Origin of the sequence: Streptomyces sp. NPDC090994, from assembly GCF_044768905.1 — a bacterium.
Lineage (GTDB): Bacteria > Actinomycetota > Actinomycetes > Streptomycetales > Streptomycetaceae > Streptomyces.
Map to the genome: position 1 here is coordinate 46,821 of NZ_JBIVWS010000012.1, position 188,704 is coordinate 235,524.

158 protein-coding genes, 2 pseudogenes and 1 riboswitch are annotated in these 188,704 nt (G+C 72.5%); of the genes and pseudogenes, 108 read left to right on the plus strand and 52 right to left on the minus strand.

Translation table 11 applies throughout. From position 1 onward, the window contains the following. Positions 1-232 precede the first annotated feature (232 nt). The 3 genes from ACIQR3_RS23775 to ACIQR3_RS23785 all read left to right on the plus strand — a co-directional run bounded on the left by ACIQR3_RS23775 (position 233) and on the right by ACIQR3_RS23785 (position 3,307). Positions 233-901 carry a response regulator gene (locus ACIQR3_RS23775; protein ID WP_403542108.1) on the plus strand — a complete coding sequence of 223 codons (669 nt, stop codon included), beginning with the start codon at positions 233-235 and terminating at the stop codon, positions 899-901. A 67-nt stretch (positions 902-968) separates the two neighbouring features. Next, complete coding sequence (gene miaB, locus ACIQR3_RS23780; RefSeq protein WP_403542110.1) at positions 969-2,486, plus strand: tRNA (N6-isopentenyl adenosine(37)-C2)-methylthiotransferase MiaB; 1,518 nt, start codon at positions 969-971, stop codon at positions 2,484-2,486. Between the two features lie 104 nt (positions 2,487-2,590). After that, a complete protein-coding gene (locus ACIQR3_RS23785) occupies positions 2,591-3,307 on the plus strand; it encodes a class III extradiol dioxygenase subunit B-like domain-containing protein (RefSeq protein WP_403542113.1) in 717 nt (238 codons plus the stop codon). Between the two features lie 106 nt (positions 3,308-3,413). Here the strand turns inward: ACIQR3_RS23785 and ACIQR3_RS23790 are convergent, their stop codons facing one another. Then, positions 3,414-3,686, minus strand: a complete 273-nt coding sequence (locus ACIQR3_RS23790) for an antitoxin (protein ID WP_403542116.1) — start codon at positions 3,684-3,686, stop codon at positions 3,414-3,416. A 35-nt stretch (positions 3,687-3,721) separates the two neighbouring features. Continuing rightward, positions 3,722-4,021, minus strand: a complete 300-nt coding sequence (locus ACIQR3_RS23795) for a hypothetical protein (RefSeq protein ID WP_403542117.1) — start codon at positions 4,019-4,021, stop codon at positions 3,722-3,724. Positions 4,022-4,203: 182 nt separating this feature from the next. On the opposite strand from ACIQR3_RS23795, the gene miaA reads away from it, so the two are divergent. The 6 genes from miaA (at position 4,204) to hflX (ending at position 12,398) form a co-directional block, all read left to right on the plus strand. Continuing rightward, positions 4,204-5,142 carry a tRNA (adenosine(37)-N6)-dimethylallyltransferase MiaA gene (gene miaA, locus ACIQR3_RS23800; RefSeq protein ID WP_403542120.1) on the plus strand — a complete coding sequence of 313 codons (939 nt, stop codon included), beginning with the start codon at positions 4,204-4,206 and terminating at the stop codon, positions 5,140-5,142. A 108-nt stretch (positions 5,143-5,250) separates the two neighbouring features. Further along, on the plus strand, positions 5,251-5,757 hold the full coding sequence (locus tag ACIQR3_RS23805) for a hypothetical protein (protein ID WP_403542443.1): 507 nt from the start codon (positions 5,251-5,253) through the stop codon (positions 5,755-5,757). A gap of 49 nt (positions 5,758-5,806) precedes the next feature. Then, positions 5,807-6,676 carry a diaminopimelate epimerase gene (gene dapF, locus ACIQR3_RS23810; RefSeq protein ID WP_403542123.1) on the plus strand — a complete coding sequence of 290 codons (870 nt, stop codon included), beginning with the start codon at positions 5,807-5,809 and terminating at the stop codon, positions 6,674-6,676. 216 nt (positions 6,677-6,892) lie between these two features. Then, entirely contained in the window at positions 6,893-9,061 is a 2,169-nt protein-coding gene (locus tag ACIQR3_RS23815) for a RelA/SpoT family protein (RefSeq protein WP_403542125.1), read from the plus strand. Between the two features lie 193 nt (positions 9,062-9,254). Beyond that, positions 9,255-10,742: a M1 family metallopeptidase gene (locus tag ACIQR3_RS23820; RefSeq protein ID WP_403542126.1), complete on the plus strand. Its 1,488-nt coding sequence runs from the start codon at positions 9,255-9,257 to the stop codon at positions 10,740-10,742. Between the two features lie 165 nt (positions 10,743-10,907). Further along, positions 10,908-12,398 (plus strand): GTPase HflX, encoded by a 1,491-nt coding sequence (hflX, locus tag ACIQR3_RS23825; RefSeq protein WP_403542129.1) that lies wholly within the window; start codon positions 10,908-10,910, stop codon positions 12,396-12,398. A gap of 184 nt (positions 12,399-12,582) precedes the next feature. On the opposite strand, the gene ACIQR3_RS23830 is transcribed toward hflX, so the two are convergent. Further along, positions 12,583-12,804, minus strand: a complete 222-nt coding sequence (locus ACIQR3_RS23830; protein WP_403542130.1) for a hypothetical protein — start codon at positions 12,802-12,804, stop codon at positions 12,583-12,585. Between the two features lie 343 nt (positions 12,805-13,147). Between ACIQR3_RS23830 and ACIQR3_RS23835 the strand changes: the two genes are divergently transcribed. The 4 genes from ACIQR3_RS23835 to ACIQR3_RS23850 all read left to right on the plus strand — a co-directional run bounded on the left by ACIQR3_RS23835 (position 13,148) and on the right by ACIQR3_RS23850 (position 19,262). Further along, positions 13,148-14,413 (plus strand): aminotransferase class III-fold pyridoxal phosphate-dependent enzyme, encoded by a 1,266-nt coding sequence (locus ACIQR3_RS23835; RefSeq protein ID WP_403542132.1) that lies wholly within the window; start codon positions 13,148-13,150, stop codon positions 14,411-14,413. 218 nt (positions 14,414-14,631) lie between these two features. Next, complete coding sequence (locus tag ACIQR3_RS23840) at positions 14,632-16,419, plus strand: IucA/IucC family protein (RefSeq protein WP_403542445.1); 1,788 nt, start codon at positions 14,632-14,634, stop codon at positions 16,417-16,419. Then, a complete protein-coding gene (locus tag ACIQR3_RS23845) occupies positions 16,416-17,024 on the plus strand; it encodes a GNAT family N-acetyltransferase (RefSeq protein ID WP_403542448.1) in 609 nt (202 codons plus the stop codon). Before ACIQR3_RS23840 ends, ACIQR3_RS23845 begins: the two co-directional genes overlap by 4 nt. Before the next feature lie 249 nt (positions 17,025-17,273). Then, a complete protein-coding gene (locus tag ACIQR3_RS23850; RefSeq protein WP_403542135.1) occupies positions 17,274-19,262 on the plus strand; it encodes an ATP-dependent DNA helicase in 1,989 nt (662 codons plus the stop codon). A 176-nt stretch (positions 19,263-19,438) separates the two neighbouring features. On the opposite strand, the gene lexA is transcribed toward ACIQR3_RS23850, so the two are convergent. Further along, positions 19,439-20,218 (minus strand): transcriptional repressor LexA, encoded by a 780-nt coding sequence (gene lexA / locus ACIQR3_RS23855; RefSeq protein ID WP_215172467.1) that lies wholly within the window; start codon positions 20,216-20,218, stop codon positions 19,439-19,441. Positions 20,219-21,065: 847 nt separating this feature from the next. On the opposite strand from lexA, the gene nrdR reads away from it, so the two are divergent. Next, positions 21,066-21,620 carry a transcriptional regulator NrdR gene (gene nrdR / locus ACIQR3_RS23860; protein WP_215172465.1) on the plus strand — a complete coding sequence of 185 codons (555 nt, stop codon included), beginning with the start codon at positions 21,066-21,068 and terminating at the stop codon, positions 21,618-21,620. A 163-nt stretch (positions 21,621-21,783) separates the two neighbouring features. Continuing rightward, complete coding sequence (locus tag ACIQR3_RS23865; protein ID WP_403542139.1) at positions 21,784-24,672, plus strand: vitamin B12-dependent ribonucleotide reductase; 2,889 nt, start codon at positions 21,784-21,786, stop codon at positions 24,670-24,672. Positions 24,673-24,740: 68 nt separating this feature from the next. Here ACIQR3_RS23865 and ACIQR3_RS23870 read toward each other — a convergent pair whose 3' ends face one another. Further along, entirely contained in the window at positions 24,741-25,274 is a 534-nt protein-coding gene (locus ACIQR3_RS23870; protein WP_403542141.1) for a TerD family protein, read from the minus strand. 156 nt (positions 25,275-25,430) lie between these two features. On the opposite strand from ACIQR3_RS23870, the gene ACIQR3_RS23875 reads away from it, so the two are divergent. The 3 genes from ACIQR3_RS23875 to ACIQR3_RS23885 all read left to right on the plus strand — a co-directional run bounded on the left by ACIQR3_RS23875 (position 25,431) and on the right by ACIQR3_RS23885 (position 27,802). Next, positions 25,431-26,036, plus strand: a complete 606-nt coding sequence (locus ACIQR3_RS23875; RefSeq protein ID WP_215172459.1) for a YdbC family protein — start codon at positions 25,431-25,433, stop codon at positions 26,034-26,036. A gap of 156 nt (positions 26,037-26,192) precedes the next feature. After that, positions 26,193-26,852 carry a histidine phosphatase family protein gene (locus ACIQR3_RS23880; protein ID WP_403542144.1) on the plus strand — a complete coding sequence of 220 codons (660 nt, stop codon included), beginning with the start codon at positions 26,193-26,195 and terminating at the stop codon, positions 26,850-26,852. A 20-nt stretch (positions 26,853-26,872) separates the two neighbouring features. Then, entirely contained in the window at positions 26,873-27,802 is a 930-nt protein-coding gene (locus ACIQR3_RS23885) for an ADP-ribosylglycohydrolase family protein (RefSeq protein ID WP_403542147.1), read from the plus strand. 467 nt (positions 27,803-28,269) lie between these two features. Here the strand turns inward: ACIQR3_RS23885 and ACIQR3_RS23890 are convergent, their stop codons facing one another. Then, the gene (locus ACIQR3_RS23890) at positions 28,270-29,817 is read right to left on the minus strand and encodes an MFS transporter (protein ID WP_403542149.1); all 1,548 of its coding nucleotides are present in this window, start codon (positions 29,815-29,817) and stop codon (positions 28,270-28,272) included. A 230-nt stretch (positions 29,818-30,047) separates the two neighbouring features. On the opposite strand from ACIQR3_RS23890, the gene ACIQR3_RS23895 reads away from it, so the two are divergent. The 3 genes from ACIQR3_RS23895 (at position 30,048) to ACIQR3_RS23905 (ending at position 32,182) form a co-directional block, all read left to right on the plus strand. After that, positions 30,048-30,668, plus strand: a complete 621-nt coding sequence (locus ACIQR3_RS23895) for a TetR/AcrR family transcriptional regulator (protein ID WP_403542152.1) — start codon at positions 30,048-30,050, stop codon at positions 30,666-30,668. 81 nt (positions 30,669-30,749) lie between these two features. Next, positions 30,750-31,451, plus strand: a complete 702-nt coding sequence (locus tag ACIQR3_RS23900) for a ribonuclease HII (protein WP_403542453.1) — start codon at positions 30,750-30,752, stop codon at positions 31,449-31,451. Positions 31,452-31,519: 68 nt separating this feature from the next. Then, complete coding sequence (locus ACIQR3_RS23905; RefSeq protein WP_403542154.1) at positions 31,520-32,182, plus strand: hypothetical protein; 663 nt, start codon at positions 31,520-31,522, stop codon at positions 32,180-32,182. Between the two features lie 279 nt (positions 32,183-32,461). On the opposite strand, the gene ACIQR3_RS23910 is transcribed toward ACIQR3_RS23905, so the two are convergent. Both ACIQR3_RS23910 and ACIQR3_RS23915 read right to left on the minus strand, forming a co-directional pair. Continuing rightward, entirely contained in the window at positions 32,462-33,076 is a 615-nt protein-coding gene (locus ACIQR3_RS23910; protein WP_403542156.1) for a hypothetical protein, read from the minus strand. A 499-nt stretch (positions 33,077-33,575) separates the two neighbouring features. Beyond that, on the minus strand, positions 33,576-35,741 hold the full coding sequence (locus ACIQR3_RS23915) for a RecQ family ATP-dependent DNA helicase (protein ID WP_403542157.1): 2,166 nt from the start codon (positions 35,739-35,741) through the stop codon (positions 33,576-33,578). 204 nt (positions 35,742-35,945) lie between these two features. Between ACIQR3_RS23915 and ACIQR3_RS23920 the strand changes: the two genes are divergently transcribed. The 7 genes from ACIQR3_RS23920 to ACIQR3_RS23950 all read left to right on the plus strand — a co-directional run bounded on the left by ACIQR3_RS23920 (position 35,946) and on the right by ACIQR3_RS23950 (position 47,365). Then, positions 35,946-37,454 (plus strand): DUF4192 domain-containing protein, encoded by a 1,509-nt coding sequence (locus tag ACIQR3_RS23920; protein ID WP_403542160.1) that lies wholly within the window; start codon positions 35,946-35,948, stop codon positions 37,452-37,454. A 644-nt stretch (positions 37,455-38,098) separates the two neighbouring features. Further along, positions 38,099-40,018: a glycogen debranching N-terminal domain-containing protein gene (locus tag ACIQR3_RS23925; RefSeq protein ID WP_403542163.1), complete on the plus strand. Its 1,920-nt coding sequence runs from the start codon at positions 38,099-38,101 to the stop codon at positions 40,016-40,018. Between the two features lie 131 nt (positions 40,019-40,149). Next, on the plus strand, positions 40,150-40,908 hold the full coding sequence (locus ACIQR3_RS23930) for an NUDIX domain-containing protein (RefSeq protein WP_403542164.1): 759 nt from the start codon (positions 40,150-40,152) through the stop codon (positions 40,906-40,908). A 153-nt stretch (positions 40,909-41,061) separates the two neighbouring features. After that, entirely contained in the window at positions 41,062-43,305 is a 2,244-nt protein-coding gene (locus tag ACIQR3_RS23935) for an ATP-binding cassette domain-containing protein (protein ID WP_403542167.1), read from the plus strand. A gap of 162 nt (positions 43,306-43,467) precedes the next feature. Further along, positions 43,468-44,355 carry a FadR/GntR family transcriptional regulator gene (locus ACIQR3_RS23940; RefSeq protein WP_403542169.1) on the plus strand — a complete coding sequence of 296 codons (888 nt, stop codon included), beginning with the start codon at positions 43,468-43,470 and terminating at the stop codon, positions 44,353-44,355. A 423-nt stretch (positions 44,356-44,778) separates the two neighbouring features. After that, positions 44,779-46,305 (plus strand): RNA polymerase sigma factor, encoded by a 1,527-nt coding sequence (locus ACIQR3_RS23945; protein WP_403542171.1) that lies wholly within the window; start codon positions 44,779-44,781, stop codon positions 46,303-46,305. A 157-nt stretch (positions 46,306-46,462) separates the two neighbouring features. Next, a complete protein-coding gene (locus ACIQR3_RS23950; RefSeq protein ID WP_403542173.1) occupies positions 46,463-47,365 on the plus strand; it encodes a S1 family peptidase in 903 nt (300 codons plus the stop codon). Between the two features lie 95 nt (positions 47,366-47,460). On the opposite strand, the gene ACIQR3_RS23955 is transcribed toward ACIQR3_RS23950, so the two are convergent. Next, entirely contained in the window at positions 47,461-47,691 is a 231-nt protein-coding gene (locus ACIQR3_RS23955) for a hypothetical protein (RefSeq protein WP_189420941.1), read from the minus strand. A gap of 441 nt (positions 47,692-48,132) precedes the next feature. On the opposite strand from ACIQR3_RS23955, the gene ACIQR3_RS23960 reads away from it, so the two are divergent. From ACIQR3_RS23960 to ACIQR3_RS23985, 6 genes are all read left to right on the plus strand, one after another. Then, positions 48,133-50,256: a type IIA DNA topoisomerase subunit B gene (locus ACIQR3_RS23960; protein ID WP_403542175.1), complete on the plus strand. Its 2,124-nt coding sequence runs from the start codon at positions 48,133-48,135 to the stop codon at positions 50,254-50,256. Between the two features lie 334 nt (positions 50,257-50,590). Then, entirely contained in the window at positions 50,591-51,115 is a 525-nt protein-coding gene (locus ACIQR3_RS23965; protein ID WP_403542178.1) for a DUF1453 domain-containing protein, read from the plus strand. Next, positions 51,112-52,266, plus strand: a complete 1,155-nt coding sequence (locus tag ACIQR3_RS23970; RefSeq protein WP_403542181.1) for a sensor histidine kinase — start codon at positions 51,112-51,114, stop codon at positions 52,264-52,266. Before ACIQR3_RS23965 ends, ACIQR3_RS23970 begins: the two co-directional genes overlap by 4 nt. Continuing rightward, the gene (locus ACIQR3_RS23975; RefSeq protein ID WP_403542183.1) at positions 52,263-52,994 is read left to right on the plus strand and encodes a response regulator; all 732 of its coding nucleotides are present in this window, start codon (positions 52,263-52,265) and stop codon (positions 52,992-52,994) included. The genes ACIQR3_RS23970 and ACIQR3_RS23975 overlap by 4 nt, the downstream gene beginning before the upstream one ends. A 69-nt stretch (positions 52,995-53,063) precedes the next feature. Then, the gene (locus ACIQR3_RS23980) at positions 53,064-53,621 is read left to right on the plus strand and encodes a DUF485 domain-containing protein (protein WP_403542186.1); all 558 of its coding nucleotides are present in this window, start codon (positions 53,064-53,066) and stop codon (positions 53,619-53,621) included. Then, positions 53,618-55,207, plus strand: a complete 1,590-nt coding sequence (locus ACIQR3_RS23985) for a cation acetate symporter (protein WP_403542188.1) — start codon at positions 53,618-53,620, stop codon at positions 55,205-55,207. Before ACIQR3_RS23980 ends, ACIQR3_RS23985 begins: the two co-directional genes overlap by 4 nt. 50 nt (positions 55,208-55,257) lie before the next feature. On the opposite strand, the gene ACIQR3_RS23990 is transcribed toward ACIQR3_RS23985, so the two are convergent. The 3 genes from ACIQR3_RS23990 to ACIQR3_RS24000 all read right to left on the minus strand — a co-directional run bounded on the left by ACIQR3_RS23990 (position 55,258) and on the right by ACIQR3_RS24000 (position 58,991). Beyond that, positions 55,258-55,938 (minus strand): response regulator, encoded by a 681-nt coding sequence (locus ACIQR3_RS23990; protein WP_403542191.1) that lies wholly within the window; start codon positions 55,936-55,938, stop codon positions 55,258-55,260. Further along, positions 55,935-57,701, minus strand: coding sequence for an ATP-binding protein (locus tag ACIQR3_RS23995; protein WP_403542193.1), 1,767 nt, complete (start codon positions 57,699-57,701; stop codon positions 55,935-55,937). The genes ACIQR3_RS23990 and ACIQR3_RS23995 overlap by 4 nt, the downstream gene beginning before the upstream one ends. Before the next feature lie 339 nt (positions 57,702-58,040). After that, positions 58,041-58,991 carry a sucrase ferredoxin gene (locus ACIQR3_RS24000; protein ID WP_403542195.1) on the minus strand — a complete coding sequence of 317 codons (951 nt, stop codon included), beginning with the start codon at positions 58,989-58,991 and terminating at the stop codon, positions 58,041-58,043. A gap of 527 nt (positions 58,992-59,518) precedes the next feature. Here ACIQR3_RS24000 and ACIQR3_RS24005 point away from each other — a divergent pair. Then, entirely contained in the window at positions 59,519-60,688 is a 1,170-nt protein-coding gene (locus tag ACIQR3_RS24005; RefSeq protein WP_403542196.1) for a CobW family GTP-binding protein, read from the plus strand. Here ACIQR3_RS24005 and ACIQR3_RS24010 read toward each other — a convergent pair. Then, a complete protein-coding gene (locus tag ACIQR3_RS24010; RefSeq protein ID WP_403542199.1) occupies positions 60,685-63,141 on the minus strand; it encodes a DNA topoisomerase (ATP-hydrolyzing) subunit A in 2,457 nt (818 codons plus the stop codon). The genes ACIQR3_RS24005 and ACIQR3_RS24010 overlap by 4 nt on opposite strands. Before the next feature lie 521 nt (positions 63,142-63,662). On the opposite strand from ACIQR3_RS24010, the gene ACIQR3_RS24015 reads away from it, so the two are divergent. The 4 genes from ACIQR3_RS24015 to ACIQR3_RS24030 all read left to right on the plus strand — a co-directional run bounded on the left by ACIQR3_RS24015 (position 63,663) and on the right by ACIQR3_RS24030 (position 68,454). Then, a complete protein-coding gene (locus ACIQR3_RS24015; RefSeq protein WP_403542201.1) occupies positions 63,663-65,024 on the plus strand; it encodes a M16 family metallopeptidase in 1,362 nt (453 codons plus the stop codon). Then, the gene (locus tag ACIQR3_RS24020) at positions 65,021-66,409 is read left to right on the plus strand and encodes a M16 family metallopeptidase (protein WP_403542204.1); all 1,389 of its coding nucleotides are present in this window, start codon (positions 65,021-65,023) and stop codon (positions 66,407-66,409) included. The genes ACIQR3_RS24015 and ACIQR3_RS24020 overlap by 4 nt, the downstream gene beginning before the upstream one ends. 223 nt (positions 66,410-66,632) lie before the next feature. Next, positions 66,633-66,797, plus strand: a riboswitch (cyclic di-AMP (ydaO/yuaA leader). Positions 66,798-66,809: 12 nt separating this feature from the next. Next, positions 66,810-67,574 carry a M23 family metallopeptidase gene (locus tag ACIQR3_RS24025; protein ID WP_403542205.1) on the plus strand — a complete coding sequence of 255 codons (765 nt, stop codon included), beginning with the start codon at positions 66,810-66,812 and terminating at the stop codon, positions 67,572-67,574. A 184-nt stretch (positions 67,575-67,758) separates the two neighbouring features. After that, entirely contained in the window at positions 67,759-68,454 is a 696-nt protein-coding gene (locus ACIQR3_RS24030) for a GntR family transcriptional regulator (protein WP_403542208.1), read from the plus strand. 206 nt (positions 68,455-68,660) lie between these two features. Here the strand turns inward: ACIQR3_RS24030 and ACIQR3_RS24035 are convergent, their stop codons facing one another. After that, positions 68,661-68,942: an HPr family phosphocarrier protein gene (locus ACIQR3_RS24035; protein ID WP_031075909.1), complete on the minus strand. Its 282-nt coding sequence runs from the start codon at positions 68,940-68,942 to the stop codon at positions 68,661-68,663. Between the two features lie 144 nt (positions 68,943-69,086). On the opposite strand from ACIQR3_RS24035, the gene ACIQR3_RS24040 reads away from it, so the two are divergent. The 4 genes from ACIQR3_RS24040 (at position 69,087) to ACIQR3_RS24055 (ending at position 74,626) form a co-directional block, all read left to right on the plus strand. Further along, the gene (locus ACIQR3_RS24040) at positions 69,087-71,954 is read left to right on the plus strand and encodes a GNAT family N-acetyltransferase (RefSeq protein WP_403542210.1); all 2,868 of its coding nucleotides are present in this window, start codon (positions 69,087-69,089) and stop codon (positions 71,952-71,954) included. A gap of 189 nt (positions 71,955-72,143) precedes the next feature. After that, entirely contained in the window at positions 72,144-72,740 is a 597-nt protein-coding gene (locus ACIQR3_RS24045) for a DUF5998 family protein (RefSeq protein WP_403542213.1), read from the plus strand. Then, the gene (locus ACIQR3_RS24050; RefSeq protein WP_403542216.1) at positions 72,740-73,933 is read left to right on the plus strand and encodes an alkaline phosphatase family protein; all 1,194 of its coding nucleotides are present in this window, start codon (positions 72,740-72,742) and stop codon (positions 73,931-73,933) included. The genes ACIQR3_RS24045 and ACIQR3_RS24050 overlap by 1 nt, the downstream gene beginning before the upstream one ends. Positions 73,934-73,975: 42 nt before the next feature. After that, positions 73,976-74,626: a thymidine kinase gene (locus ACIQR3_RS24055; RefSeq protein WP_403542218.1), complete on the plus strand. Its 651-nt coding sequence runs from the start codon at positions 73,976-73,978 to the stop codon at positions 74,624-74,626. A gap of 171 nt (positions 74,627-74,797) precedes the next feature. Here the strand turns inward: ACIQR3_RS24055 and ACIQR3_RS24060 are convergent, their stop codons facing one another. Then, positions 74,798-75,553 carry a TIGR03619 family F420-dependent LLM class oxidoreductase gene (locus tag ACIQR3_RS24060; protein ID WP_403542221.1) on the minus strand — a complete coding sequence of 252 codons (756 nt, stop codon included), beginning with the start codon at positions 75,551-75,553 and terminating at the stop codon, positions 74,798-74,800. Positions 75,554-75,680: 127 nt separating this feature from the next. Between ACIQR3_RS24060 and ACIQR3_RS24065 the strand changes: the two genes are divergently transcribed. Continuing rightward, on the plus strand, positions 75,681-75,884 hold the full coding sequence (locus ACIQR3_RS24065) for a hypothetical protein (protein ID WP_403542223.1): 204 nt from the start codon (positions 75,681-75,683) through the stop codon (positions 75,882-75,884). A 154-nt stretch (positions 75,885-76,038) separates the two neighbouring features. Here ACIQR3_RS24065 and ACIQR3_RS24070 read toward each other — a convergent pair whose 3' ends face one another. Continuing rightward, positions 76,039-76,845 (minus strand): VOC family protein, encoded by an 807-nt coding sequence (locus ACIQR3_RS24070; RefSeq protein WP_403542225.1) that lies wholly within the window; start codon positions 76,843-76,845, stop codon positions 76,039-76,041. Between the two features lie 237 nt (positions 76,846-77,082). Between ACIQR3_RS24070 and ACIQR3_RS24075 the strand changes: the two genes are divergently transcribed. Next, on the plus strand, positions 77,083-77,934 hold the full coding sequence (locus ACIQR3_RS24075) for a sulfurtransferase (protein WP_403542228.1): 852 nt from the start codon (positions 77,083-77,085) through the stop codon (positions 77,932-77,934). Between the two features lie 63 nt (positions 77,935-77,997). On the opposite strand, the gene sepH is transcribed toward ACIQR3_RS24075, so the two are convergent. Beyond that, positions 77,998-79,047, minus strand: coding sequence for a septation protein SepH (gene sepH / locus ACIQR3_RS24080; protein WP_403542231.1), 1,050 nt, complete (start codon positions 79,045-79,047; stop codon positions 77,998-78,000). A gap of 471 nt (positions 79,048-79,518) precedes the next feature. On the opposite strand from sepH, the gene ACIQR3_RS24085 reads away from it, so the two are divergent. Beyond that, positions 79,519-80,367, plus strand: a complete 849-nt coding sequence (locus tag ACIQR3_RS24085) for a hypothetical protein (protein ID WP_403542234.1) — start codon at positions 79,519-79,521, stop codon at positions 80,365-80,367. Here ACIQR3_RS24085 and ACIQR3_RS24090 read toward each other — a convergent pair. Together ACIQR3_RS24090 and ACIQR3_RS24095 are read right to left on the minus strand one after the other, a co-directional pair. Continuing rightward, positions 80,291-81,616, minus strand: a complete 1,326-nt coding sequence (locus ACIQR3_RS24090; protein ID WP_403542237.1) for a D-arabinono-1,4-lactone oxidase — start codon at positions 81,614-81,616, stop codon at positions 80,291-80,293. The genes ACIQR3_RS24085 and ACIQR3_RS24090 overlap by 77 nt on opposite strands. Beyond that, positions 81,570-82,817 carry an MFS transporter gene (locus ACIQR3_RS24095; RefSeq protein ID WP_403542240.1) on the minus strand — a complete coding sequence of 416 codons (1,248 nt, stop codon included), beginning with the start codon at positions 82,815-82,817 and terminating at the stop codon, positions 81,570-81,572. The genes ACIQR3_RS24090 and ACIQR3_RS24095 overlap by 47 nt, the downstream gene beginning before the upstream one ends. A 172-nt stretch (positions 82,818-82,989) precedes the next feature. Here ACIQR3_RS24095 and ACIQR3_RS24100 point away from each other — a divergent pair, with 172 nt between their 5' ends. Both ACIQR3_RS24100 and ACIQR3_RS24105 read left to right on the plus strand, forming a co-directional pair. Next, entirely contained in the window at positions 82,990-84,117 is a 1,128-nt protein-coding gene (locus tag ACIQR3_RS24100) for a ferrochelatase (protein WP_403542242.1), read from the plus strand. A gap of 29 nt (positions 84,118-84,146) precedes the next feature. Beyond that, the gene (locus tag ACIQR3_RS24105) at positions 84,147-84,962 is read left to right on the plus strand and encodes an inositol monophosphatase family protein (protein ID WP_403542454.1); all 816 of its coding nucleotides are present in this window, start codon (positions 84,147-84,149) and stop codon (positions 84,960-84,962) included. Between the two features lie 94 nt (positions 84,963-85,056). Here ACIQR3_RS24105 and ACIQR3_RS24110 read toward each other — a convergent pair whose 3' ends face one another. Further along, positions 85,057-85,230 (minus strand): hypothetical protein, encoded by a 174-nt coding sequence (locus ACIQR3_RS24110; RefSeq protein WP_215172632.1) that lies wholly within the window; start codon positions 85,228-85,230, stop codon positions 85,057-85,059. A gap of 479 nt (positions 85,231-85,709) precedes the next feature. Between ACIQR3_RS24110 and ACIQR3_RS24115 the strand changes: the two genes are divergently transcribed. The 4 genes from ACIQR3_RS24115 (at position 85,710) to ACIQR3_RS24130 (ending at position 89,250) form a co-directional block, all read left to right on the plus strand. Continuing rightward, on the plus strand, positions 85,710-86,363 hold the full coding sequence (locus tag ACIQR3_RS24115; protein WP_003993508.1) for a response regulator transcription factor: 654 nt from the start codon (positions 85,710-85,712) through the stop codon (positions 86,361-86,363). 6 nt (positions 86,364-86,369) lie between these two features. After that, positions 86,370-87,599: a sensor histidine kinase gene (locus tag ACIQR3_RS24120; RefSeq protein ID WP_403542245.1), complete on the plus strand. Its 1,230-nt coding sequence runs from the start codon at positions 86,370-86,372 to the stop codon at positions 87,597-87,599. Between the two features lie 423 nt (positions 87,600-88,022). Beyond that, on the plus strand, positions 88,023-88,319 hold the full coding sequence (locus ACIQR3_RS24125; protein ID WP_003993510.1) for a DUF4193 domain-containing protein: 297 nt from the start codon (positions 88,023-88,025) through the stop codon (positions 88,317-88,319). A 13-nt stretch (positions 88,320-88,332) separates the two neighbouring features. After that, positions 88,333-89,250, plus strand: a complete 918-nt coding sequence (locus tag ACIQR3_RS24130) for a hypothetical protein (protein ID WP_403542247.1) — start codon at positions 88,333-88,335, stop codon at positions 89,248-89,250. Positions 89,251-89,418: 168 nt separating this feature from the next. Here the strand turns inward: ACIQR3_RS24130 and ACIQR3_RS24135 are convergent, their stop codons facing one another. After that, complete coding sequence (locus ACIQR3_RS24135) at positions 89,419-89,880, minus strand: DUF3093 domain-containing protein (protein WP_403542250.1); 462 nt, start codon at positions 89,878-89,880, stop codon at positions 89,419-89,421. A 66-nt stretch (positions 89,881-89,946) separates the two neighbouring features. Between ACIQR3_RS24135 and ACIQR3_RS24140 the strand changes: the two genes are divergently transcribed. The 7 genes from ACIQR3_RS24140 to ACIQR3_RS24170 all read left to right on the plus strand — a co-directional run bounded on the left by ACIQR3_RS24140 (position 89,947) and on the right by ACIQR3_RS24170 (position 96,763). Continuing rightward, entirely contained in the window at positions 89,947-90,531 is a 585-nt protein-coding gene (locus ACIQR3_RS24140; protein WP_403542251.1) for a PaaI family thioesterase, read from the plus strand. Beyond that, on the plus strand, positions 90,528-91,079 hold the full coding sequence (dut, locus tag ACIQR3_RS24145) for a dUTP diphosphatase (RefSeq protein WP_403542253.1): 552 nt from the start codon (positions 90,528-90,530) through the stop codon (positions 91,077-91,079). The genes ACIQR3_RS24140 and dut overlap by 4 nt, the downstream gene beginning before the upstream one ends. A 1-nt stretch (position 91,080) precedes the next feature. Then, positions 91,081-91,833, plus strand: coding sequence for a DUF3710 domain-containing protein (locus ACIQR3_RS24150; protein ID WP_403542254.1), 753 nt, complete (start codon positions 91,081-91,083; stop codon positions 91,831-91,833). A gap of 430 nt (positions 91,834-92,263) precedes the next feature. After that, the gene (locus ACIQR3_RS24155; protein WP_215172646.1) at positions 92,264-94,810 is read left to right on the plus strand and encodes a sensor histidine kinase KdpD; all 2,547 of its coding nucleotides are present in this window, start codon (positions 92,264-92,266) and stop codon (positions 94,808-94,810) included. Continuing rightward, complete coding sequence (locus tag ACIQR3_RS24160; RefSeq protein WP_215172648.1) at positions 94,807-95,490, plus strand: response regulator; 684 nt, start codon at positions 94,807-94,809, stop codon at positions 95,488-95,490. Before ACIQR3_RS24155 ends, ACIQR3_RS24160 begins: the two co-directional genes overlap by 4 nt. Before the next feature lie 61 nt (positions 95,491-95,551). Continuing rightward, entirely contained in the window at positions 95,552-95,950 is a 399-nt protein-coding gene (locus ACIQR3_RS24165; protein ID WP_403542256.1) for an OB-fold nucleic acid binding domain-containing protein, read from the plus strand. Positions 95,951-95,953: 3 nt separating this feature from the next. Then, complete coding sequence (locus tag ACIQR3_RS24170) at positions 95,954-96,763, plus strand: DUF3159 domain-containing protein (RefSeq protein ID WP_403542258.1); 810 nt, start codon at positions 95,954-95,956, stop codon at positions 96,761-96,763. A gap of 182 nt (positions 96,764-96,945) precedes the next feature. On the opposite strand, the gene ACIQR3_RS24175 is transcribed toward ACIQR3_RS24170, so the two are convergent. Both ACIQR3_RS24175 and ACIQR3_RS24180 read right to left on the minus strand, forming a co-directional pair. Then, positions 96,946-97,623 carry a potassium channel family protein gene (locus ACIQR3_RS24175; RefSeq protein ID WP_403542259.1) on the minus strand — a complete coding sequence of 226 codons (678 nt, stop codon included), beginning with the start codon at positions 97,621-97,623 and terminating at the stop codon, positions 96,946-96,948. After that, on the minus strand, positions 97,623-98,294 hold the full coding sequence (locus tag ACIQR3_RS24180) for a TrkA family potassium uptake protein (RefSeq protein WP_189421006.1): 672 nt from the start codon (positions 98,292-98,294) through the stop codon (positions 97,623-97,625). The genes ACIQR3_RS24175 and ACIQR3_RS24180 overlap by 1 nt, the downstream gene beginning before the upstream one ends. 543 nt (positions 98,295-98,837) lie before the next feature. On the opposite strand from ACIQR3_RS24180, the gene ACIQR3_RS24185 reads away from it, so the two are divergent. Both ACIQR3_RS24185 and ACIQR3_RS24190 read left to right on the plus strand, forming a co-directional pair. Next, a complete protein-coding gene (locus tag ACIQR3_RS24185) occupies positions 98,838-100,901 on the plus strand; it encodes an APC family permease (RefSeq protein WP_403542262.1) in 2,064 nt (687 codons plus the stop codon). A gap of 51 nt (positions 100,902-100,952) precedes the next feature. After that, the gene (locus ACIQR3_RS24190) at positions 100,953-102,293 is read left to right on the plus strand and encodes a class I SAM-dependent RNA methyltransferase (protein WP_403542265.1); all 1,341 of its coding nucleotides are present in this window, start codon (positions 100,953-100,955) and stop codon (positions 102,291-102,293) included. A 611-nt stretch (positions 102,294-102,904) separates the two neighbouring features. Here the strand turns inward: ACIQR3_RS24190 and ACIQR3_RS24195 are convergent. Further along, positions 102,905-104,338: an endo-1,4-beta-xylanase gene (locus tag ACIQR3_RS24195; RefSeq protein ID WP_403542267.1), complete on the minus strand. Its 1,434-nt coding sequence runs from the start codon at positions 104,336-104,338 to the stop codon at positions 102,905-102,907. A gap of 777 nt (positions 104,339-105,115) precedes the next feature. Between ACIQR3_RS24195 and ACIQR3_RS24200 the strand changes: the two genes are divergently transcribed. Together ACIQR3_RS24200 and ACIQR3_RS24205 are read left to right on the plus strand one after the other, a co-directional pair. After that, positions 105,116-105,784, plus strand: a complete 669-nt coding sequence (locus tag ACIQR3_RS24200) for a carbonic anhydrase (RefSeq protein WP_403542268.1) — start codon at positions 105,116-105,118, stop codon at positions 105,782-105,784. After that, positions 105,781-106,119 carry a sulfurtransferase TusA family protein gene (locus ACIQR3_RS24205; protein ID WP_403542270.1) on the plus strand — a complete coding sequence of 113 codons (339 nt, stop codon included), beginning with the start codon at positions 105,781-105,783 and terminating at the stop codon, positions 106,117-106,119. The genes ACIQR3_RS24200 and ACIQR3_RS24205 overlap by 4 nt, the downstream gene beginning before the upstream one ends. A 94-nt stretch (positions 106,120-106,213) precedes the next feature. Here ACIQR3_RS24205 and ACIQR3_RS24210 read toward each other — a convergent pair whose 3' ends face one another. After that, positions 106,214-106,915: a GNAT family N-acetyltransferase gene (locus ACIQR3_RS24210; protein WP_403542273.1), complete on the minus strand. Its 702-nt coding sequence runs from the start codon at positions 106,913-106,915 to the stop codon at positions 106,214-106,216. Positions 106,916-107,033: 118 nt separating this feature from the next. Here ACIQR3_RS24210 and ACIQR3_RS24215 point away from each other — a divergent pair, with 118 nt between their 5' ends. After that, entirely contained in the window at positions 107,034-108,251 is a 1,218-nt protein-coding gene (locus ACIQR3_RS24215; protein WP_403542276.1) for a hypothetical protein, read from the plus strand. A gap of 289 nt (positions 108,252-108,540) precedes the next feature. On the opposite strand, the gene ACIQR3_RS24220 is transcribed toward ACIQR3_RS24215, so the two are convergent. Continuing rightward, positions 108,541-109,005, minus strand: coding sequence for a MarR family winged helix-turn-helix transcriptional regulator (locus ACIQR3_RS24220; RefSeq protein ID WP_403542277.1), 465 nt, complete (start codon positions 109,003-109,005; stop codon positions 108,541-108,543). A gap of 107 nt (positions 109,006-109,112) precedes the next feature. On the opposite strand from ACIQR3_RS24220, the gene ACIQR3_RS24225 reads away from it, so the two are divergent. Together ACIQR3_RS24225 and ACIQR3_RS24230 are read left to right on the plus strand one after the other, a co-directional pair. Then, positions 109,113-110,159 carry an aldo/keto reductase gene (locus tag ACIQR3_RS24225; RefSeq protein ID WP_403542456.1) on the plus strand — a complete coding sequence of 349 codons (1,047 nt, stop codon included), beginning with the start codon at positions 109,113-109,115 and terminating at the stop codon, positions 110,157-110,159. A gap of 3 nt (positions 110,160-110,162) precedes the next feature. Next, positions 110,163-111,284 (plus strand): Gfo/Idh/MocA family protein, encoded by a 1,122-nt coding sequence (locus ACIQR3_RS24230; RefSeq protein WP_403542280.1) that lies wholly within the window; start codon positions 110,163-110,165, stop codon positions 111,282-111,284. A 649-nt stretch (positions 111,285-111,933) separates the two neighbouring features. Here ACIQR3_RS24230 and ACIQR3_RS24235 read toward each other — a convergent pair. Next, positions 111,934-112,557 (minus strand): sigma-70 family RNA polymerase sigma factor, encoded by a 624-nt coding sequence (locus tag ACIQR3_RS24235; protein WP_403542282.1) that lies wholly within the window; start codon positions 112,555-112,557, stop codon positions 111,934-111,936. Between the two features lie 300 nt (positions 112,558-112,857). On the opposite strand from ACIQR3_RS24235, the gene ACIQR3_RS24240 reads away from it, so the two are divergent. The 4 genes from ACIQR3_RS24240 to ACIQR3_RS24255 all read left to right on the plus strand — a co-directional run bounded on the left by ACIQR3_RS24240 (position 112,858) and on the right by ACIQR3_RS24255 (position 117,673). Further along, positions 112,858-114,729 (plus strand): BTAD domain-containing putative transcriptional regulator, encoded by a 1,872-nt coding sequence (locus ACIQR3_RS24240; protein ID WP_403542285.1) that lies wholly within the window; start codon positions 112,858-112,860, stop codon positions 114,727-114,729. 398 nt (positions 114,730-115,127) lie between these two features. Then, entirely contained in the window at positions 115,128-115,274 is a 147-nt protein-coding gene (locus tag ACIQR3_RS24245; protein WP_403542287.1) for a hypothetical protein, read from the plus strand. A gap of 798 nt (positions 115,275-116,072) precedes the next feature. Then, positions 116,073-116,432 (plus strand): hypothetical protein, encoded by a 360-nt coding sequence (locus ACIQR3_RS24250; RefSeq protein WP_403542289.1) that lies wholly within the window; start codon positions 116,073-116,075, stop codon positions 116,430-116,432. 35 nt (positions 116,433-116,467) lie between these two features. Then, positions 116,468-117,673: an ABC transporter substrate-binding protein gene (locus tag ACIQR3_RS24255; RefSeq protein WP_403542291.1), complete on the plus strand. Its 1,206-nt coding sequence runs from the start codon at positions 116,468-116,470 to the stop codon at positions 117,671-117,673. 104 nt (positions 117,674-117,777) lie between these two features. Here the strand turns inward: ACIQR3_RS24255 and ACIQR3_RS24260 are convergent, their stop codons facing one another. Then, positions 117,778-118,440, minus strand: coding sequence for a DUF4232 domain-containing protein (locus ACIQR3_RS24260; protein ID WP_403542294.1), 663 nt, complete (start codon positions 118,438-118,440; stop codon positions 117,778-117,780). 254 nt (positions 118,441-118,694) lie between these two features. Here ACIQR3_RS24260 and ACIQR3_RS24265 point away from each other — a divergent pair, with 254 nt between their 5' ends. After that, on the plus strand, positions 118,695-118,874 hold the full coding sequence (locus tag ACIQR3_RS24265; protein ID WP_403542297.1) for a hypothetical protein: 180 nt from the start codon (positions 118,695-118,697) through the stop codon (positions 118,872-118,874). Between the two features lie 3 nt (positions 118,875-118,877). Here ACIQR3_RS24265 and ACIQR3_RS24270 read toward each other — a convergent pair whose 3' ends face one another. Next, positions 118,878-120,314, minus strand: a complete 1,437-nt coding sequence (locus ACIQR3_RS24270) for an FAD-dependent oxidoreductase (RefSeq protein WP_403542299.1) — start codon at positions 120,312-120,314, stop codon at positions 118,878-118,880. A gap of 153 nt (positions 120,315-120,467) precedes the next feature. On the opposite strand from ACIQR3_RS24270, the pseudogene ACIQR3_RS24275 reads away from it, so the two are divergent. The 6 genes and pseudogenes from ACIQR3_RS24275 to ACIQR3_RS24300 all read left to right on the plus strand — a co-directional run bounded on the left by ACIQR3_RS24275 (position 120,468) and on the right by ACIQR3_RS24300 (position 127,083). Beyond that, positions 120,468-120,658: pseudogene (locus tag ACIQR3_RS24275) on the plus strand (DUF397 domain-containing protein). Positions 120,659-120,743: 85 nt separating this feature from the next. Beyond that, complete coding sequence (locus ACIQR3_RS24280) at positions 120,744-121,619, plus strand: helix-turn-helix domain-containing protein (RefSeq protein WP_403542301.1); 876 nt, start codon at positions 120,744-120,746, stop codon at positions 121,617-121,619. Positions 121,620-121,787: 168 nt separating this feature from the next. Next, positions 121,788-122,651 (plus strand): ABC transporter ATP-binding protein, encoded by an 864-nt coding sequence (locus ACIQR3_RS24285; RefSeq protein WP_403542304.1) that lies wholly within the window; start codon positions 121,788-121,790, stop codon positions 122,649-122,651. Between the two features lie 61 nt (positions 122,652-122,712). Continuing rightward, positions 122,713-123,780 carry an ABC transporter substrate-binding protein gene (locus ACIQR3_RS24290; RefSeq protein WP_403542307.1) on the plus strand — a complete coding sequence of 356 codons (1,068 nt, stop codon included), beginning with the start codon at positions 122,713-122,715 and terminating at the stop codon, positions 123,778-123,780. A 7-nt stretch (positions 123,781-123,787) separates the two neighbouring features. Beyond that, positions 123,788-125,893: an iron ABC transporter permease gene (locus ACIQR3_RS24295; protein WP_403542309.1), complete on the plus strand. Its 2,106-nt coding sequence runs from the start codon at positions 123,788-123,790 to the stop codon at positions 125,891-125,893. An 83-nt stretch (positions 125,894-125,976) separates the two neighbouring features. Beyond that, positions 125,977-127,083, plus strand: coding sequence for a peptidase C39 family protein (locus tag ACIQR3_RS24300; protein ID WP_403542312.1), 1,107 nt, complete (start codon positions 125,977-125,979; stop codon positions 127,081-127,083). On the opposite strand, the gene ACIQR3_RS24305 is transcribed toward ACIQR3_RS24300, so the two are convergent. Next, positions 127,058-129,010, minus strand: coding sequence for a sigma-54-dependent Fis family transcriptional regulator (locus ACIQR3_RS24305; protein WP_403542314.1), 1,953 nt, complete (start codon positions 129,008-129,010; stop codon positions 127,058-127,060). The genes ACIQR3_RS24300 and ACIQR3_RS24305 overlap by 26 nt on opposite strands. 219 nt (positions 129,011-129,229) lie before the next feature. Here ACIQR3_RS24305 and ACIQR3_RS24310 point away from each other — a divergent pair, with 219 nt between their 5' ends. The 6 genes from ACIQR3_RS24310 to ACIQR3_RS24335 all read left to right on the plus strand — a co-directional run bounded on the left by ACIQR3_RS24310 (position 129,230) and on the right by ACIQR3_RS24335 (position 134,376). After that, the gene (locus ACIQR3_RS24310) at positions 129,230-130,024 is read left to right on the plus strand and encodes an acetoin reductase (protein WP_403542316.1); all 795 of its coding nucleotides are present in this window, start codon (positions 129,230-129,232) and stop codon (positions 130,022-130,024) included. Positions 130,025-130,065: 41 nt separating this feature from the next. Then, positions 130,066-131,073 carry an amidohydrolase family protein gene (locus ACIQR3_RS24315; RefSeq protein ID WP_403542318.1) on the plus strand — a complete coding sequence of 336 codons (1,008 nt, stop codon included), beginning with the start codon at positions 130,066-130,068 and terminating at the stop codon, positions 131,071-131,073. Between the two features lies 1 nt (position 131,074). Beyond that, positions 131,075-131,857 carry a metal-sulfur cluster assembly factor gene (locus tag ACIQR3_RS24320; RefSeq protein ID WP_403542321.1) on the plus strand — a complete coding sequence of 261 codons (783 nt, stop codon included), beginning with the start codon at positions 131,075-131,077 and terminating at the stop codon, positions 131,855-131,857. Continuing rightward, positions 131,854-132,879 carry an NAD(P)-dependent alcohol dehydrogenase gene (locus tag ACIQR3_RS24325; RefSeq protein WP_403542324.1) on the plus strand — a complete coding sequence of 342 codons (1,026 nt, stop codon included), beginning with the start codon at positions 131,854-131,856 and terminating at the stop codon, positions 132,877-132,879. Before ACIQR3_RS24320 ends, ACIQR3_RS24325 begins: the two co-directional genes overlap by 4 nt. Before the next feature lie 23 nt (positions 132,880-132,902). Continuing rightward, positions 132,903-133,232, plus strand: coding sequence for a putative quinol monooxygenase (locus ACIQR3_RS24330; RefSeq protein ID WP_403542327.1), 330 nt, complete (start codon positions 132,903-132,905; stop codon positions 133,230-133,232). Between the two features lie 334 nt (positions 133,233-133,566). Continuing rightward, the gene (locus ACIQR3_RS24335; protein WP_403542328.1) at positions 133,567-134,376 is read left to right on the plus strand and encodes a hypothetical protein; all 810 of its coding nucleotides are present in this window, start codon (positions 133,567-133,569) and stop codon (positions 134,374-134,376) included. A gap of 74 nt (positions 134,377-134,450) precedes the next feature. Here ACIQR3_RS24335 and ACIQR3_RS24340 read toward each other — a convergent pair whose 3' ends face one another. Both ACIQR3_RS24340 and ACIQR3_RS24345 read right to left on the minus strand, forming a co-directional pair. Next, a complete protein-coding gene (locus ACIQR3_RS24340) occupies positions 134,451-134,678 on the minus strand; it encodes a hypothetical protein (protein WP_403542331.1) in 228 nt (75 codons plus the stop codon). Next, positions 134,675-134,896: a hypothetical protein gene (locus ACIQR3_RS24345; protein WP_403542333.1), complete on the minus strand. Its 222-nt coding sequence runs from the start codon at positions 134,894-134,896 to the stop codon at positions 134,675-134,677. Before ACIQR3_RS24345 ends, ACIQR3_RS24340 begins: the two co-directional genes overlap by 4 nt. A gap of 197 nt (positions 134,897-135,093) precedes the next feature. Here ACIQR3_RS24345 and ACIQR3_RS24350 point away from each other — a divergent pair, with 197 nt between their 5' ends. The 4 genes from ACIQR3_RS24350 (at position 135,094) to ACIQR3_RS24365 (ending at position 144,030) form a co-directional block, all read left to right on the plus strand. Next, on the plus strand, positions 135,094-135,936 hold the full coding sequence (locus ACIQR3_RS24350; protein ID WP_403542334.1) for a helix-turn-helix domain-containing protein: 843 nt from the start codon (positions 135,094-135,096) through the stop codon (positions 135,934-135,936). Further along, positions 135,918-136,127, plus strand: a complete 210-nt coding sequence (locus ACIQR3_RS24355) for a DUF397 domain-containing protein (RefSeq protein ID WP_403542337.1) — start codon at positions 135,918-135,920, stop codon at positions 136,125-136,127. Before ACIQR3_RS24350 ends, ACIQR3_RS24355 begins: the two co-directional genes overlap by 19 nt. Positions 136,128-136,274: 147 nt before the next feature. Continuing rightward, the gene (locus tag ACIQR3_RS24360) at positions 136,275-143,078 is read left to right on the plus strand and encodes a glycoside hydrolase domain-containing protein (RefSeq protein ID WP_403542339.1); all 6,804 of its coding nucleotides are present in this window, start codon (positions 136,275-136,277) and stop codon (positions 143,076-143,078) included. A 118-nt stretch (positions 143,079-143,196) separates the two neighbouring features. Continuing rightward, entirely contained in the window at positions 143,197-144,030 is an 834-nt protein-coding gene (locus ACIQR3_RS24365; protein ID WP_403542341.1) for a siderophore-interacting protein, read from the plus strand. Between the two features lie 55 nt (positions 144,031-144,085). On the opposite strand, the gene ACIQR3_RS24370 is transcribed toward ACIQR3_RS24365, so the two are convergent. The 8 genes from ACIQR3_RS24370 to ACIQR3_RS24405 form a co-directional block, all read right to left on the minus strand. Then, the gene (locus tag ACIQR3_RS24370; RefSeq protein WP_403542344.1) at positions 144,086-144,877 is read right to left on the minus strand and encodes an enoyl-CoA hydratase/isomerase family protein; all 792 of its coding nucleotides are present in this window, start codon (positions 144,875-144,877) and stop codon (positions 144,086-144,088) included. Beyond that, on the minus strand, positions 144,874-146,124 hold the full coding sequence (locus ACIQR3_RS24375; RefSeq protein ID WP_403542347.1) for a cytochrome P450: 1,251 nt from the start codon (positions 146,122-146,124) through the stop codon (positions 144,874-144,876). Before ACIQR3_RS24375 ends, ACIQR3_RS24370 begins: the two co-directional genes overlap by 4 nt. A 110-nt stretch (positions 146,125-146,234) precedes the next feature. After that, positions 146,235-147,608 (minus strand): cytochrome P450, encoded by a 1,374-nt coding sequence (locus tag ACIQR3_RS24380; protein WP_403542349.1) that lies wholly within the window; start codon positions 147,606-147,608, stop codon positions 146,235-146,237. 10 nt (positions 147,609-147,618) lie between these two features. Then, positions 147,619-148,212, minus strand: a complete 594-nt coding sequence (locus ACIQR3_RS24385; RefSeq protein WP_308114754.1) for an ATP/GTP-binding protein — start codon at positions 148,210-148,212, stop codon at positions 147,619-147,621. 3 nt (positions 148,213-148,215) lie between these two features. After that, positions 148,216-148,599, minus strand: coding sequence for a DUF742 domain-containing protein (locus ACIQR3_RS24390; protein WP_403542352.1), 384 nt, complete (start codon positions 148,597-148,599; stop codon positions 148,216-148,218). Then, positions 148,592-149,416, minus strand: a complete 825-nt coding sequence (locus ACIQR3_RS24395; protein ID WP_403542459.1) for a roadblock/LC7 domain-containing protein — start codon at positions 149,414-149,416, stop codon at positions 148,592-148,594. Before ACIQR3_RS24395 ends, ACIQR3_RS24390 begins: the two co-directional genes overlap by 8 nt. Positions 149,417-149,433: 17 nt before the next feature. Next, a complete protein-coding gene (locus tag ACIQR3_RS24400; protein WP_403542354.1) occupies positions 149,434-150,576 on the minus strand; it encodes an ATP-binding protein in 1,143 nt (380 codons plus the stop codon). A 497-nt stretch (positions 150,577-151,073) separates the two neighbouring features. Further along, complete coding sequence (locus ACIQR3_RS24405; protein WP_403542357.1) at positions 151,074-151,817, minus strand: SDR family oxidoreductase; 744 nt, start codon at positions 151,815-151,817, stop codon at positions 151,074-151,076. A 159-nt stretch (positions 151,818-151,976) separates the two neighbouring features. Between ACIQR3_RS24405 and ACIQR3_RS24410 the strand changes: the two genes are divergently transcribed. Continuing rightward, complete coding sequence (locus ACIQR3_RS24410) at positions 151,977-152,927, plus strand: LysR family transcriptional regulator (RefSeq protein ID WP_403542358.1); 951 nt, start codon at positions 151,977-151,979, stop codon at positions 152,925-152,927. Positions 152,928-152,965: 38 nt separating this feature from the next. Here the strand turns inward: ACIQR3_RS24410 and ACIQR3_RS24415 are convergent, their stop codons facing one another. Beyond that, positions 152,966-153,418, minus strand: coding sequence for a DUF2690 domain-containing protein (locus ACIQR3_RS24415; protein WP_403542361.1), 453 nt, complete (start codon positions 153,416-153,418; stop codon positions 152,966-152,968). Positions 153,419-153,696: 278 nt separating this feature from the next. Between ACIQR3_RS24415 and ACIQR3_RS24420 the strand changes: the two genes are divergently transcribed. Together ACIQR3_RS24420 and ACIQR3_RS24425 are read left to right on the plus strand one after the other, a co-directional pair. Then, positions 153,697-154,686 carry an LD-carboxypeptidase gene (locus ACIQR3_RS24420; RefSeq protein WP_403542363.1) on the plus strand — a complete coding sequence of 330 codons (990 nt, stop codon included), beginning with the start codon at positions 153,697-153,699 and terminating at the stop codon, positions 154,684-154,686. A 139-nt stretch (positions 154,687-154,825) separates the two neighbouring features. Then, complete coding sequence (locus ACIQR3_RS24425; RefSeq protein ID WP_403542366.1) at positions 154,826-155,470, plus strand: LysE family translocator; 645 nt, start codon at positions 154,826-154,828, stop codon at positions 155,468-155,470. A gap of 80 nt (positions 155,471-155,550) precedes the next feature. On the opposite strand, the gene ACIQR3_RS24430 is transcribed toward ACIQR3_RS24425, so the two are convergent. Beyond that, positions 155,551-156,246, minus strand: coding sequence for a TetR/AcrR family transcriptional regulator (locus tag ACIQR3_RS24430; protein ID WP_403542368.1), 696 nt, complete (start codon positions 156,244-156,246; stop codon positions 155,551-155,553). Positions 156,247-156,347: 101 nt separating this feature from the next. On the opposite strand from ACIQR3_RS24430, the gene ACIQR3_RS24435 reads away from it, so the two are divergent. After that, positions 156,348-157,505, plus strand: coding sequence for an FAD-dependent oxidoreductase (locus ACIQR3_RS24435; protein WP_403542369.1), 1,158 nt, complete (start codon positions 156,348-156,350; stop codon positions 157,503-157,505). Between the two features lie 172 nt (positions 157,506-157,677). Next, positions 157,678-159,339: a cellulase family glycosylhydrolase gene (locus ACIQR3_RS24440; RefSeq protein WP_403542371.1), complete on the plus strand. Its 1,662-nt coding sequence runs from the start codon at positions 157,678-157,680 to the stop codon at positions 159,337-159,339. Here ACIQR3_RS24440 and ACIQR3_RS24445 read toward each other — a convergent pair. Genes ACIQR3_RS24445 through ACIQR3_RS24455 form a run of 3 tightly spaced genes read right to left on the minus strand, consistent with a single transcriptional unit; the run spans position 159,311 to position 160,751 of the window. Continuing rightward, on the minus strand, positions 159,311-159,592 hold the full coding sequence (locus tag ACIQR3_RS24445; RefSeq protein WP_403542374.1) for a DUF397 domain-containing protein: 282 nt from the start codon (positions 159,590-159,592) through the stop codon (positions 159,311-159,313). The genes ACIQR3_RS24440 and ACIQR3_RS24445 overlap by 29 nt on opposite strands. Before the next feature lie 32 nt (positions 159,593-159,624). Then, on the minus strand, positions 159,625-159,921 hold the full coding sequence (locus ACIQR3_RS24450; protein ID WP_403542377.1) for a DUF397 domain-containing protein: 297 nt from the start codon (positions 159,919-159,921) through the stop codon (positions 159,625-159,627). After that, the gene (locus ACIQR3_RS24455) at positions 159,918-160,751 is read right to left on the minus strand and encodes a helix-turn-helix domain-containing protein (RefSeq protein WP_403542380.1); all 834 of its coding nucleotides are present in this window, start codon (positions 160,749-160,751) and stop codon (positions 159,918-159,920) included. The genes ACIQR3_RS24450 and ACIQR3_RS24455 overlap by 4 nt, the downstream gene beginning before the upstream one ends. 182 nt (positions 160,752-160,933) lie before the next feature. Between ACIQR3_RS24455 and cbiE the strand changes: the two genes are divergently transcribed. Further along, positions 160,934-162,160 (plus strand): precorrin-6y C5,15-methyltransferase (decarboxylating) subunit CbiE, encoded by a 1,227-nt coding sequence (gene cbiE / locus ACIQR3_RS24460; protein ID WP_403542383.1) that lies wholly within the window; start codon positions 160,934-160,936, stop codon positions 162,158-162,160. A 1-nt stretch (position 162,161) separates the two neighbouring features. Continuing rightward, positions 162,162-162,896, plus strand: coding sequence for a cobalt-precorrin-6A reductase (locus ACIQR3_RS24465; protein WP_403542386.1), 735 nt, complete (start codon positions 162,162-162,164; stop codon positions 162,894-162,896). Between the two features lie 3 nt (positions 162,897-162,899). Here the strand turns inward: ACIQR3_RS24465 and ACIQR3_RS24470 are convergent, their stop codons facing one another. From ACIQR3_RS24470 to ACIQR3_RS24485, 4 genes are read right to left on the minus strand one after another with little or no spacing between them, the layout of a single operon-like run. Beyond that, a complete protein-coding gene (locus ACIQR3_RS24470) occupies positions 162,900-163,532 on the minus strand; it encodes a precorrin-8X methylmutase (RefSeq protein ID WP_403542388.1) in 633 nt (210 codons plus the stop codon). Between the two features lie 19 nt (positions 163,533-163,551). Further along, entirely contained in the window at positions 163,552-164,532 is a 981-nt protein-coding gene (gene meaB, locus ACIQR3_RS24475; RefSeq protein WP_403542391.1) for a methylmalonyl Co-A mutase-associated GTPase MeaB, read from the minus strand. Beyond that, positions 164,532-166,712: a methylmalonyl-CoA mutase gene (gene scpA / locus ACIQR3_RS24480; protein ID WP_403542393.1), complete on the minus strand. Its 2,181-nt coding sequence runs from the start codon at positions 166,710-166,712 to the stop codon at positions 164,532-164,534. Before scpA ends, meaB begins: the two co-directional genes overlap by 1 nt. Beyond that, positions 166,709-168,517 carry a methylmalonyl-CoA mutase family protein gene (locus ACIQR3_RS24485; protein ID WP_403542396.1) on the minus strand — a complete coding sequence of 603 codons (1,809 nt, stop codon included), beginning with the start codon at positions 168,515-168,517 and terminating at the stop codon, positions 166,709-166,711. The genes scpA and ACIQR3_RS24485 overlap by 4 nt, the downstream gene beginning before the upstream one ends. 204 nt (positions 168,518-168,721) lie before the next feature. Between ACIQR3_RS24485 and ACIQR3_RS24490 the strand changes: the two genes are divergently transcribed. From ACIQR3_RS24490 to ACIQR3_RS24530, 9 genes and pseudogenes are all read left to right on the plus strand, one after another. Further along, on the plus strand, positions 168,722-169,402 hold the full coding sequence (locus tag ACIQR3_RS24490) for a hypothetical protein (protein WP_403542397.1): 681 nt from the start codon (positions 168,722-168,724) through the stop codon (positions 169,400-169,402). Positions 169,403-169,584: 182 nt separating this feature from the next. Continuing rightward, positions 169,585-170,244 carry a sigma-70 family RNA polymerase sigma factor gene (locus ACIQR3_RS24495; RefSeq protein WP_403542400.1) on the plus strand — a complete coding sequence of 220 codons (660 nt, stop codon included), beginning with the start codon at positions 169,585-169,587 and terminating at the stop codon, positions 170,242-170,244. A gap of 177 nt (positions 170,245-170,421) precedes the next feature. After that, positions 170,422-170,811 carry a cell division protein SepF gene (locus tag ACIQR3_RS24500; protein ID WP_215174469.1) on the plus strand — a complete coding sequence of 130 codons (390 nt, stop codon included), beginning with the start codon at positions 170,422-170,424 and terminating at the stop codon, positions 170,809-170,811. 141 nt (positions 170,812-170,952) lie between these two features. Further along, a pseudogene (locus tag ACIQR3_RS24505) lies at positions 170,953-172,126 on the plus strand (AAA family ATPase). Continuing rightward, positions 172,123-172,485, plus strand: coding sequence for a nucleotide pyrophosphohydrolase (locus ACIQR3_RS24510; protein WP_403542403.1), 363 nt, complete (start codon positions 172,123-172,125; stop codon positions 172,483-172,485). The pseudogene ACIQR3_RS24505 and the gene ACIQR3_RS24510 overlap by 4 nt, the downstream one beginning before the upstream one ends. Positions 172,486-172,643: 158 nt before the next feature. After that, complete coding sequence (locus ACIQR3_RS24515) at positions 172,644-173,111, plus strand: DUF6099 family protein (RefSeq protein WP_403542406.1); 468 nt, start codon at positions 172,644-172,646, stop codon at positions 173,109-173,111. Positions 173,112-173,208: 97 nt separating this feature from the next. Next, on the plus strand, positions 173,209-174,132 hold the full coding sequence (locus ACIQR3_RS24520; RefSeq protein WP_403542408.1) for an LLM class F420-dependent oxidoreductase: 924 nt from the start codon (positions 173,209-173,211) through the stop codon (positions 174,130-174,132). A gap of 93 nt (positions 174,133-174,225) precedes the next feature. Then, a complete protein-coding gene (locus ACIQR3_RS24525; protein ID WP_403542410.1) occupies positions 174,226-175,704 on the plus strand; it encodes a 3' terminal RNA ribose 2'-O-methyltransferase Hen1 in 1,479 nt (492 codons plus the stop codon). Then, a complete protein-coding gene (locus ACIQR3_RS24530) occupies positions 175,701-178,244 on the plus strand; it encodes a polynucleotide kinase-phosphatase (protein ID WP_403542412.1) in 2,544 nt (847 codons plus the stop codon). Before ACIQR3_RS24525 ends, ACIQR3_RS24530 begins: the two co-directional genes overlap by 4 nt. A 21-nt stretch (positions 178,245-178,265) precedes the next feature. On the opposite strand, the gene ACIQR3_RS24535 is transcribed toward ACIQR3_RS24530, so the two are convergent. Continuing rightward, positions 178,266-179,576 (minus strand): cation:proton antiporter, encoded by a 1,311-nt coding sequence (locus ACIQR3_RS24535; RefSeq protein ID WP_403542414.1) that lies wholly within the window; start codon positions 179,574-179,576, stop codon positions 178,266-178,268. Between the two features lie 246 nt (positions 179,577-179,822). On the opposite strand from ACIQR3_RS24535, the gene ACIQR3_RS24540 reads away from it, so the two are divergent. From ACIQR3_RS24540 to ACIQR3_RS24550, 3 genes are all read left to right on the plus strand, one after another. Continuing rightward, positions 179,823-181,046 carry an arginine deiminase gene (locus tag ACIQR3_RS24540; RefSeq protein ID WP_215166550.1) on the plus strand — a complete coding sequence of 408 codons (1,224 nt, stop codon included), beginning with the start codon at positions 179,823-179,825 and terminating at the stop codon, positions 181,044-181,046. 81 nt (positions 181,047-181,127) lie between these two features. After that, complete coding sequence (argF, locus tag ACIQR3_RS24545; RefSeq protein ID WP_403542418.1) at positions 181,128-182,135, plus strand: ornithine carbamoyltransferase; 1,008 nt, start codon at positions 181,128-181,130, stop codon at positions 182,133-182,135. A gap of 111 nt (positions 182,136-182,246) precedes the next feature. After that, entirely contained in the window at positions 182,247-183,686 is a 1,440-nt protein-coding gene (locus ACIQR3_RS24550) for an amino acid permease (protein WP_403542421.1), read from the plus strand. Here the strand turns inward: ACIQR3_RS24550 and ACIQR3_RS24555 are convergent. Then, positions 183,646-184,083, minus strand: a complete 438-nt coding sequence (locus tag ACIQR3_RS24555; RefSeq protein WP_403542423.1) for an ATP-binding protein — start codon at positions 184,081-184,083, stop codon at positions 183,646-183,648. The genes ACIQR3_RS24550 and ACIQR3_RS24555 overlap by 41 nt on opposite strands. Positions 184,084-184,304: 221 nt before the next feature. On the opposite strand from ACIQR3_RS24555, the gene ACIQR3_RS24560 reads away from it, so the two are divergent. Together ACIQR3_RS24560 and ACIQR3_RS24565 are read left to right on the plus strand one after the other, a co-directional pair. Beyond that, entirely contained in the window at positions 184,305-185,132 is an 828-nt protein-coding gene (locus ACIQR3_RS24560) for an enoyl-CoA hydratase family protein (protein ID WP_403542426.1), read from the plus strand. Then, on the plus strand, positions 185,117-187,429 hold the full coding sequence (locus tag ACIQR3_RS24565; RefSeq protein ID WP_403542429.1) for a bifunctional salicylyl-CoA 5-hydroxylase/oxidoreductase: 2,313 nt from the start codon (positions 185,117-185,119) through the stop codon (positions 187,427-187,429). Before ACIQR3_RS24560 ends, ACIQR3_RS24565 begins: the two co-directional genes overlap by 16 nt. Here ACIQR3_RS24565 and ACIQR3_RS24570 read toward each other — a convergent pair. Then, positions 187,413-188,618 (minus strand): sulfate adenylyltransferase subunit 1, encoded by a 1,206-nt coding sequence (locus ACIQR3_RS24570; RefSeq protein ID WP_403542432.1) that lies wholly within the window; start codon positions 188,616-188,618, stop codon positions 187,413-187,415. The two genes, ACIQR3_RS24565 and ACIQR3_RS24570, sit on opposite strands and share 17 nt — an antisense overlap. Positions 188,619-188,704: the final 86 nt, after the last annotated feature.

Below are 188,704 nucleotides of genomic sequence, written 5' to 3' on the forward strand. Positions count from 1 at the left end.
CGCACGGGCGCGTACCCACCGCTCCCGCCGACACCGGGCCGCACGGGCGCGTACCCACTGCTCCCGCCGACACCGGGCCGCACGGGCGCGTACCCACTGCTCCCGCCGACACCGGGCCGCACGGGCGCGTACCCGCTGCTCCCGCCGGAACCGACCCCCACGCGCGCGTGACGGCCGAGCCCACCGGAACCGACCCCCACGCGCGCGTACCCGACGCGTCCGGAGACCACTGATGACCGCACATTCCCCACCGCCCCCGATACGCGTCCTGCTCGCCGACGACCACACCCTGGTACGCCGCGGAGTGCGCCTCATACTCGACGGCGAACCCGACCTGACCGTCGTCGCCGAGGCCGGGGACGGCGCCGAGGCGGTCGCGGCGGCCCGGGCCGGCGGCATCGACCTCGCCGTCCTGGACGTCGCCATGCCCCGCATGACCGGCCTTCAGGCGGCCCGCGAACTCTCCCGGCGCCTGCCGAGCCTGCGCATCCTCATCCTGACGATGTACGACAACGAGCAGTACTTCTTCGAGGCGCTCAAGGCGGGCGCCTGCGGCTACGTCCTCAAATCGGTCGCCGACCGCGACCTGGTGGAGGCATGCCGGGCCGCCGTGCGCGACGAGCCCTTCATCTACCCGGGCGCCGAGCGCGCCCTGGTCCGCGCCTACCTGGACCGCCTGCACCGGGGCGACGGCCTGCCCGCGCGGCCGATCACCGAGCGCGAGGAGGAGATCCTCAAGCTCGTCGCCGAGGGCCACACCTCCAAGGAGATCGGCGAACTCCTCTTCATCAGCGCCAAGACCGTCGAACGCCACCGCGCCAACCTGCTCCAGAAGCTCGGCGTCCGCGACCGCCTGGAGCTGACCCGCTACGCGATCCGCGCCGGACTGATCGAGCCCTGACCAGCGGTTACGGCAGTTGTCCACAGGGTGCCGGGGCCACTGCCGCGAACCGCCTACCCTTATTGCCATGACCAGCATCGACCGGAGCCAGACCGTGGGCACCCCCCGCACCTACGAGGTACGCACCTACGGGTGCCAGATGAACGTCCACGACTCCGAGCGATTGTCCGGTCTGCTGGAGGACGCCGGGTACGTCCGCGCCCCCGAGGGCTCCGACGGCGACGCGGACGTCGTGGTCTTCAACACCTGCGCCGTCCGTGAGAACGCCGACAACAAGCTGTACGGCAACCTCGGCCACCTCGCCCCGAGGAAGGCGAGCCGCCCCGGCATGCAGATCGCGGTCGGCGGCTGTCTGGCCCAGAAGGACCGCGACACCATCGTGAAACGCGCCCCCTGGGTCGACGTCGTCTTCGGCACGCACAACATCGGCAAGCTGCCGGTGCTGCTGGAGCGCGCCCGCGTGCAGGAGGAGGCGCAGGTCGAGATCGCCGAGTCCCTGGAGGCGTTCCCGTCCACCCTGCCCACCCGGCGCGAGAGCGCCTACGCCGCCTGGGTCTCCATCTCCGTCGGCTGCAACAACACGTGCACCTTCTGCATCGTCCCCGCCCTGCGCGGCAAGGAGAAGGACCGCCGCCCCGGCGACATCCTCGCCGAGGTCGAGGCCCTGGTCGCCGAGGGCGTCTCCGAAATCACCCTCCTCGGGCAGAACGTCAACGCCTACGGTTCCGACATCGGCGACCGCGAGGCGTTCAGCAAGCTGCTGCGGGCCTGCGGTTCGATCGACGGCCTGGAGCGGGTCCGCTTCACCTCCCCGCACCCCCGCGACTTCACCGACGACGTGATCGCCGCCATGGCCGAGACGCCGAACGTGATGCCGCAGCTGCACATGCCGCTGCAGTCCGGCTCCGACCCGGTCCTCAAGGCGATGCGCCGCTCCTACCGCCAGGAGCGCTTCCTCGGCATCATCGACAAGGTCCGCGCCGCCATCCCGCACGCCGCGATCACCACCGACATCATCGTGGGCTTCCCCGGCGAGACCGAGGAGGACTTCGAGCAGACCCTGCACGTCGTCCGTGAGGCGCGGTTCGCCCAGGCCTTCACCTTCCAGTACTCCAAGCGCCCCGGCACCCCGGCCGCCGAGATGGACGGCCAGATCCCCAAGAAGGTCGTCCAGGAGCGCTACGAGCGGCTGGTCGCCCTCCAGGAGGAGATCTCCTGGGAGGAGAACAAGAAGCAGGTCGGCCGCACCCTGGAACTGATGGTCGCCGAGGGCGAGGGCCGCAAGGACGGCACCACCCACCGCCTCTCCGGCCGCGCCCCCGACAACCGCCTGGTCCACTTCACCAAGCCCGGCCAGGAGGTCCGCCCCGGCGACGTGGTCACCGTCGAGATCACCTACGCCGCCCCGCACCATCTCCTGGCCGAGGGTGCCGTCCTCGACGTGCGGCGCACCCGCGCGGGCGACGCGTGGGAGAAGCGCAACGCCGCGGAGCAGGCCAAGCCCACGGGCGTGCTGCTGGGCCTGCCGAAGATCGGCGTCCCCGAGCCGCTGCCGGTCGCGGCGAGCGGCTGCGGCTGCGACTGACACAGCCGCGGCACAGCCGCTGGCACAGTCGCTGACACAGCCGCTGTCGTCAGCGCGCGTGGCCGCGAGCGGCAGGCGGAGCGGACGGGGATACGCTGCCGATCATGCTTGTCGCCGCCGCCGTCTGTCCCTGCCCGCCCCTCCTGGTCCCCGACGTCGCCGCCGGCGCCGCGCCGGAACTCGACCCGGCCCGCGCCGCGTGCGCGGACGCCTTGGGCGTACTCGCCGCCGCCCGGCCCGACCGGCTGGTCGTCGTCGGCCCCGCCGAGGGCTCCGGCCCCGAGGCGTACCCGCAGGGCACCCCCGGATCGTTCCGCGGTTTCGGCGTGGACGTGGACGTACGGCTCGGGCCGGGCGGGGACGCCGTGACGCCCGTACGGGAATTGCCGTACGGGCTCGCCGTCGGTGCCTGGCTGCTGGAGCGGACCGGCTGGAGCGACGCCCCGGTCGAGGGGCTCGGCGTGGGGGAGTCCCTCACCGCCGGGGAGTGCGCCGCACTGGGGCGGGACATCGGCGCCCGGGCCGGGCGGGTGGCGATGCTCGTGCTGGGCGACGCCAGCGCGTGCCGCACGGTCAAGGCGCCCGGCTACCTCGACGAGCGGGCGGCGCCCTTCGACGCGGCGGCCGCCCGCGCGCTGGGTGCGGCGGACCTGGCGGCCCTCGCGGCCCTGGACCAAGGGCTGGCCCGTGAGCTGAAGGTGTCGGGGCGGGCGCCCTGGCAGGTCCTCGCGGGTGCCGCCGAGGACGCCGCTCTCGGCGGCGCGCTGCTGTACGAGGACGCGCCCTACGGAGTCGGGTACGTGGTGGCCGCCTGGTCGTAGCCGGGGCGAACCGGCGCACACGACGGCGGACGGCTGGACGCACACGACGGCGGACGGCCGCGAGCCGTTGCGCTCCGCGGCCGTCCGCCGTCGTGTACCCCGCCGGTCAGTGCGCCGGGGGCGTGGGGCCTGCCGGGGGCGTGCCGCCGCCCGGGCCGGCGCCGGGACCGTCCTTGTGCGCGAGGCGGTCCATGGCGTGCTTGGCCTTGCCCGTACCGGACTGGATCCGGTCGCTGTACTTGCCCTTGGTCTTCTCGTCGACGGTCTTCGCCGCCCTGTCGAGCCCGTGCTGGATCTTGTCCCCGTGCTGCTGCGCGAGGTCGGAGACCTTGCCCTTGGCCGGGCCCAGCTTGGCCTTCAAGTTGTCCAGGAGACCCATGGTCCACCTTCCTGCGCGGCTGGTGCGGTCGGCTGTTACGTGCGGGCGCCTTCGCCGGCCTCGTTGTCGACGGCCTCCCCGGCGGACTGCTGCTTGGGGATCTCGACGCCGTCGGACCCGGCCGTCCCGGCGGCCTCCTGTGCCGCCGGCTCCGGCGCCCCGTCGGCCCCGGCCGGTCCTACGGCGCCGGCCGGTTCCACGGCGGCGGCCGGTTCCACGGCGGCGGCCGCTTTCCCCGCCTCGGTCCCGGCGTCCGGTGTCCCGGCCGGTGCCTCGGCGGCCGGGGCCTCCTCCGTCGCCTTCGACTTCCCAAGAAGCCGTGCAAAAACGCCCATATCAACTCCATACGGTACTCGTGCGGGCGAATTCCCGCGTTGCCCGGTGCGTCCGTTTGCGCGGCCCGGGCCGCCGCCCCCCTGTCCTGGGGGCGGGAACCTCGCAACGGGCAACGACCTCGATGACGTGATGTCACGTAACTCGTTCGAGACCCCGGCGAGAGGTTTGCGAGACTGGGGCGGTGAGCAGCGCACCTCCCGCCCCCCGCGTCATCGCCGTCGTCGGACCGACCGCAGCCGGTAAGTCCGATCTGGGCGTCTTCCTGGCCCAACGGCTCGGAGGCGAAGTCGTCAACGCCGACTCCATGCAGCTCTACCGAGGGATGGACATCGGCACCGCCAAACTGACGCCCGAGGAGCGAGCGGGGGTCCCGCACCATCTCCTGGACATCTGGGACGTGACCGTCACCGCCTCCGTCGCCGAGTACCAGCGTTTCGCCAGGCAGCGGATCGACGCCCTGCTGGCCGCCGGCCGCTGGCCGATCCTGGTCGGCGGCTCCGGCCTCTACGTCCGCGGTGCCGTCGACAAGATGGAGTTCCCCGGCACCGACCCCGAGGTCAGGACCCGGCTGGAAGAGGAGCTGACCCTGCGCGGCTCCGGCGCGCTGCACGCGAGGCTGGCCGCCGCCGACCCGGAGGCCGCGCGCGCCATCCTGCCCAGCAACGGCCGCCGGGTCGTCCGCGCCCTGGAAGTGATCGAGATCACCGGCCGGCCCTTCACCGCCAACCTCCCCGGCCACGACTCCGTCTACGACACCGTGCAGATCGGCGTCGACGTGGCCCGCCCGGAGCTGGACGCCCGGATCGCACGCCGGGTCGACCGGATGTGGGAGGCCGGCCTCGTGGACGAAGTGCGCGCACTCCAGGCGCAGGGGTTGCGCGAAGGGCGTACGGCGTCGCGCGCGCTCGGCTACCAGCAGGTGCTCACGGCGCTCGCCGGTGAAACCACCCTGGAGGAGGCCCGGGACGAGACCGTACGGGCCACCAAACGCTTCGCGCGCCGTCAGGATTCATGGTTCAGGCGCGACCCCCGGGTGCATTGGTTGAGTGGGGCCGCGGCGGACCTCCGGGAACTTCCGCGGCTCGCGCTGTCGTTGGTCGAACGACCGGTTACAGCCTGATCACGTCATGGCATCGGGACGCCCCGGCCGTCATCCAGGCCTCCGGGGGCGTGCCATCATCGAGCTTCGATCGACCAAGTGGAGTCCTAGTGGGGAGGGCGCGTGGCGATGGAGGCCGGCCCTCGTGACACCGCGACGAGCACCGATCACGTCACCGTCGACGGCCCGGAACCGGAGCCGGACGCGGTCCGTCCGGGCCCGGACGGGCTCGACGAGACGCAGGGCGGTGTGACCGCCGACGGCCCGGAGCCCGAGGAGATGTACGCGGGCGGCGAGGAGGTCGAGGTCGAGCTGCGTCCGCAGCGGCGACTGCGCCTGTGGCAGCTCGCGCCCATCGTCTGCCTGGCCGCGGTCGGCTCCCTGATGTTCGCCTTCCCGCTCGCCTTCGACTTCGGCGACAGTGGCGCGATGATCGCCATGCTGGGGCTGCTGATCTGCTCCTGCGCGGCCGGCTGGGGGATGATGGCCGCCCGCCGCGTCGGCCACACCTGGCCGGGCCTGCCCCAGCGGGGTTCGGGCCGCCGCCCCGACTGGCGGGTGGTCCTCGCCTACGTGGTCGTGGTCGCCGCCGTGGTCGTCCTGGCGGTGTGGCGCGTGGCCCGCCTGCGCGGCTGACGGCGCCCTGTCCGGCGGGCGTGCCGGCGCCACCCCGTACGATCGAGGAATGAGCACGCGGATCGCCTTCCTCAAGGGTCACGGGACCGAGAACGACTTCGTGATCGTGCCGGACCCGGAGAACGCCGTCGAGCTGCCGCCGGCCGCCGTCGCCGCCCTGTGCGACCGCCGCGCCGGCATCGGCGGTGACGGGCTGCTGCACGTGGTGCGGTCCGCCGCGCACCCCGAGGTCCGGCACCTGGCGGGCGAGGCCGAGTGGTTCATGGACTACCGCAACGGCGACGGCTCGGTCGCCGAGATGTGCGGCAACGGCGTGCGGGTCTTCGCGCGCTACCTCCAGCACGCCGGGCACGTGACCGAGGGAGACCTCGCCGTCGCCACGCGCGGAGGCGTGAAGAGCGTCCACCTCGCGAAGGACGGTTCCGTCACCGTCGGCATGGGCCGCGCCCTGCTCCCCGACGGCGACGTCACGGTGAGCGTCGGCGAGCGCCACTGGCCCGCGCGGAACGTGAACATGGGCAACCCGCACGCGGTCGCCTTCGTGGCCGACCTCGCGCACGCCGGCGACCTGCTCTCCCCGCCGCCGTTCAGCCCGGCCGCCGCCTACCCGGACGGGGTGAACGTCGAGTTCGTGGTCGACCGTGGCCCCGGGCACGTGGCGATGCGCGTCCACGAGCGGGGCTCCGGCGAGACCCGCTCCTGCGGCACGGGCGCGTGCGCCGTCGCCGTCGCCGCCGCCCGCCGGGACGGCGCCGACCCCACCGTGACCGGCACCCCGGCGACGTACACGGTCGACGTCCCCGGCGGCACCCTGGTCATCACCGAGCGGCCCGACGGCGAGATCGAGATGACCGGCCCGGCGGTGATCGTCGCCGAGGGCGAGATCGACGCCGAGTGGTGGACGGGGGCCGCCGTGTGAGCACCAGAGCGATCCTCGACGCCCCGCTCGGAAACGTAAACCTGCCACCCATCGCTCGAATGGGTGATCCGTTTCATGCTCGGCGAGAGGCGGTCGGCCGTACGTGATGGGCTCGATAGCATCAAGCACCGGCCCGGACGGCGGACCGACGCCGTTCCCCGTGCCCCGCCCGACCCGGGGTGGCCCGTCCGCCGGTCGACGCAGCCGGAGGTGCCCATGAACGCGGAGGCCGCGAAACCCGCGAGCCCAGGCCCGGTGACGCCCGCGACCACCGTCGCCGCCACCCCCACGACGCCCCGCCGCAAGGCCCGCCCCCGGCTCGACCTGCGGCGCCTGGGCCGCGCCGCACTGCTCGGGCCCGGCACCCGCGACCGGCTCCCCGACGCCATCGGCCACGTGGTCGAGGCCCACCGCGCCCACCACCCCGACGCGGCCATCGACCCCCTGCGCCGCGCCTATCTGCTCGCCGAGTCCTCGCACCGCGGCCAGATGCGCAAGAGCGGCGAGCCGTACATCACGCACCCGCTCGCCGTCACCCTCATCCTCGCCGAACTGGGTGCCGAGACCACCACACTGACCGCCTCCCTCCTGCACGACACCGTCGAGGACACGGAGGTGACCCTCGACCAGGTCGGCGCGGAGTTCGGCGAAGAGGTCCGCTACCTCGTCGACGGCGTCACCAAACTGGAGAAGGTCGACTACGGCGCCGCCGCCGAACCCGAGACCTTCCGCAAGATGCTCGTCGCCACCGGCAACGACGTCCGCGTGATGTCGATCAAACTCGCCGACCGGCTGCACAACATGCGCACCCTCGGCGTGATGCGCCAGGAGAAGCAGGAACGCATCGCCAAGGTCACCCGGGACGTCCTCATCCCGCTCGCCGAACGGCTCGGCGTCCAGGCGCTCAAGACCGAACTGGAGGACCTCGTCTTCGCGGTCCTGCACCCCGAGGACCACCGGCGCACCAAGGAACTCATCGCCGAGAACGCCGCCCGCGCGGACGACCCGCTCGCCGCGACCGCCGACGAGGTACGCGCCGTGCTGCGCGAAGCCGACATCCCGGCGGAGGTCCTGATCCGGCCCCGCCACCACGTCTCCGTGCACCGCGTGGGCCGCAAACGCGGCCGGCTCGCCCCGACCGACTTCGGCCGCCTGCTGGTCCTGGTGAACGAGGACGCCGACTGCTACGCCGTCCTCGGCGAACTGCACACCTGTATGACGCCGGTGGTCTCGGAGTTCAAGGACTTCATCGCCGTACCCAAGTTCAACCTGTACCAGTCGCTGCACACCGCCGTGGCCCGCGAGGGCGACGGCCGGGTCGTCGAAGTCCTCATCCGCACCCACCAGATGCACAAGGTCGCCGAGGCCGGAGTCGTCGCCCTCGGCAACCCCTACACCGCACCGCCCGAGGAGCAGTCCGCGGGCGACGGCGAGCGCGTCGACCCCACCCGCCCCGGCTGGCTCTCCCGCCTCCTCGACTGGCAGCGGGCGGCCCCCGACCCCGACACCTTCTGGTCCACCCTGCGGGAGGACCTCGCCCAGGACCGCGAGATCACCGTCTTCCGCCCCGACGGCGGCACCCTGGGCCTGCCCGAGGGCGCGACCTGCGTGGACGCCGCCTACGCGCAGTACGGCGAGGACGCGCACGCGTGCATCGGCGCCCGGGTCAACGGGCGGCTGGCGACGCTCAGCACGGTCCTGCGCGACGGCGACACCGTGCAGCTCCTCATGGGGCAGGACCCGGCCTCCGAGCCCTCCCGGGAGTGGCTGGAGCACGCCCACACCCCCGCCGCCCGGATCGCGATCCAGCGCTGGCTCACCGCCCACCCGGGGCGCGGCGGCGCCGAGGACGAGGAGCCGGCGCGGCCGGGCACCGACGAGGGGCTGGTCGTCCGTCGCACCCCGGAGGCCCCGGACGGCGGTGCCGACGCCCCCGCTGTCCTGGTCGACCTGCCGGACGTGACCGTACGGCTGGCCGGCTGCTGCACCCCCGTACCGCCCGACGAGGTCACCGGCTTCGCCGTGCGCGGGTCCGTGGTGACCGTGCACCGCGCGGAGTGCGCCGTGGTGGCGCGGATGAAGAGCGCGGGGCGCGCGGAGGTCGGCGTGCGCTGGGGCGACACCGGAGGCGGCCGGGTCACGCTGCTCGCCGAATCGTTCGTCCGTCCGCATCTCCTGGCCGACCTCACCGAGGCGATGGCCCTGGAGGGCGCCGAGATCGTCTCCGCGACCGTCGAGCCCCCGGACCGGCAGCGCGTGCGCCACACGTACACCGTCCGTCTGCCGGACGTCGCCCACCTGCCGGCACTGATGCGCGCGATGCGGAACGTGGCGGGCGTGTACGACGTGAGCCGGGCGCAGCAGCCGCAGCCTACGGGCGGCTGAGCGGCGGTCGGGGGGGCTTAAGGAGCCGGGGGCCCGGGCGGTCCGAGGACTCGGGCGGTGCTGGGCTCGGTCGGTCCGGGGCCCGGGCGGTCCGGGGCTGTGGTCTGGGGGCGTGCGGCGCGCGGGAGGCCGTTCGGGTGCGCCGGGCGCGCGCCGTCGCCGTGGCGTGCGCGGGCGCTGATAGCCGTGGGGGATGCCGCACACTCCCCCCACCTCACGCTCCGGGCTCCGGGCGGCGGCGCTGCTCGCGTCGGCCGCCTCGCTCTGCCTGACCGCCGCGAGCGCCCCGCCGGCCCCGCTCGGCATCGGCGACCGCCTCTTCCCGTACCTGGGCAACCCCGGCTACGACGTGCTGGCCTACGACCTCTCCTTCACCTACTCCGGCAGCAACACCGAGCCGCTGCGCGCCGTCACCACCATCGACGCCCGGACCACGGCCGACCTGGACCGGATCAACCTGGACTTCGCCCACGGCACGGTCGGCTCGGTGGAGGTCGACGGCGAGCCCGCCGCCTTCGCCGCCGCCGGCGAGGACCTGGTGATCACGCCTGGGAAGGCGCCGGCCGAGGGCGAGCGGATCCGGATCACCGTGCGGCACAGCAGTGACCCCGCCGACCCGGAAGGACGCGAGGGCGGCTGGGTCCGCACCGCCGACGGCCTCGCCATGGCCAACCAGGCCGACGCCGCCCACCTGGTCTTCCCCTGCAACGACCACCCCTCCGACAAGGCGTTCTTCACCATCCGGGTCACCGCCCCCGACGGCCACACCGCCGTCGCGAACGGGCTGCCGCACGGCCGCTCCCCGGCCGGCGGCGCGGCGACCACCTGGACGTACCGCACCCGGCACCCCATGGCGACGGAACTGGCCCAGGTGTCCGTCGGCCGCAGCACGGTGCTGCGCCGCACCGGCCCGCACGGGCTGCCCGTACGGGACGTCGTCCCCACCCGGCACCGCGCGGCGCTGGAGCCGTGGCTGGGGAAGACCCCCGGCCAGATCGCCTGGATGGAGAGCAGGGTCGGGCCGTATCCGTTCGAGACGTACGGCCTGCTCATGGCCGACGCCTCCACCGGGTTCGAACTGGAGACGCAGACGCTCTCCCTCTTCGAGAGGGACCTGTTCACCGAGCGGACCCACCCGGAGTGGTTCATCGAGTCGATCATGGTGCACGAACTCGCCCACCAGTGGTTCGGCGACAGCGTCACCCCGCGCGACTGGTCCGGCCTGTGGCTCAGCGAGGGCCACGCCACCTGGTACGAGGCCCTGTACGCCGAGGAGCGCGGCGGCCAGACCCTGACCGCCCGGATGAAGGCCGCCTACAGCGCCTCCGACGGCTGGCGTGCCGAAGGCGGACCGCCGGCCGCGCCCAAGGCGCCCGAACCCGGCCGCAAGACGAGCATCTTCCGGCCCAGCGTCTACGACGGCTCCGCGCTGGTCCTCTACGCCCTGCGCCAGGAGATCGGCCGCCCGGCCTTCGAACGCCTCCAGCGGATCTGGGTGAGCCGCCACCGGAACTCCACCGCGACCACCGCCGACTTCGTCCGGCTCGCCGGCGAGGTGTCCGGCCGCGATCTGGACGGATTCCTGCACGCCTGGCTTTACGGTGAGCGGACCCCGCCGATGCCGGGCCACCCGGACTGGAAGCCGGCCGGGACGACTGCCGCGCCGCAGTCAGGGGAATAAGCCGATGACGAGACGCCTCGTCCCGTGCGACCATTTTCCGGTCGGCGCGCGGTTCGGGAGGCGGGAATCTCTCCGCCTGCTCACGCGTTGTGACGTACGACCGGGCTGTGGCGCGCAGAGCGCCGCGGTATCCGTTCCCGAGATTCCCAGAGACGTAAGGATCCAATGACCTCCTCTTCTTCCACTTCCCAGGACACCAAGCGCCTCGCGCACACCTATCCCGAGGGTCTTCGGGCCGATGCCCTGATGGAAGAGGACGTCGCCTGGAGCCACGGAAACGACGCGGAGTGGGACGGCGACCAGTTCGACCGCTCCGAGCGCGCGGCCCTGCGCCGCGTGGCGGGCCTTTCCACCGAGCTGGAGGACGTCACCGAGGTCGAGTACCGACAGCTCCGCCTGGAGCGTGTCGTGCTCGTCGGCGTCTGGACCTCGGGCACGGCGCGGGACGCGGAGAACTCCCTCGCCGAGCTGGCCGCCCTCGCGGAGACCGCGGGCGCGCTGGTGCTCGACGGCGTGATCCAGCGCCGTGACAAGCCCGACGCGGCCACGTACATCGGCTCCGGCAAGGCGCAGGAACTGCGCGAGATCGTGCTGGAGACGGGCGCGGACACCGTCATCTGCGACGGTGAGCTGAGCCCCGGCCAGCTGATCCAGCTGGAGGACGTCGCCAAGGTCAAGGTCATCGACCGGACCGCCCTGATCCTCGACATCTTCGCCCAGCACGCCAAGTCCCGCGAGGGCAAGGCGCAGGTGGCGCTCGCGCAGATGCAGTACATGCTGCCGCGGCTGCGCGGCTGGGGTCAGTCGCTGTCCCGGCAGATGGGTGGTGGCCGCGGCGGTCTCGCGACCCGCGGCCCCGGTGAGACCAAGATCGAGACGGACCGGCGCCGGATCCGCGAGAAGATGGCGAAGATGCGCCGTGAGATCGCGGAGATGAAGACCGGCCGCGAGGTCAAGCGCCAGGAGCGCCGGCGCAACAAGGTGCCGTCCGTCGCCATCGCGGGCTACACCAACGCCGGCAAGTCGTCCCTGCTCAACCGCCTCACCGGCGCCGGGGTCCTGGTCGAGAACGCGCTGTTCGCGACCCTGGACCCGACCGTGCGCCGCGCGGAGACGCCGAGCGGGCGGCTGTACACCCTGGCGGACACCGTCGGTTTCGTCCGGCACCTGCCCCACCACCTCGTCGAGGCGTTCCGTTCCACCATGGAGGAGGTCGGCGACTCCGACCTGATCCTGCACGTGGTGGACGGGTCGCACCCGGTCCCGGAGGAGCAGCTCGCCGCCGTACGCGAGGTGATCAGGGACGTCGGCGCCACCGGCGTACCCGAGATCGTCGTGATCAACAAGGCCGACCTGGCCGACCCGCTGGTCCTCCAGCGGCTGCTCCGGGTCGAGAAGCACTCCATCGCCGTCTCCGCCCGCACGGGCTTGGGCATCGAGGAACTGCTCGCGCTGATCGACAACGAGCTGCCCCACCCGTCCGTCGAGATCGAGGCACTGGTGCCGTACACGCACGGCAAGCTGGTCGCCCGCGCCCATGACGAGGGCGAGGTGCTCTCCGAGGAGCACACCCCTGAGGGCACCCTGCTCAAGGTCCGGGTGCACGAGGAACTCGCTGCGGAACTCACGCCGTACGTCCCGGCGCCGCTCGCCTGATCGCGCACGGGTCCCGCTCGGGCCCGGCACGGCGTACGTCCGAGGGCCCGCCTCCCGCTTCGGCGGGGGCGGGCCCTCGGACATGTCGTACGCCGGTGTCGTTGCCGCAGGGGTGACGCCACGGGGGTGACGCCACGGGGGTGACGCCGAGGGGTGACGTCCTTCCTCTGCGCTCGGCGCACCTTCACCGCCCGGCGGCCTCCGCGCTGGGCGCGTCGCACACGCCCTTCGCCTCCTCACCCAGGCGCGGACCGGCCGGCCCGCCCGCGTCCACCAGGTCCTCGACGCGGTCCGGCATCCCGATCCCGCCGTCGGCGTCGTCCGAGGCCGAGGTGGAGGAACCACCGCCCGGGTCGCCGTCCGTCCCGCAGGCGATGGCGGTCAGCGCCGGCACCGACGCGGGCACGACGCCGACCGGCCGCGGGAAGACGCGACTCCGCCCGCCCCGTGGTCGCCGACCGGTGAACGCCGGCCGCACGCATCGCAGGGCGTGCCCCCTCGCTGATACCAGAACGGATACCAGACCGTCGGGGCCCTACGGGGGACGTCCGGCGGAACTCCAACGGCTGCGTCACGGGCGGATCCGGCGGCAGGCCGTAACCCCGTGCGCGATCGGGGGTTGGTAGCGGTGAGGAGTGGCCTGCGGCCCGACCGCGGCCCTCCTCTGACCAGCGGAAGGACAGGAAACCGTGGCCGAATCCGGGTGCGGGGGGTTGGTGTCGACGGGGGACGGGGCGGCGAGGACGGCGGTGCGGTCCGTCCGGGAAGCGCCCTCAGGGGCGTACGAGGGCGCACCGCGGCGCCAGCAGGGGCGTGAGACGGCGGCGCGTACCTACGCACGCGCCCTGCCGATCGTCCCCGTCCGGGCCCGGGGACTCACCGTCGAGGGCGCGGACGGCCGACGCTATCTGGACTGTCTCTCCGGTGCCGGAACACTGGCCCTCGGGCACAACCACCCGGTCGTGCTGGAGGCGATCCGCGCGGTGCTCGACTCGGGCGCCCCCTTGCAGGCACCCGACGTGGCGACACCGGTCGAGGACGCCTTCGTGGACGAACTGCTGCGCACCCTGCCGCCCGGTTTCGCCGGGCACGCGCGCGTACGGTTCTGCGGCCCCTGCGAGACGGACGCGCTGGCCACCGCCGTGACACTCGTCCGCGCCGCGACCGGCCGGACGGGCATCGTGCCGTGCGGTGCGGACCGGCCCGGGTGCGGTGGGGACGAGTCCGCGCACGGCGACCAGCGCGCCGCCTTCCGGACGGACACGACGCCGGCCGGGATGCTGCTCGCACCGGTCTCGGACGAGAGCCTGCTCCCCGTGTCCGACGACCGGATGCGCCGAGTGCGGAGGCTGACCGCCGCGCGGTCCGTCGCGCTGATCGCCGACGAGCGCGGCACGGGCGTCGGCCGGACCGGCGCCTACTGGGCGGTGGACCATGCCGGGGTCGTGCCCGAGGTGATGGTCCTCTCCAGGGCGATCGGCGGCAGTCTGCCGCTGTCCGTCGTCGTCCATCACGAGGACCTGGAGCCCGGTGACCTCGGCGTCCCCGCCGGAGCCTGCTGCGGCAACCAGCTCGCCATGGCCGCGGGCCGGGCGACCCTCGCCCACGTCCGCGAGAACCGCCTCGCCGAGCACGCGGCCACCCTGGGCGCCGGCCTCCTCGGCCGGCTGCGGGAGCTGACCGGCGTACACCCTTGCGTCGGGGAGGTGCGCGGGCGCGGGCTGATGATCGGGATCGAGTTCGTGCACACCGAGGCGGACCCGCTCGACGACCGTGCCGGTCGCCCCGGCCGCCGTCCCGCGCCCGGACTCGCGGCCGCCGTCCAGCGGGAGTGCCTGCGCCGCGGTCTCATCGTCGGCGTCGGCGGCCGGCCCGCGAACGTCGTCCGGCTGCTGCCACCGCTGACCACCACGGAGGAACAGGCGGCGGCGGTGCTCGACCGCCTGGCCGACGCCGTCTGCTCGGTGGCCCGCGGCCATACCGGTCAGACCCCGCCCTGCCCGCACCCGCGCTGAGTCCGGCTGCGCAGCGGGCCCCTCGCCACCGGCTCCGGCGTACTCGCTGTGCCCTCTCTGCCACATCCCGCGTATCCCGACTGCGGGCCCCAGGACCGGCTGTTCGCCCCACTCCTGACTTTCTGTCCATTTCATAGGACTTCCCTACGGAAAAACGTTCGCTCAGAGGACCCGTCGTGATCTCCTTCCCCCCGTCCGAAGACCACGCCGGCCCGCGGATGTCCGGCACCCCGGGCGACCACGAGACGGTGCCCAGACAGCAGGCCCCCACCCGGACGGACCCCCTGGCGCATCCGGACCCCCACACCGCGGCCCAGGCCGCCGCCGTGGAGAACCTGCTGCGCTGCTGGCTCCGCGAGACCGACGTACCCGCCCCGGAGCACGGGCTCCTCCGGGTGCCCCTGCCCGCCAGCGGTACGGCCCTGCTGGTGCCCGTCCGCCACTGGTCACCGACCGGATGGCACCGCTTCGGCGTGCCGTACCTGAGCGGTGCCCCCCGGCAGGACCGGCCGGTGGACGCGGTGACCGTCGCCGCGCTGCTCGCCCGGGAGGCGCCCGGCGCCACGGCGGCCGACGCCGTCGACCTCGTGGCCCGGGTCGCCGACTCCGTCCGCCGGACCACCGTCTTCATCCGCGACCGCCGGGAACGGCCCGCCGACGCCCCCGACCTCTTCCTCGCCGCCGAACAGGCCCTCGTCCACGGCCACCCCCTGCACCCGACACCGAAGAGCCGCGAGGGGCTCACCGAGAGCGAGCTGCGCCGGTACTCACCTGAACTGCGGGGCTCCTTCCCGCTGCACTGGATGGCGGTCGCCCCCTCGGTGCTGCGCACCGACTCCGCCTGGACCGAGCGCGGCCGCCCGGTCACCGGCCCTCAGCTCACCGCCCGGCTGGCACCGCGGAGCGAGCTGCCGGACCTGCCGGACGGATACGCCGCCTTGCCCCTGCACCCCTGGCAGGCCCAGGAGATCCAGCGCCGGCCCGAGGCCGAGGCCCTGCTGGCCGCCGGTCTGCTGCGCGACCTCGGTCCCCGCGGCCCGCTCTGGAGCCCCACCTCCTCCGTACGCACCGTCCACCGCACCGCCGCGCCCGCCATGCTCAAGCTCTCCCTGGGCCTGCACATCACCAACTCGCGCCGGGAGAACCTGCGCAAGGAACTGCACCGGGGCGTCGAGGTCCACCGCCTCCTGCGCAGGGGCCTCGCGGCCCGCTGGCAGGCCGCGCACCCGGGGTTCGACATCGTCCGCGACCCGGCCTGGCTCGCCGTGGACGGACCGGACGGCACACCCGTGCGCGGGCTCGACGTGGTCGTCCGGCACAACCCGTTCCGCCCCCGTGACGACGTCTCCTGCGTCGCCGGACTCGTCGCGCCCCGGGCCCACACGCCCGCGTCCCGATTGGCCGTGATCATCCACGGCCTGGCCGCCCGGACCGGACGGACGCCCGGCGCCGTGGCCGCCGAGTGGTTCCCGCACTACCTGGAACAGATCGTCCGCCCCGTCCTCTGGCTGGACGGCGAGGCGGGCATCGCCCTGGAAGCACACCAGCAGAACACGCTGCTCCTCCTGGACGCCGACGGCCGGCCCGCGGGCGGCCGCTACCGCGACAACCAGGGCTACTACTTCCGCGAGTCCCGCCGCGCCGAACTCGACGCCCGGCTGCCCGGCCTCGGGGAACGGAGCGACACCTTCGTGTCCGACGAGGTCGCCGACGAACGGCTCGCGTACTACCTCGCGATCAACAACGTCCTCGGCCTGGTGGGCGCCCTCGGCTCCCAGCGGCTCGCCGACGAGGAGGTGCTGCTCGACGCCTTCCGCCGGTTCCTGCGCGAGGCCGCCGCGGGACCGCGCCGGATGCGCAGTTCGCTGCCCGGCCGGCTGCTCGACTCGCCCGTCCTGCGCTGCAAGGCCAACCTGCTGACGCGTATGCGGGGCCTGGACGAACTGGTCGGCCCGGTCGACACCCAGTCCGTCTACGTCACCCTGTCCAACCCCCTGCATCGCTGACCGTCCGAGACAGGAGCGACACCGTGCCACGCACCGAGGCGAGTATCCAGGTGGCCGCCTGGGGGCCGGCCGACACGCCCGCCGGCGCCTTCCGCCTGCTCCCCGTGTGCCCCGAACGGGACCTGCGGCTGATCGCCCGCTGGATGAACGATCCGGCGGTCGCCCTCTTCTGGGAACTGGCCGGACCGCCGAGCGTGACCGCGGCCCACGTACGCGCCCAGCTCGCCGGGGACGGCGGCAGCGTGCCGTGCCTCGGTGTCCTGGACGGCAGGCCGATGAGCTACTGGGAGATCTACCGCGCCGACCTCGATCCGTTGGCCCGCCACTGCCCCGTACGGCCCCACGACATCGGCATCCACCTGCTCATCGGCGCGGCCGCCGACCGGGGGCGGGGGCTCGGGACCACGCTGATCAGGGCCGTCGCCGAGCTCGCGCTGGACCGGCGGCCCTCGTGCACGCGCGTCCTCGCGGAACCGGACGTCCGCAACACCCGCTGCGTCGCCGCGTTCCTGGGCGCCGGGTTCCGGCTCCGCGGCGAGATCGACCTGCCGGGCAAGCGCGCGGCCCTCATGATCCGGGACCGTGCCCCGCGCCGTCCGCTGTGACGCCAGAACCGTGCCCGCGCCGTCCGCTGTGACGCCCGGACCGTGCCCCGCGCCGTCCGCTGTGACGCCCGGACCGTGCCCGCGCCGTCCGCTGTGACGCCAGGACCGCGTGCGGCACCGTCCGCTGCTCTCCACTACCCCGCGCGCCCTCCTTTCCTCCCCTGCGCCCCGGCCGTGCTTTCCGCATCCGGGCCGTCCTCGCCGCCTGCTCGCCCGTTTGTCAGTCCCGGGCCGTAGGGTGGTCGCGCTATGACGAAGCCCTCACTCCCCGAACTCCTGCATGCTGCCGTCACTGCCGTCGGCGGCACGGAGCGCCCCGGCCAGGTGGCCATGGCCGAAGCGGTCGCGGAGGCGATCGACGACGGTTCCCATCTGCTGGTCCAGGCCGGCACCGGCACCGGCAAGTCGCTCGGCTACCTCGTGCCCGCGCTCGCGCACGGGGACCGGGTGATCGTGGCGACCGCCACCCTCGCCCTCCAGCGCCAGCTCGTCGAGCGCGACCTGCCGCGTACGGTGGACGCGCTCCACCCGCTGCTGCGCCGCCGCCCGGAGTTCGCGATGCTCAAGGGCCGGTCGAACTACCTGTGTCTGCACCGGCTGCACGAGGGTGTCCCGCAGGACGAGGAGGAGGGCCTCTTCGACCAGTTCGAGGCCGCCGCGCCCACCAGCAGGCTGGGCCAGGACCTGCTGCGGATGCGCGACTGGGCGGACGAGACGGAGACCGGCGACCGCGACGACCTCACGCCCGGTGTGTCGGACCGGGCCTGGTCCCAGGTGTCGGTGTCGTCGCGGGAGTGCCTGGGCGCCACGAAGTGCGCCTACGGCGCCGAGTGCTTCGCGGAGATGGCCCGGGAGCGCGCCAAGCTCGCGGAGGTCGTCGTCACCAACCACGCGCTGCTCGCCATCGACGCCATCGAGGGCGCCCCGGTCCTGCCGCAGCACGAGGTGCTGATCGTCGACGAGGCGCACGAGCTGGTCTCCCGGGTCACCGGCGTCGCCACCGGCGAACTCACCCCGGGCCAGGTCAACCGTGCGGTGCGGCGTGCCGCGAAGCTCGTCAACGAGAAGGCCGCCGACCAGCTCCAGACCGCCTCGGAGGGCTTCGAACGGCTCATGGAGCTGGCCCTGCCCGGCCGCCTGGAGGAAGTCCCGGAGGACCTCGGCTACGCGCTGATGGCCCTGCGTGACGCCTGCCGCACGGTGATCTCCGCGATCGGCGCCACGCGCGACAAGTCCGTGCAGGACGAGGACGCGGTACGCAAGCAGGCCCTCGCCTCCGTGGAATCCGTGCACGACGTGGCGGAGCGGATCGTGAACGGCTCCGAGTGGGACGTCGTCTGGTACGAGCGGCACGACCGCTTCGGTGCCTCGCTGCGGGTCGCTCCCATGTCCGTCGCGGGCCTGCTGCGGGAGAAGCTCTTCGCCGACCGCTCGGTCGTGCTGACCTCGGCGACCCTGAAGCTGGGCGGCGACTTCAACGGGGTCGGCGCCTCGCTGGGCCTGGCCCCCGAGGGCACCGAGGGCGAGGACGTCCCGCAGTGGAAGGGCGTCGACGTCGGCTCGCCGTTCGACTATCCCCGGCAGGGCATCCTGTACGTCGCCAAGCACCTGGCGCGTCCCGCGCGGGACGGCGACCGTGCCGACATGCTGGACGAGCTGACCGAGCTGATCCAGGCCGCAGGCGGCCGGACGCTCGGGCTGTTCTCGTCGATGCGGGCGGCGCAGCTGGCCGCCGAGGAGCTGCGGGCGCGGATTCCCGAGTTCCCGATCCTGCTCCAGGGCGAGGAGACGCTCGGCGAGCTGATCAAGAACTTCGCGGGCGACCCGAAGACCTGCCTGTTCGGCACCCTCTCGCTGTGGCAGGGCGTCGACGTCCCCGGCCCCAGCTGCCAGCTGGTCGTCATGGACAAGATCCCGTTCCCGCGCCCGGACGACCCGCTGATGAGCGCCCGGCAGAAGGCGGTGGAGGAGGGCGGCGGCAACGGCTTCATGGCGGTGGCCGCCACCCACGCGGCCCTGCTCATGGCGCAGGGCGCGGGCCGGCTGGTCCGGGCCTCCGGCGACCGCGGCGTGGTCGCCGTACTGGACCCGCGTCTGGCCACGGCCCGGTACGGGAGCTATCTGAAGGCGTCACTGCCCGACTTCTGGTACACCACGGACCGTAATCAGGCCCGGAAGTCGCTGGCGGCCATCGACGCGGCGGCGCGGCAGGCGGAGGCGGAAGCCGAGGCCGGGTGATCGGTGGGTGGCCTGACGCGGCGCCGCGCCAGGCCACCCACCGATGCGCCAGCCGTGGCCATCGGGGTCTCGCGACAGCACAGGTCTCGCGACAGCACAGGGCCCCGGAACCGGCGCAGGGGTCCCGGGGCCCGGTCAGGACGGCGGGGCTCTCAGCGGCCCGTCCGCCGTGACACTCAGACGCGGCGCAGAACGGCCACCACCTTGCCGAGGATGGTCGCGTCGTCGCCGGGGATCGGCTCGTACGCGGAGTTGTGCGGGAGCAGCCAGACGTGGCCGTCCTCACGCTTGAAGCGCTTCACCGTGGCCTCGCCGTCGAGCATCGCGGCCACGATGTCGCCGTTCTCCGCGACCGGCTGGCGACGGACGGTGACCCAGTCGCCGTCACAGATGGCGGCCTCGATCATCGAGTCGCCGACCACCTTGAGCACGAACAGCTCACCGTCACCGACCAGCTGCCGGGGCAGCGGGAAGACGTCCTCGACGGACTCCTCCGCGAGGATCGGGCCACCGGCCGCGATGCGTCCGACGAGCGGCACGTACGACGCGGCCGGCTTGCCCGCGGTGTCCGTGGGCTGCACGGAGGCCGCCTGGTCGGAGCCGCGCACCTCGTAGGCGCGTGGGCGGTGCGGGTCGCGGCGCAGGAAGCCCTTGCGCTCCAGCGCCATCAGCTGATGGGCGACGGAGGACGTGCTGGAGAGGCCGACGGCCTGGCCGATCTCGCGCATCGACGGCGGGTAGCCCCGGCGCTGGACCGAGTCCCGGATGACCTCGATCACCCGCCGTTGGCGGTCGGTGAGCCCCGAGCTGTCCGCCCTGATTCCTGGAGGTCGGCCGGGCATGGAGCGCTTGGCTCCCTCTGGATTCGTGGCTTCGTTCATCGCGTGCACCGGCTCGATCCGCCCCGGGGAGCGGTCCTGGGCGGTGATGGCGGCACTGTCTGCGGTGGTGGTCACGTCGGCCCCTCTCGATGGTCTCCCTGCTGGACAACGGTAGTTGCTTTCGAAAGGTTGCGCCAAACACACGTTCGAGTGAAAAAACGTGGTTTGCCTGACGTGATCAGGTGTCCAGGTGTATTGCCCCCACGGGGTTCGGCGGACATAAGGGTCCATTGCTGTACCCTTCACCGCCGGGGTGGTGGCCTCGCGGGCTGTGGCCCCAGTCTGCCATTCGGCATTCCGTCGGACGGGGAGCGGTCCTCATCTGCGCGGGAGTCCCACCTCGCCTCCCCGCGGCGCCCACGGTATCTCCGCACCCCGCCGCATCGGCACCGCCGTGCGTACGCGCGCGTGACGTGTCGCCCCGCCTCCCGGGCTCGCGGGCGTCCCGCCCGCCGGGTCCAAGGGGTGCCGCCTGCCGGGCCCACGGGCGTCTCGCCGTCCGGGTGCACGGGTGGCGTGCCGTCCCGCTTCGCGGACGTTACGGCGTCCGGCTTCGCGGATGCGCATGTTCCGGCTTCGCGGCCGTGCACGCGCGACCGGGCCGGCGCGGCCCCGCCGGCGGACCGCGCGCGAGGGCGGGAACGAGCCGCAGGGCGGCTCCGGCGACGGCCGCGGCCGGACGTGCTCCGGTTCGCCGGGGTGAACGGCCGGGCGCCGCTCGCTGGTGCGGGCGCGACACGCGTGAAGGCGTGGATGTGTGAGCCAATCCCCATATCTAGTGGTTGGATTGCATCAGTGGCCCACAAGTTGTGGTGCCCCCGGTCTTGAGGCCGGTGGCGATCGCCTATGCTTGGGGCTGCTTCGAGGGGCCTGAAGGGCCTCGTGAGGCTATTGAGTCTGCCGTGAGGAGGGTTGGAGTCCCATGCACTGCCCCTTCTGCAGGCACCCCGACAGCCGTGTCGTCGACAGCCGTACGACCGACGACGGCACGTCGATCCGCAGGCGCCGCCAGTGCCCTGACTGCTCCCGTCGGTTCACGACCGTGGAGACCTGCTCGCTGATGGTGGTCAAGCGGTCCGGGGTCACCGAACCGTTCAGCCGCGCCAAGATCATCAACGGCGTGCGCAAGGCGTGCCAGGGGCGGCCCGTCACCGAGGACGCGCTCGCCCAGCTCGGCCAGCGGGTCGAGGAGGCGGTGCGGGCCACCGGGAGCGCCGAGCTGACCAGTCACGACGTGGGGCTGGCCATACTCGGTCCGCTCCAGGAACTGGACCTCGTCGCCTACCTGCGGTTCGCCTCGGTCTACCGGGCGTTCGACTCGCTCGAGGACTTCGAGGCCGCGATCGCGGAACTCAGGGAAGAGACGGGACAGCCGGGCGTGAGCGGCGGCGACGGAGCCGGCGCGGGGAGCCAGGAAGACGGCCGCGGGCCCGAGGGGACCGCGCAGGTCCCCGAGCCCGCAGGCGCCGCCGACTGACCGGCGGGCCGGCCCCGGACCGAGGAACCGGGACCGGCCGGACGGCGGCGAAGAAGAGACCTGTTGCGGGCGGAGCCAGTGGGCCCGCAACACCAGACAGAACACCGTGCCACGGGAACATCGGGGCACTTCAGGGCGTTTTCGCCCGTATCAGGGAGGCGGCATGACAGAGACGGCGAGCGGTCCGGCACGGAGTTCCCGCGCCAAGGGCACGAAGGCGAGCAAGGGGCTCCGCGTCGAGCGCATCCACACCACCCCGGGGGTGCACCCCTACGACGAGGTGGCCTGGGAGCGTCGTGACGTCGTCATGACCAACTGGCGCGACGGCTCGGTCAACTTCGAGCAGCGCGGCGTCGAGTTCCCCGACTTCTGGTCGGTGAACGCGGTCAACATCGTCACCAGCAAGTACTTCCGGGGCGCCGTAGGCACCCCGCAGCGCGAGACCAGCCTCAAGCAGCTGATCGACCGCATCGTGAAGACGTACCGGAAGGCAGGTGAGGACTACAAGTACTTCGCCTCGCCCGCCGACGCCGAAATCTTCGAGCACGAGCTGGCCTACGCCCTCCTGCACCAGATCTTCAGCTTCAACAGCCCCGTGTGGTTCAACGTGGGCACGCCCCAGCCGCAGCAGGTCTCCGCCTGCTTCATCCTGTCCGTCGACGACTCCATGGAGTCGATCCTCGACTGGTACAAGGAAGAGGGCATGATCTTCAAGGGCGGCTCCGGCGCCGGCCTGAACCTCTCCCGGATCCGTTCCTCCAAGGAGCTGCTGTCCTCGGGCGGCAATGCCTCCGGCCCGGTCTCCTTCATGCGGGGCGCCGACGCCTCCGCCGGAACGATCAAGTCCGGTGGCGCCACCCGCCGGGCCGCCAAGATGGTCATCCTGGACGTCGACCACCCCGACGTCGAGGACTTCATCGAGACCAAGGTGAAGGAAGAGGAGAAGATCCGCGCCCTGCGCGACGCGGGCTTCGACATGGACCTGGGCGGCGACGACATCACGTCCGTCCAGTACCAGAACGCCAACAACTCGGTCCGCGTGAACGACGAGTTCATGAAGGCGGTCGAGCAGGGCGGCAAGTTCGGCCTGCGCGCCCGTATGACCGGCGAGGTCATCGAGGAGATCGAGGCCAAGAGCCTCTTCCGCAAGATGGCCGAGGCCGCCTGGGCCTGTGCCGACCCGGGCATCCAGTACGACGACACGATCAACCACTGGCACACCTGCCCGGAGTCCGGCCGGATCAACGGCTCGAACCCCTGCAGCGAGTACATGCACCTGGACAACACGTCCTGCAACCTGGCCTCGCTGAACCTGATGAAGTTCCTGAAGGACGACGGCAAGGGCAACCAGTCCTTCGAGGCCGACCGCTTCCAGAAGGTCGTCGAGCTGGTCATCACCGCGATGGACATCTCGATCTGCTTCGCGGACTTCCCGACCCAGAAGATCGGCGAGAACACCCGCGCCTTCCGCCAGCTCGGCATCGGCTACGCCAACCTCGGCGCCCTGCTGATGGCGACCGGCCACGCCTACGACTCCGACGGCGGCCGTTCCCTCGCCGGTGCCATCACCTCCCTGATGACCGGCACCGCCTACCGCCGCTCCTCGGAGCTGGCCGCGGTCGTCGGCCCGTACGACGGCTACGCCCGCAACGCCGACGCCCACCAGCGCGTCATGAAGCAGCACTCCGACGCCAACGGCGCGGCCGTGCGCATGGACGACCTGGACACCCCGGTGTGGGCCGCCGCCACCGAGGCCTGGCAGGACGTGCTGCGCCTCGGCGAGAAGAACGGTTTCCGTAACTCCCAGGCGTCCGTCCTCGCCCCGACCGGCACCATCGGCCTGGCGATGTCCTGCGACACCACCGGTGTCGAGCCCGACCTCGCGCTGGTCAAGTTCAAGAAGCTGGTCGGCGGCGGCTCGATGCAGATCGTCAACGGCACCGTGCCGCAGGCCCTGCGCCGCCTGGGCTACCAGGAGGAGCAGATCGAGGCGATCGTCGCCCACATCGCCGAGCACGGCAATGTGATCGACGCCCCCTCCCTCAAGCCCGAGCACTACGAGGTGTTCGACTGCGCCATGGGCGAGCGGGCCATCTCCCCGATGGGCCACGTCCGCATGATGGCCGCGATCCAGCCGTGGATCTCCGGCGCCATCTCCAAGACGGTCAACATGCCGGAGACGGCGACCGTCGAGGAGGTCGAGGAGATCTACTTCGAGGCCTGGAAGCTCGGCGTCAAGGCGCTGGCGATCTACCGCGACAACTGCAAGGTCGGCCAGCCGCTCTCCGCCAAGACGAAGGACGTCAAGGAGGAGAAGACCGAGGCGCCCGCGGCCGTCGAGGCCAAGGTCGAGAAGGTCGTCGAGTACCGCCCGGTCCGCAAGCGCCTCCCGAAGGGACGCCCCGGCATCACCACGTCCTTCACCGTCGGCGGCGCCGAGGGCTACATGACCGCCAACTCCTACCCGGACGACGGTCTCGGCGAGGTCTTCCTCAAGATGTCCAAGCAGGGCTCGACCCTCGCGGGCATGATGGACGCCTTCTCCATCGCGGTCTCCGTCGGCCTCCAGTACGGCGTGCCGCTGGAGACGTACGTCTCGAAGTTCACCAACATGCGCTTCGAGCCGGCCGGCATGACGGACGACCCGGACGTGCGGATGGCGCAGTCGATCGTCGACTACATCTTCCGCCGCCTGGCGCTGGACTTCCTGCCCTTCGAGACGCGCTCCGCGCTCGGCATCCACTCCGCCGAGGAGCGCCAGCGTCACCTGGAGACCGGTTCGTACGAGCCGTCGGACGACGAGGTCGACGTCGAGGGCCTGGCCCAGTCGGCGCCGCGGGCCCAGGAGCTGAAGGCGGTGGCCACGCCGAAGGCCGAGGTCGAGGCGGCCAAGCCCGCCCCGAAGCAGGCGCACACCAGCGCCGAACTGGTGGAGATGCAGCTGGGCATCCAGGCCGACGCCCCGCTGTGCTTCTCCTGCGGCACGAAGATGCAGCGGGCCGGTTCCTGCTACATCTGCGAGGGCTGCGGCTCGACCAGCGGCTGCAGCTGACGCTTAGCACCCCATGAACAAGGGGCGGTGGCCATCGGCCACCGCCCCTTGCTCGTGCCCGGTGCGCGTCAGGGGCGACGGATCGCTCCCATGGCGCGGGTGAAGTCCGCGGGATCGTCCTCGTAACCGTGCACGCCCGCGCGGAACTCCCACGCCCCGTCCTCGTCCCGGACGAACTCCGCGACCGTGGCCGCCGTCGCCCCCAGGACGTTCCCGAAGTCGGTCGAAGCGAGTTCGGTGTACCCCTCACGGATGCGCAGGCCCGGGTGGGTCACGCTGACGAAGGTCCGCCGGCCGGCACGCTGCTGGATGACCACACCGACCAGCACGCGCGCGTAACGGGCGTCGAGCCGTTCCAGTTCCAGCGTCATGACCTCGTCGAAGCCGAAGCCCTTGCCGTCCTGGCTGTCCCGGTTGAGATAGATGGTGCCGTCGGGGGAACGGCTGTCGAAGTGCACCACATAGGAGGGATCGCCGTACGGATCGCCGGCCAGGTAGGTCGCGGCGACCACGTCCAGGTCGGCCGGCGGCTCGCCCGCCGGGTTCGGGTCCCACCTCAGGGCGACCTCGACCTTGCGGATCCCCTTGCTGAGGCCGTTCACTCACTTCCCCTTCCCAGTAGCCCGCCCTGTCCGTCCACCCCAACTGCCGAACAGCGACGGCCGGTTGTCCATCCTGCCACGCGTGCCCGCGCGCGGGCGGAAAGCAGACCCCGCAAGGGCGACCGGGGCCGCCTTCCCTGGCCTTACCATGGCGCGGTGCTGGTCAAGTGGATTCGCTGCACCGTGGTGGACCGCCGCGGTTTCGAGCGGGGGCAGCGAAAGTGGGCGGGGCTTCCGGGGGAGCCGGGTTTTCGCGGACAGGGCGGGGGCTGGAGCCGGATACGCCCGGACGTGGCCCACGTGTTCACCTTCTGGGAGAGCCGCACCTTCTACGACTCCTTCATGGCCCGCTCCCACGACCGGCTCGCCGCCGCGCAGTCGGGCACCTTCAAGGACGCCAGGACCAGGCTCTTCGACTACCGCTTCGATGTGAAGACCGGTTTCGAACCGCGTTTCACGGACGCCGACCTGGTGCGGGTGGCCCTCTGCCGGGTCCATGAGGAGCGCGCCGAGCACTTCGTCCTGATGCAGGAGAAGGTGTGGAACCCCGCGATGGCCGGCTCGCCCGGCATGATCCGCGGCCTTTTCGGTGAGGCGCCGGGCAACGAGTACCTGGTGCTGTCGATGTGGCAGGCCGCCGCCGAGCACGGCAAGTACCGCACCGAGCGGGTGGAACGGCTCGCCCTGCGCGCCCAGACGGAGGCCGACATCGCGGCCCTCACCGGGGACATCGTGGAGCTGGAACCGTCCTGGACCGTGTGAGACGACGTGCAGGTGATGTCAGAGGTGACGTGCGAGGTGACGTGCGAGGTGACGTGCGAGGTGACGTGCGAGGTGACGTGTGAGGACTGTGTGACCTACGCCGTATGGAGCCCGGCCGGGTACTCGGCGGAGGCCGGCGCGATCTAGGGTTTTGGCATGGCACGACCACGGCGCATCGTCCTTGTCCGGCACGGCGAGTCAACGGGCAACCTTGACGACTCCGTGTACGAGCGCGAGCCCGACCACGCCCTGGGCCTGACCGAGCAGGGCCGGCGGGAGGCCGAGCGGGCGGGTGAGAAGCTGCGCGAGGTGTTCGGCCGTGAGCGGGTCAGCGTCTACGTCTCCCCCTACCGGCGCACGCACGAGACGCTGCGCGCCTTCCGCCTCGACCCCGATCTCATACGCGTCCGGGAGGAGCCCCGGCTGCGTGAGCAGGACTGGGGGAACTGGCAGGACCGCGAGGACGTGCGCCTCCAGAAGGCGTACCGGGACGCCTACGGCCACTTCTTCTACCGCTTCGCCCAGGGCGAGTCCGGCGCCGACGTGTACGACCGGGTGGGCGGCTTCCTGGAGAGCCTCTTCCGCAGCTTCGAGGCCCCCGACCACCCGCCCAACGTGCTCCTGGTGACGCACGGCCTGGCCATGCGGCTGTTCTGCATGCGGTGGTTCCACTGGACGGTGGCGGAGTTCGAGTCGCTGTCCAATCCGGGGAACGGCGAGATACGGATGCTCGTTCTCGGTGAAGACGGCAAGTATCGGCTCGACCGGCCGTTCGACCGCTGGCGGGATCCGGAACCGTACTGGATGACCGGGTGACTGGAGAGGGTGGCAGGGCCATGACCGCACAATCTCCTGCCGGGAGACGTCTTCCGTCCGCCGCGGAGCGCCTGGACCGCGCCCTGGCCAGTCTGCGCGGACTGGCGGTGGGCGACGCGCTCGGTTCGCAGTACTTCGTACCCGTCAACCACCCCCTGCTGAAGCGGCGCGAGGTGCCGCCCGGTACCTGGCAGTGGACGGACGACACGGAGATGGCCTGCTCCGTGGTGGCCGTACTCGCCGCCCACCAGCGCATCGACCAGGACGCGCTGGCCCGCTCCTTCGCGGAGCACCATGACTTCGACCGTGGTTACGGCCCTGCGGTCAACCGGCTCCTGCGGCTGGTCCGCGAGGGCGGCGACTGGCGGGAACTCGCCGCCGCGCTCTTCGACGGACAGGGCTCCTGGGGGAACGGCGCCGCGATGCGCGTCGCCCCGCTGGGCGCCTGGTACGCGGACGACCCCGAGCAGGCCACGCATCAGGCGGAGATCTCCGCCTACCCCACGCACCAGCACCGGGAAGCGGTGGTCGGGGCCATGGCCGTGGCCGCTGCCGCCGCCCTGGCCGCGACGCCCGACGGCCCGCCGGGCGCGGAGGCGCTCCTCGACGGGGTGATCTCGCTGGTACCGGGCAGGAGCGCGGTCGGCGCGGGGCTGCGCCGTGCCCGGGACATGCTCGATTACGGCGACGCGGCCACGGTGGCGGCGGTTCTGGGCTGCGGACGGCGTACCACGGCTCATGACACGGTCCCGTTCGCGATCTGGTCGGCCGCCCGGGCCCTCGGAGACTACGAGCGGGGCTTCTGGACGACGGCCCAGGTCGGCGGGGACGTGGACACGACCTGTGCCATCGTGGGCGGCGTGATCGCCGCGGGGCGGGCGGGGGCTCCGCCCCGGGCCTGGGCTGAGCGGACGGAAGCGCTGCCGGACTGGATGGCGCGCACGGTCTGAGCCGTGGGTTTTGGTGACTCACCGCTCATGGTGGGAACTCTCCGTGACCTTCCGCTCGTTGTCGCGACAAGTGCTGTGTGAGGCGTGAGGCCGCACACCGGTCAGCCGAGGGTCGCATGGGGAGGGGAGAGACGGTCGTGGATTTTCCGTCGGGCTTGGCGATGTCGGCTGTGACCGTGTCGGCTGTGGTCGTGTCCGCCATCGCCATGCCCGCTCTGGTCATGCCCGCCCTGGTCATGCCCGCCCTGGTCATGTGCGCTTTCGCCGTGCTGCTGGGCGCGCTGTTCCCGCTGCCGCGGGTGCCGCTGGTCGGCGGATGGCGGGTGGGAAACCCAGGCTCGTGGGCGTCACGGAAGGCAGCGGAGCGGTCGGGCGCGGCCGCCGCGAGCCGGCGACGCGGGAGCCGACAGGCCGAGGAGTGCAGGCCACCTGTCGACCGGCCCCGGCCGGCCCGCGCCGCCGCCCTATCAGCCGACGCCGGGTCCGGCGGTCCCGGACAGGGCCTCCAGATCGCTCTTGCGGACCCGGATCACCAGCCAGGCCGTGGCCAGGGCGAGCACGGCCATCGCGGCGGCCGGGATGAACGCCGCGGAGATGCCCTGCGCCAGTACGTCGTGCCCCCAGGGCGCGGGAAGCTGCTGGGTCCGGGCGAACTCGGCCTTCTGCTCCGGCGAACTGTCGGCGAGGAAGTCCGGCAACTGCCTCTCCGCCTCGTTCCTGCTCGCCGTGCCGAACACGGTCGTCAGGATGGACAGCCCGAGAGCTCCGCCGACCTGCTGCATGGTGTTGAGCAGACCGGAGGCCGCGCCCGCCTCGTGCTGTGCGACGCCGGAGACCGCCGTGAGTGTGAGCGTGACGAAGTTGAGCCCCATGCCGAGGCCGAAGACGAGCATGGGGCCCAGCACCCCGCCCGCGTACGAGCTGTCGGAGCTGATGAGCGCCTGCCAGGCCAGCCCGATCGCCGCCAGCGTCGAACCGGCGATCATGAACGGCTTGGGACCGAACACGGGAAGGAAGCGCTGGGACAGACCGGCGCCCAGCGCGATCACCACGGTGACGGGCAGGAAGGCGAGCCCGGCCTCGATGGGGCTGTAGCCCAGTACGTTCTGGACGAACAGCACGATGTAGAAGAACATCCCGAACATCGCGGCGGCCAGGCTCAGCATGATCACATAGGTGCCGGAGCGGTTGCGGTCGGTGAACATCCGCAGCGGGGTGATCGGCTCCCGGGCCCGGGACTCGATGCGCACGAACGCCAGCAGCAGGACCACCGCGGCCCCGAAGGAACCGATGGTCAGGCTGTCCCGCCAGCCCTCTTCCGCGGCCCGGATGAAGCCGTACACGAGGGTCGCCATGCCCGCCGTGGAGGTCACCGCACCGGCGATGTCGAAGCGGCCGGAGTGCCGTTCGGACTCGTTGATGTACAGGGGCGCGAGCGTGGCGATCAGCAGACCGATCGGCACGTTGACGAAGAGCACCCAGCGCCAGTCGAGCCATTCGGTGAGCATGCCGCCTGCCAGCAGGCCTATCGCGCCGCCTCCCGCGGAGACGGCGGCGAAGACACCGAAGGCGCGGTTCCGCTCCGGGCCCTCGGGGAAGGTCGTGGTGATGAGGGCCAGCGAGGTGGGGGAGGCGATCGCGCCTCCCATGCCCTGAAGTACCCGAGCGGCCAGCAACTGCCAGGGCTCCTGGGCGATTCCACCGAGCAGCGAGGCGAAGGTGAAGACCAGGATCCCGGTCATGAAGACCCGGCGGCGGCCGAGGATGTCACCGGCCCGGCCGCCGAGGAGCAGCAGGCCGCCGAAGGTGAGCGTGTAGGAACTGACGACCCAGGTGAGGTCGGTGGTGCTGAACTTCAGAGCTTCTTGAATGTGCGGGAGGGCGATGTTCACAATCGTCGCGTCGAGTACCACCATGAGTTGGCAGGCCGCGATGACGGTGAGCGCGATGCCGGGACGCTGGTTCCTGCGGGCCGGGCCCGGCTTCTGATCTTGGAGCAACGGAGAGGTTGTCACTGTGAATCCCCCACGAGAGCCTTAGTGAACGATGGCGTTCACTGTCACGTCGACCGTAGTGACTCCCGGACAGTGAACGCAACCGTTCACTGTCGTCGATCTCGCGGTCTCCGCCCCCTCATGGCCGCATGGCGTGCTTCAGTCCGCTCGCGGTCACGCGATGCGTCCCCGCCTCGTCCCCTGTGCCCCGTCCCCGATCCCCGCTTCGTATGCCTCTGGAGGCAGCTGGAATGACTACTTCGCACTGGGGGGCCGCCTCCGCTCAGACGGCCTCTCGCCGACGCGGCGTCGTACTCGAACGCGCGATCCTCGACGCGGCGCTGGAGCAGCTCGGCACCGTCGGCTGGAACGGGCTGACGATGGAGGGGGTGGCCGCCGGCGCGCAGACCGGCAAGGCCGCCGTCTACCGGCGATGGCCCTCCAAGGAGGATCTCGTCGCGGACGCGCTGCGGTCCGGGCTGCCGCGTTTCGACACCGCGCCGGATCTGGGGAGCGTGCGCGAGGATCTCCTCGCCCTGTGCCGGAGGGCGCGCGACGCCATGTTCTCCCGGTCGGGATTCGCCTTGCGGTCGGTCATTCACGAATGCGACACCTTGCAGGCGGAACGCTTCCATGCCGTGATCGTGGAAGGGGTGATCGAGCCGACCATGAGGCTGCTGCGAGAGGTCATCAGTCGCGGGATCGAGCGGAAAGAGGTGCGTTCCGACGCGGCGAACGGCTACGTCTTCGACGCTGTCCCGGCGATGATGATGTACCGCTCGAAAGTGTGCGGATGCGAATGGACGGACTCGGAGATCGAGGAGATGATCGACCAGTTGATGGTCCCGCTGCTGCGCCCTGTCGGTTCTTGAGAGCGTGCGGGGGAGGGCCTTGAGTCGCTGAGGGAACCGGGGTGTCGGCGGCGGTTCGAGGCGGCGTACGCTATGAGCGCCATGCCGTACGAACCACCCACCCACACCGTCGAGCGCTCTCTCCGCGCCACGACCGGAGCGAAGATCGTTGCCGGTGTCGACGAAGTGGGGCGTGGCGCGTGGGCCGGCCCCGTCACCGTCTGCGCGGCCGTCACCGGTCTGCGCCGGCCCCCGGAGGGTCTCACCGATTCCAAGCTGCTCACCGTCAAACGACGGGGCGAGTTGGCCGAGGTGTTGCGGACCTGGGTGACGTCGTACGCCTTGGGGCACGCCTCTCCTGAGGAGATCGATCGCCTGGGGATGACGGCCGCGCTGCGTCTCGCGGCGGTCCGCGCCCTGGAGGCTCTGCCGGTCCGCCCCGACGCGGTCATCCTCGACGGCAAGCACGACTACCTCGGGGCACCCTGGCGGGTACGCACGGTGATCAAGGGCGATCAGTCGTGCGTGGCGGTGGCGGCGGCTTCGGTGATCGCCAAGGTCCAGCGCGACAAAATGATGGCCGAACTGGGTATCGACCATGCAGACTTCGGTTTTGCGGACAACGCCGGGTACCCGTCGCCCGTGCACAAGGCCGCACTGGCGGAGCGGGGCCCCACCCCGTACCACCGGTTGTCGTGGGCGTATCTTGATGCGCTGCCCCAGTGGCGGCACCTCAAGAAGGTCCGCAGCTTGGCGGAGGGAAGCGTTCCGGAGATCGAGGGTCAGCTCGGTTTCGATTTCTGACGCCGCCGTCCGTGCGTATGTGCCACCCGCTGGCGCGAGCCGCACCAATGTTTGATAAAAATCAGCTCATGCCTCTCATTCCCGAGGAGCCTCAGATTCACGAGAGTGCCCAGGGTCCCCGCGCCACTCCGGCCAGCGGCCGCACCGCGCCGACCCCCCGTCCCGTTCCCGGTCCCCGCCCCGCGGCCCCGCCGCGCCCCGGGCGTCCCGGCCCGGTCCGTCCCACACCCCCGGTGCAGCGCACGTCGCGAGACGCGGCTGCGGCCAAGCCGGTTCCGTCGGGTTCCGCTGCCCCGTCGGGTTCCGCTGCTCCTTCGGCGGCCCCTGCCACGGGTTCGGCCGCTCCGCAGATCCAGCTGATCCCGGCCTCGGTCGAAGGCGCCCTCGACGCCGCCGAAGAGGCCGTGGACCTGCTGCTGGACTCGGGTCGCGCCCCCGGTGACGTGCTGGTGCTCACCACCGGCGAGTCACATCCGTGGGCCACCCACGAACTGTCCTTCGGTGAGGCCTCCTACTGGGCTCAGCACGATGCCGGCGATGACGTCTTCTATGCCGACGCGGCCGTCGCGGACCGTGCGGCCGCGCGGCCCGTGGTCGTCGTGGCGGTCAACGGCGGCTCCGAGGCCGCTGCCGCCACCGCGCTGTCGCTGGCCCACGGGCGTGCCGGTGCCCTGCTGATCGTCTGCGGCGACCCGCAGCGCATCAACGCGGTGCTGGGCGCGAAGGTCTGAGCCGGCTCCCTCGCGCCGGGGCCGCGCCGGAGTGACGAAGGAGCCGCCGTGCGGACGCCGCACGGCGGCGGCTTTCGTCTGCCCCCAGCGGGCATCCGGTGTCCGGTCGGCGCAAGGGGTACGCCTCCGTGGTCAAGGGCCGCTTGCCGAAAGGCCGTTACCGGCATCGGTGGCCGACTGGGCATTCCGACGGAGGTACGGAACGGGCACCGCTGGCGCGCGAGGGTGTACCTGGGGGCGTCGGTGATCAGCCGTGCGGGCGGTGCCGTGCTGGTGCGGTCAGCGGGCAGCCGCGCGGCGCAGTACCTCCGAGGCTGCGCCACCCGTGCGAGGCGGGGGAAGTGGTATCTCCGACGTGGCGAACGGCTCCGGTGCCGAAGCAGAGTTGGGGCGGCGTCCGCCCCGGCCCTCGCCGAACACCTGCCATCCGTCACGGGTCAGCGTGATGTACGCCCCGCAGCGCAGGCCGTGCAAGGTGCAGGCGTCCCTCAGGCCCCACATCCACGCCCCGTCCTCCTCCGTCCAGCGTGCGTCGCCGTCACGGCAGCGCATCAGCACGGCGGTGCGCACCGGTGTGCGGCGGCGCAGGTCGTGCGGGATGACCCGGCGGAGCTGGGAGAGCAGGACGTTGCGGAACATCCACCCGTCGGCCGGAGCCGGACGACTGGCGAACGAGGCGCTGGCGCGCAGGCGTTCGTCCGGGTCGAGTACGGCCACGATCGTGGTGTCGGGTTGGGGGCGATGGCGCGTATGCAGTCCGCTGACGATCTCGCGGGGGCTGCGCAGCAGCGGGATGCCGGCGGCGGCCCACTCCGCCGGTTCGAGTACACGGGTGGCGGACGTGGTGGACGGCGACAGCGACGCCGCCGAGGACGGAGCGAATCCGAAGGTCACGTTCCTCCCTTCGGCTACGCGCCCGCACGCGGGCAGGGTCGGATTCGGGGGACGCGCACCGCAGTGAAGCCCTGCCGGATCACGGATGAGCCGTGCGGGGAGCGGAGTCCAATTCTTCCTGTCGAACTGGGTTGCGGCAACGAGCAATCGGATCGGTCGACCGTTATAGGGCGATGTGTGTTTTATATCCCTACCCAGGGTCTGCCCGGGTGACGCATGGGACGTCTGGAACGGGTGCCCGGGCACGCGGCTGCGGACACAGGTGTCCGCACCCGGTGCCGTGAACCGGTGCCGACGATCAGCCTCCGAAGCCGGACCGCGCAGCCGGACCGCGCAGCCGGACCGCGCAGCTGGTCTGCGCAGTTGGTCCGCGCAGTTGGTCCGCGAATGTGGCCTGCGAGGTCGGCTTTCGAAGCCGACCTCCGAAGTCGGCGTCGGAACCGGACGCCGGAACCGGCGTCCGGAACAGAAGCCCGGGAAGCCGCACGGTGGTGCATGGTCAGCCCTGTACGGCCAGGACCAGCGGCAACACCTCCTCCGCGTCGGCCCGCCGGAGCAGACGGGCGGCGACCGCGAGGGTCCAGCCGGTCTCGGTGAAGTCGTCGACGAGGAGCACGGGCCCCGGCTGTGCGGCGAGGGCGGAGGCGAGGTGGGGCGGCACGGTCAGCGCCCCGTCGAGGACCTTGAGGCGCTGCGCGCTGTTGCTGCGCGTCGCCCGGGTGGCCTCGGCCGTGTACTCGACGGCGCCCAGCAACGGCAGCCGTCCGACCTCGGCGATGCGCTCACCGAGGGAACGGATCAGCAGGGGCCGGGTACGGGAGGCGACGGTGACCACGCCGACCGGCCGCGACCGGGGTTCCGGCACGCCGGGGGCCCAGCCGCCGGGCCCCTTCGCCCAGTCCGCCAGTACTCCGACGACGGCTCGGGAGACGTCGTCGGGCACCGGCCCGTCCGGAGCCTGCGCCGCGAGCATGGGCCGCAGCCGGTTGCCCCAGCCGATGTCGGACAGCCGGCCCAGCGCCCGGCCCGTCGCAGCCTGCTCACCGGCCGGGATACGGCCCTTCAGCTCCACCCCGATCGCCGGCAGTCCGGTCGGCCACATGCGGCGCGGCTCCACCTCCACGCCCGCCCGGCCCAGATCGGCGCGGGCGGCGTCGAGAGAGTCGACGGACGTCTCGGCGGTGAAACGCGGCCCCGCGCAGTTGTCACAGCGGCCACAGGGCTTGGCGCCCTCGTCGTCCAGCTGCCGCTGCAGGAACTCCATACGGCAGCCCGTCGTCGACGCGTAGTCGCGCATCGCCTGCTGCTCGGCCTTGCGCTGCCGGGCGACCCAGTCGTACCGCTGGGCGTCGTACGTCCACGGCCGCCCGGTGGCGGTCCAGCCGCCCTTGACCCGCTGGACCGCGCCGTCCACGTCGAGGACCTTGAGCATCGTCTCCAGACGGGACCGGCGAAGCTCCACCAGCGGCTCCAGTGCGGGAAGCGACAAGGGCCGGTCGGCGCGGGCCAGAACGTCGAGCGTGCGGCGCACCAGGTCCTCGGAGGGGAAGGCCAGTGAAGCGAAGTACTCCCAGATCGCCTCGTCCTCCCGGCCGGGGAGGAGGAGCACCTCCGCGTGCTCGACCCCGCGCCCGGCCCGGCCGACCTGCTGGTAGTAGGCGATGGGAGAGGAGGGCGAACCGAGGTGTACCACGAAGCCCAGGTCGGGCTTGTCGAAGCCCATGCCGAGCGCCGAGGTGGCGACCAGCGCCTTGACCCGGTTGGCGAGGAGATCGTCCTCCGCCTGCTGCCGGTCGGCGTTCTCGGTCTTGCCGGTGTAGGAGGCGACCGTGTGCCCGCGCTGCCGGAGGAAGGCGGTGACCTCCTCGGCCGCGGCCACGGTGAGCGTGTAGATGATCCCCGACCCCGGCAGCTCGTCGAGGTGGTCGGCGAGCCAGGCCATCCGGGCCGGCGCGTCCGGCAGCCGCAGTACGGACAGGCTCAGGCTCTCCCGGTCCAGCGGGCCGCGCAGCACCAGGGCGTCCGAGGTGCCACCCGTGCCGAGCTGCTCGGCGACGTCGGCGGTCACGCGCGCGTTGGCGGTGGCCGTGGTGGCCAGCACCGGGACCCCCGGCGCCAGGTCGGCGAGCATGGTGCGCAGCCGCCGGTAGTCCGGCCGGAAGTCGTGGCCCCAGTCGGAGATGCAGTGCGCCTCGTCCACCACGAGAAGGCCGGTCGCGGCGGCGAGCTTCGGCAGGACCTGATCGCGGAAGTCTGGATTGTTCAGCCGTTCCGGACTCACCAGCAGCACGTCGACCTCGCCTGCCGCGATCTCGTCCTGGACCATGTCCCACTCCTCGGTGTTGGAGGAGTTGATGGTCCGGGCGCGGATGCCCGCCCGGGCGGCGGCGTCGACCTGGTTGCGCATCAGCGCGAGCAAGGGGGACACGATCACGGTGGGCCCGCTGCCGCGAGCGCGGAGCAGCGCCGTCGCGACGAAATAGACGGCGGACTTGCCCCAGCCGGTGCGCTGGACCACCAGGGCGCGGCGCCCGTCGGCGACCAGCGCCTCGATCGCCCGCCACTGATCCTCGCGCAGCCGGGCCTCGCCGGAGGGGTCCCCGACGAGTCGGGAGAGGACCGCATCGGCGGCTGCCCGGAGATCCGCGTTGCTCGTGTGCTCCATGCGTTCCATACAACAGGAAGCCACTGACAATCGGGGTGCCGCCTCGGGGGCCGAAGGGCGGCCGTCGAAAGACCGGTGAGTCCGCCACGGCTTCTCCGCCGGCTTCTTGGACGGTTTCTTGGACGGTTTCTTCCAATGACGTGTTCCTGATCGAAGTTATCCACAGGGAAAGCGGAGCCTCGTATTCCGCGAGATCGTCGGGCCATGACGAACCACAGCGGATCGACCGGATCCTCCGAGAACGGCGACATCAGCGGACGTGAGCGGCCGGAGGGCGCCCCGCTCCCGTACGGGCACGAGGACGAGCACCCGATCACCCTGCGAACCCCGGCCGAACTGGCCGACGCGCTGCCCTACCTCCTCGGCTACCGCCCGGAGGACAGCATCGTCCTGGTAGCCCTGCACGAACGGGACGGGCGGGGGCGGTTCGGTGGCCGGGCCCGGCTCGGCATCCCTCCGCACCGGGACGACTGGGACGCCGCGGCCAGGCAACTGGTCACCGGCCTCGTGACCGGCAGCGAGCGCAGGGGCAACCGGCCCGAGCAGATGGTCGCCTACCTCTGCCAGGAACCCGCCGGGGGCGAAACCGGACAGCAGGTCATGGCCCGGCTGCGGGCGCTGGCACAGACGCTGCGTGTCACATGCGGTGCCCTCGACGTACCCGTGGTCGAGGCCCTGTGCATTTCGGACGGACGGTTCTGGTCGTACTGCTGCGACGACCAGTCCTGCTGTCCGGCCGAGGGGACCGCGATGGGCCTGCCCGGCACCTCCGTGCTGGCCGCCGCCGCCACGTACGCGGGCATCCAGGTGCGGGGCACCCTGCGCGAGTTGCACGCCAGGCTGCGCCCCCGGGAGGGCTCCGCCGCCCGGGAACAGGAAGCCGCCCTCGACGCGGCCAGCATGACGCTGGTCTCCCGCATCCTCGACGACGGGAGCCGCGCGGAGGTGGCCGAGGAAACCCTCGACCTGGCGGAGCGGATCATGAGGCGGCTGGCCGACGCCCCACCGGTGACCGGTGTGGACCGGGCAGACCTCCGTGACGACGGACTTCTCACCCATGACGAGGCGGCGCGGCTGATCCTCGGCCTCCAGGACCGGACGACCCGCGACCGAGCGGCGGAGTGGATGGAGGGCGACGAGGCCCGCTGGGCCCTTCGGCTGTGGCGTGCGCTGGCCCGCCGCTGCGCAGGGTCCTACGGAGAGTACGCGGCGGCGCCGCTCACCTTGGCGGGATGGGTCGCGTGGTCCACCGGCGACGAATTGGAGGCGCGAGAGGCGCTGGCCATGGCATTGGCGGCGGACTGCGACTATCTCTTCGCCCGACTGCTGCACCAGGCCTGCAACGAGGGCCTCGACCCGGAGTCGATCCGTGCCTGTCTGCGCGGCGAACGGGACGGCCGCGACCGGTCGGACGCAGGACCGCGAGCCGAGGGCGGGGGCACCGAGGAGAAGAACGGGAGCTTGCCGGTCCCGCACAAGGACGCGCCTTCCGCTGCTCCAGCAGACGGGTCTTCCTCCGCTCCGGAATCGGCAGCCGGCAGGCCGACGCGCGCGTGCGCCGCGGATGCGGCGCGCGGCACCCGCCGTCCTGGAGATCGAATCCGCGGGACGGCTGCGAACCGCGTCCGTCCGCGCACACCGGTGGGCGGCACGCGTCCGGGTGCGGCGCCCTCGGGGCGTGCGCGGCGATCAGGTCGACGGCCGCACGGGTGAACAGCGTGAGTGCCCGCGTCGGTCGTCTCCGCGCCGGGGCACCGGGCCGTGGGCGTGACCTGGAGGAGGCCGGTTCCGTTCACCTGAGTGGCGGAACGCCGGAACGGGCCGTGCCGCCGCGCCACGCGTGTCCCTCCGGAACGCGCCCCAGGCACCGCTCCTGCCCGAGTCCTGCTGAGCGCAGAGGAAGTCCCCGCATGCACGAGCCGACGCCGCCTCACCCCGCCGCCGGCACCCGTCCGGTTCCGAGCGGCGCCGGGGTGTCTCACGGGCCGCAGGGCGAGCCAGTACGGCCGGTGGGGCAACCACGCGCCACCGGCTCGCCGACGACGTCCCTGGGGCAGCCGGGCAACGAGCGTGGAAAAGGTATCGACTTGTCGATGCATCAACCCGCAGCGACCACCGTCGTTGCTCCTGCTCCTGCTCCTGCTCCTGCTCCTGGTTCTGGTTTTGGTCCAGATACGGCTCCCGATATGGCTCCCGATATGGCTCCGGCTCTGGTCCCTGCTCCGCCCCTTGCCCGTCCGGGCGGCCGGACGCCGGCTCACGCGGGTGGACGGGCGCGCGGCGTCTCGACCACTCACGGGAGCACCGCGCAGCCGGGAGGCCGACGGTCCGGCGCTCTGCCGCCGGCTCACGGCGTCATGATCTGCGTCGCGCTGCCGGGACTGGCCGTTTCCGGCGAACAGGGGCAGTTGACCGGCCGCGGACTGGAAGGGTTCTATCGCGAAGGCCGACGCCTGCTCTCCCGTTGCCGGCTCCTCGTGGCGGGCCGCGAGCCGGTGCCCGTGCAGGCGCACAGGACCGCCGCCGACCGTGCCCGCTTCGTCGGGACCGTGCGGATCTCCTCGCCCCCGGGGCCGGACCCGGACGTGGTGGTCGAGCGGACCCGACAGGCGGACGGTAGGGAGCGAATCACCCTGCGCAACTGGTCTCCCCGTGCCGTGCGTCTCCCCGTCGAACTGTTCCTCGGTACGGACCTGGCCGACCTCGGGGCGATCGCGGCGGGCGCCGAAGGGCGGGACCTGCCCGCCACCGTGCACGACTCGGGCCTCCGCTGGTCCTGCCGCGACGGAACCTCCTCGGTCACGGCAGATCCGCCGCCCGCCGACGCGCTGGCCTCCGCGGGCGTGCTGCGCTGGGAGTTCGAACTGCCCTCGGGCGGCAGCAGAACGCTGGAACTCCGGGTACGACAGGGCGGCACCGGACCGGTCGGGGCCGCCGGCCGCGCGGTGAACAGCCCGTTCGCCCCCGCCGCCGCGCGGGGCGACGACCCGGGGGTGGCGGCGTTGCTCCGGGCGAGCGTCGAAGACCTCCGAGCCCTGCTGCTACGGGATCCGGCACACCACAACGACCTGTACCTGGCGGCCGGGGCGCCGTGGCGCTGCGGCCTGGCCCCCGCGGAGGCACTCGCCGCTGCCCGGATGACGCTCCCCCTCGGCACCCGGCTCGCGGCCGGGACCCTGCGCGTCCTCGCCCGCACCCAGATCGCCGCTCGCGGACCGGGCTCCGGCATGATCCCCGGGCCGAGACGTGACGCGGGACCGTATCTGCCACCGGGCTGCACCGGCACCGAGGCCACCCTGCTCTTCCCCGTACTGCTCGCGGAGGCCCGCCGCTGGGGACTCCCCGAAGCCGAGACGGAAGAACTGCTGCCGGCGGCCGAACGCTGCCTGGCCTGGCTGCGCAACACCGCTGGAGACGGCCCTTACCTGCGTGACCGCCACCCCGGCGGACCGGTCCGCTGCGAGACCCAGGCCCACGCCCACCGGGCGGCCCTGCTCGGCGCCGATCTGTTCGACGCCTGCGGCAGACCGGGCGGTGCCGGACTGCGGCAATGGGCGGAGGAGCTGCGGAGCGCGTTCCGGCGAGACTTCTGGATCGACGACCCGGCCGGCGGTCGGCCCGCCACGGCCCGGATCTCCGACGGACGCCGGATACCGCACCTCGGTTCGGCCGCCGCGCACCTCCTCGACACGGGGCTGCTGGGCGGGGGTGTCCACGCCCCGGGCCTGCTGGACAAGGCACAGACCGATCAGCTGGCCCGGCTGCTGGCCACCCCGGCCCTGGACTCCGGTTGGGGACTGCGCGGACTCGGCGTGAAGGAGAGGGGGTACAACCCGTTCGGTCACCGTGCCGGCGCCGTACGGGTTCACGAGACGGCGGTGGCGGTGGCGGGGCTGGCCGCCGCCGGGTACGAGAAGGTGGCGAGTTCGCTGCTGAGAGGGGTGCTGGCCGCGGCCGGGGCCTTCGGCCACCGGCTGCCCGAGATGTACGCGGGCGAGCAGCGCACGGAGGGGAGTGCGCCCCTGCCCCACCCAGCAGCCTGCCGGCCGGCCGCGACCGCGTCGGCGGCAGGTGTCCTCCTGGTCACCACGCTCGTCGGCATCCGCCCCGATGCCCCCGCCGGGACGGTCGCGCTGCACCCCTTGCGCGGCGCGCCCCTGGGGGAGATCGGCCTGACCGGGTTGCGAGTTGCGGGCGCAGCCTTCGCCGTGCGGGTCGGCAGACTCGGGCTGGCCATGGTCGAGGAGGCGGCCGAAGGGCTGCAGCTGGGGGTGTGACCTGGCATGACGCCGTATCGAACGACAACCGGGAGCAGATGGTGAACCCCATCCCGTACCCTGCTGGACCAGCGGCCGGTGCAGGCACCGAAGGGCGTGTTTATCGTCAGGAAGACGACTATGATCGCGGCATGCCCTACGACCCGTCAGCCTTCCCGCCCTTCGCCGTCACAGTGGACCTGGTCGTGCTGACCGTGCGACGCCATTCCCTGTGCTCGCTGGCGGTGCGCAGGGGTGAGCCGCCGTTCCAGGGGCGCTGGGCCCTCCCCGGCGGCTTCGTTCGGACCGACGAGGACCTCGCGCAGGCCGCGGCGCGCGAACTGGCGGAGGAGACGGGACTGTGCGTCCACGATCCCGCCGCCCCCGCCCAGGACAACGGCGCGCACCTCGAACAGCTGGCGACGTACGGCGACCCCGAGCGTGATCCCCGGATGCGGGTGGTGAGCGTGGCCCATCTCGCCCTCGCCCCCGACCTGCCCGCGCCCCGGGCGGGCGGCGACGCCAGCAACGCGCGCTGGGCGCCGGTCGAGGAATTGCTGGAACAGAGCGCTTACGGCCGGGAGGGCGAGCCCGTCGCCCCGCTGGCCTTCGACCACGCCCGGATCCTGGCCGACGGGGTGGAACGGGCCCGTTCCAAGATCGAGTACTCCTCCCTGGCCACGGCGTTCTGCCCGCCCGAGTTCACGGTGGGCGAGCTGCGCCGCGTCTACGAGGCGGTGTGGGGAGTGGCGCTGGATCCGCGCAATTTCCATCGCAAGGTCACGGGCACCCCCGGGTTCCTCGTCCCCACCGGCGGTACGACCACCCGCCAAGGAGGCCGCCCGGCCCAGCTCTTCCGGGCCGGCGGCGCGACTCTGCTCAACCCGCCCATGCTGCGTCCCGAGGTGTGACGGCCGGGACCCGACAAGGGCCGCTGGCCCGCACCGCAGGGGAGGGAGGAGGGGACGGTCCGCGGAGCAGGGCGCCCGTAGAGCCGGACGCCCGGTGCCGGGTGGGCCTTGCGATGCCCGGAAAACCGGACATACCGCGCTATCTTGCTGCGGGTGATCCAGGCCTTCGGACTGACCAGCACCCCACGCAAAGAGCTACCGCCAGCCGTCGACGACGTCTCCTTCGAGGCACGCGCGGGTCGCGTCACCGCGCTGCTCGGAGAGCCGGGCGCCGGTAAGACCACGGTGCTCAAGCTCATGCTCGAACTGCAACGGGGCCGCGGTGTCACGCACTTCAGGGGCCGCCCTCTGCACCGGATCGCCCACCCGTCACGCGAAGTCGGCGTGCTGCTGGGCGAGGTGCCCGGACACCCGGCCCGCACGGTCCGCGGACACCTGCGCATGCTGTGCGCGGCGGCCGGTGTCCCGGTGCGGCGCGCCGACGAAGTGCTGGAATCGGCCGGACTCGTGAGCCTGCGCGACGAACGCCTCGGCACCCTGTCACGCGGCATGGACCGCCGCCTCGGTCTCGCCTGTGCCCTGTTGGCCGACCCGCACACCCTCGTCCTCGACGGCCCCTCCGAGGGACTCTCCGCACGGGAAAGGCGCTGGCTGCACGACACCCTGCGTGCGTACGCGGTCCAGGGCGGCACGGTGCTGTACACCACGGCCGACCCCAAGGAAGCCGCCCGCGCCGCCGACCACGTCGTGACGCTGGAGCGGGGCAAGGTCGTCGCCGACCAGGAGGCGGCGGATTTCTCGCGCACCCGGCTGCGTCCCCGCGTCGCCGTCCGCAGTCCGCACGCCGCCCGCCTCGCCACGCTCCTCGCCAAGGAGGCGCGCACGGCCCACCGCTCGGTCGAGGTGGTCCGCGAAGGGGGCAACCGCCTCTCCGTGTACGGCAGTACATGTGCCGACGTCGGTGAGACCGCGTTCCGGCACGGCATCCTCGTCCACCAACTGGCCCACGAGGTAGGCGACATGGGGCCTGGTGAGGGCGCGGAAGAGCCGTCCGGCCCGGAGGCACTCACTGGCACGGCGGGGAACGTACTGGAGCCTGGTCCCCCCGCGGCCAGGCGCACGGACCCCGCGGGCGCGGAGCAGGAGACGGACTCGTCCGCCCGGCGGAGTCCAGCCGTCACCGCCGCGAAAGGGACAGAGCCCGGGCAGCCCGATGCCGCGGCGGTGGCGCCGACGGATGCGCGACAGGCGGCGAACCGGTCCGCACCGGCGGCCACCACGAGCACCACCGGCACTTCAGACACCACCGGCACTACAGACACCAACAGCACTACAGACACCAACAGCACCACAAACACCAACAGCACCACAAACATCAACGGCGCCACGGGCACCAGCAGCGCCAGGAGCACCGCGAGTACTGCGAGCACCGCGGTCATGCCGGGAAATCCGACCGGGCCGGGCCGACCGGACCCCTCGTCCCTCCCGCCCCTGCCCCCGCCCCCGCCGACGTCAGCTCTTGGCACCCCCGTTCCCGCTCCCGCCCCGGCCCTCTCCCTCACCCCCGGCAACGACCCTCTCGGCGGCGCCTCGTCCGCCCTCCCGCCCCCCATCTGCGTCCGTTCCGCGCCCAGCCCGCTCCGCCCCCTGCGGTACGAGTTGCGCCGCGTCACCGGTGTCGGCACCGGGGTCGTCACCGGAGCGGTCGTACTCGTCCTGTCCGCCGTCACCGCCGTACTCCTCGCCCGTGTCGGGCACACCCCGCAGCCGCGTCTGCTGGCCGCGTGGCCGCGGGAGGTGCCGCTGCCGCCGGCGGCGCTCGGCGCGGGGCTGCTGGGGGCGCTGGCGTTCGGTGACGAGTTCCGCCACCCCGCGCTGGCGGCGGACCGCGGCACCGTGCCCCGCCGGCTGGGGCTGCTGACGGCCAAACTCGTCGTCTCCGCCGCCACCGCGCTGTTGCTGGCCGTCCTCACGGTGGGCTGCGACGCCCAAGTGCTTCACCTGTTCTACGGACGAGAGCTCGTGCGAGTTCCCGCCGACTGGGCTGCACTGAGCGCGGGTTGGGCCGGTCTGATGATCGGCTGCGCCTGGGCCGGTGTGCTGGCCGCAGGCCTCTTCCGGTCCACCACGGCCGGACTGGCGGCGGTGGTCGCCGTACCCGTCGTCGTCGTCCCTCTCGTACAGAAGATCTGGAACGGCCAGTCCGTACGTACCGCCGCCGACCTCCCGATGCGGGTGCGCGAGGTCCTCCTGAGCCAGTGGCCCTTCGGCGGAGAGCGCTACGTGGCGGCAGTTCTGCAGGCCCTTGTCCAACCCGTGGGCAGCGCGCTGGCGTTGTCGCTGACCGTCCTGCTCTGCTCGTATCTGCTCATGACCCTGCGCGGACGGGTCCGGTGACGGCCGCTCGGGACCGTCCGGTCCGGGCATGCGCGCAACTCCCCGGGGAAAGTCCATTTCTTTCCGATAAGGCGTCAATTGCGAAGGGGTGAGCGATCACCCTTTCGTGTGCTTTTCACTAAAGACCTCAAGGGAGTTGGGAACGGCGCCGACAAAGGATGCGTGAGTACCCTTGCGCACACCATGATGACCGCCGCCCGCTCCGCAGACTCCGGCCTCCAGAGCCCGGGCGAACTCGACCGCTACCCCTACGCCGAGACGCCCGGCGTCGACCGCGTCGGGGCCCCCGCCTGGGAAGGGGCGGACCCCGAACTGGGCCGCGTGGGCCGGCGTACCGCGGGCAGCCGCGGCCGCGGACTGCACGGACAACTGGTTCAGCAGCTCGGTCAGATGATCGTTTCCGGCGACCTGGGTGCCGACCGCCCGCTGGTGCCCGAGGAGATCGGCCAGCGCTTCGAGGTGTCCCGGACCGTCGTCCGGGAGTCGCTGCGCGTCCTTGAGGCCAAGGGACTGGTGAGCGCCCGTCCGAACGTCGGCACGCGCGTGCGTCCCGTCAGCGACTGGAACCTGCTGGACCCTGACATCATCGAGTGGCGGGCCTTCGGACCGCAGCGCGACGACCAGCGCCGCGAGCTCAGCGAGCTGCGCTGGACGATCGAGCCGCTGGCCGCGCGCCTGGCCGCCGGGCACGGCCGGGAGGACGTGCAGCAGCGCCTGTCCGACATGGTCGGCGTCATGGGGCACGCCATGGCGCAGGGCGACGCCCTCACCTTCTCCCGCGCCGACGCGGAATTCCACACGCTGCTCATTCAGGTCGCGGGCAACCGCATGCTGGAGCACCTCTCCGGGATCGTGTCCGCCGCCCTCCAGGTCTCGGGCGGACCGGTCACCGGCTGTGACCGGCCGAACGATGTGTCGCTGGCCCAGCACGCACGGATCGCCGACGCCCTGGCCGCCGGTGACGGCGCGGCGGCCGAGACGGCCATGCGCCAACTGCTGACCGTCCACCCTGAGGTGGAACGCGTGGTGCCCGCCCCGCGCGAGCACTGACCGCGCCCCGCCCCGAGCGGCGCGGCCGGGCCTGCCATCCCCCTCCTGTGGCGGCGCTCGGCCGGGTCGTTGCCGCCGTCGACCCCGCAGCGCCTGGACGGCTCTGCGGGGTCGACGGGTGTCACGCCGTACTGTTGGCACGGTCGGACCGGACGGGCGTCGTTGGTGATTCCTTCTGACCGCATCTGGCCGAGTTTGGTCCCTTACGGGGTGTGACTCGGGCCACGCGGATTGGGCGTAACGCTCGTGGGAACAACGCGATGACCTAAGAGGTGACAGCCGAGGAGGGAATACGGACGCCGTTCACGGCGCTGTGCTTCTCCCGGCCCCGCCCGCGCCGTCGGCCCATCCCCAAGCCGGCGGTCGGCACCTGTCCGCCAGGACGGGGCCGAAAGCCGTTTTCAACGTTCCGAGAGGTTGTTCGTGTCGGCCAGCACATCCCGTACGCTCCCGCCGGAGATCGCCGAGTCCGTCTCTGTCATGGCGCTCATTGAGCGGGGAAAGGCTGAGGGGCAGATCGCCGGCGATGACGTGCGTCGGGCCTTCGAAGCTGACCAGATTCCGGCCACTCAGTGGAAGAACGTACTGCGCAGCCTCAACCAGATCCTCGAGGAAGAGGGTGTGACGCTGATGGTCAGTGCCGCGGAGCCCAAGCGCACCCGAAAGAGCGTCGCAGCGAAGAGTCCGGCCAAGCGCACCGCCACCAAGTCGGTCGCGGCCAAGACGGTGACCAGCAGGAAGACCGCCGCCAGCCCGGCGCCCGCCGCACCCGAGCCGGCGGCCGAGGACGAGGCGCCCGCCAGGAAGGCGGCGGCGAAGAAGACCACGGCCAAGAAGACGGCGGCGAAGAAGACCGTCACCGCGAAGAAGACGGCGGCCAAGAAGACCACGGCCAAGAAGGACGACGCCGAGGTTCTCGAGGACGAGGTGCTCGAGGACACCAAGGTCACCGAGGAGCCCGAGGGCACCGAGAACGCCGGCTTCGTGCTGTCCGACGACGACGAGGACGACGCTCCGGCCCAGCAGGTCGCCGCGGCCGGGGCCACGGCCGACCCGGTCAAGGACTACCTCAAGCAGATCGGCAAGGTCCCCCTGCTCAACGCCGAGCAGGAGGTCGAACTGGCCAAGCGCATCGAGGCGGGACTGTTCGCCGAGGACAAGCTGGCCAACTCCGACAAGCTGGCGCCGAAGCTCAAGCGCGAGCTGGAGATCATCGCCGAGGACGGGCGCCGCGCCAAGAACCACCTCCTGGAGGCCAACCTCCGCCTGGTGGTCTCCCTGGCCAAGCGCTACACCGGCCGCGGCATGCTCTTCCTGGACCTCATCCAGGAGGGCAACCTCGGTCTGATCCGCGCGGTGGAGAAGTTCGACTACACCAAGGGCTACAAGTTCTCCACGTACGCCACCTGGTGGATCCGGCAGGCGATCACCCGCGCCATGGCCGACCAGGCCCGCACCATCCGTATCCCGGTGCACATGGTCGAGGTCATCAACAAGCTCGCGCGCGTCCAGCGGCAGATGCTCCAGGACCTGGGCCGCGAGCCCACTCCGGAGGAGCTGGCCAAGGAACTCGACATGACCCCGGAGAAGGTCATCGAGGTCCAGAAGTACGGCCGCGAGCCCATCTCGCTCCACACCCCGCTGGGCGAGGACGGCGACAGCGAGTTCGGTGACCTCATCGAGGACTCCGAGGCGGTCGTCCCGGCGGACGCGGTCAGCTTCACGCTCCTGCAGGAGCAGCTGCACTCCGTACTCGACACCCTGTCCGAGCGCGAGGCGGGCGTCGTCTCCATGCGCTTCGGTCTCACCGACGGTCAGCCGAAGACCCTCGACGAGATCGGCAAGGTCTACGGCGTCACGCGCGAGCGCATCCGCCAGATCGAGTCCAAGACGATGTCCAAGCTGCGCCACCCCTCGCGCTCCCAGGTGCTGCGCGACTACCTCGACTAGATCAGAGCGACACGGTCGGCGAAGGGCCCGCCTCCCGTCCCGGGGGCCGGGCCCTTCGCCGTGCCGGGAGGGCGGAGTGCCCGCTCGCGCGGGGTGCGGGGCGGCGCCGGGTGGATCACTCTGGGTGTTTCGGGAACACCATGAGTGAGGAGCCCGTATGCGTCGTCCTTGTGCTCGGCCGCTGGTCCGATCACTGGTCCGGCCGCTGGTCCTGGCGGTCGCCGCGACCGCCATACCACTGGTGTCACCGATGGCGGCCGCGCGCCCCGCGGTCGCCGACAGCGTCGTCGTCGGTGGATTTCCGGTGGATGCCGCCGAGAGTCCGTGGACGGTGGCCCTGTCCAGCCGTGACCGGTACGGGGTGACGAGGGCGGGGCAGTTCTGCGGGGGAGTGGTCGTCGGACGGACCACCGTGCTCACGGCGGCTCACTGCCTCGGCCGGGAGAGCCTCGGGACAGCGCCGACGCGGCTGGGCGACCTAAAGGTCATCGCGGGCCGTACGGACCTGCTGGGGGGCGGGGGCGCAGAGATTCCGGTGCGCGACGTCTGGGTGAACCCCGCCTACGACGAGACGAGCAACGCCGGCGACTTCGCCGTGATCACCCTCTCCCAGGCCCTGCCGGCCGGTTCCGCCCTGGCGATGGCGGCCGAGGGCGATGCCGCGTACGAGCCGGGGACGTCCGCGGTGGTCTACGGCTGGGGCGACACCTCGGGTGTCGGCGACTACGCGAGGAGTCTGCACGGCTCACGCGTGCGTGTGCTCCCCGACGCCGTCTGCGAGCGGGCGTATCCGGGCAGTGAGGAAGGCGAGTACCGCGCGGCGACGATGGTGTGCGCAGGGGACCAGGCCGGTGGCCGTGACGCGTGCCAGGGGGACAGCGGGGGACCGCTGGTGGCCGACGGGAAGCTGATCGGGCTGGTGTCCTGGGGGAGCGGCTGCGGACAGACGGGCAGCCCGGGGGTCTACACGCGCGTCTCCGCCGTCCTGCGGACCCTGGGGTGGGGCCACTCGGGTGCCGCCGCCTCCAGGGGCGGCACGGGGGCGTCCGGCGCGTCCTAGGCGCTGTACGCGAGCGAGGGCGGCCCGCCTCCGGGTGGGGAGGTGGGCCGCCCTTACCGGCCTGTGCCGGTCTGCTCGTCGTGGGACGCGATGGGTCAGCGCTCGTCTTCCGAGTCGCTTGCCGGAACGGAGGTCAGGCGCTCGGTCTCGTCCTGTATCTCAGCGGCGATCTTCTTGAGTTCCGGCTCGAACTTGCGCCCGTGGTGGGCGCAGAAGAGCAGTTCTCCGCCGCTCAGCAGGACGACGCGCAGGTACGCCTGGGCGCCGCAACGGTCGCAACGGTCGGCGGCCGTCAGCGGGCTCGCGGAAGTCAGAACAGTAGTCACGTCGCCTCTTCTCTAGCTCGACGAGCTGTCGTACCAGGGTCAACATCCAACCAGCCCCAAAACGTTCCCGCTCGTGGCTTTTCCTCGAAAAAATTTTCCGAGGAGGCTGGCTGTTGCCGGTTGGCGGCGAATGTGCCGTATTGCGTGTCTATGTGTCGTACGGGTTCGCGCTATCGGTCAGTGTCGGTCCCCGCCGGCTGGCTTGCCGGTTGTTCATGAGGACGTGCCCGGAGCCTAAATGGTTCATGCCTCGAAGGGAACGTGATGTGCGCTTCACCCCATGGAGGGATCGAACAGGTATACGACAGTGGACTAGGCTGCCGTCGTGACGAGGGTGGCGTTACAACGGCTCTACCTGGGCTCGGTACCCTCTGAGCGGTGAACGACGCCGCGCCCTTACCCAACGGGGCCCCATCTGAAATTCAGCGAGGAGCGAACCGCGTGACCGCCGAGACGTCCGTGCCGTCCACTGCGCTGCTGGCAGGAGCAGACCGGGACGGTTCCAACTACACCGCGCGGCACCTGCTCGTCCTCGAGGGGCTCGAGGCCGTACGCAAGCGCCCCGGTATGTACATCGGGTCGACCGACAGCCGTGGTCTGATGCACTGCCTGTGGGAGATCATCGACAACTCCGTCGACGAAGCCCTCGGTGGCTACTGCGACCACATCGACGTGATCCTCCACGACGACGGCTCGGTGGAGGTCCGCGACAACGGCCGCGGCATCCCCGTCGACGTCGAGCCCAAGACCGGCCTCTCCGGTGTCGAGGTCGTCATGACCAAGCTGCACGCGGGCGGCAAGTTCGGCGGTGGCTCGTACGCCGCCTCGGGCGGTCTGCACGGCGTCGGCGCCTCCGTGGTCAACGCCCTGTCCGCGCGGCTGGACGTCGAGGTGGACCGTGGCGGTCACACCCACGCCATCAGCTTCCGGCGAGGCGTCCCCGGTGCCTTCGCCGGCGGCGGTGCGGACGCCAAGTTCGAGGTGCAGAGCGGGCTGCGCAAGGCCAAGAAGATCCCGAAGTCGCGCAGTGGCACGCGCGTGCGGTACTGGGCGGACCGGCAGATCTTCCTGAAGGACGCCAAGCTCTCGCTCGACACGCTGCACCAGCGGGCTCGCCAGACCGCTTTCCTGGTGCCCGGCCTGACCATCGTCGTCCGGGACGAGTTCGGCCTCGGCGAGGGCGGCAGCAAGGGTGAGGAGTCCTTCCGCTTCGACGGCGGCATCAGTGAGTTCTGCGAGTACCTGGCCAATGACCGCGGTATCTGCGATGTCCTCCGCTTCACCGGGCAGGGCAGCTTCAAGGAGACCGTCCCCGTCCTGGACGAGCACGGTCAGATGACGCCCACGGAGGTCACCCGTGACCTGGGCGTCGACGTGGCGATGCGCTGGGGGACCGGCTACGACACGACCGTCAAGTCGTTCGTCAACATCATCGCCACACCCAAGGGCGGCACCCATGTCGCCGGCTTCGAGCAGGCCGTCGCGAAGACCATGAACGAGGTGCTGCGGGCCAAGAAACTGCTCCGCGTCGCCGAGGACGACATCGTCAAGGACGACGCCCTCGAGGGGCTCACGGCGGTCGTCACCGTACGCCTGGCCGAGCCGCAGTTCGAGGGGCAGACCAAGGAGGTGCTCGGCACCTCGGCCGCCCGCCGGATCGTGAACAACGTGATCACCAAGGAACTCAAGGCGTTCCTGACCTCCACCAAGCGTGACGCCGCCCAGCAGGCGCGGGTCGTCATGGAGAAGGCGGTCGCCGCGGCCCGCACCCGCATCGCCGCCCGCCAGCACAAGGACGCCCAGCGCCGCAAGACGGCTCTGGAGTCCTCTTCGCTCCCCGCCAAGCTGGCCGACTGCCGCAGCGACGACGTCGACCGCAGCGAGCTGTTCATCGTCGAGGGAGACTCCGCGCTCGGCACGGCGAAGCTCGCCCGGAACTCCGAGTTCCAGGCGCTGCTGCCGATCCGCGGCAAGATCCTCAACGTCCAGAAGTCGTCCGTGACGGACATGCTGAAGAACGCCGAGTGCGGCGCGATCATCCAGGTCATAGGGGCCGGCTCGGGCCGCACCTTCGACATCGACACGGCCCGCTACGGCAAGATCATCATGATGACCGACGCCGATGTCGACGGTTCACACATCCGCACGCTGCTGCTGACCCTCTTCCACCGCTACATGCGGCCGATGGTCGAGGCCGGCCGGGTCTTCGCCGCGGTGCCGCCGCTGCACCGCATCGAGCTCACCCAGCCGAAGAAGGGCCAGGACAAGTACGTCTACACGTACTCGGACCGGGAGCTGCGCGACAAGCTCATGGAGTTCCAGAGCAAGGGCGTCCGGTTCAAGGACTCCATCCAGCGCTACAAGGGTCTGGGTGAGATGGACGCCGACCAGCTGGCCGAGACGACCATGGACCCGAGGCGTCGCACCCTGCGCAGGATCAACCTCACCGACCTGGAGGCCGCCGAGCAGGTCTTCGACCTGCTGATGGGCAACGACGTCGCGCCCCGCAAGGAGTTCATCTCCAACTCGGCGGCGACGCTCGACCGGTCGCGGATCGACGCGTAGGCGCCTCGGCGCCTGGGCGGGGAGCGAGTGGTAACGGACAGTAACGGATCGGTCGTCGTCGGGGGCCGGAGCGGCGGTCAGGGGCTTGGGGTCGCCGGGGTGGCAAGGGGCGCCGGGCCCGTCCCCGAGCCCTGCGTCCCCGAGTCATTGAGTCGCTGAGCTGCTGGGGGAGGGGACCGGCAGTGGGCCTCCACCCGTGGGTGGAGGCCCATCGCTTCGAGGCTCCACCCACGATCCACCCGGGCTCCGATCTTCTGGCCCGGCACTTTCCGTAACGTCGAAGGCGTCGGCAGGACTCGTTGCCGACTCCCCCTTCTCGTACACGGAGGCCTGGATGTCTGGGGTTGTCGACGCGCTGGTGATCGTGGCCGTGATCGGCCTGGTGGTCTCTCGCCAGTTCCGTCCGAGCCGCCTCGACACGGAGAAGCGCTGGTGGATCCTGCCCGTCGTGCTGGCCCTGGTCGCGCTGAGGCAGCCGGGGCTGCTCGGCGCCAGCCACCACACCGCGTCGGCGGCCCTGCTCGTCATGGAACTGCTCCTGGGGGCGGCGGTCGGAGCGGGGCTGGCCTGGACCACCCGCATATGGGCGGAGGCGGACGGCAGCGTCTGGAGCAAGGGCAGCAAGGCGACCGCTGCGGTGTGGGGCGTCGGCATAACCGTCCGCGTGGCCATGTTCCTCCTCGGCTCGGTCCTCGGAGTGCATCAGGACACTCCCGCCCTGCTGCTCGCCCTCGCGGCCACCCTGCTGGCCCGCTCCGCGACCCTGGCCTGGCGTCTGCGCACGGTGCGCCCGATGGCCCCCTCGGCCGCGAGCTACGGTGCCGACGCGTCCTGGTCCACCCGGAAGGAATGTGTGTGACGGAGAACGCCTGGACGCGGTGGCCGTCCAAGGAAGCGCTGGGGCGGGAAAGGCGCTCGGCTCACCGGCGCCTGCTGGCCGTCGTCGTACGGGTGCTGGGACTGGGCGCGCTCCTGTGGGGAGCGGTCGCCGGCGGCCAGGACGGATGGCGCGCGGTCGGTGCGACAGCGGTGGTTCTGCTGGCCGTGGTGGTGGCCTGGGCGCTCTTCCGGACCACGCTCGCACATCGGCTCCGGCCGTCCCTGGGCCTCGTGGCGGCTCTCCTCGGCCTTGGGGGCATTGCCCAGGCTGTCGGTTTCGACATCCCCGCGGCGGTCCTCTGGTGTGGGTGCGCGGTCATCGCGCTGGAGCGGCTCCCCCTCGTGGTGGCGCTGCCCGTGGACCTGGTGGCTTTCGCCGCCTACGCCATGGTCAGCGACAACTCCTGGGCGAGCAGCGCCGCCTTAGCAGCCGGGCTGGCCCTGGGGGGGTACGTCCTGCGGCTTGACGCGGAGGCCCGGGGGCACGCACAGCGGATGCTGGCCCAGGAGCGTGCCGCGCGGGCGGCCGAGGCGGAGTCGGCGGCGCTCGCCGAACGCGCCCGTATCGCACGGGAGATCCATGACGTGCTGGCGCACAGTCTGTCGGCACAAATGGTGCACCTGGAGGCGGCACGACTGCTGATCGAGAGGGGAGCGGAGCGGGAGAAGATCCTGGAACGAGTGGTGGCAGCCCGGGGGATGGCCCGCGACGGACTCGCCGAGACCCGGCAGGCGCTGTCCGCCCTGCGCGGAGAGCTGACACCACTGGAGGATTTCCTGGAGCAGCTCGTGGGCACGCCCGACGGAGCCCGTACGACAGTCACCATTACGGGTGAGCGTCGGCCGCTGCCGGCCGAGGCGTCGCAGACCGTACGCCGGGTCGCCCAGGAGGCGATGACCAATGTCCGTAAGCACGCTCCGGGCGCGGAGGTCCGGATGGTCCTCGACTACGGCAGGCACGAAGTGACCCTGGACGTACGCGACTCGGGCGGCGGAACCGGTGAACTGGCCGGCACGGGAGGCGGCTACGGTCTTATGGGCATGCGGGAGCGTGCCGAACTGCTGGGTGGCTCGCTGCGGGCAGGACCGGGCGAGGAGGGGTTCGTGGTGACGTTGAAGGTCCCCGTATGACGCGGGAGGACCGGGACAAGGAGGTCCGGGGCAAGGACGCTCCGGGCACGGGCTCTTGGGGCGGCAAGGACGCCCGGGTCCTGGTCGTGGACGATCAGACGGTGGTGCGCGAGGGCATCGTCATGCTGCTGGGGCTGCTGCCGGGTGTCGAGGTGGTGGGCGCCGCGGGCGACGGTGAGGAAGCGGTGCGGCTGGTGGCCGAACTGGCCCCGGACGTGGCGCTGATGGACCTGCGCATGCCGCGGTGCGACGGGGTCGAGGCGACCCGGCGGATCCGGGCCGAGCACCCTGGAACGCAGGTCGTGGTTCTCACCACGTACGTGGACGACGAGTCGTTGTTCCCGGCGCTGCGAGCGGGGGCGCGCGGTTACCTCACCAAGGACGCGGGCGGGGAGGAGATCGTACGGGCTGTGCACAGTGTGCTCTCCGGGGATGCCGGCCTGTCGCCAGGTATCCAGCGCCGGTTGCTGGAGAGACTGTCGGAACCGGAAGCTCGCCCCGCACCGCCGGCCGAGGCACCGGACGGGCTCACCACGCGGGAGACCGAGGTACTGGTGCTGATCGCGGAAGGACTCGGCAACCAGGAGATCGCCCGCAGGCTGCATGTCTCCACCGCGACGGTGAAGACCCACATCAACAACCTGTTCGCCAAGACCGGGATCAAGGACCGGGCACAGGCGGTCCGTTACGCCTACGGGAAGGGGCTTGTACGGCCACCGACGGGGTGAGTCACCTGAAGGGGTGAAGAGCGGGAGGAAGAAGAGTCGGGGATCTTCCCGTTCTGTCCATCCTTGGGCATGCAGTCAAGCGATGATCGCCTCCGCGAGGCGGGGGCCTATGACGACCCTTGGTACGACGCCCTCGCCTCCGGATGGGGTGAGGTGGCGGAAGCAGCCGTCACGGCGACGCCGGTTTCCCCGTCGTCGGCGCGGCGGGCACCGGGCGACGGCAACCCGGCCGGGGCTTCGCCCACGTCCGCGACGAGGGTCACGAGCACGGCCCAGGCTGCGGTGACGGTGACGGCTGCGACCGAGGCCTACATGGAGGTGCAGCGGAGCGCGGCGTTCCAGGAGGTGCGCAGCCGGTACCGAAGGTTCGTGATACCGGCGGGGGTCGGGTTCCTCGTGTGGTATCTGGGCTACGTGGTGGCCGCCACGACCGCGCCGGGGCTGATGGGCCGGCCGGTGGCGGGGGCCGTGAACGTGGCGATGCTCGCCGGGCTCGGTCAGTTCCTCACCACCTTCCTGCTGACCTGGGCCTACACCCGGCACGCCCGGCTCCGCCGGGATCGGGCGGCGCTGGAATTGCGCTGGCACACGCAGGAACGGGCCCGTGCCCGGGGCGGCGCGGCATGACCGGGGAGCATCAGACGCTGGCGTTGGTGCTGTTCAGCTGCTTCGTGGCGGTCACGCTGGGGATCACCACCTGGGTGGGCCGGAACCGGCGGGGATCGGCGGAAGAGTTCTACGCGGGCGGCCGTCTGTTCTCCCCGTCGGAAAACGGTTTCGCTCTCGCGGGGGACTACATGTCCGCCGCTTCCTTCCTCGGCATCTCCGGCCTGATCGCGCTCTACGGCTATGACGGCATGCTCTACTCGGTGGGTTTTCTGGTGGCGTGGCTCGTGGTGCTGTTCCTCGTCGCCGAACTGGTGCGCAACTGCGGGCGGTTCACCCTCGCCGACGTGGTGGCGGCGCGGATGCGGGAGCGCCCGGTGCGGATCGCCGCGGGCACCTCCTCGGTCACCGTGTCCGTGCTGTACCTGGTCGCCCAGATGGTGGGCGCGGGCAGCCTGGTCGCGCTGCTGCTCGGCGGCACCGGCGAGGCGGCACGGGCCTGGACCGTCGTAGGAGTCGGCGCGCTCATGGTCGTCTACGTGTCGTTGGGCGGGATGCGAGCCACCACCTGGATCCAGATCGTGAAGACGGTACTGCTGCTCGGCGGCACGACGGCGCTGACCGTGCTGGTCCTGGTCCGCTTCCACGGCGACTTCAACGAACTGCTGCTCAGCGCGGCCGGGCGCAGCGGGCACGGTGAGGCGTTCCTGGCGCCGGGGCTGAAGTACGGCGGGGACTGGACCGCCCGTCTCGACTTCATCAGCCTCGGACTCGCCCTGGTCCTGGGCACTGCCGGGCTGCCGCACATCCTGTCCCGCTTCTACACCGTGCCCACGGCCCGGGCGGCCCGGCGGTCGGTGGTCTGGTCGATCGGACTGATCGGCGGGTTCTACCTGATGACGATCGTCCTCGGGTTCGGCGCGGCCGCCCTCGTCGGGCCGGACGCCGTACGGCGGTCCAACGCGGCCGGGAACACAGCCGTGCCGCTGCTGGCGCTCGACCTCGGCGGCGGCCCAGGCTCCACCGGCGGAACCGTGCTCTTCGCGGTCGTCGCCGCGGTCGCCTTCGCCACGATCCTCGCGGTGGTCGCCGGAGTCACCCTGGCCTCCTCCGCGTCCGTGGCCCACGATCTGTACGCCTCGCTGCGCCGCCGTGCCGAGCCGCGTGGCGAGGTGGCCGTGGCCCGCTGCGCCGCGGTCGGCGTCGGGGCGGTGGCGATCGCCCTCGGGCTGCTGGCCAGGGACCTCAACGTGGCCTTCCTGGTGGGCCTCGCCTTCGCCGTGGCCGCCTCCGCCAACCTGCCGGTCCTGCTGTACTCGCTGTTCTGGCGCCGCTTCACCACACGCGGCGCGGTGTGGGCGGTCTACGGCGGTCTGGTCCCGGCGGTGGTGCTGGTGCTGGTGTCGCCGGTGGTGTCGGGCAGCCCCGGGGCGCTGTTCCCGGACGCCGACTTCCAGTACTTCCCGCTGCAGAACCCCGGTCTGGTCTCGGTCCCGCTGGGTTTCGCCGCGGGCTGGCTCGGCACCGTCAGCTCCGCCGAGCCCGCGGACCGGGCCAAGCACGCGGAGACCGAGGTACGGGCGCTGACGGGGGCGGGAGCCGTGTGACGGGGCACGCACGCCCGTGGTGCTCGGGACGTGACGTGGCCAGGTGGGCCTCAGATGTGGGTCGCCCACACGTACCGGTGTTCCGGGCGGCCGGCGTCGCCGTATCTCAGGGTCAGTCTGGCCCGTCCCGTGCGCTCCAGAAGCTTCAGATAGCGCTGGGCGGTCTGCCGGCTCACGCCGGTCCGCTCGGCGATCTCCTGGGCCGACAGAGACCCCTCGGCCCGCATCAGGCACTGGCGCACCAGCTCCGCGGTGGTGGGGGAGTGGCCCTTGGGCAGCCCGGGCTCCGACGAGGCCGACAGGGCCCCGAACATCCGGTCCACCTCGGCCTGTTCGGCCTCCCCGCCGTCGTCCAGGGCGCGGCGCAGCTCTGCGTACGCCTCCAGCTTGACGCGCAGGCCCGCGAAGGCGAACGGCTTGACCAGGTACTGCAGCGCGCCTTGGCGCATCGCCGCCTGTACGGTCGCCCGGTCCCGGGCGGCCGTCACCATGATCACGTCGGTCTGGTGGCCGCGCCGGCGCATCTCCTGGACGACCGTCAGACCGGTCCGGTCCGGCAGGTAGTGGTCCATGAGCACGAGGTCGAGACGGGGCAGGGTCTCCAGCCGCCGCAGGGCATCGGCCGCGCTGTGTGCCTGGGCGGCCACGTGGAAGCCCGGCACTTTCTCGACGTAGGCGGCGTTCACGCGTGCGACGCGGGTGTCGTCGTCCACGACCAGGACCTCGATCATCGTGACTCCTCCTCGCCGTCGGCCCCGGCGTCCGGCCGGGGCGAGGGCACGGTGACGTCCGGCCGGGGCGAGGGCACGGAGGCGGCTGCCGCGGGAGCGGGGTCGGTGGCGGCTGCCGTGAGGCCGGGGTCGGTGGCGGTTGCCGCGGGGCCGGGCTCGGCCAGTGCCTCGGGCAGGACGACCGTGAACTCGGCGCCCCCGCCGGGAGCCTCACCGGCCACCGCGCTGCCGCCCTGCCGCTCGGCGAACGTCCGGACCAGGGAGAGCCCGATCCCCCGCCGGCGGTGCGCCGGCGGCTCCTTGGTCGACCAGCCCTCCGTGAACACCACCTCGCGTTGCGAGGCCGGCACACCCGGACCCGTGTCGCGCACGCGCAGCACCGCCGTACGCCCCTCGCCCCGCAGTTCCACCTCCACGCGCGCGTGCCGGGTGCCCGCGGCGGCGTCGACGGCGTTGTCGACCAGGTTGCCGACGACCGTGACGAGGCCCCTGGGGTCGATCAGCCGGTCCGGCAGCCGCGTCCGGTCCGACACCCACAGGGTGACGCCGCGCTCGGCCGCGACGGTCGCCTTGCCGACCAGCAGCGCGGCGAGCAGCGGGTCGGTGATCCGCTCGGTGATCTGTTCCGCGGTGGCCCGGTGGTTGCCGACCACCTCGCCGACGAACTCCGCGGCGTCGTCGTACATCTCCAGTTCGAGCAGTCCCAGCAGGGTGTGCATGCGGTTGGCGTGCTCGTGGTCCTGGGCGCGCAGGGCGTCGATCAGGCCGCGCGTGGAGTCCAGTTCCCGGCCGAGCTGCTCCAGTTCGGTGCGGTCGCGCAGGGTGGCCACGGCGCCGCCGTCGCCGGTGGGCATCCGGTTGGCGACCAGCACGCGCGGGCCGCGCACGGTGAGCAGGTCGGTGCCGGTCACCCGGCCGGCCAGCACATCGGCCGTACGGCCCGCGCCGAGCGCCTCGCCGGGGGTCCGGCCCACGGCCTCGTCACCGAGGTCCAGCAGGCGCCGCGCCTCGTCGTTGAGGAGGCGGACACGGCCGGCGCGGTCCAGGGCGACGACGCCCTCCCGGATGCCGTGCAGCATCGCCTCGCGCTCCGAGAGCAGCGCCGAGATGTCGGAGAAGGCGAGGTCACGGGTCTGCCGCTGGACCCGGCGCGCGATCAGCCAGGCGGCCAGCGCGCCGACCGCCAGCGCGCCCCCGGCGTACGCGAACAACCCGGGGACGGCGTGCAGCAGACGGGCCCGGACACTGTCGTAGGCGATCCCGACCGAGACCGCCCCGACGATGTCGCCGTCACCGTCGCGCAGCGGCACCTTGCCGCGGGCCGAGCGGCCCAGGGTGCCCTCGTCGATCTCCATCACCTCGTGCCCGGCCAGGGCCTCGCCCGGATCGGTGGACACGGCCGCGCCGATCCGGTCCGGATCGGGGTGCGACCAGCGCACGCCCCGCCGGTCCAGCACCACGACGTACTCCGCCCCGGTGGCCTTCCGGACCCGTTCCGCCTCCCGCTGCACCGGACCGTCCGCCGTCGCGGGGGTGCTCCGCAGCTCCGCCGCGAGCTGCGGCTGCTGCGCGGTCGTCTGCGCGATGGCCAGGGCCCGGCGCATCGCCTGGTCGTCCAGCTGATCACTGAGCGGCGCGAGGAACAGCCCGGTGGCCAGCACCGCGACTCCGGCGGCGATCGCCAGCTGCATCAGCAGCACCTGGGAGAACACCCGCCGTGGCAGACCGAGGCGCAGGCGGCGCGGGGGAGGAGTGGGGCTCATGGCCCTCGACGGTACGTGGTGCGGGCACCCAGCCGAAGACGGTGTGACGCGGATCTACCGCAAGCGCGGGTGTGGAGGAGGGGGGCGATCAGTCGCGTCAAAGCCCCGGGAAGTCCCGGTGGCACCGAAGCCCGGGAGGTCCCGGTGCCACCCAAGCCCCGGCAGCCGGTCAGCGGCACCGAAGCCCCGGGAGGGGCCCGGCGGCGCCGAAGCCCCGGCAGCCGGTCAGCGGCACCGAGCCCCCGGGAGGTCCCGGCGGCACCGAAGCCCCGGGAGGAGCCCAGCGCACCGAAGCCCCCGGCAGACGCCCGGCGGCACCGGTCGAAGCGCCGCAGGCGGTCAGCCGGCGAGTGCCACTGCCGTCGCCACCGCCAGTTCACGGATGCCGGTGACCTCCATCCGCGCCGGTGAGCCGAGGACCGACGCCCCGCAGCTCTCCGGGCGCGGCGGCAGCGACGCGCCCTGGGCCACCGTGACCCGCCAGTGCCGTCCGTCGGCGTGGGCCACGGTCACCTGCCAGCCCGGTGCCGCACCGTCGGTACGCACGACGCTGAGCGTCTCGGCCGCGTACTCGCCGACCGCCGCGCGGACGGCCAGCTCGGCGGCCTGCCCGGGCCGCTCCCAGGCCGAGCTGCCACGGCACCCCGCGAGGACGATCCGCCTCTCCCGCACGCCCCGCAGGACCTCCCCGACCGCCCGCGCGTCGACCCTGCCGTACGCGTATCCGTACGGCAGGACCAGCACGGTCGGCGAGAACCGGTGGCCGCCCAGATGGGTGACCTCCCAGACGCCCTCGGTGCCGGCGGCGGCGAGTTCCGCGGCCAGCGGCCGGCCCAGCAGCGCACAGCACCGGTCGCGCTTGCCGTTGGTGCAGACGAGGACGAGCGGGTCGCCGGTGTGCGGCCCGCCCTGGAGCACGGTGTCGAAACCACGGTGGTCGCCCCGGCCGAGCGCGGCGAAGTCCAGGTCGAGCAGGCGGGCGGGGTCGGCGACCGTGGCGGCGCGCAGCCAGGTGTTCCCCGGCGCGGTGTGAGCCGTGTAGACCCGTCGCTCGGCGGACGCGCCGGGGTCCGCGTGGCGCCCGGGGCGGCGGATGAGCGCGATCCGCACGCCCGTGCCGCGCGTGGCCTTCTCCAGGGCACGGCCCAGGGCGGGATCCAGGTGGCTCGATGTGAGCGCCTTGGCACCCCACGGGCCGGGCTGCTCCAGCAGCAGCCAGGTCCGGGCGGTCGCCGCGGTTCCCGAAACGGGCTCGTCGAGGTCCTGGGAGACGGTTGAGCACCTACTCACAGAGGTGAGCCTAACCTGAGTTGAGTGCGACGACTTCTCGCCGCACTCGAACAGCCGCCGGTGGAGTGACGCCGCAGTGGACGCGGAGCGTGCGCGCCGCTCCCGGACACGCGTGTGGCCTGGTGCAGTGTTCCGGCGCCAGGCCTCATCGGTGGAGCGTCGAGCCTGCGCTGCTGGTGTCCGCGAGTCCCGCAGCGCCGCGTACAGCTCCCCTCGGTCCGGGAGCCCGACCCGGTGCGGATTTGCGCCGGAGGGCCGGTTCCTCCAGTTCCAGTTGCCTGGCGTGGAGGTCCAGTTGCCTCACCCCCCCCGTATCAGGCGACCGTCCACCGGTCGTCGCGTGCGGGGCGGGTGACGGGGCCCGGCGAGCGATGGGCGGCGCACGGAGGGAAGCGGGGGCGCACGCGGCGGCGCTTTCTCCGACGTCTGCCCCGCGTGCGCTGCTGACCATCGTTCACTCCGAGGCGTTACCGGGACTCGTATTCTGGGGTGGCACACGGCCCGGCAGACGTCAGAGAGGCAGCACCTTGGGGCAGAGTCCGACCCCGCGGGTCCCGGCCCCGCAGATCCCGGTGGTCATCCTCGCCGGATTCCTCGGTTCCGGAAAGACCACACTCCTCAACCACCTGCTGCACCGCTCCGGGGGCAGTCGCATCGGCGCGATCGTCAATGACTTCGGCGCCATCGAGATCGACGCGATGGCGGTGGCCGGCGCACTCGGGGACTCCACCGTCTCGCTCGGCAACGGCTGTCTGTGCTGTGCCGTCGACCCCGGTGAACTCGACGTCTACCTGGCACGGCTCGCCCGGCCGGAGACCGGCGTCGACGTCATCGTCATCGAAGCCAGTGGCCTCGCCGAACCCCAGGAACTGGTGCGCATGCTGCTCGCCAGCGAACTGCACGGGATCGTCTACGGCGGTCTGGTCGAGGTGGTCGACGCCGCCGAGTTCGACGGGACGCGGGCCCGGCACCCCGAGATCGACCGGCATCTGGCCCTCGCCGACCTGGTCGTGGTCAACAAGCTCGACCGGGCGCCGGACGGCGGCGAGCGGGTGCTCGACCTGGTCGGCTCGCTCACCGACCGGGCCGCCGTCGTCCCGGCCACCTACGGCCGCGTCGACCCCGAGTTCCTCTTCGACTGCCGGCCGGCCGAGGAGCGCGTGGGGCAGCTGTCCTTCGACGACCTGCACGACCACGCCCGGACCGGCGGCCACGCCGACCATCTGCACAGCGCCTACGACAGCCTGTCGTTCGTCTCCGACGTCCCGCTGGACCCGCGGCGCCTGATGCGGTTCCTCGACAGCCGGCCCGAGGGCCTGTACCGGATCAAGGGGTACGTCGACTTCGGTCCGTACGACCCGCGCAACCGCTACCTCGTGCACGCCGTCGGGCGCTTCCTGCGCTTCTACCCGGAGCCCTGGCCGCCCACCGGTGGCGGTCCCGGTGCGGGGCACGGCGCCGAACGGCTGACCCAGCTCGTCCTGATCGGCTCCGGCATCGACGCCCCCGCCCTCACCAAGGAACTCCAGGAGTGCGCGAGCCACGCCCCGCACGCCGACGAGCACGGCATGTGGGGCGTCCTGCGCTACGTACAGGGCCCGGAGGAGCAGGACCCCGACGACGGGGAAGAGCCGGATCCAGACCCGGACCCGGGCCCCGACGGCGGGGTGGGCCCGGATCCGGACTGCGTCGTCTAGGCCGGTCCGGCCACCACCGCCACCGTCTTCGGCAGCGACACGCCCGATCCGTCGCGGCGCGGGTCGATCTCCGGCAGCTCGGCCGGTGTGCCGTTCTTCTGCGCGGCCCGGGCCGGCGCGGGACCCGCCCAGGCCAGGGCCAGGCAGTCCTCGCCCTTCAGGAACCGCTGGCAGCGCACGCCGCCCGTGGCCCGGCCCTTGCGCGGATACTGGTCGAACGGTGTCAGCTTGGCCGTGGTCTGCACGGAGTCGTCCAGCGTCCCCCGCGAGCCGGCCACGGTGAAGACCACCGCGTCCGCCGCCGGGTCGACCGCCGTGAACGAGATGACCTTCGCGCCGTCGGTGAGCTTGACGCCGGCCACGCCGCCCGCCGGACGGCCCTGCGGACGGACCTGCGAGGCCTGGTAGCGCAGCAGTTGGGCGTCGTCGGTGATGAAGACCAGGTCCTCCTCGCCGGTGCGCAGCTCGACCGCGCCGACGATCCGGTCGCCCTCCTTGAGGGTGATGACCTCCAGTTCCTCCTTGTTGCCCGGGTAGTCGGGCACCACCCGCTTGACGACGCCCTGCTCCGTGCCGAGCGCGAGGCCCGGCGAGGACTCGTCGAGGGTGGTCAGGCAGACCACCGTCTCGTCGTCCTCCAGGGAGACGAACTCCGCCAGCGGCGCGCCGCCCGCCAGGTTGGGCGTGGCCATCTCCTCCGGCAGCTGCGGCAGGTCGACCACGTTGATCCGCAGCAGACGCCCGGCGGACGTCACCACGCCCACCTCGCCGCGGGCCGTGGCGGGCACCGCCGAGACGATCAGGTCGTGCTTGACGCGCTTGCCGCCGCCTCCCGAGGCGAACGGCTCGCCGTTCGCGGTACGGGCCAGCAGCCCGGTGGAGGAGAGCAGCACCCGGCACGGGTCGTCCGCCACCTGGAGCGGCACGGCGGCCACGGGGGCGGCCGCCGACTCCAGCAGCACGGTCCGGCGGTCGGTGCCGAACTTCTTGGCCACCGCCGCCAGTTCCGCCGAGACCAGCTTGCGCAGCTCCTGGTCGGAGTCGAGGATGCGGGTCAGCTCCTCGATCTCCGCGTTGAGCCGGTCCTTCTCGGCCTCCAGCTCGATGCGGTCGAACTTGGTGAGCCGGCGCAGCGGCGTGTCCAGGATGTACTGGGTCTGCACGTCGCTCAGCCCGAAGCGCTCGATCAGGCGCTCCTTGGCCTGCGCGGAGTTCTCGCTGGAGCGGATGAGGCGGATGACCTCGTCGATGTCGATCAGCGCGATGAGCAGGCCCTCGACCAGGTGCAGCCGGTCGCGCCGCTTGCCGCGGCGGAACTCGCTGCGCCGCCGTACGACGTCGAAGCGGTGGTCGAGATAGACCTCCAGCAGCTCCTTCAGGCCCAGGGTGAGGGGCTGGCCGTCCACCAGGGCGACGTTGTTGATACCGAAGGACTCCTCCATCGGCGTCAGCTTGTAGAGCTGCTCCAGGACGGCCTCCGGCACGAAGCCGTTCTTGATCTCGATGACCAGGCGCAGCCCGTGCTCGCGGTCGGTGAGGTCCTTGACGTCCGCGATGCCCTGGAGCTTCTTCGCGCCGACCAGGTCCTTGATCTTGGCGATCACCTTCTCCGGACCGACCGCGAACGGCAGCTCGGTGACGACCAGGCCCTTGCGGCGGGCCGTCACCGTCTCCACGGTCACCGTCGCGCGGATCTTGAACGTGCCGCGGCCCGACGCGTACGCGTCCCGGACGCCCGGCAGCCCGACGATCACACCGCCGGTGGGCAGGTCGGGACCCGGGACGTGCTTCATCAGGGCTTCGAGGTCGGCGTTCGGATACCTGATGAGGTGCCGGGCGGCGGCGATGACCTCGCGCAGGTTGTGCGGGGGCATGTTGGTGGCCATGCCGACGGCGATGCCGGAGGCGCCGTTGACCAGCAGGTTGGGGAAGGCGGCGGGCAGCGCCTGCGGCTCCTGCTCCTGGCCGTCGTAGTTGGGGGCGAAGTCGACGGTGTCCTCGTCGATCGACTCCGTCATCAGCCCGGCCGCCTCGGCCATCCGGCACTCGGTGTAGCGCATGGCGGCGGGCGGGTCGTCGTTGCCCAGTGAGCCGAAGTTGCCGTGGCCGTCGACCAGGGGGACGCGCATCGAGAACGGCTGGGCCATGCGGACCAGGGCGTCGTAGATCGACGCGTCGCCGTGCGGGTGCAGCTTGCCCATCACCTCGCCGACGACGCGGGCGCACTTCACGTATCCGCGCTCGGGCCTGAGGCCCATCTCGTTCATCTGGTAGACGATGCGGCGGTGCACCGGCTTGAGTCCGTCGCGTGCGTCCGGCAGGGCACGGGAGTAGATGACCGAGTACGCGTACTCAAGGAATGAGCCCTGCATCTCGTCGACGACGTCGATGTCGAGGATCTTCTCCTCGTACGGGTCGTCGGGCGGCGGGGTCTTCGTACTACGGCGGGCCATCGCTGCCGGCTCCTCGCTGAAGCGTGAACGGTGATCTGACGCGGTCCATTGTGGACTGCGGCACTGACAGCGACCGACCAGGACCCGTCGCGGGCGCCCGGCCCGGTGCTGCCCGCAGGGTACGCCCTCGCCTCGGGCGGCCTCACGCGCGCGTGCCGGTGCTCGCCGTCGGCGGCACCCGCCGAGCCGCTTCGCAGCGGCCTCCTGGTCCCCGGCGCGCGTCATCACGAGCACCGGGCCGGTGACCGCCGGGGTGCGCGCCGGGGCGCTCACCCGCCGGCGACCGCTGCCCGTGCCCGTTCGCAATCCCTGCCTCGCATCCGCGCCCGTGCCTGCCCGCAGTTCCCGCCCGTCACCCCCGCGGGGGCTGCTCGCTCTCGGCGTACCGGAGCCGGGAACTTCTCCAGTGGCCCGCGCGCTTGCATACAGTGGCAGGACCGATAGGAATTCCGCAGTTCCGACCACTGATACGGCCGGGACCGAGGATTCCGTCCAAGGTTTCCGCGATCGAAGGGACGTACATGCCCATGGGTCACACGGCCACAGCCGAGGCAGGCTCCGGCGGGCTGACAGCGACCGAGTACCGCTTGGCCAACGGCCTGCGCGTGGTGCTCTCCGAGGACCACCTGACCCCGGTCGCGGCGGTGTGCCTCTGGTACGACGTCGGCTCGCGCCACGAGGTCAAGGGCCGTACCGGTCTGGCTCACCTCTTCGAGCACCTGATGTTCCAGGGCTCCGCACAGGTCAAGGGCAACGGCCACTTCGAACTGGTGCAGGGCGCCGGCGGCTCCCTCAACGGCACCACCAGCTTCGAGCGCACCAACTACTTCGAGACCATGCCCGCCCACCAGCTGGAGCTCGCCCTCTGGCTGGAGGCCGACCGCATGGGCTCCCTGCTCGCCGCCCTCGACGACGAGTCGATGGAGAACCAGCGGGACGTCGTCAAGAACGAGCGCCGCCAGCGCTACGACAACGTGCCCTACGGCACCGCGTTCGAGAAGCTGACCGCCCTTGCCTACCCGGAGGGCCACCCCTACCACCACACGCCGATCGGCTCCATGGCCGACCTGGACGCGGCCACGCTGGAGGACGCCCGCGCGTTCTTCCGCACCTACTACGCGCCCAACAACGCGGTGCTGTCCGTGGTCGGCGACATCGACCCCGAGCAGACGCTCGCCTGGATCGAGAAGTACTTCGGTTCCATCGCCTCCCACGACGGCAAGCCCGCCCCCCGGGACGGCGCGCTGCCCGAGGTCATGGGCGGGCAGCTGCGCGAGGTCGTCGAGGAGGAGGTGCCGGCCCGCGCCCTGATGGCCGCCTACCGCCTGCCGCACGACGGCACGCGCGCGTGCGACGCCGCCGACCTGGCCCTCACCGTCCTCGGCGGCGGCGAGTCCTCCCGCCTCTACAACCGCCTGGTGCGCCGCGACCGCACGGCCGTCGCGGCCGGCTTCGGCCTGCTGCGCCTGGCCGGCGCCCCCTCGCTCGGCTGGCTGGACGTGAAGACCTCCGGTGACGTCGAGGTGCCGGTCATCGAGGCCGCCATCGACGAGGAGCTGGCCCGGTTCGCCGAGGACGGCCCCACCGCGGAGGAGATGGAGCGGGCCCAGGCCCAGCTGGAGCGCGAGTGGCTGGACCGGCTCGGCACGGTCGCCGGCCGCGCCGACGAACTGTGCCGCTACGCCGTCCTGTTCGGCGACCCGCAGCTCGCCCTGACCGCCGTACAGCGCGTCCTGGAGGTCACGGCGGAGGAGGTCCAGGAGGTCGCCAAGGCCCGCCTGCGCCCCGACAACCGCGCGGTGCTCGTCTACGAGCCCACCGCCCCCGCGGCCGACGCGGACACCGACGACGCCACCGACGAGAACGAGGAGGCGGCCAAGTGACCGAGCTCGCCACCATGGACTTCCACCCCCGGCCGCAGGCGGGCGAGCCCAAGCCCTGGGCCTTCCCCGCCCCCGAGCGCGGCACGCTCGGCAACGGCCTCACCGTCCTGCGCTGCGACCGCCCCGGCCAGCAGGTCGTCGCCGTCGAACTGTTCCTGCGGGCGCCCCTGGACGCCGAGCCGGCCGGTCTCGACGGCGTCGCCACCATCATGGCCCGCGCCTTCTCCGAGGGCACCGACAAGCACTCCGCCGAGGAGTTCGCCGCGGAACTGGAGCGCTGCGGGGCCACCCTGGACGCGCACGCCGACCACCCCGGCGTCCGCCTCAGCCTCGAAGTGCCCGCCTCCCGCCTCGCCAAGGCGCTCGGCCTGGTCGCCGACGCCCTGCGGGCACCCGCGTTCGCCGACAGCGAGATCGAACGCCTGGTGCGCAACCGCCTCGACGAGATCCCGCACGAGCTGGCCAACCCCTCGCGCCGGGCCGCCAAGGAGCTGTCCAAGGAACTGTTCCCGGCGGACTCCCGGATGTCCCGCCCGCGCCAGGGCACCGAGGAGACGGTCGCCGGCATCGACTCCGCGGCCGTACGCGCCTTCTACGAGAAGCACGTCCGCCCCGCCACGGCCACCGCCGTGGTCGTCGGCGACTTCACCGGCGTCGACCTCGGCGGGCTGCTCGACGACACCCTCGGCTCGTGGACGGGCTCGGCCGCCGAGCCGCGGCCCGTGCCCCCGGTGACCGCCGACGACACCGGCCGCGTCGTCATCGTGGACCGTCCCGGCTCCGTCCAGACCCAGCTGCTGATCGGCCGTACCGGCCCCGACCGGCACGACAGCGTCTGGCCCGCCCAGGTGCTCGGCACGTACTGCCTGGGCGGCACCCTCACCTCCCGCCTGGACCGCGTCCTGCGCGAGGAGAAGGGCTACACCTACGGTGTCCGGGCCTTCGGCCAGGTCCTGCGGTCCGCGCCCGACGGCACGGGTGCCGCGATGCTCGCCATCAGCGGCTCCGTCGACACTCCGAACACCGGTCCGGCCCTCGACGACCTGTGGAAGGTGCTGCGCACGCTCGCCGAGGGCGGGCTCACCGACGCCGAACGCGACGTCGCCGTGCAGAACCTGGTGGGCGTGGCGCCGCTGAAGTACGAGACCGCGGCGGCCGTCGCGAGCACGCTGGCCGACCAGGTCGAGCAGTACCTGCCCGACGACTACCAGGCGACGCTGTACCAGCGGCTCGCCGCGACCGGCACGGTCGAGGCCACCGCGGCGGTCGTCAACGCCTTCCCGGTGGACCGTCTGGTGACCGTCCTGGTGGGCGACGCGACGCAGATCAAGGAGCCCGTCGAGGCCCTCGGCATCGGCGAAGTCACCGTCGTACCGGCCGAGTAGACGGCGAGCAGACGGCGGAGCGGCGCCACGCGCGCGTGAAGGCCCCGGTGACCGGTGTGTCGCCGGGGCCGCCCTTTGCCCGAATTCGACGCATTGGGGCGAAGGTTGCCTGTCTGCCCTGTGGGATGAGCAACAAAAACCCTGTTGCGTTTGAGTCTTGAACGGGCGCCCGCTTAGCGTCTCCCAGGCTGTTCGTCAGGCAGTGCGCCGCACCCGCGGCACCGGACAGTCATCGCCGAGTCCCCGTACGGCGCGAGCCAGGGGAGCCGGGGACCCACCGCAGTCCCTGGGGTGAATCGGACGCCCGCGCGTACCGCGAGGGGGTCCGTAGGAGACCTTCCTGCTCCGAACCCGTCAGCTAACCCGGTAGGCGAGAGGGAAGGAAAGGACCAGCCTCTACATGGCGTTCACGCGCGCCACCGGGAAGCACCGCCGTCCCGGCCGGGTACACCGCACCACCGTCCGCGCGGCGGGTGTCGCGACCCTCACCACCACCGGCGTCCTCGGCACCCTCGCGGCCCCCGCGCTCGCCGCCGAGCCGTCCCCCGAGGACACCGGCCTCACCCCCGTCATCACCCTCGGCGACGCCGTGGCCGAGGAGGTCGAGGCCCAGGCCACCGCCCAGCGGCAGGCCGCCGAGGACGCCGCCGCCCGGGAGAAGGCCGAGCGGGCCGCCCGCGAGCGGGCCGCCGAGGCCGCCGAGCAGGCCCGCGAGGACAAGGAGCGGGCCGCCCGCGAGGCCGAGCGCAAGCGCCTGAACACCTACGTGGCCCCCATCAGCGGCTCGTACGTGTCCACCGCCTACCAGGCCAGCAGCGGCCTGTGGTCCTCCGGCACGCACACCGGCATCGACTTCCACGCCGCCTCCGGCACCACCGTCCACGCGGTCGGCGCCGGCACGGTCGTCGAGGCCGGCTGGGGCGGCGCGTACGGCTACCAGGTCGTGATCAAGATGCACGACGGGACGTACACCCAGTACGGCCACCTGTCGTCCATCGGCGTCTCCGTGGGCCAGGCGGTCACGCCGGGCCAGCAGATCGCCCTGTCCGGGGCGACCGGCAACGTCACCGGGCCGCACCTGCACTTCGAGGCCCGTACCGGCGCGGAGTACGGCTCGGACATCGACCCCGTGGCCTACCTCCGCTCCCACGGCGTCACCGTCTGACACCCCGCGACACCGAAAGCCCCGGCTCCCCGAGCCGGGGCTTTCTGCGTTGCGGGTGACCAAAAACAGACCAAAAAAAGCCAGGGAAACCGGCTCCCCTTCGGAAAGCGCGGCGCATTGCAATAGAGTCACTGAACACGCGTCAATCGTCGACGTTTCACGGGGATTAAGGCGGAGGTCGGTCATGCGTATTCCGGCGCACTCGGTGTGCACGGCGATCCGGGACGACATCGTCGCCGGTGTCTACGAGCGCGGCAGCCGGCTCACCGAGGAACTCCTCGCCCGCCGCTACGGCGTCTCCCGCGTCCCCGTGCGCGAGGCCCTGCGGACCCTGGAGGCCGAGGGGTTCGTGGTGACGCGGCGGCACGCGGGCGCGTGCGTGGCCGAACCCACCGAACAGGAGGCCGCCGACCTGCTGGAGATGCGGCTGCTCCTGGAGCCGCTCGGCGCGGCCCGGGCCGCCCAGCGGCGCACCGAGGCCCACCTGAAAGTGCTGCGCGGCCTGGTACGGCTGGGCCAGGAGCGGGCCAGGCGGGGCAACAGCGACGACCTGCGCTCGCTGGGCGGCTGGTTCCACGAGACGCTCGCCCAGGCCGCCGGCAGCGCGGCGATGACCTCGACGCTGACCCAGCTGCGGCACCGGATCGCCTGGATGTACACCGTGGAGGCGCCCGCCAGCCCGGTCGACACCTGGGCGGAGCACGGCGCGATCGTCGACGCGGTGGCCCGGGGCGACGGCGAACGCGCCCGGTCGCTCACCGCGCTGCACACCGAGCGGTCGACGGCCGCGCACCGCCTGCGCTTCGCCCCGGGCGCCGATCGCGCGGAGCGTGTGAGGAACTCGCAACGTGCCGTAAACATGCCGAGCCTGCGGCATTAACACGGGCGCCGTATACAAAGAGGAGTTATTCGGCGGGGTCTTTTTCTGCTGCCGTTTTATTGCCGTCCCCTGTTTTTTCTGCGGGGGTGCGGCTGATTTCGGGCGCCCGGATGCGGGTGCCGGCTATTGGGGGCCGGGCGCGGAAAAAGCGAAAGCCGTGCCGGCCCCGGAGGGACGGCACGGCTCGCCTTGGTGCGCGCGACGGCTCAGACGGTCTCCGGAAGCTCCTCGAGCCCCTCGGCGACCAGCTTCGCCAGACGGTCCAGCGCGGCGTCCGCGCCCTCGGCGTCCGAGGCGAGGACGATCTCCTCGCCGCCCTGGGCGCCCAGACCCAGAACGGCCAGCATGGAAGCGGCGTTGACGGGGTTGCCGCCGGCCTTGGCGATCGTCACCGGGACGCCGCTGGCCGTGGCGGCCCGGACGAAGATGGAGGCGGGGCGGGCGTGGAGGCCCTCGGCCCAGCCGACGTTGACGCGGCGCTCAGCCATGTGTTGCTGCCCTTCAGTTGTGCAGGCTTGTCTAGACCAGTCTTCCATACGGTGTTCCACCGGCCCGTTCCCGCTCGTCCCGCCCCGCTCCCCGCCCCGCACGGCCCCGGGCCGTTGTCGTACCCGAGCCGTACGCTGGGCCCCATGCAGAGCGCGTCGGACCGGCACGAGTACCCCGCCCACTGGGAGGCGGACGTCGTGCTGCGCGACGGCGGCACCGCGCGCGTGCGCCCCATCACCGCCGACGACGCCGAGCGCCTGGTCAGCTTCTACGAGCAGGTCTCGGACGAGTCCAAGTACTACCGCTTCTTCGCTCCCTACCCCCGGCTGTCCGCCAAGGACGTCCACCGCTTCACGCACCACGACTTCGTGGACCGCGTGGGGCTCGCGGCCCTGGTGGGCGGCGAGTTCATCGCCACCGTCCGCTACGACCGGATCGGCGCCGACGGCACGCCCGCGCACGCCCCGGCCGACGAGGCCGAGGTCGCCTTCCTCGTCCAGGACGCCCACCAGGGACGCGGCGTGGCCTCCGCGCTGCTGGAGCACATCGCCGCGGTCGCGCGCGAGCGCGGCATCCGCCGCTTCGCCGCCGAGGTGCTCCCCGCCAACACCAAGATGATCAAGGTGTTCACGGACGCCGGGTACACCCAGAAGCGCAGCTTCGAGGACGGCGTCGTCCGCCTGGAGTTCGGCCTCGAACCCACCGACCGCTCGCTCGCCGTGCAGTACGCGCGCGAACAGCGCGCCGAGGCCCGTTCCGTACGGCGGCTGCTCACCCCCGGCTCCGTCGCGGTCATCGGCGCCGGCCGCACCCCCGGCGGCGTGGGCCGCGGCATCCTCGGCAACATCAGGGACGCCGGTTTCACCGGCCGGCTGTACGCCGTGAACCGCGCCTTCGAGGAGGAGCGGACGGAACTCGACGGTGTGCCGGCCCACCGCTCGGTGCGGGAGATCGACGGAACCGTGGACCTCGCGGTCGTCGCCGTCCCCGCCGAGCAGGTCCCGGAGGTCGTCACCGAGTGCGGCCGGCACGGCGTGCAGGGACTGGTCGTCGTCTCCGCCGGGTACGCCGAGAGCGGTCCCGAGGGCCGTGAGCGCCAGCGCGCCCTGGTGCGCCACGCGCGCGCGTACGGCATGCGGATCATCGGCCCCAACGCCTTCGGCGTCGTCAACACCTCGCCCGAGGTGCGGCTCAACGCCTCCCTCGCCCCCGAGATGCCGCGCCCCGGCCGGATCGGACTGTTCGCCCAGTCGGGCGCCATCGGCATCGCCCTGCTCTCCCGGCTGCACCGGCGCGGCGGCGGGGTCACGGGAGTGACCGGCGTCTCGACCTTCGTCTCGTCCGGCAACCGGGCCGACGTCTCCGGCAACGACGTCATGCAGTACTGGTACGACGACCCGGACACCGACGTCGTCCTGATGTACCTGGAGTCCATCGGCAACCCGCGCAAGTTCACCCGCCTCGCGCGGCGCACGGCGGCGGTCAAGCCGCTGGTCGTCGTGCAGGGTGCCCGGCACGGCGGCGCGGCCCCGCAGGGGCACCCGGTACGCGCCACCCGGCTGCCGCACGCCACCGTCTCGGCCCTGCTGCGGCAGGCCGGCGTGATCCGCGTCGACACGATCACCGAGCTGGTCGACGCGGGTCTGCTGCTGGCCCGGCAGCCGCTGCCCGCCGGGCCGCGGGTGGCGATCCTGGGCAACTCGGAGTCGCTGGGCCTGCTCACCCACGACGCGTGCCTCTCCGAAGGGCTGCGGCCGCTGCCCCCGCTGGACCTGACGACGGCCGCGTCACCGGCGGACTTCCGGGCGGCGCTCTCCGAGGCGCTCGCCGACGACGCGTGCGACGCCGTGGTGGTGACCGCGATCCCGGCCCTCGGCGAGGGAGCGGCCGGTGACGCCGCCCTGGCCGAGGCCCTGCGTGCGGCCACCGTCGCGTCCCCCGCCAAGCCCGTCCTGGTGGTCCACGTCGAACTGGGCGGCCTGGCGGAGGCCCTGTCGGCGGCCACGAGCACGGCACCGCACACGAACCCGCACGCATCCCCGCACGCGACCCCGCCCGTGACGGGCGACCGCACCCCTGCCCCGGCGGAAACCCCCTCCGTCCCGCCCGAGCAGACCCCCGCCCCCGCCGGGAAACCCGCGGACGGCACCCACCTCATCCCCGCCTACCCCGCCGCCGAGCGCGCCGTCCGCGCCCTCGCCCAGGCCGTCACCTACGCCCGCTGGCGCCGCGACACCGCCGAGCCGGGCAAGGTGCCGGAGTACGAGGACGTCGACGAGAAGGGCGCCGCCGAGCTGATCGAGCGCCTCCTCGCGCGTGGCGAGGGCCTCACCCTCGGCAGCGAGGAGACCTGCGAGCTGCTCGGCCGCTACGGCATCCACGTCCACCGCGCCCTGCCCGCCCCCACCCCCGACGCCGCCGTCGCCGCCGCGCGCGCCCTGGGCCGGCCCGTCGCCCTGAAGGCCACCGCCCCCCACCTGCGCCACCGGGCCGACCTGGGCGGCGTACGCCTCGACCTGGCCGACGAGGAGCAACTGCGACGCGCGTACGAGGAGCTGACCGGGCTGTTCGGCACCCCGGCCGAGCTGCGGCCCGTGGTGCAGGCCATGGCACCGCGCGGCGTCGACACCGTCGTACGGGCCGTGATCGACCCGGCGGCCGGCGCGGTGCTCTCCTTCGGGCTCGCCGGGGCCGCCACCCAGTTGCTCGGCGACACGGCGCACCGGCTGATCCCGGTCACCGACCGGGACGCGGCATCGCTCATACGTTCGATCCGTACCGCTCCGCTCCTCTTCGGCTGGCGCGGCTCCGACCCGGTCGACACGGCCGCCCTGGAGGAGCTGCTCCAGCGCGTCTCCCGCCTGGTCGACGACCACCCGGAGGTCGTCGCCGTCTCCCTGGAACCGGTGGTCGTCGCCCCGCGCGGCCTCAGCGTCCTCGGCGCCTCCGTGCGCCTGGCGCCGCCGCCCGCCCGCGACGACCTGGGCCCGCGCACGCTCCCGGCGTACTGACCACGGCCTGCGGCCCACCGGCCACCGCTCACGGCCTGCGGCTCACAGCCCGCGGCCTGCGGCCCACAGGCCCACCGGCCACCGCTCACGGCCTGCGGCTCACAGCCCGCGGCCCGCGGCCCACCCCCGTGGCCCGCGGCGGTCCCGGAGGTCCACGACCGTGCCGGGCAGTCAGTGGGTCCCCGTAGGATGGACGTCATGGCCAAGACCAGTACGACGACCCAGGGGCTGCGTGCGGCGATCGAGCGCAGCGGCTACTACCCGGCCCTCGTGGCCGAGGCGGTGGAAGCCGCCGTGGGCGGCGAGCCCGTCCGGTCGTACCTGGTCCACCAGGAGACGACGTTCGACCAGAACGAGGTGCGGCGGCACGTGACCGTGCTCGTCCTCACCGGCAACCGCTTCATCGTCAGCCACACCGACGAGCAGGCCGCCGACGACACCTCCCCGTCCCCCTACGCCACGACGTCCACGGAGTCCGTCAAGATCGGCCGGATCTCGTCCATCGTCGTCAGCCGGGTGGTCGCCAACCCCGAGCAGTACAAGCCGGGCACCCTGCCCCGCGAGATCGTGCTGACCATCGGCTGGGGCGCCGTCGCCCGCATCGACCTGGAGCCCGCCGCCTGCGGCGACCCCAACTGCGAGGCCGACCACGGCTACACCGGCAGCTCCACCGCCGACGACCTCAGCCTCAGGGTCAGCGAGGCCGGCGACGGCCCGGAGACCGTGCGGCAGGCCCTCGCCTTCGCCCAGGCCCTCTCCGAGGCGACCGCGGACACCGCGCACTGATGTACCGGTCCACCGCCTGGGACATCCACCCCGAACCCCTCCCCGTCGACTCCGCGCCCGTCCCCGAGTACGGCAGCGGCTCCCTCGCCGACCTGCTGCCCACGCTCGCCGCCGGCATGGACGTCCCCGGCATGACCGCCGCGATCGAGGAACTGACCCCCGCCGACCGGAACTGCGTCTTCCTGATCGACGGCCTCGGCTGGGAGCAGCTCCGCGCCCACCCCGAGTACGCCCCCTTCCTGACCTCGCTCCTCGGCAGCTCGCGCGGCGGCACCGGCCGCCCCATCACCGCCGGCTACCCGGCGACCACCGCCACCTCCCTCGCCTCCGTCGGCACCGGCCTGCCCCCCGGCGCCCACGGCCTGCCCGGCTACACCGTCCGGGACCCGGCCACCGGCGAGCTGATGAACCAGCTGCGCTGGCAGCCCTGGACCGACCCGCACGTCTGGCAGCCCCGGCCCACCGTCTTCCAGCTCGCCCACGCGGCGGGCGTGCACGCGGCGCAGGTCTCCGCCCCGGCCTTCCAGAACACCCCGCTGACCAAGGTCGCGCTCAGCGGCGGCACCTTCCTCGGCCGGGAGTCCGGCGAGGACCGCATGGACCTGGCGGCCGAGCGGCTGGCCGCCGCCGACCGCGCCCTCGTCTACACGTACTACTCGGAGGTCGACGGCGCCGGCCACCGCTTCGGCGTCGACTCCGACACCTGGCGCGGCCGGCTTTCCCACGTCGACCGGCTCGTCCAGCGCCTGGCCGAGCAACTCCCGCCGCGCACCGCCCTCTACGTCACCGCCGACCACGGCATGGTCGACGTGCCCTTCGACGAGGAGCACCGCATCGACTTCGACGCCGACTGGGAGCTGCGGGCCGGCGTCGCCCTGCTCGGCGGAGAGGGCCGCGCCCGGCACGTCTACGCCGTACCGGGCGCCCATGACGACGTCCTCGCCTGCTGGCGCGAGGTGCTCGGCGAGCAGTTCTGGGTGGCCTCCCGCGACGAGGCGATCGAGGCGGGCTGGTTCGGCCCGCACGTCGAGGAACGGGTGTACGGCCGTATCGGCGACGTCATCGCCGCCGCCCGGGACGACGTCCTGCTCATCGCCTCCGACCGGGAGCCGAACGAGTCGGCGATGGTCGGCAACCACGGTTCGATGACCCCCGCCGAGCAGTTCGTCCCCCTCCTCGAAGTACGCTCCTGAACCGTCCTGCCCTCCCCCCCGCCGAAAGGTGCTCACCCCCTCATGCCCGAGCTGGTCTTCTTCTCCGGAACGATGGACTGCGGGAAGTCGACCCTGGCGCTGCAGTTCGCGCACAACCGGTCGGCGCGGGGGCTGCAGGGGCTGATCTTCACCCGGGACGACCGCGCGGGGGAGGGGAAGCTCTCCTCACGGCTCGGTCTGGTCACCGACGCGGTGGAGGCGGTGCCGGGGCTGGACCTCTACGCCTATGCCGTCGACCAGGTGTCGCGGGGCGGCAAGGTGGACTACGTGATCGTGGACGAGGCTCAGTTCCTGGAGCCGACGCAGATCGATCAGCTGGCCAGGGTCGTGGACGACCTGGCCCTGGACGTCTTCGCCTTCGGCATCACCACCGACTTCCGCACGAAGCTCTTCCCCGGCTCCCGGCGGCTGATCGAACTGGCGGACCGGGTCGAGACCCTCCAGGTGGAGGCGATGTGCTGGTGCGGGGCGCGTGCCACGCACAATGCCCGCACGGTGGGCGGCGAGATGGTGGTGGAAGGCGAGCAGGTCGTCGTCGGTGACGTGAGCGATTCCGCCGCGGAGGTCGGCTACGAGGTGTTGTGCCGGCGCCATCACCGTCGCCGTATGACGAGCCGCTCCGCCCACGCCGGCGTGCTCTCGCCGGACGTCCTGCCGGTGGCCTCCGACTGAGCGCTGTCGGCCGGAGGGGCCGCGCTGCTCCGCTCCTACGGGGCGGTCCCGCACCGGCGCACGATGGCGTGGCCGCCCCGAGGCCGGCGGTGATCAGGTGCTCGGTGATGCCGAAGCGGGATGTGCCAGGGGCGGAGGGAGCGTGCCTGTTTCTCCTTCCGCCCAGCTCTTTCACTCGGCCGTCGGTGCGATCACGTGCTCCGCGAGGGTGTGCAGGGTGCGCCGGTCCTGCTGGGCGGTCCGACGCAGCCGTCGGTCGCCCGGGTCGGTGTCCAGGACGACGTACCGCGCGCCGAGTCCGGCCAGCTCCGCCACGTCGGAGCGGATCTGGGCGAGCGTGCCGTGGCCGGTGGGCCGCCGCCACTCGTCCAGGGGTTCCGCGGTGACGGAGACCTGGATGCGCGGGCACAGCTCCGGCACGGGCCGGCCCTCCTCCTCGGCCAGGCGCCGCAGCACCGGCACGGCCTGCCGGAGCCAGTGCGCCTGCGGCCGCAGCGGGTGCCAGGCGTCGCCGTACCGTGCGCAGCGGCGCAGCGCGGCCGGACTGTTGCCGCCGACCCGGACGGGCGGGTGGGGCCGGCGGTGCGGGCGCGGCGCGGTGTGGACGCTGTCGAAGGCGACCGTCTCGCCCTGGAACGAGGCACGGTCCTGGGTCCACGGCTCCCGCACGGCCGCCAGGTACTCGCCGGTGAGCCGGCCGCGCCGGTGGAACGGGACGTTCAGCGCCTGGTGACCCAGCCGGGCCCAGCCCACGCCGACACCGAGGACGAACCGGCCACCGGAGAGCTGGTCCAGCGTGGCCGCAGTGCGGGCGAGCTGGACCGGATGCCGGTGCGGCATGATCACGACGCGCGTGCCCAGTTCGATCGATGACGAGGCCCCAGCGGGCGCACTCCTCGGCCAGCACCTTGCGGTAGGTCGGCTCACAGCGATGCGGGACGACAGGGAACGAGGGAAAAAGCACGATGCGCGCAGTGGTGATGGAACACTTCGGCGGGCCGGAGGGCGCCCAGGTGGCCGACGTTCCGGACGCCCCTCACCGGGGGCCGGTCAAGTGCGGGTCACCGTGCGGGCCGCGGCGGTCGGCCCGGTGGACTGCCAGGTACGGTCGGGGTCGAAGGGGGACGAGCTGACCGCCGCCGAGGCGGTCGCCCGTTTCGAGGCGGGCGGCGTGCGGGGCAAGGTGGGCCTGGCTGGCGGGACAGACCCGGCGCAACACACGGAAGCGGGCCTGCGGTTCACCCTCACCGGCCGGTAGCCGCCGTCCGCCGGCCGGGCGGTACGCCTGCCGGACGGACGTCACCTGCTCGGCCGGCACGGCCCGGGGCCCCGAGGACGCCGTCGACGTCAAGCCCCTCCGGGCGGTCGGCGGCGCGGGCCCCGAGGAGCGGCCCGCCCGGCGCGGCTCCCGCTCACCCCGCCGCGGTCTCCAGCAACACGAACCGCGCCCCCTCCGGATCGGCCACCCCCGCCACCCGCCCCCGCGCGACCTCCGTGACCGGCTCCAGCACACGTCCGCCCAGACCGGCCACCCGCGCCACCGCGTCGTCCACGTCGGCCGTCTCGAAGTACGTCACCCAGTGCGGCCCCCGGTCCCGGGGCAGGGCGTCGCCCACGCCGCGGACATCGGCGACCGGCCGGCCGTCGACGTGCAGGGTCACGTGGCCGGGGCCGGCGGCGGACACCGTCTTCGGCGCGTGGCCGAACACCGTCCCGTAGAACGTGGCGGCGCCCGCCGCGTCGTAGGTGATCAGCTCGTTCCAGGCGGGCGTGCCCGGGACCCCGGTGACGGCCGTGCCGAGGTGGGCCGCGGCCTGCCAGACGCCGAAGACGGCGCCGGCCGGGTCGGAGGCGATCAGCATCCGCCCGGCCTCGGCCGCGTCCAGCGGCCCCACGCCGATCGTGCCGCCGCACAGCCGGACGGCACCGGCCGTCCGGTCCACGTCGTCGGAGGCGAGGTACGGCGTCCAGGCGACGGGCAGGTGCCGGTCCGGGGGCAGTTGTCCGAGGCCGGCCACCTCCCGTCCGTCGAGCGAGGCCCGTACGTAGGGGCCGAGCTGCTGGGGGCCCGGCCGGAACTCCCAGCCGAACAGCGCTCCGTAGAACGCCTGGGTGGCGTCCAGTCCGTGCACCATCAGGCTCACCCAGCACGGTGTGCCGGGCGGGCGCCGGGCGCGCTGGTCGCCGTCGCGGCCGGTCCGTCCCCGTGACTCGGTCATCGTCGCTCTTCTCTCGGCCCCTCGCGGTGGCCGGTCGCTTCCGCACTGACGGACCCCGTGGCCGTACGGCATCGCGCCGGCTCTCGCCGTGCTGTCCGTTTCCGCACGCTGGTTGACGGATGCCGATCGGCTGTACAACTTGTGCCCGACCCCGTACGCGTCGTGATCGAGCTTGCCCGGCGGGCAGGTTAACCCGGCACCGACGTGTCGGCCAGACGGTGCGTCAGGATGGTGGCCATGAACGCCATCATCTCCGCATCCGACCTCGCGAACGCCCTCGCGGGCACCGACCCGCCGGTCCTGCTCGACGTCCGCTGGCAGCTCAGCGCGGCCAAGGCGGCCGGTGAGCCGCCGTTCGACGGCCGTGCCGAGTACGCGGCCGGTCACCTCCCCGGCGCGGTCTACGTCGACCTGGACCGGGAACTCGCCGCCCCGCCCGGGCCGGGTGGCCGGCACCCGCTGCCCGATCTCGGGGAGTTCGGCGCCGCGATGCGCCGGGCGGGCGTGTCGGCCCGGCGGCCGGTCGTCGTCTACGACGGCGGGCAGGGCTGGGCGGCGGCCCGCGCCTGGTGGCTGCTGCGCTGGACCGGCCACCCCGACGCGCGGGTCCTGGACGGCGGACTGCCGGCCTGGCAGGGGCCGCTCGTGACCGACGCCCCGGTGCCCACGCCCGGCGACTTCGAGCCGGCCCCGGCCGCCACCGGCCTGCTCGACGCGGACGGCGCCGCCGAACTGGCCCGCACCGGCCTGCTGCTGGACGCCCGCGCGGGGGAGCGCTACCGGGGCGAGGTCGAGCCGATCGACCCGGTCGGCGGGCACATCCCGGGCGCGGTGTCGGCCCCGACGGCCGAGAACGTCGCGGCGGACGGGCGGCTGCGGTCCGCCGGGGAACTCCGCGCCCGCTTCGCGGAACTGGGCGCCGCCGGGGACACCGAGGTCGGCGTGTACTGCGGGTCGGGCGTCTCCGCCGCGCACGAGGTGCTGGCCCTCGCGGTGGCGGGCATTCCGGCCGCGCTGTACGTGGGGTCGTGGTCGGAGTGGTCGGCGGACCCCGAGCGGCCGGTCGCCGTGGGACCGGACCCGTGCTGACGACATGAGCGAGGGCCGCTCTCCTGAAGAGCGGCCCTCACCTGGGGTCGTACGGCAGCCCGGCTACTCCTGCTTCTTGCGCCGCGTCCCGAACACGATCTCGTCCCAGCTCGGGACCGCCGCCCGGCGCCCGGGCCGGACCCCGTCGGCCTCGGCCTGCCGGTCGGTGGAGCCGACCAGCCGGTCCCGGTGACTGCTCACCGAACGCGGCATGAGCACATCGGCGTACGCGGATCCCGCCCCGGCCGACGCGGCGGGGGCCGGGGGCTCCTCGGCCTCCGGTTCCTCGGCCGGCTCCTCCACGGGCTCGGGCGCGGCGGACGGGCGCTCGGGCACGACCAGGTCGCCCCGGAAGCTCGGCACGGCCTCGAGCAGGCTGGTCAGCGAGTCGCGCTCGCCCTCCTCGGCGACCGGCTCGGCCGACGGCGCCGGCAGGCCTGGCCGCTCGCGCTCCCGGTCGCCGGGCCGGTCCAGCGGCCGGTCGCGTGGCAGCCGGGCGATGCGCGGCACGAACGGGAAGCTGGGCTCGGGTGCGGCGAGGTCGTCGGACTCGCCGATCAGGGCGCGCGCCTCGTCGTCGACGGCCTGGACGAGCCGCCGGGGCGGGTCGTACGTCCAGCTCGCCGAGTGCGGTTCGCCCGCGACCAGGTAGACCAGCAGCACTTCCCAGGTGCCGTCGTCGCGGCGCCAGGAGTCCCACTGGACGGTGTCCTTGTCGGCGCCGCGCAGCAGCAGCCGCTCCTGGACGGCCTCGCCGAGCGGCGGACCGGAGTTCTCGCCGGGGCGGCGGACGGGTGTCTTGCGGGCCCGTTCGGCCATGAAGGCGCGCTCGGCGAGGACGGGTCCCTCGAACCGGCGGACCCGGTCGACCGGGATTCCGGCCATCTGGGCGACCTCTTCCGCGGTCGCGCCCGCTCGTATACGCGCCTGGATGTCGCGGGGGCGGAGATGGCTCTCCACCTCGATCTCGATCTGGCCGAGGCGAGGACGGTCGCCGCGTACGGCGGCGCGGAGGCGCTCGTCGATCGGAAGCGTGTACTCCGTCGCGTCGGCAGCCTTCAGCACCAGCCGTGTGCCGTCATTCGAGACGGCCACGACACGCAGTTCGGGCATGGGGACCTCCCGGGTGGTGCCTGCCGACGTCACGTGCGTCGCTGCTTCCGCTCTGTCGAGTGTGGCCTGCCCGGGTGCAGCCTGCCACAACCTTGCCGAGTTGCCCGGCGTGTCGGGCAGGGGCCCTGGATCGCCGTTATGGCACGGTTACCTATTCGCAACGCTAAGTGACCACTTTAGTCACCCAGTGCAACTAGCCCCCTCCCGGCGGTCCTTGCAGGCCCTGAACCCCCTGACGGGAGACCGGACCCAGGGCTCGCAACAGTACTCCATTCGGGCCACGCGCGTGGATCGGCGCGCCGCCCGACTTCCACCGGGAAGGGGCGCCCGGCCCCTTCCCGCCCGGTACCTGGACCTTTCGGGTGGCGTACTTCACGTAATCACCAGAAACGGAACTAAAGGTTTCGCCTGTACGTCCCCCTCTCGTGCAGTTGTCGGCTCACGTTCGGAAAAGACAGGCAAGGTCCGGTGATGCGGGAAAGGTCCGTTGACGACGTCACGGAGAACAACACCGAGGGAGACTCGGGCAGGCGGATCGACCTGAGCGTGCCCCAGGTCGCGGGCAGCGCCCTGGCGGCCGTGGTGGCCGCCAAGCTCGCCGCCTCCTTCGGGGTGTACGGCACGATCCTCGGCGCCGGTGTGGTCAGCGTCGTCGCCACCTGTGGCGGCACGCTCTTCCAGCACTTCTTCCGGCGCACCGGCGAGCAGTTGAAGGTCCGGCGCACCGCCGAGCAGCCCCGGGCGGTGGCCGCGGGCGCCGGCCCGTCCCGCTCCGGGGAGTTCGGCGAGGGCACGGTCTACCGGGCGCGGGTCAGGAGCTGGCGGCGGCCGGTGGTCGCCGCGGCCGTCGTCTTCGGCGTCACCATGGGCGGCATCACGACCTACGAACTGATCACCGGTCAGAACCTGAGCGGCGGCAGCAGTACGACGGTGAGCGACGCGCTCTCCGGCCACAGCGGCTCCTCCTCGGACTCCGGGGACTCGGGCGGGACGGGGGACGAGGACGGCTCCACGGCGTCGCCCGACCCGGGGGAGTCCACCGGCTCCGGTGCGGGCGGCACCCCGGCGGTCACCCCGTCCGGCTCGGCGGCCGCGACCGACGACGGCACGTCCACGTCGGACGACGGCTCCGCGACGGACGGCGGTACGGCGTCGTCCTCCCCGGCGCCCACGCCGAGCGCCACCGCCGGTCAGGACGGCGACGGCTCCGGCGGCACCGCCGCCCAGGACCCCACCGCGTCGGCTACGTCCCCAGAATCCTCCGCAAGTGGTCGTTCCGGAACCGACGGTCAGGGTCAAGACGATCCCGCAACGCCGTGAACTCACCGAAGCGCGGATACACCCGCGAGAGGTACTCCGCGTCCCGGGTGTGCAGCTTGCCCCAGTGCGGCCGGCCCTCGTGCGCGGTGAAAACACGCTCGGCGGCGGTGAAGTACGACCGGTAGGGCGTGCCGCGGAACATGTGGACGGCGATGTAGGCGCTGTCCCGGCCCGACGCGGTGGAGAGCGTGATGTCGTCGGCCGGGGCGGTGCGCACCTCCACCGGGAAGCTGATCCGCAGCCGGGAGCGGTCCACCATCGCCTTCAGCGCGCGCAGCGTCTCGACCACGGCCGCGCGCGGAACGGCGTACTCCATCTCCACGAAGCGCACCCGGCGCGGTGAGGTGAAGACCTTGTAGGGGATGTCCGTGTACGTACGCGCGGACAGGGCCCTGCTGGAGATCCGGGCGATCGCCGGGACCGTGGCGGGTACGGCGCGGCCGACCCAGTTGGCGGCCTGGAAGACGCCGTTGGAGAGGAACTCGTCCTCGTAGAAGCTCCGCAGCCGCCCCACCGGGCGTTCCGGGCCCGCGCTGCGGTTGTTGCGCTTGGTGTTGGTGTTCCCGGTGTGCGGGAACCAGTAGAACTCGAAGTGCTCGTTCTCCGTCCACAGTTCGTCGAACCGGGACAGGACCTGGTCCAGCGGCATCGGCTCCTCGCGCGCGGTGAGCAGGAAGAGCGGCTCCACGGCGAAGGTGACGGCGGTGACGACGCCCAGCGCGCCGAGGCCGACGCGGGCGGCGGCGAAGACGTCCGGGTTCCGCTCCGCGGAGCAGGTGAGGACGGAGCCGTCGGCGGTGACCAGTTCCAGGGCCCGGATCTGGGCGGCGAGCGAGGCGGAGTCGCGGCCCGTGCCGTGGGTGCCGGTGGAGGTCGCCCCGGAGACCGTCTGCTCCATGATGTCGCCCATGTTGGCCAGCGACAGGCCCTCGCGCGCGAGGGCGAGGTTCAGCCGCCTGAGCGGCGTGCCGGCCTCCACCGTGACGGTCATCGCCTCCCGGTCGACGTGGCGGATACCGGTCAGCAGGTCGGGGCGTATCAGCAGTCCGTCGGTGGCCGCTATCGACGTGAACGAGTGCCCGGTGCCCACGGCCTTGACCGGCAGTCCGTCCTCGGCGGCCCGGCGCACCGCCTCGGCCAGTTCCTCGGCCGAGGCGGGGGCGACCACCCGCGCGGGACGGGCCGCGACGGTGCCGCCCCAGTTACGCCAGGTGCCGTTCCTGCCGCTCACGCTCGCTGTGCTGCTCAACGATGCCTCCCCGACCCGCGGCCGGCCGCTTGAGCCGGCGGAACCCGAGGAAACCGACCGCCAGCGCGACGGCACCGGCCACCGCCGGAACCCCGTACCCGGCGCTCGCCCCCGCCGCGTCGATCACCCAGCCGCCGGCGGCGGAACCGAGCGCGACGCCGACCGCGAGGCCGGTGCTCACCCAGGTCATGCCCTCGGTGAGCTGTGCGCGTGGTACGTGCTCTTCGATGAGGGACATCGTCGTGATCATCGTCGGAGCGATGGACAGGCCCGCAACGAACAGCGCCACGGCCAGAGACGGCAGGTTTCCGACCAGTAGGGGTGGGATCATACTCACGGCCATCGCGCAGACGCCCAGCAGCCAGCGGCGCGCGGGCGGTCCCGCGAAGCGCAGCAGTCCGAACACCATGCCGGCCACGCAGGACCCGGCCGCGTAGACGGCGAGGACCAGGCTCGCGGCGGCCTTGTGACCCTCCTCCTCGGCGAAGGCCACGGTGACCACGTCGACCGACCCGAAGATCGCGCCGGTGGCCACGAAGGTGCCGACGAAGACCTGGAGCCCCTTGGAGCGCAGCGCGCTGCCGCCGGCGCCGCCACGGTCCCGGGGGTGCGGCTCGGGCTCGGTGGCGCGCTGCGCGGTCAGCCAGAAAACGCCGGCCGCGAGGAAACAGGCGGCCAGCAGCGGCCCCGCCTCCGGGAACCAGGCCGTGGACAGGCCGATCGAGATGATCGGCCCGAAGACGAAGCAGACCTCGTCGACCACGGACTCGAAGCTGTACGCGGTGTGCAGCTGCGGCGTGCCGCGGTACAGGGCCGCCCAGCGGGCCCGGACCATCGCGCCGAGGCTGGGCACACAGCCGATGCCGACGCACCACACGAACAGCAGCCACTCGGGCCACCGGAAGTGCGCGGTGAGCAGCAGCCCGGCCGCCGCGGCCAGCGAGACCAGGGTGGCGGGCCGCAGCACCCGCCGCTGCCCGTACTGGTCCACCAGCCGGGAGACCTGGGGGCCGCACACGGCGGCGGCCAGCGCGATGGTGGCGGAGAGCGCCCCGGCCAGCCCGTACCGCCCGGTGAGCTGCGAGACCATGGTCACCACGCCGATGCCCATCATCGACAGCGGCATCCGGCCGAGGAAGCCCGCGGCGGAGAAGCCCTTGGAGCCGGGGGCGGCGAACAGGGCGCGGTAGGGGCTGGGCAACGGGGTCTCCGGGAAACGGCTCAGTAACGGCTCAGTGGGATCCGCGTAAGGTCCGAACGCAGTCGATACAGCTTACTGGGCGGGTGACCCGGGTGCACCCGTCCGGACCAGCCGGTACGGGGAACACCCCCGCCGTGGCCCCGTTGTCAGTGGGGGGTGGCAGGATCGAGACATGCCAGACGTGCTCGATGCCACCCCCTACGACGCCCTCCTCCTGCTCTCCTTCGGCGGCCCTGAAGGACCCGACGACGTCGTCCCGTTCCTGGAGAACGTGACGCGCGGCCGCGGCATCCCCAAGGAACGCCTGAAGGAGGTGGGCCAGCACTACTTCCTCTTCGGCGGGGTCAGCCCGATCAACGACCAGAACCGCGCCCTGCTGGACAGCCTGCGCAAGGACTTCGCCGAGCACGGCCTGGACCTGCCGGTCTACTGGGGCAACCGCAACTGGGCGCCCTACCTGACGGACACCCTGCGCGAGATGGTCCGCGACGGCCGCCGCCGCATCCTGGTCCTCGCCACCAGCGCGTACGCCTCCTACTCGGGCTGCCGCCAGTACCGCGAGAACCTCGCCGACTCCCTGGCCGCCCTCCAGGAGGAGGGCCTGGAGCTGCCGAGGATCGACAAGCTGCGGCACTACTTCAACCACCCGGGCTTCGTCGAGCCGATGGTCGACGGCCTGGTGCGGTCGATCAACGACCTTCCCGAGGAGGTCCGCGACGGCGCCCAGATCGCCTTCACCACCCACTCCATCCCGACCTCCGCCGCCGACACCTCCGGCCCGGTGGAGGGGCACGGCGACGGCGGCGCCTACGTCCGCCAGCACCTGGACGTGGCCCAGGTGATCGCCGACGCGGTCCGCGAGCGCACCGGCGTCGACCGGCCCTGGCAGCTCGTCTACCAGTCCCGTTCCGGCGCCCCGCACATCCCGTGGCTGGAGCCCGACATCTGCGACCACCTGGAGGAGCGGCACGCGGCCGGGGTCCCGGCCGTCGTCATGGCCCCCATCGGCTTCGTCTCCGACCACATGGAGGTCCTCTACGACCTCGACACGGAGGCCACGGCCAAGGCGGAGGAGCTGGGGCTGCCGGTGCGCCGCTCGGCCACCGTCGGCGCCGACCCGCGGTTCGCCGCCGCGATCCGCGACCTGGTCCTGGAGCGCGCCGCCGCCGAGCAGGGCCGCGCCGTCACGCCGTGCGCGCTGGGAGCGCTGGGCGCCAGTCACAACCTGTGCCCGGTGGGCTGCTGCCCGGCCCGCGCCCCCCGCCCCGCCGCCGCGGGCGCCGACAGCCCCTACGCGTGAGGAAGGCCGTGACCAGCCCTGTGACCGACGTGACCGACCCCCTGCACGCCGAGCTCCTGGAGACCGCCCGGGAGGCCGCCCGCCGCGCGGGCGAGCTGCTGCGGGACGGGCGCCCCGCCGACCTCGCGGTCGCCGCCACCAAGTCCAGTCCGATCGACGTGGTCACCGAGATGGACATCGCGGCGGAGAAGCTGATCACCACGCTGATCGCCGACCGCCGCCCGGACGACGGCTTCCTCGGCGAGGAGGGCGCCTCCGTCGAGGGCACCAGCGGGGTCCGCTGGGTGATCGACCCGCTCGACGGCACGGTGAACTACCTCTACGGGCTGCCCACCTGGTCCGTCTCCATCGCCGCCGAGCAGGACGGCGAGACCGTCGCCGGGGTGGTCGCGGCGCCGATGCGCAGCGAGACGTACCACGCGATACGCGGCGGCGGGGCCTGGGCGACCGGCTCCTGGGACGGTGAGCGCCGGCTCACCTGCCGGCCCGCGCCGCCGCTGGACCAGGCCCTGGTCTCCACCGGGTTCAACTACGTCGCCGAGGTCCGCACGCACCAGGCGGAGGTCGCCCGGCAGCTGATCCCGCGGCTGCGCGACATCCGGCGCGGCGGCTCGGCCGCGATCGACCTGTGCGACCTGGCCGCGGGCCGCCTCGACGGGTACTACGAGCGCGGTCTGCACCCCTGGGACCGTGCCGCCGGTGACCTCATCGCCCGGGAGGCGGGCGCGCTGACCGGCGGACGCCCCGGTGAGCGGCCGACGGACGACCTGACCGTCGCCGCCACCCCGGGCGTCTTCGAGCCCCTCCAGCGGCTCCTGGAGGAACTCGGCGCCTGGCACGACTGAGGCCGCCCGCCCCGACGGACGCACCGCACCCCCGGCGCTGGATTCGCCGGGGGTGCGGTGTCGTGCGGGCGCGGTCCGGTGAGCGCGCGGGCGGTCAGCCGCTGGTCGCGGTGACCTCCACGCCGTGCTCGGCGGCGAGGCGGCGGAGGTCGTCCAGCTCGCCGAGTTCCACCTCGACGAGGAAGTCGTCCCCCTCGTCACGGGCCCGCGACAGGTCGGACTCGGTCGCCTTTATGCGCTGCAGAAGTCCTGTGGTGAAAGCGTCCATGCTGCGCCCCCTCGTCCTGGGTCGTGGGTCGATGGCACGGGGGTGTGCCGTTCGGAAGGGGCGATCACGTCTGCGACAGGTGCCCAGCGCCGCGCGGCCGGGCGGCGACGGTGCCGGACACCCGCGCCCGCCCTGTGGCGAAGGGTCGCCGCGCACCGCCGGTCGTGCGGTACGGGCAGAGCGTGATCGCGGGGTGTAAAGCCGTCCTCCCCCCGCTCCCTTCCGCGGAAACCTCAACCTTCCGAGAAAATCTCGCATTCCCGTTCGGATCCGCTTTTCTCCCGGGCACCCGGGGAGCCCCGGCCCGCCGTGCGGCGCCGTGCGCCGCCGAAGACCGCTGAGCACCGCCGGCCCCCCGCTCTCGCCTTACAGCCGACTTATGGCCGAAAAGGGCAGGATGGAGGTCAACACACCCACCAGACCCCTGCCCGCGTGCGCCCTCCAGGCGCGGCCGGGCGGACACAGGAAGGACAAGCGACGTGCGCGTACTCGTCGTCGAGGACGAGCAGCTGCTCGCCGATGCGGTGGCCACCGGACTGCGCCGGGAGGCCATGGCCGTCGACGTCGTGTACGACGGTGCGGCCGCCCTCGAGCGCATCGGCGTCAACGACTACGACGTGGTCGTCCTCGACCGCGACCTTCCCCTCGTCCACGGCGACGACGTCTGCCGCAAGATCGTCGAACTCGGCATGCCCACGCGCGTGCTGATGCTCACGGCCTCCGGTGACGTCAGCGACCGGGTCGAGGGGCTGGAGATCGGCGCCGACGACTATCTGCCCAAGCCCTTCGCGTTCAGCGAGCTGATCGCCCGGGTCCGGGCCCTCGGCCGGCGCACCAGCGTGCCCCTGCCGCCGGTCCTGGAGCGCGCCGGGATCAAGCTCGACCCCAACCGCCGCGAGGTCTTCCGCGACGGCAAGGAGGTGCAGCTCGCGCCCAAGGAGTTCGCCGTCCTGGAAGTGCTCATGCGCAGTGAGGGCGCGGTCGTCTCCGCCGAGCAGCTCCTGGAGAAGGCCTGGGACGAGAACACCGACCCGTTCACCAACGTCGTCCGGGTGACCGTGATGACCCTGCGCCGCAAGCTCGGCGAGCCCCCGGTGATCGTCACCGTGCCCGGCTCCGGCTACCGGATCTGATCGGCCGTGGCTGCGTCCCCCGCGCCCCCGCAGGCACCTCCGAAACCCACCTGGGACCCCCCGTCGGCCACCCCTTTCCCGTGGCTGCGCCCCACCATCCGGATAAGGCTCACGCTGCTGTACGGCGGCATGTTCCTGATCGCCGGCATCGTGCTGCTGTCGATCATCTACCTGCTGGCGGCGCAGGCCCTGAACGTGGGCAGCGACCTGCCGTTCAAGATCACCTCGGGCAGCGTCACCAGCAACACCTGCAACCTGCCCACCAACGCGGAGCCCGACGTGTTCAACTCCGCGATGAACGACTGCGTCAACGAGCAGCGCCAGCACGCCCTGGACAGTCTGCTCAGCCGTTCGCTGCTGGCCCTGCTGGGCCTGGCCGTGATCGCCTTCGCGTTCGGCTACGCCATGGCGGGCCGGGTCCTGTCGCCGCTGGGCCGGATCACCCGCACCGCACGCGCGGTGGCGGGCTCCGACCTGTCCCGCCGGATCGAGCTGGACGGCCCGGACGACGAGCTCAAGGAGCTGGCGGACACCTTCGACGAGATGCTGGAGCGCCTCCAGCGGGCGTTCACCGCCCAGCAGCGCTTCGTCGGCAACGCCTCGCACGAACTGCGCACCCCGCTGGCGATCAACCGCACGCTCCTGGAGGTGCACCTGTCGGACCCCGGCGCCCCGGTGGAGCTCCAGCAGCTCGGCAAGACCCTGCTGGCCACCAACGAGCGCAGTGAGCAGCTCGTGGAGGGCCTGCTGCTGCTCGCCCGCAGCGACAACCAGATAGTGGAGCGCAAGCCCGTGGACCTCGCCGAGGTCGCGACCCAGGCCGTCGACCAGACCCTGGCCGAGGCCGAGGCCAAGGGCGTCGAACTGCGTGGGCAGCGCGCGCCCGCCGTCGTCCAGGGCAACGGCGTCCTGCTGGAGCGCATCGCCCTGAACCTGGTGCAGAACGCGGTGCGGTACAACATCGCCGAGGGCGGCTGGGTCGAGGTCACCACCGAGGTGGAGCACGGCCAGGCGGTCCTCGTGGTGACGAACACCGGCCCGGTGGTGCCGGCGTACGAGATCGACAACATCTTCGAGCCGTTCCGGCGGCTGCGCACGGAGCGGACCGGCAGCGACAAGGGCGTCGGCCTCGGGCTGTCCATCGTCCGTTCCGTGGCCCGGGCGCACGGCGGCCACATCTACGCCCAGCCGCGCGAGGGAGGTGGCCTCGTGATGAGGGTGACCCTGCCGGTCTGAGGCGGCGCGCCGATCTGAGATCATGACGCCGATCACTGTTCCGAGGTCCGGGCTTGTTCGCTTTGCGCGGAATTTTCGGACCGAGGCTCCGGTGCTCGCCTGTGTGATCGATCACAGCGGCGCTTTTCCGGCCATCCACTCTCCGTGGCCGAGAACTCTGTCGGAAAGCCGGGAAAGTCCGGGTTTTCAGGGGTCTTGATCACGGGAAGTACACGGTGAGACGCCTTTGGCGTGCGGTATTCGGACCGTGTACGGTCCCCATCGCCATCCAAGCCGATCACTCGAGCGGAGTCCGGTTGGGTGTCGATTGAGTAACAGACCTTGATGTGAGGCAAAATCTCCGCCTCGGGTCGGGCACAAGTCCGGCCTCTCACGCGTTACGTGCGCTGGAGACACCGCAGACACCCAGAGGGGGAGAGCGACATGGCAACCGATTACGACACTCCACGCAAGACCGACGACGACGTCGACTCGGACAGCCTCGAAGAGCTGAAGGCTCGCCGGAACGACAAGTCGGCTTCCGCCGTGGACGTCGACGAGTTCGAGGCCGCGGAAGGCCTGGAACTTCCCGGAGCCGACCTCTCGAACGAGGAACTGGCAGTCCGAGTACTGCCCAAGCAGCAGGACGAGTTCACTTGCATGAGCTGCTTCCTGGTGCACCACCGCAGCCAGCTGGCCCGGGAGAAGAACGGCCAGCCGATCTGCCGCGACTGCGACTGAGGCGGGGTCGGCCGTGACTGGCTCGACCCCTCCCTGGAAGCGCCGCTTCTCCCAGCGGGGAGCGGACCAAGGGCCGCCCGACGGCCCCCACCGCGCGCGTGACGACGAGCGAGGCCCGACCCTCCCGGGGACGGCCTCGCTCGAACCGGCCGCCGACCGGACTGACCTCCCGGTGCCGGTGCCGACCGAGGGGCCCGCTGCCCGACGCCGGGCGGCGGTGCTCCGGCAGAAGGCGACAGCGGGTGCCCGCAAGGGCGGCGACCGCGCCAGGGCCGCCTTGGCGCACCTCGCCGACCGCGTCATCGAGATCGCCCCGCGGGTCCCCGTACGGGACCTGGCGACGCTCCGGCGTCACTTTCCCGGCCTCGGGCCCGAGGAACTGGCCGACCGGCTGGTGGCCGGTGCGACCAAGGCCACGGCCACCGTCGGCGCGGGCGTCGGCGCGGCGGCGATGCTGCCCGTGCCGTCGGCCATGCCCACCGAACTGGCCGCGGAGGTGACCGGCGTCGCGGCCATCGAGCTGAAGCTGATCGCCGAACTCCACGAGGTCTACGGCGTACGCCCGCCCGGCGGCCTCACCCAGCGCAGCACCGCGTACCTGAACGCCTGGTCGGACGAGCGCGGCATCGACGTGACCAGACCGTCGACGTTCGGCACGGCCGTGAACGGCCATCTGAAGCGCCAGCTGCGCCAGCAGATCATGAAGCGGATGGTGCGCAACCTGCCCAACCTGATGCCGTTCATGGTCGGAGCCGCCGTCGGCGCGGTCATGAACCGCCGCGACACCCACAAGCTCGCCGCCCGCGTCCGGGCCGACCTGCGCAAGCACCAGGTGCCCTGGGAGAAGCTGCCCGCCCTGCCGGCCCTGGAGACGCCCGAGGACGCGCTGGAACTGGACGTCCGGGAGCGGGGCGACGAGGAAGACCGCTGACGGTGAGGCGCCGGGAGCGGCGCGGCAGCGGACCCGCGGATCACCGTGGCCGGCAGCGGCCGGCTGACGGGAAAGGCCGCCCACCACCGGGTGCCGGAGCGGCGTGGCGGGAAGACCGCAGGCCAGGAGAGCCGCCGGACACGGCGGCCGGGCCGGGAAGGCCGCCGATCACACGGCCGCCTTCGCCGCCTCCAGCGCCTCGGCCAGCCGCTCGGGCTCGCGGGTCGACAGGTACAGGTACGGCGTCGGGTCGTCGGGGTCGGTGACCTCGACGCGCAGCGCCGTCGGGATGTAGGCGCGCAGCAGCAGGAAGGCGCGGGTGTCGGCCTTGTACGTGCGCCAGGCACGGGCCTCCTCCGCGTCCATCACCGTCGCCTCGCCCAGCGCCGTGACCGGGATCTTCGCCTCGCCCGCGATCAGCGAGCCGCCCACGACCCGGATGCGGACCGAGCCGTACGAACTGGCGACGACCGCCGCCGCGGCCGTACCGCAGGCCAGGCCGCCGAGGATCGGGAGCGTGCCGAAGGGCACCAGGACGATGGCGATCGCGAGACCCACCAGGAAGCACAGCAGCCACGAGGAGCGGGGCGTGGTGAGGCGTTCTTCGTACGGGGCGGCGGAGAGCTGCATGGAGCCAAGCTTGGCACGGATTCGCGGCGGGGCCGCAGCCAGGTCGGACAGGTAAGGTCTGCGCCTGTGAGTGGTACTTCCCCGGCCCTTCAGCCCCCCGTCGACGCGGTGAAACCCGTACGGCACCCCGACGCGCCCGCCCCCGGCGAGCTGCTCGGCGCCCATTACGGGCAGTGCTTCGGCTGCGGCGGCGACCAGCCCCACGGACTGCACCTGGCGGCGCGGGCCGGCGAGGGCGTGACGATCACCGCGGAGTTCACCGTCCAGCCCGCCCACCAGGGCGCCCCCGGCCTCGCGCACGGCGGGGTGCTGGCCAGCGCCCTGGACGAGACCCTCGGCTCGCTCGGCTGGCTGCTGCGCACGATCGCGGTGACCGGACGGCTGGAGACCGACTTCCTGCTGCCCGTGCCGGTCGGCACCACCCTGCACCTGGCGGCCGAGGTGACCGCGGTGGCCGGCCGCAAGATCTACTCCACCGCCACCGGCCGGATCGGCGGCCCCGACGGCCCCGTCGCGGTCCGCGCGGACGCCCTCTTCGTCGAGGTCAAGGTCGAACACTTCACCGACCACGGCCGGCCGGAGGAGATCCGGGCCGCGCTGGACGACCCGGACCAGGTGCGCCGGGCGCGCGCCTTCGAGGTGAACCCGTGAGCCGCGCCCCGCTGGAGGTCCTGCTCCGGCGCGTCGATCCGGACGTACCGCTTCCGACGTACGAGCACCCCGGCGACGCGGGCGCGGATCTGCGGACCACCGTCGCGTGCGAGCTGGCGCCCGGTGAGCGGGCCGTCCTGCCCACGGGCGTGTCTGTGGCGCTCCCCGAGGGGTACGCGGCCTTCGTGCACCCCCGTTCCGGCCTCGCGGCCCGCTGCGGTGTCGCCCTCGTGAATGCCCCGGGGACGATTGATGCCGGGTACCGTGGGGAGATCAAGGTGATCGTGGTGAATCTCGACCCGCGCGAGGCCGTGCGGTTCGAGCGCTTCGACCGGATTGCCCAACTGGTCGTCCAGCAGGTCGAGAGGGTCCGCTTCCGCCAGGTCGCGGAACTTCCCGATTCGGCACGGGCCGAGGGGGGCTTCGGGTCCACCGGCGGACACGCCGGCGCGGACCCGGCAAGCGGCACAAGCGGTCGGGCCGTCGAAGGCGGTCCGACGGGTGGGAATCGATACGCTTCGGTCGTATCCGACCGGGAAGGACAGTGACGTGTTCGGACGTCGCAAGAAGAAGGGTGCCGCCGAGGACGCGGCCGGCGAGGCCGAGCAGGTCGTCGACAGCGTCGACACCGAGGCGGACGACGAGGGCACCCGCGTACGGCTGGAGCCGGAGCCGCGGCCCGACGGGCCCTGGGACAGCACCGAGGTCCGTGACCCGTCCGAGGGCCGGGTCGACCTGGGCGGCCTGTTCGTGCCCGGCGTCGACGGCATGGAACTGCGGGTGGAGGTCGCGGGCGACGCGATCGTCGCGGCCACCGTCGTGCTGCGCGACAGCGCCATCCAGCTCCAGGCGTTCGCCGCCCCCAAGCGCGAGGGCATCTGGGGCGAGGTCCGCGAGGAGATCGCCAACGGGATCACCCAGCAGGGCGGCATCATCGACGAGGTCGAGGGCCCCCTCGGCTGGGAGCTGCGGGCCCAGGTGCCGGTCAAGCTGCCGGACGGCACCGGTGGCTTCCAGGTGGTGCGGTTCGTCGGCGTGGACGGCCCCCGCTGGTTCCTGCGCGGTGTGATCTCCGGGCAGGGCGCGGTGCAGCCGCAGGCGGCCGGTCTGCTGGAGCAGATCTTCCGGGACACGGTCGTGGTCCGCGGCGAGGGCCCGATGGCCCCCCGCGACCCCATCGTCCTGAAGCTGCCGAACGACGCGCAGATGGTCCCCGAGGGCGTCCAGCAGGAAGAGGGCTCCCGCTTCGCCGGCGGCATGGGCCAGCTCCAGCGCGGACCGGAGATCACCGAGGTCCGCTGACCGCCGCGACGCGCGGGGCGGCGGCATGCCCCGGCGTGCAGGAGTCTGTTCCGCGCCGGGGGCGGACGGTCCCGCACTCCACCGAGCGTGGCGGGCCGGGTGCCCGCCGGAGGCAGTGCCGCGTGCTCCCCGCGCGCGAAGGGGCCCGTACCCCACCGCGGCGTACGAGGCAGCACGCGTGCCGCGCGTGCAGGGGCCGCGTACGCCGGAGCGTGCGAGGCCGCGTGCCGCGCCACGTGCGAAGGGCCGCGTACCCCGCCCGGGGTACGCGGCCCTCCGTCGTCTACGGCGGCCCCCCCCCCGCGTCAGAGTTGCGTCAAAGACGCCGCGGGCGCCGCGATCCGTCCGATTCGCCCCGGTCGCCGGTCGTAGGGTCGACGCTGCGCGGGCAGCGGTCGGCGGCCGGCGGGTGGCGGAAGACAATGAGGACATGGGACGCGGCAGGCTTCGGATCTACCTCGGCGCGGCGCCGGGCGTCGGCAAGACGTACGCCATGCTGTCCGAGGCGCACCGCCGGGTGGAGCGCGGCACCGACTGCGCCGTGGCCTTCGTGGAGCACCACGGCCGGCCGCGTACCGAGGTGATGCTGCGCGGCCTGGAGCAGGTGCCGCGCCGGACGGTGGAGTACCGCGGCACGCTCTTCGAGGAGATGGACCTGGACGCGGTGCTGGCCCGGCGCCCCCGGGTGGCCCTGGTGGACGAGCTGGCCCACACCAACGTCCCCGGCGTGCGCAACGCCAAGCGCTGGCAGGACGTGGAGGAACTGCTGGCCGCCGGGATCGACGTCGTTTCCACCGTCAACATCCAGCACCTGGAGTCGCTCGGCGACGTCGTCGAGTCCATCACCGGCGTACGGCAGCGGGAGACCGTGCCGGACGAGGTGGTGCGCCGCGCCGACCAGATCGAGCTGGTCGACATGGACCCCGAGGCGCTGCGCCGCCGCATGGCGCACGGCAACGTCTACCAGCCCGACAAGGTCGACGCGGCCCTGTCGAACTACTTCCGCCCCGGCAACCTCACCGCCCTGCGGGAGCTGGCCCTGCTGTGGGTCGCCGACCGGGTCGACGCGTATCTGAAGCAGTACCGCAGCGACCACCGGGTGTCGCGCATCTGGGGCTCCCGGGAGCGGATCGTGGTCGGCCTGACCGGCGGACCCGAGGGCCGGACGCTGATCCGGCGGGCCGCGCGCCTCGCGGAGAAGGGCGCCGGCGGCGAGGTGCTCGCCGTCTACATAGCCCGCAGCGACGGGCTGACCTCCGCCTCCCCGAAGGAGCTGGCGGTGCAGCGCACCCTGGTCGAGGACCTCGGCGGCACCTTCCACCACGTGGTCGGCGACGACATACCGGCCGCCCTGCTGGACTTCGCGCGCGGTGTCAACGCCACCCAGATCGTGCTGGGCTCCTCCCGCCGCAAGACCTGGCAGTACGTCTTCGGTCCCGGCGTCGGCGCCACGGTCGCCCGCGAGTCGGGACCCGACCTGGACGTGCACATCGTCACCCACGAGGAGGTCGCCAAGGGCCGCGGACTGCCCGTGGCCCGCGGCGCCCGGCTGGGCCGGTGGCGGCTGCTGTGGGGCTGGCTCGCCGGCATCGGCGGCCCGCTGCTGCTGACGCCCGTGCTGGACAGCGTCCACCTCGGCCTCGCCAACGACGTCCTGCTCTACCTGGCGCTCACCGTCGCCGCGGCGCTGCTGGGCGGGCTCTACCCGGCGCTCGCCTCGGCCGCGGTCGGCTCGCTGCTGCTGAACTGGTTCTTCACCCCGCCGGTCAGCCGCATCACCATCTCCGACCCCAAGAACATCCTGGCGCTCGCGATATTCGTCGGCGTCGCCGTCTCCGTCGCCTCGGTCGTCGACCTGGCGGCCCGGCGCACCCACCAGGCGGCCCGGCTGCGCGCCGAGTCGGAGATCCTCTCCTTCCTCGCCGGTGACGTGCTGCGCGGCGAGACCAGCCTGGAGGCCCTGCTGGAACGGGTCCGGGAGACCTTCGGCCTGGAGTCGGCCGCCCTCCTGGAGCGCGAGAGCGACGTCGCGCCCTGGACCTGCGCCGGCCGGGCCGGCCAGGGACCGCCCGTCGAACGCCCCGAGGACGCGGACGTGGACATGCCGGTCGGCGACCACATGGCGCTGGCGCTGACCGGCCGGGTGCTGCCCGCCGAGGACCGCCGGGTGCTCGCAGCCTTCGCCGCCCAGGCCGCCGTCGTACTGGACCGGCGGCGGCTGCGCGAGGAGGCCGACCAGGCCCGCACGCTGGCCGAGGGCAACCGCATCCGCACCGCCCTGCTGGCCGCCGTCAGCCATGACCTGCGCACCCCGCTGGCCGGGATCAAGGCGGCCGTCTCCAGTCTGCGCTCCGACGACGTGGCGTGGTCGGAGGAGGACCAGGCCGAGCTGCTGGAGGGCATCGAGGAGGGCGCCGACCGCCTCGACCACCTGGTGGGCAACCTGCTCGACATGTCCCGGCTCCAGACCGGCACGGTCACCCCGCTGATCCGCGAGATCGACCTCGACGAGGTGGTGCCGATGGCCCTGGTCGGGGTCGCCGAGGCCGACGTCGAGGCGGACATCCCCGAGACCCTGCCCATGGTCGCCGTCGACCCCGGGCTGCTGGAGCGGTCGGTGGCCAACCTGGTCGAGAACGCCGTCAAGTACAGCCCGCCCGGCGCCGGCGTCCTGGTCGCCGCCAGCGCCCTCGGGGACCGGGTCGAGGTCCGGATCGTCGACCGGGGGCCCGGCGTGCCGGACGAGGCCAAGGACCGCATATTCGAGCCCTTCCAGCGGTACGGGGACGCCCCGCGCGGCGCCGGGGTCGGGCTCGGCCTGGCCGTGGCCCGCGGCTTCGCCGAGGCCATGGGCGGCACCCTCGACGCGGAGGACACCCCCGGCGGCGGCCTCACCATGGTCCTCACGGTGCGCGCGGCGGGACCGGCCGCTCGACCCCGTAGTGCTTCCCCAGCAGAAAGGCAGGCTGCCCGATGACCCGGGTGCTCGTGATCGACGACGAGCCGCAGATCGTGCGTGCCCTCGTGATCAACCTCAAGGCGCGCCAGTACGAGGTCGACGCCGCCCACGACGGCGCCACCGCCCTCCAGCTCGCCGCCGCCCGCCACCCCGACGTGATCGTCCTCGACCTGGGCCTGCCCGACATGGACGGCGTCGACGTGATCAAGGGGCTGCGGGGCTGGACCCGGGTGCCCATCCTGGTGCTGTCCGCCCGGCACTCCTCCGACGAGAAGGTGGAGGCGCTGGACGCGGGTGCCGACGACTACGTCACCAAGCCCTTCGGCATGGACGAACTGCTGGCCCGGCTGCGGGCCGCGGTCCGCCGGGCCGAGCCGGTGCCGGGCGGCACGGACGAGGTGATCGTGGACACGGGCGGCTTCAGCGTCGACCTGGCCGCCAAGAAGGTCGTCCGGGGCGGGAAGGACGTACGGCTGACCCCCACCGAATGGCATCTGCTGGAGGTGCTGGTGCGCAACACCGGCCGCCTGGTCAGCCAGAAACAGCTGCTCCAGGAGGTGTGGGGGCCGTCCTACGGCACGGAGACGAACTATCTGCGCGTCTACATGGCACAGCTGCGCCGCAAGCTGGAGGCGGACCCCGCCCACCCGCGGCACTTCGTCACCGAGCCCGGCATGGGCTACCGGTTCGAGAAGTGAGCGTTCCGCTTCACTCCCCGGCGGATGCCTGGCTGTCGGCGCGTCCCGGTACGCTTCAGGTATGAGCGCTGTTCCTCGTTCCGGCAAGCCGGTGGGCCGTTTCCGGCGCATGTTCGACCGGCTCTCGTCCTCCCAGGAGGACCTGGAGTCGGAGGAGCTGCGGGAGGACGCCGAGACCACCGGCTGCACCCGCATCGGCGACTGCCAGGACCGGCAGGTCGTCTCGGTTACTGGTACCTTGCGCACGGTCACGCTGCGTCCGCGGGCGGGAGTCCCGGCGCTGGAGGCCGAGTTGTTCGACGGCTCCGCGGCTTTGGACGTCGTGTGGCTGGGCAGGCGTTCCATCACGGGCATAGAACCGGGACGCAAACTCATCGCATCGGGCCGGATCTCCATGAGCCGGGGCCGCCGGGTGCTGTTCAACCCCAAGTACGAACTGCGACCCCTCGGACGGGAGTAGCCGGTGACGTCCCTCGACAAGCCGACTGAGGACATTGAGGACACGGGAGCGGACGACGCGCGGGCGGTGACGGAGGCCGCCCTCTTCGAAGCCTTCGGCGGCGTGCGGGGCATGATCGAGACGGTTCTGCCGGGTCTGCTCTTCGTCACGATCTACACGGTCAACAAGGACCTGCGCATGTCGGCGATCGCGGCGCTGGCCGTGTCGGTGGTGCTGGTCGTGGTCCGCCTGGCGATGAAGGACACCGTCAAGCACGCCTTCAGCGGCGTCTTCGGGGTGGCCTTCGGCGTCGTCTTCGCGATGATGACCGGCAACGCCAAGGACTTCTACCTCCCCGGCATGCTCTACACCTGCGCGCTGGGGCTGGCGTACATCATCACGACGCTCGCCGGTGTCCCGCTGATCGGCCTGATCCTCGGCCCGGTCTTCAAGGAGAACCTCTCCTGGCGCACCCGCAACCCGGGCCGCAAGAAGGCGTACGCCAAGGCCAGCTGGGCCTGGGGGCTGATCCTGCTCGCCAAGTGCGCGATCCTCTTCCCGCTGTACTGGTGGGCGGACACCACGCAGCTCGGCTGGGTCCTGGTGGCCCTGAAGATCCCGCCCTTCCTGCTCGCCGTCTGGCTGACCTGGGTCTTCCTGGCGAAGGCGCCCGCGCCGATCGACGTGTTCGCGGAGATGGAGGCGGCGGAGAAGGCCGAGGAGGCGGAGAAGGCCGCGGCGGTGGAGAAAACCGGGGCAGCGGAGCAGGCCGGGGCGGTGGAGCGGGCCGCCCTCGGCGCGCAGCCCGAGGGCGGCCGCCACCGCAAGGGGTGACGACAGCGCCCCGTAGGTGACGACAGCGCCCCGTACGGGGCGCGGGGCTGTGTCCGACGTGCGGCTCGTGCGGTGTGCGGCCCCGCCGCGTGGGCGCGGCCGACCGGCCAGGACGCGCCGGCGACCGACGTGAGACAGCAGATCGGGGGCGCCCGGAACGCTCCGGGCGCCCCCGGCCCCGCTCAGCCGGCGGAGCCACCCCGCCGAGCCGACAGCAGGTCCTCCAGCTGCCCCTCCCGGTCCTGCGCCGCGACGAAGAGCAGCTCGTCGCCCGACTCCAGCGAGTCCTCCTGCGACGGCGCCAGGACACGGGTGCCGCGGATGATGGTGACCAGGGACGTGTCCTCGGGCCACTGCACATCGCCGACCCGGGTGCCGGCCAGCGCGGACTCCTCCGGCAGCGTCAGCTCCACGAGGTTCGCGTCGCCGTGGCTGAAGCGCAGCAGCCGCACCAGGTCCCCGACGCTCACCGCCTCCTCGACCAGGGCCGACATCAGCCGCGGCGTGGAGACGGCGACGTCCACGCCCCACGCCTCGTTGAACAGCCACTCGTTCTTGGGGTTGTTCACCCGGGCGACGACGCGCGGGACGCCGTACTCGGTCTTGGCCAGCAGGGAGACGACCAGGTTGACCTTGTCGTCGCCGGTCGCGGCGATGACGACGTTGCAGCGCTGGAGCGCCGCCTCGTCCAGGGACGTGATCTCGCACGCGTCCGCGAGCAGCCACTCCGCCATCGGCACGCGCTCGACCGAGATGGCGGTCGGTGCCTTGTCGATCAGGAGAATCTCGTGGCCGTTCTCCAGCAGTTCGCCGGCGATCGAACGGCCGACCGCGCCTGCTCCGGCAATGGCGACCCTCATCAGTGACCGCCCTCCTCTTCGGGACCCTTGGCGAACGCCGCCTCGACCTTGTCGACCTCGTCGGTGCGCATCATCACGTGCACCAGGTCGCCCTCCTGCAGCACCGTCTGGGAGCTGGGCAGGATCGCCTCCCCGAGCCGGGTGAGGAACGCCACCCGCACGCCGGTCTCGTCCTGGAGCCGGCTGACCTTGTGGCCGACCCAGGAGGCCGCCGTGTGGACCTCGGCGAGCTGGACACCGCCGGTGGGGTCGCGCCACAGCGGCTCGGCGCCCGAGGGCAGCAGGCGGCGCAGCATCTGGTCGGCCGTCCAGCGGACGGTAGCGACGGTGGGGATGCCCAGGCGCTGGTAGACCTCGGCGCGACGGGGGTCGTAGATACGCGCGGCGACGTGCTCGACGTCGAACATCTCGCGGGCCACCCGGGCGGCGATGATGTTCGAGTTGTCGCCGCTGGAGACGGCGGCGAAGGCACCGGCCTCCTCGATGCCGGCCTCGCGCAGGGTGTCCTGGTCGAAGCCGACGCCGGTGACCCGGCGGCCGCCGAACGAGGAGCCCAGGCGGCGGAAGGCGGTGGGGTCCTGGTCGATCACGGCGACCGTGTGCCCTTGCTGTTCCAGGGCGTGGGCGAGAGCGGAGCCCACGCGCCCGCAGCCCATGATGACAATATGCATCGCGTCACACCGTGCTTCCTGCGGGCCTTCGGACAGGCCTTCCGGCCTGCGTTTCTGTTGTGCTCATGTCTCTCTTTCGGCTCACCTGGCGGCATGGTGCGGCCAGTGCGCGGGCCGCGGGGGACCATCATGCCGGTGACCGTCGGCCCTGACCCCTCCAGGGGCCCGCGACGCCGGGTTCCCCCGTCCGGGACCAACGTATCGGCGGGGTGGAGGGCCCGGGGTCACGGGCGGGCCGAGGGTCGGCGGCGCCCGATGCTGCGCACGCTGGCACGGGTGAGGAATCCGAGGCCGACGAGTGCGGCGAGGGCACCGATCAGCTCTGCGTGCGCGGGCATACGGCCTCCTGGGCGGCGGCGAAGGGCCGCTGAAGTGGCGAGATTCGCATGGGCGGAACGAGTTTTGTCATATAGGCACACCAAGCCCGTCACCTGCGGAATCCGTAGCCGCACGGCTCTGTGATTTCACCCGGAGAGCAGAGGACGGCCGCGGTGGGGGTGGCGGGTGGGCGACCCCCCGTTCGAACGCTTACGATCCTCTGTTGTGTCCAAACTGACCGACGTGCCCAAGCGGATTCTGATCGGGCGCGCACTGCGCAGTGACCGGCTGGGGGAGACCCTCCTGCCGAAGCGCGTCGCCCTCCCCGTCTTCGCCTCCGACCCGCTCTCCTCTGTGGCATATGCCCCTGGCGAGGTGCTGCTGGTCCTGTCCATCGCGGGCGTGTCGGCGTACCACTTCAGCCCCTGGATCGCCGTCGCGGTGGTCGTGCTGATGTTCACCGTGGTCGCGTCCTACCGGCAGAACGTCCACGCCTACCCGAGCGGCGGCGGCGACTACGAGGTGGCGACCACCAACCTCGGCCCCCGGGCCGGCCTGACCGTGGCCAGCGCGCTGCTGGTCGACTACGTCCTGACCGTCGCCGTCTCCATCTCCTCCGGCATCGAGAACCTGGGCTCGGCGATCCCGTTCGTCGTCGAGCACAAGGTCTTCTGCGCCCTCGCCGTCATCGTGCTGCTGACGCTGATGAACCTGCGCGGCGTCAAGGAGTCGGGCAAGCTCTTCGCGATCCCGACGTACGTCTTCGTCGTGGGCGTCTTCATCATGATCGTCTGGGGCGTGTTCCGCGGCGCCGTGCTCGGCGACCACATGCACGCCCCGACCGCGGACTACGAGATCAAGCCCGAGCACCAGGGCCTGGCCGGCTTCGCCCTGATCTTCCTCCTGCTGCGCGCCTTCTCCTCCGGCTGCGCGGCGCTCACCGGCGTGGAGGCCATCTCCAACGGCGTCCCGGCCTTCCGCAAGCCGAAGTCCAAGAACGCGGCGACCACCCTCGCCATGATGGGCCTGCTCGCCGTCACCATGTTCTGCGGCATCATCGGCCTGGCCATGGCGACCGACGTCCACATGGCCGAGAACCCGGCCGCCGACCTGATCCACAACGGCGTCGCGGTCGGCGCGGACTACGTCCAGAACCCGGTGATCTCCCAGGTCGCCGAGGCCGTCTTCGGCAAGGGCAGCTTCCTCTTCATCGTCCTGGCCGCCGCCACCGCGCTCGTCCTCTTCCTCGCGGCGAACACCGCGTACAACGGCTTCCCGCTGCTCGGCTCGATCCTCGCCCAGGACCGTTACCTGCCGCGCCAGCTGCACACCCGCGGCGACCGCCTCGCCTTCTCCAACGGCATCGTGCTCCTGGCCGGCGCCGCGATGCTCCTGGTCTGGATCTACGGCGCCGACTCCACCCGCCTGATCCAGCTCTACATCGTCGGCGTCTTCGTCTCCTTCACGCTCAGCCAGATCGGCATGGTCCGCCACTGGAACCGCCACCTGGCCACGGAACGGGACCAGGCCGCCCGCCGCCGCATGGTCCGCTCCCGCGGCATCAACGCCTTCGGCGCCTTCTTCACCGGCCTGGTCCTGGTCGTCGTGCTCTTCACCAAGTTCACGCACGGCGCCTGGGTGGCGCTGCTCGGCATGTGCATCTTCTACGCCACGATGACCGCCATCCGCCGGCACTACGACCGGGTGGCCGACGAGATCGCGCCTCCCGAGGGTCCCGACACCGACGACGTCGTCCGCCCCTCCCGCGTCCACTCCGTCGTCCTCGTCTCCAAGATCCACCGCCCGGCGCTGCGCGCCCTGTCCTACGCCAAGCTGCTGCGCTCGGGCAGCCTGGAGGCCCTCAGCGTCAACGTCGACCCGGCCGAGACCAAGACGCTGCGCGAGGAGTGGGAACGGCGCGGGATCGACGTACCGTTGAAGGTGCTGGACTCGCCGTACCGCGAGGTCACCCGTCCGGTGATCGAGTACGTCAAGAGCCTGCGCAAGGAGTCGCCGCGCGACGCGGTGTCGGTGATCATCCCGGAGTACGTGGTCGGCCACTGGTACGAGCACCTGCTCCACAACCAGAGCGCGCTGCGCCTCAAGGGCCGCCTGCTGTTCACCCCGGGCGTCATGGTGACCTCCGTCCCCTACCAGCTGGAGTCCTCCGAGGCCGCCAAGCGGCGGGCCCGCAAGCGCCAGGACTGGAACGCGCCCGGCGCGGTCCGGCGCGGCCCGGCCCACGACCCCCACCACGACCGGGCCAAGGAGTCCTCGCAGTCGACGTAGACTGGTGGGCTGTTGTCGTCACTCGTCCCCTTTCACTGGAGTCACCCCGCCATGCAGGCAGAACAGAACACGTCGCCGGCCGGGTCGCTGGTAGGGGAGGAGTACGAGGTCGAGGTCGGCCCCGTCGCCCACGGCGGCCACTGCGTAGCACGTACCGCCGAGGGCCAGGTGCTGTTCGTCCGGCACGCGCTGCCCGGTGAGCGGGTCGTGGCCCGGGTCACCGAGGGCGAGGAGGGCGCCCGCTTCCTGCGCGCGGACGCGGTCGAGATCCTGGACGCCTCCAAGGACCGCATCGAGGCCCCCTGCCCCTTCGCCGGCCCCGGCCGCTGCGGCGGCTGCGACTGGCAGCACGCCAAGCCGGGCGCCCAGCGCCGCCTCAAGGGCGAGGTCGTCGCCGAGCAGCTGAAGCGGCTCGCGGGCCTCACCCCCGAGGAGGCCGGCTGGGACGGCACGGTGATGCCGGCCGAGGGCGACAAGCTCCCCGCCGGCGAGGTCCCGGCGTGGCGCACGCGCGTGCAGTACGCCGTGGACGCCGACGGCAACGCGGGCCTGCGCCGCCACCGCTCGCACGAGGTCGAGCCGATCGACCACTGCATGATCGCGGCGCCGGGCGTCTCGGAGCTGGGCATCGAGAAGCACGACTGGGCGGGCATGGAGACGGTGGAGGCCATCGCGGCCTCCGGCTCCCAGGACCGCCAGGTCATCCTCACGCCCCGGCCGGGAGCGCGGCTGCCCCTGGTCGAACTGGACCGGCCGGTGTCGGTCATGCGGGTCGGGGAGAAGGACGGGGGCGTGCACCGCGTCCACGGCCGCCCCTTCGTCCGCGAACGCGCCGACGGCCGCACCTACCGCGTCGGCAGCGGCGGCTTCTGGCAGGTCCACCCGAAGGCCGCCGACACCCTGGTGACGGCGGTCATGCAGGGCCTGCTGCCACGCAAGGGCGACATGGCGCTGGACCTGTACTGCGGTGTCGGCCTCTTCGCCGGCGCCCTGGCCGACCGCGTCGGCGACACGGGCGCGGTCCTGGGCATCGAGTCCGGCAAGCGCGCGGTGGAGGACGCGCGGCACAACCTCGCCGCGTTCGACCGGGTACGGATCGAGCAGGGCAAGGTTGAGGCGGTCCTGCCGCGCACGGGTATCTCGGAAGTGGACCTGGTCGTCCTGGACCCGCCGCGGGCCGGTGCCGGCCGGAAGACGGTGGAACACCTGGCGTCGCTGGGCGCGCGCCGGATCGCGTACGTGGCCTGCGATCCGGCGGCGTTGGCCCGGGACCTGGGGTACTTCCGGAGTGGGGGGTATCGGGTGCGGATGCTGCGGGTGTTCGATCTGTTTCCTATGACGCATCATGTGGAGTGCGTGGCGATTCTGGAGCCTGTCGAAAAGGGCCGCTGAGCTGCAGTTTTAGTTGATGCGCATGATGCGCGCCATGGGCGTTACGGGCGATATCTCGGCGCTCGAATGACGCGCTCCGAGGTGTCTTGACGTTCTGATGGCACGTCAGGTGGAGCTCGCGATGCGTGACTGGGCCGCAGCGTGGGTTGAGGAACCTGCGCGGCATCCCGTGGCTCAAGCACGGAGGGCGAAGGCGCGGGAGTTGGTCGAGCGGCTTGTCTTTGGTTCCCGTGCCTGCGTGGCTGGTACGCCTTCATCCGGCCGTGGATGCGCTCAGGGGGTGACGGCCGGTACCTGGTGATGCCGTCTGTGTGGCGCCGCAGGGCGCTCCTGTTGCTCCGAAGGCGGGCGGTTGAAGCGTAGTGGCGAGGTCATGAAGGCAGAAGAGTCCGGTCGTCCGGTCCGTGATCTACGGGCGTGAGGGCGGGAGTTCGAGCAGCCCACGTATGTCGAGCAGCCCACGTATCCGGAGCGTTCCGCGTGCCGCGGCGTGGAGGGCGTGTACGGACTGACCGGGTGGTCGGGACGCGGGCGTGGCCCGGCCGCGAGGGCCGCCGCCATCATGGTGGCGACCCTCGCGGCCATCGGCGATCTCCGCGTGGCACGCCTTGTCAGGCGCGGGTCCAGCGCTGGTTGCTGCCGTTCGAGCAGGAGTAGAGCTGGATCAGGGTGCCGTTGGCGGTGCCGGCTCCGACGGCGTCGAGGCAGAGGCCTGACTGGACGCCGACAATGGATCCGTCGGAGTTGAGGCGCCACTTCTGGTTGTCGGCGCCCCAGCAGCTGTAGATCTGGACCTTGGCGCCGTTGCCGGTGCCGGCGGCGTCCAGACACTTGTCGCCGTAGACCCGGAGCTCACCCGCGTCGGTGTACGTCCACTGCTGGTTGCTGTTGCTGTGGCAGTCCCACAGCTGGAGCTGGGTGCCGTCGGTGGTGCTGGCGTTGGGCACGTCCAGGCAGCGGCCCGAGCCGACGCCCTTGATCTGTCCGCCCTCCACGGGCGGCTCTGTGGAATCGCCTCCGTTGAGTGCGTCGAGGACGGAGGTGTAGGCGGGCTTCTTGCTGCCGTCGTTGTTGAACAGCAGCGGCGTGTCCCCCGATCGCCAGGAATCGCTGTCGCGCACACCCCAGACGGTGACGCCGAGGCAGCGTGAGACGGCCAGGCAGTCGTTGACCACGTTGGCGTAGGTCGTGGGCGAGGCGCCCTGGATGTCGAGTTCGGTGACGGCCACGTCGACGCCGAGGGCGGCGAAGTTCTGCAGGGTGGTGCGGAAGTTGCTGTTGTAGGGGCTGCCGCTGTTGAAGTGCGACTGGAAGCCGACGCAGTCGATCGGCACGCCGCGCTGCTTGAAGTCCCGCACCATGTTGTACATGGCCTGGGTCTTGGCCCAGGTCCAGTTCTCGACGTTGTAGTCGTTGTAACAGAGCTTGGCGGACGGGTCGGCGGCGCGGGCGGTGCGGAAGGCGACCTCGATCCAGTCGTTGCCGGTGCGCTGCAGGTTGGAGTCCCGCCGGGCGCCCGAACTGCCGTCGGCGAAGGCCTCGTTCACGACGTCCCACTGTGCGATCTTGCCCTTGTAGTGGGCCATCACGCCGTTGATGTGGTCGATCATCGCCTGGCGCAGGGTGCTGCCGCTGAGGTTCTGCATCCAGCCGGGCTGCTGGGAGTGCCAGGCCAGGGTGTGACCGCGCACCTCCTTGCCGTTCTGCACCGCCCAGTTGTAGACCCGGTCGGCGGCGCTGAAGTCGAACTGGCCCCGCTGCGGTTCGGTGGCGTCGATCTTCATCTCGTTCTCTGCCGTCACCGAGTTGAACTCACGGTTCGCGATCGACGTGTAGGTCGAGTCGCCCAGCTTGCCCGAGGCGATGGCGACACCGAAGTAGCGGCCGCTCTGCGCCGCCGCTGCGCCGAGCGTGTTCTCGGCGGCGTGTGCGGCCGGCGGTGTGACCAGTGCGGTGGCCGTACCGGTGGCGCCGACGATCAGCGCCAACAGCAGGCCGCGGATCTTCCGGCGGACAACGGATCTGGGAAGGGCGTACGAGCCCATTGCTGTGCCTCCTAAGTGGACATCACGGAAGGACTGGGGCGAGCGGGATCGCGTCGTCCGCTCCCCTTCGGCAGGCGGACGGATGGGCGGGGCGGGCCGGGGCCCGGGCGGTACGGAATCACCGGACACAGCGGTCATGGGACGGGGCGATCTTCGACACAGGTACGCGGATCTGTGGTGCGGCACGGATGGCCCAAGGCTGGTGCGGTTCGAGGTGTCGAGCTGCGGCCGGTTTCCCAGACAGGAATGATCGAGGCGTTGATGATGCATCGTCAATCCTTCCCGCAGGAAAAGTTTCTGTTTTTCGCTCGAAACTTTCGATGGTGGGGTTGGGTGGGCTCTGAACCCTTGATGTCGTCGTCAGCGGTGGCCATAGGGTGTGGTCGGCGGGTTGCGCGTCGCGCATTGGTGGCGTGGCGTGCGACGTTTCGTGCATGGGTCGTCACGAATCTTTCGGTAGCGAGGGCGACGTGTGCGAAGGGCATTGACGCCGCTCGTCGACTCCCTGGCCGGCTGACCCGGGTGCAGATCTGGAGCTGCGGCGGTGCCGCGCACCAGCGGTGGCGGGTGAACTCCGACGGCACGGTCGTCGGCGTGGAGTCCGGGGTTCTCGCCACGCACCAAAGGAAACAGGCCGTTCACCCGCGCCCCCTGCCCGAACGGCCCTCGTGTGACGGGACACCGCCTGTGTCCCGCGCCTGAACGCGGTCGGTGCCTCCTCCGCGAGCCCACCCCCTGACGTGGTCAGGACGAGGCCCCGGACGTACCCTGCGGCTCATGAACGACGTCATCCCGGCCACCCCGCGCGAAGCCTTCGACCTGCTCACCGCCGGAAACGCGCGCTTTGCCGCCGGCACGCCCCGGCACCCCAACCAGGACGCGGCCCGACGCGTCGACACGGCATCGGCCCAGCGCCCGCACGCGGTGCTGCTCGGCTGCTCCGACTCCCGGCTGGCCGCCGAGATCATCTTCGACCAGGGGCTGGGCGACCTGTTCGTCGTCCGCACCGCCGGACACGCCGTGGGGCCGGAGGTCCTCGGCAGCATCGAGTACGGAGTGAGTGTGCTGGGCTGCCCGCTCGTCGTCGTCCTCGGGCACGACGCCTGCGGGGCCGTGGCGGCGACCCGTGACGCCGTGCGGGAGGGCACGGCCGCGCGCGGTTTCCTGCGGGACGTCATCGAGCGGGTGACCCCCAGTGTGCTGGCCGCCCAGGCCGCGGGCGTGAGCGAGGACGAGGGGTTCATCGCCACGCACGTCCGGCACACCGTCGACCTCGTCATGGACCGCTCCCGGGAGCTGGCCGACCAGGTCGCCGCCGGACGCACGGCGGTCGTCGGCCTGACCTACCGCCTCGCCGAGGGCTCGGTGCGGACGGTCACCTCCCGCGGCCTGGACGTGCCGTCGGACCCGGCGCCCGCGACCGCGTCGACCCCCGGAAACCGATGACGCCCACCTTCCCGCCCGCCGGGTCCGCCAAGTCCGCCGAACCCGCCCTGACCGTCGACGGCACCGGCCTGCTCTGCGTCACCCTCCTGCTCCGCCTGCGCAAGGAGATCGAGGGCGTGCCGCCGGGCACCGTCGTCCACGTCATCGCCACCGACCCGGCCGCACCGCTCGACCTGCCCGCCTGGTGCCACATGACCGGCCACACCTACCTCGGCCCCGTCCCCGGCGAGGGCCCGGTGTACGCCCTGCGGCTCACCGCCGGTGCCCGCGCCACCCGCCCGGACGCGCCCTGGCACGCGACCGGCCGGGAGCAGGAACGGTCCCGGAGCCGGTGACGCGCTCTGCCGCTCGGCCGGCGAAGGGACGGCGGACCGTTCCGGGCGGTCCGTTCCGGGCGGTCCGTTCCGGGCGGAGCGTCGACGGGTGACGTCAGGGCGTGCGGAAGCCCCGGAAGGTCACCGGCCGACGGGTCTTGAAGCCGAGCCGCTCGTACAGCGCGATCGCGCCGGTGTTCGTCTCGGCCACATGCAGGAAGGGACGTTCGCCGCGCGTCAGGACGCGCGCGACGAGCGCGTCGACCAGGCGGGCGGCGTGGCCTTGCCCGCGTGCCTCGGGAGCGGTGCAGACGGCGCTGATCTCGGTCCACCCCGGCGGACGCAGGCGCTCTCCGGCCATCGCCACCAGGGTGCCGTCGACCCGGACGCCCAGGTAGGTGCCGAGTTCGTGGGTGCGCGGACGGAAGGGACCCGGTTCGGTCCGTCTCACGAGGTCGAGCATCTCGGGCACGCTCTCCGCGCCCAATTCGACCACGCCGGTGCCGGACTCGGAACCCGCTCCGTCGGGGCGTTCGCCACCGGACCAGATCATCTGCCGGCCCTCCAGGGTGAAGACCGGCTCCCAGTCCGACGGCGGGACGGCGGGACAGCTGAACAGGTCGGCGAACGCGCCGGGACCGAGAAGTGCGGCAAGGTCGGCCCAGTCCCTCGCGTCCGGATCGGTGGACACGGCGCAGAAGGACGCCACCTCGTCGAGGTAGGTGGCGGCCCGGCCCAGGCGGCGTGCGAGAGCCGCGTGCCGGCCGGCGAGCGACCGGCCCACCGGGTTGTCGAGGACGGGATCGTCGTCGTTCATCAGGGTGCTGTTCCTTTCCCGTGGACGCGGCTCGGACCGGAAGCCCGGCCGGCCGCGCATCCGGAGAGCGTGTACCGGCGTCCTTGGTAGCAAGTAACCGCCACGGAGGGGTAACCCGATGGATCAGCGAACGTCCGACCGCAAAGCCGACGTGACCACCGAGTTCGAGAGGGACGTCGTCAAGCTGCTGCTGGAGACGATGCGCGCGGTGGCCGAGCAGGAGCGTACGGATGTCGGTACGGAAGGCCTGCTGTACGCGCTCGTGTCGGGTGAATGGGCCGCCGGTTCGGCGATCGCCCCCGGAATGAAGGCCTCGGGCACACTCGGCGGCTCGATCGCGGCCCGGGGGACGTCGGTGTGGATCAGCGGGGACGCGGGTGACGGCGAGGCGGGGAGCCCGGACGACGAGCGGGAGATCGACGCCTTCTGGCGGGAGGTCCGGTACGAGGAGGCCAAGAGGCTGCGCTGGAAGAACCGGAAGGGGGAGGAGCCGGAGAATGTCGAACTGCCGCCGATGACCCCCGCGTTGCGCGCCTGTCTGCGCAAGGCGCTGGAGGCGGCACGGGAAGAGGGCACCGTCTCCGTACGGGTCCGCCACGTGGCGCGGGCGCTGGTCGAGCTGCCCGACACGCGGGCCCGCGAGGCCATGGTGGTGGAGAAGCTGGACGTCCCGGCCGCCTCGACCGCGCTGCACGCGCTGCGGGGGAGCGACGAAGTGCCGGAACCCGGACCGGTGTTGCTGATGCGCAAGGCGGGGACGTTCGGGAAGAGCGGTAATCCACTGACCCGGAAGTTCTTCTCCTGGGTGTCCGGGGGCGGCGCCGGGTTCGGTTCGGCGGTCGTCAGCGCGGTGCGCTCGGAGGCGCACCGGAGTGCGGTGCGGCGCGGGGCGTCGGCGACGGAGCCGGTCGACGTGCTGCTGGGGATCCTGGCCCTGGACCGGTCGTTGACCGTCGCGGGGCGTGAGCTGCCCGAGGAGCTGACGGGAGCCAATCGGGGGGCGGAACTCCTGCGCCGGCACGGCGCACGACAGGGTGCCGTCGCCCGGGCGCTGCTGCCCACCACCGGGGTCGCGCGGGAGGTGCCCCCGGAGGTCGAGGGCTCCGCCGGCTTCGAGCGACGGCTCCTGCACGTCACGCAGTTCACCGCCTCCGCGCAGGGCTCGCCGACGGTCGGCACGACGCATCTGCTGGCGGCCCTGCTGGACGAGACCGGGACGGACCCGGAGTCCGCGGCGGAGGTCGCGCGGGTGCTGACGGAGAGCGGGGCGGACGTCGACGGGCTGCGGGCGGAGCCGGAGCTCCGGGCCCCTGGAGGCGCGGCGCGCGAAGTCTGAGGGAGCGGCGGTGCGGAGGCCGAGGACTTCGGGGCCGGCCTCGCTCCGGTCCGGCTGCCGGGGTCGGTGTGCCGCGTGGTGCGTCTGCGTCTCGTAGCACCCGGCCCCGCGGACGATCCGCACCAAGGCCGTCTCGTCCGGTGTACGGCTGGACCGTACGGCCGGCTCCTGAGGCACTCCGCCCGGCCCCGCGGCCAAGCGCTTAGAAGGCGCTTGCCGGGTTCCTCCGTCGCGGCGCTGGTCGACCGCCCGCCCGCCGGCCCGCGGGCGACGGCCGTGTGACCGGCTGCTACAGCCGGCGCAGTACGGCACTCAGCGTTTCGATCTCCCGCGCGGAGAGCTTGTCGGTGAAGTGGCGGCGTACCGCGGCGTACAGGCCGGGCTGCACGGCGGCGATGGTCTCGCGTCCGGCGTCGGTGAGGGTGACGGTGACGCTGGTGCCGCCGGCGCGTTCACGGGCGACGAGGTCGCGCTTGCCCATGCGGGTGAGCTGGTGGGAGATGCGGGTGCGGTCCCAGCCGAGCGACGCGGCGAGCTGGCTCTGGCGCAGGGAACCCCCCGCCTTGGCGAGGTTGACCAGGATCGTCAGGTCCGGCTCGGACAGGCCCGCCGCCTCGGCGGTGTCCGCGATCACCCGGGCGCGGACGAGTTCGTGGGCGCGCTTGAAGGAGGACCAGAGGTCGACGGGATCCGGTGCGGCCTCGCCCAGGGGTTCGCCCGGTTCGGGAATTCCGCCGGCCGACGGCGTTGACATGTCAACATGCCCCTTTCTAGTGTTGAGATGTCAACGCTAGCAGGCGGCTGCGCCCTCGCCCCTCCGACCCCGCGGAAGGATCCACCCGATCCATGCAGACCCGATCCATGCAGACCCGACCCCTTGGCACCGACGGCCCGCAGACCGCCCCTCTCGGGCTGGGCTGCGCCAGCATGTCCGACCACGACGCCCCCGCCGACGAGGCCGACGCCCTCGCCACCATCCGCGCGGCCCTCGACGCCGGCGTCACCCTCCTCGACACCGCCGACTTCTACGGCATGGGCCACAACGAAGACCTCATCCGCCGCGCCCTGCGCGACGGCGATCGCGAGAAGGCGGTCCTGAGCGTCAAGTTCGGCGGTCTGCGCGGCCCCGACGGAGCCTTCGTCGGCATCGAGGGCCGCCCCGCCCACGTGAAGAACGCGCTCGCCTACTCGCTGCGCCGCCTCGGCACCGACCACGTCGACATCTACCGTCCCTCCCGCCTCGACCCCCACACCCCGGTCGAGGACACGGTCGGCGCCATCGCCGAGCTGGTACAGGCCGGACACGTGCGCCACATCGGGCTCTCGGAGGTCGGGCCGGAAACCATCCGCCGCGCCCACGCGGTGCATCCGATCTGCGACGTGCAGATCGAGTACTCCCTGTTCAGCCGTGCCCCCGAGACCAACGGCATCCTGGACACCTGCCGCGACCTGGGGATCGGCGTCACCGCGTACGGGGTCCTCGCGCACGGTCTGCTCACCGGCACCTACCGGCGGCCCGCCGGAGGTGACCCGCGCGCCCACTGGCTGCCCCGCTTCCACCCCGGCAACCTCGCCGCGAACCTCGCCCTGGCCGACCGGCTGCGGCCGCTCGCCGACGCACGCGGCATCAGCGTCGCGCAACTCGCCACCGCCTGGGTCATCACCCGGAGCGGCCGACGCGGCACCGTCGTGGCCGTCCTGGGCGCCCGTCGGCCCGACCGCGTCGAGGAGGCCGTGGCCGCGGCCGGTGTCACCCTGACCGACGACGAACTGCGCGCGATCGACGCGGCCGTCCCGGCCGACGCGGTGGCCGGTACCCGGTACGCCGCACCCCTCATGGCCCTGCTGGACAGCGAGCGCGCCCTGGAGCCGGTCCGCGCGCGGGCGGACACAGAGAACGGACTGTGAGTCATGAACACATCCGCGTCACCGCTCGCCGAGCCGGCCCGGTCCGAGAAGCCGATCGGGGTGGGGATCATCGGGCTCGCAGCGCACGGGAGTTGGGCCGAACGCTCCCACCTGCCGGCCCTGCGCGCCGTCCCGGGGTACGAGCTGAGGGCCCTGAGCACGAGTTCGAAACCGTCGGCGGAGCGCTCCGGACACCGGCACGGTGTGTCCCGCGCCTTCGGGACGGCGGCCGAACTGGTCGCCTGCGACGAGGTGGACCTCGTGGTCGTGGCGGTGAAGGTGCCGCACCACCGGGAACTGGTGCGCACCGCGCTGAGCGCCGGCAAGAGCGTGCTGTGCGAGTGGCCGCTCGGCAACGGGCTCGCCCAGGCCGAGGACATGGCGCGACAGGCACGCGACCTCGCTGTGCCGACCGTCGTCGGACTCCAGGCACGGTCGCACCCGGTCCTCGCCCACGCACGGGACCTCGTGGCCGACGGCTACGTGGGAGAGGTGCTGTCCACGACGGTCGTCGGCTCCGGCGGCGCCTGGGGTGCCACGGTGAACCCCGGCGACCACTACGTGCTCGACGCCGCCAACGGCACGACACTGCTGACCGTTCCCTTCGCCCACACCCTCGACGGACTCGCCTCCGTCCTGGGCGAGCCCGAGGAACTGCGGATCCGGCCCGCGTCGCGGCGTACGTCGGCCGTGGACACCGGGAGCGGACAGCCCGTGCCCATGACCGCCGCGGACCAGGTGGTGGCCTCAGGACGGCTGCCGGGCGGAGCGGTGGCCACCTTCCACTACCGCGGCGGCACCTTCCGGGGAACCAACTTCCGCTGGGAGATCAACGGCACCGAGGGCGACCTCGTCCTCACCGCCCCGATCGGCCATCCCCAGCTCAGCCCGCTCACCCTCGAAGGCGGCCGGGGCACGTCCACCGGCCTCGCTCCCCTGACGGTCCCGGAAGCGTACGTCCGCGTCCCGGAACTGGACCCGCGAGCCGACGCCGCCGCCTACGCGGTCGCGCATGCCTACCGCCGGTTCCTGGACGACCTGCGCGAGGGCACGTCGGTGGTACCCGACTTCGCACACGGCGCCGCCCGGCACCGCAGTATCGAATCGGCCGTCACGACGACGTGACCGGACGCGCGGGCTTCCGCCGGATGCCGGCTCCGGCTCCGGCTCCGGCTCCGGCGGCGGCGAGCAGTGCGACGAGGGCCGACGCCACGAGAGCGCGGCGGTAGCCGTGGGCCAGGGCGGCGGGCCCGGGTGTCGCGCGGCCGGCGGGGCTCGCGAGGGACGTTCGGAGAGGAACGTTCCGCCGACCGGCAGCCGGGCCAGCCACAGGAGGCCGGCCGCGAGCACGACGAAGCCCGGCAGGAGTGTGCCCCGCAGCCGACCCGCGCCCCAGGACGCCGTCATCAGGGCCGCGGCGAGCGGCACTTGGGTGAGGCCGGCCTCCAGGGGGGAGTAACCGAGGACCCGCTGCTGGTAGAGCGGAAGGAAGAAGAACGTGGCGACCCACACCGCTCCGAGCAGGGTGAGACCGGCCGTCACGACGAGCGCGCCGGGCAGATCGAGACGGGCGGCGCGCTCACGTCCCCCCGGCCCAGGAGCAGCGGGGTCGCCACGATCCACCTGCCGCGACGCGTGCCCGCCATGATCCACGGCTCGTGGATCCCCGACTCCGCCCTCTGACCGCCCCGGGAGGGACGCCGGTCGGTGGCCCGGAGCCGCACCCCGGGGCACCCGTCCGGGTAGGCGGAGCTGACCGGCCGTTGCCGCCTGGTCAGGCGTGGACGCCGCGGCGCCGCAGCGCCAGCTCCAGCGCGCGGACCGCGTAGTACGTACGGGACTTGACGGTTCCCCGGGCGACGCCGAGCGCCTCGGCGGTCTCGGCGACGCTGTGACCCAGGAAGTACGTGTGGTGCAGGACCTGCCGTTGCAGGGGCGTGAGGTCGTCCAGAGCGTCGTGGACGACGTGCCGCAGCAGGGTCCGGTCGACGTCGTCGTCGACAGGGATGACGACGTCGTCGACCGGACCGGCGCTGACGGGCCGGATCAGCCGGGCCCGGTGGTCGTCGATCGACAGGTTCCGCACGACGGTGAAGAGCCACGGCCGCAACCCGGTCGCCTCCTGCCGGCGCAGCAGGCCGACGTGCCGCCAGGCGCGGACGGCGGCCTCCTGGAGGATGTCCTCGGCCCTGATCCAGTCCCCGCCCAGCAGGCGGGCGGCGTAGCGCAGCAGCTCGCTGCCGTGTTCGTCGTAGACCAGGCGGACGAAGCGCTCGCAGTCCGGGTCGCCGGCGTCGGGACGGGTTCCGTGCCGGTCACCCGGCCGTTCGTACGTCCGTGGGGCGGAAGTGCCCCGTGGGGACCTCGTGGCCTGCCTCATGGCGCCGACGGCCCCCATGTCTCCTCCTGCTGACTTCGACCCTCGCCCGGTGGCGGCGGCGTCGTCGCCAGCGTGGGGGAGACCGCTTGGCCGATTCTTGTCGTCGTCTTGCCGGGCCGAACCGTCCGGGAAACCTCCCCGTCGGTTCAGGTGAACCGGCGGCGGTGGCCGCTCGTGGAACCGGTACGGGCGCCTCCCCGCTCTGCCGCCGGGCGCGAGGCCGGGCGGCCGGCCGAGTGAGCGGAGGTGAGCAACGTCCGGGCTGTCGAGTGAGTACTCGACCGGGTGAGGGTGGCACCGAGCGAGAGAGGTGCCACCGTGACCACCGTGGAGTTTCGTTTGCTGGGCGCGCTGGAGGCGCGGCGGGACGCCGAGGTACTGGCTCTGGGACCGCCCAAGCGACGCGCGCTGCTCCTGCGTCTGCTGCTGGAGAACGGCCACCCCGTCGGTGTGGAGCGGCTCTGCGACGACCTCTGGAACGGCCGCCCTCCCCCCGGCGCCCGCTCCTCGGTCCACGCGCACATCAGCAGACTGCGCGCGGTGCTGGAACCCGGCCGCGGGCGCGAGCAGCGGCCCACGCTCCTGCGCAGCGCCCCCACCGGGTACGCCCTGTGCGTCCCGCCCGACCTGCTGGACTCGGCGCGGTTCGAACGGGCCGTGCGGCAGGCGCACGCGCTGGCGGCCGGCGGCCGGGTCGGCGAGGCCCGCCGCCAGGCCGAGCGCGCGCTGGGCATGTGGCGCGGCACCGCGCTCCTCGACGCCCGCGACCACCGGTTCGCACAGGGCGAGACCAGCAGGCTCGAAGGTCTCCGGCTGTCGGCCGAGGAACTCCGTGCCACCCTGCTGCTGCGGGAGGGGGAGACGCTCCAGGCCGTCACCGGCGCGGAACGGCTCGTCGCGCGCGATCCCCTGCGCGAGGCGTCCTGGGCCGTGCTCATGCGCGCGCTGTACTGCGCGGGCCGGCCCGCGGAGGCACTGCGGCGCTACGAGGAGGTACGTGCCCTCCTGGCCCGGGACCTCGGCCTCGACCCCGGCCCGGCGCTGCGCGAGACGCAGCTCGCGGTCCTCCGGCACGACACGGCGGCACTGCGGCCGCCGGGCCGGCGTGTTCCGGCCACCGCGCGGGAGGCGGGCCCGGACCTGCCGGGCCGGGCGGCGGAACTCGGACGGCTGTCCGAGGTACTGCGGAGCGCCGCCGCCGGCCGCGCGGGGTGGGCCGTGGTGTCCGGGGAGCCGGGGGCGGGCAAGACCCGGATCGCCGAGGAGGTGGCCCGGGGGGCCGCCGAGACCGGCTGGGAGGTGCGGTGGACGCGGTGCGCCGAGGAAAGCCGCCCCGGGGCCGGGATCATCCCGGACCGCCGACTGCGGCGGCTGCGCGGCCAGTTGGAGCAGCTGACCGAGGACGCGGGCGGCGCCGCCCCGGGACCCGTCCTGCACGTCGTCGAGGACGTCCACCTGGCGTCGGACGACGTACGGGCGCTGCTGCTCACCTGTGCGCGGACGCTGCGCGAGTCGCCGTACGCGGTGCTGTGCACCGTGGCGGACGACGCGGGCCCCGCGACGGAACGCTTCCTGGCCGAGCTGGCCGGCCGCGGCGCCGACCTGATACCGCTCGCTCCGCTGACGGAGTCCGCGGTACGGCTGGTCGCGTCGGCGTCCGCGTCGGTGTCGGCGTCGGCATCGGTGTCGGCGTCGGCATCGGTGTCGGTGTCGGCGTCGGCGTCGGCATCGGTATCGGCGTCGGTGTCGGCGGAGGCGGCACGCCGGCTGCACGAGCTGAGCGGCGGCAACGCCTTCCTGCTCGACCAGTTGATCCGCCATTCCCCGGGTCCCGTCTCCGGCGGCCGGGTGCCCGTGCCGCCGGCCGTCCGGAGCATGGTCAGGGCCCGGCTCGCCGAGCTGTCGCCCGCCGCGCGGCAGGTCGTCGACCGGGCGGCCGTGCTCGGTGACCGGCCCGACATGCGGCGCGTGGCCCGGCTCGGCCGGATGCCGGTCGACGAGGTGCTGGCACTGGCGGACCAGGCCGTCGCGGTGCGGCTGCTGTCCTGGACCGAGGTGGCGTCGCCGCACGCCGGTCAGGGCTACTGCTTCCCGGCCGGGGTGCTCCGGCTGGCCGTGCTCGGTGAGCTGAGCCCCGTACGCCGCCACACCCTGCACGCCGGCGCGGCCCGCACGCTCGCTCGGCGGTAGCGGCGGGCGACGGAAGGTGCTCCACCGTCCCGCCCCACGCGCGGCCGGGTGCCGGGCCGCACCCTGCCGTGCGTCCCGGCACCAGGGCTCCGCCGGCGGGCGCGACGCCGGTCTCCCGACGCCGGGTCGCTCCGCACGCGCGCGCGTGCTCCGCACCCGGGCGCTGGTCGGACATCTTGTGCCACGCGATGCGAGGCGCCCTCAGCCGGATGCTCTGGACCGTGCTCTCGGCGGCCACACGGACGACGGCCTGGTCGCCCACGACCACGTGCGCCGTGAGGGAGCCCTGGCCGGTGTGGCACGTCTGGAACCCGTTGCCGACGGCCGGGAAGCCGTACTGGTGCTGGACCAGGCCGGAGCCGAACAGGACGCCGGCGCCGTCGCGCTGGAGGCCGAACGTGATCCACACGTTGGTGCTGTACCTGGCGGTGGCGCAGATCTGGCCCACCGCCATGGCGGTCACCATGTACACACCGGCTTCCGGCAGCGTCGCCACGCAGTCGGTGGAGGTCCACGCGCCGCCGAGCGGCAGCGTCCGGTCCTGACCGGAGGCACGTCCGTACACGGGGGTGAGCCGGGCGCCGATGGTCCAGGTGTCCGGGCAGTCGTCCGCGCCGTTGCCGATGACATCGATGTCCACGGAGCGCGCGGGACCGATGTTCGCGCCCCGGTCGATTCCGGAGAGCGCCGTGCGCGGGGACACGGAGTCCGTTCTCCGTGCACGCGAGCGCGTTGCACTCGTCCTGCTCGATGACCGGCTCCAGCCGGTAGGGAGTCGCGGGGTCGCCGGTTCCGGTGACCTCGATGCAGTCGCTGCTGACGATGGTCGTTCGCTGGGGAGGAGGCATGGCACGTCCCTGAATTCCTGGGGGTGGTGCGGCGTTCGAGCGCGCGCCGCCTTGTGCCTCGAAATCAGGATTGGCGCAGCGGTTCGACAATGGCGCTGAAGTCGGCCATGGATTCACTGGAGGTGAATAAGACGCTTATCACTATGATCTGATTGCGCTGTTGTGTGCTGCGTTCACACCAACGGGCCACCGGACCGTGACGGTCCGTGCCGCCAGGGCGGGTGTACGTGCCGGAGGCCGTCCGTACGGCCGGCGTGGCCATCTTCGCGGAATACGGCGGATTCACCGGACGCCCCACGTCATCTCCCGTCCGTGTCAACGGAATTGGGACCCCGTCTCCTGTCGGTGTACGGGGTCAACGGTCTTTCGCGGCATTCACCTCCCCAGGATGGTGCCGTTTTTCCGACGTGTCGTTAGTCGTAGTGCTCCGGCCGCGACGGCCGGCGAGCGATCCGACGGAAAGAAGGACGGGTAGAGATGTACGGCACTCGACGCATGGCGGCAGTGACCTCGATCGTGGGGATGCTCATGGCTGCTCCGGCCGGCATGGCCACGGCCCACGCCGGTGACGGCGACGCGGGACCGGGCGGTGTGCTGTCCAACGTCACCGGCCGGAACTCCTCCGGTCACGCCAACCTCTGCGGCACGGGCAAGGTGGCGCTGTTCAAGGAGCGCACCTGTGTGACCGAGGACGGCGGGAAGGGCGGCGGCGACCAGGTGGGCCCCAGCGGCGGCGTCCTGTCCAACCTGGTCTTCGCCCGGAACGCCTCGGGTCACAGCAACAACTGCGGCAACGAGACGGTGGCGGTGTTCAGCAGGACCACCTGCGTCACCACGGAACGTTCCGGCCACTGACCGACCGCACCGGTCCAGCAGACAGAGGTGTCATGATGGCGTCGACTTCGCCAACTTCCCTGTGCGTCGGCGTAGTAGCGCCCCTGACGGGTCGGCTGGCCCCCCTCGGGTCACCGTTGTCGTACGCGCTGCGCAGGCTCACTCCTCGGCTCGCGCGCGTGCGCAACGGTGGCCGCCACCACGACGTGACCGTCGCCGTGCGCGACAGCCGCTCCGATCCCGACGCGGCCCGGCGGGCCGCGCGCGACCTGGCCGACGCCGACGGCGCGCACATCGTGCTCACCATGGCCGGCACCCGGGTCCTGCCCGCCGTCACCCGGGCCTGCGAAGAGGCCGGGGTGCCCTGTGTGTCGACCACGTTCCCCTGGCAGGCGTACGTCCACACGCGCGGCGCCGAGCCCGGGCACCGTTTCCGGTGGACGTACCACTTCGCGTGGGGGCTGGACGACATCGCGGCCGTCTTCGCCGACCTGTGGGAGCGCGTGGACGGGCGGGGCGCCGTCGGGTGCCTGTGGAACGACGACCTCCAGGGCGCCCTGCTGCGGCACGAGCGGTACGGCTTCGCCCCGGTGACGTCCCCGCGCGGGCACACCCTCGTCGACCTCGGCGCCTACCCGGAACCGGCCGACGGCTTCCACCCGCAGGTCGGCCGGATGCGCGAGCACGGCGCCGACGTCATCACCAGCGCCGCCACCGCCACCGACCTCGCCCTCTTCCACCGCCAGGCCCGCGAGGCGGGGCTGCGTCCGCGGCTGATCACCTGCTCACGCTGGCTGACCTACCCGCACACCCACACCACCCCTGCCCCCGGCGTCCACGGGGAACTCGCCGACGCGGGTGTGGCCACCCTGGTCTACTGGAGTCCCGGCCACCCCTACCGCTCCAGCCTGGACGGCATTACGTGCGCCGAACTCGCCCACGCCTACCAGCGGGACACCGGCACGGCGTGGCTCCAGCCCCTCGGCCTGGCCCACGCCCTCCTGGAGACGGCACACCACGCCCTCACCGTCGCGAGCGACCCCACCGACCGGGCCTCCGTCGCCGACGCCCTCGCCGGCACCAGGCTCGACACCATCGCCGGGCGCCTCGACTGGACCCGGGGGCCGACGCCCAACATCGCCCTGCTCCCCCTGGCCGGCGGGCAGTGGCAGCACGACGCGGAAGGCCCCCGGCTCGCCGTCGTCAGCAACCGCGCGCACCCGGACGTACCGCTCACCGGGGAACTGACGACGGCACATTGACACGGATACGGGGGAGGCCGCACCGAACCGGTCGGGGACGCGGGTCGTGGCAACAGGTGTGAGGCACCGGGGAGTCACCGCCCCGGGCCGCCTCGTTCACCGGCTCAGGAGGTGAACGGGACGGCGTCGGCGGGGTCGGTGTGCCAGTTGGTCGCCACGGGCTCGTCGACGACGGCGCTGTCGATGTCGAGGGAGACGGGGTGGGGGTCGCCCTCGCTGACGGAGGCGATGATCGTGCTGTACTCCACGCCGGAGTCGCTGTCGGAGGTCTTCGGGTTGACCCCTGCGTACACCGTCTTGCCGCCGCTGAGGGTGATCTCCTCGCCCGCGACCTGCTCGGCGGGACCGGCCTGGGTGCCGCCGGAGCCGAAGGCGAAGACGGGCAGACCGGCGGGCAGTACGCAGGTGATGCCGGACTTGGCCTTGACGCTGACCTGGTAGTAGCCGCCGGCCTGCGTCTTGGACTCGGCGGACCACTGGAGGTCGTTGGTGCCGCAGCTCTGGCCGTACCCGCTCTTGTCGGCGGCACCGGAGTCGCCCTCGGACGACGAGGACTGGCCCTCGGTCTCGCCGCCGCTGCCGCCGGTGCCGCCGCTCTGTGCGGCGGTCGGGGTGGCCGTGGCGCCGGCCGCCGCGCCCGCGGAGGTGCTGGAGGCGGCCGACTCCGTGCCGGCGGCGTCGGTCGAGCCGTTGTCGCAGGCGGTCATGAGCAGGCCGGCGCTCAGAGCGGCGGAGACGACGAGGGCGGTGCGCAGGCGGCGGTTCATGACGAGGAATCCTCTCGGTCGGTGAGCGGGCCGCGGCGTGTTCCACGGCTCCGCCTTCTCAGTCAGCACGACGACCGGCTGAGCCGGCTGGTTCGGTCGGCGGATCCGATCCGGACGCCCTCGGCACAGCGCTGTGACAAACGGAGCCGGAACAAGAAACAAGAACGAGAAGCAAGAACAAGAAACAAGCAAGAACGAGAAGCAAGAACGAGAAGCAAGAACGAGAAGCAGGAACGAGAGGGGAACGAGGAAGCATGGGTGATCTGTTCATCGTGCGGGTGGTGCTCGGCGTGGGGCTCGCCCTGCCGGCGGGACTGGCCGTGCTGGCGCTGGCGGGGCTGGCCCACGCGGCCCGGCCCTCCGTCCGCCGGGTCGCGCGGCGCACCGGCCCGGCGGACGGAGGGCCGGGTACCGGGGCGTCCGACACCCCCTAGGAGTCAGCTGCCCGCGGGGCCGCCGATCGCGGCGAGCAGCTCGGCCCTGCCGGGGCCCGGTTCGCCGTAGGGCGGCCGGAGGCCGAAGGCGGCGATCCGGGCCGCGAACTCGGCCTCGGGGAGCCGGGCCCCGGGGCCGGTGAGCAGCGCTGCCCCGGCCGCGTACACGCGCAGCAGGTCGGGGTCCCGGAACTTGAGGGCGTCCAGCGCCCTCCTGATGTGCCACTCCCGGTCGTCGGTGTCGTACGGCGTGGGCACGTCCGCCCGCACCGCGTCGATCTCGGCGAGCCGGTGCCGGTCCCAGCCGGCGATGCCGCGGTGGACCGGACCGAGTCTCGTCTCCGTCGTGTCCGCGAACGTCAGGGCCAGCTTCTGCGGATCGTCGGTGGCGGTGGTGCGCAGCAGGTCGCGGAGCGCGGTGGCGTGCAGCGCCCCCAGCGACAGGCCGAGACCGAACAGCGGGTTGGTCGTGGCCCAGGCGTCCCCGATGCTCAGCACCCCGGTCGCCACGGGGACGCCGTCGACGACGAAACGCCGGTACCGGCGCTCCATGCCGGACATGGCCATGATGTCCGTGACGGGTTCCCCGTACTCGGCCAGGTGCGCGACCGGCGGCAGCAGGGCCACCGCCCGGTGCCACGCCGCCGGGCGGGCCAGTGCCCGCAGCGCGCGGTCACGGCTGGAGACGCCGACCGACAGCGACCAGACACCCGCGTCCCCCAGGGTCGCGACGGTCGACACGCACGCGTAGTGGGCGCTGTGCGCGGGCGGCAGCTCGGGTACGCGACCGTCCGCCGAGCGGAAGTACCGGGTGTACGCGAGGAATCCGTCCTCGGCCCGTTCCTCGACGGGGCCCGGCGCGCCGAGGTCCCGCAGCATCCTGCCCACGGGCGAGTTGCGGCCGCAGGCGTCGATCACCAGGTCGGCGAGGACGGCTTCGCCGCTCCTCGTGAGCACCCCGGCGACATGAGGGCGCCGCGGCGCCCGCTCGTTACCGGGCAGCAGCGCCGCGACCGCGGTGCCGCGGCGCACCGTGAGGCGGTCACAGCCCTCGGCGACGGAGCCGAGCGCCGCCTCCAGCAGCGGACGGCGGGCCGTCATCATGGCGAACCGGTCGTCGCCCGGGCGCCACGCGCCGGCCGCGCCGAGCCGCCGCGGACCGTCGAGGAGGTTCGCGGGCACCGCGCCCCGGGCGGTCAGTTCGGTCACCACCTCGGGCAGTTCGTCCGTCAGGGTCCTGAGCACCGCGGGCAGCAGCAGGTGCGGGTGGCGGAACTGGCTGACGCCCGGCCGGTGCCACCCCCGCCACACCTCCTCGCCGTCCCCCGCCGGCGGCGGCGCACCGTCGCGCTCCAGCACGGTGACCCGGTGCCCGTCACGGGCCAGCATCATCGCGGCCATGAGTCCGACGGGTCCGGCTCCCAGTACGACTACGTCCATCACACCTTCTCCTGGTCGCGCTCCGGGGCGGAGCGACGGCCATCAGGCTGGGCGCGGGCGTTGTCCGCTTTCCAGACCGGTTCGCTGCCCAGTGCGGCCGGACGGTGCTCATTCAGGAGTGAGCGGCAGGCGTCCGTGCGCGCGTCGGCGGGGATGGCGGCTGTGCCATGGGAACTGGCGTGGTTCAAGTCCAGCTACAGCGGCAGCCAGGGTGACAGTTGCGTAGAGGTCGCTGTCACCGAGCAGGCCATCACATACGGGACTCCGAGGACGTGACACGTCCGCACTTCGCCGTCGGGCGTGCGCAGTGGTCGCGGTTCGTGGGGTTCGCGGCGCGGGTCTGAGCCGTGTGCGGGTGCGTCCCGGCGGTCGGTCGGGGGCCGACGTGCGCCGCCGGGGCGCCGGACCTGCTCGGATAGACTCGCCGATATGGTCCGATCGTCCCGTGGTGAGTCGACCCCCGGGATGTGGCGGCGGGAGGCGGGCACCGTGGTGCGCCGGGCCCTGGCGCTGCCGGAGCAGGCAGCGGCTCCGTCCTCCATCGTCGCCGGCTTCCGGGTCGTCCCGGTCCCCACGGAGTACCCGCCGCACGAGCACGAGCTGCACGAACTCGTCTGGGTGCGCGGGGGAACACTGACCTCCCGGGTGCGGAACAGCGTCTTCACCGTGTTCGGCGGGCACGGGCTGTGGATGCCCGCCGGAATGGTGCACGAGGGCCGGGCGACGGCGGGCGCGGAGTTCTTCCACGCCTTCTTCGCGCCCGAGCACACCCCGTTCGCGTACGGGGAGCCCAAGGCGATCGCGATGACGCCGTTGCTGGAGTCGCTGCTGACCCACCTGTCCCGTACGGATCTCGACGCGGCGGCCAGGGCGCGGGCGGAGTCGGTCGTGTTCGACGTGATGCGGCCCTCGGAGCGGCAGTTCGCGTTGCAGTTGCCCGGCGACCCCCGGATCGACGCGATCGCCGCGGCCCTGCTGGACGATCCCGCCGACTGCCGCTCGCTGGAGGAGTGGGCGCGGCGGCTGGGGACCAGTGACCGCACCATCACCCGCGCGTTCCGCCAGACGACCGGCCTGTCCTTCGCGCAGTGGCGGCAGATGCTGCGGGTGCACCGGGCGCTGGCGCTCCTCGCCGAGGGCAGCGAGGTGGCGACGGTCTCCGAGATGCTCGGCTACGCGCAGCCCAGTTCCTTCATCGCCGCCTTCCGGCGGGTCATGGGCACCACGCCGGGCGCCTTCTTCGGTGCGGCGGACGGGATTTCTGGGCATGTCCGGAATCCCGTATCGCGTGACCAGAACTCCTGATTGTCGGCATGGCGAGCGGACTATAGCCTTCTCGGAGTTAGGTAACCCTTAGTTGTTGCTCGACGCGAACGGTGCTGTCCGTGCGTGGGGGAGTGCGCGGCCCTTCCGGTGAAGGCCGGACGGAGGGTGCCGCCGCCCTCGTCCCTCCGACCGTCCGGACCCGTCTCGATGTTCACGAATCCTCTCCGGCCCGCCAGTGACCCCGCGGCCGGCCCCGCCGCCCCGGCCGGCGCGCTCACCGGGCACGACCTGGTGCTGCGGTACGGCGGCAAGCCGGTCGTCCACGGTGTCTCCATCGCCCTGGAGCCGGGCCGGGCGACCGCCCTGGTGGGGCCGAACGGCAGCGGCAAGTCCACGCTGCTGCGCGCGCTCTCCCGGCTGCACCGGGTGGACGGCGGCCGGGTGACGCTCGGCACCCCCGGGGAACCGTCCGAGCGCGACGCGGCGCTGCTCGGCCCGCGTCAGTTCGCCCGCGAGGTCACCCTGTTCTCCCAGTCGAGGCCCGCTCCCCAGGGGCTGACGGTCGCGGAGGTCGTGGCGTTCGGCCGCCACCCCTACCGGCGCGGCTTCGCCGGACCGACCGCCGAGGACCGGGCCGCCGTCGACCGCGCCATGGGCGTCACCGGCGTACGGGACATGGCCGGCCGGCCGGTCGGGGAACTGTCCGGCGGGGAGATGCAGCGCGTCTGGCTCGCGGCCTGCCTCGCCCAGGACACCGGCGTCGTCCTGCTGGACGAACCGACCAACCACCTGGACCTGCGCTACCAGATCGAGACGCTCGACCTGGTGCGCGACCTCGTCCAGGAACACGGCATCGCGGTCGGGATCGTGCTGCACGACCTCGATCAGGCGGCCCGGGTCGCGGACACCCTCGTCCTCATGCGCTCCGGACGCGTCCACGCGGTGGGCGCACCCGTGGCCGTCCTCACCGCCGAGAACATTGGCGAGGTCTACGACATCCAGGTCGAGGTCGGCGTCGACCCCCGCACGGGCAGGCTCCGCATCGACCCGATCGGGCGCCACCTCTCCTGAACCGCGGAACCAGAACCGTACAACCGCAGAACCGCATTGACCGTAGGAAAGAGGATCAGTCATGAACCGTCCCCGTCGCCTGGCCGCATCGGCCGTCACCGGCATCTCCCTCCTCGCCGCGACGGCCTGCGGCACGACCGACGTCGACAAGGCCACGGGCGGCAGCGCCAGCGCCGGCGCGTCCCCCGCCTCCGAGAGCTGTGCCGACGACACCACGACCACCTCGACGGGGCCGGTCTCCTTCAAGGACGGCGTCGGCCGGCAGGTGAAGCTCGACAAGCCCGCCGAGCGGATCGCGGTCCTGGAGTGGCAGCAGATCGAGGACGCGCTGACCCTGTGCGTCACCCCCACCGCGGTCTCCGACGCCGAGGGGTACAGCACCTGGGTCAGCGCCGAGAAGCTGCCCAGCGGGGTGACGGACATCGGCACCCGTGAGGAGCCCGACCTCGACACCCTCTACGCGGCCGACCCCGACCTGATCATCGTGGAGGCGTTCAAGGCCGACGACGAGATGGTCAAGAAGCTGGAGAAGAGAGACGTCCCCGTGATGGTCACGCGCGGGGCGGACCCGGACGACCCGATCGGGAACATGCGCGAGGTGTTCAGCATGATCGGCAAGGCGACGGGCCGCACCGAACGCGCCGACCAGGTGCTCAAGGAGTTCGACGACCACCTCGCGACGGCCAAGCAGAAGGTCACCGACGCCGATCTGCCGACCAAGAAGTTCCTGTTCTTCGACGGATGGCTGCAGGGCGGCAACCTCACCGTCCGCCCCTACAGCGACGGCGCCCTGTTCACCGAGATAGGCAAGGAACTCGGCATGACCCCGGCGTGGACCGACGCGATCAACAAGGACCACGGGGACGGCGGCGTCGACCCCTCCTACGGCCTCGCCCAGACCGACGTCGAGGGACTCACCGCGGTCGGCGACGCCAACCTCTTCTACGCGAACGACGAGGGCGCCGGCGGGTATGTCGAGGCCCTGAAGAAGAACGAGATCTGGAAGACGCTCCCGGCGGTCGAGGAAGGCCGCGCCCACTCGTTCCCGGCGCGGGTGTGGGGCGCCGGCGGTCCGCGCTCCTGCGAGCAGGCGATCGACGCCTACGTCGACGTACTCGACAACAAGTGAAGAAGAAGTGAAGACAGCGATACGTACAGCGCCGCCCGAAGGGAGTTCGCCGCCGCGTGACGAGCGCGGCGGCGGCCCCGCCGGGGTGGCCGTCCTGGCACTCCTCCTCGCCGTGACCGTCCTCGTGGGCCTGTGGCACCTGACGCAGGGCACGTCGGGCGTCGGCGTCGGCGACCTGGTGCGCCACTTCACCGGGCAGCCGGAGGAACCCGGCGGGGCGCCGGTCGGCGAGATCTTCACCGGCTCACGCCTGCCGCGCCTGCTCGCGGGCGTGGCGGTGGGCTTCGCCCTCGGCTGCGCCGGCACCCTCCTGCAGTCCGTCACGCACAACACGCTCGCCTCCCCCGACACCCTCGCGGTCACCGCCGGGGCCTACTTCAGCCTCACCCTCGTCGCCGCCTTCGGCCTCACCGTCCCGCTGTGGGCGTCGGGCGCCGTCGCCTTCGCCGGAGGTCTGGTCGCCGCCGCGCTCGTGCTGCTGCTCGCGGGCCGGGCCGCCGGCACCACGGGCACCCGCCTCGTCCTCGCCGGATCGGCGACGGCGATGGCCCTGGACGCGGCGACCAGCATGCTGCTCATCCTGTTCGACCAGAACACCACCGGCCTCTTCGCCTGGGGCAGCGGCTCGCTCGCCCAGCTGAACATCGACGCGTCGGTACGCGCCTACCCCCTCGTCGCGGTGGTGCTGTGCGCCGCCCTGGCCCTGTCCCGGCGGCTGGACGTGATGAACCTCGGCGACGACGCCGCGTCCACCCTCGGCGTGCCGATCCGCAGCACCCGCGTCACCGCCGTGCTCTGCGCCGTGCTGCTGACCGGCACCGCGGTGACCCTCGCGGGCCCCATCGGCTTCGTCGGCCTCGGCGCTCCCGTACTGGCCCGCCTGGTCGCCGCGCGGGTCCGCGCCCTGCGCCGGCACCTCTTCCTGATCCCCGCGGCCGGGCTGCTCGGCGCGCTGCTCATCCTGCTCGCGGACGCGGTCCTGCGCGCCGTCCAGGGCGCGGACGGCGCCGCCGCCATCCCCACCGGCGTACCGACCGCGCTGCTCGGCGCCGTCGTGATCGTGGTCCTCGCGCTGCGCCTGCGGGACACGGGCGGCCTGCGCCGGCCCCCGCACGCGCGGGTCGCCGTCCGCTCACGCCGGGCCTTCCTCCTCGTCGTGGCCGGCGCGGCGGTACTGCTGACCGGGGCGGCCGTCGTGGCGGTCCTGGCGGGCAGCCTGTGGCTGCGCACGGGAGACATCGCGCTCTGGTTCCAGGGCACCGCCCCGAGCCTGATCGGCCAGGCGCTCGACGACCGGGTCCCGCGCGTGCTCGCCGCGATCCTGGCCGGCGCCGCCCTCGGACTGGCCGGAAGCGTCGTGCAGAGCGCGGTGCGCAACCCGCTGGCGGAGCCGGGCGTCCTCGGCATCACGGCGGGCGCCGGACTGGGCGCGGCGAGCGTCGTCACCTCCGGGCTGTCCGGCGGCCGGCCGGTGCTCATCGTGGTCGCGGTCGCGGCGGGGCTCCTCACCTTCGCGGTGATCACCCTGCTGGCCTGGCGCGGCGGCTTCCTGCCCGACCGGTTCGTGCTGATCGGCATCGGCATGGGGTACGGCCTCACCTCGATCACCACCTTCCTCCTGCTGCGCGCCGACCCGTACAACACGCCGCAGATCTTCACCTGGCTCTCCGGCACCACCTACGGCCGTACGTTCCCCGACGTCGTACCGGTCGCGGTGGCCCTGGCGCTGGCCCTTCCCGTACTGCTGTCCATGCGCGGCCGGCTCGACCTGCTCGCCGTCGACGAGGACACCCCGCGCATCGTCGGCGTACGGGTGGAACGCACCCGCTTCGCCGCCCTGGCGATCGCCGCGGTGCTCGCGGCGCTCAGCGTGGTCGCCATCGGTGTCGTCGGCTTCGTGGGGCTCGTCGCCCCGCACCTCGCCCGGTCCCTGGTGGGCGCCCGGCACGGCCGCGCGATCCCGGTCGCGATGCTGCTCGGCGGTCTGCTGGTGTGCGTGGCCGACGCCCTCGGCCGCACGCTCATCGCCCCCGCCCAGCTGCCGGCGGGCCTCATGATCGCCCTGGTCGGAGCCCCCTACTTCATCTGGGTGCTCCGGCAGTCCCGCGCCTGACACCCCGTACGCCCCGTACTCGCCCGTACGCCCCGTACACCTCCGTACATCCCTGTCCCCACCGTCCCGCCAGGAGCACCGGAATGCCGTCCCCGCAGGAAACGCCCGTGCAGGGCGTCGTCGTCCCGTTCGAGCCGGACACGCCGCCGGCCCGGCTGGCGCGGCTCGCGCCCCCCGAGGTGGTGGAGCGCTGGCGGGCGGCCGACCGCTCCGGCCAGGGTCCGCGCCTCGTGGCCGTCCCCGGCGAGGAGGGCGACGGCGCGGACTGGACCGGCGCCGCGCTGGTGACGGCCCGCCCGGACACGGCCTACCTGAAGATCGTCGACGCCGTAGGTGACGTACCGGCGGCCGTCGCCGCCGTCGTCGCCCACGCCCGCCGCCGAGAACTCGCGCAGGTCAAGTGGGAAGGCTGGACGGCACGCCCCGAGGACGCGGCCGGCGCCGGCTTCACCCCTCTGACCCCTCCCCTCGCCCACTCGGAGGGCGCGACCGGACCGGCCGCCGGATACGTCCGCTGGCTGCACGACGACCCGGTGAGCGAACCCCCGTACTACGGCCAGAGCACCCACTTCACCTGCGGCGCCGTCACCGCCCTGGTCGCCCAGGCCCACGCGGGCACCCTGCCGTGGGCGGCGCTGGACCGTCAGGCGGAGCTGACGCTGTGGCGCGACGCGACCAACTTCCTGGCCTGCGAGCCGGTCGGCCTGGGCGTCGCGCTGCGCCGGGCCTGGCCGACGTCCCCCGTCACCGTCCACCTCGACACGGACCGGCCCGTTCTCCTCGACCACCTTCCGGCGAAGGACCAGGAGTGGCGTGCCCTCCTCCAGACCGCCTCCCGCACCGAGGCCGCCCGCCTCGGCGTCCCGGTCGACCCGAGCCGCCTCTCCCTGACCGGGGTCCGGGACGCGCTCGGCCGACGCGAGCAGGTGCTGCTCCTGCTCTCCCTCGCCGCGATGCAAGGCTTCGACGTCCCGCACTGGGTGCTCTGCCACGGCACCGTCCCCGGCGCCGTCGTGATCGACGACCCGTGGGCCAACGCGGCGACGGGGGACACCTGGGTCGACGCCCACCTCCTGCCGGTGCCGGACCTGTCGCTCGACGCGATGTCGGTGATCGCGCCGGGGGGTTTCCGGGGGGCGGTGACCATCGGGCCCGCACGCCCCCTCAGCGGCGGGCCGTCGGCAGCGTGATGCCGTACGCCCGCATCTTGCGGTAGATCGTCGTGCGGGAGATGCCGAGGCGCTGGGCGGCCAGCAGTTTGTTGCCGTCCGCCGCCAGCAGGGCCTGCACCAGGGTGTCGCGTTCGGCGGCCTCCCAGGCGCTCAGGGAGCGGCCGGCCGTGCTGTGCAGGGACGGGGGCAGGTCGCGCGGTTCGATGCGGTACGTGCGGCGGCCGGCGGCGGCCCTGCTCAGGACGTGGTGCAGCTGGCGGACGTTGCCGGGCCAGTCGTGCCGGCGCAGCAGGGGCAGGACCTCCGGCGCGCACTCCAGGTCCGCGCCGACGCGGCGCAGCAGGCAGTCGACCAGGGCGGGCAGGTCCGCGAGGCGGTGCCGCAGCGCGGGGACCGCCGCCGCTTCGGTGAAACAGCGCCGCAGGGGCTCGGGCACGACCGCCGCGTGGTGGAGCGTGCCCATGATCCCCACGATCCAGGTGCCCTGTGCCGCCGCGGCGTCCAGGGCCCGGGCGACGGCCGGTGCCTGCCCGGCGGGTACGGCGTCGATGTTCCGCAGGACCAGGGCGCGGCCCGGACCGGCGGGCGCGGCGCGCAGGGCGGCCGGCAGGTCGGCGGGCAGGTCGGCCGGAGGGTCGGTGTCGGTCCGGGGCGCGGTGTCCGAGACCTGGGGGTCCGGGGCCTGGGGGTCCGGGGCCTGGAGGTCCGGGGCCCGGGGGTCCGGGGCCCGGGGGTCCGGGGCCTGGGGGCCCGCGGCCTGGAGGTGCGGGGCCAGGGCGTCCACGACGACGGGTGCCGAGGCCGCCCCGGTGAGCGCGTGCGCGGCACGGGCCAGGGCGGTCTTGCCGGTGCCGGGCTCGCCGTGGAGCAGCAGCGGCGTCCGCTCGCGGGCGCAGTGCGAGGCCGTACGGGAGACGGTGTTCCACGCCGGGTCGGTCCCGGCCAGGCCCGGCAGCGGCCACGGCAGGGCCGCGTCGCGCTCGCCACGGGAGCGGGAGCCGGTACCGGGACGGTCCTCCCCGCCGCCGGGGTGCTCCGGGAAGGCCAGTTCCAGCAGGTACCCGGCCGCGCCCGCGGAGCTGTCGACCTGGCGGCAGCGCATCAGCACGGTCTGCCCGCCGGTCAGCCGGACCTCCGTGCGGACGCGCGGCGCGTGTCCCGACTCGGCGGCGGCCTCGTGCAGCAGCCGGTGGTCGTCGCCGGTGAGCCGCGCGGAGGCGGCGGAGTTGGCGAGCACCAGGTCCTGGCCGAGGCAGAGCACCGGCCGGTCCCCGTAGTGGGTCACCTGCTGGAACGCCTCCAGCAGGGCACGCTGGTGGGAGCTGGTGAACTCGTACATCACGCGCTCGATGTCACCGACGGCCTCCTGCACCAGGGCGGCCATGAGGGTGCGCGCCGGACCGTTCCAGCAGGTCAGGTTCATGGCCCCCTCGACCCGTCCGGTGACCGAGTTGCGGATCGGGGCGGCGGCGCAGGAGACGCTCTGCAACCGTTCGTTGAAGTGCTCGGTGCCCAGCACCACGTTGGGCCGGCGTTCCTCCAGCGCGACCCCGATGCCGTTGGTCCCGACGAACTGCTCGGCGTAGTTGAAGCCGGGCGCCAGGTGGACCCGGTCCAGGTGTGCCGAGAGCCGTTTCTCGCCGACGCGGCGGTCGCGTACCCAGCCCTTGCGGTCGGTCACGATCACGCAGGCGTCCGATCCGGCCAGCGCCCGCTCCAGACGGTCCAGGACCGGCGTGGCGGCGCGCACCAGGCGGCTTTCCCGGTCGTAGTCCGGCTGGTAGGGGACGACCACCTCGTCCGGGCGGATCCCCAGGTACTTGGAGCGCTGCCAGGAGTTGCGGATGCTCTCGGGCACGATCGGCGCGGGCGGGTCCTGGTTCTCCAGGAACTTCAGGCGTGCTCGCGCGATGGTCCGGTCCCGCGCTGTGCTGTCGCTGAGCATGGCGCCTCCGATGAGCGTGTTTCCGCCATATTACGAACGCGTTTGCACCTGTCAACGGGTGGTTCGCCACGACTTTCCGACGCGTTCGCGGTGCCCTGAGCGCGGGGCGGTCCGGGTGTGTTCCACATTGAAAAACTCGACGGCGCTCCCCGCCCCCACGCTGAGGGACAGCACCGCACGAAGGCGCGGTCGCTCAACGTCGAGCACAGGAGCAGCACTATGACTTCCTCCGGCAACGCACCCCGTACCGCCATCGTCACCGGCGCCGCCCGCGGCATCGGCCGCGGCATTGCGGAGCGACTGGCCGACGACGGGCTGGACGTGGCCGTCGCCGATCTCCCCGGTATGGGCGAGGAGTTGAGCGAGGTGGCGGCCGGTATCGAGAAGAAGGGCCGCCGGGCCCTCGCCGTGCACGCCGATGTGACCAGCAAGGAGCAGACCGACGCGCTCGTCGCGGAGGTGGCGGACCGCTTCGGCAGGGTCGACGTCTACGTGGCCAACGCCGGCATCGCCCGGGTCACCCCGCTGCTGGAGACCGGGCTCGACGAGTTCGAGCAGATCATGGCCGTGAACCTGCGCGGCGTCTTCCTCTCCTACCAGGCCGCGGCCCGGCAGATGATCGCCCAGGGCGGCGGCGGCAAGATCATCGGTGCCGCCTCGATCGTCGCGTACCGCCCGTTCGCGCTGCTCGGCACCTACTCGGCGTCGAAGTGGGGCGTACGCGGCCTCACCCAGGCCGCCGCCATGGAGTGGGCGCGGTACGGCATCACCGTCAACGCGTACTGCCCGGGGATCGTCGGCACCGACATGTGGGACCTGATCGACGAGCGGCTGGCCGAGGAGGCGGGCATCCAGAAGGGCCAGGCCATCAAGAAGCACGCGGAGGCGATCGCGCTGGGCCGGGTCGAGGAGCCCGCGGACGTCGCGTCCTTCGTCTCGTACCTGGCCTCGCCGGACTCGGACTACATGACCGGCCAGTCCGTCATGATCGACGGCGGCATCCAGTTCTCCTGACGTACCTCGGCCCACCCCAGCGCACCGAAGGAGCGAGCGAGATGTATTCCAAGGACGGCGAGAACTACTTCATCGTGGACGCGCACATCGCCCTGTGGGACGCGCGCCCCGAGAACCAGCTCAACATCCACGGCAAGCAGTTCATCGACTGCTTCTACGACTACCACCGCAACCTCGGCCCCGAGTCCGAGCACTGGCCGTACGAGGAGTTCCTCTACCAGGGCGGGGAACGCCTGATGAAGGACCTCTTCGTCGACGGGTACGTGGACCACGCCGTCTTCCAGCCCGCCCGCCTCGGCGCCTTCTACCGCAACGGCTTCGGGCAGACCGAGGAGGCGTCCGCGCTCGCCCGCAAGCACCCGGACAAGCTGACGTACAACCACTCCTGGGACCCGCGCTACGAGCAGAAGGGCCTCGACCAACTGCGGCGGGACGCCGAGCGGTTCCAGCTCAAGGGCGTCAAGCTGTACACGGCCGAGTGGAAGGGCGACTCGCGCGGCTACAAGCTCGACGACCCCTGGTCGCGCCGCTACCTGGAGACGGCGATCGAGCTGGGCATCAAGAACATCCACATCCACAAGGGCCCCACCATCCGCCCGCTGGACCGGGACGCCTTCGACGTCGCCGACGTCGATTCGGTGGCGAGCGACTACACGGAGCTGAACTTCGTCGTCGAGCACTGCGGGCTGCCCCGCCTGGAGGACTTCTGCTGGATCGCCACGCAGGAGCCCAACGTGCACGCCGGCCTCGCCGTGGCCATCCCCTTCATGCACACCCGCCCGCGCTACTTCGCGCAGATCATCGGCGAGCTGCTGTACTGGCTGGACGAGAACCGCATCCAGTTCTCCAGCGACTATGCGCTGTGGACGCCGCGCTGGCTGATCGAGCGGTTCGTCGACTTCCAGATCCCCGAGGACATGCAGGACGAGTACCCGCCGCTCACGGTGGCCCAGAAGAAGAAGATCCTCGGGCTGAACGCGGCCGCCCTGTACGACATCGAGGTCCCGGCCGGGCTGGGCACCGGCCGCACCGAACCGGCGGTGGCCTGAGATGCCCGCCCGTACCGCCGCCGCGCGGGAAGAGTCCGTCCGCGCGGCCCTGGACACGGTCTACGACCCGGAACTGGACGAGCCGATCACCGACCTCGGCTTCGTACGCTCCGTGACGACGGCCCCCGGCGGCAGGCTGACCGTCCACCTCCGGCTCCCGACCTCCTTCTGCTCGCCCAACTTCGCCTACCTGATGGCCTCCGACGCCAAGGACGCGCTGACGGCGCTGCCCTGGACCCGGGAGGTCGTGGTGCTCCTCGACGACCACCACGACTCGGACCTGATCAACCGGGGGCTGGCCGCGGACGCCGGCTACCGGGGCACGTTCGGGGCGGAGGCGGAGCAGGACCTCGAAGCGCTCCGGCTGACGTTCCGCCGCAAGGCGCACGCCGCGGCGATGGAGCGCGTACTGACCCTCGTACTCCGTGCCGATCCGGGCCTCACCGAGGAGGACCTGCACGACGTGGTGCTCGGCGACCTCCCCGACACGGCGACGACCCAGGCGCTGCTGCGCCGACGGGCGGCCCTCGGGCTCGGCACGGCACCGGCCGACCCGGTCCTGGTGGACGAGGAGGGGCGGCGCTACCCGCCCGGGGAGATCCCCCTGCGCCTCCGCTTCGCCCGTTCGATCCGGGTGTCGATCGACGGCAACGCCCACTTCTGCCGGGGCCTGCTGCGCACCCGGTACCCGCGGTCCGCGGCCGACCAGTCCCCGCGCGCGGAGGAACCGTACGCGGAGCAACTCTTCCATGTCACCGTTCCGCCGAAGGAGAACGTCTCGTGAAGGCAGTCCAGGTCGTCGCCTACGGCAAGGACCTCGAAATGACCGAGGTCCCGGCCCCCGAGGTCACCGGCCCGTACGATGTGATCGTCCGGATCGGCGGCGCGGGCGTGTGCCGCACCGACCTCCACATCCTGGAGGGGCAGTGGGCCGAGAAGTCCGGCGTGGCGCTGCCCTACACGATCGGGCACGAGAACGCCGGGTGGGTCCACGCGGTCGGCAGTGCCGTCACCAACGTCCGTGAGGGTGACAAAGTCATCGTCCATCCGCTGATCACCTGCGGGCTGTGCCGGGCGTGCCGGGCCGGCGACGACGTGCACTGCGAGCACAACCTCTTCCCCGGCATCGACACGGCCGGCGGCTACGCCGAGTACCTGAAGACCTCCGCGCGCAGTGTCGTACGGATCGACGACTCCCTCGAACCGGCCGACGTCGCCGCACTCGCCGACGCGGGCCTGACGGCGTACCACGCGGCGGCCAAGGCGGCCCGGAGACTGCGGCCCGGCGACCGCTGCGTCGTCATCGGCGCGGGCGGCCTCGGACACATCGGCGTCCAGGTGCTCAAGGCCATCACCGCCGCCGAGATCGTCGTCGTCGACCGCAACGCCGACGCCGTGTCCCTGGCCGTCTCCATCGGCGCCGACCACGGTGTCGTCGCCGACGGCGACCAGGTGGACCGGGTCCGCGAACTGACCGGCGGCAAGGGCGCGGAGGCGGTCATCGACTTCGTCGGCGAGGGCGGCGCCACCAAGGACGGCGTCGGCATGCTGCGCCAGGCGGGCGACTACCACGTGGTCGGCTACGGCGAGAACATCGACGTCCCGACCATCGACATCATCTCCGCCGAGATCAACTTCATCGGCAACCTCGTCGGCTCCTACAACGACCTGTGCGAGCTGATGGTCCTCGCGGCGCAGGGCCGCGTACGCCTGCACACCTCGAAGTACCCCCTCGACCGCTTCCAGGACGCCCTGGACGACCTCGGGAAGGGCCGTATCCGGGGCCGGGCGATCCTCACACCGTGAACCCCTGAGAAGGAAGTGACCTCTTGATCTTCATCACCGCGAAGTTCCGCGTCCGGCCCGAGCACGCCGACCGATGGCCCGAGGTGGTACGGGAGTTCACCCTGGCCACCCGCGCCGAACCGGGCTGCCTGTGGTTCGACTGGTCCCGCAGCCTCGCGGACCCGACGGAATACGTCCTGGTGGAAGCCTTCCGGGACGACGAGGCCGGCGCGGCCCACGTCAACTCGGCCCACTTCGAGGCGGCCCGGCGGACCCTGCCGCCGCACCTGGCCGAGACGCCCAGGATCGTCAACGCGAAGGTGGCCCAGGACGACTGGTCGCCGCTGGGTGAGCTGGCGGTCGACGGGGGCTGACGCGGCCGGAGGTGTCGTGGAGGGGGCCGAAGCCGGTGGCACGGGCGTCGGCCCCCTCCGCATGCGTTGCGAGCAGGTCGGTGGGGCCGGCCTCCCGGTAGTTCGAGCCCGGTGACGGTGGTGGCGCGGCGGCGGAGCAGTGCGACGCGGTTCCCCGTGGAACAGGGCCATGGCACCACGGTAATGGGGTCTGTCGCGTGTCGGCCTGGCGTGCTGCGGTGCCCCGCCTCCGGCGGCTTGCAGTACAGTGCGCACGCGTGATCGAGGGGGGAACGTGGATCAGGCATCGGGAAGACCTGTGGTGTCCGTCGCGGTGCGGGGGCGGGACGGGACTGTGTGGCTGGAGGGCAGGGCGGTCCGGCTGACGCAGGACGGACTGCAACGTCGGATACCACTCACCGCGATCGAGGAAGTCCGGCTCGGCGCGGGACCGGATGGATCGGTCGAGGTTGTCCTGACCGCGAGTCCTGGCGCGTCCCCGACGGTCTACCGGCTTGAGGGCGGTGCCCGTAGGGCGGCGGACCAGTTCGCGCGCACGGTCAACGAAGCGTTGCCGCGGCGGGCGCCCGGGACGCCCGTGCGGGACGGGGAGCAGCTCGTCGAGGTGCTCGGAAGCGCCTCGCCTGCGGCGAAGCCCCCGGCGCACGCCGGCAGGTGGAGGAGCCGCCTCGCCATAGCGGTGTCGGCGCTGCTCTACCTCGCCGGTCTGGCGGTCTTCGTGGCCGTGGGCGACATCGGACGCGCGATGCTATGGGGTATCGGTGTCCTGCCCCTCGGCTCCGGGGGGTTCCTGCTGTCCCTGGGCATGACCTGGTGGTACGACTGGATCGTGCTGAACCGTCGCGGCGTCTCGGTCATGGCGAGACATGCCCGCGGGTTCGAGAGCAGAAGCCACTTCGCCTACGTCGATCCGCAAGGTGTGGAGCGGGAGATCTTCCCGGGCCTGCCGTCGCGCCACTACGGCGGCGACTACACCCGGCTCGCGATCGTCTTCGACCCGCTGCGTCCTACCCGGGCCGCGCCCGTGGCGCCGGGCCGGCACTTCGCCGCCCAGATCTCCGGCCCCCTGGCCATCGGGTTTCCGCTTCTCTTCCTCGGCCTGTTCATGGGTCCGTACCAGATGGTCGACTTTCTCTTGGGGTAAGCCCTCGGGGCGTCCGACGGATTTCGCACCCAACGCCGGCGGCGTGACGCTCGGTGCCCGCGCTGGACAGCGGGTTATTTGGTGTGGCTGCGGCTGCGGGTGTTGGTTTCGGCGAGTTGGGCGCTCAGTAGTTCGTCTCTGGTCAGGCGTCGGAGGTGGCGCGGGTCGGCGTCCCATTCGGGGCCGCCGGTGAGCGGCCGGACTCGGAGGTACGGGCCTTCGTCGCCCATGACGCGGCCGACGCGGTCGCGGGCGGTGTCATGGACGGGGTCTCCGGGGCCGAGGGGTTCTTCATCGGTCATGCGTCGACTCCCTTGAGGATCACGTCCGCGAGCAAGTGCGCGACGGGGGCGGAGCAGACCCCGAGGTGGACGAGCGCGTAACGGGCCTCGCCCTCGCGGTCGTCGGCCCAGGGAGTGCGGATGTCCATGGCGGGGAGCTGGAGGCCGGCGCGGCTGAGGGCGGCGGCGAGGGCGTCCCTCGCGTCCACGGCTTCCTGGATCTTCGCGGTCGTGGTCATCGGCGTCCTTGTCTGTCCGGTCGTGCGGAATCTGTCGTTTCGTCACCTGACTGCGCTGGGCGAATTACGCTGCGTAGTCCGGGTGTCACGAGGATGCGCCCGGGCGTGGGGCGGGCGCGTTGTGGGCGGCTCCTTGCTTCCCCGGGGTCCGGGGGGCGTTCCACGCCGTCCACGTCCTGTCGATAGGAGCCAGTCGGATGTCGCAGCGTCGGGCCGTCACCGGTCGCAGTCAGGAGCCGCGTCAGCGGTTCGCGGAGGAGTTGCGGGCCCTGCGGGCCAAGAGCGGGCTGAGCCTGCGGCAGCTCGGGGAGAGGCTGGGCTGGGACTGGTCGTTGTTCGGGAAGATGGAGAAGGGGGAGACGCTGGGCAGTCCGGAGGTCGTCCAGGCCCTCGACACGTTCTACGGGACGCCGGGGCTGCTGCTGGCCCTGTGGGAGCTGGCGGCCGGGGATCATACGCAGTTCCGTGAGCGGTATCGCCGGTACATGGCGCTGGAGGCGAAGGCGGTCAGTCTGTGGCACTTCGCGGTGAGCGTGCCGCCGGGGTTGTTGCAGACCCCCGCGTACGCGCGAGAGGTGCTGGTGGCGGGTGGGCTCAAGGGCAAGGAACTCGAGCAGCAGGTCGAGGCACGGATGGGGCGACGGGAGTTGTTGGCCGGGGAGGACGCGCCGCCGTTCCGGACGATCCTGTCGGAGGCGGTGCTGAGGACGCCGTTGCGGGACGCGGGGGAGTGGCGCGAGCAGGTGGAGTACCTGAGCGAGGCCGCGGAACGCCCCGGCGTCACCATCCAGGTGCTCCCGCAGAGTGCCGGGCTGCACGGTCTCCTGGGGGTGGACGTCTGGTATTTGCTCCTCCCGGAGGGGAGGACCGTGGCGTACACGGAGAACGGGTATCAGGGCGAACTTATCGAGGAAGCCAGTCGGGTTGTACGTTTGCAGAAGACGTACGATGCCGTGCGCGACTTGGCACTCACCCCGGCGGAGTCGCGCAAGTACATTCTGCGGATGTTGGAGGAAGTGACGTGCGGTCCATCGACCTGAGTGCCGTCTCTTGGCGCAAGAGCAGCTACAGCAACCAGGATGGTGGCGCGTGCGTCGAGGTCTCCGACGACCTCCCCACCCTCGTCCCGGTCCGCGACAGCAAGACCCCCCACGGCCCCGCCCTCGCCTTCCCCGCCCCCACCTGGGCGTCCTTCGTCACCGCCGTGAAGAACGGTCGGCTGATGCGCTGAACCCCCTGTACTCGCACTGTTTCCCCGTTGTACGACTACTCCGTATCTGATGGCGGCAGTTGTGCACGCGGTGGAGGCAGCGATGGTGACAACGTTGTCCCGACGGGGCCCGAGCGTGCGCGTACATCGCGATGCTGGAGAGGTTCCGTGTCCATAAGACCTGCAAGACCCACCGCCGCGCTGCTCGCGGCGGCCCTCGCTCTCGCCACGTTGACCGGCGTCACCGGTACGGCAGCCGCCGCCCCGAAGACGAACGCCGGTACCGACTACACCGCCCTCGTCGACCCCTTCGTCTCCACCGCCGGTGACGACGGCAACGACCTGCCCGGCGCCCAGGCCCCGCACGGGCTCGCCAAGGTCAACCCGATGACCACGCCGAACCGCAACCACTCGGGGTACGACTACAACGAGGACCACATCGCCGGGTTCACCGCGACGAACCTCGACGGCGTCGGCGGTTCCGGCGGCGGCGGTGACCTGCTGGTCGTGCCGACCTCCGAGGAGTACACCGGGCGGCCCGCCACCAGCGGCTACGCGCACGCGTACAGCCACGACGACGAGACCGCGACCCCCGGCTACTACCAGGTCGGCCTCGACGCCCCCGCCGGGACCATCGACGCCGAGATGACGGCGACGACGCGCACGGCCCTGGAGCGCTACCGCTTCCCCGCCGGGGCCAAGCCCCAGCTGGTGCTGGACCTCGCCAACAACTTCACCAGCCGTACCCGCGCCACCCTGGACGCGAGCACCCTCGCGGACGGCACCACCGCCATCAGCGGCCTCATCGCGGGGTCGTTCAACGGCGCCGCGTACCGCATGTACTACCACGCCACCACCAACGTGCCGGTGACGTCCCTGAAGACCTGGGGCGGCGACGGCAAGCTCACCGGCGCCACCGCGCAGGACGGCACCGACACCGGAGCGGTCCTCGGTTTCGACGCGGCCGACGGCGACGAAATCGAACTGCGCGTCACCCTGTCGCCGGTCAGCGCCGAGCAGGCCGCCACCGACCAGGCGAACGAGGTCGGCGACCTCACCTTCGACCAGGCACGCGCGCGGACCAAGGCCGACTGGAACAGCACCCTCGGCACCGTCGCCGTACAGGCGTCGAGGACGGCCGACCCGGACTCCACGCTGACCAGGCAGTTCTACACGCACCTGTACCGCATGTACGCGCTGCCGGTGAACGCCACCAGCACCAGCGGCACGTACCGGGGTGTCGACGGCGCGGTGCACAAGGCCAACGGGTTCACGTACTACGACTCCTGGTCGTCCTGGGACGACTTCCGCAAGTTCTCCGTCGAGGCGTACATCGACCCGGCCGCCTACCGGGACATGGTGCAGTCGGCCGTCATCCTCTTCGCCGACGCGCACACCACCGGCAAGAGCCTCGGCAGCCTCACCCACTCGGTGCCGACCGTGCGCTGGGAGCGGCTGGCCGTCGTGATCGCCGACGCGCTGTCGAAGGGGTACGAGAACTTCGACCGGCTCGACGAGGCGTATCCCGCACTGAAGTCGTATGTCGGGTACTACACGGGCACCCAGCTGCGCCAGGGGTACATCGCGGAGGACCCCGGTACGACCGTGCAGCGCGGCTACGACCAGTGGGCGCTGGCCGTCATCGCCGACGCGCTCGGCAAGGACGAGGACGCCAAGAAGCTGCGCACCCAGTCGACGATGGCCATCGACAACCTCGTCAAGTCCGGCGCCTGGACCGCCGCCGACGGCACCGAGGTCGGGCTGCTGACCCCGCGCGAGGCCGACGGCGACTGGCAGAGCGTCGACCACGAGAAGTTCGAGGCGGCCAAGCTCTACCAGGGCACCCTCTGGCAGTACCACTGGTACGACGCCTACGACATGGACGGCCTGATCGAGGCGATGGGCGGCGAGAAGGCCGGCCGGGCCGCGATGCTGCACATGTTCGGCGAGGACTCCGACGCCGACGACGGCTCGACCATGCTGCACTCCAACGCCAACGAGATCGACCTGCAAGCGCCCTACCTCTTCAACTACGTCGGTGAGCCGAGCCTGACGCAGAAGTGGGTGCGGTCCATCTACACCAAGGAGACCTGGAACCGGTACATCGCCACCGGGTCGACGAACGAAGCGCCCAGCTCGGGCGGCGAGTTCACGCCGCCGGTCAAGACCAAGGTCTACGAACTCGCCCCGGACGGCTTCCTGCCGACCATGGACAACGACGCCGGGACCATGTCGACCATGTTCGTCGCCGCCGCGCTGGGCCTGTTCCCGGTGACCGCCGGGTCGAGCCAGTTCCAGATCGGCAGCCCGTTCTTCGACTCCACGACGATCAGCTACGCCAACGGCAGCACGTTCACGGTGAAGGCCGACGGGGTGTCGGCCAGCACGTACTACGTGCAGCGCGCCACCCTCAACGGCAAGCGGTTCGACAACACCTGGCTGGACTACTCGCAGATCATCGCCGGTGGGACCCTCGACTTCACCATGGGGGCCAAGCCGTCCTCCTGGGGTGCCGAGACCGACCCCGCCTACTCCCTGAGCACGAGCACCGACGACGGTGACGGCGGAACGAACACCGGCAAGTCCGTCCTCTCCGCCCGCCCCGCCACCGTCGACACCGCCGCCGACGGCACCGTCGACGACAGCGTGCGGCTCACCCTCTCCGGCAAGGCGGCCTTCGCCGCGCGCACGGGCACCAGCCTCACCAGGACCGGGGCGGCGAGCGTCACCGGCCTGCCGGAGGGCGTCACGGCCGACCTGCGGGTCACCGGCTCGCGCACGGCGACGCTGAAGTTCAGCGGCTCCACCGACACCGACGTCCGGGCCGGCCTCACCTTCCGCGACGCGGCCTTCGCCCGCAAGGTCCCGGCCTCCTCCGTGACCGGCACCGGCATCTCCGTGACCGATCCGCTGGTCGTCTCCGCCGCCGCCGTGCGGCGCGAGGCCCTCGACACCCTGACGGACCAGGCGGCCCTGGTACGGAGCGGCAGTTACTCCGACGGCTCCTGGACCGTCTTCCGGACGGCCCTCGAACGCGCCCGGACCGTCCTCGCCGACAGCGACTCCGTGACCGGCACGCTCATGGCCGCTCATGACAGGCTCCAGTCGGCCATCGACGCGCTCACCCTCGACGAGGGCGGCTACGCCGTGCTCCAGGCCGAGGACCCGGACCAGAAGGAAGGGCCGAGCCTCGTCAGCGAGGCGTACTACTCGGACGGCGACCTCGGCGGTGTCACCGAGGGGGCGTGGGTGCGGTACACCGGCCTCGACTTCGGCGGGGTCGCCCCGCGCAGCCTCTCCGTCCGCTACGCCAACTCGCAGGCCACCACCGCCGAGCCGAGCAGCGTCGACGTCCATGCCGGCGACGCCGACGGTCCGGTCGTCGCCACCGTCTCCCTCCCCGGCACCGGCGGCTGGCAGTACTACACCACCGTGCGGGCCGCCGTCACCGACCCGGACGCCCTGCTGGACGCGTCGGGTGTGACGTTCGTGTTCCACGCGCCCGCCGGGCAGCAGTGGGTGTCCAACTTCGACTGGTTCCAGTTCTCCCCGTACGACACCCCGTCGTCCGGCGGGACCACCACCCTCGCCACGCTGACCGCCCCGAACGCCACCACGACCGGCGACGGTTCGCTGCCGCTGAAGCTCACCGGCGGCGTCTTCGAGAACGTCACCGACGGCGCCTGGGCCGAGTGGCAGGACACCGACCTGGGCGACGGCGCCGACACCATCACCGTCAGCTACGACAAGCCGCAGTCCCGCGCGGCCTCCGACTCGCACATCGAACTGCACCTCGGTGCGAAGGACGGCGAGCGGAGCGTCGACATCCCGCTCGACTACACCGGCTCCGGCTGGGGCACCGTCGCCACCACGTCCGTCACGCTCGACCCGGACGTCTTCACCGGCGTCCAGGACGTGTACGCCACGTTCGTGTCGAGCACCCAGACCGACGCCCAGCCGTACGTCGCCAACGTCTACTCCCTCTCCCTCACCCGCAGCGCCGACACCCCGGCCGTCCTCGACGCCACGGCGTGGCAGGCGAACAGCGGCGGCGGGCTGAAGAGCGAGACGGCCACCTGGAGCGACGCCGGTTCCGCCACCAGCCTCGGCGGCACCTACGACGGAGCCTGGCTGGACTACGGCGACATCGACTTCGGCAGCTCGGCCAAGAACACCGTCACCCTCACCTACGTCAACAACTCCGCCCGCTGCGGCACCGGTTCCGCCGTCCAGCTCTACCTGGACTCCTTCGACGCGGACAGCCCCGGAACCCCGTACGCGACCGTCCCGCTCCCGGTCACCGGCAGCTCGTGGTCGTCGGGCGGCACGACCAGCCTCACCCTGCCGAAGGCGGTCACCGGCACACACACCGTGTACCTGCGGCTGACCACGACCGCCGACTCCTCGCACCCGTACGTCGCCAACCTCGGCCGGCTCACCTTCAGCCACGTCGAGGCGCCCGCCGAGACGGACACCACCGCGCTCGGCAAGGCGATCGAGCAGTACGAGGGACTGGCCGGTGACGCCGACCGGTACGGCACCATCGACTTCGGGGTGTACGAGCGCGAACTCGCCGCCGCCCGTGACCTGCTGGCCGCCGCCGGCCAGGCGACCCAGCTGGAGGTCGACACCCGGACGCGGAGCCTGACCCTCGCCGCCAAGCAGCTCACCCCGCTGCCGCGCCTGAAGCTGGAGGACCTGGTCACCACGGCGTCGGCGCTCACCGACGCCCGCTACACGGACACCACCTGGGAGGCGCTCACCACCGCCCTCACCGCAGCCGAGTCCGCCCTCGCGGACGACGCGGCCACCGACGAGACCCTGACCTCCCGCTACCAGGCCCTCGGCCATGCGGTCTCCGCGTTGAAGACGAAGCGCAAGACGGCACCGACCGCACCGGACGCGGTGTCCGCGACGGCGTCCGGCACCAGTGTGACGGTCACCTGGGCCGCGCCCGAGGACGACGGCGGCTCGGCGGTCACCGGCTACGAGATCACCCTCAGCGGCGGCCACCAGGTGCGGATCAAGGACCCGGAGACCCGGGCCACGACCTTCACCCAGCTGAGGACCGGCACGTCGTACACGGCCCGGGTGCGCGCGGTCAACGCCGTCGGCACCTCGGCCGCGAGCGCCGCGACCCAGCCCGCGGTCACCGGCGACAGCAAGCCGCAGTCCCCGACCGTGACCTCGGTGGTCACCGACGGCGAGCGGGTCCGGGTGACCTGGCGGGCGGCCGGTGACGGCGGACATCCGCTCATCGGGTACACCGTGACCCTGGACGACGGCACCACCGCGTACACCACCGGCACGGCGGGCACCGCCCTGCTCACCACCGGCAGCAAGGCGAAGACCCACACCGCCACCGTCACGGCGGTCACCCTCGCCGGCACGTCGGAGACCACCGACACCACCACTACCGCTACCGACGATCCCGCGACCTACGAACCGTCCCCCTTCCCCGACGCCACCCTCGACGCGGACTACGCGTCCGACTCCTGGCCGAAGACCGCCGACGGGAGCGACTGGTTCAACAACCTCCTCAGCGGCATCGACGACCTCGGCACCGGCATCCTCGGCGCCGGGACCGCGACCGACACGCTCACCGCGGAGAACGACGCGATCACCGTACGGATCAACAACGCGGCGACCCAGGCGCAGGTCGACCGCGCCGAGGTGGACGCCGCGTCCAGCGGCACCGTCACGATGGCCGACGGCCTCGGCTCCCGGCTCGGCGAGATCTACCTGGACGCCCTGAAGAGCGGCGACCTGCCGAAGACGAACGCCCTGTTCGGCCGGGTCACCGAGAGCCTCGACACCCACGACGCGGCGAAGGAGCACTACGACTACCCGCGCCCGTACGTGCGGCTCGGGTTCGTCGGGGACGGCGGGTACGTCTACGAGTCGCAGGACAGCGGCTACAGCGGACTGGCCGGCCAGGGCTCGTACCCCAGCGGCCACACCTACGGCGGCTACGAGGCCGGCACGATCCTCGCCACGCTGCTGCCCGAGCTGGCGCCGTCGATCCTCGCCCGTGCCTCGGAGTACGGGGACAACCGCATCGTCCTCGGCTTCCACTACCCGCTCGACGTCATGGGCGGCCGGATGACCGCGCAGGCCACCGTGGCCCACCGGTGGGCGGACCCCGAGTTCGAGAAGCTGCTGGCGCAGGCGCACACCGAGATGGAGAACGTGCTGCTCGCCCGGTGCGAGGCGAAGGGGTACGGCGACACGCTCACGGCCTGTGCGGGCGACCCGTACGCCGGGCTGAGCACGGCGCAGCACATCGACCTGTACACGCAGCGCCTGACGTACGGGTTCTCGCAGGTCGGCAAGGCCGGTCAGGCCCTTCAGGCGCCGTCCGACGCGGCGGCGCTGCTCACCACGGCCTTCCCGGACCTCACCGCCGAGCAGCGCACGCAGATCCTGGAGCAGACGGCGACGGACTCCGGCTACCCGCTCGACCTCACCGCCGAGGGCGGGGAGAGCTGGCAGCGGATCAACCTGGCGGCGGCGATGGCGGCGAACGTGGTCGTGAACGCCGACGGTTCGGTCACGGTGACGAACTTCTCCGACGCCACCAAGGCGAGTGTCGCCGACGCGTCGGCGATCACCGTCGGGGGCGTGGCGATCGACGGGTTCGACCCGGACGTCTCCACGTACGTCGTGGACTGGCCCAAGAACGGGAAGCTCCCGGCCGTCGGTGCCGTGGCGGCGGCGTCCGGGGCGCGGGTGAAGGTCACCACCGGTAGCTCCACCGTCTCCTCGTCCGCCCCCGGGTTCACCACCCGCACCCTCACGGTGACGTCGGCCAACGGAGCGGTGGTGCGCACCTACACGGTCGGCTTCCAGCGGACGGACCGCGACCACCGGTCGCCCGCGGCGGGCGGCGCCCACGGCGACACCGGCGGACGCGCCGGCGCCGGCACCGGACTCTGGTCACCGGCCAGGGAGTGGGAGGGCGGCCTGAGCTGAGAGCCGGTCGGCGGCGACCCGCGGGCCCGGCCCGGCCTCTTCCGGCCGGGCCGGGCCCGCGCGCGTGGGGACGGGATCGGCATGGCGATGATCGCCAACTTAACTTAGCCTAACCTTCATGAGCTCCAGCGAGCGTCCCAGCCGACGTGACCCGAGACTGTTCCGCGCCACGGTCGCATCGAGCACGCGCCTCACCCCGAACATGCAGCGGGTGACGGTCCGCGGCGACGACCTCCGCGCGTTCCCGTGGCGCGGCTACGACCACTGGTTCCGGCTGTTCTTCCGCTGCCCGCACCAGGACCGCTTCCACGCGCCCGAGGTCCAGGCCGAGACCTGGTGGAAGCCGTACCTCGCGATGCCCGACGAGGTACGGCCCTACTGCGCCAACTACACCGTGGCCGACTTCCGCGCCGAGTCCGGCGAACTCGACATCGACGTCGTCGTGCACCGCGGCGCCGACGGACAGATCGAGGGCGGCGTCGCCGTCTGGGCGTGCGCGGTCGAAGCGGGCGAGGAGATGGCCCTGCTCGACCAGGGCCCCCTGTACGACGCGCCCGCCGACGCCAGGAGCGTGCTGCTGGTCGCCGACGAGAGCGGACTGCCGGCCGTCGCGGGCATCCTGCGCTCGCTGGCCGGCGACCCGGCGCGCCGCGAGGTCCGGGTGCTCCAGGAGGTGCCGACCGACGCCGACCGCCGTGACCTGACCGCCCCGCCCGGCACACGCGTCGACTGGATACCGCGCGCCGACCCGCACGCGGTCCCCGGCACGGCGGCGCTGGCCGCGCTGCGCGCCCACGACGACGTGGACCCGCGGGGCTACGCCTTCGTCGTCGGCGAGCAACTGCTGGCGGCGGAGGGGCGCCGGCATCTGCACCGCGCCGGCCTGCCGAAGGACCGCATCACGTTCTCCGGCTTCTGGAAGAGCGACCGGCACGCCGCGAGTCGCTCCTAGGGGCGGTGCCGTCGGCGGGGCCCTCCCGGGGGGCGGAAGGGCCCGTGACCCCCTGTCAGCCGGCCGGCCGGCGCGCCGCCGCCTGTCCGAGGTGGGAGCTGAGCAGGTGCGAGTCGAGCAGCGCGATGTCCGCCGTACGGTGGGCCCGCGCGTAACCGGTGAGCATGCGTTTGGTCAGGACCAGCGCTTCGGGGGAGCGCCGGGCGAAGGACCTCGTCCACCCGGCGATGGCGTGGTCGAGCTGGTCCAGGGGGGCCACCTTGTGCAGGAGGCCGATCCGCTGGGCCGTCGGGGCGTCGAAGACGTCGCAGGTGAGCATGAGTTCACGGATGCGTGAGCCGCCGGCCTCCTGGATCAGCCGGCCCATCGCCCCGCCCCAGGCCGGCGGCAGCCCGAGCCCCACCTCCGGCATGCGGAACCGGCAGTTGTCCGCGCCGGCGCGCAGGTCGCAGTAGACGGCGAGGGCCAGCCCGGCGCCGATCACCTTGCCGTGCAGCCGGGCGATGGTGACGGCGTGGCACTCCTCCAGGGCGCGGCACAGGCGCTGCGCCTTGTCGAGCAGGCGCCGCAGTCCGGCGTCGGTGGGGTCGTCGGCGAGGGCCGCCTGGTACTCGGTGCGGTCGGCGCCCGAGCAGAAGTCGTCGCCGGCCGAGGACAGGACGAGGGCGCGGACGTCGGGGCGGTCGTGGAGGCCGTCGAGCAGCGCGAGGAGATCGTCGACGACGGCGGTGCCGAGCGTGGGGTCCGTGCCGTGGGGATCGAGCAGGACGTGCAGGACGGGGCCGTCCTGCGTGACGTCGACGGCCTTGAAGCCGGTGACGGGGGAGAGAGCGGGTATGTGGTTCATGCGAGGGCGACATCCAGGCTCAGTAGGCGCCGGAAGACCACGCGCGGCGCCATCGGCGGGCGGCGCACGAGGGTGAGGCGGGGCAGACGGCGGACGAGGTGGCGGAGCAGGGTCTGGGCTTCCAGCCGGGCCAGCGGGGCGCCGAGGCAGTAGTGGATGCCGCCGCTGAAGCCGAGGTGCTGGGTGACGTTGCGGGAGGGGTCGAACCGTTCGGGGTCGGGGAACCGGGCCGGGTCGTGGTGGGCGGCACCGACCATGAGGTGGACCATGTCGTCGGCGCGGACCTCGAAGCCGCCCAGTAAACCGTCCTTGGCGGCGACCCGGCTGATGACGTGGGTGGGCGGGTCGTAGCGCAGGGTCTCCTCCACGAAGGCGGGGACCAGGTCGGGGGAGCCGGCCAGCAGGTCCCACCGCTCGGGCCGCTCCACCAGGCGCAGCACCATGGCCGAGAGCAGCGTGGACGTGGTCTCCAGGGCCGCGAGGAGGACGAACAGGGCCAGGAAGTAGACGCCTTCGTCGGCCTTGTCCCGGTCCGCCTCCATCGCGTCCCAGGTCCGTATCCACCGGGAGACGGGGTCGTCGCCCAGATGGGTGCGCCGGTGCCGGATCAGGTCCAGGAAGTAGGCGCGCAGTTCCATCAGCGCGGTGTCGGAGCGGGCGAGCTGGCTGGCGGAGGGCAGCAGTTCCTGGGTGAAGACCTGCTCGTGGGTCAGCTCGCGCAGCCGGTCCCAGTCCGCGGCCGGCAGCCCCAGCCAGCTGCCTATGGTGGCGATCGGCACCTGCTCGCTCACCAGCGCCGAGAAGTCGGCCTCTCCCTCGCGCAGTCGCTCCGCGAGGGAGTCGAGCAGGCCGTCGACGATGCCCTCCACGGTCCGGCCCAGTTCCTGGATGGTGGACCGGTCGAAGGACCCGGCCGCGCGGCGCACCCGGGTGTGCTCCGGCGGGTTGAGCGCGGGCATGGTGTTGCTGATCTCCCGCGAGGAGGGCGCGCTCCAGCGGGTGCGCGGCCCCTGCCGGGCCCGCCACTCCTTGTCCGGCTCCAGCCAGTCGCCGTCGCGCAGCAGCGCGGCGCACAGGTCGTAGCCGGTGACGACGAATCCGCCCCAGGGCGCCGGGATCACCTCGCCCATGGAGCGGAGCTTCTCGTAGAGCGGGAAGGGATCGGCCTGGCCCTGCGGGGTACGCAGGCGGGAGAAGAGAGCGACGGCGGCGCGACGATCGGTGGATGGGGTGGTGACACTCCCCATGGCGGCAGCTCCTTTCTCAGCAGCAGCCGCCATGCATACCCTCAAGATGATCACTACATCCAATAACCCTCTGTTTTCACAGGGTTACTTGCGTCACTCACGCACCTGCCTCAGTCACCCTTGATCCAGGCCACGAAGTTGCTGAACAGCCCTCCCTTGCGCGGCGGTGCGGCCGGAGCCGCGGTCCGGGTGGCGGCGGCGACGGCGCGCTGCGGCTGCGCGGAGGAGTGCGCCGTACGGTCGCCCGCCGGGCCCGCCGGGGCGGCGGCGTCGGAGGGCGCCGAGCGCGGGGTGAACTTCACCGGCAGGGTCACCAGGCAGCGGCTCCACGGCGCCGGGACCCACGGCAGGTCGCCGAAGGGCACCCGCAGCTCGACGTCGGGCAGCCGGTTGAGCAGGGCCTCCACGGCGGTGACCGTCATCTGGAAGGCCGGGTCCTTGGCGGGGCAGGCGTGCGGCCCGGCGCCGAAGGCCAGGTGCGCCTTGCTGAGCTGCTCGCGGTGGCGTTTCAGCTTCGGGTCCGTGTTGGCCGCCGCGAACGAGATCAGGATCGGGTCGCCGGCCCGCAGGGTGCGGCCGGCCAGCTCCACGTCGTGGGTGGGGTAGTGCCCCGCGTAGTTGGCGATCGGGGCGTAGTCCCACAGCGTCTGCACGACCGCGTCCTCGACGGGCAGCCCGGACCGCCACTCCTCGCTGAGGTACAGCGCGGCGCTGGTGCCGATGGCCGCCGACAGGGGCGCGGTGCCGCCGGACAGCAGCGTGACGAGCTGGTGCAGCACCTCCTCGTCGGTCAGCTGGGCGGAGTGCTGCATCAGCCGGGTCGTCAGGTCCTCGCCGGGCTGCCGGTGCTTGAGCGCGATCAGCTCGGTGAGCGCGCCGCCCAGCACCTCGTCGGCACCGGCCGTGCCGTCGAAGATGCCGCTGATGCCGACGATGACCCGGTCGCCGATCTCGGGCGGGCAGCCGAACAGGTCGCTGAAGACCAGCAGCGGCAGCGGCTGGGCGTAGTCGGCCATCAGGTCGGCCTGGCCGCGCGCCGTGGAACCGAAGCGGCTGATCAGGTAGTCGGCGGACTGCTGGGTCTGGCGCACGAACCGCAGTTCGTCGATGGTGGCCAGACTGTCGGTGACCGCCCGCCGCAGCCGGGCGTGCGCCGCGCCGTCGCTGAACAGCGCGTTGGGCCGGTAGCCCATCATCGGCAGCGCCGGGCTGTCCTCGGGGACGCGGCCCTCGTTCAGCGCGTTCCAGCGGCGGGCGTCGCGGACGAACCACGCCGGGTTCTGGAGGAAGTACAGGGCCTCGTCGTAGCCGGTGACCAGCTCGACCTCGACGCCCGGCGCGATGTCGACGGGCGCGCTGGGACCGAGCGAGCGCAGGTGGTCGTAGTGCCGTTCGGGATCGGAGCCGAAGTCGTTGCCGAACAGCTGGGTGTTGCCGTGTGCGGGGCAGCCGGGGGGTATCTCGGGGGTGTTGGACTGCTGCATGCCGTGGCTCCTAGCCGAAGTGGGTCATGAGGTGTTCCACGAGGGCGATCAGCGCCTTCGCCGACGACTGGCTGTCGCGGACGTCGCACTCCACGACAGGGGTCTCCTCGGGGAGGTTGAGCGCCTCGCGGACCTCATCGAGCGGGTAGGCGGCGGTGTCGTCGAAGCGGTTGACACCGATGGCGTACGTCAGACCGAACCGCTCGACCAGATCGAGGACCGCGAAGCTCTGGTCGAGCCGGGAGGGGTCGACGATGACCAGCGCGCCCAGCGCGCCCCGGGACAACGCCTCCCACATCTCCTTGAAACGCTCCTGGCCGGGCGTTCCGAAGAGATACAGGACGAGGGTGTTGCTGAGCGTACGCCTGCCGAAGTCCATCGCCACCGTGGTGGTGGTCTTGTCGGGCACGCCCGACAGATCGTCGAAGCCCTCACTGGCCTCGGTGATCGTCTCCTCGGTCTTCAGCGGCTCGATCTCGGAGATGCTGCCGATGTAGGTGGTCTTGCCCACGCCGAAGTGCCCCACCACGAGGACCTTCACCGAGTGGGAGACGTCCGGGTTCAGGTACTCGGGTGAGTGTGCGGCATCTGATGTGAGTGTCACGGGTCACGCTCCGAATTGGTTTCTCAGGCCGTCGAGCACAGCGCTGAGCAGTTCGCGGTCGACCCGTTCGGCGCGTGGGATGGGCTTTCGCACGAGGAGGAGACCGTCGTTGTCCAGCTGCGCCACCAGGATGCGCACGATGCCCAGCGGCAGCCGCGTGTGGGCGGACACCTCGGCCAGCGACAGGAAACCGTCGGCGACCAGGTCCGTGACCCTGCGCGCCTCCGGGGACAGCGCTCGGGTCGCGGTGGCCGGGGCGTTCTGCGCGGTCACCAGCGTGGTGTGCTCGTACTCGTGGTCCGGGGGCAGCGCACGCCCCTCGGTGATCACGAACAGTGGTACTAACGACCCGGTGAGTTCCGGTCCTTCGTCGGGTCCGTCATGCATCGCCGGACCTCCTCGCACCACTCGCGCCGCCCACGCCCAGCCGGGGCACGGCGTCGGCCAGCCGCGCGGTGAACCGGTCGATGTCGCAGTCGGGCGCCGCGGAGGCGGCCAGGAAGGCACCGTCCCCGGCCGCGATCAGGAAGATCCACCCGTGCTGGAACTCGATGACGGTCTGCCGCCACTGGAAGTCCGGGTCGCCCACGAACTGCGCCGTGGCCCGGCTGTAGGCCTGGATTCCGGTCATGGCCGCCGAGATGGTGTCGGCGAGGTCCTGGCCCATGCCGGAGGACGCCCCGCGGGGCAGCCCGTGCGAACCCAGCAGTACGGCGTGCCGGGCGCCCGGCACCTCGGCGATCACCTTGTCCAGCTCCGGCAGGACGAAGCCGGCCGGGGCGGTGCCCGCCGACAGCCGCGCGGCGTGCTGCTCCGCCTCGGCGGCGTTCTCCCCGTTCACCCTCGGCGGCGCCGTCAGGTTCTCGCCCAGCCGGGCGACCAGCCGGTGCATCCGGAAGGAGATCTGCTGGAGGTCGACGTCCGGCTCGGCGGCGGCGGCCAGGTACGCGCCCTGCCCCGCGCCGATCAGGAAGGCCCAGCCCTCGGTGAACTCGACGACGGTCTGGTTCCACCGCCGCTCGGCGGCCGGTCCGGCGAAGTGGGCGGTGGCCTTGGACAGGGCCTGCATGCCGGACATGGCGGCGGAGATGGTCCGCACGTCCTTCTCGGCCAGGCCCTCCGTGGCACCGCGGGGAAGGCCGTCGGCGGACAGCACCACGGCGTGCCGCGCACCCGGCACGTTGTCCACGATGTCCCGGACCATCCACGACATGTCTTGGTTCACGCCTCTTCAGACCCTTCGGGCGTCGGTGCTGCGAGGTCCCGGCCGCGAAGCGTGCCGCGCTGGAGCCCGCCCAGACCGCGGCGGGGAGCCCTGATGGGCGTGATCGGGCCGTTGCCCTCGTTGCCCTGAACACTCTCCACCGGAGCCTGCCGGGCCCCCCGCTTCGGCAGGCCGTGCGCCGTACGAGCGGCGGGCTCGGTGTCCTCGACGCGCCGGATTCTGCGTACCGGCGCCTCCTCGGCGGGCGGCGGTGTGATGTCCTCCATGGTCCACAGCTCCTCGGGCAGCAGGACGACGGCCCGGACACCGCCGTAGCGGGAGACGCCGGTGACATCCACCTTGAATCCGTAGTGGCGGGCGATCAGGCCGATCACCGGGAAACCGAACTTGGGCTGGGTCCCGAGCTGGGACAGCTGCGGGGGAGTGTCACCGGACAGCAGCGCGGTCGCCTTCTGGCGCTCCTCGTCGCTCATGCTGACACCGGCGTCGTCGATGATGATGCACAGGTTCTTCTGGACCTGCTGGAAGGTCACCTCGATCGGCGCGTCCGCCTGGGAGAAGCTGGCGGCGTTGTCGAGCAGTTCGGCGACCGCGAGGGCGACGGGCGCGACGGCGGAGGCCTTCAGCGCCATGCCGTTGTGCTGCATGACGGTGACCCGCGAGTAGTTGCGGATCTGGCCCTGGGCGCTGCGGACGACGTCGTAGACGCTGGCCGGCTGGGTACGGCGGCCCAGCGGCGCGCCGCACATGACCGCGATGCCCTGGGACTTGCGGGCCATCTGGGCGTTGGCGTGGTGGACCTCCAGCAGGTCGGCGAGCACGGGGTGGCCGCCGTACTTCTGCTGGATGCCTTCGAGGATCATGGTGGCCTCGGCCGTGAGGCTCTGCAGCAGGCGCGCGGCGCCCTTCAGCACCACCTTGGTGTTCTCTTCCGCCGTCCGCTCGGCTTCGCGGATGGCGGCGTCCTGCTGGTTGAGCACCTGTCGCAGTTCGTTCTCGCTGCGGGCGAGGCTGCCCTGGACGTCACCCAGCTGTCGCTTGGATTCCGCCAGTTCGGCCTCCAGCCGCCGCTTTCTCGCTTGCAGGGCTCTGCTGCGGACGAACAGGACCGCGGCTGTGGCGGCGGCTACAGCCGCCACCGCAACCAGGCACCATATGAGCACGTCTCGATTCATAGAAACCTTCCCGGCGCGTGGCATGCAGGCATCTGCGGACAGGCCTCGGGGGATCCGCGTGACATCCGCTGGGAGCTGCATCACCGCTGTCGCGCGATGCGCAGGCCGACCTCGGATCAGCACCTAAGCCGAGTGGATCAAGGTCGTGAACGCCGGAAGGCTATCACCGCGCGCCACCTTGAAAAGCGGCGCCCTCTATGCCCAAAAAGGCGGCAACGCGTCGGTCACGCGGGATTGTTGCGACGTGATCCGGCCATGGAGTGGCCGATTATCACCGCTTTGGCAACACGCCTCGCGCGCGGGTCGTGAATCTTCACAGAAAGGACATGAGGGCCCCGGCAACAGCCGTCCGCACTACGTCTTTTGACGCCAAGTGAGCCGATTTGGACGCTGCGCTGCCGACTGGAGCGCATATGCCGCAGGAAAATCGGCGCCGGACAGCGGTCCGCCGGGGCAGGCGCTCAGATCTGCGAGCCACCGCCGTCCACGGCGAGTTCGGCTCCGGTGGTGAAGGTCGCCTCGAAGGCGAGGAACAGCACGGCTCTGGCGACCTCCTCGGGCCTGCCCACCCGCCCCATCGGGTTCTCCGCGGCCATCCCCGCCTTCATCTGCTCCGCGGCCTCCCTCGGCATCGACTTCAGCAGGATCCCGGAGTCGATCGGGCCGGGGCTGACCGCGTTGACGCGGACCTTGCGGGGGAGCAGCTCCCGGGCCAGGCTGCGGGTCATCGACCGCACCGCCGCCTTTCCGGCCGCGTAGGCACTGAGCGCGGGAATGCCCAGGACGTTGGCGACGGAGGTGGTGAGCACCACGCCGCTGCCCTCGGCCAGCAGCGGGGCGAGCTTCTGCACCGTGAAGTACGGCCCCTTGGCGTTGACCGTCATCAGCTGGTCGAAGAGTTCCTCGCCGGTCTCCTCGAACGGGGCGAAGCCGTTGATCCCGGCGTTGGCGAACAGCGCGTCCACCGTGCCGAACTCGGCCTTCACCCGGCCGGCCAGCGCGTCGATGTCAGCCAGTTCCCCCGCGTCGCTGCGGACCGCGACCGCGTTGCCGCCGAGCCGCTCGGCGGCGGCGTCCAGGGCGTCCCGGCCGCGGCCGGTGATCAGCACCCGCGCCCCCTCGTCCACCAGCAATTGCGCGGTGACCAGCCCGAAACCGGTGCTGCCGCCGGTGATCACGACCTTCTTGCCCTCGTACTTGCCCATGACCAGGACACACTCCTCTTGCGCATACGGATCCGGTTGGATGGTCGGCGGGCCCGCCGGACACCGTCGAGTCAACCTCCGCCCTCGCCCGGGCGTCCAAGTCCTCTTCCGCACCCCGTCATGCGCCGGCGGTATGACGTACGGACGTAGGGTGGGGGCATGGCCGACAACGCCCCGCCCGTGGACCCGGACCTGGACCTGAGGCTGGTCCGGTACTTCACCGTCGTCGCCGAGCACCTGAACTACGCCCGCGCGGCCGAGGCCCTGCGCGTCGCCCAGCCCTCCCTCAGCCGTCAGATCCAGCGGCTGGAGAAGACCCTCGGGGTGCGCCTGCTGGAGCGCACCACCCAGGGCAGCACGCTCACTGCGGCCGGCGCCGCCTTCCTCCCCCGGGCCCAGGAACTGCTGTACGCCGCCCGGCAGGCCGCGCTGGCCGCCCACTCCGCCGCCCCGCAGCACACGATCACCGTCGGCTACGTCGAGGACCTCGTCATCACCCCGGCCGTCCGGGACCTGCGGCGCCGCCGGCCCGACGCCCACGTCCGCACCCTGCACCTGGACTGGGACGAGGCCCGCGCCCTGCCCGAGGGCCGGGTCGACGTGGTCGTCGCCCGCATGCCGCTGCCGATCCCGGCCGACGGCCTGGAGACGACCGTCCTCTACGAGGAGCCCCGCGCCCTCCTCGTCCCCGCCGGCCACCGCCTGGCCGGCAAGGAGTCCGTCACCCCGGACGACTTCGCCGACGAACCGTTGGTCGCCTGCGCCGGCATGGCCTCGGTGTGGACCGGCTTCTGGCGCCTGGAACCCCGCCCGGACGGGACCCCGGCCCCGCTCGGCCCCCTGCTCGTCGACACCTACGAGGACAAGCTCGAAGCGGTGGCCGACGGCCGCGCCATCGCCCTGGTCCCGTCCGGCGACCGCCGCAGCGCCCTCCGCGACGACCTGGCCACCGTGCCGGTGGAGGGCGTCGAGCCCTGCGAGGTGGTGGTCGTGAGCCGCCGGGACGAGACCAACCGGCTGGTCGCGGACTTCCGGGAGTCGGCGAGAAAGCTGCTCGTCGGGGGCGAGGGCGGGGGCGAGGACGCGGGCGGGGCAGCGGGCGCTTCCTGAGTACGCCGGTCAGGCGGCCCGCTGCCGGACCGAACCGCCTAGTACCACTTCTTCGTGCACGCCCAACTGCCGCCGACGCCGTCGTAGTGCTCCACACAGGGGCGGGTGGCGAGGCCGGCGTTCACCATCGCGCTGTAGGCGGCGTGGTTCGGGGACGCGTGGAACACGTACGGTTTGCCGTTCCTGATGTCCAGCTTGCCCCTCCAGGCGTCGTTCGCGGTGGATCCGAAGCGCGCCCACACGGCGTTGCACTTCTTCGAGTACCGCAACTGAACGGCCGGCCCGCCGCCGGCCGACCGGGCCACCGCCCCCGAGGGGGTGACGGCGTCCTTGTCGCAGCCTGTCGTGTGGGGGTTCTTGCCGTTGCAGGACGCCCCCGTGCAGGCGGCCGCGGGCGCGGCCGGGGCGGAAGCCTCGGCGGGAGCGGTCACGCCCAGCGCCAGGACGGCGAGGGTCCCCGCCAGGAGACGCGGAAGCCGGTGAGCAGCCAAGGAAACTCCTTTCCCGCGCTGTGATGGGACACAGCACGTCGCGTTCGCGTTCACGGGGTAGGTGATAACCGGCGCGTACGCCGGGTAGGCCGGGGCGGTGTGGCGGTCACCGCAAAGAGTGGATCGTGGCGCGGAGTTGACCCGGGGCGTTCCCCGGCGGCCTCCTGCCGGGGTTCCGGGGGCGCGGGATCAGGAGTGATCGCGTCGGGTAAGAACAAGCGGAATACCAGCGGCCGCCGCGTGGTTGTGCAGCCGTTGTCGATCAACAAGGAGGACCCGTGCCCACGATCCGTCGCCCCCGTGCGCTGCGTCCCGGCGATCTCGTGGTCGTCACCGCGCCCTCGGGCCCGCTGGAGCCCGGCGAGGAGCCGCTGCTCGCTCGCGGTGTGGCGGTACTGGAGCGGATGGGTTTCCGCGTACGGGTCAGCCCGATGGTCGACCCCGCGCGGCGCCGCTGGTGGGCGGCGGGCGCTCCGGCGGAGCAGGCCGCCGAACTCAACGCGCTGCTGCGGGACCCGGAAGTGCGGGCCGTCGTCGCGCACACCGGGGGCCAGGCGACCATCGGGTACCTCGACCTGATCGACCTGGACGCGATCCGGGCCGACCCCAAGCCGATCCTCGGCTACAGCGACATCTCACTGCTGCACATGGCGCTGTACGCCAGGACCAACCTCGTCGGCTTCCACGCCGACATCGCCACCCACGGCTTCGGCAGCGACTGGTACACGTTGGGCGACGAGGCCCGCCGGTCCGAACTCGTCGACCTCTACGCCCGTGTACTCACCAAGGCCGAGGCGCCGGGCGCGCTGCCGGCCGGAGGGACGTGGGAGACCTGGCGGCCGGGCCGCGCCCAGGGGCCACTGGTCGGCGGCCTGCTGAACCGCCTGGTCCAGGTGCAGGCGACACCGTTCGCGCTGGACGCCGAACGGTTCGACGGCGCCGTCCTGTTCTGGGAAGAACTGCAGCGGCCGGTCTCACGGATCTGGTGCGACCTGCACGCCTTGCGGCTGTCGGGTGTGCTGGACCGGATCGCGGGCATGGTGGTCGGCGTCCCGACCGAGGTCACGCCCTACGAGGACGGCGACGACCGGGTCGGCCTGCGCGACGTGGTGCTCGACGTCCTGGGGGAGCGCGACATCCCCGTCCTGGCCCAGGTCGACTTCGGCCACACCTCCCCGAACCTGCCCCTGCCCCTCGGCGTCCGCGCGGACGTGGACGCGGACAACCGGACCCTCTCCCTGCTCGAACCGGCGGTCGCGGAACGCTGAGCCCGGGCGTACCGCTGCGGCGCCGTATCCTGAAGCAGGTGAGGCGGGGCAGTGCCGACGCGCGTCGCCACTGCCCGTTCGAGCCGGGCGCCGCCCCGCTCCGGGCGCTGGTATCCGGCAGACGACCAGGAGTTGACCAGTGATCAGTCCGGCCGCGGTGGGGGGAGTGGCCTTGGTCGAACTGAGCATGGCCCTGACCCCGGGACCGAACATGATCCACCTCGCCTCCCGCGCGATCACCCAGGGCCGCAGGGCGGGCCTGGTCAGCCTGAGCGGGACCGCCGTGGGCTTCCTGTGCTACCTCGTGGCCGCGGCAGCGGGCCTGTCCGCGCTGTTCGCCGCCGTGCCGCTGGCGTTCACGATGGTCAAGCTCGCCGGGGCCGCCTACCTGGCGTACCTGGCCTGGGACATGCTCAGGCCCGGCGGCCGTTCGCCCTTCGCTCCGGGGCAGGACCTGCCCCCGGTCTCCGACGCCCGCCTGTTCTCGATGGGGCTGCTGACCAACCTGCTCAACCCCAAGATCGCCCTCATGTACGCCGCTCTCCTGCCCCAGTTCATGGACCCGAAGGCGGGCCCGGACTGGGCGCAACTGCTCCAGCTCGGCGGTGTGCAGATCATCGTGGGGATCTCGGTGAACGCTCTGGTCATGCTGGGCGCGGCGCGAGTGTCGGGGTTCCTGGCCACGCGGCCCCGCGTGATGACCGCCCAGCGGTTCGCGTCAGGCGGCCTGCTCGGCTTCTTCGCGCTGCGTACCGCCCTGTCCCGTACGCCTGCCTCGGCCTGAGCCACACCGGCACCCGTACCCGTACCCGCACCACCCGTACCCGCACCACCCGCACCGCGCCGGTCCCGCCTGACCCCTGCTCACTCGGTGCGGGTCACACCGCGGATGATGATCGCGACCTCCGAGGCGAACATCTCGGCGGGGTCGCTCTCGATCCCCTCCTCGAAGACGCGTCGCATCGTGGGGTACCGCCCGGTCGCGAGCCGCCGCCCGAGGTAGCCCCCGACCGACGCCCGCCACTCCGTCTCGTCGGTGCCGGTCTCCCGGCTCTGGCGCAGCTCGGTGACCTCGTTGCGGACGGCGCCGACCAGATAGGCGTTGAAGACGCCGAGGGCCGCCATGAGACGGTCGCCGCCGTCCGGCCCGAGGGCGCTCGCCAGGGCTGAGGCGGTGGCCTCCATCACGGCCAGGGCGTTGGGGCCCAGATGCGGGCGTCCGCCGATCAGTTCGACGAACCACTCGTGCCGCAGGGCGCTGTCCCGGGTGGCGACGGCGATGGTGCGCAACGCCGACTCCCATCCCGACGCGTCGCCGAGCGCGCCCGTGATCTCGCCGTACACGGAGTCGGCCATCAGGTCGAGCAGCTCGTCCTTGGTGGCGACGTAGCCGTACAGGCGCATCGGGCTCACGTGCAGTTCGGCGGCGACCTTGCGCATCGACAGCCCGGCCAGCCCCTCGGCGTCGGCCAGCGCGACCGCGGCCGTCACGATCCGGCCCCGGTCGACCGGCACGAGCGTCCGGCCACGCGGTTCGGGGCGCTCCCAGATCAGATCCACGGCATCACCGTACGCCGATCCATTACCGTACGGTGTACAGTTCTGTACGGCGTACGAAAACTGAGTAAGCCGAAGACCGAGGACTGGAGCGTGGAATGAGCGTGATCAGTAGGAAGAGTAGGAAGAGCAGGAAGACGGAGCCGCGGATCGCCGTCGTCGGCGGCGGGATCGGCGGCCTGGTGCTGGCGGGGATGCTCCACCGGCACGGAATCGCGGCGACGGTGTACGAACGGGATACCGCACTGCACGCCCGCGACCACGGTGGCAGCCTCGACCTGCACCCCGAGTCGGGGCAGCGTGCCCTGGACGAACTGGGGCTGACCGACGGCTTCCGGGCCGTCGCCCGGCCCGAGGGCGAGGACCTGCGGATCCTCGACCCGGCCGGCCGGGTCCTCGGCCGCCACGCCCCCGAGCCGGGCGACGGCACCAGGCCGGAGATAGACCGCGGGAGCCTGCGCGAGCTGCTGCTGTCGAAGGTGCCGGACAGCTCCATCAGCTGGGGGTGCCACGTGACCGGCGTCGAGCGGCTCCCCGCCGGAGGGCACCGGCTGACCTTCGCCGACGGGGCGCAGACCGACTGGGACGTCCTGATCGGCGCGGACGGCGGACGGTCCCGTGTCCGCCCGCTCCTCACCGACGCGCGCCCGGTCCAGCTGTCCGCCTACCTCCAGCTGACGATCACCGATGCCGACCGGCGCCGGCCCGGGATCGCGCGGTTCGTCGGACCCGGCAGCCTCATGGTCCTGGGCGACAATCTCAACCTGGGGGCGCAGCGGTCCGGGGACGGCACGATCCGTGTCTCGGTGACCGTTCGGGCCGACGACGGCTGGATCGGCCGGCAGCGGTTCGACGACGGGGAGTGGGCCGACACGGTGGCCCGGCTCCACGACCTGTTCGCCGGCTGGAACCCGGAACTGACCGCGATGATCGACGCCTGCGACCCCGGATCGCTGGTCGCCCGGAACATCGCGGCCCTGCCGGTCGGCACCCGCTGGCCCTCCCATCCGGACGTCACCCTGCTCGGCGACGCCGCCCACCTGATGCCGCCGGTGGGCGAGGGCGCCAACCAGGCGATGCTGGACGGCGTGCTGCTGGCCCGGGCGATCGCCGAGAACGCCGGTGACCCCGCCGCGGCGATCGCCGCGTACGAGGCCGAGATGTTCGAACGTACGGCGGCGATCGGAGCGGGCTCGGCGCGGATGGAGCAGATGGGGCTCGCGCCTGACGCGGCCGAGCGGATGGCCGCCTACTTCGGTTAGGGCCTGTCGTCCGGATCACGTCGCAGACGCGGGGCGGGGTGCGGGCTTACCCCGTACCCCGCGGCCACATGCTGTCGGCCAAGGCCGAGGGCTTGACGTGGACCTGTCGTACTGGCTTTATGGGAGCGCTCCCATAACCCTTCCGCTTCCTTGCCTCACTCCAGGAGCCGCAGTGAGAACGACAAGAAGCACGACTCCCCCCACCTCGACCGCCTTATGGACAGCCCTGATCACCCTCCTCGCCCTGCTCACCCTCACCCCGACCCCCGCCCACGCCGCCCCCGAACCCCCCACCGCCGCCGCCACCGGCCTGCACATCAGTGACGGCCGCCTCCTCGAAGGCAACGGCAACGACTTCGTGATGCGCGGCGTCAACCACGCCCACACCTGGTACCCCGGCGAGACCCAGTCCCTCGCCGACATCAAGGCACTCGGCGCCAACACCGTCCGCGTCGTCCTCTCCGACGGCCACCGCTGGTCGCGCAACACCCCCGAGGACGTCGCCGCGGTCATCGCGAACTGCAAGGCCAACCGCCTGATCTGCGTCCTCGAAGTGCACGACACCACCGGCTACGGCGAGGACGCCGCCGCCGGCACGCTCGATCACGCCGCCGACTACTGGATCAGCCTCAAGGACGTCCTGGCCGGCCAGGAGGACTACGTCATCGTCAACATCGGCAACGAGCCGTGGGGCAACACCAATCCGGAGGGCTGGACCGCTCCCACCACCGCCGCGATCCAGAAGCTCCGCGCCGCCGGCTTCGAGCACACCATCATGATCGACGCCCCCAACTGGGGCCAGGACTGGCAGCAGGTCATGCGGACCAACGCCCAGACCGTCTACGACGCCGACCCCACCGGCAACCTGCTCTTCTCCATCCACATGTACAGCGTCTTCGACACGGCGCAGGAGATCACCGACTACCTGAACGCCTTCGTCACCGCCGGACTGCCCCTCGTCATCGGCGAGTTCGGCGGCCCCGCCGACGCCTACGGCGATCCCGACGAGGACACCATGATGGCCACCGCCGAGCAGCTCGACCTCGGCTACCTCGCCTGGTCCTGGAGCGGCAACACCGACCCGATCCTCGACCTCGTGCTCAACTTCGACCCGGCGCAGATGACGTCCTGGGGCGAGCGCATCTTCCACGGCGTGAACGGCATCGCCGCCACGGCCGAGGAGGCCACGGTCTTCGGCGGCACCACGCCGGACACCCAGGCACCGACCGCCCCCGGCACGCCGGTCGCGTCGGCGGTCTCGGCCACCTCGGTCACTCTGACCTGGCCCGCCGCCACCGACGACACCGCCGTCACCGGCTACGAGGTGGTCCGCGTCAACGGCTCGACGGAGACGACGGTCGCGTCCTCCACGACCACCTCGGTCACCGTGCCGTCCCTGACCGCCGGCACGGCGTACACCTTCGCCGTCTACGCCAAGGACGCGGCCGGCAACCGGTCCGCCCGCTCCGCCACGGTCACCGTCACCACCGACGAGGACACCGGCACGCCGGGCGCAGCCTGCTCCGTCGGCTACCGCGTGGTGGGCGAGTGGCCCGGCGGCTTCCAGGGCGAGATCACCGTCCGCAACACCGGAACGGCGGCGGTGAGCGGCTGGACCCTGGGCTTCACCTTCCCGTCGGGCCAGACCATCACCAACATGTGGGGCGGCACGCCGACCCAGAACGGTTCCTCGGTGACGGTCGCCGCCGCGTCGTACACGGCGGCGATCCCGGCGGCCGGTTCGGTCACGGTGGGCTTCACCGGCACGAAGCTCACCGCCAACGCCGCGCCGACGGACTTCACCCTCAACGGGACGAGCTGCTCCGCGGATTGAACGGCCCGGTGAACACGGCCCACGCGTTCAGGGACACGGCCAGCGGCTGCCTGGCCGTGTCCTTGGAGTCGCGGACGAGAACGACGCCGTGGTGAGGCGCGACCTCGGCACAGTTGTCACCGGAGCTGCCGCTGTAGCTGCTCTTGACCCACGTGGAGAGGGAAGCCGCTGGACACACGGCGACCTCCACACAGTTACCGCCGCCCCCACCGCTGTAGCTGCTTCTGAACCAGTTGTGTTCGCCGTCGCTCATGGCGGCTCCTCGGTCACGGCGGGTGTTGTGCTCTAACGGTATGCGCCGCAGCGCCGGTCGAGGAGAGCGCCGGTCGCTGACTCGGTGAACGCGGCCCACGCGTTCAGGGACACGGCCAGCGGCTGCCTGGCCGTGTCCTTGGAGTCGCGGACGAGGATGACGCCGGAACGTGGGGAGACCTCGACACAGTTGTCTCCGCCGCCACCGCTGTAGCTGCTCTTGAACCAGGCATGCAGGTCGGTCTCGGGGCACACGGCGACTTCCACGCAGTTGTCTCCGCTGTCTCCGCTGTAGCTGCTCTTGAACCAGGCGGGCTTGAAGGTACTCATAGGGCTCCTCGCATCTCCGCCAGCAGGCTCATCGTGGCTTCGCGGCCGAGGGCCTGCGAACGCAACCGGCCGTAGCGCTGGAGCATTGCGCTGACATCTGCCGGTGACGTGATCAGGACGCTTGACTGCTGGCCTTCCGAGTACCCTACCCACTCGTGCCGAGAGGTCTCGGCCAGGTAGATCAGCCCGTTGACACCCGCGTGGTCGTACATCCGCAGAGGCATCACCTGAAGCTCGACGTTCCGTCGTTCGCCCTGCTCCAGCAGGTGATCGAAGAGGCAGCGCGTGACCTCGGGGCCGCCCATGTGCCGCTCGAGCAACGCTTGCTCGATGATGAAGCTGAAAGCGGTGTTCGGCCTGTCGGTCAGGAGCCGTTGCCGTTCAAGCCGTGCCGTGACCTGTCGTTCGATCTGTTCCTCGGCCAGCGGCGGCAGTCGTCGCTCGAAGATCGAGCGGATGTAGGGCTCGGGCTGCAACAGCCCGGGAACGGCCCGGCACTCATAGGTGTACAACGACACCGCCCCCTCCTCGATCCCCGCCCACTGCTGGAACCAGGAAGCCAGCCCCGCCGTCCGGGTCAGGCTCCGCGCCGCGGCCTTCAGCACCTTCGCGGCGACCGCGCCCAGCACCTCCTCCGACCGGTCCAGCAGGTCCCTCGGAGGGAACCGCTTCCCCTGCTCGATCTTGGCGATGTACGCGGCCGAATACCGCACCAGCGGCGCGAACTGCTCCTGAGTGAGACGGGCTTCCTCCCGCAGAGCCTTGAGTACCGCGCCGAACGTCTTCAGACTGTCCGACAGTTCCGGCTCGCAGCCGTTGTCCGTCGCCATCGCCGCCGCCTTCCACTGTGCCGGGCACTCATCGTCACGCACAGCGACTGACCCGGTCCAGCGAGTCAGCCCATACAGTGCGATCTGTATCGGCGCCGGACCTGTCGCCACCCAGGAGGGTTCCGCCCCGTAAAGTGCGACGTCGTCGCCCCGCACCCCCACAACCGAGGAACCGAGCCGCCGTGAACCCCGCCCCCTCCCCGCCCGTGACCGTCGTCGGGATCGGAGCCGACGGCTGGGACGGCATCCCGGACGCCTCCCGGGCCGTCCTGCGTGACGCGCAGGTCGTCATCGGCGGGCCGCGCCAGCTCGACCTGCTGCCGTACGAGTGTGGAGGGGAGCGGATCGCCTGGCCCTCCCCGCTGCGGCCGGCCGTCCCGGGACTGCTCGCCGCCCACGCCGGTCGCCGGATCGCCGTGCTGGCCAGCGGTGACCCCATGTTCTACGGCATCGGCCGCGCCCTCACCGAAGTGCTGGGCGCCGGTGCCGTGCACGTCCTGCCGCACCCGTCGTCCGTCTCCTACGCCGCCGCCCGGCTCGGCTGGCCGCTGGAGGACGTCGAGGTCGTCACCCTCGTCGGACGCCCCGCCGACCGGCTCGCCGCCGCCCTCCACCATGGCCGCCGGCTGCTCGTGCTCAGCGCCGACGCCACCACCCCCGCCACCGTCGCCGCCCTGCTGCGCGACCGCGGCTTCGGGCCGAGCCGGATGCGGGTGCTGGAGCGGCTCGGCGCTCCCGAGGAAGACACCGGCGAGCCGTCCACCGCCGACGACTGGACACGTCCGCCCGGCGACCCCCTCAACCTCGTCGCCGTCGAGTGCCTGCGCGCCCCCGGCGCTCCGCACCTCGGTGCCGTCCCGGGACTCCCCGACGACGCCTACGAGCACGACGGACAGCTCACCAAGCGGCATGTCCGCGCCGCTACCCTCGGTGTGCTGGCGCCCGCACCCGGCGAGTTGCTGTGGGACATCGGCGGCGGCTCCGGGTCCGTCGCGATCGAGTGGATGCGGGTTCACCCGTCCTGCCGTGCCGTCACCGTCGAGCGCGACCCAGCCCGAGCCGAGCGGATCGCCCGCAATGCCGGACGGCTGGGGGTGCCGGGGCTGCGGATCGTGACCGGCGCCGCGCCCGAGGCACTCACCCAACTGCCGGCCCCGCACGCCGTGTTCGTCGGGGGCGGGCTCACCGCGCCCGGACTCCTCGACGCCTGCTGGAACGCGCTCGCGCCCGGCGGGCGGCTGGTCGCCAACACCGTCACCCTGGAGTCGGAGGCGCTGCTCGCCGACGCCCGGCGCCGGTACGGCGGTGAGCTGGTCCGGCTCGCCGTCGCGCACGCCACTGCCGTGGGCGGCTTCACCGGGTGGCGGCAGGCGATGCCGGTGACGCAGTGGGCGGTACGGAAGGACTGACGTGCACGTCCTCGTCCTCGGCGGCACCGCCGAAGCCCGGAGCCTCGCCGAGTCGCTCACGGCCCGGCCGCACACGCGCGTGACCACCTCCCTCGCCGGTCGGGTCGCAGCGCCCCGCACACCCCCTGGTGAGCTGCGCGTCGGGGGGTTCGGCGGGGCCGAGGGGCTGGCCGGCTGGCTGCGCGCGCACGCCGTGGACGCGGTCGTCGACGCCACCCATCCCTTCGCCGACACCATCAGCCGCAACGCGGAACAGGCCGCCGCCGCCACCGGCGTACCGCTGCTCGTCCTGCGCAGGCCCGGCTGGCAACCGGTCGCGGGGGACGACTGGCACGAGGCCGGGTCCTTGCCGGAGGCCGCCGCGCTGCTGCCCTCCCTCGGGCGCCGGGTCTTCCTCACCACCGGACGGATGGGGCTCGCCGCGTTCGCGGGCGGCCCGGACGACCTGTGGTTCCTCGTACGGTCCGTCGAACCTCCCGAGCCCCCGTACCCGCCGCGCATGGACGTGCTGCTCGACCGGGGGCCGTTCACCCTCGACGGGGAGCGGCACATCCTGGCCCGGCACCGGATCGACGTGCTCGTCACCAAGGACAGCGGGGGAGCGGCCACCGCGCCGAAGCTGACGGCCGCCCGGGAGGCGGGCGTACCGGTGGTGGTCGTGCGGAGGCCGCCGGTGGCGCAGGGGGTGCCCGTGGTCGCCGATCCGGAGGCCGCCCTCCGGTGGGTCACCGGATAGGGCTCACTCCGCCTCGCTCGCCAGCGCGTTGACCGCCGCCGCCGCCATCGCGCTGCCCCCGCGCCGGCCGCGCACCACCAGATACTCCAGGCCGTACGGATTCGAGGCCAGCGCCTCCTTGGACTCCGCCGCCCCGACGAAGCCGACCGGTACGCCGATGACGGCGGCGGGGCGCGGGGCGCCGTCCCGGATCATCTCCAGGAGCCGGAACAGCGCGGTCGGCGCGTTGCCCACCGCCACCACCGCGCCGTCCAGCCGCTCCCGCCACAGCTCCAGCGCGGCGGCGCTGCGGGTCGTGCCGAGCCGGGCGGCCAGGTCGGGGACGCTGGGGTCGGAGAGGGTGCAGAGCACCTCGTTGCCGGCGGGCAGCCGGGAGCGCGTGATGCCGCTCGCGACCATCCGCACGTCGCAGAGGACCGGCGCCCCGGCGCGCAGTGCCGCGCGGGCGCTCTGCGCGACACCGGACGAGTACGCGAGGTCCTCGACGAGGTCGACCATGCCGCAGGCGTGGATCATCCGGACCGCCACCCGGCTCACCTCGGCCGGCAGCCTCCCGAGGTCGGCCTCCGCGCGGATGGTGGCGAAGGACTGCCGGTAGATCTCGGCGCCGTCCCGCTCATAGTCGTACGTCGTCACTCCGGGAGCATATCCACCGTCATGCGCGCTCCCCGAAGGCGTCCAGGATCTCCTCCGCCGCCCGCGTCGCCGTCAGCTCGCCCTCCCGGACCCGCCGCTCCAGCTCGGGCGCGAGACGGCGCACCGCCGGGTCGGCGTGCAGGCGGCCCAGGAGTTCGTCGCGGACCATCGTCCACGTCCAGTCGACCTGCTGCTCGCGGCGCCGGGCGGCGAGGCGGCCGGTGGAGTCCAGGAGCGTACGGTGCTGCTCCAGGCGGTCCCAGACGGTGTCCAGGCCGGTCGACTCCCGGGCGCTGCAGTGCAGGACCGGCGGGGTCCAGAAGGCGTCCTTGCCGTGCATCAGGCGCAGGGCGCCCGCCAGTTCGCGGGCGGCGGCCCGCGCGTCGCGTTCGTGCGGGCCGTCCGCCTTGTTGACGGCGATCACGTCGGCCAGCTCCAGGACGCCCTTCTTGATGCCCTGCAACTGGTCGCCGGTGCGGGCCAGGGTCAGCAGCAAGAACGTGTCGACCATGTTGGCGACCGCCGTCTCCGACTGGCCCACGCCCACCGTCTCCACCAGCACCACGTCGTACCCCGCCGCCTCCATCACCACGATCGACTCGCGGGTCGCCTTCGCCACCCCGCCGAGCGTGCCCGCCGTGGGGGAGGGGCGGACGAACGCGGCCGGGTCGACGGCGAGGCGCTCCATCCGCGTCTTGTCGCCGAGGATGGAGCCGCCGGTCCGGGTGGAGGAGGGGTCGACGGCGAGGACGGCCACCCGGTGGCCGAGCCCGGTCAGCATCGTGCCGAAGGCGTCGATGAACGTCGACTTGCCGACCCCCGGCACCCCGCTGACCCCGATCCGCCGGGCCCGGCCGCTGTGCGGGAGCAGCTCGGTCAGCACCTCCTGGGCCAGCGCGCGGTGCTGCGGGCGCGTCGACTCCACGAGGGTGATCGCGCGGGCGATCACCGCACGCTTGCCGTCCAGGACGCCCTTGACGTAACCGTCGACATCCAGCATCACAGCTCGCCGTGACCGAGGTCGGCGGCCAGCCGGGCCACCAGGTCGTACGCGGCGTCGGGAATGACCGTGCCCGGCGGGAAGACCGCCGCCGCGCCCATCTCCTTCAGCGTGGGCACGTCCTGCGGCGGGATCACCCCGCCCACCACGATCATGATGTCCTCCCGGCCCTCCTCGACGAGCCGCTCGCGCAGCGCCGGGACGAGCGTGAGGTGTCCGGCGGCCAGCGACGACACCCCGACGATGTGCACGTCCGCCTCGACGGCCTGCCGGGCCACCTCGGCCGGGGTCTGGAACAGCGGGCCGACGTCCACGTCGAAGCCGAGGTCGGCGAAGGCGGTGGCGATGACCTTCTGGCCCCGGTCGTGGCCGTCCTGGCCCATCTTGGCGACCAGTATGCGCGGCCGGCGGCCCTCGGCCTCGGCGAAGGCGTCCACCAGGGCCCGGGTGCGGTCCACGTTCGGCGCCTCTCCTGCCTCGTTGCGGTACACCCCCGAGATCGTACGGATCTGGCCCGCGTGCCGCCCGTACACCTTCTCCAGGGCGTCCGAGATCTCACCCACCGTGGCCTTGGCCCGGGCCGCGTCCACCGCCAGCTCCAGCAGGTTGCCGTCGCCCCCGGCGGCCCGGGTCAGCGCGTCCAGCGCGGCCCGGCAGGCGCCCTCGTCCCGCTCCTCGCGCAGCCGCCGCAGCTTGGCCAGCTGCCGTTCCCGCACCGAGGAGTTGTCGACCTTGAGGACCTCGATCTTCTCGTCGGTCTCCACCCGGTACTTGTTGACGCCGATCACCGGCTGCCGCCCCGAGTCGATCCGGGCCTGCGTCCGCGCCGCCGCCTCCTCGATGCGCAGCTTGGGGATGCCCGCGTCGATGGCCCGCGCCATGCCGCCCGCCGCCTCGACCTCCTCGATGTGCTGCCAGGCGCGGCGCGCGAGGTCGTACGTCAGCCGCTCCACGTACGCGCTGCCGCCCCAGGGGTCGATCACCCGCGTCGTGCCCGACTCCTGCTGGATGAGCAGCTGGGTGTTGCGGGCGATGCGGGCGGAGAAGTCGGTGGGCAGCGCCAGCGCCTCGTCCAGGGCGTTGGTGTGCAGCGACTGGGTGTGGCCCTGGGTGGCGGCCATCGCCTCCACGCAGGTACGCGTGACGTTGTTGAACACGTCCTGGGCGGTGAGGGACCAGCCGGAGGTCTGGGAGTGGGTGCGCAGGGAGAGCGATTTGGCGTTCTGCGGGTCGAATCGCTTCACCAGCTTCGCCCACAGCAGGCGGGCCGCGCGCAGCTTGGCGATCTCCATGAAGAAGTTCATGCCGATCGCCCAGAAGAAGGAGAGGCGGGGCGCGAAGGCGTCCACGTCCAGCCCGGCCTCCCGTCCGGCCCGGATGTACTCCACGCCGTCCGCGAGGGTGTACGCCAGCTCCAGGTCGGCCGTCGCGCCCGCCTCCTGGATGTGGTAGCCGGAGATGGAGATCGAGTTGTAGCGGGGCATCCGCCGCGAGGTGTAGGCGAAGATGTCGGAGATGATCCGCATCGACGGTTTCGGCGGATAGATGTAGGTGTTGCGGACCATGAACTCCTTGAGGATGTCGTTCTGGATGGTCCCGGCGAGCTTCTCGGGCGGCACGCCCTGCTCCTCCGCCGCCACGATGTACAGCGCCAGTACGGGGAGCACCGCGCCGTTCATCGTCATCGACACCGTCATCCGGTCCAGCGGGATGCCGTCGAAGAGCTGCCGCATGTCGAGGATCGAGTCGATCGCCACGCCCGCCATGCCGACGTCGCCGGTCACCCGCGGGTGGTCGCTGTCGTAGCCCCGGTGGGTCGGCAGGTCGAAGGCGACCGACAGGCCCTTCTGGCCGGCGGCGAGGTTGCGGCGGTAGAAGGCGTTGGACTCCTCGGCCGTGGAGAAACCGGCGTACTGGCGGATCGTCCACGGCTGGTTCACGTACATCGTCGGGTACGGGCCGCGCAGGTACGGGGCGATGCCCGGGTAGGTGTCCAGGAAGTCCAGGCCCTCCAGGTCCTGCCCGGTGTACAGCGGCTTGACCGCGATGCCCTCGGGGGTCTCCCAGCGCAGGTCGTCACCGCCGGCGGCGTTCTTCACCGCCGTGCGCCACTCGTCGAGTCCGGCGTCGGCGGACGGGGCGTCGCCCAGCTCGATCCCGGAGAAGTCGGGGACGGTCATCGGGACACTCCCATGCGGTCGAGCATGCGGTCGAGCGTGGCGGTCAGCACGGCCACGGCGTCACAGCCGGCGAAGACGTACGTGTCGATACCGTCGTACGGCCCCGGGCGGCCCGCGAGGAACAGGTGCCCGGCACCCGCCGCCCGCAACCGCTCGGCGGCACCGTCGGCCTGCTCCGCGTACACCGCGTCACTGGAGCACAGGCACGCCTCCCGCGCCCCGCTCTCCTCGAAGGTGCCCTCGGTGACGGTCTCGATGCCGCCCGCCTGGAACAGGTTGGCGGCGAAGGAGAGGCGGGCGGTGTGCGCGGCGGCCGGGCCCAGCGCGGCGAGGTAGATCCGGGGCCGGACGCCGGTCGCGGCGAGGTGGGCGTCACAGCGGGCCCGCAGCGCCTCGAACGCCTCGTCCCGCCGCACCCGGGGCAGCCCCCCGGACGGCGGCTCGGGCGCGGGGTCGCGGACCACCGGCTGCTCGGCGAGGTGCGGGAACTCGCTCACCCCCGTGACCGGCTCCCGCCGCGTGGCGAGCCGCGCGCTCCGCGCCGCCCAGGTCGCGGCCAGCCGGTCCCCGACCAGGCCCGAGCGCAGGGCCGCCGCCTGACCGCCGGCGCGCTCGATCTCCTGGAAGAACTCCCAGGCCGCGTGGGCCAGTTCGTCCGTCAGCCGCTCCACGTACCAGGAGCCGCCCGCCGGGTCGGTCACCTGGGACAGGTGGGACTCCTCGATGAGGATGGTGGAGGTGTTGCGGGCGATACGGCGGGCGAACGCGTCCGGCAGCCCCAGCGCGTCGTCGAACGGCAGCACGGTCACGGCGTCGGCGCCGCCCACCCCGGCGGCCAGCGCGGCCACGGTGGTGCGCAGTATGTTCACCCACGGGTCGCGGCGGGTCATCATCACCGGCGACGTCACCGCGTGCTGGCGCTGCCCGCCCGCCCGGGGCGCCCCGCAGACCTCGGCCACCCGCGCCCACAGCCGCCGCGCGGCCCGCAGCTTGGCGATGGTCAGGAACTGGTCGGCGGTCGCCGCGTACCGGAACTCCAGTTGCCTCAGGGCCTGTTCGGCGTCCAGCCCGGCCGCGTCCGTCAGCTCGCGCAGATACGCCACCCCGGTCGCCAGCGCGCACCCCAGCTCCTGCGCCGCCGACCCGCCGGCCTCGTGGTACGGCAGCGCGTCCACGGTCAGCGCCCGCAGCCCCGGGTACCGCTCGGCGTACCCGGGCACGTCCGGGAAGGCGAAGTCGTACGGCTGTCCCGTGCGGGCCTCGTGGCCCAGCGGGTCGGCGCCGAGGCTGCCGCGCACCGCCTCCGGGGCGGTGCCCCGCTCCTCGTACAGCGCGAGCAGTCGCCGTACGGCCTCCCCGGTCCCGGCGCCGGCGTCCAGGACGACCGGAGCCAGGTCCAGGTGGACGCCGTCGAGGGCGGTGGCGAGGTCCCCTGCCGGGAGGCCGGCCAGCCACAGGGAGGTGACGCCGTTCTCCAGGTCGGCCAGGACCGCGGCCCGGTCGGCGACCGTGTGCCGCTGGCGCACGTCCCAGCCGCCCGCCGTGTGTCCCTCCGCGCGGCCACCGCGCACGAAGGGCGCGAAGCCGGGCAGCCCGGGATCGGGCGCGGCGTCCCGGGCGGTGTACAGGGGCCGGACCCGGAGTCCGTCTTCCAGCTCGGTGGACAGTTTCCGCTCCGCCTCGGTGCCCGAGACCTCCTTGCCGGACTTGCGCAGGACACCCGCCACGAGGTGCTGCCACTGCTCATGTGTCGCGTCAGGGAACTCGGTCGCCAGCGGGAGCCTGTCGTCAGGCAGGACCGTCATGGTCGGGATGCTAGGGCAGAAGGGTGCGGGGGCAGCAGAGGGCACGTGGTGACCTTGTTCTCTTCGGTCGTGTGACGTGGACCGCTCGCCCGTTCGACGCAGCGGGTGTGACGCGCGTCACGCGGTGCCGTTTGAGTGGGGGACCGGGACAATGTCCGTACGCTCCCGTGAGGCGTGGGACACGGACGTGGGGATGAGGGCGCCATGACGGCTGGGGGGTGCTCGCGGGCGGGGCGTGCCGCGGTCTTCGCGGCCGTCTGCGTCGTGCTGGCCGCGCTCGGGCACGTCCTGATGTCCGGTGCGGCGGTGCCCTGGTGGGCGATGGCCGGCGGCGCGGTGGGCACCGGCGGCGCGGCGTGGCGGCTCGCGGGCCGGGAACGCGGGCCCGTGGCGGTCGTCGCCTTCACGGCCGCCGCCCAGGCGGCGCTGCACGGCTGCTTCACACTCACCCAGGGTGCGGCGGTGCCGGGCATGCCCGCGACGCATGCGATGTCCTCCATGGGCTCCATGTCCTCGATGGGCTCCATGTCCTCCATGTCCTCGATGGGCTCGATGGGCTCGATGGGCGCCGGTCACGCGCACGTCATGGAGCACGGCGGCACGGCGGCCGGGACGTCCTCGGCCGGCATGCTCGCCGCCCACCTGTTGGCCGCCCTGCTCAGCGGGGTCTGGCTCGCGCGCGGGGAACGCGCCGTCTTCCGGGTCCTGCGCGCCGTGGCGGGCTGGCTCCGCGCGCCGCTGCACCCGCTGCTGCGGGCTCCCGCGCCGCCGCAGCGTCCGCGGGTCCGCGCGCGCCGGGGCGGTTCCGGGCGGGCGCCGCGCCGGCTCCCGCTCACGTACGCGATCACGTCCCGGGGTCCGCCCGCAGGGGTCGCTGTCGTCTGACGACAGCCGGCTTCCCGAGGCCGCCGCGGACCGGCACGACCGACCGCCGTCCGCCGCCTCGGGCACCGGCCGCGCACCGCCGTGCCCGGCCGCCCCCTTTCACCCATGCACCGGCACGGGCCGCCGTGCCCGTCGCACGCGCTGCTGCCCGACGCCGGTCGCGGACCCCGAAGGACACACAGGTGACCACTGCCGCCCTGCCGTACCCACCGTCGGAAACGCCGGGAGAACCCGAAACTCCGGGAGAACCCGAAACTCCGGGAGAGGAGTCGATAACCGCCTGGGCGCTGGCCGCCCGCACCGGGGACGCCGACGCGGTCGAGCGCCTCGTCCGTGCCCTGCACCGCGACGTCCGCCGTTACGTGACGTTCCTCGGCGCCGATCCGCAGAGCGCCGACGACCTGGCCCAGGACACGTTCCTGCGGGCCCTCGGCAGCCTGCACCGGTTCGAGGGCCGTTGCTCGGCCCGCACCTGGCTGCTGTCGATCGCGCGCCGCGCGGTGGCCGACAGCATCCGCCGTACGTCCAGCAGGCCCCGGCTGTCGGACACCGAGGACTGGGAGGCGGCCGTCGAACGCGCCCAGTCGCGGGACCTGCCCGGCTTCGACGAGGGGGTCGCCCTCGCCGCACTGCTGGACGCGCTCCCCGCCGACCGCCGGGAGGCGTTCGTCCTGACCCAGCTCCTGGGACTGCCCTACGCGCAGGCCGCCGCCGTCAGCGACTGCCCGGTCGGCACGGTCCGTTCCCGCGTCGCCCGCGCCCGCACCGCGCTGCTCCGGTCCCTGACAGAGGCCGAGGACGAGGGCCAGGGATCGCTGCCGGCCGTCATGACCGCGGCCTGAGCCCCCGGGGGTAAGGCACCCTCGCGTACAGCGGGTTCGGAGGGTCCGGCATGCTCATAGGGCCCTCCGGTTCGGTCGCGGATCGTGTCGCTGTTGGGCCGAACGGGTGACTTGGCGTAAGAATTGGCTGGTGCAGGCATTGAAGGCGAGTCGGAGCGGTCGGATCGGGGGGAGCCGGTGAACAGTCACGACGTCACCGATGAACAGTGGGAGGGGCTCGCCCAGGTCGTTCCGTTGCGCGGACGCGACGCGTGGCCGTCCTCGGTGGGGCACCGCGCGCTGCCCGAGGCGGAGACGGAGGCCCGGCGCCGATTCGTGGTGATGCGGGTCAATGTGTTCGCGGACGCCCGCGAGGTCGCCGAGACGCTGATGTCGGGCATCCCGGTGCTGCTCGACCTCACCGGCGCGGAGACGGACGTCGCCAAGCGCGTCCTGGACTTCAGCACGGGTGTCGTCTTCGGCCTGGCGAGCGGGATGCACCGCGTCGACCGCAATGTGTTTCTGCTCACACCGGCGGGCACGGAGGTCACGGGGCTGATGCAGGGGGCCGGGATTCCCGGGATGTGACGGGCGAGGGCGAGGGCGAGGGTACGGCGGCCGGCCCGCGAGGGTGACAGCGGCCCGTGCCGTGACGGTGGCGTCCTCCGATCGCGGGACCGCCCCGGGGGCGGAACGGTTCGCCGGAGGACCGGGTCCTACGGTCCGGGCATGACCGCGCCCCCGTCCTCGGCCGTCCCCGCTCCGCGGTCCCGGCACTCGCCGGTGAGCCGCGCCCCCACGTCACCGAACTGCGGCTGTCCGCGTTCGCCGGCGCCGGCACCGGCGCCGGACGGTCCGGTTCGGGCCGCTCACCCTCCTCGCCGGCCCCAGCGGCAGCGGCAAGACCGGTGCGCTGCGCGCCTGCGAGGCACTGGCCCGGCTCGGCGGCGGCGCCGAGGCCGGCGCGGTCCTCCCCGACCCGGCCGGGTGCGTGCCCGACGAGGCCCGCCCCGACGCCCAGCGCCGCCGGGGCTTCCGCATCGGCTGCACCGCAGACGGCCCCGCCGGTCCGGTCCGGCTGGACATCGCCGTACAGGCCGAGCCCGAACTGCGCGTCGTCGGCGAACGGCTGACGGCCGACGGCCTCGTACTCCTCCGGACGGCCCTGCGCGATCCGGGGCGCCGTACCGTGCAGGCGGCCTGGCACACGGGCGGGGGCGAGCCGGTGACCCGCGCCCCGCTGCCGGACGACCGGCTCGGCACCGCGCTGCTGCCGTTGCGGGTGGCCGGCCGGACCGACGGGCAGCGCCGGGTGCTCGCCGCCGCCGAGCAGATGGTGGTCGCCCTGCGCTCCGTCTTCGCCTGCGACCCCCGGCCCGCCCGGATGCGGGCCCCGGCTCCGGCCGGCGCCGGCCGGCTGCTCGGCGGCTGCGACGACCTCGCCGACGTGCTGTGGCGCACCCGCGACGAGTGCGGGCGACGGCACGCGCGGTGGGTCGCGGCGGTGCGGGCGGGCTGCGCCGGGCCGGTCGCGGACGTCCTGGCCGAGCCCGGCCGCGACGGCACGGTCCGCGCGGTGCTCGACCGGGGCGACGGGCGCCGCACCGGTCTCGCCCGGCTCGGCTACGGCGAACTGCGCTACCTCGCCCTCGCCCTGGTCCTGCTCACCGGCCCCGGGGTCCTGGCGGTCGACCCGGCCGGCGAGGTGCCGTCCGCCCTCCAGACGCTCACCGTGCCGGCCGACGGGTTCGACCGGGGCCTGGATCCGCGCCAGCGCCGCGAACGGCTGAAACTGGCCGCCGCCATGTGCGCGCGGGGGCACATCCGGCTGGTGGGCGCGGTCTCCGACGCCTCCTGGGCGGCCGGGACGGTGGGCGTCACGGTGGTACACCTGGAGCCGTGACCGATGAAGATCCCCTGGACGTGCCGGCACTCCAGCACCGGCTGGCCGAGTTCGCCGCCGCGCGGAACTGGCAGCCGTACCACACCCCGAAGAACCTCGTCGCCGCGCTGAGCGTGGAGGCGTCCGAACTCGTCGAGATCTTCCAGTGGCTGACGCCCGAGCAGTCGGCCCGGGTGATGGACGACCCCGGCACCGCGCACCGGGTGCGGGACGAGATCGCCGACGTACTGGCCTATCTGCTCCAGCTCTGCGAGGTGCTCGGCGTCGACCCGCTGGCCGCCCTCGCGGCGAAGATCGACCGCAACGAAGCGCGCTTCCCGGTGCCCGGCCCCGACCTGGCGGAACCGCCAACTCCGTAATTACGCACAGTAGTTGTTTCTCTGCCCGAAACCGAATTGTTGTCCAGAGATTTCCGTCTTCCTCTGGCTTTTCGGCCCCCTTGCCCTCACTCTGGGTAGTGGACAGCGGAGTTCGGGCGGACGCGCCGCGAGCGCGTCGGGACAGACGGGGACGGCCCATGGACGCGGTGCGGCTCATCGTGACGAGCAGACGTGCCCTGACCGCCGGCGGCGACGTGCCGCACATGCTGGCGGAGGTGTGGCAGGCGCAGGCCCTGGCCCAGGCCATCGGCAGCCGGCTGGCGGTCGTCGGACCGCCGGCCCTGCGCGGTGCGGCCCGGGGCCTCACCGAGCTGGCCGGACGCGGCTGCGGCGTCCTCGGCGATCCCGACCTGCCCCCGGGTGAGCTGCGCGCCGCCCAGCTCACCGAACTGGGCGACGCCCGCCAGACCCTGATGCGCCTGGGCACCCTGCTCGCGGAGACCGGCATCGCCCTCGTCGCCCTGGCCTGCGCGGCGGACGACGAGGGCATGTACTGGCAGTGCGTGGAGGCCATCGACGCGGCCGACGAGTCCCGCGACCGGGTCCTGCAGATGCTGGGCAGGCTCGCGGAGGAGGACGGGATGCCGGAGCGCGAGGCGGGGTAGCGGTCACGGGCACCCGGCCCGACGGCCCCCTCAGGGGCCCCGGCACGCAGGGCGGGGGTGGGGACCCGGAGGCGGCCGAGCGTGCAGGATGGGACGCATGGATCTCCGCATCTTCACCGAGCCCCAGCAGGGGGCCACCTATGACACCTTGCTCACCGTCGCCAAGGCCACCGAGGACCTCGGCTTCGACGCCTTCTTCCGCAGCGACCACTACCTGAAGATGGGCTCCGTGGACGGCCTCCCCGGCCCCACCGACGCCTGGATCACCCTGGCCGGCCTCGCCCGCGAGACCAAGCGCATCCGCCTCGGCACGCTGATGACCGCGGGCACCTTCCGGCTGCCCGGCGTGCTCGCCATCCAGGTCGCGCAGGTCGACCAGATGTCCGGCGGACGCGTCGAACTCGGCCTGGGAGCCGGCTGGTTCGAGGAGGAGCACAAGGCGTACGGCATCCCCTTCCCGAAGGAGAAGTTCGGCCGCCTGGAGGAGCAGCTCGCCATCGTCACCGGCCTGTGGGCCACCGAGGCCGGCAAGACCTTCGACTTCCACGGGAAGTTCTACGACCTCACCGACTCGCCCGCGCTGCCCAAGCCCGCGCAGTCCAAGGTCCCCGTCCTCATCGGCGGCCACGGCGCCACCCGCACCCCGCGGCTGGCCGCCCAGTACGCCGACGAGTTCAACATCCCGTTCGCCTCGGTCGAGGACACCGAGCGGCAGTTCGCGCGGGTCCGGGCCGCCGCCGAGGAGGCCGGCCGCGGCGCCGACGCGCTGACCTACTCCAACGCCCTCGTCGTCTGCGTCGGCAAGGACGACGCCGAGGTCGCCCGCCGGGCCGCCGCCATCGGCCGCGAGGTGGACGACCTCAAGGCCAACGGTCTGGCCGGCTCCCCGGCCGAGGTCGTCGACAAGATCGGCCGCTACGCCGAGGCCGGCGCCCAGCGCGTCTACCTCCAGCTCCTCGACCTGCACGACCTGGACCACCTGGAGCTGATCTCCGCCCAGGTCCAGTCCCAGCTGGCGTAGCCGTCCGACGCCGCTGCCCGCCCGCCCTCCGAGCGGGCACCGGCGTCGGAAAACCGGTGGTCACGCGCATCGCCGCCCGGAAGACTCGGACGCATGTTCCTGACCATCACCACCACCGGCACGTCCGCGCGCCCCGCCACCGACCTCGGCTTCCTGCTGCACAAGCACCCCGAGAAGGCGCAGGCGTTCGCCACCTCCTTCGGCACGGCCCACGTGCTGTACCCCGAGGCGGACGAACAGCGCTGCACGGCGGCGCTGCTGCTGGAGGTGGACGCGGTGGCGATGGTCCGGCGCGGCAAGGGCAAGGGCCGGGGCGGCGCCCCCGACGCGGCCCTCGCGCAGTACGTCAACGACCGCCCGTACGCGGCCTCCTCGCTCCTCGCCGTCGCCCTGAGCAACGTCTTCTCCAGCGCCCTGCGCGGCGTCTGCAGGACCCGCCCCGAGCGTGCGGCCGAGCCGCTGCCGCTGCGGGTGGAGATACCGGCGCTGCCCGCCCGCGGCGGCCCCGGCCTGGTAAGGCGCCTGTTCGAGCCGCTGGGCTGGACGGTGACCGTCGAGGCGGTGCCGCTGGACACCGCGTTCCCGGAGTGGGGCGACTCGCGGTACGTACGGCTGACGCTGGCCGCGGACTCGCTCACCCTCTCCGCGGCCCTGCGCCACCTCTACGTCCTGCTGCCGGTGCTCGACGACGCCAAGCACTACTGGGTCGCCCCGGACGAGGTGGACAAGCTGCTGCGGGCCGGCGAGGGCTGGCTGTCCGGCCACCCGGAGCAGAAGCTGATCGTCGGCCGCTACCTGTCCCGCCGCTGGTCCCTGACCCGGGAGGCGATGGACCGGCTGGAGCTGATCCGGCTGGCCGAGACCGACGACAGCGCGGTCGAGGAGATCGACAACGCGGTCGCGGCGGAGGCCGAGCAGGAGGAGCGGCCGGCCCCGCTCGCCGTCCGGCGCCGCGAGGCGATCCTCACCGCCCTGCGCGAGCACGCCGCCGCCCGCGTCCTCGACCTCGGCTGCGGGGAGGGCCACCTGGTGCGCGAGCTGCTCAAGGAGGCGCGGTTCACCGAGATCGTCGGCATGGACGTGTCCGTGCGGGCCCTGAACATCGCCGCCCGGCGGCTGAAGCTGGACCGCATGGGCGAGCGCCAGGCCGCCCGCGTCACCCTCTTCCAGGGCTCCCTCGCCTACACCGACAAGCGCCTCAAGGGCTACGACGCGGCCGTCCTCAGCGAGGTGATCGAGCACGTCGACCCGGACCGGCTGTCCGCCCTGGAGTACGCCGTGTTCGGCGCCGCCCGCCCCCGCACGGTCGTCGTCACCACACCGAACGCCGAGTACAACGTGCGCTGGGAGACCCTCCCGGCCGGCCACGTCCGCCACCGCGACCACCGCTTCGAGTGGACCCGCGCCGAGTTCCGCGCCTGGGCGCGGAGAGTCGCCGAACGGCACGGCTACGGCGTTGAGTTCCGCCCCGTAGGACCCGACGACCCCGAGGTGGGCCCGCCCACCCAGCTGGCCGTGTTCACCACCACCACCGAGACCCCGAGCGCAGCCGAGGAGGCGAAGGCCGCATGACCACCACCGGCACCCGCGCCCGCGCCCTGCCCGTCACCGACCTCTCCCTCGTCGTGCTGATCGGCGCCTCCGGCTCGGGCAAGTCCACCTTCGCCCGCCGCCACTTCAAGCCCACCGAGGTCATCTCCTCCGACTTCTGCCGCGGCCTGGTCTCCGACGACGAGAACGACCAGGGCGCCACGAAGGACGCCTTCGACGTCCTGCACTACATCGCCGGCAAGCGCCTCGCGGCCGGCCGGCGCACGGTGGTGGACGCCACCAGCGTGCAGTCCGACGCCCGCAAGCAGCTCGTCGACCTGGCCAAGCGGCACGACGTCCTGCCCATCGCCATCGTCCTCGACGTCCCCGAGGAGGTGTGCGCCGAGCGCAACGCGGCCCGCACCGACCGCGCCGACATGCCCCGCCGGGTCATCAAGCGGCACATCCGCGAACTCCGCCGCTCCCTGCGCGGCCTGGAGCGCGAGGGCTTCCGCAAGGTGCACGTCCTGCGCGGCGCGGAAGAGGCCGAGCACGCCACCGTCGTCACCGAGAAGCGTTTCAACGACCTCACCCACCTCACCGGCCCCTTCGACATCATCGGCGACATCCACGGCTGCGCCTCCGAGCTGGAGACCCTGCTCGGCAAGCTCGGCTACACCGACGGCGTCCACCCCGAGGGCCGCACCGCCGTCTTCGTCGGCGACCTCGTCGACCGGGGCCCGGACAGCCCCGGCGTCCTGCGCCGCGTGATGGCGATGGTCAAGTCCGGCAACGCCCTGTGCGTCCCCGGCAACCACGAGAACAAGTACGGCCGCCACCTGCACGGCCGCCGCGTCCAGCACACCCACGGACTCGCCGAGACCATCGCGCAGATGGCAGGGGAGAGCGAGGAGTTCCACGCCGAGGTACGGGAGTTCATCGACGGGCTGGTCAGCCACTACGTCCTGGACGGCGGCCGGCTGGTGGTCTGCCACGCCGGGCTGCCGGAGAAGTACCACGGCCGCACCTCGGGGCGGGTGCGCAGTCACGCCCTGTACGGCGAGACCACCGGGGAGACCGACGAGTTCGGGCTGCCGGTGCGCTACCCGTGGGCCGAGGACTACCGGGGCCGGGCCGCCGTGGTCTACGGCCATACCCCGGTCCCGCAGGCCACCTGGCTCAACAACACCATCTGCCTCGACACCGGAGCCGTCTTCGGCGGCAGGCTGACCGCGCTGCGCTGGCCGGAGCGGGAACTGGTCGACGTACCCGCCGAGCGGGTCTGGTACGAGCCGGTCAAGCCGCTCGCCACCGAGGCGCCCGGCGGGCACGACGGGCGGCCGCTGGACCTGGCCGACGTGCACGGCCGGCGCGCGGTGGAGACCCGGTACGCGGGGCGGGTCGCCGTCCGCGAGGACAACGCGGCGGCGGCACTGGAGGTGATGAGCCGCTTCGCGACCGACCCCAGGCTGCTGCCGTACCTCCCGCCGACCATGGCCCCGACCGCGACCTCGCGGGAGGAGGGGTACCTGGAGCACCCGAACGAGGCGTTCGCCGGGTACGCGGCGGACGGGGTGGCGCGGGTCGTGTGCGAGGAGAAGCACATGGGCTCGCGGGCGGTGGCGCTGGTCTGCCGCGACGCGGCGGCGGCTCGCGCCCGCTTCGGGACCGAGGGCCCGACCGGCTCCCTCTGCACCCGTACCGGCCGCCCCTTCTTCGACGACGCGGCCGTCACCGAGGAGATCCTCGGCCGGCTGCGGGCGGCGATCGGCGCGGCCGGACTGTGGGACGAGCTGTCCACCGACTGGATGCTGCTGGACGCGGAGCTGATGCCGTGGTCGCTGAAGGCGTCCGGGCTGCTGCGCACGCAGTACGCCGCGGTGGGCGCCGCCTCCGGCGCCGTCTTCCCCGGCGCGCTGGCCGCGCTGGAGGGCGCGGCGGCCCGGGGTGTCGACGTCACCGGCCTGCTGTCCCGGCAGCGGGAGCGGGCCGCCGACGCCGCGGCCTTCACCGAGGCGTACCGGCGGTACTGCTGGCCCACCGAGGGCCTGGACGGCGTACGGCTCGCCCCGTTCCAGATCCTCGCCGTCCAGGGCCGCAGCCTGGCCCCGCTGCCGCACGACGAGCAGCTCGCGCTCCTCGACCGGATCGTCGAGCACGACGGCAGCGGTCTCCTCGCCACCACCCGCCGCCTCTACGTCGACACCGGCGACCCCGAGTCGGTGCGGGCCGGCGTCGACTGGTGGCTGGAGATGACCGGCCGGGGCGGCGAGGGCATGGTCGTCAAGCCGGTCGGCGCGCTGGTCCGGGACGAGCAGGGGCGGCTGGTGCAGCCGGGCGTCAAGTGCCGGGGCCGCGAGTACCTGCGGATCATCTACGGTCCCGAGTACACGCGCCCCGACAACCTCGCCCGGCTCCGGCAGCGGTTCCTCCAGCACAAGCGGTCGCTGGCGATCCGCGAGTACGCCCTCGGCCTGGAGGCCCTGGCCCGCCTCGCGGACGGGGAGCCGCTGTGGCGGGTGCACGAGGCGGTCTTCGGCGTCCTCGCCCTGGAGTCCGAGCCGGTGGACCCCCGGCTGTGACCCGCCCGGACGGCGGCCCGGTCAGCCCTTGTCGGCGCCCCGGGCCGCCGGCGTCCCGTCCGCCTGCCGGCGGGGCGCCGGAAGCGTGGCGGCGCGGTCCCGGGCCGCCAGCCGGTCGGTCAGCCGCAGCAGCGGCTGGGTCAGCAGCGTGGTCGTCAGCGCCATGAAGACCAGGACCGTGTAGAGGGGGCCGCTCAGCAGGCCCGCCTGGCGGCCCGCGTCCAGGGCGATCAGCTCGGTCAGGCCGCGGGCGCTGAGCAGCACGCCGACGGTCCGCGCGTCGTGCCGGCCGAGGCCGCCCAGCCGGGCGGCGACGGTCCCGGCGCCGACCTTCGTGGTCACCGCCAGCACCGTCACCACCCCCAGCGCGACCCAGCCGGTGGTGCCCAGGCCGGCCAGCGTCACCGACTGCCCCGAGATCACGAAGAAGAACGGCAGCAGCAGCGAGCCGACCTCGTGCAGCGGACGCACCAGGTCCGGATCGAGCGTGCCGCCCTCCTCGCGCGGCGCCACCACCCCGGCGAGCAGCGCCCCGAAGATCACGTGCAGCCCGAGGGAGTGCGTCACCCACGCCGAGGCCAGGGCGAAGCCGAGCAGCAGCGCCAGCCGCAGCGAGGGCTCCAGCCGTGTCCGCCACAGCAGCCGCCGCAGCACCGGCCGGGCCGCGACCCCCATCACGGCCACGAACCCGACGGCGAGCGCCGCCCGCCACGGCCAGCCCAGCCCCTCAGCCCCGCCGCCGCGGTCGATCATCGCCCCGGCCAGCACCGTCCACCCGATCACGTCGAGCACCCCGGCCGCCGAGACCGCCACCACGCCCGGCACCGACCGCGCCAGGCCGTTCTCCCGCACGATCGCGGTCAGCACCGGCACCGCCGTGATCGACAGGGCCACCCCGGCGAAGACCACGGCGGCGGGCGGCAGGTCCCGGTCCATGCCCAGGTCGTGGAGCTGCTCCCGGAACAGCAGGGCGCAGCCGCTGCCCACCGCCATCGGTACCGCGAACGACGCCAGCGCGACCGTCACCGCCGTACGCGCCCGGTCGCCCAGCATCCGCAGGTCCAGTTCGTAGCCCACGCCGAACAGGAACACCACCAGGGCCAGCTGCGCCAGTCCGGTCAGCGCCGGTCCGAGGGCCGCCGGGAAGAGCGCCGCGTACGCGTCGGGGGCGACCCCGCCCAGCAGGGACGGGCCGAGGGCGATGCCCGCGGCGAGCTGGCCGATGATGGAGGGCTGCCGGAGCCGCCGGGCCAGCCATCCGGCGGCGTGCGCGGCCACCAGAATCAGCGCCGACGCACCCACGAAGTGAGTGATCAGGGCGTCTTGGTCCACTGGTGTCTCCCGTTTCTCCCGTACCGCTCGCTGACGACCGTCCCAGCCTGGGGGGCACCGGGCGTCGCACCGCAGGGGGTACGCGCACCGCGCGCCCGAGCGGCGGGAGCACGGCCCGGCGGCCGACGGCGTCCGGCGCACGGGGGAGCGGCGTGCCGGGCCCCGCTGCGCCCGAGGGGCGCCCCCCGGCCGGAAAATGCGCCCGTCGGCCGGGTGAAGACCCGCCCGACTGGTCAGGATGGAGACATGGGATTCCACGTCGACTCCGAGGCCGGGCGGCTCGGCCGCGTCATCCTGCACCGGCCCGATCTGGAGCTGAAACGGCTCACGCCGAGCAACAAGGACGCGCTCCTCTTCGACGACGTGCTCTGGGTGCGCCGGGCGCGCGCGGAGCACGACGGTTTCGCCGACGTCCTGCGCGACCGCGGAGTCGCCGTCCACCTCTTCGGCGACCTGCTCACCGAGACCCTCGACGTCCCGGCCGCCCGGGAACTGGTCCTGGACCGGGTCTTCGACGAGAAGGAGTACGGCGTCCTGGCCACCGACCACCTGCGGGCCGCCGTCGCGTCGCTGCCCGCCCGTGACCTGGCCGAACTGCTGGTCGGCGGCATGACCAAGCGGGAGTTCCTGGAGGCGCACCCCGAGCCGGTCTCCGTGCGCTTCCACGTCATGGAGCTGGACGACTTCCTGCTGGACCCGCTGCCCAACCACCTGTTCACCCGGGACACCTCCGCCTGGATCTACGACGGCGTCTCCATCAACGCGATGCGCTGGCCCGCCCGGCAGCGCGAGACGGTCCACTTCGAGGCGATCTACCGGCACCACCCGCTCTTCCGGGCGGAGCGCTTCCCCCTCTGGTCCGAGGGACAGGCCGACTACCCCTCCACCATCGAGGGCGGTGACGTCCTGGTCATCGGCAACGGCGCGGTCCTCATCGGTATGAGCGAGCGCACCACCCCGCAGGCCGTGGAGATGCTCGCCCACAAGCTGTTCGCGGCCGGCTCGGCCCGCACCATCGTCGCCCTCGACCTGCCGAAGTCCCGCGCGTTCATGCACCTCGACACCGTGATGACCATGCTCGACGGCGACACCTTCACCCAGTACGCCGGGCTCGGCATGCTGCGCTCCTACACCATCGAGCCCGGCACCGGGGACAAGGAGCTGAAGGTCACCGACCATCCGCCGGAGCACATGCACCGCGCGATCGCCGCCGCGCTGGGCCTGAGCGAGATCCGGGTGCTGACCGCGACCCAGGACGTCCACGCCGCCGAGCGGGAGCAGTGGGACGACGGCTGCAATGTGCTCGCCGTCGAACCGGGCGTCGTCGTCGCCTACGAACGCAATGTCACGACCAACACCCACCTGCGGAAGCAAGGCATCGAGGTGATAGAGATCCCCGGCAGCGAACTGGGCCGGGGCAGGGGCGGACCGCGCTGCATGAGCTGCCCGGTGGAGAGAGATCCCGTATAAGAATTCAGTGCGTCGTATAGTATTCCGTTAGTATGTGTCGGTAACCCGTACTTCGCTGTTCTCGTACCTCTGGAGCGCCCCATGGCGACTGTCCCGACCGCCCTCGCCGGCCGGCCCTTCCTCAAGGAGCTGGACTTCACCGCCGAGGAGTTCCGCGGCCTGGTCGAGCTGGCCGCCGAGCTGAAGGCCGCCAAGAAGGCCGGGACCGAGACCCGGTACCTGCGCGGCAAGAACATCGCGCTGATCTTCGAGAAGACCTCCACGCGCACCCGCTGCGCCTTCGAGGTCGCCGCCGCCGACCAGGGCGCCGCCACCACCTACCTGGACCCGTCCGGCTCGCAGATCGGCCACAAGGAGTCCGTGAAGGACACCGCGCGGGTACTGGGCCGGATGTACGACGGGATCGAGTACCGCGGCGACAGCCAGGCCAAGGTCGAGGAACTGGCCGCCTTCGCCGGCGTCCCCGTCTTCAACGGCCTCACCGACGACTGGCACCCCACCCAGATGCTGGCCGACGTGCTCACCATGACCGAGCACAGCGACAAGCCCCTGGCCGAGATCGCCTTCGCCTACCTCGGCGACGCCCGCTTCAACATGGGCAACTCCTACCTGATCACCGGTGCCCTGCTCGGCATGGACGTCCGGATCGTCGCCCCCAAGAGCTACTGGCCCGCCCAGGAGATCGTCGACCGGGCCCGTGAGCTGGCCGTCACCAGCGGCGCGCGGATCACGCTGACCGAGACCCTGGCCGAGGGCGTGCGCGGCGCCGACTTCGTCGCCACCGACGTGTGGGTCTCCATGGGCGAGCCCAAGGAGGTCTGGGCCGAGCGGATCGCCGCGCTGGCCCCGTACGCGGTGACCATGGACGTGCTGCGCGCCACCGGCAACCCGGACGTGAAGTTCCTGCACTGCCTGCCCGCCTTCCACGACCTGGGCACCAAGGTCGGCCAGGACATCTTCGACGCCCACGGCCTGGACTCCCTGGAGGTCACGGACGAGGTCTTCGAGTCGCCGTACTCGGTCGTCTTCGACGAGGCCGAGAACCGGCTGCACACCATCAAGGCCGTCCTGGTCGCCACCCTGGCCTGATCGCTCAGTACTCCGTCCGGCGGCACCGGAACCACCCCTCCCGGCGCCGCCGCGCGCGACCACCCTCGCGCCCCGCACCACCGCGCACCACCAGAAACGAGCACCACCCGCATGCCCCGCACCAAATCCCCCCACCTCCTCGTGGCCGAATCCGGCGCCGACCGGGCCGGCCACAGCCTGAAGCGCACGATGGGGCTGTTCCAGCTCGTCTGCTTCGGCGTCGGCGCGATCGTCGGCACCGGCATCTTCGTCGGCCTGTCCGACTCGGTCGGCGAGGCCGGCCCGGCCGTGGTCGTCTCCTTCGTCCTCGCCGCGATCACCTGCGTGCTCACCGCGTTCGCCTTCGCCGAACTGGGCGGCGCCATCCCGGTCTCCGGCTCCTCGTACTCCTTCGCCTACGCCGGCCTCGGCGAGACCACCGCCTTCCTGGTCGGCTGGTGCCTGCTCCTGGAGTACGGCGTCTCGGTCTCCGCGGTCGCGGTCGGCTGGAGCCAGTACGTCAACGAACTGCTGGACGGCGTCCTCGGCATCCAGCTCCCCGACGCGCTGTCCGCCGGACCCGGCGACGGCGGCGTGATCAACCTCCCCGCCGTGATCGTCATCGCCCTGGCCTGCGTCCTGTTGGTCCGGGGGGTGCGCGAGAGCGCCCGTGCCACCGCCGCGATGGCGGTGCTGAAGCTCGCCGTCCTGGTCGCCTTCTGCGCCATCGGCTACACCGCCTTCGAGGACGGCAACCTCACCCCGTTCTCCCCGGCCGGCCTCGGCGGCATCGGCGCCGGCACCACGGCCGCGTTCTTCTCCTACATCGGCTTCGACGCGATCACCACCGCCGGCGAGGAGGCGAAGAACCCGCGCCGGGACATCCCGGTCGCCATCCTGGTCTGCATCGGCCTGGTCACCCTGCTGTACTGCGCGGTCGCCCTCGCGGCCATCGGCGCCATCGGCGGCGACGCCGTCGGCGACCGCCCCGCCGCCCTCTCCTACGTCGTCGACCAGGTCACCGGCTCCGCCGTCGGCGGCACGATCGTCGCCTTCGGCGCGGTGGTCGCCATCGCCTCCGTCGTCCTCGCCGTGATGTACGGGCAGACCCGCATCCTGATGTCCATGTCCCGGGACGGCCTGATCCCGCGCGTCTTCGAGAAGGTCTCCCCGCGCACCGCCACTCCGGTCGCCGGCACCTGGATCGTGGGCCTGGTCTTCGCCCTCCCGGCGGCCTTCGCGTCGCTCGACTCGGTGGTCAACCTGTGCACCATCGGCACCCTCGCCACCATGGCCGTCGTCAACGTCGCGGTTCTTGCCCTGCGCCGCCGCGAACCGGGCCTCGCCCGCACCTTCCGGGTGCCGCTCTACCCGGTCACCCCCCTGCTGGGCATCGCCTTCTGCCTCTACCTGATGTACGAGACGGGCAGCTCGACCTGGATCCAGTTCGCCGTGTTCCTCGCGGCGGGCCTGCTGGTCTACGCCGGCTACGGGCGCCGCAACTCCCGGCTGGCCCGCGCCGGGGCCGACGTCACGCCGGACGCCGCTGAGCGGGGACCGCGGGGAGCCTGAACCAGACCGCCTTGCCGGAGCCGGTGGGGCGGTGCCCGCAGGAGGAGCTGAGGGCGCGGATCAGCAGCAGTCCGCGCCCGCCCTCCTGCAAGGGGTCGGGCTCGGGCGGACACGGGACGGTGAGGCCGCTGGGCGGCGCCGGGTCCGGGTCGTGCACCTCGACCCGGCAGCCGGTCGGCAGCAGCTCCACCACCAGCTCGATCGGCGTCTCGCCGGCGGTGTGCTCGACGGCGTTGGCGACCAGCTCGGCCGTCAGCAGCTCCGCCGTGTCGCAGTCGGCGGCGTGCCGCAGCTCGGCCAGCGCCGTACGCACCAGGGCACGGGCGACCGGCACGGCCGCGGCGGTGTGCGGCAGCGCTACGCGCCAGGAGGCGGAGGCGGGAGTGGAATCGTGCACGACGGTTTCCGTTCGTGGAACAGGCGGCCCTGTCCGGCTTTCAACTTCATGAATGGTACGGCGCCGCCCGGCAGAACCTCGACGGGCACCGGTCGGGACCCGGCCCCGGCTCCGCGCCGAACTGGCCGCCGAGGACCGCCCGGACCTGTATAGCGCACCCGTGACGACAGTCACGTACGAGTGATAACTTCGTCATGTCCCCGCATGAGGAGGCCGCCGTCATGAGTCCCTTCACCGGCTCCGCCGCCCGCACCCCCTCCTGGCGGCACCTGCGCGTCGGCCTCGCCGACGGCGTCGCCACCGTCACCCTGGCCCGCCCCGACCGGCTCAACGCCCTCACCTTCGGCGCCTACGCCGACCTGCGCGACCTGCTCGCCGAGCTGTCCCGGGAACGGAGGGTGCGGGCCCTGGTGCTGGCCGGCGAGGGCCGCGGCTTCTGCTCCGGCGGCGACGTCGACGAGATCATCGGCGCGACCCTGTCCATGGACACCGCCCGCCTCCTCGACTTCAACCGGATGACCGGCCAGGTCGTCCGTGCCGTCCGCGCGTGCCCGTTCCCGGTGATCGCCGCCGTCCACGGCGTCGCGGCGGGCGCCGGCGCCGTCCTCGCGCTGGCCGCCGACTTCCGGGTCGCCGACCCGGGCGCCCGCTTCGTCTTCCTCTTCACCCGCGTCGGCCTCTCCGGCGGCGACATGGGCGCCGCCTATCTGCTGCCCCGCGTCGTCGGCCTCGGCCACGCCACCCGCCTGCTGATGCTCGGCGAACCCGTCCGGGCCCGGGAGGCCGAGCGCATCGGCCTGATCAGCGAGCTGACGGACGAGGGCCGGGCCGACGAGGCCGCCCACGCCCTCGCCCGCCGCCTGGCCGACGGCCCCGCCCTGGCCCACGCCCAGACCAAGGCCCTGCTCACGGCGGAACTCGACATGCCCCTGTCGGCAGCGGTCGAACTGGACGCGACGACCCAGGCCCTGCTGATGACGGGGGAGGACTACAGGGAGTTCCATACCGCCCACCAGGAGAAACGCCCCCCGAAATGGAGCGGACGGTGACCGTGGCGCCCCCGAGGAGCAGCCACCCCCACCGCACGGCCGTCCTCGGCGGCGGCCCCGGCGGCCTCTGCACCGCCGCCCTCCTCAAACGCCTCGACCCCACCCGGGACATCACCGTCTGGGAACGCAACCCGGAGACGGAGACCTTCGGCTTCGGTGTCGTCCTCTCCGACGAAACCCTCGGCGGCATCGAACACGCCGACCCACAGGTCCACGAGGCCCTGGAACAGCACTTCGTCCGCTGGGACACCATCGACATCATCCACCGGGGCATCCACCAGACCTCCGAAGGACACCGCTTCGCCGCCCTGGCCAGAAGCCGTCTGCTCGCCGTCCTCCACGCCCGCTGCCGCGCCCTCGGCGTGGACCTCCGCTTCCGCACCGAGGCCCCGCCCGCCGCCGAACTGGCCCGGAGCCACGATCTGGTCGTCGCCGCCGACGGCGTACACAGCGCCACGCGCGCCACGTACGCCGCCGCCTTCCGTCCCCGGATCACCGAGCACCGCTGCCGCTACATCTGGCTGGCGACGGATTTCGCGTTCGACGCGTTCCGGTTCGAGTTCGCCGAGACCGAGCACGGCGTCATGCAGCTGCACGGCTACCCGTACGCGCCCGACGCCTCCACCGTGATCATCGAGATGCGCGACGAGGTGTGGCGCGCGGCCGGCTTCGACGGACTCGACGTCGCCGCATCCACCGCCCGCTGCGCGAAGATCTTCGCGAACGCCCTCCGGGGCCGCCCCCTGCGGTCGGGCAGCTCCGCCTGGACCACGTTCCGCACGGTCGTCAACGACCGCTGGTCGCACGGCAACACCGTCCTGCTCGGCGACGCCGCGCACACCGCCCACTTCTCCATCGGCTCCGGCACCAGACTCGCCGTCGAGGACGCCCTCGCCCTCGCCGCCTGTCTGTCGGAACAGCCCACCACCGAGCGGGCCCTGGCCGCCTACGAGGCCGAACGCCGCCCCGTCGTCGCCTCCGTCCAGCGCGCCGCCCGCGCCAGCCTGGAGTGGTTCGAGAGCCCGGCCCGGCATCTCGGGCGCCCGCCCCGCCAGTTCGCCTTCGACCTGCTCACCCGCAGCCGCCGCGTCACCCACGCCAACCTGCGGCTGCGCGACCCCCGCTGCACCGAGTCCGCCGAGCGCGAGTTCGGCTGCCCGCCCGGCACGCCCCCGATGTTCACCCCGCTGCGGCTGCGCGGCCTCACCCTGCGCAACCGGGTCGTCGTCTCCCCGATGGACATGTACTCCGCCGTCGACGGCGTCCCCGGCGACTTCCACCTCGTCCACCTCGGCGCCCGCGCGCTCGGCGGCGCCGCGCTGGTGATGACCGAGATGGTCTGCGTCAGCCCCGAGGGCCGCATCACCCCGGGCTGTACGGGCCTGTACACCGCCCGGCAGACGGAGGCGTGGCGGCGGATCACCGACTTCGCGCACGCCCACGCCCCCGGCACCGCGCTCGGTGTCCAGCTCGGCCACAGCGGACGCAAGGGCTCCACCCGCCTGATGTGGGAGGGCATGGACGAACCCCTGCCCGACGGCAACTGGCCGCTCGTCGCCGCCTCCGCGCTCCCGTACACGCCGCACAGCCAGATCCCGCGCGCCCTGTCCCGGGCGCAACTCACCGACATCCGCGAACAGTTCACCGCCGCCGCCTCCCGCGCCGCCCGGGCCGGCTTCGACCTGCTAGAACTGCACTGCGCGCACGGCTATCTGCTCTCCGGGTTCCTCTCCCCGCTCACCAACCACCGCACCGACGCCTACGGCGGCACCCTGGCCAAGCGGCTCCGGTTCCCGCTGGAGGTCTTCGACGCCGTACGCGGGGTGTGGCCCGAGGAGCGGCCGATGACCGTCCGCATCTCCGCCACCGACTGGGCCGAGGGCGGCACCAGCGCCGACGACGCCGTGGAGATCGCCCGCGCCTTCGCCGCGCACGGCGCCGACGCGATCGACGTGTCCACCGGGCAGGTCACGGCCGACGAACGCCCGGAGTTCGGGCGCTCGTACCAGACGCCGTACGCCGAGCGCGTCCGGCACGAGGCCCACGTCCCGGTGATCGCGGTCGGCGCCATCTCCTCCTGGGACGACGTCAACTCCCTGATCCTCGCCGGACGCGCCGACCTCTGCGCCCTCGGCCGCCCGCACCTGTACGACCCGCACTGGACGCTGCACGCGGCGGCCGAGCAGGGCTACGACGGTCCGGGCGCCGTCTGGCCCGCCCCGTACCGGGCGGGCAGCCGGCGCCCGCCGACCGGACGCACGGACGCCCCGCGTCCCCGGCTCACGCCGGGGCGCTGAGCGCCACCATCCCGGCGGTGAGCGTCGCCCCGTCGGCCGGGTCGATCAGCAGGAACGCGCCGGTGCGCCGGGAGACCGCGTAGTCGTCCAGCGGCAGCGGCTCGGCGGTGCGCAGCACGATCCGGCCGAGGTCGTTGGCGGCCAGGGAGTCCACCCCCGCCAGATCCTTGACGATCGCCTTCACCGTGCGGGTCGTGTGCCGCAGCAGCACCCGGTCCCCGACCCGCAGCTCACGGTCGGCGAGGTGGCAGACGGCGGCCCGCACGTCCTGGGTGAGCGTCGGCGCGTCCACCCCCGCGGTGATCATGTCCCCGCGGGAGACGTCCCGCTGGTCGGCGAGGCGCAGGCTGACCGACTGCGGGGCGTACGCCGCGTCGGCCGGGGTGCCGAGCACGTCGATGCCGGCGATCTGGGAGACCTCCCCGGACGGATGCACGGTCACCCGGTCGCCCACCCGCAGGGCGCCCGACACCAGCTGGCCCGCGTAGTGGCGGTCCTCGCCGTGCCGGATCACGTACTGCACGGGGAAGCGGGCCGGCGCGGCGACCGGTCCGACGGCGACCGGCACGGTCTCCAGGAACTCCAGCAGGGCCGGCCCCCGGTACCAGTCCATGTGCGCCGAGCGCTCCACCACGTTGTCCCCGGCGAGCGCGGACACCGGGATCGGCGTGAAGGACGGCAGCCCCAGCTCGGCCGCGAGCGCGGCGAACTCCTCGCCGATGTACTCGAAGACCTTCTCCTCGTACCCCACGAGGTCCATCTTGTTGACGGCGAGCACGACGTGCGGGACGCGCAGCAGGGCGGCGATGGCGGCGTGCCGGCGGGTCTGCTCGACGACGCCGTTGCGGGCGTCGACGAGGATGACCGTCAGCTCGGCGGTGGAGGCGCCGGTGACCATGTTGCGGGTGTACTGCACGTGCCCGGGGGTGTCGGCGAGGATGAACCGCCTGCGCGGGGTGGCGAAGTAGCGGTAGGCGACGTCGATGGTGATGCCCTGCTCCCGCTCGGCCCGCAGGCCGTCGGTCAGCAGCGCCAGATCGGGCGCGGCGCCCCGGGACGCGCGTTCCACGGCTTCCAACTGGTCGGCCAGGACCGACTTGGAGTCGTGCAGCAGCCGCCCCACCAGGGTGGACTTGCCGTCGTCGACCGACCCGGCGGTGGCGAGCCGCAAAGTGTCTACGGTGCTCATGTCTAGAAGTACCCCTCGCGCTTGCGGTCTTCCATCGCGGCCTCGGAGAGCTTGTCGTCGGCGCGGGTGGCGCCGCGTTCGGTGAG

Bases quoted from the DNA above. Each gene is read 5' to 3' on its own strand.
- ACIQR3_RS23775 (WP_403542108.1), top strand. From the start codon at position 233: ATGACCGCACATTCCCCACCGCCCCCGATACGCGTCCTGCTCGCCGAC.
- miaB (WP_403542110.1), top strand. From the start codon at position 969: ATGACCAGCATCGACCGGAGCCAGACCGTGGGCACCCCCCGCACCTAC.
- ACIQR3_RS23785 (WP_403542113.1), top strand. From the start codon at position 2,591: ATGCTTGTCGCCGCCGCCGTCTGTCCCTGCCCGCCCCTCCTGGTCCCC.
- ACIQR3_RS23790 (WP_403542116.1), bottom strand. From the start codon at position 3,686: ATGGGTCTCCTGGACAACTTGAAGGCCAAGCTGGGCCCGGCCAAGGGC.
- ACIQR3_RS23795 (WP_403542117.1), bottom strand. From the start codon at position 4,021: ATGGGCGTTTTTGCACGGCTTCTTGGGAAGTCGAAGGCGACGGAGGAG.
- ACIQR3_RS23805 (WP_403542443.1), top strand. From the start codon at position 5,251: ATGGAGGCCGGCCCTCGTGACACCGCGACGAGCACCGATCACGTCACC.
- dapF (WP_403542123.1), top strand. From the start codon at position 5,807: ATGAGCACGCGGATCGCCTTCCTCAAGGGTCACGGGACCGAGAACGAC.
- ACIQR3_RS23815 (WP_403542125.1), top strand. From the start codon at position 6,893: ATGAACGCGGAGGCCGCGAAACCCGCGAGCCCAGGCCCGGTGACGCCC.
- ACIQR3_RS23820 (WP_403542126.1), top strand. From the start codon at position 9,255: ATGCCGCACACTCCCCCCACCTCACGCTCCGGGCTCCGGGCGGCGGCG.
- hflX (WP_403542129.1), top strand. From the start codon at position 10,908: ATGACCTCCTCTTCTTCCACTTCCCAGGACACCAAGCGCCTCGCGCAC.
- ACIQR3_RS23840 (WP_403542445.1), top strand. From the start codon at position 14,632: ATGTCCGGCACCCCGGGCGACCACGAGACGGTGCCCAGACAGCAGGCC.
- ACIQR3_RS23850 (WP_403542135.1), top strand. From the start codon at position 17,274: ATGACGAAGCCCTCACTCCCCGAACTCCTGCATGCTGCCGTCACTGCC.
- nrdR (WP_215172465.1), top strand. From the start codon at position 21,066: ATGCACTGCCCCTTCTGCAGGCACCCCGACAGCCGTGTCGTCGACAGC.
- ACIQR3_RS23865 (WP_403542139.1), top strand. From the start codon at position 21,784: ATGACAGAGACGGCGAGCGGTCCGGCACGGAGTTCCCGCGCCAAGGGC.
- ACIQR3_RS23880 (WP_403542144.1), top strand. From the start codon at position 26,193: ATGGCACGACCACGGCGCATCGTCCTTGTCCGGCACGGCGAGTCAACG.
- ACIQR3_RS23885 (WP_403542147.1), top strand. From the start codon at position 26,873: ATGACCGCACAATCTCCTGCCGGGAGACGTCTTCCGTCCGCCGCGGAG.
- ACIQR3_RS23895 (WP_403542152.1), top strand. From the start codon at position 30,048: ATGACTACTTCGCACTGGGGGGCCGCCTCCGCTCAGACGGCCTCTCGC.
- ACIQR3_RS23900 (WP_403542453.1), top strand. From the start codon at position 30,750: ATGCCGTACGAACCACCCACCCACACCGTCGAGCGCTCTCTCCGCGCC.
- ACIQR3_RS23905 (WP_403542154.1), top strand. From the start codon at position 31,520: ATGCCTCTCATTCCCGAGGAGCCTCAGATTCACGAGAGTGCCCAGGGT.
- ACIQR3_RS23915 (WP_403542157.1), bottom strand. From the start codon at position 35,741: ATGGAGCACACGAGCAACGCGGATCTCCGGGCAGCCGCCGATGCGGTC.
- ACIQR3_RS23920 (WP_403542160.1), top strand. From the start codon at position 35,946: ATGACGAACCACAGCGGATCGACCGGATCCTCCGAGAACGGCGACATC.
- ACIQR3_RS23925 (WP_403542163.1), top strand. From the start codon at position 38,099: ATGATCTGCGTCGCGCTGCCGGGACTGGCCGTTTCCGGCGAACAGGGG.
- ACIQR3_RS23930 (WP_403542164.1), top strand. From the start codon at position 40,150: ATGCCCTACGACCCGTCAGCCTTCCCGCCCTTCGCCGTCACAGTGGAC.
- ACIQR3_RS23950 (WP_403542173.1), top strand. From the start codon at position 46,463: ATGCGTCGTCCTTGTGCTCGGCCGCTGGTCCGATCACTGGTCCGGCCG.
- ACIQR3_RS23965 (WP_403542178.1), top strand. From the start codon at position 50,591: ATGTCTGGGGTTGTCGACGCGCTGGTGATCGTGGCCGTGATCGGCCTG.
- ACIQR3_RS23975 (WP_403542183.1), top strand. From the start codon at position 52,263: ATGACGCGGGAGGACCGGGACAAGGAGGTCCGGGGCAAGGACGCTCCG.
- ACIQR3_RS23980 (WP_403542186.1), top strand. From the start codon at position 53,064: ATGCAGTCAAGCGATGATCGCCTCCGCGAGGCGGGGGCCTATGACGAC.
- ACIQR3_RS23985 (WP_403542188.1), top strand. From the start codon at position 53,618: ATGACCGGGGAGCATCAGACGCTGGCGTTGGTGCTGTTCAGCTGCTTC.
- ACIQR3_RS23990 (WP_403542191.1), bottom strand. From the start codon at position 55,938: ATGATCGAGGTCCTGGTCGTGGACGACGACACCCGCGTCGCACGCGTG.
- ACIQR3_RS23995 (WP_403542193.1), bottom strand. From the start codon at position 57,701: ATGAGCCCCACTCCTCCCCCGCGCCGCCTGCGCCTCGGTCTGCCACGG.
- ACIQR3_RS24010 (WP_403542199.1), bottom strand. From the start codon at position 63,141: ATGGCCCGCCGTAGTACGAAGACCCCGCCGCCCGACGACCCGTACGAG.
- ACIQR3_RS24015 (WP_403542201.1), top strand. From the start codon at position 63,663: ATGCCCATGGGTCACACGGCCACAGCCGAGGCAGGCTCCGGCGGGCTG.
- ACIQR3_RS24025 (WP_403542205.1), top strand. From the start codon at position 66,810: ATGGCGTTCACGCGCGCCACCGGGAAGCACCGCCGTCCCGGCCGGGTA.
- ACIQR3_RS24030 (WP_403542208.1), top strand. From the start codon at position 67,759: ATGCGTATTCCGGCGCACTCGGTGTGCACGGCGATCCGGGACGACATC.
- ACIQR3_RS24035 (WP_031075909.1), bottom strand. From the start codon at position 68,942: ATGGCTGAGCGCCGCGTCAACGTCGGCTGGGCCGAGGGCCTCCACGCC.
- ACIQR3_RS24040 (WP_403542210.1), top strand. From the start codon at position 69,087: ATGCAGAGCGCGTCGGACCGGCACGAGTACCCCGCCCACTGGGAGGCG.
- ACIQR3_RS24045 (WP_403542213.1), top strand. From the start codon at position 72,144: ATGGACGTCATGGCCAAGACCAGTACGACGACCCAGGGGCTGCGTGCG.
- ACIQR3_RS24050 (WP_403542216.1), top strand. From the start codon at position 72,740: ATGTACCGGTCCACCGCCTGGGACATCCACCCCGAACCCCTCCCCGTC.
- ACIQR3_RS24055 (WP_403542218.1), top strand. From the start codon at position 73,976: ATGCCCGAGCTGGTCTTCTTCTCCGGAACGATGGACTGCGGGAAGTCG.
- ACIQR3_RS24070 (WP_403542225.1), bottom strand. From the start codon at position 76,845: ATGACCGAGTCACGGGGACGGACCGGCCGCGACGGCGACCAGCGCGCC.
- ACIQR3_RS24075 (WP_403542228.1), top strand. From the start codon at position 77,083: ATGAACGCCATCATCTCCGCATCCGACCTCGCGAACGCCCTCGCGGGC.
- sepH (WP_403542231.1), bottom strand. From the start codon at position 79,047: ATGCCCGAACTGCGTGTCGTGGCCGTCTCGAATGACGGCACACGGCTG.
- ACIQR3_RS24085 (WP_403542234.1), top strand. From the start codon at position 79,519: ATGCGGGAAAGGTCCGTTGACGACGTCACGGAGAACAACACCGAGGGA.
- ACIQR3_RS24100 (WP_403542242.1), top strand. From the start codon at position 82,990: ATGCCAGACGTGCTCGATGCCACCCCCTACGACGCCCTCCTCCTGCTC.
- ACIQR3_RS24110 (WP_215172632.1), bottom strand. From the start codon at position 85,230: ATGGACGCTTTCACCACAGGACTTCTGCAGCGCATAAAGGCGACCGAG.
- ACIQR3_RS24125 (WP_003993510.1), top strand. From the start codon at position 88,023: ATGGCAACCGATTACGACACTCCACGCAAGACCGACGACGACGTCGAC.
- ACIQR3_RS24135 (WP_403542250.1), bottom strand. From the start codon at position 89,880: ATGCAGCTCTCCGCCGCCCCGTACGAAGAACGCCTCACCACGCCCCGC.
- ACIQR3_RS24155 (WP_215172646.1), top strand. From the start codon at position 92,264: ATGGGACGCGGCAGGCTTCGGATCTACCTCGGCGCGGCGCCGGGCGTC.
- ACIQR3_RS24160 (WP_215172648.1), top strand. From the start codon at position 94,807: ATGACCCGGGTGCTCGTGATCGACGACGAGCCGCAGATCGTGCGTGCC.
- ACIQR3_RS24165 (WP_403542256.1), top strand. From the start codon at position 95,552: ATGAGCGCTGTTCCTCGTTCCGGCAAGCCGGTGGGCCGTTTCCGGCGC.
- ACIQR3_RS24175 (WP_403542259.1), bottom strand. From the start codon at position 97,623: ATGAGGGTCGCCATTGCCGGAGCAGGCGCGGTCGGCCGTTCGATCGCC.
- ACIQR3_RS24180 (WP_189421006.1), bottom strand. From the start codon at position 98,294: ATGCATATTGTCATCATGGGCTGCGGGCGCGTGGGCTCCGCTCTCGCC.
- ACIQR3_RS24190 (WP_403542265.1), top strand. From the start codon at position 100,953: ATGCAGGCAGAACAGAACACGTCGCCGGCCGGGTCGCTGGTAGGGGAG.
- ACIQR3_RS24195 (WP_403542267.1), bottom strand. From the start codon at position 104,338: ATGGGCTCGTACGCCCTTCCCAGATCCGTTGTCCGCCGGAAGATCCGC.
- ACIQR3_RS24200 (WP_403542268.1), top strand. From the start codon at position 105,116: ATGAACGACGTCATCCCGGCCACCCCGCGCGAAGCCTTCGACCTGCTC.
- ACIQR3_RS24205 (WP_403542270.1), top strand. From the start codon at position 105,781: ATGACGCCCACCTTCCCGCCCGCCGGGTCCGCCAAGTCCGCCGAACCC.
- ACIQR3_RS24210 (WP_403542273.1), bottom strand. From the start codon at position 106,915: ATGAACGACGACGATCCCGTCCTCGACAACCCGGTGGGCCGGTCGCTC.
- ACIQR3_RS24215 (WP_403542276.1), top strand. From the start codon at position 107,034: ATGGATCAGCGAACGTCCGACCGCAAAGCCGACGTGACCACCGAGTTC.
- ACIQR3_RS24220 (WP_403542277.1), bottom strand. From the start codon at position 109,005: ATGTCAACGCCGTCGGCCGGCGGAATTCCCGAACCGGGCGAACCCCTG.
- ACIQR3_RS24225 (WP_403542456.1), top strand. From the start codon at position 109,113: ATGCAGACCCGACCCCTTGGCACCGACGGCCCGCAGACCGCCCCTCTC.
- ACIQR3_RS24230 (WP_403542280.1), top strand. From the start codon at position 110,163: ATGAACACATCCGCGTCACCGCTCGCCGAGCCGGCCCGGTCCGAGAAG.
- ACIQR3_RS24235 (WP_403542282.1), bottom strand. From the start codon at position 112,557: ATGGGGGCCGTCGGCGCCATGAGGCAGGCCACGAGGTCCCCACGGGGC.
- ACIQR3_RS24250 (WP_403542289.1), top strand. From the start codon at position 116,073: ATGGCGGCAGTGACCTCGATCGTGGGGATGCTCATGGCTGCTCCGGCC.
- ACIQR3_RS24255 (WP_403542291.1), top strand. From the start codon at position 116,468: ATGGCGTCGACTTCGCCAACTTCCCTGTGCGTCGGCGTAGTAGCGCCC.
- ACIQR3_RS24260 (WP_403542294.1), bottom strand. From the start codon at position 118,440: ATGAACCGCCGCCTGCGCACCGCCCTCGTCGTCTCCGCCGCTCTGAGC.
- ACIQR3_RS24265 (WP_403542297.1), top strand. From the start codon at position 118,695: ATGGGTGATCTGTTCATCGTGCGGGTGGTGCTCGGCGTGGGGCTCGCC.
- ACIQR3_RS24270 (WP_403542299.1), bottom strand. From the start codon at position 120,314: ATGGACGTAGTCGTACTGGGAGCCGGACCCGTCGGACTCATGGCCGCG.
- ACIQR3_RS24280 (WP_403542301.1), top strand. From the start codon at position 120,744: ATGGTCCGATCGTCCCGTGGTGAGTCGACCCCCGGGATGTGGCGGCGG.
- ACIQR3_RS24285 (WP_403542304.1), top strand. From the start codon at position 121,788: ATGTTCACGAATCCTCTCCGGCCCGCCAGTGACCCCGCGGCCGGCCCC.
- ACIQR3_RS24290 (WP_403542307.1), top strand. From the start codon at position 122,713: ATGAACCGTCCCCGTCGCCTGGCCGCATCGGCCGTCACCGGCATCTCC.
- ACIQR3_RS24300 (WP_403542312.1), top strand. From the start codon at position 125,977: ATGCCGTCCCCGCAGGAAACGCCCGTGCAGGGCGTCGTCGTCCCGTTC.
- ACIQR3_RS24305 (WP_403542314.1), bottom strand. From the start codon at position 129,010: ATGCTCAGCGACAGCACAGCGCGGGACCGGACCATCGCGCGAGCACGC.
- ACIQR3_RS24310 (WP_403542316.1), top strand. From the start codon at position 129,230: ATGACTTCCTCCGGCAACGCACCCCGTACCGCCATCGTCACCGGCGCC.
- ACIQR3_RS24315 (WP_403542318.1), top strand. From the start codon at position 130,066: ATGTATTCCAAGGACGGCGAGAACTACTTCATCGTGGACGCGCACATC.
- ACIQR3_RS24320 (WP_403542321.1), top strand. From the start codon at position 131,075: ATGCCCGCCCGTACCGCCGCCGCGCGGGAAGAGTCCGTCCGCGCGGCC.
- ACIQR3_RS24340 (WP_403542331.1), bottom strand. From the start codon at position 134,678: ATGACCGATGAAGAACCCCTCGGCCCCGGAGACCCCGTCCATGACACC.
- ACIQR3_RS24345 (WP_403542333.1), bottom strand. From the start codon at position 134,896: ATGACCACGACCGCGAAGATCCAGGAAGCCGTGGACGCGAGGGACGCC.
- ACIQR3_RS24350 (WP_403542334.1), top strand. From the start codon at position 135,094: ATGTCGCAGCGTCGGGCCGTCACCGGTCGCAGTCAGGAGCCGCGTCAG.
- ACIQR3_RS24365 (WP_403542341.1), top strand. From the start codon at position 143,197: ATGAGCTCCAGCGAGCGTCCCAGCCGACGTGACCCGAGACTGTTCCGC.
- ACIQR3_RS24370 (WP_403542344.1), bottom strand. From the start codon at position 144,877: ATGAACCACATACCCGCTCTCTCCCCCGTCACCGGCTTCAAGGCCGTC.
- ACIQR3_RS24375 (WP_403542347.1), bottom strand. From the start codon at position 146,124: ATGGGGAGTGTCACCACCCCATCCACCGATCGTCGCGCCGCCGTCGCT.
- ACIQR3_RS24380 (WP_403542349.1), bottom strand. From the start codon at position 147,608: ATGCAGCAGTCCAACACCCCCGAGATACCCCCCGGCTGCCCCGCACAC.
- ACIQR3_RS24390 (WP_403542352.1), bottom strand. From the start codon at position 148,599: ATGCATGACGGACCCGACGAAGGACCGGAACTCACCGGGTCGTTAGTA.
- ACIQR3_RS24395 (WP_403542459.1), bottom strand. From the start codon at position 149,416: ATGGTCCGGGACATCGTGGACAACGTGCCGGGTGCGCGGCACGCCGTG.
- ACIQR3_RS24405 (WP_403542357.1), bottom strand. From the start codon at position 151,817: ATGGGCAAGTACGAGGGCAAGAAGGTCGTGATCACCGGCGGCAGCACC.
- ACIQR3_RS24410 (WP_403542358.1), top strand. From the start codon at position 151,977: ATGGCCGACAACGCCCCGCCCGTGGACCCGGACCTGGACCTGAGGCTG.
- ACIQR3_RS24445 (WP_403542374.1), bottom strand. From the start codon at position 159,592: ATGAGCGACGGCGAACACAACTGGTTCAGAAGCAGCTACAGCGGTGGG.
- ACIQR3_RS24450 (WP_403542377.1), bottom strand. From the start codon at position 159,921: ATGAGTACCTTCAAGCCCGCCTGGTTCAAGAGCAGCTACAGCGGAGAC.
- ACIQR3_RS24455 (WP_403542380.1), bottom strand. From the start codon at position 160,751: ATGGCGACGGACAACGGCTGCGAGCCGGAACTGTCGGACAGTCTGAAG.
- meaB (WP_403542391.1), bottom strand. From the start codon at position 164,532: ATGCTGGATGTCGACGGTTACGTCAAGGGCGTCCTGGACGGCAAGCGT.
- scpA (WP_403542393.1), bottom strand. From the start codon at position 166,712: ATGACCGTCCCCGACTTCTCCGGGATCGAGCTGGGCGACGCCCCGTCC.
- ACIQR3_RS24485 (WP_403542396.1), bottom strand. From the start codon at position 168,517: ATGACGGTCCTGCCTGACGACAGGCTCCCGCTGGCGACCGAGTTCCCT.
- ACIQR3_RS24490 (WP_403542397.1), top strand. From the start codon at position 168,722: ATGACGGCTGGGGGGTGCTCGCGGGCGGGGCGTGCCGCGGTCTTCGCG.
- ACIQR3_RS24515 (WP_403542406.1), top strand. From the start codon at position 172,644: ATGGACGCGGTGCGGCTCATCGTGACGAGCAGACGTGCCCTGACCGCC.
- ACIQR3_RS24520 (WP_403542408.1), top strand. From the start codon at position 173,209: ATGGATCTCCGCATCTTCACCGAGCCCCAGCAGGGGGCCACCTATGAC.
- ACIQR3_RS24525 (WP_403542410.1), top strand. From the start codon at position 174,226: ATGTTCCTGACCATCACCACCACCGGCACGTCCGCGCGCCCCGCCACC.
- ACIQR3_RS24530 (WP_403542412.1), top strand. From the start codon at position 175,701: ATGACCACCACCGGCACCCGCGCCCGCGCCCTGCCCGTCACCGACCTC.
- ACIQR3_RS24540 (WP_215166550.1), top strand. From the start codon at position 179,823: ATGGGATTCCACGTCGACTCCGAGGCCGGGCGGCTCGGCCGCGTCATC.
- argF (WP_403542418.1), top strand. From the start codon at position 181,128: ATGGCGACTGTCCCGACCGCCCTCGCCGGCCGGCCCTTCCTCAAGGAG.
- ACIQR3_RS24550 (WP_403542421.1), top strand. From the start codon at position 182,247: ATGCCCCGCACCAAATCCCCCCACCTCCTCGTGGCCGAATCCGGCGCC.
- ACIQR3_RS24560 (WP_403542426.1), top strand. From the start codon at position 184,305: ATGAGTCCCTTCACCGGCTCCGCCGCCCGCACCCCCTCCTGGCGGCAC.
- ACIQR3_RS24565 (WP_403542429.1), top strand. From the start codon at position 185,117: ATGGAGCGGACGGTGACCGTGGCGCCCCCGAGGAGCAGCCACCCCCAC.
- ACIQR3_RS24570 (WP_403542432.1), bottom strand. From the start codon at position 188,618: ATGAGCACCGTAGACACTTTGCGGCTCGCCACCGCCGGGTCGGTCGAC.